The 230,686-nt window shown below is 60.5% G+C and carries 192 protein-coding genes, 2 tRNA genes and 2 pseudogenes; 91 read left to right on the top strand and 105 right to left on the bottom strand.

Annotation, left to right across the window (positions count from 1 at the left end; all coding sequences use genetic code 11):
• Positions 1 to 11: 11 nt before the first annotated feature.
• Genes pstC through phoR form a run of 6 tightly spaced genes read left to right on the top strand, consistent with a single transcriptional unit; the run spans position 12 to position 5,489 of the window.
• Positions 12 to 977, top strand: a complete 966-nt coding sequence (pstC, locus tag HHJ18_RS14775) for a phosphate ABC transporter permease subunit PstC (RefSeq protein WP_296916642.1) — start codon at positions 12 to 14, stop codon at positions 975 to 977.
• A complete protein-coding gene (gene pstA / locus HHJ18_RS14770; RefSeq protein ID WP_296916491.1) occupies positions 974 to 1,834 on the top strand; it encodes a phosphate ABC transporter permease PstA in 861 nt (286 codons plus the stop codon). The genes pstC and pstA overlap by 4 nt, the downstream gene beginning before the upstream one ends.
• Before the next feature lie 37 nt (positions 1,835 to 1,871).
• Entirely contained in the window at positions 1,872 to 2,651 is a 780-nt protein-coding gene (pstB, locus tag HHJ18_RS14765; protein WP_296916489.1) for a phosphate ABC transporter ATP-binding protein PstB, read from the top strand.
• Positions 2,652 to 2,669: 18 nt separating this feature from the next.
• On the top strand, positions 2,670 to 3,371 hold the full coding sequence (gene phoU, locus HHJ18_RS14760; protein WP_296916487.1) for a phosphate signaling complex protein PhoU: 702 nt from the start codon (positions 2,670 to 2,672) through the stop codon (positions 3,369 to 3,371).
• Between the two features lie 7 nt (positions 3,372 to 3,378).
• Entirely contained in the window at positions 3,379 to 4,113 is a 735-nt protein-coding gene (gene phoB, locus HHJ18_RS14755; protein ID WP_296916485.1) for a phosphate regulon transcriptional regulator PhoB, read from the top strand.
• A complete protein-coding gene (gene phoR, locus HHJ18_RS14750; RefSeq protein ID WP_296916483.1) occupies positions 4,110 to 5,489 on the top strand; it encodes a phosphate regulon sensor histidine kinase PhoR in 1,380 nt (459 codons plus the stop codon). Before phoB ends, phoR begins: the two co-directional genes overlap by 4 nt.
• On the opposite strand, the gene HHJ18_RS14745 is transcribed toward phoR, so the two are convergent.
• The 6 genes from HHJ18_RS14745 to trxA all read right to left on the bottom strand — a co-directional run bounded on the left by HHJ18_RS14745 (position 5,453) and on the right by trxA (position 11,427).
• Entirely contained in the window at positions 5,453 to 6,367 is a 915-nt protein-coding gene (locus tag HHJ18_RS14745; RefSeq protein WP_296916481.1) for a carbon-nitrogen hydrolase family protein, read from the bottom strand. The genes phoR and HHJ18_RS14745 overlap by 37 nt on opposite strands.
• Positions 6,364 to 7,038, bottom strand: a complete 675-nt coding sequence (locus HHJ18_RS14740) for a GNAT family N-acetyltransferase (RefSeq protein WP_296916479.1) — start codon at positions 7,036 to 7,038, stop codon at positions 6,364 to 6,366. Before HHJ18_RS14740 ends, HHJ18_RS14745 begins: the two co-directional genes overlap by 4 nt.
• A gap of 94 nt (positions 7,039 to 7,132) precedes the next feature.
• A complete protein-coding gene (locus tag HHJ18_RS14735) occupies positions 7,133 to 8,905 on the bottom strand; it encodes a hypothetical protein (RefSeq protein ID WP_296916477.1) in 1,773 nt (590 codons plus the stop codon).
• Between the two features lie 160 nt (positions 8,906 to 9,065).
• Positions 9,066 to 9,368, bottom strand: a complete 303-nt coding sequence (locus tag HHJ18_RS14730) for a type B 50S ribosomal protein L31 (protein ID WP_296916475.1) — start codon at positions 9,366 to 9,368, stop codon at positions 9,066 to 9,068.
• A 222-nt stretch (positions 9,369 to 9,590) separates the two neighbouring features.
• On the bottom strand, positions 9,591 to 10,853 hold the full coding sequence (gene rho / locus HHJ18_RS14725) for a transcription termination factor Rho (RefSeq protein ID WP_296916473.1): 1,263 nt from the start codon (positions 10,851 to 10,853) through the stop codon (positions 9,591 to 9,593).
• Positions 10,854 to 11,094: 241 nt separating this feature from the next.
• Positions 11,095 to 11,427: a thioredoxin TrxA gene (trxA, locus tag HHJ18_RS14720; RefSeq protein WP_296916471.1), complete on the bottom strand. Its 333-nt coding sequence runs from the start codon at positions 11,425 to 11,427 to the stop codon at positions 11,095 to 11,097.
• 159 nt (positions 11,428 to 11,586) lie between these two features.
• On the opposite strand from trxA, the gene HHJ18_RS14715 reads away from it, so the two are divergent.
• From HHJ18_RS14715 to HHJ18_RS14700, 4 genes are all read left to right on the top strand, one after another.
• Positions 11,587 to 14,178 (top strand): PD-(D/E)XK nuclease family protein, encoded by a 2,592-nt coding sequence (locus HHJ18_RS14715; protein WP_296916468.1) that lies wholly within the window; start codon positions 11,587 to 11,589, stop codon positions 14,176 to 14,178.
• 181 nt (positions 14,179 to 14,359) lie between these two features.
• Positions 14,360 to 17,635: an exodeoxyribonuclease V subunit beta gene (locus HHJ18_RS14710; RefSeq protein ID WP_296916466.1), complete on the top strand. Its 3,276-nt coding sequence runs from the start codon at positions 14,360 to 14,362 to the stop codon at positions 17,633 to 17,635.
• Positions 17,636 to 17,889: 254 nt separating this feature from the next.
• Entirely contained in the window at positions 17,890 to 19,266 is a 1,377-nt protein-coding gene (locus HHJ18_RS14705) for a TIGR03862 family flavoprotein (RefSeq protein ID WP_296916464.1), read from the top strand.
• A gap of 93 nt (positions 19,267 to 19,359) precedes the next feature.
• Positions 19,360 to 19,641 carry a hypothetical protein gene (locus HHJ18_RS14700; RefSeq protein ID WP_296916462.1) on the top strand — a complete coding sequence of 94 codons (282 nt, stop codon included), beginning with the start codon at positions 19,360 to 19,362 and terminating at the stop codon, positions 19,639 to 19,641.
• A 45-nt stretch (positions 19,642 to 19,686) separates the two neighbouring features.
• On the opposite strand, the gene HHJ18_RS14695 is transcribed toward HHJ18_RS14700, so the two are convergent.
• Together HHJ18_RS14695 and HHJ18_RS14690 are read right to left on the bottom strand one after the other, a co-directional pair.
• Complete coding sequence (locus tag HHJ18_RS14695) at positions 19,687 to 21,489, bottom strand: NAD(P)/FAD-dependent oxidoreductase (protein ID WP_296916460.1); 1,803 nt, start codon at positions 21,487 to 21,489, stop codon at positions 19,687 to 19,689.
• A gap of 256 nt (positions 21,490 to 21,745) precedes the next feature.
• A complete protein-coding gene (locus HHJ18_RS14690; RefSeq protein WP_296916458.1) occupies positions 21,746 to 23,920 on the bottom strand; it encodes a catalase in 2,175 nt (724 codons plus the stop codon).
• Between the two features lie 492 nt (positions 23,921 to 24,412).
• Here HHJ18_RS14690 and HHJ18_RS14685 point away from each other — a divergent pair, with 492 nt between their 5' ends.
• Genes HHJ18_RS14685 through HHJ18_RS14675 form a run of 3 tightly spaced genes read left to right on the top strand, consistent with a single transcriptional unit; the run spans position 24,413 to position 25,441 of the window.
• Entirely contained in the window at positions 24,413 to 24,829 is a 417-nt protein-coding gene (locus HHJ18_RS14685) for a response regulator (RefSeq protein WP_296916640.1), read from the top strand.
• A 35-nt stretch (positions 24,830 to 24,864) separates the two neighbouring features.
• A complete protein-coding gene (locus HHJ18_RS14680; protein WP_296916456.1) occupies positions 24,865 to 25,215 on the top strand; it encodes a hypothetical protein in 351 nt (116 codons plus the stop codon).
• A 46-nt stretch (positions 25,216 to 25,261) separates the two neighbouring features.
• A complete protein-coding gene (locus HHJ18_RS14675; RefSeq protein WP_296916454.1) occupies positions 25,262 to 25,441 on the top strand; it encodes a hypothetical protein in 180 nt (59 codons plus the stop codon).
• Between the two features lie 25 nt (positions 25,442 to 25,466).
• Here HHJ18_RS14675 and HHJ18_RS14670 read toward each other — a convergent pair whose 3' ends face one another.
• Together HHJ18_RS14670 and phbB are read right to left on the bottom strand one after the other, a co-directional pair.
• Positions 25,467 to 26,399 carry a hypothetical protein gene (locus HHJ18_RS14670; RefSeq protein WP_296916452.1) on the bottom strand — a complete coding sequence of 311 codons (933 nt, stop codon included), beginning with the start codon at positions 26,397 to 26,399 and terminating at the stop codon, positions 25,467 to 25,469.
• Between the two features lie 148 nt (positions 26,400 to 26,547).
• Positions 26,548 to 27,267, bottom strand: coding sequence for an acetoacetyl-CoA reductase (gene phbB / locus HHJ18_RS14665; protein WP_296916450.1), 720 nt, complete (start codon positions 27,265 to 27,267; stop codon positions 26,548 to 26,550).
• Between the two features lie 485 nt (positions 27,268 to 27,752).
• On the opposite strand from phbB, the gene HHJ18_RS14660 reads away from it, so the two are divergent.
• Complete coding sequence (locus HHJ18_RS14660; RefSeq protein WP_296916448.1) at positions 27,753 to 30,428, top strand: bifunctional acetate--CoA ligase family protein/GNAT family N-acetyltransferase; 2,676 nt, start codon at positions 27,753 to 27,755, stop codon at positions 30,426 to 30,428.
• Positions 30,429 to 30,625: 197 nt separating this feature from the next.
• Positions 30,626 to 31,750, top strand: a complete 1,125-nt coding sequence (locus tag HHJ18_RS14655) for a hypothetical protein (RefSeq protein ID WP_296916446.1) — start codon at positions 30,626 to 30,628, stop codon at positions 31,748 to 31,750.
• Positions 31,751 to 32,008: 258 nt separating this feature from the next.
• Here HHJ18_RS14655 and HHJ18_RS14650 read toward each other — a convergent pair whose 3' ends face one another.
• The 6 genes from HHJ18_RS14650 to mltG all read right to left on the bottom strand — a co-directional run bounded on the left by HHJ18_RS14650 (position 32,009) and on the right by mltG (position 36,878).
• Entirely contained in the window at positions 32,009 to 32,698 is a 690-nt protein-coding gene (locus HHJ18_RS14650; RefSeq protein WP_296916444.1) for an ankyrin repeat domain-containing protein, read from the bottom strand.
• Positions 32,695 to 33,495 carry a TatD family hydrolase gene (locus HHJ18_RS14645; RefSeq protein ID WP_296916440.1) on the bottom strand — a complete coding sequence of 267 codons (801 nt, stop codon included), beginning with the start codon at positions 33,493 to 33,495 and terminating at the stop codon, positions 32,695 to 32,697. The genes HHJ18_RS14650 and HHJ18_RS14645 overlap by 4 nt, the downstream gene beginning before the upstream one ends.
• A gap of 133 nt (positions 33,496 to 33,628) precedes the next feature.
• On the bottom strand, positions 33,629 to 34,030 hold the full coding sequence (locus tag HHJ18_RS14640; RefSeq protein ID WP_296916438.1) for a PilZ domain-containing protein: 402 nt from the start codon (positions 34,028 to 34,030) through the stop codon (positions 33,629 to 33,631).
• Between the two features lie 78 nt (positions 34,031 to 34,108).
• Positions 34,109 to 35,218 (bottom strand): DNA polymerase III subunit delta', encoded by a 1,110-nt coding sequence (locus HHJ18_RS14635; protein ID WP_296916436.1) that lies wholly within the window; start codon positions 35,216 to 35,218, stop codon positions 34,109 to 34,111.
• Positions 35,215 to 35,892, bottom strand: a complete 678-nt coding sequence (gene tmk / locus HHJ18_RS14630; RefSeq protein WP_296916434.1) for a dTMP kinase — start codon at positions 35,890 to 35,892, stop codon at positions 35,215 to 35,217. The genes HHJ18_RS14635 and tmk overlap by 4 nt, the downstream gene beginning before the upstream one ends.
• Positions 35,893 to 35,897: 5 nt before the next feature.
• The gene (gene mltG / locus HHJ18_RS14625) at positions 35,898 to 36,878 is read right to left on the bottom strand and encodes an endolytic transglycosylase MltG (RefSeq protein ID WP_296916432.1); all 981 of its coding nucleotides are present in this window, start codon (positions 36,876 to 36,878) and stop codon (positions 35,898 to 35,900) included.
• Positions 36,879 to 36,998: 120 nt separating this feature from the next.
• Here mltG and HHJ18_RS14620 point away from each other — a divergent pair, with 120 nt between their 5' ends.
• The gene (locus HHJ18_RS14620) at positions 36,999 to 37,979 is read left to right on the top strand and encodes a folate-binding protein (protein ID WP_296916430.1); all 981 of its coding nucleotides are present in this window, start codon (positions 36,999 to 37,001) and stop codon (positions 37,977 to 37,979) included.
• Positions 37,980 to 38,032: 53 nt separating this feature from the next.
• Entirely contained in the window at positions 38,033 to 38,932 is a 900-nt protein-coding gene (locus HHJ18_RS14615; RefSeq protein ID WP_296916428.1) for an NRDE family protein, read from the top strand.
• A 74-nt stretch (positions 38,933 to 39,006) separates the two neighbouring features.
• Here HHJ18_RS14615 and HHJ18_RS14610 read toward each other — a convergent pair whose 3' ends face one another.
• Both HHJ18_RS14610 and HHJ18_RS14605 read right to left on the bottom strand, forming a co-directional pair.
• Positions 39,007 to 39,876 carry a YbgC/FadM family acyl-CoA thioesterase gene (locus HHJ18_RS14610; RefSeq protein ID WP_296916426.1) on the bottom strand — a complete coding sequence of 290 codons (870 nt, stop codon included), beginning with the start codon at positions 39,874 to 39,876 and terminating at the stop codon, positions 39,007 to 39,009.
• A gap of 26 nt (positions 39,877 to 39,902) precedes the next feature.
• Complete coding sequence (locus tag HHJ18_RS14605) at positions 39,903 to 40,865, bottom strand: alpha/beta hydrolase (protein WP_296916424.1); 963 nt, start codon at positions 40,863 to 40,865, stop codon at positions 39,903 to 39,905.
• Positions 40,866 to 41,064: 199 nt separating this feature from the next.
• Between HHJ18_RS14605 and HHJ18_RS14600 the strand changes: the two genes are divergently transcribed.
• Positions 41,065 to 42,201, top strand: coding sequence for an iron-containing alcohol dehydrogenase (locus tag HHJ18_RS14600; protein ID WP_296916421.1), 1,137 nt, complete (start codon positions 41,065 to 41,067; stop codon positions 42,199 to 42,201).
• A gap of 74 nt (positions 42,202 to 42,275) precedes the next feature.
• On the opposite strand, the gene HHJ18_RS14595 is transcribed toward HHJ18_RS14600, so the two are convergent.
• From HHJ18_RS14595 to HHJ18_RS14580, 4 genes and pseudogenes are all read right to left on the bottom strand, one after another.
• The gene (locus HHJ18_RS14595) at positions 42,276 to 42,488 is read right to left on the bottom strand and encodes a winged helix-turn-helix domain-containing protein (RefSeq protein ID WP_296916639.1); all 213 of its coding nucleotides are present in this window, start codon (positions 42,486 to 42,488) and stop codon (positions 42,276 to 42,278) included.
• A 157-nt stretch (positions 42,489 to 42,645) separates the two neighbouring features.
• A pseudogene (locus tag HHJ18_RS14590) lies at positions 42,646 to 42,864 on the bottom strand (IS3 family transposase); the annotation flags it as partial.
• A gap of 12 nt (positions 42,865 to 42,876) precedes the next feature.
• A complete protein-coding gene (locus HHJ18_RS14585) occupies positions 42,877 to 43,935 on the bottom strand; it encodes an IS110 family transposase (RefSeq protein ID WP_296916419.1) in 1,059 nt (352 codons plus the stop codon).
• A gap of 217 nt (positions 43,936 to 44,152) precedes the next feature.
• Positions 44,153 to 45,141: pseudogene (locus HHJ18_RS14580) on the bottom strand (IS3 family transposase); the annotation flags it as partial.
• 452 nt (positions 45,142 to 45,593) lie between these two features.
• On the opposite strand from HHJ18_RS14580, the gene HHJ18_RS14575 reads away from it, so the two are divergent.
• Complete coding sequence (locus tag HHJ18_RS14575) at positions 45,594 to 46,943, top strand: integrase family protein (protein ID WP_296916417.1); 1,350 nt, start codon at positions 45,594 to 45,596, stop codon at positions 46,941 to 46,943.
• 159 nt (positions 46,944 to 47,102) lie between these two features.
• Here HHJ18_RS14575 and HHJ18_RS14570 read toward each other — a convergent pair whose 3' ends face one another.
• The 6 genes from HHJ18_RS14570 to HHJ18_RS14545 all read right to left on the bottom strand — a co-directional run bounded on the left by HHJ18_RS14570 (position 47,103) and on the right by HHJ18_RS14545 (position 53,365).
• The gene (locus tag HHJ18_RS14570) at positions 47,103 to 48,485 is read right to left on the bottom strand and encodes a DUF3427 domain-containing protein (RefSeq protein WP_296916415.1); all 1,383 of its coding nucleotides are present in this window, start codon (positions 48,483 to 48,485) and stop codon (positions 47,103 to 47,105) included.
• A 33-nt stretch (positions 48,486 to 48,518) separates the two neighbouring features.
• Positions 48,519 to 50,387 (bottom strand): hypothetical protein, encoded by a 1,869-nt coding sequence (locus HHJ18_RS14565; RefSeq protein ID WP_296916413.1) that lies wholly within the window; start codon positions 50,385 to 50,387, stop codon positions 48,519 to 48,521.
• Entirely contained in the window at positions 50,384 to 50,899 is a 516-nt protein-coding gene (locus tag HHJ18_RS14560; protein ID WP_296916411.1) for an ABC-three component system middle component 2, read from the bottom strand. Before HHJ18_RS14560 ends, HHJ18_RS14565 begins: the two co-directional genes overlap by 4 nt.
• Positions 50,887 to 51,888 carry an ABC-three component system protein gene (locus tag HHJ18_RS14555; protein WP_296916410.1) on the bottom strand — a complete coding sequence of 334 codons (1,002 nt, stop codon included), beginning with the start codon at positions 51,886 to 51,888 and terminating at the stop codon, positions 50,887 to 50,889. Before HHJ18_RS14555 ends, HHJ18_RS14560 begins: the two co-directional genes overlap by 13 nt.
• 373 nt (positions 51,889 to 52,261) lie before the next feature.
• Entirely contained in the window at positions 52,262 to 52,516 is a 255-nt protein-coding gene (locus tag HHJ18_RS14550; RefSeq protein WP_296916408.1) for a hypothetical protein, read from the bottom strand.
• Positions 52,517 to 52,528: 12 nt separating this feature from the next.
• On the bottom strand, positions 52,529 to 53,365 hold the full coding sequence (locus tag HHJ18_RS14545; protein ID WP_296916407.1) for a DNA/RNA non-specific endonuclease: 837 nt from the start codon (positions 53,363 to 53,365) through the stop codon (positions 52,529 to 52,531).
• A gap of 198 nt (positions 53,366 to 53,563) precedes the next feature.
• Between HHJ18_RS14545 and umuD the strand changes: the two genes are divergently transcribed.
• The 10 genes from umuD (at position 53,564) to HHJ18_RS14495 (ending at position 63,820) form a co-directional block, all read left to right on the top strand.
• Positions 53,564 to 54,007, top strand: coding sequence for a translesion error-prone DNA polymerase V autoproteolytic subunit (umuD, locus tag HHJ18_RS14540; protein WP_296916405.1), 444 nt, complete (start codon positions 53,564 to 53,566; stop codon positions 54,005 to 54,007).
• A gap of 170 nt (positions 54,008 to 54,177) precedes the next feature.
• Positions 54,178 to 55,476, top strand: a complete 1,299-nt coding sequence (locus tag HHJ18_RS14535) for a Y-family DNA polymerase (protein ID WP_296916403.1) — start codon at positions 54,178 to 54,180, stop codon at positions 55,474 to 55,476.
• Positions 55,477 to 55,656: 180 nt separating this feature from the next.
• Positions 55,657 to 57,132 (top strand): PIN domain-containing protein, encoded by a 1,476-nt coding sequence (locus HHJ18_RS14530; protein ID WP_296916400.1) that lies wholly within the window; start codon positions 55,657 to 55,659, stop codon positions 57,130 to 57,132.
• A 297-nt stretch (positions 57,133 to 57,429) separates the two neighbouring features.
• A complete protein-coding gene (locus HHJ18_RS14525) occupies positions 57,430 to 58,488 on the top strand; it encodes a DnaJ C-terminal domain-containing protein (RefSeq protein ID WP_296916398.1) in 1,059 nt (352 codons plus the stop codon).
• A 37-nt stretch (positions 58,489 to 58,525) separates the two neighbouring features.
• Entirely contained in the window at positions 58,526 to 58,699 is a 174-nt protein-coding gene (locus tag HHJ18_RS14520; RefSeq protein WP_296916397.1) for a type II toxin-antitoxin system HicB family antitoxin, read from the top strand.
• Between the two features lie 130 nt (positions 58,700 to 58,829).
• On the top strand, positions 58,830 to 59,582 hold the full coding sequence (locus tag HHJ18_RS14515) for a hypothetical protein (protein ID WP_296916395.1): 753 nt from the start codon (positions 58,830 to 58,832) through the stop codon (positions 59,580 to 59,582).
• A gap of 390 nt (positions 59,583 to 59,972) precedes the next feature.
• The gene (locus tag HHJ18_RS14510; protein ID WP_296916394.1) at positions 59,973 to 60,326 is read left to right on the top strand and encodes a hypothetical protein; all 354 of its coding nucleotides are present in this window, start codon (positions 59,973 to 59,975) and stop codon (positions 60,324 to 60,326) included.
• On the top strand, positions 60,323 to 62,563 hold the full coding sequence (locus HHJ18_RS14505; protein ID WP_296916392.1) for a VapE domain-containing protein: 2,241 nt from the start codon (positions 60,323 to 60,325) through the stop codon (positions 62,561 to 62,563). Before HHJ18_RS14510 ends, HHJ18_RS14505 begins: the two co-directional genes overlap by 4 nt.
• 251 nt (positions 62,564 to 62,814) lie before the next feature.
• Positions 62,815 to 63,369, top strand: coding sequence for a hypothetical protein (locus HHJ18_RS14500; protein WP_296916390.1), 555 nt, complete (start codon positions 62,815 to 62,817; stop codon positions 63,367 to 63,369).
• Positions 63,370 to 63,454: 85 nt separating this feature from the next.
• Positions 63,455 to 63,820: a hypothetical protein gene (locus HHJ18_RS14495; protein ID WP_296916388.1), complete on the top strand. Its 366-nt coding sequence runs from the start codon at positions 63,455 to 63,457 to the stop codon at positions 63,818 to 63,820.
• Here HHJ18_RS14495 and HHJ18_RS14490 read toward each other — a convergent pair.
• The 13 genes from HHJ18_RS14490 to HHJ18_RS14430 all read right to left on the bottom strand — a co-directional run bounded on the left by HHJ18_RS14490 (position 63,807) and on the right by HHJ18_RS14430 (position 82,019).
• On the bottom strand, positions 63,807 to 64,037 hold the full coding sequence (locus tag HHJ18_RS14490; protein WP_296916387.1) for a hypothetical protein: 231 nt from the start codon (positions 64,035 to 64,037) through the stop codon (positions 63,807 to 63,809). The two genes, HHJ18_RS14495 and HHJ18_RS14490, sit on opposite strands and share 14 nt — an antisense overlap.
• 230 nt (positions 64,038 to 64,267) lie before the next feature.
• Positions 64,268 to 64,780: a terminase small subunit gene (locus HHJ18_RS14485; protein WP_296916385.1), complete on the bottom strand. Its 513-nt coding sequence runs from the start codon at positions 64,778 to 64,780 to the stop codon at positions 64,268 to 64,270.
• A gap of 474 nt (positions 64,781 to 65,254) precedes the next feature.
• A complete protein-coding gene (locus HHJ18_RS14480) occupies positions 65,255 to 66,919 on the bottom strand; it encodes a hypothetical protein (RefSeq protein WP_296916383.1) in 1,665 nt (554 codons plus the stop codon).
• Between the two features lie 81 nt (positions 66,920 to 67,000).
• A complete protein-coding gene (locus HHJ18_RS14475) occupies positions 67,001 to 69,847 on the bottom strand; it encodes a DUF499 domain-containing protein (protein WP_296916381.1) in 2,847 nt (948 codons plus the stop codon).
• A 14-nt stretch (positions 69,848 to 69,861) separates the two neighbouring features.
• Positions 69,862 to 72,822, bottom strand: a complete 2,961-nt coding sequence (locus HHJ18_RS14470) for a DUF1156 domain-containing protein (RefSeq protein ID WP_296916379.1) — start codon at positions 72,820 to 72,822, stop codon at positions 69,862 to 69,864.
• A 6-nt stretch (positions 72,823 to 72,828) separates the two neighbouring features.
• On the bottom strand, positions 72,829 to 73,443 hold the full coding sequence (locus HHJ18_RS14465) for a DUF4145 domain-containing protein (RefSeq protein ID WP_296916377.1): 615 nt from the start codon (positions 73,441 to 73,443) through the stop codon (positions 72,829 to 72,831).
• A 68-nt stretch (positions 73,444 to 73,511) separates the two neighbouring features.
• Positions 73,512 to 77,084, bottom strand: a complete 3,573-nt coding sequence (locus HHJ18_RS14460) for a helicase-related protein (RefSeq protein WP_296916375.1) — start codon at positions 77,082 to 77,084, stop codon at positions 73,512 to 73,514.
• A 179-nt stretch (positions 77,085 to 77,263) separates the two neighbouring features.
• Positions 77,264 to 77,339 (bottom strand) — tRNA-His (locus HHJ18_RS14455).
• Between the two features lie 30 nt (positions 77,340 to 77,369).
• Complete coding sequence (locus HHJ18_RS14450) at positions 77,370 to 79,307, bottom strand: SurA N-terminal domain-containing protein (RefSeq protein WP_296916374.1); 1,938 nt, start codon at positions 79,305 to 79,307, stop codon at positions 77,370 to 77,372.
• 76 nt (positions 79,308 to 79,383) lie between these two features.
• Positions 79,384 to 79,459 (bottom strand) — tRNA-Val (locus HHJ18_RS14445).
• A gap of 17 nt (positions 79,460 to 79,476) precedes the next feature.
• A complete protein-coding gene (locus HHJ18_RS14440; RefSeq protein WP_296916372.1) occupies positions 79,477 to 79,749 on the bottom strand; it encodes an HU family DNA-binding protein in 273 nt (90 codons plus the stop codon).
• 254 nt (positions 79,750 to 80,003) lie between these two features.
• Positions 80,004 to 81,098 (bottom strand): tartrate dehydrogenase, encoded by a 1,095-nt coding sequence (locus HHJ18_RS14435; RefSeq protein WP_296916638.1) that lies wholly within the window; start codon positions 81,096 to 81,098, stop codon positions 80,004 to 80,006.
• A 42-nt stretch (positions 81,099 to 81,140) separates the two neighbouring features.
• Positions 81,141 to 82,019, bottom strand: coding sequence for an alpha/beta hydrolase (locus HHJ18_RS14430; RefSeq protein ID WP_296916371.1), 879 nt, complete (start codon positions 82,017 to 82,019; stop codon positions 81,141 to 81,143).
• A gap of 99 nt (positions 82,020 to 82,118) precedes the next feature.
• On the opposite strand from HHJ18_RS14430, the gene HHJ18_RS14425 reads away from it, so the two are divergent.
• Positions 82,119 to 83,096, top strand: a complete 978-nt coding sequence (locus HHJ18_RS14425; protein WP_296916369.1) for a LysR family transcriptional regulator — start codon at positions 82,119 to 82,121, stop codon at positions 83,094 to 83,096.
• Here HHJ18_RS14425 and HHJ18_RS14420 read toward each other — a convergent pair.
• The 3 genes from HHJ18_RS14420 to uvrC all read right to left on the bottom strand — a co-directional run bounded on the left by HHJ18_RS14420 (position 83,041) and on the right by uvrC (position 86,662).
• A complete protein-coding gene (locus HHJ18_RS14420; RefSeq protein ID WP_296916366.1) occupies positions 83,041 to 83,943 on the bottom strand; it encodes a DMT family transporter in 903 nt (300 codons plus the stop codon). The two genes, HHJ18_RS14425 and HHJ18_RS14420, sit on opposite strands and share 56 nt — an antisense overlap.
• A gap of 62 nt (positions 83,944 to 84,005) precedes the next feature.
• Complete coding sequence (gene pgsA / locus HHJ18_RS14415) at positions 84,006 to 84,572, bottom strand: CDP-diacylglycerol--glycerol-3-phosphate 3-phosphatidyltransferase (protein ID WP_296916364.1); 567 nt, start codon at positions 84,570 to 84,572, stop codon at positions 84,006 to 84,008.
• Positions 84,573 to 84,697: 125 nt separating this feature from the next.
• Positions 84,698 to 86,662 carry an excinuclease ABC subunit UvrC gene (gene uvrC, locus HHJ18_RS14410; RefSeq protein ID WP_296916362.1) on the bottom strand — a complete coding sequence of 655 codons (1,965 nt, stop codon included), beginning with the start codon at positions 86,660 to 86,662 and terminating at the stop codon, positions 84,698 to 84,700.
• A 43-nt stretch (positions 86,663 to 86,705) separates the two neighbouring features.
• Between uvrC and earP the strand changes: the two genes are divergently transcribed.
• The 3 genes from earP (at position 86,706) to HHJ18_RS14395 (ending at position 89,569) form a co-directional block, all read left to right on the top strand.
• Positions 86,706 to 87,839 carry an elongation factor P maturation arginine rhamnosyltransferase EarP gene (gene earP, locus HHJ18_RS14405; protein WP_296916360.1) on the top strand — a complete coding sequence of 378 codons (1,134 nt, stop codon included), beginning with the start codon at positions 86,706 to 86,708 and terminating at the stop codon, positions 87,837 to 87,839.
• 152 nt (positions 87,840 to 87,991) lie between these two features.
• Positions 87,992 to 88,546, top strand: a complete 555-nt coding sequence (gene efp / locus HHJ18_RS14400; protein ID WP_296916359.1) for an elongation factor P — start codon at positions 87,992 to 87,994, stop codon at positions 88,544 to 88,546.
• Positions 88,547 to 88,705: 159 nt separating this feature from the next.
• Entirely contained in the window at positions 88,706 to 89,569 is an 864-nt protein-coding gene (locus HHJ18_RS14395; RefSeq protein WP_296916357.1) for a TIGR00730 family Rossman fold protein, read from the top strand.
• Between the two features lie 28 nt (positions 89,570 to 89,597).
• Here the strand turns inward: HHJ18_RS14395 and HHJ18_RS14390 are convergent, their stop codons facing one another.
• The 12 genes from HHJ18_RS14390 to HHJ18_RS14335 all read right to left on the bottom strand — a co-directional run bounded on the left by HHJ18_RS14390 (position 89,598) and on the right by HHJ18_RS14335 (position 102,384).
• Positions 89,598 to 90,803, bottom strand: coding sequence for an MFS transporter (locus tag HHJ18_RS14390; RefSeq protein ID WP_296916355.1), 1,206 nt, complete (start codon positions 90,801 to 90,803; stop codon positions 89,598 to 89,600).
• A 108-nt stretch (positions 90,804 to 90,911) separates the two neighbouring features.
• A complete protein-coding gene (gene rmuC, locus HHJ18_RS14385; protein WP_296916636.1) occupies positions 90,912 to 92,249 on the bottom strand; it encodes a DNA recombination protein RmuC in 1,338 nt (445 codons plus the stop codon).
• Positions 92,250 to 92,271: 22 nt separating this feature from the next.
• Entirely contained in the window at positions 92,272 to 93,258 is a 987-nt protein-coding gene (locus HHJ18_RS14380) for a D-glycerate dehydrogenase (RefSeq protein WP_296916353.1), read from the bottom strand.
• A gap of 49 nt (positions 93,259 to 93,307) precedes the next feature.
• Positions 93,308 to 94,720 carry a sodium:proton antiporter gene (locus HHJ18_RS14375; RefSeq protein WP_296916352.1) on the bottom strand — a complete coding sequence of 471 codons (1,413 nt, stop codon included), beginning with the start codon at positions 94,718 to 94,720 and terminating at the stop codon, positions 93,308 to 93,310.
• Positions 94,721 to 94,793: 73 nt separating this feature from the next.
• The gene (pncB, locus tag HHJ18_RS14370; protein ID WP_296916350.1) at positions 94,794 to 95,996 is read right to left on the bottom strand and encodes a nicotinate phosphoribosyltransferase; all 1,203 of its coding nucleotides are present in this window, start codon (positions 95,994 to 95,996) and stop codon (positions 94,794 to 94,796) included.
• Positions 95,997 to 96,241: 245 nt separating this feature from the next.
• A complete protein-coding gene (locus tag HHJ18_RS14365) occupies positions 96,242 to 96,592 on the bottom strand; it encodes an FKBP-type peptidyl-prolyl cis-trans isomerase (protein ID WP_296916348.1) in 351 nt (116 codons plus the stop codon).
• A gap of 90 nt (positions 96,593 to 96,682) precedes the next feature.
• Positions 96,683 to 97,342, bottom strand: coding sequence for an ABC transporter ATP-binding protein (locus HHJ18_RS14360; protein WP_296916346.1), 660 nt, complete (start codon positions 97,340 to 97,342; stop codon positions 96,683 to 96,685).
• Positions 97,335 to 98,093: an ABC transporter ATP-binding protein gene (locus HHJ18_RS14355; RefSeq protein ID WP_296916345.1), complete on the bottom strand. Its 759-nt coding sequence runs from the start codon at positions 98,091 to 98,093 to the stop codon at positions 97,335 to 97,337. Before HHJ18_RS14355 ends, HHJ18_RS14360 begins: the two co-directional genes overlap by 8 nt.
• A complete protein-coding gene (locus HHJ18_RS14350) occupies positions 98,093 to 99,988 on the bottom strand; it encodes an ABC transporter permease (RefSeq protein WP_296916344.1) in 1,896 nt (631 codons plus the stop codon). Before HHJ18_RS14350 ends, HHJ18_RS14355 begins: the two co-directional genes overlap by 1 nt.
• A gap of 156 nt (positions 99,989 to 100,144) precedes the next feature.
• Entirely contained in the window at positions 100,145 to 100,861 is a 717-nt protein-coding gene (locus HHJ18_RS14345) for a nitroreductase (protein WP_296916634.1), read from the bottom strand.
• Positions 100,862 to 100,905: 44 nt separating this feature from the next.
• On the bottom strand, positions 100,906 to 101,358 hold the full coding sequence (locus tag HHJ18_RS14340; RefSeq protein WP_296916342.1) for a thioesterase family protein: 453 nt from the start codon (positions 101,356 to 101,358) through the stop codon (positions 100,906 to 100,908).
• A 48-nt stretch (positions 101,359 to 101,406) separates the two neighbouring features.
• Positions 101,407 to 102,384 carry a histone deacetylase gene (locus tag HHJ18_RS14335; protein ID WP_296916340.1) on the bottom strand — a complete coding sequence of 326 codons (978 nt, stop codon included), beginning with the start codon at positions 102,382 to 102,384 and terminating at the stop codon, positions 101,407 to 101,409.
• Positions 102,385 to 102,589: 205 nt separating this feature from the next.
• Here HHJ18_RS14335 and phaP point away from each other — a divergent pair, with 205 nt between their 5' ends.
• On the top strand, positions 102,590 to 103,132 hold the full coding sequence (gene phaP / locus HHJ18_RS14330) for a TIGR01841 family phasin (protein WP_296916339.1): 543 nt from the start codon (positions 102,590 to 102,592) through the stop codon (positions 103,130 to 103,132).
• A gap of 246 nt (positions 103,133 to 103,378) precedes the next feature.
• Here phaP and HHJ18_RS14325 read toward each other — a convergent pair whose 3' ends face one another.
• Positions 103,379 to 104,257, bottom strand: a complete 879-nt coding sequence (locus HHJ18_RS14325; RefSeq protein WP_296916632.1) for a patatin-like phospholipase family protein — start codon at positions 104,255 to 104,257, stop codon at positions 103,379 to 103,381.
• A 178-nt stretch (positions 104,258 to 104,435) separates the two neighbouring features.
• Between HHJ18_RS14325 and HHJ18_RS14320 the strand changes: the two genes are divergently transcribed.
• The 3 genes from HHJ18_RS14320 (at position 104,436) to ggt (ending at position 108,504) form a co-directional block, all read left to right on the top strand.
• Positions 104,436 to 105,494 carry an extracellular solute-binding protein gene (locus tag HHJ18_RS14320; protein WP_296916337.1) on the top strand — a complete coding sequence of 353 codons (1,059 nt, stop codon included), beginning with the start codon at positions 104,436 to 104,438 and terminating at the stop codon, positions 105,492 to 105,494.
• 170 nt (positions 105,495 to 105,664) lie between these two features.
• Entirely contained in the window at positions 105,665 to 106,432 is a 768-nt protein-coding gene (locus tag HHJ18_RS14315; protein WP_296916335.1) for a 3-hydroxyacyl-CoA dehydrogenase, read from the top strand.
• 215 nt (positions 106,433 to 106,647) lie between these two features.
• Positions 106,648 to 108,504, top strand: coding sequence for a gamma-glutamyltransferase (gene ggt, locus HHJ18_RS14310; protein ID WP_296916333.1), 1,857 nt, complete (start codon positions 106,648 to 106,650; stop codon positions 108,502 to 108,504).
• Between the two features lie 244 nt (positions 108,505 to 108,748).
• On the opposite strand, the gene HHJ18_RS14305 is transcribed toward ggt, so the two are convergent.
• From HHJ18_RS14305 to HHJ18_RS14290, 4 genes are all read right to left on the bottom strand, one after another.
• Positions 108,749 to 109,648: a YihY/virulence factor BrkB family protein gene (locus tag HHJ18_RS14305; protein ID WP_296916331.1), complete on the bottom strand. Its 900-nt coding sequence runs from the start codon at positions 109,646 to 109,648 to the stop codon at positions 108,749 to 108,751.
• A 160-nt stretch (positions 109,649 to 109,808) separates the two neighbouring features.
• The gene (locus HHJ18_RS14300; protein WP_296916329.1) at positions 109,809 to 111,464 is read right to left on the bottom strand and encodes an acyl-CoA synthetase; all 1,656 of its coding nucleotides are present in this window, start codon (positions 111,462 to 111,464) and stop codon (positions 109,809 to 109,811) included.
• A 216-nt stretch (positions 111,465 to 111,680) separates the two neighbouring features.
• The gene (locus HHJ18_RS14295; RefSeq protein ID WP_296916327.1) at positions 111,681 to 111,890 is read right to left on the bottom strand and encodes a hypothetical protein; all 210 of its coding nucleotides are present in this window, start codon (positions 111,888 to 111,890) and stop codon (positions 111,681 to 111,683) included.
• Positions 111,891 to 112,142: 252 nt separating this feature from the next.
• Positions 112,143 to 113,654 (bottom strand): hypothetical protein, encoded by a 1,512-nt coding sequence (locus tag HHJ18_RS14290; protein ID WP_296916326.1) that lies wholly within the window; start codon positions 113,652 to 113,654, stop codon positions 112,143 to 112,145.
• A 368-nt stretch (positions 113,655 to 114,022) separates the two neighbouring features.
• Between HHJ18_RS14290 and dnaG the strand changes: the two genes are divergently transcribed.
• Positions 114,023 to 116,041 (top strand): DNA primase, encoded by a 2,019-nt coding sequence (gene dnaG, locus HHJ18_RS14285; RefSeq protein WP_296916324.1) that lies wholly within the window; start codon positions 114,023 to 114,025, stop codon positions 116,039 to 116,041.
• 318 nt (positions 116,042 to 116,359) lie between these two features.
• Here the strand turns inward: dnaG and HHJ18_RS14280 are convergent, their stop codons facing one another.
• Positions 116,360 to 116,662 carry a hypothetical protein gene (locus tag HHJ18_RS14280; RefSeq protein WP_296916322.1) on the bottom strand — a complete coding sequence of 101 codons (303 nt, stop codon included), beginning with the start codon at positions 116,660 to 116,662 and terminating at the stop codon, positions 116,360 to 116,362.
• Between HHJ18_RS14280 and rpoD the strand changes: the two genes are divergently transcribed.
• From rpoD to HHJ18_RS14265, 3 genes are all read left to right on the top strand, one after another.
• Positions 116,661 to 118,886: an RNA polymerase sigma factor RpoD gene (gene rpoD, locus HHJ18_RS14275; RefSeq protein WP_296916320.1), complete on the top strand. Its 2,226-nt coding sequence runs from the start codon at positions 116,661 to 116,663 to the stop codon at positions 118,884 to 118,886. The genes HHJ18_RS14280 and rpoD overlap by 2 nt on opposite strands.
• Before the next feature lie 243 nt (positions 118,887 to 119,129).
• Positions 119,130 to 119,399 (top strand): hypothetical protein, encoded by a 270-nt coding sequence (locus HHJ18_RS14270; protein ID WP_296916318.1) that lies wholly within the window; start codon positions 119,130 to 119,132, stop codon positions 119,397 to 119,399.
• A 132-nt stretch (positions 119,400 to 119,531) separates the two neighbouring features.
• Entirely contained in the window at positions 119,532 to 121,718 is a 2,187-nt protein-coding gene (locus HHJ18_RS14265; RefSeq protein WP_296916317.1) for a kelch repeat-containing protein, read from the top strand.
• Positions 121,719 to 122,159: 441 nt separating this feature from the next.
• Here the strand turns inward: HHJ18_RS14265 and glxR are convergent, their stop codons facing one another.
• The 8 genes from glxR to HHJ18_RS14225 form a co-directional block, all read right to left on the bottom strand.
• Positions 122,160 to 123,047, bottom strand: a complete 888-nt coding sequence (glxR, locus tag HHJ18_RS14260; RefSeq protein WP_296916314.1) for a 2-hydroxy-3-oxopropionate reductase — start codon at positions 123,045 to 123,047, stop codon at positions 122,160 to 122,162.
• A 52-nt stretch (positions 123,048 to 123,099) separates the two neighbouring features.
• The gene (gene garL / locus HHJ18_RS14255) at positions 123,100 to 123,882 is read right to left on the bottom strand and encodes a 2-dehydro-3-deoxyglucarate aldolase (RefSeq protein ID WP_296916313.1); all 783 of its coding nucleotides are present in this window, start codon (positions 123,880 to 123,882) and stop codon (positions 123,100 to 123,102) included.
• Between the two features lie 36 nt (positions 123,883 to 123,918).
• The gene (garD, locus tag HHJ18_RS14250) at positions 123,919 to 125,493 is read right to left on the bottom strand and encodes a galactarate dehydratase (protein ID WP_296916311.1); all 1,575 of its coding nucleotides are present in this window, start codon (positions 125,491 to 125,493) and stop codon (positions 123,919 to 123,921) included.
• 30 nt (positions 125,494 to 125,523) lie between these two features.
• Complete coding sequence (locus HHJ18_RS14245; protein WP_296916309.1) at positions 125,524 to 126,813, bottom strand: TRAP transporter large permease; 1,290 nt, start codon at positions 126,811 to 126,813, stop codon at positions 125,524 to 125,526.
• Entirely contained in the window at positions 126,804 to 127,292 is a 489-nt protein-coding gene (locus HHJ18_RS14240; RefSeq protein ID WP_296916307.1) for a TRAP transporter small permease, read from the bottom strand. Before HHJ18_RS14240 ends, HHJ18_RS14245 begins: the two co-directional genes overlap by 10 nt.
• Before the next feature lie 106 nt (positions 127,293 to 127,398).
• Positions 127,399 to 128,370 carry a TRAP transporter substrate-binding protein gene (locus tag HHJ18_RS14235; protein WP_296916305.1) on the bottom strand — a complete coding sequence of 324 codons (972 nt, stop codon included), beginning with the start codon at positions 128,368 to 128,370 and terminating at the stop codon, positions 127,399 to 127,401.
• A gap of 31 nt (positions 128,371 to 128,401) precedes the next feature.
• A complete protein-coding gene (locus HHJ18_RS14230; RefSeq protein WP_296916304.1) occupies positions 128,402 to 129,301 on the bottom strand; it encodes an SMP-30/gluconolactonase/LRE family protein in 900 nt (299 codons plus the stop codon).
• A gap of 5 nt (positions 129,302 to 129,306) precedes the next feature.
• The gene (locus HHJ18_RS14225) at positions 129,307 to 130,116 is read right to left on the bottom strand and encodes an NAD(P)-dependent oxidoreductase (RefSeq protein WP_296916303.1); all 810 of its coding nucleotides are present in this window, start codon (positions 130,114 to 130,116) and stop codon (positions 129,307 to 129,309) included.
• Positions 130,117 to 130,282: 166 nt separating this feature from the next.
• Between HHJ18_RS14225 and HHJ18_RS14220 the strand changes: the two genes are divergently transcribed.
• The 17 genes from HHJ18_RS14220 to HHJ18_RS14140 all read left to right on the top strand — a co-directional run bounded on the left by HHJ18_RS14220 (position 130,283) and on the right by HHJ18_RS14140 (position 152,496).
• The gene (locus HHJ18_RS14220; RefSeq protein WP_296916302.1) at positions 130,283 to 131,155 is read left to right on the top strand and encodes a FadR/GntR family transcriptional regulator; all 873 of its coding nucleotides are present in this window, start codon (positions 130,283 to 130,285) and stop codon (positions 131,153 to 131,155) included.
• A gap of 32 nt (positions 131,156 to 131,187) precedes the next feature.
• Positions 131,188 to 132,564 carry an enolase C-terminal domain-like protein gene (locus HHJ18_RS14215; protein ID WP_296916300.1) on the top strand — a complete coding sequence of 459 codons (1,377 nt, stop codon included), beginning with the start codon at positions 131,188 to 131,190 and terminating at the stop codon, positions 132,562 to 132,564.
• Between the two features lie 228 nt (positions 132,565 to 132,792).
• Positions 132,793 to 133,116 (top strand): winged helix-turn-helix transcriptional regulator, encoded by a 324-nt coding sequence (locus HHJ18_RS14210; protein ID WP_296916298.1) that lies wholly within the window; start codon positions 132,793 to 132,795, stop codon positions 133,114 to 133,116.
• A gap of 312 nt (positions 133,117 to 133,428) precedes the next feature.
• Entirely contained in the window at positions 133,429 to 133,989 is a 561-nt protein-coding gene (gene grpE / locus HHJ18_RS14205) for a nucleotide exchange factor GrpE (RefSeq protein WP_296916296.1), read from the top strand.
• A gap of 144 nt (positions 133,990 to 134,133) precedes the next feature.
• Entirely contained in the window at positions 134,134 to 136,083 is a 1,950-nt protein-coding gene (gene dnaK, locus HHJ18_RS14200; RefSeq protein ID WP_296916295.1) for a molecular chaperone DnaK, read from the top strand.
• A gap of 208 nt (positions 136,084 to 136,291) precedes the next feature.
• Positions 136,292 to 137,437 carry a molecular chaperone DnaJ gene (gene dnaJ / locus HHJ18_RS14195; RefSeq protein ID WP_296916293.1) on the top strand — a complete coding sequence of 382 codons (1,146 nt, stop codon included), beginning with the start codon at positions 136,292 to 136,294 and terminating at the stop codon, positions 137,435 to 137,437.
• A gap of 507 nt (positions 137,438 to 137,944) precedes the next feature.
• Complete coding sequence (locus HHJ18_RS14190) at positions 137,945 to 138,772, top strand: glycosyltransferase (RefSeq protein ID WP_296916291.1); 828 nt, start codon at positions 137,945 to 137,947, stop codon at positions 138,770 to 138,772.
• Between the two features lie 350 nt (positions 138,773 to 139,122).
• Positions 139,123 to 140,229 (top strand): S-(hydroxymethyl)glutathione dehydrogenase/class III alcohol dehydrogenase, encoded by a 1,107-nt coding sequence (locus tag HHJ18_RS14185; RefSeq protein ID WP_296916289.1) that lies wholly within the window; start codon positions 139,123 to 139,125, stop codon positions 140,227 to 140,229.
• Positions 140,230 to 140,377: 148 nt separating this feature from the next.
• Positions 140,378 to 141,235, top strand: coding sequence for an S-formylglutathione hydrolase (gene fghA / locus HHJ18_RS14180; protein WP_296916287.1), 858 nt, complete (start codon positions 140,378 to 140,380; stop codon positions 141,233 to 141,235).
• Between the two features lie 170 nt (positions 141,236 to 141,405).
• Positions 141,406 to 143,022 carry a phosphoethanolamine--lipid A transferase gene (locus HHJ18_RS14175; RefSeq protein ID WP_296916285.1) on the top strand — a complete coding sequence of 539 codons (1,617 nt, stop codon included), beginning with the start codon at positions 141,406 to 141,408 and terminating at the stop codon, positions 143,020 to 143,022.
• Positions 143,023 to 143,179: 157 nt separating this feature from the next.
• Complete coding sequence (locus tag HHJ18_RS14170) at positions 143,180 to 143,965, top strand: transporter substrate-binding domain-containing protein (RefSeq protein WP_296916283.1); 786 nt, start codon at positions 143,180 to 143,182, stop codon at positions 143,963 to 143,965.
• 207 nt (positions 143,966 to 144,172) lie between these two features.
• Positions 144,173 to 144,841, top strand: coding sequence for an amino acid ABC transporter permease (locus HHJ18_RS14165; RefSeq protein WP_296916281.1), 669 nt, complete (start codon positions 144,173 to 144,175; stop codon positions 144,839 to 144,841).
• Positions 144,842 to 145,268: 427 nt separating this feature from the next.
• The gene (locus HHJ18_RS14160) at positions 145,269 to 148,364 is read left to right on the top strand and encodes a chemotaxis protein CheB (RefSeq protein WP_296916279.1); all 3,096 of its coding nucleotides are present in this window, start codon (positions 145,269 to 145,271) and stop codon (positions 148,362 to 148,364) included.
• A complete protein-coding gene (locus tag HHJ18_RS14155; protein WP_296916277.1) occupies positions 148,348 to 150,201 on the top strand; it encodes a PAS domain-containing hybrid sensor histidine kinase/response regulator in 1,854 nt (617 codons plus the stop codon). The genes HHJ18_RS14160 and HHJ18_RS14155 overlap by 17 nt, the downstream gene beginning before the upstream one ends.
• A 94-nt stretch (positions 150,202 to 150,295) precedes the next feature.
• Positions 150,296 to 150,877, top strand: coding sequence for a chemotaxis protein CheB (locus HHJ18_RS14150; RefSeq protein ID WP_296916275.1), 582 nt, complete (start codon positions 150,296 to 150,298; stop codon positions 150,875 to 150,877).
• Positions 150,878 to 150,894: 17 nt separating this feature from the next.
• Complete coding sequence (locus HHJ18_RS14145) at positions 150,895 to 151,716, top strand: response regulator (RefSeq protein WP_296916631.1); 822 nt, start codon at positions 150,895 to 150,897, stop codon at positions 151,714 to 151,716.
• A 33-nt stretch (positions 151,717 to 151,749) separates the two neighbouring features.
• Complete coding sequence (locus HHJ18_RS14140) at positions 151,750 to 152,496, top strand: Crp/Fnr family transcriptional regulator (RefSeq protein ID WP_296916273.1); 747 nt, start codon at positions 151,750 to 151,752, stop codon at positions 152,494 to 152,496.
• Between the two features lie 124 nt (positions 152,497 to 152,620).
• Here the strand turns inward: HHJ18_RS14140 and HHJ18_RS14135 are convergent, their stop codons facing one another.
• Together HHJ18_RS14135 and HHJ18_RS14130 are read right to left on the bottom strand one after the other, a co-directional pair.
• Positions 152,621 to 153,706: a PA0069 family radical SAM protein gene (locus tag HHJ18_RS14135; protein ID WP_296916271.1), complete on the bottom strand. Its 1,086-nt coding sequence runs from the start codon at positions 153,704 to 153,706 to the stop codon at positions 152,621 to 152,623.
• Positions 153,707 to 153,847: 141 nt separating this feature from the next.
• Positions 153,848 to 156,832, bottom strand: a complete 2,985-nt coding sequence (locus HHJ18_RS14130) for a fused MFS/spermidine synthase (protein WP_296916269.1) — start codon at positions 156,830 to 156,832, stop codon at positions 153,848 to 153,850.
• Between the two features lie 666 nt (positions 156,833 to 157,498).
• Between HHJ18_RS14130 and HHJ18_RS14125 the strand changes: the two genes are divergently transcribed.
• Positions 157,499 to 158,584: a hypothetical protein gene (locus HHJ18_RS14125; RefSeq protein WP_296916267.1), complete on the top strand. Its 1,086-nt coding sequence runs from the start codon at positions 157,499 to 157,501 to the stop codon at positions 158,582 to 158,584.
• A gap of 113 nt (positions 158,585 to 158,697) precedes the next feature.
• Here the strand turns inward: HHJ18_RS14125 and HHJ18_RS14120 are convergent, their stop codons facing one another.
• From HHJ18_RS14120 to HHJ18_RS14085, 8 genes are all read right to left on the bottom strand, one after another.
• Complete coding sequence (locus HHJ18_RS14120) at positions 158,698 to 159,783, bottom strand: acyltransferase (protein ID WP_296916629.1); 1,086 nt, start codon at positions 159,781 to 159,783, stop codon at positions 158,698 to 158,700.
• 71 nt (positions 159,784 to 159,854) lie between these two features.
• Entirely contained in the window at positions 159,855 to 160,808 is a 954-nt protein-coding gene (locus tag HHJ18_RS14115) for a nitronate monooxygenase family protein (RefSeq protein WP_296916266.1), read from the bottom strand.
• 105 nt (positions 160,809 to 160,913) lie between these two features.
• A complete protein-coding gene (locus HHJ18_RS14110; RefSeq protein ID WP_296916264.1) occupies positions 160,914 to 162,704 on the bottom strand; it encodes an acyl-CoA dehydrogenase in 1,791 nt (596 codons plus the stop codon).
• A 95-nt stretch (positions 162,705 to 162,799) separates the two neighbouring features.
• Entirely contained in the window at positions 162,800 to 163,732 is a 933-nt protein-coding gene (locus HHJ18_RS14105; protein ID WP_296916262.1) for an FAD-binding protein, read from the bottom strand.
• Positions 163,733 to 164,482, bottom strand: a complete 750-nt coding sequence (locus HHJ18_RS14100; RefSeq protein ID WP_296916261.1) for an electron transfer flavoprotein subunit beta/FixA family protein — start codon at positions 164,480 to 164,482, stop codon at positions 163,733 to 163,735.
• 166 nt (positions 164,483 to 164,648) lie between these two features.
• Complete coding sequence (locus tag HHJ18_RS14095) at positions 164,649 to 165,983, bottom strand: mechanosensitive ion channel domain-containing protein (protein WP_296916259.1); 1,335 nt, start codon at positions 165,981 to 165,983, stop codon at positions 164,649 to 164,651.
• Entirely contained in the window at positions 165,962 to 166,783 is an 822-nt protein-coding gene (locus tag HHJ18_RS14090) for an enoyl-CoA hydratase (protein ID WP_296916257.1), read from the bottom strand. The genes HHJ18_RS14095 and HHJ18_RS14090 overlap by 22 nt, the downstream gene beginning before the upstream one ends.
• A 10-nt stretch (positions 166,784 to 166,793) precedes the next feature.
• Complete coding sequence (locus HHJ18_RS14085; RefSeq protein WP_296916255.1) at positions 166,794 to 167,747, bottom strand: histone deacetylase family protein; 954 nt, start codon at positions 167,745 to 167,747, stop codon at positions 166,794 to 166,796.
• A 41-nt stretch (positions 167,748 to 167,788) separates the two neighbouring features.
• On the opposite strand from HHJ18_RS14085, the gene HHJ18_RS14080 reads away from it, so the two are divergent.
• The 5 genes from HHJ18_RS14080 to HHJ18_RS14060 all read left to right on the top strand — a co-directional run bounded on the left by HHJ18_RS14080 (position 167,789) and on the right by HHJ18_RS14060 (position 173,957).
• A complete protein-coding gene (locus tag HHJ18_RS14080; protein WP_296916627.1) occupies positions 167,789 to 168,709 on the top strand; it encodes a MoxR family ATPase in 921 nt (306 codons plus the stop codon).
• Between the two features lie 74 nt (positions 168,710 to 168,783).
• On the top strand, positions 168,784 to 169,794 hold the full coding sequence (locus HHJ18_RS14075) for a DUF58 domain-containing protein (RefSeq protein WP_296916253.1): 1,011 nt from the start codon (positions 168,784 to 168,786) through the stop codon (positions 169,792 to 169,794).
• Positions 169,788 to 171,842, top strand: coding sequence for a DUF3488 and transglutaminase-like domain-containing protein (locus HHJ18_RS14070; RefSeq protein WP_296916251.1), 2,055 nt, complete (start codon positions 169,788 to 169,790; stop codon positions 171,840 to 171,842). The genes HHJ18_RS14075 and HHJ18_RS14070 overlap by 7 nt, the downstream gene beginning before the upstream one ends.
• Positions 171,843 to 172,052: 210 nt before the next feature.
• On the top strand, positions 172,053 to 173,009 hold the full coding sequence (gene mltB, locus HHJ18_RS14065; RefSeq protein ID WP_296916626.1) for a lytic murein transglycosylase B: 957 nt from the start codon (positions 172,053 to 172,055) through the stop codon (positions 173,007 to 173,009).
• Between the two features lie 51 nt (positions 173,010 to 173,060).
• On the top strand, positions 173,061 to 173,957 hold the full coding sequence (locus tag HHJ18_RS14060; RefSeq protein WP_296916249.1) for a D-hexose-6-phosphate mutarotase: 897 nt from the start codon (positions 173,061 to 173,063) through the stop codon (positions 173,955 to 173,957).
• A gap of 127 nt (positions 173,958 to 174,084) precedes the next feature.
• Here HHJ18_RS14060 and HHJ18_RS14055 read toward each other — a convergent pair whose 3' ends face one another.
• The 4 genes from HHJ18_RS14055 to HHJ18_RS14040 form a co-directional block, all read right to left on the bottom strand.
• Positions 174,085 to 174,906, bottom strand: a complete 822-nt coding sequence (locus tag HHJ18_RS14055; protein WP_296916247.1) for a transglutaminase family protein — start codon at positions 174,904 to 174,906, stop codon at positions 174,085 to 174,087.
• Between the two features lie 49 nt (positions 174,907 to 174,955).
• A complete protein-coding gene (locus HHJ18_RS14050) occupies positions 174,956 to 175,918 on the bottom strand; it encodes an alpha-E domain-containing protein (RefSeq protein WP_296916245.1) in 963 nt (320 codons plus the stop codon).
• Between the two features lie 2 nt (positions 175,919 to 175,920).
• The gene (locus HHJ18_RS14045; RefSeq protein ID WP_296916243.1) at positions 175,921 to 177,417 is read right to left on the bottom strand and encodes a circularly permuted type 2 ATP-grasp protein; all 1,497 of its coding nucleotides are present in this window, start codon (positions 177,415 to 177,417) and stop codon (positions 175,921 to 175,923) included.
• Between the two features lie 112 nt (positions 177,418 to 177,529).
• Positions 177,530 to 180,310: a DNA internalization-related competence protein ComEC/Rec2 gene (locus tag HHJ18_RS14040; protein ID WP_296916241.1), complete on the bottom strand. Its 2,781-nt coding sequence runs from the start codon at positions 180,308 to 180,310 to the stop codon at positions 177,530 to 177,532.
• Positions 180,311 to 180,617: 307 nt separating this feature from the next.
• Between HHJ18_RS14040 and HHJ18_RS14035 the strand changes: the two genes are divergently transcribed.
• On the top strand, positions 180,618 to 181,088 hold the full coding sequence (locus HHJ18_RS14035; protein WP_296916240.1) for a RidA family protein: 471 nt from the start codon (positions 180,618 to 180,620) through the stop codon (positions 181,086 to 181,088).
• 80 nt (positions 181,089 to 181,168) lie between these two features.
• Entirely contained in the window at positions 181,169 to 181,672 is a 504-nt protein-coding gene (locus tag HHJ18_RS14030; protein WP_296916238.1) for a hypothetical protein, read from the top strand.
• A gap of 123 nt (positions 181,673 to 181,795) precedes the next feature.
• On the opposite strand, the gene HHJ18_RS14025 is transcribed toward HHJ18_RS14030, so the two are convergent.
• The 4 genes from HHJ18_RS14025 to HHJ18_RS14010 all read right to left on the bottom strand — a co-directional run bounded on the left by HHJ18_RS14025 (position 181,796) and on the right by HHJ18_RS14010 (position 187,768).
• A complete protein-coding gene (locus HHJ18_RS14025; protein ID WP_296916236.1) occupies positions 181,796 to 182,212 on the bottom strand; it encodes a nucleotidyltransferase substrate binding protein in 417 nt (138 codons plus the stop codon).
• A 110-nt stretch (positions 182,213 to 182,322) separates the two neighbouring features.
• Positions 182,323 to 184,677: a DNA topoisomerase IV subunit A gene (parC, locus tag HHJ18_RS14020; protein ID WP_296916234.1), complete on the bottom strand. Its 2,355-nt coding sequence runs from the start codon at positions 184,675 to 184,677 to the stop codon at positions 182,323 to 182,325.
• 173 nt (positions 184,678 to 184,850) lie between these two features.
• Entirely contained in the window at positions 184,851 to 185,798 is a 948-nt protein-coding gene (locus HHJ18_RS14015) for a lytic transglycosylase domain-containing protein (RefSeq protein WP_296916232.1), read from the bottom strand.
• A complete protein-coding gene (locus HHJ18_RS14010) occupies positions 185,798 to 187,768 on the bottom strand; it encodes a DNA topoisomerase IV subunit B (protein ID WP_296916230.1) in 1,971 nt (656 codons plus the stop codon). The genes HHJ18_RS14015 and HHJ18_RS14010 overlap by 1 nt, the downstream gene beginning before the upstream one ends.
• Positions 187,769 to 187,926: 158 nt before the next feature.
• On the opposite strand from HHJ18_RS14010, the gene HHJ18_RS14005 reads away from it, so the two are divergent.
• The 6 genes from HHJ18_RS14005 (at position 187,927) to HHJ18_RS13980 (ending at position 193,813) form a co-directional block, all read left to right on the top strand.
• Positions 187,927 to 189,180, top strand: coding sequence for an MFS transporter (locus tag HHJ18_RS14005; protein WP_296916228.1), 1,254 nt, complete (start codon positions 187,927 to 187,929; stop codon positions 189,178 to 189,180).
• Between the two features lie 187 nt (positions 189,181 to 189,367).
• Positions 189,368 to 190,180 (top strand): SDR family oxidoreductase, encoded by an 813-nt coding sequence (locus HHJ18_RS14000; protein ID WP_296916227.1) that lies wholly within the window; start codon positions 189,368 to 189,370, stop codon positions 190,178 to 190,180.
• Positions 190,181 to 190,193: 13 nt separating this feature from the next.
• A complete protein-coding gene (locus HHJ18_RS13995) occupies positions 190,194 to 190,829 on the top strand; it encodes a class I SAM-dependent methyltransferase (protein WP_296916226.1) in 636 nt (211 codons plus the stop codon).
• Between the two features lie 91 nt (positions 190,830 to 190,920).
• Positions 190,921 to 191,805, top strand: a complete 885-nt coding sequence (gene dapA, locus HHJ18_RS13990; protein WP_296916224.1) for a 4-hydroxy-tetrahydrodipicolinate synthase — start codon at positions 190,921 to 190,923, stop codon at positions 191,803 to 191,805.
• Between the two features lie 155 nt (positions 191,806 to 191,960).
• The gene (bamC, locus tag HHJ18_RS13985) at positions 191,961 to 193,001 is read left to right on the top strand and encodes an outer membrane protein assembly factor BamC (RefSeq protein WP_296916624.1); all 1,041 of its coding nucleotides are present in this window, start codon (positions 191,961 to 191,963) and stop codon (positions 192,999 to 193,001) included.
• A gap of 41 nt (positions 193,002 to 193,042) precedes the next feature.
• Positions 193,043 to 193,813: an MBL fold metallo-hydrolase gene (locus HHJ18_RS13980; protein ID WP_296916223.1), complete on the top strand. Its 771-nt coding sequence runs from the start codon at positions 193,043 to 193,045 to the stop codon at positions 193,811 to 193,813.
• An 89-nt stretch (positions 193,814 to 193,902) separates the two neighbouring features.
• Here the strand turns inward: HHJ18_RS13980 and HHJ18_RS13975 are convergent, their stop codons facing one another.
• The 3 genes from HHJ18_RS13975 to HHJ18_RS13965 form a co-directional block, all read right to left on the bottom strand.
• On the bottom strand, positions 193,903 to 194,175 hold the full coding sequence (locus tag HHJ18_RS13975; RefSeq protein WP_296916221.1) for a hypothetical protein: 273 nt from the start codon (positions 194,173 to 194,175) through the stop codon (positions 193,903 to 193,905).
• A 213-nt stretch (positions 194,176 to 194,388) separates the two neighbouring features.
• Positions 194,389 to 194,901, bottom strand: a complete 513-nt coding sequence (locus HHJ18_RS13970) for a hypothetical protein (RefSeq protein WP_296916219.1) — start codon at positions 194,899 to 194,901, stop codon at positions 194,389 to 194,391.
• 44 nt (positions 194,902 to 194,945) lie between these two features.
• Positions 194,946 to 196,169: a cupin domain-containing protein gene (locus HHJ18_RS13965; RefSeq protein ID WP_296916218.1), complete on the bottom strand. Its 1,224-nt coding sequence runs from the start codon at positions 196,167 to 196,169 to the stop codon at positions 194,946 to 194,948.
• 14 nt (positions 196,170 to 196,183) lie between these two features.
• Here HHJ18_RS13965 and HHJ18_RS13960 point away from each other — a divergent pair, with 14 nt between their 5' ends.
• Positions 196,184 to 196,708, top strand: a complete 525-nt coding sequence (locus tag HHJ18_RS13960) for a peptidylprolyl isomerase (RefSeq protein WP_296916215.1) — start codon at positions 196,184 to 196,186, stop codon at positions 196,706 to 196,708.
• A gap of 77 nt (positions 196,709 to 196,785) precedes the next feature.
• Here HHJ18_RS13960 and HHJ18_RS13955 read toward each other — a convergent pair whose 3' ends face one another.
• The 4 genes from HHJ18_RS13955 to coaBC form a co-directional block, all read right to left on the bottom strand.
• The gene (locus HHJ18_RS13955; RefSeq protein WP_296916213.1) at positions 196,786 to 197,337 is read right to left on the bottom strand and encodes a glycine zipper 2TM domain-containing protein; all 552 of its coding nucleotides are present in this window, start codon (positions 197,335 to 197,337) and stop codon (positions 196,786 to 196,788) included.
• Between the two features lie 196 nt (positions 197,338 to 197,533).
• Positions 197,534 to 197,980 (bottom strand): dUTP diphosphatase, encoded by a 447-nt coding sequence (gene dut / locus HHJ18_RS13950; protein ID WP_296916212.1) that lies wholly within the window; start codon positions 197,978 to 197,980, stop codon positions 197,534 to 197,536.
• Between the two features lie 38 nt (positions 197,981 to 198,018).
• On the bottom strand, positions 198,019 to 198,465 hold the full coding sequence (locus HHJ18_RS13945) for a hypothetical protein (RefSeq protein ID WP_296916210.1): 447 nt from the start codon (positions 198,463 to 198,465) through the stop codon (positions 198,019 to 198,021).
• Positions 198,462 to 199,757: a bifunctional phosphopantothenoylcysteine decarboxylase/phosphopantothenate--cysteine ligase CoaBC gene (gene coaBC / locus HHJ18_RS13940; RefSeq protein ID WP_296916209.1), complete on the bottom strand. Its 1,296-nt coding sequence runs from the start codon at positions 199,755 to 199,757 to the stop codon at positions 198,462 to 198,464. The genes HHJ18_RS13945 and coaBC overlap by 4 nt, the downstream gene beginning before the upstream one ends.
• 125 nt (positions 199,758 to 199,882) lie before the next feature.
• On the opposite strand from coaBC, the gene HHJ18_RS13935 reads away from it, so the two are divergent.
• From HHJ18_RS13935 to HHJ18_RS13915, 5 genes are read left to right on the top strand one after another with little or no spacing between them, the layout of a single operon-like run.
• Complete coding sequence (locus HHJ18_RS13935; protein ID WP_296916207.1) at positions 199,883 to 201,601, top strand: CTP synthase; 1,719 nt, start codon at positions 199,883 to 199,885, stop codon at positions 201,599 to 201,601.
• Position 201,602: 1 nt separating this feature from the next.
• The gene (kdsA, locus tag HHJ18_RS13930) at positions 201,603 to 202,457 is read left to right on the top strand and encodes a 3-deoxy-8-phosphooctulonate synthase (protein ID WP_296916206.1); all 855 of its coding nucleotides are present in this window, start codon (positions 201,603 to 201,605) and stop codon (positions 202,455 to 202,457) included.
• A gap of 17 nt (positions 202,458 to 202,474) precedes the next feature.
• A complete protein-coding gene (locus tag HHJ18_RS13925; RefSeq protein WP_296916205.1) occupies positions 202,475 to 202,777 on the top strand; it encodes a DUF1330 domain-containing protein in 303 nt (100 codons plus the stop codon).
• A 28-nt stretch (positions 202,778 to 202,805) separates the two neighbouring features.
• Positions 202,806 to 204,089: a phosphopyruvate hydratase gene (gene eno / locus HHJ18_RS13920; RefSeq protein ID WP_296916203.1), complete on the top strand. Its 1,284-nt coding sequence runs from the start codon at positions 202,806 to 202,808 to the stop codon at positions 204,087 to 204,089.
• 33 nt (positions 204,090 to 204,122) lie between these two features.
• A complete protein-coding gene (locus HHJ18_RS13915) occupies positions 204,123 to 204,398 on the top strand; it encodes a septum formation initiator family protein (protein ID WP_296916202.1) in 276 nt (91 codons plus the stop codon).
• 70 nt (positions 204,399 to 204,468) lie between these two features.
• On the opposite strand, the gene HHJ18_RS13910 is transcribed toward HHJ18_RS13915, so the two are convergent.
• Positions 204,469 to 205,437 carry an Hsp33 family molecular chaperone HslO gene (locus tag HHJ18_RS13910; RefSeq protein ID WP_296916200.1) on the bottom strand — a complete coding sequence of 323 codons (969 nt, stop codon included), beginning with the start codon at positions 205,435 to 205,437 and terminating at the stop codon, positions 204,469 to 204,471.
• Positions 205,438 to 205,647: 210 nt separating this feature from the next.
• Positions 205,648 to 206,172, bottom strand: a complete 525-nt coding sequence (locus tag HHJ18_RS13905; protein WP_296916199.1) for a gamma carbonic anhydrase family protein — start codon at positions 206,170 to 206,172, stop codon at positions 205,648 to 205,650.
• Positions 206,173 to 206,306: 134 nt separating this feature from the next.
• Here HHJ18_RS13905 and HHJ18_RS13900 point away from each other — a divergent pair, with 134 nt between their 5' ends.
• Positions 206,307 to 207,128, top strand: coding sequence for a ferritin-like domain-containing protein (locus HHJ18_RS13900; protein ID WP_296916197.1), 822 nt, complete (start codon positions 206,307 to 206,309; stop codon positions 207,126 to 207,128).
• Positions 207,129 to 207,235: 107 nt separating this feature from the next.
• Complete coding sequence (locus HHJ18_RS13895; RefSeq protein WP_296916196.1) at positions 207,236 to 208,510, top strand: class I SAM-dependent methyltransferase; 1,275 nt, start codon at positions 207,236 to 207,238, stop codon at positions 208,508 to 208,510.
• 35 nt (positions 208,511 to 208,545) lie between these two features.
• Here the strand turns inward: HHJ18_RS13895 and xerD are convergent, their stop codons facing one another.
• On the bottom strand, positions 208,546 to 209,448 hold the full coding sequence (xerD, locus tag HHJ18_RS13890; RefSeq protein WP_296916194.1) for a site-specific tyrosine recombinase XerD: 903 nt from the start codon (positions 209,446 to 209,448) through the stop codon (positions 208,546 to 208,548).
• Positions 209,449 to 209,703: 255 nt separating this feature from the next.
• Positions 209,704 to 210,684: a tripartite tricarboxylate transporter substrate binding protein BugE gene (locus HHJ18_RS13885; RefSeq protein ID WP_296916192.1), complete on the bottom strand. Its 981-nt coding sequence runs from the start codon at positions 210,682 to 210,684 to the stop codon at positions 209,704 to 209,706.
• 113 nt (positions 210,685 to 210,797) lie between these two features.
• Between HHJ18_RS13885 and HHJ18_RS13880 the strand changes: the two genes are divergently transcribed.
• Positions 210,798 to 211,703, top strand: a complete 906-nt coding sequence (locus HHJ18_RS13880; RefSeq protein WP_296916190.1) for an AEC family transporter — start codon at positions 210,798 to 210,800, stop codon at positions 211,701 to 211,703.
• A gap of 136 nt (positions 211,704 to 211,839) precedes the next feature.
• On the opposite strand, the gene queG is transcribed toward HHJ18_RS13880, so the two are convergent.
• The gene (queG, locus tag HHJ18_RS13875; RefSeq protein ID WP_296916622.1) at positions 211,840 to 212,889 is read right to left on the bottom strand and encodes a tRNA epoxyqueuosine(34) reductase QueG; all 1,050 of its coding nucleotides are present in this window, start codon (positions 212,887 to 212,889) and stop codon (positions 211,840 to 211,842) included.
• Between the two features lie 27 nt (positions 212,890 to 212,916).
• Here queG and tsaE point away from each other — a divergent pair, with 27 nt between their 5' ends.
• From tsaE to HHJ18_RS13860, 3 genes are all read left to right on the top strand, one after another.
• On the top strand, positions 212,917 to 213,423 hold the full coding sequence (gene tsaE, locus HHJ18_RS13870) for a tRNA (adenosine(37)-N6)-threonylcarbamoyltransferase complex ATPase subunit type 1 TsaE (protein ID WP_296916188.1): 507 nt from the start codon (positions 212,917 to 212,919) through the stop codon (positions 213,421 to 213,423).
• Positions 213,420 to 214,862: an N-acetylmuramoyl-L-alanine amidase gene (locus tag HHJ18_RS13865; protein WP_296916185.1), complete on the top strand. Its 1,443-nt coding sequence runs from the start codon at positions 213,420 to 213,422 to the stop codon at positions 214,860 to 214,862. Before tsaE ends, HHJ18_RS13865 begins: the two co-directional genes overlap by 4 nt.
• Before the next feature lie 201 nt (positions 214,863 to 215,063).
• Positions 215,064 to 215,279: a glycine zipper 2TM domain-containing protein gene (locus HHJ18_RS13860; protein ID WP_296916183.1), complete on the top strand. Its 216-nt coding sequence runs from the start codon at positions 215,064 to 215,066 to the stop codon at positions 215,277 to 215,279.
• Positions 215,280 to 215,299: 20 nt separating this feature from the next.
• On the opposite strand, the gene HHJ18_RS13855 is transcribed toward HHJ18_RS13860, so the two are convergent.
• The 3 genes from HHJ18_RS13855 to HHJ18_RS13845 are packed head-to-tail and all read right to left on the bottom strand — an operon-like array spanning position 215,300 to position 217,948.
• Positions 215,300 to 215,773: an aromatic-ring-hydroxylating dioxygenase subunit beta gene (locus tag HHJ18_RS13855; RefSeq protein ID WP_296916181.1), complete on the bottom strand. Its 474-nt coding sequence runs from the start codon at positions 215,771 to 215,773 to the stop codon at positions 215,300 to 215,302.
• Positions 215,774 to 215,826: 53 nt separating this feature from the next.
• Entirely contained in the window at positions 215,827 to 217,218 is a 1,392-nt protein-coding gene (locus tag HHJ18_RS13850; protein WP_296916179.1) for an aromatic ring-hydroxylating dioxygenase subunit alpha, read from the bottom strand.
• 49 nt (positions 217,219 to 217,267) lie between these two features.
• Complete coding sequence (locus HHJ18_RS13845) at positions 217,268 to 217,948, bottom strand: DedA family protein (RefSeq protein ID WP_296916177.1); 681 nt, start codon at positions 217,946 to 217,948, stop codon at positions 217,268 to 217,270.
• A gap of 97 nt (positions 217,949 to 218,045) precedes the next feature.
• On the opposite strand from HHJ18_RS13845, the gene mutL reads away from it, so the two are divergent.
• The 5 genes from mutL to HHJ18_RS13820 all read left to right on the top strand — a co-directional run bounded on the left by mutL (position 218,046) and on the right by HHJ18_RS13820 (position 223,971).
• Positions 218,046 to 219,986 carry a DNA mismatch repair endonuclease MutL gene (gene mutL, locus HHJ18_RS13840; protein WP_296916175.1) on the top strand — a complete coding sequence of 647 codons (1,941 nt, stop codon included), beginning with the start codon at positions 218,046 to 218,048 and terminating at the stop codon, positions 219,984 to 219,986.
• 32 nt (positions 219,987 to 220,018) lie between these two features.
• Positions 220,019 to 220,873 (top strand): alpha/beta fold hydrolase, encoded by an 855-nt coding sequence (locus tag HHJ18_RS13835; protein ID WP_296916173.1) that lies wholly within the window; start codon positions 220,019 to 220,021, stop codon positions 220,871 to 220,873.
• Between the two features lie 83 nt (positions 220,874 to 220,956).
• On the top strand, positions 220,957 to 222,246 hold the full coding sequence (locus tag HHJ18_RS13830; protein ID WP_296916171.1) for a multidrug effflux MFS transporter: 1,290 nt from the start codon (positions 220,957 to 220,959) through the stop codon (positions 222,244 to 222,246).
• The gene (gene miaA, locus HHJ18_RS13825; RefSeq protein WP_296916168.1) at positions 222,224 to 223,327 is read left to right on the top strand and encodes a tRNA (adenosine(37)-N6)-dimethylallyltransferase MiaA; all 1,104 of its coding nucleotides are present in this window, start codon (positions 222,224 to 222,226) and stop codon (positions 223,325 to 223,327) included. Before HHJ18_RS13830 ends, miaA begins: the two co-directional genes overlap by 23 nt.
• The gene (locus HHJ18_RS13820) at positions 223,324 to 223,971 is read left to right on the top strand and encodes an ABC transporter ATP-binding protein (protein WP_296916166.1); all 648 of its coding nucleotides are present in this window, start codon (positions 223,324 to 223,326) and stop codon (positions 223,969 to 223,971) included. Before miaA ends, HHJ18_RS13820 begins: the two co-directional genes overlap by 4 nt.
• A 48-nt stretch (positions 223,972 to 224,019) precedes the next feature.
• Here the strand turns inward: HHJ18_RS13820 and HHJ18_RS13815 are convergent, their stop codons facing one another.
• Complete coding sequence (locus tag HHJ18_RS13815; protein WP_296916164.1) at positions 224,020 to 225,003, bottom strand: threo-3-hydroxy-L-aspartate ammonia-lyase; 984 nt, start codon at positions 225,001 to 225,003, stop codon at positions 224,020 to 224,022.
• Positions 225,004 to 225,027: 24 nt separating this feature from the next.
• Complete coding sequence (locus HHJ18_RS13810) at positions 225,028 to 225,783, bottom strand: GNAT family N-acetyltransferase (protein WP_296916162.1); 756 nt, start codon at positions 225,781 to 225,783, stop codon at positions 225,028 to 225,030.
• Positions 225,784 to 225,844: 61 nt separating this feature from the next.
• Here HHJ18_RS13810 and HHJ18_RS13805 point away from each other — a divergent pair, with 61 nt between their 5' ends.
• Together HHJ18_RS13805 and HHJ18_RS13800 are read left to right on the top strand one after the other, a co-directional pair.
• Entirely contained in the window at positions 225,845 to 228,445 is a 2,601-nt protein-coding gene (locus HHJ18_RS13805; protein WP_296916161.1) for an ABC transporter permease, read from the top strand.
• A 690-nt stretch (positions 228,446 to 229,135) separates the two neighbouring features.
• Entirely contained in the window at positions 229,136 to 230,230 is a 1,095-nt protein-coding gene (locus HHJ18_RS13800) for a carotenoid 1,2-hydratase (protein ID WP_296916159.1), read from the top strand.
• The last annotated feature ends 456 nt before the right edge of the window (positions 230,231 to 230,686 follow it).

Here is a 230,686-nt window from a genome sequence, read left to right as displayed (position 1 = left end):
CCGGACGCGACCTGACAAACCCCCCTCCCAAAAATACGGTACGCCGAAGCCCTCTGGCTGACCGGGTTTTTGGTTGGGCGGCACTGGCTGCGGCGCTGCTGACGATGGGTCTGTTGTTTGGCATTCTGGCCTCACTCGTTGTAGGCGCATGGCCGGCCATCACCGAGTACGGGCTCGGCTTTTTGACTAACAGCGTGTGGGATCCGGTCAAGAACGAATACGGCGGGCTGGTGATGATTTACGGCACCATCGCGACGTCTTTTATCGCCGTGGTGATCGCAGTGCCCGTCAGCTTTGGCATCGCGCTGTTTTTAACCGAGCTATCGCCGGCCTGGCTCAAAAGACCGCTGGGAACTGCCATTGAACTGCTGGCCGCTGTACCCTCCATCGTCTATGGCATGTGGGGTCTGATGGTGTTTGGTCCGATTCTCGCTTCCTATGTTCAGCAGCCCCTGCAAAACCTGTTTGCCGACACCCCTTACCTCGGTGCCCTGGTTTCAGGGCCGCCGGTCGGTATTGGCATATTGTCGGCGGGCATCATTCTTGCCATCATGATCATCCCGTTTATTGCCTCGGTGATGCGCGACGTGTTTGATGTGACGCCTGTGCTGCTCAAGGAGTCGGCTTACGGCTTGGGATCCACCACCTGGGAAGTGGTTTCCAAAGTGGTGCTTCCCTACACCAAGGCCGGTGTGGTGGGCGGCATCATGCTCGGACTGGGTCGTGCCATCGGCGAAACCATGGCGGTTACCTTCGTCATTGGCAACTTCAACCAACTCGATTCCCTGAGCCTGTTTCAGGCGGCCAACAGCATTACTTCTGCATTGGCCAACGAGTTCGCCGAGGCCGGCGAGGGCCTGCATCAGGCGGCGCTGATCTACCTGGGTCTGGTGCTGTTCTTTATTACCTTTGTGGTGTTGTCATTGTCCAAACTGCTGCTGGCTCAACTGAGAAAAAATGAAGGAAGCAAGACATGAGCGCCAGCATGCCGGATGCGCGCCTGGTGAAGTTCGCCCGCCGAAAAAGGGTCAACCAGCTGGCACTTTTTCTGTCCCTGGCTGCCATGTCCTTCGGGTTGTTCTGGCTGTTCTGGATACTGTGGGAAACCGTGCGGCTGGGTATCGGCGGCATCGTATGGGCGACGTTCACCCAGATGACGCCTCCGCCCAATGAAACCGGGGGGCTGGCGAACGCGCTGTATGGGTCTTTTTTGATGGTGATGCTGGCCACTTTTGTGGGCACGCCGATTGGCATCATGGCCGGCATTTACCTGGCTGAGTACAACACCAAGGGCGCGCTGGCTTCGTTAACGCGTTTCGTCAACGATATCTTGCTGTCCGCGCCATCCATCGTGATTGGCCTATTTGTATACGCTGTGGTTGTGAGCCGTTTTAATTCATTTTCTGGTTGGGCCGGTGTGCTGGCACTTGCGTTGATCGTTATACCCGTGGTGATCCGCACCACCGAAAACATGTTACAGCTGATTCCTGCGGGTCTGCGCGAGGCGGCATATGCCTTGGGGGCGCCCAAGTGGAAGGTGATTACCAGCATCACGCTCAAGGCCGCACGCTCGGGCGTGGTGACAGGCATCTTGCTTGCCGTGGCGCGCATTGCTGGCGAGACCGCTCCGCTGCTGTTTACGGCACTTAGCAACCAGTTTTGGACCTCGGACTTGAGCCAGCCCATGGCCAGCTTGCCCGTGATCATCTTCAAATTTGCCATGAGCCCCTACGAGAACTGGCAGCAGTTGGCCTGGGCGGGTGTGTTCCTGATCACGTTGGCGGTACTTGGTCTTAACATTCTGGCGCGCGTGTTGACGCGCAACAAACACTGATCGCGGATCAGTACCCATCGACAAGATAAGGTTCAAGATGCAAACCACTACCGCAGCCGCCGAGAAATCCAAAATATCGGTCAAGAATCTCGATTTTTATTACGGGAAGTTTCACGCGCTCAAAGCCATCAATCTGGAGATTCCCGAGAAAAAGGTCACGGCATTCATTGGACCGTCAGGCTGCGGCAAATCCACCTTGCTGCGTGTTTTTAACCGCATGTACGCGCTCTACCCGGAGCAGCGTGCGGAAGGCGAAATAATTTTCGACGGCGAAAACCTGCTGACGTCCAAAAAAGACGTGGCGCTGATTCGCTCCAAAGTGGGCATGGTTTTTCAGAAGCCCACGCCGTTTCCCATGTCGATTTACGACAACGTGGCCTTCGGCGTCAAGTTGTTCGAAAGCCTGAATGCTTCGGAGATGGAGGATCGCGTCGAATGGGCGCTGCGCAAAGCTGCTATCTGGACTGAGGTCAAAGACAAGTTGAACCAGAGCGGCTCCAGCCTGTCGGGTGGTCAGCAGCAACGGCTGTGCATTGCCCGTGGCATTGCCATCAAGCCGGAAGTGTTGCTGCTGGACGAACCCTGTTCGGCACTCGATCCGATTTCCACGGCCAAGATAGAAGAACTCATTGCCGAACTGAAAAGCGACTACACGGTGGTCATCGTGACGCACAACATGCAGCAGGCCGCCCGCTGCAGCGACTACACGGCTTATATGTACCTGGGTGATCTGGTTGAATTCGGCGCCACCGAAGACCTCTTCTTCAAGCCCAGGCGTAAAGAGACTGAAGACTATATTACCGGCCGATTTGGCTGACAGGGACGGAGAAAAGACATGCCTGATAAACATTTATCGACGCAGTTTGACAGCGAACTCAACGCCGTTTCTTCGCGCGTGATGGAGTTGGGCGGCTTGGTGGAGTCGCAGATCCGTCTGGCCATCTATGCGCTTTCGCAATTCAGTGCAGCGGACGCCAGCCAGGTCATCGAGACTGAGGCGCGCGTCAATGCCATGGAAATCGACATCGACCGCGAGTTGTCTTCCATCATTGCGCGGCGCCAGCCCACAGCCCGTGATTTGCGCCTGCTGATCGCCATCGCAAAAACCACTGCTAATCTGGAGCGTGCCGGCGATGAAGCCGAAAAAATCGCGCGCATGGTCAAGTCAATCATAGAAAGCGGTTCTGCCCGCGCTTTGCCTGCATCCGAGCTGAACGTCGCAGCGGAACTGGCATCAGGGCTACTGCGCAAAGCGCTGGATGCGTTTGCGCGGCTGGATACCGGTGTAGCGGTATCCATTTTGAAGGAAGACGACCAGATCGACCAGGAGTTCGACGGTTTTGTACGCAAGCTCATCACCTACATGATGGAAGATCCGCGCACGATTTCAGCCAGCCTGAATCTTCTTTTTGTGGCCAAGGCGATTGAGCGCGTGGGTGACCATGCCAAGAATATTGCGGAGTGCATCATTTACATCGTCAAGGGTGCGGACGTCAGACACAGTCCGATGGCGCAGATCGAGTCTGCCATAAAGTAATTGCTCGATGAAACATTTGCCACGTGTATTGATTGTTGAAGATGAGCCTGCCATTGCCGAACTGATTGCCGTTAACTTGCGGCATGGCGGCTTTGTTCCTGTGGTGGCGTATGACAGCGTGACCGCCCAGCGGGAACTGGACGCCGCGCTGCCAGATGCCATTTTGCTGGACTGGATGCTGCCGGGACAAAGTGGCGTGGCGCTGGCGCGCCAGTGGCGCAAGCAGGCGCGCACCAAGAGCATTCCCATCATCATGTTGACGGCCAGGGGAGATGAGCCGGACAAGGTGGCCGGGCTGGATGCTGGCGCCGATGACTACATCACCAAACCGTTTTCCACCCAGGAGCTGCTGGCCCGGATCCGTGCGGTCCTGCGTCGGCGTGCGCCCGAGTCGGTCAGCGACTGCGTCACCGTGGGTGCGCTGGTACTGGATGCCGCAACGCACCGTATTTCATACCAGCAGCAGGCCCTCAAGCTTGGCCCCACGGAGTTTAAGCTGTTGCATTACCTGATGAAACATGCTGAACGTGTACATAGCCGCAGTACTTTGCTTGACAAAGTTTGGGGCGACCACGTATTCATCGAAGAGCGTACGGTCGACGTTCACGTCAAGCGTTTGCGGGAGGCCCTGGGCGCAGCCGGCACTATGGTGGAAACCGTTCGAGGTGCAGGTTACCGGCTGACCGCAGTATCCGCCAGCCGTCCGCCCATCGCCTCTGACTCAGCACAATCAGCGAGATGATCAATCGGTGGGTCATTTTTACGGCCTGTACTTTGACCGGTGCCGGCTTGGGCTGGTGGGCAGCAGCGACAGATGGCCTCGGGCCGGGGCTGTTGCTGGGAGCTTTCGTCTGGCTGCTGCTTGACAGCCTTTACTTGGCGCGGCTCCTTAACTGGCTGCGTACCGAGCAAAGCAACGAAACGCCCGCCGTCATGGCTGCCGCCTTGCCCCGTCTACCCGGTGTCTGGGGCGAATTTGCAGACCGAACCCGCAGATTGCTGAAAAACCGCGATCAGCAATACCTGGACAGCCAAGCCCGCCTTGACGAGTTCCTGTCCGCCATGCAGGCCTCTCCCAGCGGTGTGGTGCTACTCGACGCGCAAGGGCGCATCGAGTGGTGCAACCAGACCGCGACGCAGCATTTCGGGTTTGATGCCAAACGCGATGTGCTTCAGCACATCGCCAATCTGGTGCGCGAGCCAGCTTTCAATGCGTACATGGCTCATGGCAATTTCTCGGGCGAGGTCGTCATTCCCGGCAGCTTCAGTTCGCCGGCACGACCCGTCAAACTATCGGTGCATGTGCACGCCTACGGCAAAGGGCGCAAGCTGCTGCTATCGCGCGACATCACTGCCGTTGCGCAGGCAGAAGCCATGCGCAGGGATTTTGTGGCTAACGTGTCCCATGAAATTCGCACGCCGCTGACGGTGTTGTCCGGCTTCATCGAAACCTTGCAGACACTGCCTCTGAAGGAGGCCGAACGCACCCGCTATCTGGCATTGATGGCACAGCAGTCCCAGCGCATGCAAACCCTGGTAAGCGACTTGCTGACCTTATCTCGACTGGAGGGCGGTCCGATTCCGGGCGCCAATGACTGGGTGTCGACCAGCGCGCTGTTTGCCCAGTGTGAGCAGGAGGCGAGGGCCTTGTCGTCGGTGCTTGTGCCGCGCGGGCAGCAACTGGCGTTTGAGTCCGGACTGGCTTGCGAAATTGCGGGGATACAAACCGAGCTCTACAGTGCCATGTCCAACCTGGTGAGCAACGCGGTGCGTTACACGCCCGAACTCGGACAGGTTCAGGTGCGCTGGGCGCTGCTTGACGATGGGCGCGGCGAATTCCAGGTCAAGGACACCGGGCCGGGTATTGCAGCCGAACACTTGCCGCGCCTGACCGAACGGTTTTACCGGGTTGACCGTAGCCGCTCCCGCGAAACCGGTGGAACGGGATTGGGTTTGGCCATTGCGAAGCATGTGGCGCAACGCCACGGCGCCGAACTGCGCATTGCGAGCCGGCCAGGGCAAGGCTCATGTTTTTCAATCGTCTTTCCGGCGGCACGCACACGCCTTTGCCAGCAGCAGCATCACACTGTCGACACGATTTCCACTTCGTTGTCGTAGACATCGACCCGTTTGTCATACAGCGGGATGGTGGTGCCATTGACGCGGTTCATGACCAGCTTGCCAAGGTCCACGTCGGCAATCACGATCTGCTCCATATTGGGCACGCCCTCGGCAGCAATGCCGTCGCGTGCAAAAGGAAAGTCTGACGGCGTGATGATGGCCGCCTGGCCATAGTGCAGACCTAGTCCCTCAACCGGGAGGTTGCCTACGGTTCCGGTGACTGCAACATAAACCTGATTTTCAATCGCCCGGGCATGGCAGCAATAGCGTACGCGCAGAAATCCCTGGCGATCATCGGTACACGAGGGAACGAAGATGATGTCGGCGCCCATTTCGCAGACTTTGCGGCTGAGCTCGGGGAACTCAATGTCATAGCAGATCAGAATGGCAATTCGGCCATGCGGCGTGTCAAATACCCGCAAATGATGGCCCGGATCACCCTTCCATTTTTCCTTCTCCCAGCGCGTCAGATGAATCTTGTCTTGGCTGAACACTTTGCCCTCGGGCGTGAACAGGTAGGCCGTATTGAGCAGTTGGCCGTCGCGTATGGTGGGGTGGCTGCCGCCTACTACATGCACCTTCCACTGCGCAGCGAGTTCCCTGAACAGCTCTATGTAGCGGGCGGTGTAGTCATTCATGTTGCGCACGGCCTGGCGTAAATCGCTGGTATCCATGAAGGAAAGCAACTGGGTCGTGAATATCTCGGGCAACAGAACGAATTGCGGTTTGTAGTCTCCGGCAGCCTTCATCACGAAGCGCACCTGGTTTTCAAAGCCGTTCCAGTCGTGGATGGAGCGCAGCAGATATTGCACTGCCGCGATGCGTACGGTGATTGGTTTCGGCTCGTGAACGCTGGATGGGGGGCTGCTGGTCATGTTGACATCTCCTTTGCGGCATCGTGCGCCAGGCCCAGCGCCGTTGGTCTCGACGCATCGTAGTCCGGATTGAGCCAGACGATCAGGGCGGCATTGCCATGCGATTGAAGATCATCGGCCAGGTAATTTTTCATGATGCCACAGTACCTGAAGCCTTCGCGCAGCTGAAAGCTCAGCACCGGATCGGTAATGTCCCCCCACAGCACCTTGCGCGCGTAAAGCTCCACTGACATCTGGTCTGCTACCGTGTGGTAGCCCGGCAGCCTGCCGCAGGCAATGACGCGGCGCAGATTCAAGGCCTTGCACACTTGCCGCCGCGCTGCGTAGAGGGCATGGCCCAGCCGCTGGCCGCGCAAGCGAGGCGAAACGAACACCTCTGCGCCATACAGCGTATAACCGTTCGGGTCGTGGGTGTCGAAGGTTCCTGCCGCAGTGATCTCGTTCCAGGTGTGCGCCTCGGCCCACTCATCCCATTTGATTACCAGGGAGCTGGCGCAGCCTACCAGCCGGTTATCGTAAAAGGCGGCCAACTGGCCCTCAGGGAACAGCTCAATCTGGTGTGCGACGCGGTCGTTTTGCCAGGCCGGAATATTCGGATAAACCTCGCGCTGCAGGCGCACCAGGGCGTCGATATCTTCAAGCTTGGTGTTGCGTAAGGTTAGTGTGGGCATGGTGATATTGTTGCGCAAGCGGTTTTAACAAGCGCGGTATGCTGACCCCAAGCAGCGTTGCCCGCACGCAAACTGGATGATTATTTGAATTCGCTCACGCTGGGGGTTGTTTGCTTGCTTGCCTAGGTATCTTGGCCGGGCTGTCGACGCTCACACGCCTAAATAGCAGGAGATTTTCGTTTTTATCAGTGGGCCGGCGCACGGTAGCCTGAAAAGCCCATTCTGGCAGCGTGACGGTACTGCTCAGGGTGGCTTGTGCATTGACATCCACAATCAAATAAGGGCAGCTTGCTTTAGCACTGGCTTGGCGCAATTCGAGCCGGCCGTGGTACTGCAGCGCCGCAGCCTGGGCGCTGTCCAGACCGTAGATCTCGACGCAGGAAGTTTGATCAACCAGGCTTGCCACTTGGCGCGACAGCGGCGCCAGGCTGCGCGCATAGTCGAGCAGGGGCAGCCACAGCGTCATCAGCAGCAGCCAGCACAAGGTGGCGCCACCAGCGGGCAGCACCAAGGATTTCCAGATAGCGGCGCGCTGCGCACCCGCCCGCCATTTCACCAGCCATGTCCATGCCAGTGTGGCCGCGACTGCCGCCAGAAAGGCGATCCATGAAAAACTTGGTTCAAAGCCCGGTGCCAGCTTGGCGACATTGGCTGCGGGTTGCCGGGGTACGCCGGTTTGCATCGCAATCCAGACCACCCATATGATGATTGCACAGCCCGTGAAAAACAGCAGCGTGAACCAGTCAATCAGCGAGGCCATGCTGCGTTTGAGTGTCGGCAAGGCAAAGGCGGCCAGCGCAGCCAGCGGCGGCAAACTTAGCAGCAAGCTGCGGTCAGATGCTTCGGTGGTCAGCGCGGCAGCCACGGCCATGCCGGCAAACCAAAGCGGCAGCGCCACATGACGGCTGGCCAGTTGCCGGCGCCAGCGCCAGAGCGTCCACATGGCCAGCGGCCATGCCGGCCAGGTAAACCACAGCAGCAACCGCCCCAGGTTGCGCCAGTCGTTCCAGGCCGACACATCGTCGGCGCCAGGCAGGTGAATTCGCCAGCGCCACAAATGCAGCTTGAAGCTCAGCAGGCCGACCAGCAGCGTGACGCAAGCAATCAGCACTATCCAGTGCCAGGACTGCCGCTTAGCTGCTGCGTCGAGCGGGTTGCCGCCCCAGCGCATGTGACTGCGCTCCACCAGCACGCCGCCAACACCCAGCAGCAAAGCCAGCGTCGGCGCGCCGCTCAAGGCCAGCCCGACCAGACCTGCCAGCAGGCCCAGCGCCGGGCCCAGAAATTGGGTAGCGCGGCGGAAGGGGCTGGCCGCCATCGCGTAAAAAGTTAGCGCTGTAAAGCCCAGTTGCGCCAACGCCGGGGTGGTTTCGTGCGAAAACTGGGCCAGACCCAGACTGGCGATGAGTGCCAGCAAACCGGCATCGGCAATCGCCCGGGCGTAGTCCACCGGGCCGGCTTCGCCGCCAAAGGCAAAGGCCACCGGCTGGGCTTGCGGGCTGCGCGCCAGATAGTAAACGGCGTACCAGGTGGCGAGCAGCGTCAGGATCAGCAGCAGGATAAAGGGAATGCGCACGGCCAGCGCCTGGTCCAGAAAAGGCAGTCCTTTGATGGCGATGGCGCCCAGCCAGTAGGGCACCAGGGCTTCGAATCCGTTGACCTGACCCAGCAGCTGGGGTTGCAGCCAGTTGGCGGCAGAGGAGGTGAGCGCGCGCATGACGCCAAACGACGCAATGTCCTCGTTCTTCCAGGGGCCGCGCCCCAAAAAGCCGGGCAACACGTAAGCCGCGCAAAACAGCAGCAAGGCAAGCCGCGGCAAGCGGCGGACGGCCGATTGGGCAATAAGGGCGGGGGAGGGCTTGTTCAAAACGGCGGGCTTATCAGGAAAGAGTCCAAGTCTGCCGGAGCGGCTGTTTCAAGGCAACTGTGACAGCGCTGATGCAGCGCGAGACAGTAATTTTTGCCAAAAAAAAGCAGCCTGAAATTCAGGCTGCTTCTTGCAGGCTGTCGAAAGCGGTTTTCGCCGCTTACTGGGCAGCTTCGGCTGCGGGAGCTTCTGCTGCTGGCACTGCGTCTTTGGCGGTGGTCTTGCCGAAACGATTGCGGAATCTCTCAACGCGGCCGCCCATGTTGTCCACGGATTTTTGCGTGCCGGTATAGAAAGGGTGCGATTCGCTGGAGGTGTCGAGCTTGTACAAAGGCAACTCGCGACCGTCATCCATTTTCACCATTTCTTTGGTGTTCACGCAGGAACGGGTCACAAACTTGAAGTTGTTGGACAAGTCCACGAAACAAACTTCGCGGTAGTTGGGGTGAATGCCTTCTTTCATGATCTTTTCCTTTTTCATTGTTTTGGTAGCCACCCGAACCAGTTCCAGGCACTTTCCATGAAGCCCATGATTATCGCATTAAATCAGTCAGTTCAGACTGCCGCAATATTGGTCCAGATTTAATGCAAGAAGCAATCGCGGCCGCAGCGCCGGGCCGCCCCAAGCAAGGCCAGCCCCTTCGTGGGGTAGCGCAGTACGCGAAGCGACAAGCGTGGGGGCGATCTAGCCGCCCCGACGCATCATGTCGAAAAATTCGTGGTTGTTTTTGGTCGCTTTCATGTTTTTCAGCATGAGTTCCATCGATTCGATTTCATCCATGTTGTACATAAATTGACGCAAGATGCGCGATTTCTGCAGAATTTCTGGCGCCAGCAGCAACTCTTCCTTGCGCGTGCCACTGCGGTTGAGGTGAATCGCCGGGAACACGCGTTTTTCGTACAGGCGGCGATCCAGATGGATTTCGCAGTTGCCGGTGCCCTTGAATTCCTCAAAGATCACCTCGTCCATGCGGCTGCCGGTGTCGACCAGCGCGGTGCCTATGATGGTCAGGCTACCGCCTTCCTCGATATTGCGGGCTGCACCGAAAAATCGCTTGGGCCGCTGCAGCGCGTTGGCATCGACGCCGCCGGTCAGTACCTTGCCGGAGGAGGGCAGCACGTTGTTGTAGGCTCTCGCTAGGCGGGTGATGGAATCCAGCAAGATGACAACGTCCTTGCCGAGCTCGACCAGGCGCTTGGCGCGCTCGATCACCATTTCAGCCACATGCACGTGACGCGCGGCGGGTTCGTCAAACGTCGATGAAATCACCTCGCCGCGCACGCTGCGCTGCATCTCGGTGACCTCTTCAGGGCGCTCGTCGACCAGCAACACCATCATCACCACTTCGGGGTAGTTGGCGGTGATGGCGTGGGCGATGTTTTGCATCATCACGGTCTTGCCAGATTTGGGCGGCGCCACCAGCAGGGCGCGCTGGCCTTTGCCGATGGGCGCGACAATGTCGATGATGCGGCTGGTCAGGTTCTCTTCGCCCTTGATGTCGCGTTCGAGCTTGAACTGCTCGCGCGGGAAGAGCGGCGTCAGGTTCTCGAACATGACCTTGTGTTTGTTGTCTTCGGGCAGCCCGTCGTTAACCTTGTCGAGCTTGTTCAGGGCAAAGTAGCGCTCGCCGTCTTTGGGGGTGCGCACCTCGCCTTCAATCATGTCGCCGGTGTGCAGGTTAAAACGGCGGATCTGGCTCGGGCTGATGTAGATGTCGTCGGTGCTGGCGGTGTAGCTGGAATCGGGCGCCCGCAGAAAACCAAAACCGTCGGGCAGCACTTCTAGCACGCCGTCGGCCACAATGGTTTCTCCCGTTTTCGAGCGCTTCTTGATGATGGCAAACATCAATTCCTGCTTGCGCATGCGGCCCACGTTTTCAATCTCGAGAGCTTCGGCCTGCTTGAGGACTTCAGACACATGCAGTGCCTTGAGTTCGTTTAAGTGCATGGAATTACTCCTGACGGAGTTCACTGAAAAAAAGACGGGGGAGGTTTGAAAAGAAGCCGCAAAGAACGATGGCTTACAAACCGAGTACTCGAACCAGCCTTCAGAAGCTGACTGGCGAATAAAAGCGATTATGACAGGAAAAGAAGGCGAGGAATCTGGAGTATTTGATGTGCCTGATGGCTGCCCGGAGCACCGCGACGAAAGCAGGAAGGGCCAGGCTGCCCTTCCTTTAAGAAAACGCTCAGACCAGTTGCTGGTCGATGAAGGCCGTCAACTGGGACTTGCTCATGGCGCCCACCTTGGTGGCGGCCAGTTGGCCATCCTTGAACAGCATCAGGGTAGGAATGCCGCGAATCCCGAATTTGGCGGGAATCTCGCGGTTTTCGTCCACATTCATTTTGGCGATCTGCAGCTTGCCGTCGTAGCTGCTGGCCACTTCGTCAAGAATCGGGGCGATCATCTTGCAGGGACCGCACCACTCAGCCCAGTAGTCGACCAGCACGGGCGTTGCGGCTTTCAGCACATCGGCTTCAAAGGTGGCATCGGTGGTATGTTTGATCAGTTCGCTTGCCATGGCGGCTCCTTGGGTCTGGTTACGGATAAGGCTAAAGTTGCGGTCATTGTGTCAGAAAGCAAGCGACCGGGGCGGCGGGACAAGGCCTATCGCTGTCATAGTGATACTCCCAATTCCCGTGTCAAGCCTTTTGTCACTGCTACGCACAAGCCCTTTTTTATGCTTCTTGCCAATCCTCCCAATCCCACGACCGTACCCCTGCCAGCCCGCTGCTGGCAGCAGGCGATGGCCCAACTGGCCCTGGCCCTGCAGGCGCGCCAGGTGCACCCAGCCGAGGCCGTGGTGGTTCTGCCCTATGCACAACTGATACAGCAGGCGCGCCAGGCTTGGGCCGCACAGGCGGGTGAGACATTTTTTGTTCCGCGCTTTGAGACCACCATGAACTGGGCCAGCAGTCTGGGCGGCACGCTCGGGCTGTTTACGCCCTCTGGCGACGATCTGCGCATGGACGTGGCAGTTGACATGCTGACGGCCGCTTCGCTGCTTGGGCGGGCCGGACTGGCAAGCCAACAAGACGTGCTGGCCGGGCGCTTGGTCGATGCCGCCTGGAGTCTGGCTCGGGTCGCTGCCGCGGTGCTGCCGTCTGAACGCCCGAGCTGGAGCGAGGGACTCGCCGCTTCGCTGGGCGCGGGGCTCGACTCCCCCGTGCTGGCGCTGGAGGGCGCGGTGGGCCGCATTGCGCTGGCCTGGGCGGCAGCGTCTGGCTATCCGTCTGACCGGCTTTTTCAGGCGCAGCCGGCGCTGTTTGTGGTGCTGGAAGGCTTTCAGGCCGAGCCGCTGAGCGAGGCGCTCAAAGCGCATTTTGGTGATCGAGCTATTTCCATTGCCCTTTGCCCTGAACTGGACTTGCCCGATTCAGGGTTGGCTGCGTTGCCCGCACTGCACGCCGCACTCGACGCAGAAGACGAGGCCGAGCAGGCAGCCGCTTGCGTGCTGGCGCATTTGGCGCAAGGGCGCAGCCCGGTTGCATTGATCGCCCAGGACCGCCTGCTAACGCGCCGCGTCGGCGCCATGCTGCAAAGGCGTGGCATTGCCATGCGCGACGAAACCGGCTGGAAGCTCTCCACCACGCGCGCAGCGGCCAGCCTGATGAGCCTGCTGCGCGCCATGCCCTGGGATGCCCCAACCGACGCCGTGCTGAACTGGCTTAAAAACGCCCCGGCGTTTGGCGCAGCGGCCGTGACTGCAGCCGAGACCGAACTGCGCAAAGCCGGTGTGCGCGCCTGGCGCGACCTGCCGGCTACGCCCTCAACTCATTTTGCCGCCACCCAGCCGCTGGCGCTGCAGGTCAACGCCTTGCGCGAAACCTTTGGCCGCACGCGCCAGCTGACGGCGTGGCTGCGCAGTCTGCGCGCTGCCCTGCAGTCAGCCGGGCAGTGGGACGCGCTGGCGATCGATGATGCCGGCCAGACCGTGCTCGACGTGCTGCGCCTGCACGAGGGCGCCGAGGCTGAATTCGAAGCCTCGTCGCAGCCAGCGCCACCGCCGATGAAGTTCCAGGACTTCACCAGCTGGATCAACCAGACTCTGGAAGCCGGCAAATTCTCGCCCGCCCATCCCCAGGCCGAGCAGGTGGTGATACTGCCGCTGGCGCAATTGCTGGGCCGGCCCATGCAGGCCGTGGTGCTGCCCGGCTGCGATGAAATTCGCATGCCGGTGTCGCCAGAGCCCGCCGGCATGTGGACGCCGAGCCAGCGCGCTTTGCTGGGCCTGCCTTCGCGCGACGAACTGAGTCGCGCAGCGCGCCAGGCCTGGCAATACGCGCTGCATTCCGCGCTGCAATTGCCGCATGTCGACTTGCTGTGGCGCTGCAGCGAGGCGGGCGAGCAGCTGATTCCCAGCGGTTTTGTGCAGGAACTGCTGCTGGCGCACGGCCCCGCCCTGGCGGCCGACCCGCGCAGCCTGCGCGTCGTCGCTGCCAAGCCGACGCCGCATCCCATGCCCACCGGCGAGGCCTTACCCGTGGCCAAGCTGTCGGCCAGCGCCTATGAAGATCTGCGGCGCTGCCCCTACCGATTTTTTGCGCTGCGCCAGCTCAAGCTGCAAGAGTCCGAAGAGCTGGAAAGCGAGCTGGGCAAGCGCGACTTTGGCAATTGGCTGCACAGCCTGCTGCACCACTTTCATGAATCATTAAAAGAGGCTCCAGCCCAGGATACACGGGCGCGAGTAGCTATGATTAACATAGCAGCCGAGCGGGCGACGCAAGAACTGGCACTGAGCCCCAGCGAATTCCTGCCCTTCGCCGCTGCCTGGCCAGCCGTGCGCGAAGGCTACCTGAGCTGGCTGGCCGGCCACGAAGCCGGTGGCGCGAGTTTTCAACAAGCAGAAACCTGGCGCGACATGCCGCTGGGCGAGCTCACGCTGGTCGGCAAGCTGGACCGCATTGACCGTATCGGCGGCATTGGCCACGAAGCCGACGGCCGCACGCTGTTGATCGACTACAAGACCGAGCCGCGCGGCACCACGGCCGAGCGCATCAAGAGCGGGCAGGAAGACACCCAGCTGGCGTTTTACGCCGCCCTGATGCCGGACGACACGCTGGCCGCCGCTTATGTCAACCTGGGCGAAAAGGAGCCGACCCGCAGCTACGAACAGCCCGACATCGTCGGCCTGCGCGATGAACTGATCGACAGCATCCTGACCGACCTGGCGCGCATTGCCCGGGGCGCCGCGCTGCCTGCGCTGGGAGAGGGCAAGGCCTGTGACTATTGCGCCGCGCGCGGCCTCTGCCGCAAGGATTTCTGGACTTGATGACCCCCACGCTTTTCACTTCGTGTAATGTGCTGCCCCCCGAGGGGACCGCCCGCCTGCGGCCCGGCAAAGCCGGTTCCGCGGCTCGAACTTGCATGACCGGGGCCACGGCGCTTGTCGCTGCGTCGCCTGCGCGGCTTGAATTTGTTGGCTTATTCACCCTTTCCCGCGAAGATTTTCTATGACTGCAGCCTACGAATGCAACGGCGAGCCGGTTTCCGCCGACGCGTTTTACGCGATTGCCTGCGACCCGCGCCGCAGTGTGGCGGTCGAAGCCTGCGCCGGCGCTGGCAAAACCTGGATGCTGGTGTCGCGCATCGTGCGCGCCTTGCTCGATGGCGCAGGGGGCGCTGCTGACAGCCAGGTCCGCCCGCACGAAATCCTGGCCATCACCTTCACGAAAAAGGCCGCCGGTGAAATGCGCGAACGGCTCGACGAATGGCTCAAGACCTTTGCCCATGCCGACGATGCCACGCTGCAGCGCGAGCTGGTGCTGCGCGGGCTTAACAGCCAAATAGGCCCGCAAGCCAATCAGGACGTGCGTAAGCAGCTATCAAATTTATACCGCTCCATGCTGGCCAGCGGGCGTTCGGTGCAGATTCGCACCTTTCACAGCTGGTTTGCGGCTTTGCTGCGCAGCGCGCCGGTGGCGGTGCTGCAGCGGCTCGGCCTGCCGGTCAATTACGAACTGCTGGAAGACGACGCGCCGGCGCGGGCGCTGGTGTGGCGGCGCTTTTATGCGGCGCTGCTGGCCGATGCTTCCTTGAAGGCCGACTTTGAAGCCGTGGTGCAGGCGCATGGCCGCTTTCAGACCGACAAGGCGCTGCAGGCCGCGCTGGACAAGCGAACCGAGTTCATGCTGGCCGACGAAAAAGGCGTGGTTGATGCCTCGGTGCTGCCTTTTGACCGGCAGTTTCCCGAGTTTGCCGGCCTGGCCGCGCCGCACGAATTTCTGTTTGCCATCGCCGCGCACCAGCAGACGCTGTGGGACGCCGCCAAGGCACTGGGCAGCGCCAGCGCGCCGACTTTTTCGGCCAAGGGCGTGGAGCTGGAGCAGGCCTTGACGGCGCAAGACATGGCGGCGGTTTTCATCGCGCTATTGACTGAAAAAGGCACACCGCGCAAGTTTGGTGAAAAGATCGTCGGTATCGAATGCGTGCGGCAGGCGCAGGAGCTGGTCTTGTTAGTGGCAGCGGCCTGCCAGCAGCACGAGGCGTGGGCGCACCAGCAGCGCATGGCGCGTCTGAGCCGCACCGTGATCGCCCAGTTCACCCAGCTCAAGCGCGAGCGCGGCTGGGTTGACATGAACGATGTCGAGCGCGCCGCGCTGGTCATGCTGAGCGATTCTGTCCTGTCGGGTTGGGTGCAGGAGCGGCTTGACGCGCGCATCAAGCATTTGATGATTGACGAGTTTCAGGACACCAACCCGCTGCAGTGGCAGGCGCTGTCATCGTGGCTGACCGGCTATTCGGGCGCCGGTTCGGCGCCCAGCGTGTTTTTGGTGGGCGACCCCAAACAAAGCATTTACCGCTTTCGGCGTGCCGAGCCGCAGGTGTTTCGCGCCGCGCAGGCCTTTGTGGTGCAGGGCCTGGGTGGCGACCTGCTCAGTTGCGACCACACCCGGCGCAACGCGCTGGCGGTGATTGACACGGTCAACGCCGCCCTGGGCGCGGCGCGTGACAGTGACGGCTACGACGGTTTTCGTGAGCACAGCACGGCCTCCACATTGGCCGGAAAAACCGCTCGTTTGCCACCGATAGCGCGGGTCAACGCTGCTGACGCTTCGCCGCTGGCTGCCGGCTGGCGCGACAGCTTGAGCACGCCGCGCGAACTACCGGAAGAAACGCTGCGCTCGCTCGAAGCACGCCAGGCTGCCGCGTGGATAGCAGAGCAGTTGACGGTTGGACTGAAACCGTCCCAGGTCATGGTGCTGTCGCGCAAACGCGCCGGTTTGCTGCCGCTGCAGGACGAGTTGCGGGCGCTGCACATTCCGGCGCAGATCGGCGAGAAAACCGAGCTGATTGATTGCTGCGAGGTACTCGATGTGGTGGCGCTGCTCGATGTGCTGGTGTCGCCGCAGCATGACCTGTCGCTGGCCAGAGCGCTGCGCTCGCCGCTGTTTGGCCTGCGCGATGCCAGCCTGGTGCAGCTCGCCCTGCTGCAACGTGAATCACACTTGCCGTGGTTTGAGTTGCTACAAAAAACAGAGCTGCTTACGCCCGATCTGCTTGGGCTAGCGGCTGTTTTGATGCGCTGGAAGGGCTGGCTGGACAGTTTGCCGCCGCACGACGCGCTGCAGAGCATTTATAGCGACGGCGATGTGCTGGCGCGCTTTGTCGCCGCCGCGCCTGCTGTTCAACGCCAAGCCGTGCTGGCGAATCTGCGCGCGCTGCTCGGCGTGGCGCTGGCGCTCGATGGTGGGCGCTACGCCACGCCCTATGGCTTTGTGCGCGCGCTCAAGGCCGGCGGTACGCTGGCGCCGGCCACGCTGAGCAACGGCGCCGTTCGGCTGCTGACCATCCACGGCGCCAAAGGGCTGGAAGCCGAGTCCGTGCTGCTGCTCGACACCGACACGGTAGAGCGCAACGCCGACAGCATGAGCGTGCTGATCGACTGGCCCGGCGAGGCCAGCGAACCGCGCAAATTTGTCTTTCTGGTCAGCGAAAGCCGCCCACCCGCCTGCGCCCGGGAGGCGCTGGCAGCCGAGCAGGCCGCGCGCAAACGCGAAGAGCTCAATGCGCTGTATGTGGCCCTGACGCGCGCCCGTCATACTTTGGTGTTGTCGTCGATCGAGCCGTACCGCCCAACTGCCGACAGCTGGTGGCAGCGCCTGCATGGCCTGCTGGGCGAGTTGCCTTCACCCCTGGAATTGCTGGCGTCGCCGGAAGATGCCCCCACGTGGGCCGGTGCCGCGCCTCGCGACGCCAGCGTTTTCCATCTGCCGGAACTGCCCGCCTTGCCTGAAATGATGGCGCCTCAGGCATCAGCCCCCGCGCCTGAAGACGAAGACTCCGCCAGCGCCCGCATCGGCAAGGCCATGCACCGCCTGCTGGAGTGGGGCGGCGCCGTGGCTCCCCCGCAGATTGCGGCCGTGGCGCGCGAGTTTCGCCTCAGTCCGGCGCAAGCCGTCGAGGCGGCCGCGCTGGCGCAGCGCATTCAGGTGGGGCAGGGCGCCTGGGCCTGGCACGCCGACGCGCTGGCGTGGCAGGGCAATGAGGTGGACTTGGTCTACCAAAGCCTGCCGCTGCGGCTGGACCGGCTGGTGCAGCGCAAGGACGCCGGCTTTGAGGGCCAGTGGTGGGTGCTCGACTACAAGTCCGCCAGCGCGCCGCAGCGCCAGCCCGCGCTGCTTGTGCAACTGCAAACCTACCGGGCAGCGGTGCAGCAGATTTACCCGGGGGCAACGGTGAAAGCCGCCTTTCTGACGGGGCAGGGAACGGTGGTGGAGCTTTCCTGAGTGGAGTGACGCAGCAGCGCCGCCGACAAGCCGGGTAGCTGGCGTCACCCTGCAATAATTGCGCTACACCGGCAGAGCGCCGCAAGCGTTTCCCGGCTGCAGATCTTGAACCAATTTTCTAGCAATTTAGCCTTGTAACCCATGACTGACGGGCGCTAGATGCTACTAAAAAGAGAGCAGAACTAGCCCGTCCGACGGCCCGGTCAGTGCCCCTACATACATCCATTTATTGCCCTGTGCAGACGGATATTTCCTTGAACACTTCACTCTCCCCCACAAAACCAAACCAGCCGCTGCGCGTAGCCGTCATCGGTGGCGGCCCCGCCGGCCTGATGGCCGCCGAGGTGCTGGCCGGCGCCGGCGCGGCCCTTGCAGTCACGGTTTACGACACCATGCCCTCGGTCGGTCGCAAGTTTTTGCTGGCCGGCAAAGGTGGGCTCAACCTTACCCATTCCGAGGCGGCGCCGGCTTTCATGAGCCGTTACGGCGAGCGCAGTGCTCAACTACAGCCGCTGATCGCCGCCTTCGGTCCCGCCGAGCTGCGCGCCTGGGCTGAGGCGCTGGGCGTGGAAACCTTTGTCGGCAGCTCTGGTCGCGTCTTTCCCAAAGACATGAAAGCCGCGCCGCTGCTGCGCGCCTGGTTGCAGCGCCTGCGCAGCGCGGGGGTGCAGTTTTCCATGCGCCATCGCTGGCTTGGCTGGGCCGATGACGGCGCGCTGAAATTTTCCTGCCCGACGGGCGAAGTCGAGGTGGCGTTTGATGCCGTGGTGCTGGCGCTGGGCGGCGCCAGCTGGTCGCGTCTGGGTTCTGACGGCGCCTGGGTGCAGCTGTTGGCAGCGCGCGGCGTGGCGCTGGCGCCGCTGCAGCCGTCCAACTGCGGCTTTGACGTGGCGGCGCGGCCCGGCAGCGAGGTGCACGAAAGCGCCCAGCCTGGCGAAACCCGGCGTGAGTTTTTCAAGGAACTGTTAGGCCAGGCCCCGACAACGCCCACCGGCTGGACTGCGCATTTTTCCAGCCGTTTTGCCGGCCAGCCTTTCAAGTCGGTCGCTATTAGTTTTACCGATTCACGCGGCCGCAGCTTCAGCCGCAAAGGCGAGTTCGTCGCCACCGCCACCGGGGTTGAGGGCAGCCTGGTCTACGCCGTCTCCAGTCTGCTGCGCGACGAGATTGCAGCGCACGGCAGCGCCACCTTTTTACTCGACCTGCTGCCCGACAAATCGCCCGAACAGGTGCTGGTCGAAGTGCGGCACCCGCGCGGTTCACGCTCGCTTTCCAGCCACCTGAAAAGCCGCTTGAATCTGGACGGCATCAAGGCTGCCATGCTCTACGAAGTGCTTGGCAAAGACGCGATTGCCGACCCGGTGCAGCTGGCCGCAGCCATCAAGGCGCTGCCGGTGCGGGTGCTGGCCGCCAGGCCGATTGACGAAGCCATCAGCAGCGCCGGCGGTGTGCTGTTTGAGGCGGTGGGCGCGCAGCTTCAGCTGCAAAAGCCGGCAGCGCTCAGTCAGCCGGTGTTTTGCGCCGGCGAGATGCTGGACTGGGAAGCGCCCACCGGCGGCTACCTGCTCAACGCCTGCCTTGCCAGCGGACGCGCCGCCGGGCACGGTGTTCTTGGTCATTTCGGCCTCTAGCCCAATAAATACGGGCGCAAGCAGCTATTAATTTGATAGCGATTCACCCTTCCACCATTTTCCGCGTCAGCATCTACGACAAAGAGGTTTGCCATGATCGTGCGTTTCCACATTGATCCGATTGAACAAGACCAGTACGAATACCGCGTCAGCTACGAAGGCGAAGAGCTGTTCGGCGACGCCGGACTGGACAGCATTGAAGAATGCATTGTGGCTGCCACCGAAGGCCTGGGGCAGGACGCGGTGGCCGCCGAGATCGCCTTCAAGAGCGTGGTCAGCGGGACTTATGCGCTGGCATCGCTGGCGCTGATGTCGGCGCAGATTGCCGACCACGCGCTGCAAACGACGACCGCCATTGAAGAGGTGATGAAGTAATTGACAGGCTGGGCGGAAAAACACACCGCCTTGGCCGCCAAGACTTTAGCGCGTGTGATGCACCTCGGCCTGCGCATAAACCGGCGTTGCAATATTTTCAAGGCGCGCCTTGATCTGTAGCGACAGAAACTGCGAATAGTGGCGGCTCTGATGCAAATTGCCGCCATGTATCCACAAATGCGCTACCCGGGTGGGCTTCCACATATTGCGCAGCTCGCCTTCCCACGGCCCAGGATCTTTCGGGGTGTCTGAGCCCAGGCCCCAGACCTTGCCGACGCGGTCGGCCACCTCGGGCGAGATCAAATCAGCCAGCCAGTTATTCATCGAACCATAGCCTGTGGCGTAAACGATCAGGTCGGCCGGCAGCTCGGTGCCGTCACTCAACACCACTGAATGCGGCTCGATGCGCTCGATGTCCACGCCACTCTTTAGTTTGATGCTGCCATTGGCCACCAGTTCGCTGGCACCCACGTCGATGTAATAGCCCGATCCGCGGCGCAGGTACTTCATGAACAGGCCAGAGCCGTCGGCGCCAAAGTCCAGCATGAAGCCGGCTTTTTCCAGTCGGCCATAAAGATCTGCCTCGCGCCGCTTCATTTCTTCGTAGACCGGAATATGGAAGGTGTGCATGATCTGGTAGGGCACCGAGGCGAAGATCAGGTCGGCCTTGTGGTGGTTGATGCCGTTTTTGACCGCCTGCTCGCTGTACAGGCCACCCAGTGCCAGCTCCATCAGTGCTGCCGAAGGCGCGATGTGCGTAGACGAACGCTGGATCATCGTCACATCGGCGCCGTTCTCCCACAGCGCAGCGCAGATGTCGTGCGCCGAGTTGTTGGAGCCCAGCACCACGCACTTCTTGCCCCGGTATTGTTCTGGGCCACTGTGCTGGCTCGAATGGTGCTGGTCACCCAGAAAGCCGTCGGCGCCGGGTATTTTTGGCACATAGGCATAGCCCGACACACCGAGGGCAATCACCAGTTCTTTGGGGCGCAGCACCACTTCTTTGCCGCCCTGCTCAAGCAGCACTTCCCAAGTCTGGCTGGGTTCGTCCCAGCGACACTTTTTCGCGGTGGTCGAGCCCCAGTAGTTGAGCTCCATGACCTTGGTGTACGCCTCCAGCCAGTCGGCAATCTTGTCTTTGGGAGAAAACACCGGCCAGTCGTCAGGGAAGGGCAAATAAGGCAGGTGGTCGTACCACACCGGGTCGTGCAGGCACAAGCTTTTGTAGCGATTGCGCCAGCTGTCGCCAGGGCGTTTATTTTTTTCGACAATGACGGTCGGCACGCCCAGCCGCTTCAGGCGCGCGCCCAGCGCGATGCCTCCCTGGCCACCGCCAATGATCACTACCTGCGGTTGCTGCGTGGTCCCGAGCGCGGCTTCTTCTTCGGCACGCAACTCGGCCCAACTTTTGCGGCCCGCCTGAGCGCCGTGCTCGGCGCCCTTAATGCGGTGCTCGCCTTTTTTTTCCTCAAAGCCCTTGAGTTCCACCATGGTGGTCAGCAAGGTCCAGCACAGGCCATCTTTCAGGCGCAAGTGCCCGCGCCCGCGCGCCACCCCTGTCTCAAAGGTAAACCAGGCATCCACAACGCTGGCGGCCTCGCTCACTTCGCCGTCGATGGCCCAGTTGGACGGCTGCACCTGGTCCAGTGTCGCCTCCAGCATGGCGCGGATCTGCGCCTGGCTTTCCATAGTCTTGATGTTCCAGGTCCATGTCACCAGATCGCGCCAGTAGCACTCGGGTGCAAACAGCGCAAGCGCGGCATTGATGTCGCGCCGGCCCAGCGCCGCTTCAAAGTTGGCAAGCCACTGCGAAGCCTGTTGTGTCGGTGTGCTCAGAGGTTCGGTCATGCTGTTTCTCCCTTGATGTTGGCGCCAATGGCGCTTAGCAAAGGTAAAAAAAGCAAGGCCTGTGCCGTCCTTGTGAAGCCTGAAAAAAATAGCAGCCACTCACATAAAAGCGGTCGCTACTGCTGGTTTTTCGCCTGCGTAATGTCCGACTGCAATGCAATACCTAACCGACGCTTATGCCGCTGCGAGCACAGTTGTCTCGCCTGGCGCGGGACAGGTGTACCTGCTGCGGCGCGACAAGTTGCGCGCTTTGGACTCAAGCCGGGACGGCGTCGATGTTGAGCCGGTCCCAGTGGCGGTGCAGGGCGATGGCGGCTATGAAGTCCTGCGATACCTGTCCATCAGCAACCTTGCGGGCATCGGCCATGATGACGCCGGCCGTCGGCACTGCGATCACGTCCGGGTTTTTGTCCAGGTTAAAGCCCAGGGTGCTGAGCAGCTGCACACCGTCGTTCAGCGCGCAGATGGTTTTGCAGTGTTTGTAAGCTTCCAGCACAAAGTGGACGGCTTCGCCCATGGCGCTCAAAGCGGCTGCACTCTGGCTGCCGCCCGGGATCAGCACGGCATCAAACATGACCGACGCCGTATTGGTAAAGGTAAAGTCGACCGCCAGTTGCCTGCCACTGGCGGTGCTGACGCTGCCCAGGTGCGGTGCGACGAGTTTGCATATGGCGCCGGCGTCGGCCAAGTCCTGCTGCAGGCGCCTGAGACTGGCCGCCTCCACGCCGTCGGCCACCAACATGGCGATTTTGCGAGTCTTCACGCTGGCCCCGGCCCGACCCAGCATGCTTAGCGCCGGGTCTTCGTTTACCTTGTTGCTGATGCGGTGATCGCGAAAGCCGAGGCGCCCGGCGGCTGCTTTGGGGTCAGGGGACTTGATGCCCAGCGGAGCGGCAACCCGCGTTGCCAGTTTCAGATCCACATGGGCAAGGTTGTCCACCATGCGCTGCCGAATCTCGGGCACGTCGACTTTGGACAGCTCGAACCGGAAGGCCGCCACGATATGGTCTTTTTCGGCAACGCTCTGGCTGTTCCAGAACAGCGTGGCCTGGGAAAAGTGATCGTCAAACGACGGGCTGCGGCGGCGAATTTTGGGTGAGTCCAACTGCTCCGGGTAGGACTGAAAGCCTTGCGTCCCGCCGTCGACCCGAAACTCGGTACCCTGCAAGCCATTGCCCAAGGTATTGGGCTCGTAGGCCACTCGCCCCTTGTTGATGGTCTGGCGGTGCAGGCCGTCGCGCTGAAAATTGTGCATGGGGCAGACGCCGCGGTTGATCGGTATTTCGTGAAAATTGGCGCCGCCCAGGCGCGACAGCTGGGTGTCGGTATAAGAGAATAGCCGCCCCTGCAGCAGCGGATCGTTGGAAAAATCAATGCCCGGCACCAGATGGCCGGGGTGAAATGCCACCTGTTCGGTTTCGGCAAAGAAGTTGTCGGGGTTGCGGTTAAGCACCATCGTGCCAATGATCTGCACCGGCACCTGTGCTTCGGGAATTAGCTTGGTCGGGTCCAGAATGTCAAAGCCCAGCTCGTCTTCCTTGCCCTCGTCGACGATCTGAACGCCCAGGTTCCATTCTGGGAAATCGCCGTTTTCGATGGCTTCCCACAAGTCGCGCCGGTGAAAGTCGGAATCCTTGCCGGCGATTTTTTGCGCCTCGTCCCACGCCAGCCCGTGCACACCCAATTTCGGTTTCCAGTGGAACTTGACGAAATGGGAATCGCCCCGCGCGTTGACAAAACGAAAAGCGTGAATCCCGAATCCCTCCATCATGCGCAGGCTGCGGGGCACGGCGCGGTCAGACATCGCCCACATCAGCATGTGGGTGGACTCCGGCATCAGCGAGGCAAAATCCCAAAATGTGTCGTGCGCGCTGGCCGCTTGCGGCATTTCATGGTGCGGCTCGGGCTTGACGGCATGAATCAGGTCCGGAAATTTGATGGCGTCCTGGATGAAGAACACCGGAATGTTGTTGCCCACCAGGTCGTAGTTGCCCTCCTGGGTGTAGAACTTGACGGCAAAGCCGCGCACGTCACGCACCGTGTCCGCCGAACCCTTGGAGCCGGCTACGGTAGAAAACCGCACGAACACCGGCGTCTCAAGGTCCGGGTCCTGCAAAAAAGCCGCGCTGGTGTATTGCACCATGGGCTTGTGCACCTTGAAAATACCGTGCGCGCCAGAACCCCGGGCATGCACGACGCGCTCGGGGATGCGCTCGTGGTCAAAGTGGGTAATTTTTTCGCGCAGGATGAAGTCTTCCAGCAGGGTGGGGCCGCGCACGCCCGCCTTCAGGGAGTTGTGGTTGTCCGGAAGCTGCAGCCCCTGGTTGGTGGTCAACATATTGGCGCTTCCGGCCGTAAAAGACTCAAGCTGGCTCTGCTTGGTGTCGGGGAGGGGTTGGGTGAGGCCGGCTTTGCGCTTGTTCGGTGGCATTGAAATTCCTTGGTTGCCTTTTGCAGATAAAAAAAAGAAGGTCCGCTCTCGCCAGGTTCGGTAGTCAAGGGGAGTTCGCCGAATTCACGCAAGCAAATCGCGGGGCGTCTCGCGCAAGAAACGCCGTCATCGCCGCAGGTTCTTAAAACGCTTCTACGCGGGGCGGCGAAATCGCCAATCGTTCAACCTTACTGGCTTACCGTTCAAATCCGGTAGCCCGATGCCGGATTTGGCTGTAAGGGCCGTCTGCACATCGCGTAAGACAATGCTGACCGCATGGAAAGCGGCAAGACATTTTTGCGTCGTCTGACGCCAGAAAAGCCACACTGCCTGGCGCCACTAAAAATCATGAGCACCCTACTACGCTGCGTCTGGCAGGGCTTTATCCTACATATGCACGCTGTTACTTCCCGCACCCCCGCTGCGCGCGATAAATTAAATTTTGAAAATGAATTACCTACGCGGACTGCATACAAGCATTGGGATAACGTCATGAAGATGAGAACCTTTGTAGTGGAAGACAATGCAACCATCCGCGAAAACCTGATCTGCACGCTGGAAGAGCTTGCTCCAGTGCAAACCGTAGGGATGGCTGATTGCGAAGAGGAGGGCGCTGCCTGGCTTAACGGGCATGACGGCCAATGGGACTTGGCCATCGTCGATCTGTTTTTAAAAAAGGGCAGCGGTCTACGGATTCTGGAAGCCTGCCGCAGGCGCGGCGCCCTGCAAAAGATGGTGGTTTTCACCAACTACGCGACGCGCGAAATGCGGGTGCGCTGTGCCCAACTGGGCGTAGACGCGGTTTTCGACAAATCAACAGAGATAGAAAACTTGCTGGCTTACTGCGTCGCTCAAAGTCAAATCATGGACTCTGCGGGCAATCAGGAAATCGGGCGTCAGCAGGCTTGACCTGCCGGGCAGTTCAAACTTCAAGGAGTGTTGCTATGCCGTCTTCTTCTTTTCACTCGTCTTATTCACCCACTGCTACGGCCGATGCGCAAGGCTTCCGGCAACTGAATGACGAGGTTCTGCAATCGGCAGAAGACGCGGTACTCGTTGAGGCAGCTGCGCCAGGCGGCGACATTTTTCCGACGACGACCGCTAGCCCGGATAGTCATGCACCAGTGCCTTACCCGGCCCCATCCTCTTACAAAAAAAATGTCGGCCAGTACGTCGCCACCAACCCGTGCCAATCAGCCTTGATGGCTGCCGCAATGGGCGCGCTGGCAGCCATGCTGTTGCGCTCCAGATTGCGCAAGCAAGCCATTTCGCGCGGATGGACACGACCAAGCTAGCGCTATAACGCTGTGTCGATCGCACTACTCTTCAAGGACAATTCAGATGTACGCCAATGGCTCCGTTCCGCAACCCACTCCAGGCACCTATATCCCCATAGAAATTCCGACGCCGGTCGTGCCGCCCGAACCAGGCTCACCGCCAGAAATAGACGACCCGACACCGACCGAACCCACCGCGCCTGTGCGCGAGCCCGGAACCATTTCTCCGCCGCAGTCGGTCTAGCCAGTCCAGCCATGTGCGCGGACAGTCATACTGGGGCTACAGCCGGGGCCTGCTGACGCCGGTATTCGTCTTTCTTCATGGTGAGGTAGGCGTCGCGATTAACCTCGTGCAGCTGTTCGGAATATTCCTCGGTGGCATCGAACCAGTATCCCAGCCGTGCGTCCAGCTGTTGTACAGGAGGACGGCCAAGCGACGCCAGATAGGCCTCTATTGCCAGGTAGTAGCGCATGGTGTTGCGCTCGACGGCGCCGCGCACGCCACCCACATAAGCGGGTGGCTGAGTCGTCCCGATGGCGGTAAAACCTACTTTGCCTCGGCCCAGCGTCGCAAGATAGCCCTGCATAGCCAGGCGACTGGTCACGCTGTAGCTGTAGGAATAGCGCAAATGCATGAAGGTCTTGCCTTCTTGCAAAGGCACTGCGCTCAGTTCCATGCGGTAGTTGCTGGTGCCCAGCGGCCCCTTTTCGGCATTAAGCTGCGCTGCCATGTAGTCCGGTGAAGCTGCGGCCTGCCGGAAGGCAAATTCGAGTGAAAAGGCGTCGATGAGCGGTTGCGCCGTTTTTTTGCCGATGTTCACTTTCAGCGTGTTGGGGTTGGCGCCAGCACTGGCCCGGCAATACTTGGTGTTGATATGCAGAATCAGTACTTCACACCATCGATTCGGGCTTTTGAAGGTGGCGCTGACGGTGCCGAATGGCGAATCCAGCACGGCATAGGCGTCGCCGCTGACCGTGCTGGCGCTTTCCGAGGACTCCAGAACCAGCGGCCGGCGATACGGGTTTTTTGCCAACTGCCCAGCCAGCGCCGCGTGCTTGAGCAGCAGCGCGGTTGCGTTTGAATCCTTGGCGGTGGTGGCAGGCGTCTGGGCCAGTGCAATGCCAGAACTGGCGATGACGGCTGCCAAAGTTACGACAGCAGTCAGGCAGTGTTTCAAAATGGCACTCGGGATTTTTTGCATCCCACCAGTTTGCCCACGCGCAGGAGGCGTTTTGACAATCCGCTCTGCCGTCCTACAAGTAATCGTCTTGCCGGGGAGGGGCCACTCAGATTGATTCCCGTCTGTTGCCGCACGTATCGCGCACGCCGGGAAAATGCCCATGTGCTGCCTAGGCCAGATACTTGCCGCCGTTGATCGACAAAGTGATGCCGGTGATGAAACCGGCTTCGTCGGAGGCAAGAAAAACGACGCAGCGGGCAATCTCCGCGGGCCTGGCCAGGCGACCGGACGGCACGGCCTTCAGTATCTGATCGAGCACCTCCGGCCGCACCGCGCTGACCATGGCGGTGTCTGTGTAGCCCGGCGCGATGGCATTGGCTGTGATGTTGCGGGAGGCACCTTCGAGTGCCAGCGCTTTGGTGAAACCAATCAGCCCGGCCTTGGATGCGGCGTAGTTGGTCTGCCCCGCCTGACCGGACAAGCCATTAACCGAACTCATATTGATCACACGGCCAAAGCGGCGTTCCCGCATGCCCTCTATCACCACCCGGCACATGTTGAAGCAGCCGCCCAGGTTAACGTCCAGCACCTCTTTCCACTGCCCGGCCGTCATCTTGTGCAGCACGGCGTCGCGCGTGATGCCTGCGTTATTGACCAGCACGTCGATCGGGCCAAGCGCCGCCTGCACGCGTGCGACACCTGCTTCGCACGCCGCCAGGTCGGCCACATTCCACTGAAAAGCCAGAATTCCTGTGCGCGCAGTGAACGCCTCGGCAACTTGCTGGTTGCCCCCGTAGTTGGCGGCAACGCGGTAGCCGGCCGCCTGCAGCGCTTCCGCAGTGGCCGCGCCTATGCCGGCGGTACCCCCGGTAACCAGTGCGGCGCGCATGGTCAACGCTCCGCGAAGAAGTTAGTTGCTGCCGCAGCAGCACCGGGGGTGCGTTGCACGGCCAAGAACTGAGGGTGGGTCATGGTCTCGGTTTTCATGAGAGTGCCTTTTCTGATGAGTCCTGCGAACGCTTTCAGGATAAGGAAGACACAAGTGCAGGATGTTGATTTATGTCAACCCGCTGCCCCGCCAACTTACCGACCTGCAGACCGGGGAGGGGAGAGCTCAGTGCGCCGTTGGCCGGGAAAAAAGCTGTTGGCCACAGGTAACCTGCGCCTTGCTTGTCGATGCGCAGCAACTAGCGCTGAATCGCCAGCAGTCCGGCGGGCTGAAAGGCGATGGTCAGATAACATGGTTTTATCCTCCGGGGCCGGCTGTGTTTGATATGACGCAACCGGTGCGGCCGGTGGACCCGGTAAGCTGATTGCGGACGTTTCCAAGCCGCTTGCAGGCGCATGGATGTAACAACCTTTACAAGGATTGACATGAGCGTACGCAACCTCGAAGCCCTGTTTGCCCCCGCCTCAGTGGCCGTCATTGGCGTTTCCGACCGCCCGGGCAGTCTGGGCGCCATCGTGCTGCGCAATCTGCAGCTGGCAGGGTTCAAAGGCCCGCTGTGGCCGGTCAACAAGCACCACCGGAAGGTGGCGGGCCAGCAGGCCTGGCTGGATGTCGCGTCGCTGCCCGGCGTGCCGGATCTGGCGGTGATCTGCACGCCGGCGGCTTCGGTCCCCGAAGTGGTCACTGCGCTGGGCCGCAAAGGATGCAAGGCCGCCATCGTGTTGTCTGCGGGCCTGAAGCAAGCGGTGCGCGAGGACGGTATGACGCTAGAGCAGGCTATGCTCGCGGCCGCCCGGCCGCATCTGCTGCGTATTCTCGGGCCGAACTGCATCGGTCTACTGGTCCCCGGTGCCGCCCTTAACGCCAGCTTTGCGCCGGGTAGCGCCTTGCCTGGCAAGCTGGCTTTCGTGACGCAATCGGGCGCGCTGGCCACGGCCATGCTGGACTGGGCCAATAGCGAAGGCATCGGGTTTTCGCATTTCATTTCGCTGGGCGACAGCTCTGACGTGGATTTCGGCGACGTGCTGGACTACCTGGGCAGCGATCCCGGCACCCGGGCCATCCTGATGTACATGGAGTCGGTGAAGGCCGCCCGCAAATTCATGTCGGCCGCGCGCGCAGCGGCACGCAACAAACCCGTCATTTTGGTCAAGGCCGGGCGGGCTCCCGAAGGCGCCAAGGCCGCCGCTTCTCATACCGGCGCCCTGGCCGGATCTGACGTCGTCTTCGACGCCGCCGTGCGGCGCGCTGGCATGCTGCGCGTCGACACCCTGGAAGCGCTGTTTGACGCCGCCGAAACACTGGCCCATGTGCGGCCACGAAGCGGTGAGCGGCTGGCGGTGCTCACCAACGGCGGCGGCGCCGGCGTGCTGGCGGCCGACGCGCTGGCCCTGGGCGGCGGCAAGCTGGCCGAGCTTGGCGCGGACACGCTGAAAGCGCTAGACCAATGTCTGCCGGCCACCTGGTCGCGCGGCAATCCGGTGGACATCATTGGCGACGCGCCAGTGGCCCGCTACCAGGATGCGCTGCGGCTGCTGCTGGCGGCGCCTGAAGTCGATGGCGTGCTGTTCATGCATGCGCCCACAGCCATCGTTGCGGCTGGCGAGATTGCGGCGGCCTGCCTGCCGCTGATTCATGACTCGGCCAAGACGGTGCTGACCTGCTGGCTGGGCGGGGCGGTTGTGGCTGCTGCGCGCCAGGCCAGCGCCGCAGCGGGCATCGCCAGTTACCGCACGCCCGAACGCGCGGCTGCGGCCTGGCTGCAGCTGGTCAGCTATGCGCGCAATCAGGACGCCTTGCAACAGCTGGCTGGCGCCACACTGGAAGATTTCACGCCAGATCGGCAGGGTGCCCAGGCGCTGCTTGAAGAGGCGCGCCTGGCGGGTCGCGAATGGCTCGATGACGCGCAGGCTCAGGCGCTGCTGCGTGCCTACGGCATCGCCACGGTGGTCACGGTGCGGGTGCGCGACGAAGCAGAAGCGCTGCGCGCGGCCGGGCAAATCGGCTATCCGGTGGCCCTGAAGATCGTCTCGCCCCAAGTCATCCACAAGTCAGATGTGGGCGGTGTGGCGCTCGGCTTGGCGTCAGCCGAGGCGCTCCAGCTTGCTGCCGGGAAGATGCGTCAGCAGTTGGCGCGCCTGCAGCCGCAGGCGGAGGTGCAGGGTTTTACCGTGCAGGCCATGGTGCAGCGTCCCGGCGCCCAAGAGCTGATCGTTGGCATCGCCACCGACGCCGTCTTTGGCCCGGTGCTGCTGCTCGGCGAAGGCGGTATTACCGTCGAACTGCACAAGAACCATGCGGTGGCGCTGCCGCCGCTCAATGCCTCTTTGGCGCACGACCTGATCGACAGGAGCCGGCTCGCGCCCCTGCTGGCCGGCTACCGCGGCCGTCCGCCGGCGGACGAAAAGGCACTGCTGGCCACGCTGCTGAAGGTGTCACAAATGGCCTGTGAACTGCCCTGGCTGGCCGAGCTTGACATCAACCCGCTGCTGGTTGACGCGCAGGGCGTGCTGGCGCTAGATGCCCGGGTCAGGCTGCGGCCGGTGGCGCAAGAAGAGGCTGGCCGGCTCGCCATTCGCCCCTATCCGGCGGCGTTGGAGGAGCGCGTTCAGCTGGCTGGCCACGAGCTGTTGCTGCGCCCGATCCGTCCGGAAGATGGCCAGCGCCTGATGGCCTTTTATGCCAAGGCGGCGCCGGCCGACATGCGGCTGCGTTTTTTCATGTCGCGCCGCGAAGTGCCGCACTCCGAGCTGGCGCGTTACAGCCAGATTGACTATGAGCGCGAGATGACCTTCATTGCGCTGGCGCCGCAGGCGTCTGGCGAGCAGATCATGGCGGCCGAGGTACGTGCCGTATGCGACCCCGACAACTTGCGGGCGGAATTTGCCATTCAGGTGGCGTCTGGCTGGCAGGGCAAGGGTTTGGGCCGGCTTCTGCTGGACAAGCTGACGCGCTACCTGCGCGAGCGCGGCACCGCCGAAGTCGTGGGGCAATGCCTGCGCGAAAACACCGGCATGGCGTCGCTGGCACGCGCTGCCGGCTTCGAGGTATCGGTCGGGCCCGGGCAGGACACCATGGCGATGAAGCTGCAGTTGCGTTGACCTTCGGTTTGAGGGTTGTATTGGCCTCTAGCCCAATGAATACGGGCGTAACTAGCTATCTATATAATAGCAAATTTAGCTTTTCACAGTTCGTGGACAGGGATGAAATCTCTGTGCTTGGCCCTTGACACGCCACCTCAATTTCCAAAAACATTCATCATTTTGGAAATTTCCATAGGTTCGGTAAAATTTGGAAAATGAGCAAGTTCACCGACCCCTGGCATTTTCCTCGACCCGAGCTGGCGCAGGCCTATCTGCAAGGTTTCGACCTCGGCCTGACCTCTGCTCGGGGACTGTTTGCGCGTCGTCGCATGGGGAAGAGCGAATTCCTCAAGCACGACCTGGTGCCTGCGGCCATTAGCAGCGGCTACCTCGCCGCCTATACCAACCTGTGGGACGACACCGATCACCCTGGGCAGGCGCTGGCCACGGCTATCTTGCAGGCTACGCAAGCCAAGGGCCTGGACAAATTCTGGGAAGATATCAGCCGGCCAATCAGCAAACTCAAGGGCGGCGGCAAGCTGCCCCTGGGGATAGAAGCAGCGCTTGAAGTGAGCCTGGCCGAGAAGGAAAAACTGGCGGTACCGGCGATCCAGGCCGCGCTCCAGGCAAGCGACAAATCCAGCAGAAAGTTGCTGCTGCTCATCGACGAGGCGCAAGTGCTGGCAGCTCCCGAACACAGCGGCGTCGCGCACTCCCTGCGGGCCGGGCTGGACATTCGCAAGGCTGGCATCAAGGTGCTGTTTGCCGGCTCGTCGGAAGCAGCACTGCGTCAGATGTTTTCCAGGTCTGCCGCACCGTTTTACAACTGGGCGCCGCTGGAGCCATTCCCGCTGCTTGGCAGCAAATTCGTCGCGGCCATGGTCAGCCAGGTAGCCACGGCCGCCAAGCAGCCGCTGGGCCTTGACGAAGCCCAGCAGGCGTTTACCGCCCTGAAGGAAACGCCCGAATTCTTCCGCTGGTACATCGAACGCTATCTGATGTACCAGCAGCAGGGCGCGGCCGAGGCGCTGCGCTACACCCAGGCGCGGGTCAACGACGACACGGGCTACGCCAGGATCTGGAAGGAACTGTACCGCCCGGACCGCGCGGTGTTGCTGCTTGCGGCGCGCGGTGTACAAGACCTTTTTGGCGCTGCCACCTTGAAGCAGCTCAAGGAATTGCTCAATGATGAAGACGTCGCGGCCACCGTGCCGCGCGGTTCATTGCGGCGTCTGACAGGTCCGAAACTGCAGCTGATGGCCAGGGTTGACCACGGCGCCTACCGCTTTGAAGACACCGAGTTCCAGGCCTGGGTGGCGGCGCGCCGCACCGTCGATTAGTCCCTGAGCGGCAGTTGACCCGCGTAATAACGTGGCGTCTGGACGTGGTGTCGGCTTGAACGGGCCCGCGCAGCACCCCCAAGAAAAAAGGCCGGCAGTCAGTCGTGGGGTGGAGGACTGGCGTGAGCCGGTTGCCAGGACATGAGGCCATCCCAGGAATCTTTCATTTAACATAATATACATCGTGGAATATCAAAAGTTGATCAGACAACCCCAGAAATCCACGCTCCGCTGTCAAATCTCCACACCTTCAGAAAATCACCATTGCCCGGCGGGCTGCTTGCTGCGTATGTAGGCACCGATGGCTTCGGCCGCATCTGGCCGTTTGCCGCGCTGGGCAAAGTCCAGCGCGCTCAGGCCTTGCTGGTTCTTGAGTTGGGGATCGGCGCCTTCATCGAGCAGCAACTTGACGGCCGCTGTTGTGCCGTACATCGCCGCCATCATCAACGGCGTCGTGCCATTGGGAGATTCGGCGTCGATGTAGGCGCTGTTTTCCAGCAACTGGCTGATGATGGCCAGTTGGCCACTGCTGGCGGCGTAATGCAAAGGCGTCCAGCCGGTCTTGTTGACGTCGGCGCCCTTTTTGATCAGCTTGTCGGCCACGTCCTGCTGGCCTTTGAGGATGGCCAGCATGAGCGGGCTTTCACCTTTGGCGTTGAGGATATTCACGTCGGTTTTGGGCCAGTCGATCAGCACCTGCGCCGCCTTGAGCGAGGGTTCGCGCATAGCCAGATACAGGCCGTGCTGACCTTGCGGGTCCAGGGTATTGGGGTCAAAACCGCGCGCCAAAAGCGCCTTGATGGTGCCCGGATCGTCGCGTTTGATGGCCGTGAAAAAATCTTCAAACGAACCTGCATTCGCCGGATTTGCCAGATTTACCAAACTAAATCCAGCAAAAACAAAGAGATATAGAACTTTCTTAATGTGCTTTATGACGTGCTGTTTCATGCGGTGACTCCGGTAAACAGCCGCTCAAAATTACGACTGGTCGCCTCGGCAATTGTTTGCAGCGACATTTGCTTGAGCTCGGCAATTTGCTGCGCCACCAACGGCACATAAGACGGATTGTTGGTTTTTCCGCGGTGCGGCATAGGCGCCAGGTAGGGGCTGTCGGTCTCTATCAGCATGCGGTCCAGCGGCACGAAGCGGGCCACTTCGCGGATGTCGCCTGCGGTTTTGAAGGTCAGAATGCCCGAAAACGAGATGTAAAAACCCAGGTCGAGTGCGGCCCGCGCCACCGCCGCGGTTTCCGTGAAGCAGTGAAATACGCCGCCGGCCGGCCCTGCTCCTGTTGCTGCGCCCTCACCCTCTTCCTTCAAAATCGCCAGGGTGTCGCTGGAGGCGCTGCGGGTGTGGATGACGAGCGGTTTGCCGCTCTGGCGGGCCGCGCGGATATGCACGCGAAAGCGTTCGCGCTGCCATTCCATGTCGGCCAGCGTTCGGTCGCCCAGACGGTAATAGTCCAGCCCGGTCTCACCAATGCCCACCACCTTGGGCAGGCTGGCGCGCTGCAGCAGGTCGGCCACGCTGGGTTCGCGCACGTCCGCGTTATCGGGGTGCACGCCCACGGTGGACCAGAAATTGTCGTAGCCGGTGGCAAGCTGATGAACGGTTTCAAATTCTTCGAGCGTGGTGCAAATGCACAAGGCCCGGTCAACCTGGGCGTTTTTCATGGCCTGGCGAATCTGCGGCATCTGCGCCTGCAGATCCGGAAAGCTCAAATGGCAATGGGAATCGGTGAACATGCGGTGAAACCGTGTTTAGGGGGTAAATCGGGCTGTAGCCCAATAGATACGGGCGCTAGAAGCTATTAAACAAATAGCATAAATGACCCGTGCAGCGCCTGATCCTGCAGCTGGAACGTTCAATCTAGCCAGTCTAGATGGTCTGGGTTGGGCGATCTGACGCCAGATGGGCGCCCAAAATCTCTTCAATCTTGATCTTGAGCAGACGAGATTTCTCGTCGGCAGGAAAACGCACACCGACACCCTGGGTTCGGTTGCCGGCGGCCCGGGGCGGGGTCACCCACGCTACTTTTCCGGCCACCGGGTAGCGCTGGGTGTCCTCGGGCAGCATCAGCAGGACGTAAACATCGTCGCCCAGCTTGTACTCGCGCGAGGTCGGAATGAACAAGCCACCTTCCTGAAACAGCGGAATGTAGGCGGCGTAGAGTGCGGCCTTTTCCTTGATGACCAGCTGGACCACGCTGGGCCGGGCGGCGGTGGTGTGGGTACTGGGGGCGGTACCAGCGGGTAAACTGAAAGAAGGCTTTGAACTCATGGCGCTAGTTTATCGGGTTGACCGGAAGAAAGTTTATTCGGCAGCCCCCGCAGCGGCTATTCGGCAGCTATTCATGATCTATTTGGCGTTCAGCGCCGCGCGCGCGCGGCTGACCAGCGATTCCAGCATCAGGCCCGGGTTGTACGGATGCTCGACGGTCCGGGCAAGCGTGCTCAGCTCCCTGGACCAGTTGGCCAAGGCATAAAGACCGGGCCGTGATTCGAACGCGTTTGCAGGCCTGCTAGCCAAAGGCACAGGCAGGTCACCGGCACTGAAAAACCGTGGCAAGGCCCCTACCCTGAGCGCCAGCACATCGTGACAAAGCTTTTGCAGGGCATCGACGGCTTCAGCGGGCGCCCAGCCCGTCAGCGCGCTGACATCGCCTCGCGCCATGGCTTTGGGCAGGTCCTGCCAGTGCTGGGCGGCATCGGCCGGTAGACTGCCTTGCGCCCAAGCCAGCGCATCGGCAGGGCGCCCACCGGCTGCCACCAGCAGGGTCTGCAGATCGGCGGCATCCGGAAGTTTGGCGGATTTTTTGGAACTGCTCGCGCCTTCCGCTGCTTCGCCGGGGCGGCTGATTTCCTGGCCAAGCCAGGCCAGCGCCTGCGCAAAATCGGGCCACAGCATGGTGTGGCCCAAGCAGCGGCTGCGTATCGTTGGCAGCAGCTGGTGCGCGGCCTCGCTGGCTAAAATGAATTTGACGGCGCCTGGCGGTTCTTCCAGCGTTTTGAGCAGGGTATTGGCGGTGATGTTGTTCATGCGCTCGGCCGGAAACACCAGCACGACCTTGGTGTTGCCGCGTGAACGCGTGAACTGGGTAAACGACACGGCTTCGCGCGCCGCGTCCACCTTGATTTCCTTGCTGGGCTTGCGTTTCTTGCTGTCCAGGTCGTCCTGCGTTTTTTCGTCCAGCGGCCAGCCCAGGCTCAGGGACAAAGTTTCAGGCATCAGCATGCACAGGTCGGCGTGGGTGTGCACGTCGACCGCATGGCAGCTGGCGCAACGGCCGCAGGCGCCCTGCGGCGTAGGCTGGTCGCACAGCCAGGCGCGGGACAGCGCCAGCGCCAGCTCAAACTGGCCCAGACCCGATGGCCCGCTGAGCAGCCAGGCGTGACCGCGCTGGGCCAGCAGGCTTTCGAGCTGGGTTTGCAGCCAAGGCGCGAGGCGCTGCTTGTTCGCATCACTCATGACAACCAGCCTTTGGCTACAAACACCTGACGCACCGCCTGCCAGACCACTTCGCGGCTCGGCGAAGCGTCAATGCGGGCAAAGCGCTCGGGGTGGCCGCGCTGGCGCTCGGCATAGGCGGCGGCCACGCGGCTGAAAAATTCCACGGGTTGCGCTTCAAACTTGTCAGGCACACGCGCCCCGGCCAGCCGCAGCGCGGCTTCCTCGGGCGGCAGGTCAAACCAGAGCGTCAGGTGCGGCTCGATGACGGTTTCCACCTCGGGCTTCATCGGCGAGTTGCCGGCCGGGTCGCCCAGCAAGCCTTCGTCAGACTGCACCCATTGCTCCAGCGCGGCCAGCACTTTCAAATCAAAGCCTCGGCCACCGCCCTGGTAGGCAAAGGTGGCGTCAGTGAAGCGGTCGCACAGCACCACGTCGCCGCGCAGCAGTGCCGGCGCAATCACGCGCAGCAGGTGGTCACGCCTGGCCGCAAAAATCAGCAAGGCCTCGGTCAGCGCGTCCATGGGGTCGCCCAGCACCATGACGCGCAGCTTTTCTGCCAGCGGCGTGCCGCCGGGTTCGCGCGTCAAAGTCACCGCCCTGCCCTGCGTTTTGAAGGCGTCGGCCAGACCCTCGATATGAGTGGATTTTCCGGCGCCGTCGATGCCTTCAAAACTGATGAAAAGTCCGTGCATGCTGGCTACTTGCCCCGTATGTATTGGTTAACTGCACGGTTGTGCTCTTCCAGGCTGGCGCTGAAATGGCTGCTGCCGCTGCCGTCATTGCGCGACACAAAATAAAGTGCGTTAGTCGGCGCCGGCTGCACGGCAGCGAGTAAGGCGGCTTTGCCGGGCATGGCAATCGGCGTGGGCGGCAGGCCGACGCGGGTGTAGGTGTTGTAAGGCGTGTCGGCCTGCAGGTCGCGCTTGCGCAGGTTGCCGTCAAACTGCAGGCCCAGTCCATAAATCACGGTGGGGTCGGTCTGCAGCGGCATGCCGATGCGCAGGCGGTTGGTGAAGACACCGCCAATCTGCAGCCGGTCTGCAGGTTTGCCGGTTTCCTTTTCGACAATACTGGCCAGAATCAGGGCCTGCTCCGGCGTTTTCAGGGGTGTATCCGGGCTGCGTTGAGCCCAGGCGACGTCGAGCCGCTTGTCCATGGCCCGGGCAGCGCGCTTGAGGACGGCCAGATCGCTGGCACCTTTGGCATAGGTGTAGGTGTCGGGAAAAAACCGGCCTTCCGGGTGGAGGCCCGGCTTGCCCAGCTTTTCCATGATGATTTCGGGGCTTAGCCCAATTGAGTCGGGCGCAAGCTGCTCTGATTTTTGTAGCGCTGTACGCAACTGCTTGAAGGTCCAGCCTTCAACCAGCGTGACGCTTTTAAGCGTTTCCTCGCCGCGCACCAGCATGCTCAGCAGCTTACGCGGTGTGGTGCCGGGCAGCAGTTCATAACTACCGGCCTTGATCAGGCGGGCTTGCCCCGACAGGCGAAACCAGGCCTGCAGCAGCAGCACCGGCACATCGGCGCCGCTGGCCACGATCACCTCGGCGACGCCGTTGGCCGAGGTGCCTGGCTCGATTTCAAGGTCTACCACCTGGCTGCCCGGCTGCAGGCGCAGCGGGATCGGTTCGTGCAGCCACCACAAGGCTGCGCCAAACAGCAGCAGCACTGCTACCAACATCGCTATCAGCAAACTTGTAAAGACACGACGCACAGGCAAACTACCTTTTCAAGACTAAACAAAAATCTACCGGGCTATGATAATTCAGGCCACCTTCACCATACTGCCAACACCCAAACCATGACCCGTACTGACACAGCCATTCCAGCCACTTCAGAAATTTCCGGTGTCGCCCCGCTGACGCATTTCGGCGTGATTCGCGTGGCCGGTGCCGAGGCCGTGAAGTTTTTGCAGGGCCAGCTGACACAGGACGTGGCTTTGCTGGGGTTGTCAGAAGCCCACCTGGCCGCTTTTTGCAATGCCAAGGGCCGCATGCAGGCCAGCTTTGTCGTCTTCAAGCGGATGGCGGGTGCGGACGAAGAAATCCTGCTGGTATGCAGCCGCGACATACTGGCTGCCACGCTAAAGCGCCTATCGATGTTTGTGCTGCGAGCCAAAGCCAGGCTCAGCGACGCCAGCGACGAGTTCGCCTTGTACGGGGTGACGGGCGGCGCTCTGGATGCTATTGAATCGATAGCTAGTGGCGCCCGTCCTGCTTGGGCTAAGGTCGATTTTGATGCTGCAAACCTGGTATTTTTGTACCCCGGGGCCGGTCAGCCGCGCGCCTTGTGGTGTGCGCCCGCCGGCGCAGAGCCACCCGCCGGCGCGCCGCTTGACCTGGGCCTGTGGCACTGGCTGAGCGTGCAGTCCGGCATCGCCATGATTACCCAGCCGATTTTTGAGGCCTTTGTGCCGCAAATGCTCAATTACGAATCGGTAGGCGGCGTGAACTTCAAGAAAGGCTGCTATCCCGGCCAGGAGATCGTGGCGCGCAGCCAGTTCCGCGGCACGCTGAAACGGCGCGCTTATCTGATGCATACGGCCGCAGCGCCCGTTGTCGGGCAGGAAGTGTTTCACGCCTCGGATACGGAGCAGCCCTGCGGCATGGTGGCGGCCGCCGCTGCCCATCCTTCGGGCGGATTTGACGCGATTGTGTCCATGCAGACCTCGGCCGCTGCCAATTCAGCGCAGGGCCAACTGACGCTGGGAAGTGTCGGAAGTGCCCCCGGCGCTGCCTTGACGCTGCTGTCCCTGCCCTACGCGCTGCTCGAAGACATCTGAGTCGCGCAAATCCCGAATCGCAAATCCAGTTACTCTGCTTCAAGGGCTTTAGGATGTGCCTCGTCGCCTTCGCTATCAACAGCTCGGCGCGCTGGCCGCTGGTGATTGCGGCCAACCGCGACGAATTCCTGAATCGCCCGACGCTGCCGCTAGGCCGCTGGCACAGCTCGACCGGGCAGGAAATCATCGCCGGCCGCGACCTGCGTAGCGGTGGCACCTGGCTGGGCATCACCCCCGGCGGGCGCGTCGCGTTTCTGACCAATGTGCGTGAGGCCGAGCCGCCGACCGCACCCCGCTCGCGCGGCGAACTGGTGACGCGCTGGCTAGAAGCCAGCGGAGACGCCAGGGACTTTGCGCTGGCGCTGGAGCAAGACGGCGCGGCCTACGGCGGCTTCAATCTGGTGCTGGGCGATTTTCAGACCAATGCCTGGACTTGGCTGACCAATCGGCTTGGCGCCGCCTCGACCTTGCACATGCAAGCGCTGGCGCCCGGCGTGTACGGCCTTTCCAATGCGGCGCTGAACACGCCATGGCCCAAAACCACGGCACTGCAGCGCGTGCTGGCGGATGCTCTTACCGCTCAAGCCCATGCGCCCACCGACGATACGCTGCAAGACTTGTTGTGGACTGCGCTGGGCAACCGCGAGCGCACGCCGCACGAGCAGCTGCCCGCCACCGGCGTGCCGCTGGCCATGGTGGCCATGGAGGAGGCCTTGTCCAGCGCTTTTGTAGACTTTCCCGAGCGCGCCTACGGGACACGCAGCAGCACCTTGCTGCTGGCCTGCGCGCGGGACGACCGGGCAGACTTGCGGCGCTGGGATATGACAGTGCAAGAGCGCACGCATCTGCATCTGCAACGGGCAGACAAAACGGGCTCCTCCCGCGTTAACGGTGCCGATACGGCCCTGGTCAGCAGCGACCTGGTCAGCTGGCGGCAAAAGGCAGCGCTTTAAAACGGCTCGATTGGAGGGTTTCAAATGTCCTGCCCGTTCCGCCAAGGGGTTGGTGTCGGTCAGTGAGAGACGGCCTAAAGCGACTTGAACATTTCAATGTGCGCAATGCCTACTTCATCAAAAGGCTGGCCGCGCGGCGCAAAGCCCAGGCGCTGGTAAAAGCCTTCGGCGCCGCGCTGTGCATGCAGCATGACCTCGGCGTCACCACGCTGTTGGGCGGCTTGCGTCAGCGCCTGCAGTAGGGCCTGACCGAAATGCGCACCACGCAGCGCACGGTGGACGGCCATGCGGCCTATCTTGCTTACATTCTTGCCAGCATCGCTGTTGTGCCGGACCAGCCGCCCGGTGGCGACGCCTTGCCCCAGGCCGTTGTAGGCCACGGCGTGCAAGGCTGTATTGTCGGCTTCGTCCCACTCCAGCTCCGGCGCAATGCCTTGCTCCTGCACAAAAACGGCGGTTCGGAGTTTCGCGGCATCACTGCCCAAGGTGCTCCACTCGCCGGTCTGGATGTCCACCATGGACTCGCCGGCTTCATAGCGGGTCAACAAGTTGCGCAGGCCATCGGGCACCGTTCTGGATGTTTGCGATGCCAGGTCGGCAAACACATAAACCAGCTCGCAGCTGACGAGCAACTCGTCACCGCGAAAAATGGCGCCTGAAAAAACCAGCGACGAATTGCCGACGCGGGCACAACGCAGCGCCACTTCAAGCCGGTCGTCAAAACGCGCAGAGCCGTGGTATTCGACGCTGGCCTTCTTGACGAAGAGATCGCCACCGAGTTGCACCATGGCCTCTTCATACGGCAGCGCCAGCGCGCGCCAGTAGTCAGCGATGGCGGTGTCGAAGTACATCAGATAGTGCGCGTTGAAGACGATCTTTTGCATGTCAACTTCGACCCAGCGCACGCGCAGGCGGTGAATAAAGCGAAAGTCTTGTCGTGTCATGGCGAGGCCGATGGTAAGGCTGTGGTTCAAATTGATAGCGTGCCAAATGCCTGGCGCAGGGCGCGCGCCGCGTCGGCGTGGGCTTGTCGGGCTTCGGGAATAGCGCGACCCATCTTGATGAACTCGTGCGTCACGCCGCGGTAGATCTCCAAGTCTACCGGCACGCCGGCAGCTCGCAGCTTGTCGGCATACAGCACGCCTTCATCAACCAGAGGATCGCATTCAGCCAAGCCGATCCATGTCGGAGACACACCCTCCACATCGGACGCATTGAGCGGTGCAAAGCGCCAATCGTCGCGCTCGGCCGGGCTGCGCAGGTACTGGCTGAAAAGCCAGCTGATGCCGGCATCTTCAAGAACAAAGCCCTGGGCAAACTTTTGATGCGAGGGCGTGTCCTGATGTGCGGCGCATCCCGGGTAAAACAGCAGTTGCAGCGCCAGCGGCAAGCCGGCATCGCGCGCCAGCACGGCGCACACCGTGGCCAGGGTGCCGCCCGCGCTGTCCCCGCCCACCGCCAGACGTTGCGCGTCCAGCCCTTTACCGTTTGCATGGGCCACCAACCATTGCAGGGCATCCCAGGCATCATTGGTGGCAGTCGGGAATTTGTGTTCGGGTGCCAGGCGGTAGCCGACCGACAGCACGGCGCAGCCCGCAAGATGGCTGAGCTGGCGGCACAGCACATCGTGGGACGCGATACTGCCAATCGTGAAGCCGCCACCGTGAAAGTACAACAGCACCGGCAGACGTTCGTGGGATGGTGCATACAGACGAAGCGCCAGGGCATGGCCGTCGCGCGCCGCCATGCTGAAGTCCTCAACCCGCGCCAGCGCCGGCTGAGGGATTTCCAGAACGCCAGCACCGGCTTCGTAGGCAGCGCGGGCCTGCGCAGGCGTCAGCGTATGTATGGGCGGGCGTTTGGCGCGAGCCATGCGGCTGATCACATCGCGCATGGTGTGCGTCAGCAGCGCCTGTGCAGGGCGGGAGCGCATTTATCGGGCAGCCGCTGGCGTCGGCACCTTTACCGATCTCGGCAGAGCCTGCAGGTCAGCTATCGCCGAGGTGACGATGATCAGGGTTCGCTTGCAATTCATGAATTTTTTCAGCTAGTAAAGTGAAGGGCAGCCGATTCGGGCAAGATGGGGAAATCAGCGATAGCCCGCATCCTACAACGCAGAAAGACAGCAAGCCATGGCCTTTATCTACTACATCACCCAGGTCCAGTTTGAATTTGGTGCCATCCAACTGCTCAAGCAGGAATGCGAGCGCGTCGGCATCAGCCGGCCCCTCATCGTGACCGACCCCGGCGTCAAGGCCGCTGGCCTATTGCAAAAAGCGCTGGACGCCCTGCCCGGCATGACAGTGACCGTGTTTGACCAGACCCCCTCCAACCCGACCGAAGCGGCGGTGCGCGCCGCCGCAGCGCTGTACAAAACCAGTGGCTGCGACGGCCTGATTGCCGTGGGCGGCGGCTCGGCGATTGATTGCGCCAAGGGTGTGGCGATTGCCGCAACGCACGAAGGCCCACTAAAGACCTATGCCACGATTGAAGGCGGCTCGCTCAAAATCACCGAGCGTGCCGCCCCGCTGATTGCCGTGCCGACCACCAGCGGCACCGGCAGCGAGGTGGCGCGCGGCGCCATCATCATCGTCGACGACCACCGAAAGCTCGGCTTTCACTCTTGGCACCTGGTGCCCAAAACCGCGATCTGCGACCCTGAACTTACGCTAGGCCTGCCCGCCAAATTGACCGCGGCCACCGGCATGGACGCGATTGCGCATTGCATGGAAACCTTCATGTCAGCCGCCTTTAACCCGCCGGCCGACGGCATCGCACTGGACGGCCTGGAGCGCGGCTGGGCGCACATCGAACGCGCCACCAGCGACGGCAGCGACCGCGAGGCGCGCTTGAACATGATGAGTGCCTCCATGCAGGGCGCGATGGCCTTTCAGAAAGGTCTGGGCTGCGTGCATTCCCTGAGCCATAGCCTGGGCGGCGTTGACCCTCGGCTACACCACGGCACGCTGAACGCCATGTTCTTGCCGGCCGTGGTGCGCTTTAACGCCCAGGCCGATTCGGTGCAGAAAGAGCACAGACTGCAGCGCATGGCCCGCGCCATGGGACTGGCAGCAGCCAGCGACATCGCTGAAGCAATCAAAGACATGAACGCCCGCCTCGGTTTGCCCACCGGCCTGGCCGCCATGGGCGTGCAGAGCGACCAGTTCAGCCACATCCTTGAAGGCGCTCTGGCCGATCATTGCCACAAGACCAATCCTCGGCTGGCGAGTGCCGAGGACTATACGGAGATGTTGAGAGATTCGCTTTGAGGCACTTGATCAAGAGTTTCAGCCGTTTGCGAATAAATATGGTGAGCAGTCTGCTCGTGCGGCGCGGAGAAGATTTACGTTGCCCTGCGCTTGACTTGAACCGGCAGGGGCCACGGATTGAGCACTGACGAGGGTCGGTACAGGGTTTCGACCTCGCTGGCCAGACGATAGCTGGCGCCGCGCTCAGTGATGATCAACTTGGGGTTGGCCGCATAAACTTCGATCTTGAGTCGCAGCCTCAGAATCCGCACATTGATCGCACGGTCATAGACCTCGGCTTCATGCAGACAGAAGTGGCTGCGCTTGTTTGAACAACTTTCCCCGATTTATAAGTGGACTGCGGGCGGGGTTGCAAACGATGCAAAGTTGTCTACGGCGGCGAGCGTCGCTTGCGACTAACGCATAGCCGCGGTGGGCAACTCGGGGCGCACCGGGGTGTGGTGGTCAAGTTATTTCGGGCACATCAATAGGTTGCTGAGTTGCCGATTCACGCTCGAAAGCGTTGGGTGACAAGTTCCCCAGTTTGGAATGCAGCCGCGTGCTGTTGTAAAAGCCGACGATGTAGTCAAACACATCTGACTTGGCTTCTTGGCGGGAAGCATAGATGCGTCGTTTGATTCGCTCCTTCTTCAGGCTGCTGAAGAATGACTCGGCAACCGCGTTGACGCTCCTATGTCAAGCAGGAGATACGGAGTCTTTCAAATTGGCCAGGATGAGCGGATACAGCTCGCGAACGATGTAGCGCTTCAGACAGCGGTGAATCTCCTTCTTTGACAGTCCTTCACCCGTGCGTCGTGCCACGTATTGCCTGGTGCGTACGTCACTTCGCATGCGAACCATTGCAATGGTCCACAAGGCGTTGTTGGCCTGGCGATCTCCGCCACGATTGAGCCGGTGGCGGTGGACCTTGCCAGAGGATGCCTGCAAAGGACTGGTTCCGCAAAGCGCTGCCAGCGCTGCTTCGCTGTGCAAACGGGTGGGATGGTCACCCGCAGTGATCAGCAAAGTGCAGGCGGTTTGCGGGCCGACGCCGAACCGAGACAGCAGCCTGAGAGCTGCCTTTTTGGTCAAGCGAGCCAGTGTTGCATCGAGTTCGCGCAGCTCATCATTCAGGGCTATCCAGCGCTTTGCCAGAAGGTGGAGCGCTGTCTGCAGGCTTGCCAGTGTCGCCGAGACACTGTTCTGTGACAGCCCAGCACACGCCGCCACGCATTTCGATGCATCGGGTTTGTAGGCAACATCACGGATCGCCTGCGGCGTACTTACAAGCAAGGCCCGTATTTGATTGATGGTTTGAGTCTTTGCCTTGACTGCGCTGCGGCGCACCAGGTTCAAAGTGCGCAATCCCTCCGCCAACCCGTTGTGGGCCTTGGGAATGGATGTCGCATCGCCCGCGAGAACGGATCGTGCGGCACTCTCTGCATCGGTGGCGTCACTCTTTCCGCGGCCACGCCGGCGTGAACGGTCAGGTCGGTTGATCTCGATGACTGTGATGCCACTAGTCTGAAGCATGTGCGTCAGAGCTGCACCGTAGGAGCCTGTGCCTTCAATGCCAGCGCGGCGCAGCATTCCGAATTCCTGCGCCCAGCAGAGCAGTTGTCTGTACCCATCATTATTGGTACCAACCGAGAGGGTGCCCATCACACGGCCAGCTGTGTCTATGACGACACCGACGTGAACGTCGAGATGGGTGTCAACGCCAAGAATGACTTCTGGGCTTTTTAGGTATTCCATGCGACCTCCTTATGCTAAGAAATGGTGGCATCACCAAACCATGCAGAAGGACAGGACACTCAGGGTGCAGAACAAGGCTCCTATTAGGTCACTTGCAGCAGGCCCGGCTTTGCCGAGATGAGCGCTGCAATCGGCCGACAGGTCAACGCAAAGACATCTCGCCAATCCCAGCACGGGTCAGGCCGAAAGCGACGCTCAGCGGAATATTAGACTGAGTGTCCCAACAGTTCCCACGACGGCTCATGCTGGGAACCAATCCGTACTTTTTCAGCAATCCTTGATGCTGCGCGCCGGCGTACTGCGTTCCCCGGTCCGAATGCACCACCAGACCCGCTGCGGGATTGCGCTGCACGATAGCCATTTGCAGGGCCGTGCACACCAGCGTTGCGGGCATTTCTGGCGCCATCGCCCAACCCACAACCTTGCGCGAATGCAAGTCCAGCACTGCCGCCAGATACAGCCAGCCACTGCGCGTGCGAATGTAGGTGATGTCGCAGACCCAGGCCTGATTGGGCAACGGACTGCCAAACTGCCTGGCCAGCACATTGGGGGACACTGCCATGGTGTGCTTGGCTGTCGGTGGTGTGCACGAACTTGCGCTTCCAAACCGAGCGCAGCCCGTTGGCGCGCATCAAGCTGCGTACCCTGTGGCGGTCCATCGTACGCCTAACCTGCGCAGTGCAGCGCACAGCCTGCGACTGCCGTAGGTACGCCCACTGGCCGCGAAGGCTGCCCTCAAATGAACGCTGGCGGCACACACCACCGGTGCTGTGCTCCGCCGCTTGGATGCTGCGTAATAGCCTGAGCGGCTGACCTCAAGGACGTGGCACGCCTGGCTGACGGTTATTGCGGGCACGGCCTTCTTTTGCAAGTCTTCAACGAGCTGGTAGCTCATCTGAGTTCTCGGGCAAAGAAGGCCGATGCTTTTTTCAATATCTCCACGTCGCCTCGCAGTTGCCTGTTTCCAAGCTCCAACTGCCTGATGCGGTGGTGCTCTGCCGTGAGCGGTTTGCCGATGCCGCTTTGGCCCTGCTGCTCCGCGTCAAACTGACTGAGCCAGCGCCTGACGGCGCTTTCACCAAGCTTCATGTCTTTGCATACTTAACTGATGCTCAAGCCTTGAATTTTGACCATCTGCGCCACCTGGAGCTTGAAGCTTGCGTCAAACGTTCTTCGGGATTTCTGATTGTTCACTTCTGTCGCCATTTAGTTTTTAAAAAACCTATCGTTGTGTCTTTTTAAATTAGACCACCACAGATCAGCAACTGCCATAAAAGCCTTAACCTGTGATGCATCTACCGGCCAAATCCGATACGACAACTAGAAGTGAGACACAAAAAAGCCCCCAGAATTGCTTCAGGAGGCTTTGATTTTTGCACCCACACAATACACCCAAATACCGTGTAAACCCGCATGGATACTGGGTTTCAAATACTGGGGTGGCTGATGGGGCTCGAACCCACGACAACAGGAATCACAATCCTGACTTTTTTCTATTTCGCTTTGTTGACCTGTGTTGTATAATCTATATAAATCAACAGCTTACAGTGTTTGTGCTGGGTTTACGAACAGTCCGAGTGTTGATCTGAATGCACCATTGTTGGGCTAATTTGCCTACAGATTGCCTACAGATTTTAAGGGCGCCACAAAAGGACACCATGACCTTAATAACAAACCAAACAAACCGCGTAAGCCTGACCGCTGGCCGGGTGGCCGCCTTTTCCTGCCCGCCCGGCAAAACACAAGCCTTTTTGTGGGACACCGACACCCCGAGCCTGGCGCTCAGAGTCTCGCCAACCGGCCGCAAAACCTACGTTTTCGAGGCCCGGCTGAACGGGGCAACCATCCGCATCAATATCGGCACGGTGGCCGACTGGCCGATCAAGAACGCCCGCACCGAGGCGCAAAAATACAAAATGCTGGTTGACGCTGGAACGGACCCGCGTGAAGTAGAGCGCGACCGGCAGGCCGCCGCAACAATAACCAAAGCCGCCGCAGCCGCCAAAGTTCAATCCGACAAACTAGCCGCGCTTACCGTGGGCCAGGTGTGGGATGCCTACGTCGAGGAGCGCCGTCCGCATTGGGGCGCCCTGCACTACCGGGACCACATGGACAAGGCAAAGGCTGGGGGCTTGAAGTCTGGCCGCCGTGGTGGTGGCAAGGCGCTGACAAAGCCGGGGCCGCTGGCCGCATTGATGCCGCTGGCGCTCAAAGACCTCGACCAAACCACGATTGAGCGCTGGGCGGCCGATGAAGGCAAGACCCGCCCATCGTCTGCCCGGTTGGCATGGCGGCTCCTGACCGTGTTTTTGACGTGGTGTGGCGAGCAACCCGCCTATGCCCAATTGCTGCCTACCAAGAACCCGGCCAAGACAAAGAAGGCCCGCGAGTCGCTGGGCAAGGCCGGGACCAAATCGGACGTGCTGCAGCGCGAGCAACTGGCCCCTTGGTTTGCCGCGGTGCAAAAAATCCAGAACCCGGTGATTGCCGCCTGCCTGCAAATGATGTTACTAACGGGCGCGCGGCCGGGTGAAGTCCTGGCGCTGCGCTGGGAGGACGTGAACACCCAATGGAAGGGCATCAGCATTCGCGACAAGGTTGAGGGAACCCGCGAGATACCGGCCACACCCTATATGCTGCACCTGCTGGCTGCCCTGCCCCGTCGCAATCAATGGGTGTTTCCCAGCTTCACCAGTGCAACCGGTTGTCTGACGGAGCCTAACAATCCCCATACCCGCGCCTGCAAAGCCGCCGGGTTGGAGGGCCTGACCTTGCATGGGTTGCGCCGTTCATTTGCCAGCCTGACTGAGTGGCTGGAAACGCCCGCCGGAGTGGTGGCACAGATTCAAGGCCACAAGCCCAGCGCCACGGCTGAAAAGCATTACAAGGTGCGCCCGCTGGAGCTGCTGCGCCTGCACCATGAAAAGATTGAAGCCTGGATTCTGGAACAGGCCGGCATTGTGTTCGATGCCAAGGCCGAGCCGGGCAAGTTGCGTGCTGTGTCGTAAATCCCAAAAACGAAGACACTTCGCCGTATATCCACAAGTGTTAGCGGCAGTCTGAAAGCGCGCAAAAATGGCGGTTGCACATTACACCGTAAGCCGAATGCCACAGCGGCTTAGTGGTTGCTTAATTGACGCCAAGTGGATTATTCGTCAAAACTTGCTTTAGATTCCCAGAAAACCTGACTTTCCTGGCTTCGCTCTGAAGTTCGTTGCCATCAGTTCACAGGTGTCTTCGACATCCCCGTTGATGACGAAGTACTTCGCCTCGCCGCTATCTGGCTTGAAGCTAAATACCCTGTAAATCCAATAACTCAGGGGGTCTTCACGCGACGCAAGTACTTCATTGATTGAGATGAAGAACGGAGCGGATAACGGCCCCTGCGTTGTCTTCACTTCTATCCGCTTCGGTGTCCCATCGGGTGCAAAAGATGCAATGTCATAGCCTACCGCCGAATCAACCAAAGCGATGTGTTTCACTTTGGCCGCAAGGTCCGACTGCCCACCAGCGGTAAGTTCGTCGATTTCCAATTGAAAAATCAGCTTCTCACCTTCAAGGCCAAGCCGCCTGTTTCGAGCATCGCGTGCGGCCCAGTCAACGCTCTTTTTTGGGGCAACAACCTTTCGCCGAGTGCGTGCTGCAGAGGCTAAATCGCGTGGCAGGCTAGGTGGATCGACTTGGACAAGCCTCCCAACCTTCGGCGTCTGAGTTGTCGGGGTGTATGAAGGATCAAGCGGCGCTCTGAGCGTGATGCCTAGGCTCTGGAGCAAGGTCTTTTCGAAGTCCCAGTTAAGAATTCGCCAAATGAAATGAACAGGTTTGGTTGAATTCGGGTCGTGTGAGAAGTACTCCAGTAAGCCAAAATACGTATAGTCCGAGGCGGCGTTTCCACGCAGAAACAAGTGGATATTGTTCTGCTCGAGATCGTGACCCAACATTTCTTGGATCGCGGGCGAATCTAATTCATGCCGTGATTGGGACTCCCAGATCAAGTACCCGTCTTCCGTGAGTGCGTCCTGGTACGGATTGCCTTCGTGAGGCTTCTCCAGGGTAACAAGGAAAACAAAATTTCCACTCCTCTGTGGTACTTCGACGATGCCTGAAATACCCCACCGTCCTGCGCCACGTGTGAAATTGCAACCTGGCTCAAAGATCTGGGAAACATCGAAGCGGTCGTAAGTCTTCCCGCGCACGAGTCCTGCGACTAACGATTTGCCTTGCAGAGTTGGTTTCTTATTGACAATTTCAAACCCCAGGAGCCTCAAGATGAGGAAACACGGTGAGCTTTCACCTCCTGAGAACTCATTTGCACTGAGTGTCCGGCCAGCGATGCGCTGTGCCGCAAATCCAAAGATCGCCTTGGGAGGGTAGGCGTGCCCCTCGTGGATCAGGTCGTAATCCGTTGATTCGCCGTATCCACTGTCTTGCGCTGCTTCCGGCGAGAAGGCTTGCAAGGCCAGCAAGACATCTTGCCGAGTCATACCTACCAGGAGTTCCCGCAGACCCCGAATACGGCCCGACGGACCCTTGTCAAGCGTCATAACCATATTTAATTCCCTGACGGTCCGATTTTGCAAACGTCAACCGGTATGGCGGGCAAGAAGCCCATAGCGTCCGTCGCCGACCACACCTGTAAAGACTTCGATATACGCCAGTTCCTGGATCGCAGCCGGCGGGTCGGAGTTTTCTATGACGATGACCTGAAGCTTCTTCTCTAAGCTGGCGAGATGCTTGTAGAACTTCTCGGCGAGGCTTGTTGCCTTCAGCGCTTTCTCGTCGTCCGACAGATCGCCATGCTTTGATTTCAGGGGCTCACGATACGTCAGCAGGGGAGTGTCGAGCAGCAGGAAGCCGGGATGTGGTAGACCCTTTTCGATGCAGTGCACGGCGACGGCCACGTTGAAAGCCGCATGCAGCACCGCGCGGACACCCTTGCCATTTGCGTCCCTGACCTTGCCGGCGACGGCGATGTCGTTGGCCTTTGCGTCAAACTGGACCTTGTCAGCATCCGGGAAACCCCACTCGGTCAGGACCGCTTTGACGGTTTCGCCGAACTCGAAGAGCACCGTGGATTCAGGACCCACAGGAAGAGGGGTACGGTCGCTCTTCGTGGATGCCACGTCAATCTCTGCTCGGCGGCTGGCCAGCTTTTCACGCCGCAGGTGCAGGTCGATTTGCTTGCCGAGTTCAGCTCGCTGTTCGTTGAAGTTTTCGAAGCTGCTTCGCAGCGACGCTTCCGTGGGGCGCAGGCCCAGAGCGTGCTGATCGAATTCTTCAATCTGGCCCTTGAGCGACGCGATGGAGTTCGCGAGCTCCAGTGCCTCTGCGTGCAACGAACCGACGACGTTAGCCAGTTCGCGCTGCTCACGTTCGATCTTGCGGGCTTCGGCTGCTGCGGCCGTATGCGCTATGGAGATCTCTTCAGCGGCGTGCTGGTGCTTATGCGCCCCGGGCGGAGCGCCGCAAACCGGGCAATCACGGCCGGCCATGGCGGCCAGCAGGCTGCCGCCCTCCTCGATGGAATGCAGCCGGTCAAAATCGGAGCTGTAGACCGCTTGAAGCTTGGCGAAGCGCTCCAAAGTGATGTCGAGTTCTGCCGCTCGTGCGATGAGTTCGTGGCGGCGGTCAACCGCGGCCCGCCGCTCGGCCGCGTTGTCATCCAACTTGGCCTGCACGGCCTGTAGCTCCGCTGTGGACATAGCGCCGTTAGCTTCCAATTCCGCGAGCTGGCCGTCCACCTTCGTGCGGTCTGCCGGGAAGTCGCCCAGTTCCCTGTCGAGCTGTGCCAGCAGCTCATCGACGAGCTCCAGTTTGGCCGCTTTGGCGGCCATCCGCGCAGGCTCGGTGGGGACAGTCACGGCGGTCGCGTCGTCCTGACCGGTGAGGAGCAGCTTGAACAGGTTTTGATCGAGGGTGCGCTCCGTATAGCTGTTCGACACGTAGATGGGGCTGCGCTTGGACATGATGTCCTCCTCCCCAACCACGGCGAACTTCGCCAGTACGCGGAAGGCCAGCTGCTCTTTCTCACCGCTAGCATTACGCACGATCCACCTGTCCTGCAAGCCCAACGTCTCAAGTATCCGGTAGGAGACAGAGTTGGTTGCCTTCGCGCTGTGCTTCCCCGACAACACCTCGCCCTTGCCGGTCGGGTGGGAGGAAATGAGACCCGGAAAAAGCTTGAGGTTTCCACCCTTGGCAGGGCGATAGAGGGTGAACGCTCCTTGGTCGCCAAGGGTTAGGCCAAGCCAGACCGCGTCGTAGAGCTTGATTTCATCTGTCTTTGGAAGCTTGGAAACCGCGCCGAGCACGAAGAGCAATGCTTCCGATGCTAACGACTTGCCGGTGTTGGACGCGCCATAGACGATGTTCAGGCCGTCGACGAATTTAAGTTTGGCAGGCTCAATGTTTGGACCGGTGAAGGCTAGGTGGCGCAGCCGGATACCGTTCATGCGCGTGCTCCGGCAAACGGCTCTTCAACGCGGAAGTCGGCGGTCCACCGCCCGATTCGATTTTCCATCTGCTCGCGCATTTCTGCGGCCGGCTTGTTGGCAAAGCGATCGGCCATCCACTTCGCTCGCTCCTTTAGCGCGACGGAATATGGTGCCTGCAGCAGGTCGAGGTATATCGGGGCGTCGTCGCTCGCGCCGAAGGTGATGCCGTCTTCAGTCTCGAAGACGTCGACGAGGTGCAGCTGCTGCATCAGCCGAAGGCTCTTCTCAACCAGCGGCCGCCTCACCACGAGTTCAGCTGCGCGGTTGGGCAGGTCCGGGTGCAGGCTGCTCGGGGTATCTTGGTCGTCCAGATCCCCTGTGTGCACGACCAGGTGATCGAGCCAGGTCATCTCCAGCAGGTCACAACGCCGCGGATAGAAGGCTTCCAGCACGACCAGCGCGCGGATGCCAGTTTCGAGCGTGCTATTAAAAGGGTGCGCCCTGGGCGCCGGCCTATCTACCGATCCCATGGCATGACCCCCTCGTTGGCAAGCAGGTGGCAGGTGCCCTGCTTGACCTGCGGTCCGGCGTGCCGGCCCAGCACGCCAGAAGCTTGCAGCACGGCGGCCTGCTGCATGATATTGTTCAGGCGGGTGAACTTGTTGGTGTGATCGGCCTCGTGGACGTCGACGACGCCGTGGTGGACCTCGTCGCGGAAGGTCTGTACGAACTCCTCTGGCGTTGAGTCACGGTAAAAGCGGTCGAACGCCGTGGCGTCGAAGAAGCGGGTCCGCTGGTTCTTGAGATGTGGCCCCACATGGGGGCAGACCAGCGCAGCCTCGGGGTCGGGGTAGGTGCCCGGCCCCCGCTCCTCGTACACCTTCAGTAGTTGGCCGAGGTAGGCTGATTCGCTATGGTGGATTGCGGTGGGCACGACGCCCCTAGGGCTCTGACCGGGGTCGGCATCGAACCATTTGACCACCGCCGGCATGCATGCCGGATCCTTGGCCAGCAGTCTGGCGTCTAGCCAGTGGACCTTCGCAAAATCAAACGCCTTGATCTTGGCCTTGATCTCCGGCGTCAACTTCACCGTCGCGTTTTCCACCAGGTCACCCTCGATGTACGTGTCCCAGCGATCCAGGAATGCCTGCTTCAGTCGGTCCGGATGCGCGACGAACTCGCGCACCTTGCGCACGACACCCCGGGGTGCCACGAAGGTGTAGGTCCGCGGTAGCGCGTACGCTCCTGCCGCCGAATGCATGAAGATCTTGCCCAGTTCTACGAACAGTGCCTTCTCGGACAGCGGCTTGCTGAGCTGCTTGCATTGGAAGTTGTCCCATGCCCCGTTCATCCGACGGTCGGTGACGTAGCCCGTGACATCGCGCCCCAGGTCGCCCGTTCCGCTCCACCGCTCGTGCGAGTAATAATCCTTGCAACGCTGGTGCAACCAGTCGTCGACGAAGTCCTCGAGCTCCGCCGCGGTCAGCACGGAGATCAATCCGGGGTAGTTCTTTTGCAATGGGGCTCCTCCCAGGTCCGATCGTTTATATGGAGCGTCGATACCTAGAGTACCAATGATAGCGACTCGTGAAGCTTTCCACGGCGCCAGCCCAGCGCCTAGCTTCAACCAAGAGAGTCTATCCAAAATCGGTTCGGCGGCCGCACCCCATCGAGTACCCGGTCACCGGCGGTAGTCTTACGAACCGCCGCACCTCAAATGTCGGGTAGCGAACTCAGCGGTCGCTTGGACGGTCTGCCGCGAATGACTCTGACCAGTCTGTAGCAGACAAAAATTGGTTGATCAAAACACCTTTGATTATCCGCAAGGTGAGTTGCCTCCTTGCGCGCAATCACATTCGCCTAAGTGGACCTTCAATGCCAAGCCGCCCGATCTATGCAAATGGATTTTTAACTGTCTTGGTCACCTTCAGCTCATCAGTCTCCGGCAACTGCTTTTCCGCCTGAAGCGCATCGACGATGCGCCCGATGAGCGACTGCAGCTCCGTGGCCAGCGCCAAGCCAGCCTTGTCCTTGGTGAGCACCACATCGCCGGTGAGCGTCACGCGGTCAACCCGGTTTTCGATCTCCAGGTCGCCGATGCGCAGCACATCGGCTTCGTTGGCATACGGCTTGAAATCTTGACTCATGGGATGGGTTCCTTAAAGTTGGCTGGCGCGCTTGAGCGCGTTGAGAATAAATTTCTCCTGCGCCGGGCTTTTGCGCGACTTGGCTCCACGCCGGGAGGTCGGCATTGGCAGCTCCATACCGTTGTCTCGGACCTTGCGGGATAGTCCGGGCAGCAGGCTGACACCGATCATTTCCTCCAGATCGGATACCGTGACCGCTGAATACTCGCGGGTGTCGTCGTTGGTGATCACATAGGCGCCGGCGCGTCTTTGAGCAGGACTGTAGAGCACTTTCCAGAGGTGTGTCGGCACCAAGACGTTGCCGATGCGCTGGATGTTGCTCCCAATGAAGGCCGGGCCCGACACCACATAGACCTCGCCCTCGTCAAGAGCCAGCTGCCGGGCCGCTCCCTCGATGCCGGCCCAAACACCGGCATTGTTGGCGTGCACCTGCGGCACCATGTTGGCCAGGCTGAAACTCTCGGCCTGCGCGAAACGGTTGGGCATATCGCCATTGGGCGACATGTGGCCGCGGTCGTAGCCCGAGCGCGCGTAGTCGCTGAGCTCAGCCCTGTCCTGGGCCGGCAAAGAGTTTTCAGGGTGGTATGAGTCATGCCGCGAGAGCGTCTTCGCCGCCTCTACATCGGCCCGGGTCAGGTGCTCGGCCGAATAGAGCGGGGTGCGGCTGATGCCGGAGTGCAGCACGGCATACGACTCGAAGCAGATCTCCTGCGTGCGAGCTTGCAGCTTGACGTTGGTGATCGCGGGGGCAACGCCTCCGACGAAATGTTCACTACATTTGGTGGCGCCCCAAGTGGGCGTTAAAAAGCCAGCTGCGAAAAATAAAACAAACGCGAGAGTACGTGACATGCGCGCGAGTATCGCGTACTGCAGGTGCGAGTTGTACCCGCGAACTGTGTCCTACGCTGTTGATAACGTCAGGGACAAGTTCCCAGAACGGCGTCGATCCTGCGCTGGCGAGCGGTGCTTAAAAAGCAGGCATTGACGATGCACCTGGCAATGAGAGGTGGGGCAAAGACATATACTGGATAAAAAAACAGTATTCATATGTCGACCCTCTCACCAAATTTCGTCACTCCCACTCCGATTGCACACCTGCCCATTTGGGTCAATGCACTGCCTTGCCGGGTGGCGGCGGGCTTTCCGTCACCTGCCGAAGACCATGCCGTGAAGCGCGTGGACCTGATGGAGCAACTCATCAAGCACCCGCAGGCCACGTTCTTGCTGCGTGTGCGCGGGGAATCGATGAGGGATGCAGGAATTTTCGACAATGATGTCGTGCTGGTGGACCGTGCCATCAGGCCGCACTCGGGTCATGTCGTGGTGGCTGTGGTCGATGGCGAATTCGTCTGCAAGACCCTGTGGCAACGGGCCGGCCGCGTAAAGCTCAAGGCTGCCAACCCGACCTTTGCCGACATCAGCCCCAAGGATGGCCAGACCTTGGAAATCTGGGGCGTCGTGGTCGCCGCCATCAAGCAGTTTCGGACCTGAGCGATGCAACCGCCTGTCCGCCCTCCCCCCCATGTTTGACCAAGGCCCGTCTTGCGAACACCCTACGCGCCGGTGGGAACTTATCGTCGCGCTCGCGCCCGTGCGCCCACCATGCTTTCCCATCCTTAGCAGGTCGGTCGACGGCATCTCGCTTTGACTCGGTAATCGCCATGTACGCGCTGGTCGATGGCAACAACTTCTATGTGAGCTGCGAGCGTGTGTTTCGCCCCAGTTTGAACGGCCGCCCGGTGGTCGTGCTGAGCAATAACGACGGGTGCGCGATTGCCCGCAGCAACGAAGCCAAGGCGCTGGGCATCGCTATGGGCGCGCCCTGGTTCAAGATCCGGCATTTGGCAGAGTCGGAAGGACTGGTGGTCTTGTCGGCCAACTTTGCTTTGTATGGTGACCTGAGCGATCGCATGATGAGCATCGCCGCTGGGCTTGGCCCACGGCAGGAGATTTACTCCATTGATGAATCGTTCATCGATCTGATCGGGGTGCGCGGCGACTTGGTGGAGCGCAGCCACAAAATTCGTGCCCGCATCCTGCAGTGGGTTGGCATCCCGTGCGGGATCGGCATCGGCACAACCAAGACCCTGGCCAAGCTGGCCAACCACGTCGCCAAGACGGCAGAGCGCAAGCCCGGCACCTATCCCGAGCAATTGGCGCAGGTGTGCAATCTGGCGGCACTGACACCGACCGAGCTGGACGCTGTATTGGCTGCAACCGCCGTCAGCGAAGTCTGGGGCGTTGGCCGGCGCATCAGCTCACAATTGAACGAGGGTGGTATCCACACCGTGCTTGATCTGGCCCGGCTTGATCCGGCGATGGTGCGAGGTCGCTGGTCGGTGGTGCTAGAGCGAACCATCCGCGAGTTGCAGGGGACGCCCTGCTTTGAGCTGGACCACGCGCCAGCGCCAAAACAGGAAATCGCCTGTACCCGGTCATTCGGCCATCCAGTAACAGATCTGGCGGATCTAAGTGAAGCCGTCACGGAGTTCGCCACCCGGGCCGCTGAGAAGCTCCGCAAGCAAGGCAGCAACGCCAATCAAGTGCTGTGTTTTATTCGCACCAGCCCGTTCAGGCAAGACCCTCAATACAGCTGCTCGACCAGCGTTCCGCTGCGCCGACCCAGCGCAGATACCGCCGAAATCGTCTTCGCGGCTCTGGCCGGGTTGCGTGCCATCTACAAGCAGGGCTTCAAGCTGGCCAAGGCCGGGGTCATGTTGCTTGATCTGCAGCCGGACACGGTTAAGCAAGGCGAGCTGGATCTGCAGGATGACGATGCGCCCGATAGACGAGGGTTGATGACAACCCTGGATGACCTGAACCAGCGCTACGGCCGGGGCACAGTGCTGATGGCCAGTGCCGGGCTGGCGGGAGACAGGCGGGCATGGACGATGAAGCAGGAGCGACGGACGCCGGGCTACACGACATGCTGGGCTGACATGCCTGTCGTGAGGGCTTAGCGGTCGGGCAGATGCTGACTTGCTGAAATTAAGATTGCTGGGCGTCGGCAACGCAGCGAGAGCCGACATTCGGAGTCGTGGTCCACTGGGTTACATTTGCACCACTTAAAACAGTAAAAATTCGCCTTAAAAGTCTTAATTCGCGACAGCTAGACGAGGCCTATCATTAAGGTAATAGAAGTGCAGTCAATATTCTCAGGTTACTACCCACCAAGTGCCGATCAATACCAACAGCTATGGGATGAAGGTCTAATTGTCCTGGATACTAATGTTTTATTGAATTTGTACAGGCTCCCGACGACGGCTCGAGATGAACTGTTGCAAGTCCTGGATTCATTGAAAGACAGGCTTTGGATTCCTCACCAAGTAGCGCTGGAGTTTCAACGAAGACGACTTACTGTCATTGCAAGCGAGAGGAAGTCTACTGAAGATGCTCTTCAGGCAGCGAGTGACTTGGTAAGCGAATTAAAGCGAAAGGTCGACACACTTCAAATAGATAAGCGTGGTCTAGGGATTGAATCCCAACCCTTGTTGGACGATCTTGAAAAGGCTAACGCAAAACTGCTGGATGCCATAAAAGCTGTTCATCGAAGCCAGTTGGATATTTCCTCGTCAGATGAAGTGAGAGAAAAGCTTGATGTGATTCTCTTTGGAAAGGTCGGAGTTGGACCAAAAAACCAAGGAGAACTCGATTTATTGGTTTCTGATGGGGACAATCGGTATAAGGAAAAAATACCCCCTGGATTTGCTGATATCGACAAAGATAAAAATCCGAACGAAGCTAGCTTTATTCACGATCATATAAAGTATCCGCGTAAGTATGGCGATTTGATTTTGTGGCGTCAGCTTTTGAATCACGCAAAAGAAAATGGCATCAAGCTAGTTTTGCTTGTTACTGCAGATAGGAAAGAGGATTGGTGGTGGCGCGAGCAAGGAAAAACTATTGGTGCTCACCCAGAACTTGTCAGAGAAATTCAACGAGAAACCGGCGTGGAACTATTCTGGATCTACTCGTCGGTTCAGTTTATGGAGCATGCCAACAAGTACACCACTGTAGCAGTATCTTCTGAGTCGGTCGCTGAACTACAACAGGTTGCCCTTTCACCTACAATTCGTTATCCAACGACTAGGTCTTTTATTGCTGAGGCTGCTCCATTTGAGGCGCGATCAATCCGACTTAATGAGTCAACGCAATTTATTGACAGACCCGATTTAAGAGGAATTGAAAGATCGGTTGGATTGTGGCTTTCTCAAACAAACGAGCGCGTTGAATATAATTTAAGGGGGTTTCCTGATTTTTTGGTTAATTCCGATAATGATATTGAGGGGTTTGAAGTCAAATACCTTAGAGACTTCGATAGATTGATACTCTCCTCATACATTGTTAACGGACTTCTTCGGGGATACATGGAGATGAAAGAAGGCCGACTTTCAGCGTTCACGATGGTCATCGTAATGCCTGAGGCCTACTTTTTTGACCTCCGAAATTCAGATCGCATTCACGGGCTCAATCATCGAATTGAGCGATTGCTTCGCAAGTACCCAATCACGGGAATAGTAATGGGAGTAGTCCTTGGTGAAAGTTTTGAACCGCTGGCCCATCATCGACAAAGCGATTTGATTGAAAATTCTTCAAACTTCGACGAAGACTCCTGACTGGACTGTTGATTGGACCTTTTTCGGGAAGCTCCGGTTGGTCGAGCTCAACTCTGAGCGTCCGCTGTCTGGAAAGTTGATAGTCGGCTTGCAGTCTATTGAAGTCAGTAGCCAGGGAAATCGGCATTTACAAGCTCGGTGACTCCACGAAACCCGTTTCGGCCCGTCGTGGATGACTGGTTACTGGAAATCAATCAGCAGCAGTGCCCCCTTTGCTACGTTGCGCTGGCCGCTGACGATACCTGGCAGAGCCCGGCCCACCGCCGTGCGAATATTGGGAAACAAGGAAACGACCCCATGGACACCGAGGAGGCCTACAAGGAATTTGGCCTGGACCCCAGCGCCAGTGATGAACAGCTCAAAGCCACCTGGCGACGCTTGGTCGCTACCTGGCACCCCGACCGCAACGGGGCGGCTGGCGCAGGCAGGCGCATGCAACTAATCAACAAGGCCTACCAGCACCTCCGACAACTGCGTGATGGCAATGGTGATGGCTCGGATGATGCAGGTGGAGAAAGTGCCGAAGCTGCTTCTTCCGCCGCCTGCGCGACACCTGAAGCCGAGACCCCCGGAAACAGGCATGTCCGCAAGGTGCGCCTGTCCCTGGAGGATGCCATCCTGGGCTGCACCCGTAGCGTACGAGGCCACTTTACGCAAACCTGCAATGATTGTGTCGGCAAGGGGCAGCGGGTGCTGGCGAAGGCGTGCAGCACTTGTCGTGGCAACGGTGCCGTTCGTAAGGCGGCCTTGTTCGGCTGGTTGTGGAATTCAGAGGCGTGTGAAGATTGTGGCGGTGACGGACGACAGCGCGCGCCCTGCGACGCCTGCGACGGCAACGGTGAAAGGTTAGTGGCTTACCGGCGCCGGGTTCGTTTTCCTGCCGGCCTGCGCGAGGGCAATGCGTTAAGCGTCCCGGCTTCGCGCCATGGTGACATGGAGATTGACCTGGAACTGCAGGTGGAGATCGAGCCTCACCCGTTTTTCACATTGGATGACGACGGCGTGCTCCGTTGTGAGATGCCGGTCAACGGCTACGCCTGGATGGCGGGTCGTTGGGTGGACGTGCCTACGCCGGACGGCGCCCAGCAGTTGCGTCTGAACCGTGATGCGCTGGTCTACAGGTTTCGCGGTCAGGGCTTTCCGAGCGCGGTGCGTGGCCCCCGCGGTGATTACCATGTGAAAGTGGTTCCTGTGTTTCCGACACAGGAAGATCCGGTGCAGGAAGCGCTGCTGGACCAGTTGATCGCAAGTTCCACGAGCACGGCCGAAGCCGATCACTCCCAGCCGCTCGGACAATGGCAGCATCAAATGAAACGCTGGAACTCCAGCAAAAAGGAGCAGGCGCGGGACCATTGACAGCAGGTTATCGCGCTCGGACTCAGCCGCTGGACCAGTGACAAAAGTTGACCCCGCCATGCTCGACAACACGCTGGAGCGGGTGAATATCAGCCCGCCGCGCCGCGCCTTGCACCGCCTGGATGCCCGCGCTTGCAGCGCCGGTGAAACACGTTCAGGGTTCATTGCCCGTATGGCTGTTGACGCGCCCCAACCCACCACGCAGAACTGACCGAGACGGCGATGGGTCGCATAGAATATTTTTGCCCTGCCTACCCTACGACTAATTACCAAGGGGGAAAAGCCGGATACCTTCACCGGCCTGGCTGGGACCTTTGATGAAGGGCACTTGAAGGAGTGCCATGAACGACAACCTGACCGCCTGGGGTTTCAGGGCCACATTCACCTCGCAGGAAGCCGCACTCGCCATCGTAGGCGAACCGCCGAGTATTGATGCCGCTGCACTTGTCAAGGCCGCGCCCGCGCTGGAGCAGTTGCAACGCGCTTACGAGGGCACACGCAAATGGCTGATCGAAGCTCCGGTGGACGACGATGCGCCAGCAGGGATGCTTGTGAGCGAGGAAATGGCGAATGCGCGGCGCCTGGTCCTGACCGATGATTTAGCCGCTGTGGCCGGTAGCGATTTTCGATTTCAAAGCTGGTTGCGCAGCCCCGCCGCCGACTTCGAGCGACAACACTTTTCGCCAGAAACGATTGCCCGGTGGCTACAAGAAACCGGCTTGCCATCGGAGTACGGGTTTCGAGCGCCTGGATCAGACGCACCGGAGCCCCGGCAAGCCGACACCCAACCCCAGGCAGCGACCATGATGGCTGCGAGCGCATCCGATGGCGTGAAACATGCGCAAGCCAAGCGCCAGACGTGGCGCGAGGTGGCATGGCCCTACATGGAGGAAGTGTTTAAGACAGGTCAATACAAAACCGCCAAAGAGTTTTACCGAGCACTTGAAAGCAAAGCCGGAACCGCTGATTCACCTTTTGACCGTGGAACAGGCCAACATAGAGCCAGTCTTTTTATTCGTGAAATCAGCGCAACCTTGACAATGAAAACGGTGCAAAACTACGCATGGAACATGCTTAAGGCAAGCCGAAAATGAGGTTTATCGACTCCAACAATTCCCGCGAATCCCGCCGGTAATCCGGGGAACGTAGGGAGTAAATGATTCACCACCGAGCGCGGATCAACGCGTTTGAAAGGTGAACATGAAAGTTAAATCGACATTTTGTCCGCCAGAACCGCTCGTAGAAAATGCGGATCGGGAAGCCCAACGACCACCCCCGCGACAGTTCCCACCGCTGGAAAACGTGACCAAACCAAACCTCACGACCGAGGAACTGGCTTTCTACTCAAACATGGCCGCGCAAACATGGCGCGTAAAAGCCTGTTACGACTGCGCACCAGAGGGACTACGCCCCCTCCGAGTGTGCGGGAAATTGGCATGGCCTACCGCTGGTGCAAAAAAGTTGTTGGGCGTGGAGATCGCCAAATGATCGCGCAAAGCGAAACCCCGGCTGGCGGGCCGGGGCTTCAAAACACAGAACACACGAAACTGTCGCAAGCTGCTACGCAAACTATAGCGCAGCCCGCTCTTTTCGACAACCTGCAAACGCCTGCCACGCCGACCGAATGCACTTACTCCAAGAGCTTGCTGCTGGCCTTCCAATGCGGAGCTGGCGGAATTCAGTTCCGATCATTCTGCCGCGTCTGCTGGAAGAATTTGCGCGGCGCTATTTCGCACCCCATCGCGCTGCGTGAGCTGGGCGGCTCTGAGCCGGTTTTCGGCGAGCTGGAATTGCTCTACCGCGCGCGAGCCGCTTATCTTCGGGGGCAGCGGTCATGACCGCCCTGCCAACCCTCGACCGGGCCGCAATTCTGACCGCGCTTGGCGTGTTGTTCGAGCCCGACGACGTTATCGAGCTTCGCGCGCTGCACAAGGGCCGCAAACGCACCGACGCGGGCTATTTCGATTCGGCGCACTGGGCTGACCTGGCCGACCATGCGGCGCGGCTGAGCGCCTTGGGCGCGTCCGTGTACGTCACGCTCAATCCGGTTGACCCGCAATTGCTGGGCCGCTATCACAACCGCGTGCAGGGCTGCGCCGACACGACGACCACCGACACGCAGATTCTGCGACGCCGGTGGCTGCTGATCGACCTGGACCCGGTGCGCCCTGCAAAAACAAGCGCCACCGATGCTCAGCTCGAAGCGGCACGAGTCAAGGCGCGGGCCATTTGCGCCTGGCTCAAAAAACAGGGCTGGCCTGCGCCCGTGATTGCGCTGTCTGGCAATGGCTTTCATTTGCTTTACGCGATTGATTTGCCCAATGACGACGCAGCGACGGCGCTGGTGAAGGGTGCCCTGCTGGCGCTGGCTACGCGGTTCGATGATGTTCATATCAAGGTTGACCGAAGCGTTTTCAATGCCGCGCGAATCTGCAAAATTTACGGCACGGTGGCATGCAAGGGAGACAACACCGCTAAGGCGCCCTGGCGCCTGTCCAAGCTGCTGAAAACGCCGCCGCGCATGCTGGTGGCGCAGGCGCAACTGAGCGCCCTAGCGCCCGTGCTAGAGCCTGCGGTGAATGCCGCGCACACGCCCGCTGCGCAGTCCTTCAGTCTCGAAGCGTTCCTGAGCCGGCACGGCATCGAACACACCGTTGATGTGCATGAAAACAGCGAGCGCTTCAAGTTAGCGGCGTGCCCGTTCAATTCGGAGCATGGGCACGGACAGGCCGCGATTTTTAGGCAGCCGACCGGCGCGCTGGGCTTCAAGTGCCAGCACGACTCTTGTAGCAGCAAAAGCTGGGCTGACGTTAGGACGCTCCTTGATGGGCCACCCAGGGAACGGGCACCGGCAGCTGTCAAACCGTTAGCAGATGATGATCAGCCCGGCGATCGAGTAACGCTGCTAACTACAGAAAGGGGCGTGCTTGTCGCGTGTGAACACAACGCAAGGGTGCTGATGTTCAGGGCGGCGCGTTACGCTGATCTTTACTTCGACACATTTCTGTCGCGCATGAGAATCGGCGATAGAGACTGGTCCGATGCTGATGACCTGGCGGCGGTCTGCTGGTTGCAATCTGAAAACGACGCACCGCGATTTACGCTGGCGCACACGCGCAACGCGGCCAGGTCGCTGGCCTACACACGGCAACGAGACACGCTGCGCGAGTTTGTTGAAGCGCTACCGGTATGGGATGGCGTGCCGCGCATCAAAACGGCCTTTCACGACGCCTGGGGTGCGCCAGACAACGCGCTGATGCAGGCTGCAAGCTCGAATTTTTTTATTGCGATGATCGCGCGTGCGATTCAACCTGGGGCACAAGTTGATTCCCTATGGACCTTTGAAGGGCCACAGGGATCTCTGAAATCCAAAGCGTTGCGGGTGCTCGGCGGTGCCTTTCATGCTGAGGTAAGCGCTGGTGTTGGAACCACGGACTTCCAAAGAGAGTTGCGCGGATTGTGGCTGGCCGAATTGTCGGAACTCGACTCACTACGCGGTCGTGAAGCGTCAACGGTCAAGCGGCTTTTGTCGGCACCGGCTGATCGATTTGTCCAGAAATATGCCCTGCACGCCGAGTCCTATCCGCGCCGGGCGATTTCGGTGGCGACTACCAACGAAGCGGCTTACTGGAGAGACCCGACTGGAGCCCGACGCCTGATCCCGATCAAGTGCGGCGAGATACGTCCTGATCTGATCGCGGCCAGACGCCTTCAATGGCTGGCTGAAGCCCGGCAACTGCAGGCTGATGGCGCTACCTGGTGGGAGTTTCCCGATTCCATCCGGGCCGAGCAGGAAGCCCGGCAATGTGTGGACAGCTGGGAGGATGCAATCGCCAACCACCTGACGACACCGGCATGCAAGGATTCATTCGATAAAGACGGACGCGTCCCCTCGGCCATCGTCCTGCGGGATTGGTTGGGGCTTGAACCTTCTCGCCAGGGTGGCATGACCGGCCCACGGCTCGGAACAGTGATGCGCAGGCTCGGGTTTAAACCCGTTCAGTACGGTACAAACCGGATTCGTGGCTGGCAGCGCACCGACACCGACGCCCGTAACCAGATCGAAGTGTTCTAAATGGATCAAGTGTTCACCCAAGTGCTCACCCCACTTTCCCCAATGACAGACCACGTCAATAGAACACATGAACACATAGAACACATAGGTATGTGCTACGTATACGCGCAGGTGCGCACACGCACACACAAGGGTGTTGGTAATCCCCTGTTCACCCTGTTCTAAGCGTTCAGGTGTTCACCCTGGCAGTTAACGAAACAACCGAAACGCTGGCACCGGGCATCAGGTGCGTTTTACCTGGAGAACTCCCGATGACCATAACGATGACGTCCCGCGAACGCGGCGACCTTGCGCAACTGATGCGGCGGCGGGAAAAAAAGGCCGCCAAGTCCGACGCCGTGGCGCGGGGCGCGCAACTGATGGCGGACTTCGAGGCGCAGATGGCGACTCGGTACAGCTATGACGACGATGAGGTCTGGCGCGAGCTCAAAAGCACGGCGGATTGCCACATCGCCGAAGCGAGGGCGGCAGTGAGGCGCCGGTGTGATGAGTTGGGCATCCCGCGTCGGTTCCAACCAAGCCTTAGCGACACCTACTGGTTCTGTCGCGGGGAGAACACGATCCCGCAACGGCGCGTCGAACTGCGGCGCGTGGCGCAGACTGCAGCCAACGCAAGCGTGAAGACCGCAATCGCGGCGATTGAACGGCGATCGCTCGAGAGTCAGACGCAACTACTCGCCGGTGGGCTGACGACCGACGAGGCGCGGCTGTTCCTCGAGCAGATGCCGACCGCGCTACAACTGATGCCGGCACTGCAGGTGGACGCGATCCAACTGATGCTCGAGGCCGAGCGGGTGCAGCGGTGAATTGGCCGGGTGCTAGTCGTGGAGCGCGCTACGGGTTGCGCTGTGGCCTTGGCGCGGCGCTGTGGAACTCATACCGGAGCGCGCCATGAGCCTGATCGTATTGGCCAGCGGCAAGCTGATAAAGCCGCCGACCACTCGCACGGCAAAGAACGATGAACCCTACACCGTGGCCAGTATGCGGGCCGCCAGCGACGACGGCGACGTGCTGGTGAGCCTTATCGCCTTCGGGCCAGCAGGACGGATACTGGCCGCTCTGGGCGCAGGCGACGCCTTGTGCGTGACGGGCCGCGCCAAGCTGAGCCACTGGGCCAAGGACGGGCAGGAGCGCCACGGGCTGAGCGTCACAGCCGACGCAGTGCTGACGCCCTATCAGGTGAGCCAGCGCAGGCGCCAGATCAACGATGACGAGAAACCTCTTCCTTCAGGGCGGGAGGCTGTCAAGCCTGCTTGATGGTCAGGTGAATCACGGGCGCGGCGGGTGCGGTCAGGTCCTTGCCATCACGGCCAGACATTTCCACGGCTTGCAGGCGCGGGTGGATATAGGGAGCCGCCGCCTTGGCCGCGTCGAGTGCGCCCGCCATGTCTTTCTTGCGCCTGCATTCGTACATCACTTCGAGGATGACTTCGAGCGGCGTGACTTTTCCGCTTTTGAGAATGTCGTTGGCCACCTCACGGATTGTTTTGTTGGCAATGCTTGTTTTACGGCCCGAGTTGGCCCTGCTTCCCCCTCTGGAGGGAGCCTTTTTTTTGTAGCGTCCCGGCGCCGCATACTTTTCCGTCATGGATGCCATTGTTGGTCAAAGTCGCACCAGGCGCGGATTCTTGCGAAAAAATGCGGAGGGTGGCGCAAAAGGCAAGGCAGCGCAAGGAAAGCACGCCCCCCGCGACGGAGAGCGGGTCACCCTATTCCCAAGTCATTCAATGCCAGCGTCTCGCGCTCCCATTCCTCGACGGTCTGGCCCGCTGGCACGACCAGCACGCCGTACTGCTGGCCACTCAATTTGCCAGTGACTTCATGCCTGTTGGTGAACATGCCCAGGTGCTTGCCCAACAGCTCCCAACCTCTAAGGACGGCCATGGGCTCGAAGCGGTAGGCGGGCGCCAAGTCGCCAGCAGGTGTCGTCACCATCACGGGCTTGCCGCTGGCGTCACAGACTGCCTCGGCTTGGTTGCAGCGGCTTATGGTCTCGCGTATCCCCCTGATGACCTCATCCTGGCTTAGCTCAGTCCGCTCAGCTAGTTTCTGGCGCTCTCTCTCGATAGCGGCTTGAATGTCAGGCTTTGTCAGGTTCTCGTTCGCAATGGAGCGCGCCGTCTTGGGGCTGTAACCGGCGCGAATGGCCGCCTGGGTTGCATTCAGGTCAACCAGATATTCGCGAACAAAATCGGCCTGTTTGCCTTTGAGTTCCATGCACCGATTGTCGCGCCGAACCACTGATGTCGGCAATTTCCGAGGGCCAAGATTCACCAGGACTGCAACCAATGAACATTCCCAGACATGGGCTGCTTTACTCATCAGGGCGACTGAAATTCTCTAAGATGGCGCCGTGATCGGTAGACACCAGCTGGTAATTGTCGAAGCATCAATCGACGATTACCTGCCTCAGTACTGCAAGGTCACCGCTGCTGGCTACTTCTTGTCCGACAAGGCTGACCCTTTGATGGGCAGCGTAATCACTTGACAGGGTTTGAGCAAGTACGGAGCCGGTGGCGTGTAAGTCCCCAATTGCGGAAACGGCTGCCCGTTGGGCATCAATGGCGGCCTGTCCCGTCTGGCTTGGGTCAGGTCCGTTATCAGGCAGATTTCGACTTTGCGATCGTCGGGGTATGTGCGATTGGGTGCGTTTTTATTGTAGGTCGTGCCTGACTTCCGGCACCTGCGCCATCAACCCCAGGCCGGAAACCCCGCAGTCAAAACACCCCGCCGCATTTCAGCGGACAACCTGACCCCATGCACCTCGTACAGCTGCTCATGCGCGCCATCCGGTACAAAATGTCTTGCATCCTCCAGTGTCGGTGCCGTCCACAATAGTTCGTTTTCCGGCGTGTAAACCTCGTACCCGTTTTCAGAATGTTTGATGCTGAAGTTGGCAGGTACAAACACCCCCAGCATCTCGCACAATCCACCATACGGTTTGATCATCCGGTTGACCTCGCGCGGCAGGGTGCGGTCATACAACTCGGTCAGTCCGGTTGCGCCCACGCCCTTATACCGGGTTACTTGGTGCGCGCCACGTGTCCAGGCGACGGCATCGTAGCCCTGATGGGCGGCGTGCAGCAAAACCAGCTTCATTGCCAGGGCAGACCATTCCTTGAGGAATGGGGGGCACTCGGCGGCATCCGGCCTCATGTCTCCGGCGCTAATTGCCCGGCGCGCGTCTTGAGCCCAGTCGCTTTGTATTTCCTGCAGCAGAAGTACTCGTTCTCCATCAGCCCCTTCACGCAGGTCGCAGCGAACATGCGCCAGCACGTTGCGCACATTGAAATGCCTAGAGAAGTAACTGGCAGGGTAATGCGGCAAGGTAATCAGCCACTCCCGATATTCATCGCCGCCGGTCCATGCATAGCTGCTCCAGCGTCCCAAGGCTAAGCGTTTGGGAAAGCGGAGTTTTGCATCATTGGCAGCAAGCGCCTCAGCCGACTCCGCCGTGAATAGCAGATTTTGATTCCTCTCATTGCTAACCACCCGTCCGTCATGCGCCACGGCCTGCCAGTGACTTTCCGGTCCCCATAGCGCCTGGTGTTCCACTTCCTCAATCCGATAGCCCAAGATCGGATCAAATTCGACTGCAGTGCGTGTCTGCCCCGCTTGCGCCTTGGGTAGCTTCTTGGCGCGCTTTACATTCCGTGCGGGCGTTGAGGTAAAACGCAACTGCCGCTTCGCATCATTCAGGACGGGTATCACGGAGAATCGCAAGCGCGCAAAGATACACAGGCTCGCCATCTGCGCCGCCGTGGCTTGCTCGCCAGTGTCATTTAGATCAAGCAATTCAGCAGTCACATTGGAATGTTCTATTTCTGCAGCCCGTAGCCCTTTTTTCTGAAAATTCTCAATAGTGCTCATCCATTGCTGGGCGGCGGCTTTGGTCTTGCCCATGCTCTGGAGGCGACGCCGCAGTGTGCTGAATACAAACGGCACGCCAAAAACATCTTCTGTTTGAGCTGGCGGTAAAAAGTTGTGATGCTGATTGCGCGTAGCCTGTCGAATTGAACACAAGTTGAGATGCTGCTCCACCATCGCCACAAAAGCTTTTACCTCGGGCGAGCCGATAATTTCGGACGCGTCGGTGAGGTCGGCCGAGATTCGACGCGTGCGCGGGCCGCCAGCAATAAATTCGGCCAAGGTGAATCCAGCGAGTGAAAAAATGCCCCGGTTAATCCGCACTACGTCGATAAACGCCGTAGGACTAATTGACACTTGCCGCGTGCTGATGGCTTGCCCGAATACATTGATCTGGCCTAGCTCCGTGTGCTCCCACAGGCGGCGTGCGGACAGCCCATAGTCATCGCCCGCAACTCTCAGCTCCAGCGTTTCAGCGCCCAGTGTCACGATGCCGCGCCTATCCAGACGGACGTATCACTCATCCAACGCCGGCTTCGCACAGGTATCCGGTTGATCCCCCGCTCCCCATCATTCACCATCCTCAAACTCAGCGTTGTTGAACCGCAGCACATTGCAGTTTTCTTTCACGGCGCGCTGTAACCCATCATCGAAGCCGACAGCCGACTCGGCCTGAATTTCAATGGCAATCTTGACCTTTACCCCAGGGCGAGCCGTAAATTGCAGGATCACTTCGTCAACGAGATCGGCGAACTGTTTTTTGGCCAGAATCGCATCAAGTTCGATGCTGCCGTAGAACTGCTTCTTGAGGGACGGAACAGGTTTGGCATCGGTAAACGCAGTGCCAGAGGGCTCAGCGTCCTCAGCACGATGCGGCTTGAACACATCTCCGGCAGCATAAGCTGATAACTTTGGTCGCGCCGCATCTTCAGCGGCACGTTGCAGATTGGCATATTCAGCGGCAGTCACAGGCTCTATCAGCAAAAGCTCGGCGTCGAGAATTAACGTCGTGCGCTGGTCAAAGCTGAACCCGACATAGCGGTCATCGTCCTTGCCTTGTGCAAAGCCAAAAAAGTCCTTGCTCTCCGTACCCATCGCCATGGTGTGTTGAAACGCCGTGTCGTCCTTGAGGCGCGGCAAATAGAGCTGCTGGCAGCTTTGCTGCCACACATTCAGCGCGCTGACCTGTTTGACATCGTCTTTCCAGAACCAGTCCCGCAAAACCTTGGCCAGGTGTATAGGCGCCCACTGATTGATCAACAGTTCGTTCTCTGTCAAGACGCGCTCAATTTCTTGAGACAGGTTGGGCGCGCCGGCGTTGACCTGGAAGTGCTCCCACTGAATGTCGGACAAGCCCTTGCCGGGTTTCGCTTCCTGCATGGGCGCCAGCAACCATTTGTATGTTTCGCGCACCATTCGACGCAAGGCGTCATTGGCATCGTCCAAACTGGCACTCGCTTGCCGCGACTGGTACTGATCCAGATTGAGCTTCATTTCCTTGATGTCGCTCACGATGGATTGCCACGCCAGGGTAGAGCGCACTTGGTCCTTCAGGCGGTTCACGCTGTCAAAGTCGGCCGCCAGAAAAATCAAACGGTTTTGCTTGAAGCGCGGCTGGTCGCCACGGTTCTTCAAAATGCTCGCTGCATGGGTGATGGCCAGACTCTGGCCGCTACGGCTGAAAGCTGCGTCCGGCGGCAGCACGACCAGCCGCAGTTGGAAATCGTCTGGCACGTCGCCGCTGGCGGTGAAGATGTGGGTGCCTCCAAACACGCCTGATGCAAAGCTGCGCTGCATGCGATCACGGATGGCCGGGAAAACATCTTCCTTGTCCTGAAAGCGGCGCTTGCGGTCTTCCATTTCCCGGCGCAGGTTCGGACGGGTGTCAAACCAGAAACGGTTGTTGCCGCTGTTCAGGTAGTGCAGGCGGTCGCCCAGGCGGCGCAGCGCGTCCTTGTAGATGCCGACCTGCTGGCCCGGCTGGGCCACGCCCAACACAATCCGCTCCAGTTCCAGGCCACGCACCATCTGGGCGGTGGTGGTGGGCGCACTCCCCAAAAAAATCGTCCGCGCCGCACGGCGACACGCTTGCACGCTGCCAAGGCGGGTGTCGCGGTTTTCAATCTCGGTAGTTTCGGCGCGCTCGCCATCCACATCGCGTTCAACCACCGGATCCCAGCCCTGCGGCAGGTAGTAAATCAAGTCGTTGCGCGTTTCTGCATCCTGCAGCGGAAAGCTGCCCGGCATGATGAGCGGGTCTTTGTCGTTGTCTTTCCACAGGCGGTGAATCACCTTGGCCATCAGTTTGAGTACACCCCGGGTGCGCTGAAAGTTATCCAAGGTGGACCAATCTTCATACAACCGGTCAAACACTTCCGGGTGAATCGGGTAGGCGTGCATCAGGCGGTCGAAATAGCGGCTTTCCTGCGTCTCGCGCGGCAGGTCGGCACCGTTTGCCGTGTAGAAATCGGCAAAAGCCCGGCACACCGATTCGGCAGCCAGTTTGTCATTGATGCTACTGAACAAACGGCGACGCACGATCTCAAACGCCTCCTCGGTGCCCACCGGTTTCCACAGCGCCTGAATCCGCCCAAAGTAGTGCGACAGCGAAGCCAGCGCATTGACACCGCGCTGGCCGCCCGCCTCTTTGTCTGACTCTGGCAACGAAGCCAGAAGCACGGCCGTGGGCACGGCTTTCAGCGCCTCGGTCAGCGCCTGCACAAAGCTGAGGTTGGAATCAAAACTGCCACCTGTCAGCGTCTTGCCCTCTTCAAACTGGCGCACGTAAGCCACCAGCTCGTCGAGCAAAATAACGCACGGCGCATAGCGGCTCAGCAGTGTTTCCAATACCGCCTTGCCGGGCGATGTGCCCGAGGTATCTGCATCCGCCACCAGCGCATAACCCTCGGCCTTGCCCAATTGCCACGCCAGATCGCCCCACAGGGTGCAAATGACTTGCTTGACATCGCCGTCCACGCGCAGCACCGGCTGATTAGGCGACAGCTTGATGCCGTCCAGCACCGCAATGCGCACGCGCGGCAGTTCCGTTACCCCGGCAGCATCCAAAATGGCAGGCACACCGGCCAAGTCAATGGCCAGGGCTTCGCCCCCGGCCCGGTTCACCAGATGATAGACCGCCAGCATGGTGTGCGTCTTGCCGCCGCCGAATGCGGTTTGCAACTGAATGACCGGGTCGCCTCCTTTGCCCGACAAGCGCTTGACTACCGAGTCGAGCAATAAACGCATGCCCTCGGTGATAAAGGTGCGCTGGAAAAACAGCGCCGGGTTTTGGTATTCCGGCGTCGCCGTGCCATCGTGGACACGGGACAAATCGGCGGCGAACTCGGCTTGCTGGAAAGTGCCCTTCAGGACATCTTCATGCGGAACGGCGATTTCGCGCCAGGGTTTGAGGCTCATGTTCTGCTCTCCCATTAAATTTCGAGTTGCGTTTGCGAACCGACAACGCCTGCTTCGCTGGATGCTTGTTCAATGCTGGTCCACGCCGTCACCAGCTCGTTGTAAGCCCGTGCGTCTTCGGCCCAGCTTTTGCGCTCGCACAGGGTGTAGAGGCGGTAGGCCAGGGCGCGCATCGGCTCGGCGCGCTCGGGCATGCGGGCCAGCAAGCCGCCGGCCGCCGATTCGCCGTCTTGGTTGAGGGCGCGGATCAGCTGGTGCAGTGATTCCCATACCGGCGTGCGGGCATCCTGCTCAGGTGCCCAGTCCTTGGCCAGTTCAGCCCAGCGCATCAGGCGCAAGCTTCCTGCGCTGCTGGCCACCACGCCGGACTCCACCAAACCACCCACGCTGGTGCCCTTGGCGCGTGCCAACACGTCGGCATCACCAAACTTGCCGGTGGCCCAACCTTGCTGGTCGAACCAAGCCAGGCAAAACTGGGTGTCGTGGTCGAAGTCGTCTTCGGCAAAAAAGCGGTTGATGAGTTGCAGCGCGGTGCGCACGCTCATGGGCTTGCCGTCGGCTTCCAGCACGGCGGTGTACTGGCTGAAGATGGCCATGCCGGGGCCGATGATGGCCTGACTCAAGTCCACCGGGGCGACGGGTGAATTGACGCCGCCACGTGTCATGTCCAGCAGGGCCTCGGGCAGTGCGGAATTGAGTTCGCGGATGAATTCACGGCGGCTGATGGTGGGGGCGTCTGCGGCGCGCTGGCGGCAGACCAGTACGATGCTGGAGGCCAAGGCGTTGGTACCGGAGCCAATCATGCGGTTGCCCAGTTCAGTGCGCATGGGCCAGGTGCCTGTGAGGGCGAAGCCGGCGCGCAAAACGGCTTCCAGAAATGTCACCCAACCGGTGCTGTGGGTGCCGCCGTCGTCCTGGGTGTCAGACTGCTTGAAGGCGTAATAAATGGTGACCGGGAAGGCAGGGTGCGCCTGTTCAGCCAGGTTGTGCATGGCTTGCGTCATGCCGTCCAGAAAAAAGGTTTCCGCTTGAGTCTTACCACCATGCCGGTAGGGGGAGGCTACTAGCTCTTCGACCTTAGGTACGGCCAGCGTTGCATAGAGCGAAGGAAGAATAGGACGCAGACTTTTGCGCAGCCAGACATAAAAATAATCAGACAGATCGGCGTAACCAATGTTGTCGTAGTAAGGTGGATCGGTGGAAACAACTTTTCCGGCGCTGATGGACTGAGTTTGAGCATCGGCCTGTACTGCCCCGCCATACTTTGGATTCAGGACAAATGTTTTCGCTATCACCTCTGACATCAATGTCACTTGGCGAAAGAAATTTCCGCTCGAATCTGAAAGCGGATTTCCTTCAGCGAAATCCCACGTCATCGGTAACGCTTGCCGTCCAAATGTTGCTCGGATTTTCTGATGTGCTGCACCGTTATGCCAAGTACATACAGAAGATGCGTTGTCGGAAAACTTACCGACAGCCATTGCCAAATACACCCCCACAGCCTCTGCATATGCCGTGGCACCATTGCCTCCGGCATTCAGTTCCTGACCATCGTCGGCCATGCCTGCGGCCAGCGCATCGGCGCGGACACGGGAAATGGCTTCGGGCACCAGGTCCGAAAATGTGGTTAGTGCGACTAGCTGCCGGGGAGTGAAGAGATCGCCGAACTTTGTTAGTCCATAAAGCGGCGTGAACATTGAGCGTTTGTCTGGGGGAATGTCTGTTTCGGGTCTCCATTCAGGATAGACTTTCGCTGCAATTTCCTCTTGCTCCGTCGTAGGGGCGATATAGATGCGGCTACGTACCCCTTCAGTCACAACGGCCATAAGTCGCTGTTTCAAACGACCAGCTATTCCTTCGGCCTTGATAAACGCTGGTTCAATGGGAGTGTCTGACATGATGCAGCGAAAATTAGCCCCACGTGCCAGCTTTGTTCCTTTCTCGGCACTCTCCGGCGGCGTACCCGTACGCACCTCAAAGTGGTAGCCGTCGCCATCCACTACTGGATGCACATAAGTTTCTTTCCCCTCTTTTTTTGAAAGAATAAAAGTGCTAGCCAACGGCACGTCCACATGGCTGAAAGCCGGGTTGGGGCTTTTCACCGTGCGCGCCCACAGCCAAGCAATCACGGTGAGCTTCTGGCCCGTTTGCAGGCCCGCCAAGCCGGTGTTGTGGAGATTGTCAGAGTCATTTTGGCCGCTGTCCCTCGTGGAACGCGCGTTGGCGGCTATCAATTCAGGAGTGACTTCAATCTGTGGGTACAGGTGACCAATGCGCTGTTGCGCCTCGCCGCGCATCCACGCGCCATAGCGGCGCACGTCTTCGGCCAGGCCTTGCGCACCCTGCCACTGTTTGTTAAACATCTCCTGGCTGGCCTTGCCTTTGAGTTCGGGCGCAGGCCCCACCGGTGAACGACCCGCAAACTTCGGTGGAATCTCGATCATCGCCTTGTTGATGGTCACGGCCACCGGGTTCAAGTCGCTGGCATAACTCTCCAGCCCCAGGCGCTGGGCTTCCAATGGCAAGGCACCACCACCGGCAAACGGGTCGTGAAAGGCGGGCAGCTTGTCGGGGTTGAACAGCTCGGCAGCCTGCGGGTGCGCCTTGTTCAGCTCACAGGTCTCGCGCCAACTGCGCACAATCTCGGCGCGGGCGGCGTTCAGCACTACCTCGTTGTTGGTGTTCTCCCACAGCACCAGGTCTTCAATGATTTTGAACAGGCGCTCGCGCTCAATCGCGGCCTTCTCCTTGTTCATGCCGCGCCGGAATCCGCCACCCTGCTCAAAACCAGGGTCATTGACCATCTGGGCGAAGATGACGGCACGCGCTGCGGCAAGCGGGCGACGTGCCCACCACAGGTGCAGCGTGCTGGGGTGGCCGTGGCGGATGGATTTTTCGCGGGCGCAGGCGATGTTGATGGCATCCAGTGGGAGCGCGACTTCGATGAGTTTTTTTGGGGTTTTGATGGGGGGCATAGTCTTTTAGCCGTTCTTCTTGGCTGCGCTCGCTCGTTCCCTTTGCGGGGTCGTCGATTTGAGTGCCTGCGCCGGCTCAGCAAGCAATTCGTTGTGAATAAGGTTTTCGACGATGTCGATAACGACGTTGATATCGTTAGCGCTGGGACAGTGGCCGCGATGCGCCGACGCGTGTCCAGCGTCAACCGCGGCATCGATGATTTCCTTATTTCTCTCGCTGATGAGTCCCTTTTCAACCAGCTTCTTTAGTCCTTTGCCGAAGTCGCCTTGGTCACCAACACTTCGCGTGATAACTGCATCTATCAGCGCGCGAGCACCCATCATTGCGAGCCTGCGGCTGTCCGCGTGAAGCGCTACGTAAATCTCATCCAGCAATCCCGCGTATTCGCTGGGTACGTCAAGCCTGTCTACCCACGCGGGTTTGCGCCGCGATACCCGGGGCGGAAAGTAAGTGCCGGGATTTCGCCCATCCATCGGATGGTCTTCAGAACACCATTCAGTGCGGCACAAACTTACGTCTTCACACCCTCTGCACTCAAGCATCGAATACGTTTTCGACCAACGGACTTCAATTCCCTGGTACGGGTCAACCACCTCCGAGTCGTGGTGGGTACGCTCCATGACGACTTCGTGCTTTGTGTCATGACCGCACTTGTTGCAGTGGGCGCGAACGATCTTCGGTTGCGCGCTCATCGCAGCCCCCCTTGCGGCCGCTCCGCTCTGGCGAGTAGCTGATCGAGCTCCATATTGATGCTGGTGACCGCCCAATCCGGTTCTTGCGTGAAGGGCTTGGTCACGTAGAACGGACCCTCAAACTGATCACCGTCGACCAAAACGATGGCCAGGATGAATTTGTCCTGCTGGTTCAGCCCGTAGAGAATCTCGTTGCGGGTAACGGTGACCGTGCTGCTGCCTTTGGCTCGACCCTTGACCTCAATGTGGCGCGAGGGCGGCAACTTGCCGTCTACCGCTTTGGGCAGGCTGGTCACGTCCCAGCCGCACTTTTGGGCGGACACGTCGATGACCTCATGGCCCAGAGCACGCTCGGCGTTCATAACGGCGTGCATGGCCGCCCACTCGATGCGGGATCTAGCGTCGGCATCAGCCGTCCACACTGCGGCCGACTCCGGCACACCTGCACGTTGGGCCAGCAGGCCTGCGGGGATGACCAAGGCACCACCGGCAATAAGGGGCGTGGCCGAGATGACGTGGCGCATGGCCAACAGTTCCTTTTCTCGCGATTCGCGGCGGGCCGTCAGGTCGTCAATGGTGCGGCGGACGTTCTCCAGGGGCAGGCGCACGTCCTTGCCTGCGGCCATGTCGTCCGAGAGCTTGATGTAGCGGTCCGACCAGTAGTTGATCTCCTTGACCAGTCGCTCGTGGACGGCGGCCAGCGTCTTGTCAACATGTTTCTCGCGGCGCTGGCGCACCTCGTCAAAGTGCTCAGGCACGATGTGGGTGGAGGCGTGCGCCAGCGCGAGCTGTTCCAGGTTTTGTGCATCGGTGCCGTTGAGCCATGGCGCGGCAAACACGTCCTGGATCAGTGCCAGATCGGCCGCGCTGATTTTCTCCATATCCAAATGCGGTGCCCAGCCTGCGTTGATGGCGCCGCCCTGCGGGTCGATCTCCACAAACTGCATGCGGCGGGACACGACTTGTGTCGGGTCGCCTCCTTCTTTGACAGAGTGGTCGATGATGAACATGACCTTGGGGGTGATGCCCATATCGCCGGGGTCCACCAGCACCGCGCCTTGCTTGAGCTTGTTGCGGTGCTGCTCCAGCACGAGGTCGGTCACCGATTGCATGAGCGGGTGGGCTGGGTGCATCAGGCTGGCCATGGGGCTGCCTGCGCGTTCGAGCAGGCGGACGTATTGCTTCTCAAAGCAAACCCGTTCGTAGCGCCGCAGCACGGTGTCGGCGTTGCGGCGGTCACGCCCGGTGATTTGCCTGTCGCGTTCACGGATATTGGCGGGAACGTGGGTAATCTCGTAGCGGCCCTGCTCGCGCGGGCGCAGTTCGCCGCCGAGTTGCTGGAAGGCCTGGTTGAAAAAGGCGCGAATGAAGTAGGGTTGCAGCTTGCGAGCCTCGGCTTTTTCCAGTTCTTCCTTGACGGCAAACAGACGCTCGATGCTCATCACCTCTTCGCACAAGGCGTTGCGCTGGATGATGTGTTCAAGGTGGGCGGTGTCGAGTGCGCCTTCGATTTTGCGCATGAGGCGTGAGCGGACTTCGGGGTCTTCACCGTAGCGGATGGCCTCAATCAGCAGGTCTTTGAGGCTCTTGTCCTCAAACACCTCGCCGAGGATGTCGAACACGCGGCCACCCAAGGCTTCGCGCTCGACTTCAAGCTTTTCAAACAGGCGCTGGAAAACATCACCCTCGCGAGTTTCGGAAGCGACCATGTTCCACAAATGGCATACCTCGGTTTGACCGATGCGGTGGATGCGGCCAAAGCGCTGCTCCAGGCGATTTGGGTTCCAGGGCAGGTCGTAATTGACCATCAGGTTGGCGTTTTGCAAGTTGACGCCTTCGCCTGCTGCGTCGGTGGCCAGCAACACCCGCGTGGCCGGGTCGTTGCGGAACAGCTCTTGCACCTTGCGACGCTCTTCCCGCTTGACGCCGCCGTGAATCATGGTCACAGCGTCTTCATTGCCTATGAGCCCGCGGATTTTTATGGCCAGGTAACTCAGCGTGTCGCGGTGCTCGGTGAAAATGATGATCTTGCGCTGGCGGCCACTGTCTTCGCGCATGGCAGGTGATTGCAGCAGGCTGGACAGTTCGTCCCACTTGCGGTCCTGGCCGGAGTGGACAAGCTTCCTGGCCTGTTCTTCCAGGTCGGCCAAGATAATAATTTCGGCCTCAAGCTCTTGAATGGTCTGTGCGGCGGTGGCTTGGTCCACCACGGTTTCTTCAAAATTCTCGTAATCGTCGGGAGAGAGTGCGTCGGCGGATTCCCAGATGTCTTCTGGTGCGCCGTTGACGTTGAACGTCTCTGCCAATGAATGGCTTGCCGACGATCCACGCGCTTGCCCGCGCTGCTGCAGTTTTTCGTCTTCTACGCGACGCTTGAGCTTGTTGCAGCGGCGTTTGAGCGACTGGTAAATGGCCTCCGGGCTGGAGGCGAGGCGACGCTGCAGGGCGGTTAGGGCAAACCCGACCGTGCCTTTGCGCTGGCCGTCCAGTTTGTCGGCCCGGTTCATTTCTTCTTTGACGTAGTCGGTGACCGCCGCGTACAGCTCCGCTTCCGATGGGGAAAGTTTGTAATTGGCGGTGATGGCGCGCCGGTCTGGGAACAGCTTGGTGCCGTCAAAGCGCAGCATGTCTTCCTTGACCGTGCGGCGCATCAGATCGGTGACATCCACCTTGTGCGCACCGTCGCGGAACTTACCGAAAAAGCGGTCGGAGTCCAGCAGCGACATGAACAGCTGAAAGTCTTCTTCCTTGCCGTTGTGGGGCGTGGCCGTCATCAGCAGAAAGTGGCGCGTAACGGAGCCCAGTAGCTCACCCAGCTGAAAGCGCTTGGTTTTTTTGACCTGGTTGCCAAAGTAGCTGGCCGACAGTTTGTGCGCCTCATCGACCACGATCAAATCCCAATGGGAGAGTCGCAGCTTGTCTTGCAGGTCTGTATTGCGGGAGAGTTGGTCTACCCGGGCGACCATCAGGTCGATATCGTCAAAGGGGTTGCCAGAACGCGATGCTTCGACCTGCTCACGCGAAAACAGCGTGAAAGACAGGCCGAATTTCTCGAACATTTCGTCCTGCCACTGCTCGACCAGACTGCCGGGCGCGACGATCAGCACGCGCTTGGCGTCGGCCCGCATCAGCAATTCGCGAATCAGCAGGCCGGCCATGATGGTTTTGCCTGCGCCCGGATCATCTGCCAACACGTAGCGCAGGGGCTGGCGCGGCAGCATCGATTCGTAAACGGCGGTGATCTGGTGCGGCAGCGGCTCCACGTTGGAAGTGTGGACGGCCATCATCGGATCGAACAAATGCGCCAAGTTGATGCGGTAGGCCTCGACCGCCAGCTTGAACTCCTCGCCCGGCGCATCAAACGCCCAAGGGCGGCCGGCCTCGGCCAAAGACAACTTGGCCTCGTCGGCGCGAAACAGCATCCGCTCCAGCAGTTTGCCGTCTGAGGTCTTGTAGTAAACGGTGAGGGCGTTGTCGCCGACGGGCTCCGTGGTGACGATGCGCACCACTTGTCCGGGTTCGATACCGGAGATAACAGCGCTGTTTTTGATGTCTTCCAGCTTCAGCATTTTTTTGGCCCTCCCCTAAGCCTCGTACCCCGGCCCAAGCTCGAGGGCGTTCACGCAATACGCCGACCGGACACTTTTTACTGTCTGGAATTTGGGCAAGTTGCCTACAGATTGCCTACAACCCACCAAAACAAAAAAAGCCTGCTATCTTTTCAGTAGCAGGCTTTCGTTTATCTATATGGGGTGGCTGATGGGGCTCGAACCCACGACAACAGGAATCACAATCCTGGACTCTACCAACTGAGCTACAGCCACCGAGGAACCAATTATAGCGTCAAGCTGACACTATTGCGTCACCGCTTCTTCCGTATTTAGCTTGCCGGTTGAAGGCTTGCTCACCAAGATCTCAGACTTGAAGCGTTCTTTCAGTCCGTTGTAATAGGCCAGATTCTCGGCCGAGGTCCACCACTGGGTGTATTGGTCGCGCTCCTGTTTGGCTGTGGCCTCCAGTGGCGCATCACGGGGCACTACCTTGCCAATTTTGACTATGGCATAGCCCTGGGCACCCAGATCAACGCCGGCAAAGGCAGGCAAAGCGCTCGCATCGGCGCGCAGCGCGGCATCAACGATTTGCGCGGGCAGTTTTTGCGTCTGCTCACGCGACACCAGCAAAGTTTCAGACAGCGCGGCAGAAGCCGGTGCGGCTTTCCAGGCAGCCAATTTCGCGGCGCCTTCCTTGCGCGCTGCTTCTGCGCCGCGCTGGGCCAGCCAGCGCTGGCGCACTACGTCTTTCACTTCGGCGAAAGGCTGGGTACGTGCCGGCGTGTACTGGACGATACGTCCAGAAGCCAGTTGGCTGGGGGCGACTTCAACGGCTTCGGTGTTACGTTTATTCTCAATCGCGTCGGGTGCAAACAGCGCGTTGAGGAATTTCGGGTTCGCCAACACGCCTTTGGCTCCTGCTACTGGCTGACGCGTCACATTGGCTGCGGATATGACTTCCAGTTTGAGGCGCTCGGCCATTGGCTTCAGGCTATCGGACTGCTCATAGACGCCGTTGGTAAATGCTTCGGCGGTTTCAGAGAATTTCTTCTGCGCTTGCTGCTTTTTCAGATCAGCTTCCAGTTCGGTCCTCATTTCTTCAAAGCTGCGCTGCTTGGGTGCCTTGACGTCGGTCAACTTGATGAGGTGGTAGCCAAAGTCGGACTCCACCACCGCGCTGAGATCACCTTTCTTCATGGAGAAAGCCGCATCTTCAAAGGGCTTGACCATGGCACCACGGGCAAAGAAATCAAGATCTCCTCCGTTGGGCGCGGAACCTGGGTCCTGAGAGTTGTTGCGTGCAACATCGGCAAAGGTATCGGGAGCCTTCTTGACAACCGCGAGCAACTCTTCTGCCTTGGCCTTTGCCTTTTCACGCTCGGCCGCTGACGCTGTCTTGGGGGAGGTAATCAAAATATGACTGGCGCGACGCTCTTCGGCACCGCTCAGCCGTTGCGCATTCTGCTCGTAGTAGGTTTTGAGGTCCGCTTCATTGACGCTGATGTTTTTCTTGACCGCGTCTACATCCAGCAGCACATACTCAATATTGGCTTGTTCAGGTGCCTGAAAAAGTTTTTCGTTGGCTTTGTAAAATTGTTCAAGCTCAGCATCTGTCGGATTGAGCTTGGCGGCCAAATCGGCGGTATTGAAACGAGCCACCTGAATTTCACGCTTTTCGAAATAAGCATTGAGCGCCATGTCTGCGGCGGGCGCAGAAGAAAATCCGCTGGCACCGACCCCCGCCAACACCTGACGGCGCGACAGATCGGCGCGCACGTTGGCTTCAAACATCTCGGGGGTCATGCCCTGGCTGCTCAGCAGTTGGCGATAGCGTTCCATATCGAGCGTGCCATCAGGCCGACGCAAGGCAGCAATTTCGGGGCTTTGCTGGAGCTCGCGCGCGAGCCGCTGATCACTGGTGGTGAACTTGAACTTGTCCGCAGCAGCGGCAATCACACGGTCACGAACCAAGCGCTCCAACGTGGCGTAACGGGCTTGCGGCGAGTCAAGCAATTTGGCGTCCAGCGTGGGCATGGAAGTGCGCAGCCGGTCAACCTCATTCTGGTGCGCTCTGTCCCAGTCCGACTGAATGATTTCCTTGCCATCCACTTTGGCAACCGCGACGCCTTTTTCACTTGAGCGGTTGTAGCCATCGAGGCCAAATAATACAAAGGACGGAACGATCAGCAAAAACAGCAACGCCATAGTGACTTTGGTGTGCTTGCGAATGAAATCAAACATCTCGAATTTCCTGTACAACTATCAAATGAGGCCAACAACAAAAAAGGCGAACCCAAGTTCGCCTTTTTTCAGTGGGTGGTGGGTGCTGACGGGCTCGAACCGCCGACCTACGCCGTGTAAGGGCGCTGCTCTACCAACTGAGCTAAGCACCCCACTTTAAACGTTCACATCAATTCAAGGCGTCTTTAAGCGCTTTGCCCGGACGAAACTTTGGAACCTTGGCGGCCTTGATTTTAATCGCTTCGCCAGTGCGTGGATTGCGGCCCGTACGCGCAGCGCGTTTGCCCACCGCAAATGTACCAAAACCCACTAGAGACACCGTGCCTCCTTTTTTCAGAGTGGTCTTCACAGCACCAATGGTTGACTCCAACGCACGCGTGGCGGCAGCTTTGGAAATATCAGCATGTTTGGCAATGTGTTCGATCAGTTCAGTCTTGTTCACAAGGAGCCCTCGTTAATTGATAGGTATCAGGTTGTCTCTAAAAAAGATTTCCCGGGACACTTTGGTGGAGGTGTCAGCAGGAGCGCAGTGTGCAGATTTTCTGCTGAGTACGATTAGAGCCATGGACTACCAAGCTGTCAATACAGCTTCGGGTTTTCACAGCGCAAGAAACGAAATTCTAGTCCCTTTTGTCACTCTTTCACGACTTAAGCGCAAGCATGCTGTGCAATATTCACGCTTGACAAAAAGCGCCCCTAACCTTCAGCCAAAGCCGCAGCAATTGCCTTTCCCACATCGGCGGTATTGGCCTGACCGCCCAAATCAGGCGTACGTGGCGCCCCGCTGCGGGGTTGCAATACTTTCTCGATGGCTGCAACAACTCCGTCGTGAGCGTCTTTGCGCCCCAGAAACTCTAGCATCATCGCGCCGCACCAAATCTGGCCAATGGGATTGGCAATGTTGCGCCCGGCGATGTCGGGCGCCGAGCCATGTACAGGCTCGAACAGCGAGGGGAACTTGCGCTCAGGATTGAGGTTGGCGCTCGGTGCGATGCCGATGGTGCCAGTGCATGCAGGACCCAGGTCGCTCAGGATATCGCCGAACAGATTGCTGGCCACCACGACGTCAAAAAAATCGGGGCGCTGTACAAAGTGGGCCGTGAGGATGTCAATGTGAAATTTGTCCAGCTGAATGGTCGGATAGTTTTTTGCCATCTCGACCACGCGCTCATCCCAATAAGGCATGGAGATTGAAATGCCATTGGATTTGGTCGCGCTGGTCAGGTGTTTCTTGGGGCGCGACTGGGCCAGTTCGAAGGCAAACTTGAGTACGCGGTCCACGCCAATGCGGCTGAACACCGATTGCTGCAACACAAATTCCCTATCGGTTCCAGGAAACGCCTTGCCACCAATGCTGGAGTATTCGCCCTCGGTGTTTTCACGCACGATATAAAAATCAATTTCACCGGGCTGGCGCGGGCTGCCGTCCCGCCTGACCACCGGCGCAATGATGCCGGGCATCAGCCGGGCCGGCCGCAAATTGATGTACTGGTCAAACTCGCGCCGAAACAGCAGCAGCGAACCCCACAGCGAAACATGGTCGGCAATTTTTTCCGGCCAGCCTACCGCACCAAAGTAAATCGCGTCGTGTCCACCGATCTGGTCTTTCCAGTCGTCCGGCATCATCTGGCCATGCTTTTCACAGTAGTCCCAGCTGGAGAAATCAAAGTGATCGAATTGCAGATCAATACCGAACTTGACGGCTGCAGCCTCCATCACCCGAAGGCCCTCGGGCATCACTTCCTTACCAATGCCATCCCCCGCGATAACCGCGATTCTTTTCTTGCCGATTTGGTTGCTCATGGTTTTTCCTGTGATCCTGGATATAAAAGTTTAGGGTGTAAAAAAGTGAAAAGCTTCTGCCAGCAGCAGCGCTGGCGCTTCTTCCGCAATGTAATGTCCGCAGGGTAAGGTGCTTCCCGACACGTCGTTAGCGCGTTGCTGCCAAAGGGGAAGCACGTCAAAACACTGGCCCACCGTGCCGTGCTTTCCCCACAGCACGCGCAGCGGCTGCGCGAGTCGCTGGCCCGCCGCCACGTCAGCGCGGTCATGCAGCAGGTCAATGCTGGCAGACGCCCGGTAATCTTCGCAGATGCTCATGGCCGTGCCTGGAATCTGCACGCAGCGTTCGTACTCGGACAGCGCGGCCGGCGCAAAGGCGGCCAAACCTGCATGCCGTTTGCCCATCACGCTACGCAGATACCGCACCGGATCGGACTCGATCAAGGCCTCGGGCAGCGGCGCCGGCTGGATCAGAAAGAACCAGTGCCAGTAGGCGCGCGCAAAAGCATCCGAGGTGTTGTCGTACATGGCCAGCGTGGGTGCAATGTCCAGCAGCATCAGCCTTTCAACTGCTTCTGAATGATCCGCCGCCAGACGGTGCGCCACGCGGGCACCGCGGTCATGGGCCAGCACTTGAAAGCGCTCAAACCCGTGGTGCCGCATCACGGCAACGGCATCCAGCGCCATCGCGCGTTTGGAATAGGCCATGTGCTCCGCGTCGCTGGCAACCCGCGCCGAATCGCCATAACCGCGCAAATCCATCATGACCACGGTGAACGCCTTGGCCAGTTCATCGGCGACCGCATGCCACATCACATGTGTTTGCGGATGACCGTGCAGTAGCAAAAGCGCCGGGCCACGGCCACCGCGCAAAGTGCGCAGCGTACCGGCCGGGCCTGCGACATCGCACGACACAAAATCATTGAACATTCGTCTCTCTTGTTTCGCCAGCATGGAATGGATTCTGTCGCAATGGCTTGCCTGATTCAAGCAATAATGCGGCAATTGATTATTGCTTTAAAGGAATGAATGGATCGCAGTGACCTGGAACTGGTATTGGCCGTGCGTGACCACGGCAGCCTGACGGCTGCCGCGCTCAGCCTCGACGTCGCGCCGCCCGTCGTGACCAAGCGGCTTGCCGCTTTGGAAGTACGACTGGGCCAGCGCCTGTTTCAGCGCACCACCCGGCGCGTCAGCCCGACCGCCGAGGGCGAGACCGTGTGCCAGCGCGCGCGGGTATTGCTTCAAGGTTTCACGGCGCTTGAAGCCGAACTGCAAGAGCGCAAGGCCGAACCCACGGGGCTGATCCGGCTGGCCGCGACCTTCGGCTTCGGACGTCTCTGGCTGGGGCCGGCGCTGGCCAGCTTTCAGGAGCGCTACCCGCGCATCGAGATCCAGCTGCAACTGACGGGGCAGTTGCCGGATCTTGCGCTGGAGGGATTTGACGGGGCCATCTGGCTGTGGGAGGTGCAGGGCCGGCAGGCGGCGCAATGGGTTTCGCGCCGCTTGGCGCGTAACCAGCGCGTGCTGGTGGCCTCGCCGCGTTACCTCAAGCAGCACGGCGCACCCGCCAGCCCGGAGGCCTTGCAGCAGCACAGCTGCCTGATCGTGCGCGAAAACGGCAACGCCACGGCACAGCGTTTTGATGTCTGGGCCTTGCACAAAGACCGCGACAAAACCGCCACGCGTGTGCGCGTGCGCGGGGCGCTGTCAAGCAACTCCGGTGAGCTGGTGCGCGACTGGTGTTTAGCGGGCCGCGGCATCATGCTGCGCAGCCTTTGGGATATTGCGCCGCAGCTGGCATCGGGCCAACTGGTGCGCGTGCTGCCGGGCTACGCCATGCCCGACGCCGATATTCACTGGCTGGCGCCCTACCGCGCGGACTCACCGCGGCGTATCCGTCTGCTCATCGACTTTCTGCTTGAACAGTTTCGCAGCACACCCTGGAAGACTATGCCGCCTGCGGCTTCACGGGCCGCACCACCAGGCTCACGCCCAGCGCAGTAAGCGCGGTCCCGGCGACGGTCATCAGCGTGATCGATTCATCAAACAGCAGCCACGCCATCACCGCTGTCGTCGGCGGCACAAGGTAAAGCAGGCTAGTCACCGCGGTCGCCGCACCGCGCTGGATCAGCAGGTAAAGCAGCGAGCTGCCGCCTAGTGTGAGTGCCAGTACCGCCCAGGCCATGGCGCTCATGAACTGCGCGTTCCAGGCAATGGTCTCGCTTTCCATCAAGGCAAATGGCAATGTCACCAGCAAAGCCGCCGCCAGCTGAATGGCGTTGGCGCTGCGTACGTCCGTTGGCTGCACAAAACGTTTTTGGTAGAGCGTTCCCACCGTGATGCTGAGCAGCGCAAACACCTCACAAGCCAAGGTCAGCGCCGTCACTTCGCTGCCAATGCCGAATTTGCGCGCCACCACCAGCAGCAGACCTCCGAGCCCCAGCAGCAGGCCCAGCCACTGGCGCGGCGTGACATGACTTTGCCCGTGCGGCTGGCCGCCTGGCAAGCCGATCCACGAAATCCACAGCGCCGTCAGCACCGGCTGCAAGCCCACAATCAACGCCGCAAGGCCCGATCCCATGCCGTTTTTAACCGCCACCCAGACACCGCCCAGATAGCCGGCATGCATCAGCACCCCGGTTAGCGCCAGATGCAGCCACTGCTGGCGCCCCTGCGGCCAGGCTGCGCGGGCCAACACGATCCAGAGCAGAAAACAGGCGATGGACAACGCATAGCGAATGGCCAGAAAGCTCAAGGGCGGCGCGTAAGGCAGGCCAAACTTGGCGACGATGAAGCCGGTGCTCCAGATCAGCACGAACACTGCGGGCATGGCCTTTACGGTAATAGACATGGCAGGCATGGTGGCGGGGGGACTGGGTACAGAACTCACGAACAAGCCACTTCAGAAAAGATTCATTTCGCGCGCGCGCGAATTTCTGGAATGGCTTTTTTAAGGTAGTAAATCATGGACCAGACCGTCAAAATGGCGGATATCCAGATCAGCCAGGAGCCCCACAGGTGGGTATCGATGGCACCGAACAGCGTGCCGTCAAACAGCAGAAAAGGAATCGCCACCATCTGGACCGTGGTTTTGATTTTGCCCAGCATGTGCACCGCGACACTTCGTGTGGCGCCAATCAGCGCCATCCATTCGCGCAGCGCCGAAATTGCAATCTCGCGGCCAATGATGATGAGCGCCACAAACACATCGGCGCGCTGCAGGTGCACCAGCACCAGCAAGGAAGCACACACCAGAATCTTGTCGGCCACCGGATCAAGAAAGGCGCCGAACGCTGAGGTCTGGTTGAGTTTTCGCGCCAGATAGCCGTCTAGCCAGTCGGTCGCCGCGAACACAATAAACATCACGGTGGCAATCAGGTTGCGCTCGGCTGCGGCGATGTTCAAGTAGAAAACCCCCACAATCAACGGAATCGCAATGATGCGAGTCCAGGTCATCATCGTGGGAATGGTCAGGAACATTGTTAGATTTTCGCATGCGCCGCATAGCCCTTGCCTCTGGAGCGGTCAGCGCAGCGCAAAATATCTCCCTTAGTTGCCCGCAAACGTCTGAATCCGCTGCCGCCACGCAATTTAATACAGGCAGCTCAATGCAAGGCGCGGTAGATTTCTTCGGCCAGCTCTTTTGAAATACCGTCCACTGTGGCGATGTCTTCGATGCCGGCTGACGCAATGCCGCGAATGCCGCCGAAGCGCTGCAGCAGGCTGGCGCGCCGCTTCGGACCAATGCCCGCGATGTCTTCAAGCTTGCTGCCGCCGACGCGTACCTTGGCCCGTTTGGCGCGCATGCCGGTGATGGCAAAGCGGTGCGCCTCGTCCCTGATTTGCGCGATCAGCATCAGCGCCGCCGAGTCGCGGCCCAAGTAGACCTTGTCGCGGCCATCGGCAAACACCAGCTCTTCCAGACCAACCTTGCGGCCCTCGCCTTTTTCGACGCCGGCAATCAGCCCCAGATCCAGGCCGAGTTCGACAAACACCTCACGCGCCATCGAAACCTGGCCCTTGCCGCCATCGACCAGCACCAGATCGGGCAGTCTGGCTGCGCCGTTGTTTTCAGGATTGCGCACGGCTTCGGCCAGTTTGGTGTAGCGACGCGTCAAGACCTGGCGCATCGCGGCGTAATCGTCGCCCGGGGTGATGCCTTCGATGTTGTAGCGGCGGTATTCGCTGCTTTGCATCTTGTGCTCATGAAACACCACGCAAGAGGCCTGGGTCGCTTCGCCCGCCGTGTGCGAGATGTCGAAGCATTCGATGCGTAGGCTGTCCAGCTTGTCGAGTGGCAGCTCCAGCGCTTCGGCCAGCGCCCGCGTGCGAGCCTGCTGCGAGCCTTGTTCGGCCAGCAGGCGCGCCAGCTGAAGCGCGGCATTGGTCTGCGCCATCTCCAGCCAGATGCGGCGTTGCGCGTGCGGCTGATGCAACGCCGTGATGCGGCTGCCGGCCTGCTCGGCCAGCGCGTCTATCAGCGCCCTGTCAACTGGCTCGCTGCACACCAGGGTGGGCGGCACCGGCACGTCGATGTAATGCTGGGCGATGAAGGCTTCAAGAATCAGCGCCTCCAGTGATTTGCCGCGCGGCTGAGCCGCCTCTGCACCGAGCTTGACATCGGGCTCGGCATCCAACGCGGCCGCATCCGTCGCATTTTCCACGTGAATCGGAAAGTAGGGCCGATCGCCCAGGTGACGACCGCCGCGCACCATCGCCAGATTGACGCAGGCTTTGCCGCCCTGCACTTTCACCGCCAGAATATCCACATCCTTGTCACCGCCGATCTCCATGGACTGCTGGTGCAGCACCTTGGACAACGCCGACATCTGGTTGCGCAGCTCGGCCGCATGCTCAAACTCCAGCTTGTCGGCGTGCGCCAGCATCTGCTTTTCAAGCTCGGTCAGGATTTCGTGGGTCTGGCCCTGCAAAAAGCGCTCGGCGTTGGCCGTATCCAGTGCGTACTGCTCAGGCGACACATGGCCCACGCAGGGAGCGGAGCAACGCTTGATCTGGTACAGCAGGCAGGGCCGGGTGCGGTTATTGAACACCGTGTCCTCGCAGGTGCGCAGCCGGAACACTTTTTGCAGCAGCAAAATAGTGTCTTTCACCGCCCAAGCACTCGGGTAAGGGCCAAAGTAACGGTGCTTTTTCTCGACCGCGCCGCGGTAATAGGCGATACGCGGGTAGGCCAGCCCTGACGGGGCGGCGCCCTGCTCCACTGGGCGCGCCGCAGTGAGCTTCAGGTAGGGGTAGCTTTTGTCGTCCCGAAACAGGATGTTGAACTTCGGGTGCAGCGTCTTGATCAGGTTGTTTTCAAGCAGCAGCGCCTCCGCCTCGGAGCGCACCACCGTGGTCTCCATGCGGACGATTTTGCTCACCATGTGGCCAATGCGTGTGCCGCCGTGGGTTTTTTGGAAATAATTGCTGACCCGCTTTTTCAAGTTGCGGGCCTTGCCAACGTACAGCACACAGCCCTCCGCATCGAAGTAGCGGTAAACACCCGGCAAGGCCGGCAAGGCGGCCACTTCACTGAGCAGTTGGGGATCGAATTCGTGGGCTTTGGTCATGGGGACAACAAATGGAGCTGACGCTATTGTGGACAATCCTTTCATGAATCGCCTGCAATGGGACATTTTTTGCAAAGTCATCGACAACTTCGGGGACATTGGCGTGTGCTGGCGTCTGGCCACCGATTTGGCGGCGCGCGGCCAGCGCGTGCGGCTATGGGTGGATGACGCGTCTGCGCTGCACTGGATGGCCCCGGCCGGTTGCGAAGGCGTTCGCGTCCTGCCATGGGCCGAGCCGCTGGACCTTTGCGCCGCGGCGTTCGATGCGCAGCCACCCGACGTGCTGGTAGAGGCTTTCGGCTGCGAAATTGCTCCTGAATTCATAGCTGCCTGCGCCTGTATTCATTGGGCTAGAGGCATAAAGCCTGTATGGATCAACCTTGAATACCTGTCTGCCGAGCCTTATGTAGAACGCTGCCACGCCATGCCCTCGCCGGTGCAAAGCGGCCCGGCGGCGGGCTGGACCAAATGGTTTTTCTACCCGGGCTTAACAAAGGCTACCGGCGGCCTGCTGCGCGAGCATGACCTGACAGAGCGGCAAGCCCGCTTTGACCGGGACGCCTGGCTGGCAACGCACGGCATCGCCTGGAGCGGCGAACAACTGGTGTCGCTGTTTTGCTACGAACCGCCAGCGCTGCCGTGGCTGCTGGGCCAACTGGCGCGGCACGGATTGGCCGGCCAGCCGGTTAGGTTGCTGGTGGCAGCCGGACGCGCCGAAACTGCGGTTAAAGCCATTTTTACTGATCAAATAGGCCTAAAGCCCAATAGCGACGGGCGTGAGCTGCTATCAATTTCATACCTACCGCTGCTCACGCAAATCGATTACGACCACTTGCTGTGGGCCTGCGACCTCAATTTTGTGCGCGGCGAAGACTCCGTGGTGCGCGCTGTGTGGGCCGGCAAACCGCTGGTCTGGCAAATTTACCCGCAGCACGACGATGCGCATCTGACCAAACTGCAGGCCTTCCTCGACCGGCTGGACGCGCCGCCCGCGCTGCGCGCCCTGCAGACCGCATGGAATGAAAAACCTTCGGGACACTGCATCGCTGACGGCCCGATCGCCGACTTGGCAACGTTGCAAGCGTGGCGTGGCAGTGCTCTGGCGGCGCGGGCCAGCCTGATGCGCCAGGACGACCTGACGACGCACCTGATCAAATTCGTTGAAAAAACCCGTTAAAATCAGCGGCTAAGCGGACAAACCCTGATGGGGCAAGCCGCATAATTCCTCCACAAAATTGGCCACAAAATTGGCCATAAACCCGCCGCAGAACGCGCACTCAGGTAACCACCAGTGCCAAGATTCAGCGGCCTACTCTCAGTGAAACTGCTATGAAAACCGCTCAAGAAATTCGCGCCGGTAATGTCATCATGAACGGCAAAGACCCGATGGTTGTGCTCAAGACCGAATACAGCCGCGGCGGCCGCAACTCCGCCACCGTGCGCATGAAGCTCAAAAGCCTGATCGCCAGCTTCAACACCGAAATCGTGTTCAAAGCCGACGACAAGATAGACCAGGTCTTTCTGGACAAAAAGGAATGCACCTATTCCTACTTTGCCGACCCGATGTACATCTGCATGGACGCGGAGTTCAACCAATACGAAGTCGAAGCCGAGAACATGGGCGACTCGCTCAATTATTTGCAAGACGGCATGGACCTGGAAGTGGTGTTCTATGACGGCAAGGCCATTTCGGTCGAAGTGCCCACCAGCGTACAGCGCGAAATCACCTGGACCGAGCCTGCCGTCAAGGGCGACACGTCGGGCAAGGTGCTCAAGCCTGCCAAGATTGCCACCGGCTTTGAAATTGGCGTGCCAATTTTTGTGGCGCAAGGCGATGTCGTTGAAATCGACACCCGCACCGGCGAGTACCGCAAGCGCGTTTAAAAAAATGGGTTGGAGCGCCGGCTCCAGTTCCACTTTTAAAAGGCTCCTCTCGGAGCCTTTTTGCGTTGCCAGACCATGCTGATTCCAGCTCGGGGTGACTTTTTCGGATGCGCGGTCAGGGTCATCGCGAGCGATGCGCCCAATCGTCGACAATGACTTATGAACCAAACTGAAGATTTATCCGGCAGCCGCCTGGCCAACGCCTGGGCGGAACTGCATGCCCTCTCCAATGACACCACACCGCTGCAGGCCAACGCCTACCGCCTGGCGTTTGCGGACCCGGAGTTTTTGCTGCGGCGCGAAACGCGCGGCATCCGCTTCCAGCTGGAAATGCTCAAGCCCGACATCGATCAGCAGGAACAAGGCATCGAGAACACCGTGGTGGTGTTCGGCAGCGCCCGCTTTCCCGATCCCGAGCAGGCCAACACGGCGCTCATGCGGGCCGAGGAAAGCGGCGACGCTGCGGCGCTGGCGCTGGCGCGGCGCGGTGCGCGCAACGCCCGCTATTACGAGCAGGCGCGCCTGTTTGCGCGCCTGGTGGCAGGCTACAGCAAATCACGTCCAGCGGCCGAACAGCTGTTCATTTGCACCGGCGGCGGACCAGGCATCATGGAGGCGGCGAATCGCGGCGCGCATGAAATGGGCGCCCTCACGGCCGGGCTCAACATCGCGCTGCCGCACGAACAGTCGTCCAATCCCTATGTGTCGCCCTCGCTGAGTTTCAAGTTTCACTACTTCGCCCTGCGCAAAATGCATTTCATGATGCGCGCCAAGGCACTGGTGGCTTTTCCCGGTGGTTTTGGAACGCTGGACGAGCTGTTTGAAGTCATCACGCTGGTGCAAACCGGCAAGGCCAAGCCGGTGCCCATCATTTTGTTTGGCTCTGACTACTGGAAGCGGCTCTTCAACTTTGAGGTACTGGTTGAAGAAGGTGCGATTTCGCCCGACGACCTCAAACTGTTCCAGTATGTCGATGAACCGCAGGACGCCTGGGACGCCATCAAGACGTTTTACCAACTCTGAAAAGAGTTGCCTCACCACTTCTCGCCTGTCACTTCGAAGGTGGCTCCCGGACTTTGTGCGCGGCAGGCGCAAGACTGTCTTTAAGTAACCACGCCGCGCGTGAGCCCAGCCCCACCACGGCGCCAGTGACCCAGAAGACGCCGGCGATTCCGACCAGCGCGCCGGCCGAGCCAAACAGCAAGGGCATCAGCACACTGGAGCCGTTGATCGCCATCAGCCGCAGCCCGAGCGCTTCACCATGACGCGCCTCAGGCGTGATCTGGTGCAGCATGCTCATGACCATCGGCTGCACCATGCCCAGCGCCAGCCCCAACAACACCGAACACACGCCCATGCCCAGCGCCGAGCGCGTCAGCGGATAGACGGCAAACAGCACGGCAGTTGCCAGCATGGATGCCGCCAGCACCCGCCACTCGCGCAGATGCGCTGCCACCAGCGGCATCAGCAGGCGAATAAAGGCGGCGGCCACGGCAAATGCGCCCAGTATCGAGCCGATGCTTGAGGCGCTGAGGCCGCGCTCAAAGCCCAGCACCGGCACGACAAAGGTGTGCACATCCCAGGCCGACGACAAAAACCAATTCACCAGCATCAAGCGGCGAAACATCGGCTCGCGCAGCAGGTCCAGGGCCTTGGGCCGCGTGCCACTGTTGGCGGAAATCAGCGCAGGCAGCTCGCGCGTGGGACGCACCAGAAACCAGCTGGCAAGCGGCAATACCGCCATCAGGAAAAACGCCGCCCGATAGCCAAACAGGCTGCCGGGGGCCGCGCCAGCGTGGTCAATCAACAGCCCAGCCGAAAACGGCCCGACAAAATTGGAGACCGCCGGGCCAATCGACAGCCAGCTGAACACCTGTCGCAGCTGCAGCGCGCCGGCCGCGGCGCGTCCGACGTGGCGTTGCAGCGCGATCACCGCCGCGCCGCTGGCGCCGCCCGTCAGCAGCGCGGCCAGGCACAGCACTGGAAACACCGGAAAGGCCACGGCCGCACCGGCACCCGTCACCGCGGCCACCACGCTGTAGCTGATGGGCCGGCGCAGCCCATGCCGATCGGCAAAGCGGCCAGCCGGAAGCGCCAAAAAGACCTGCATCAGGGCGAACAGCGCCAGCAGCACGCCCACAGCCAGCGGGCTGTAGCCTTCGCGCAACGCCAGCAGCGGCGCCGCCATGCGCGTGCCGGCCATGCAGGCGTGCAGACAAATCTGCGCCAGGATCAGGCGCGCCAACTCACGGGTCATGACGCGCGCCTCAAACCATTCTGATTGCCGATTTGATACGAGATCAAGCGTCGCGCTGCGGGCAGTGCAACGACATGTCGGGTGAAAGCAGCAAGGGGCGTAATAAAATCAGCTTTCGTTCGTATCTTGGTCCAGCGGGATCAAGCGAGCCGAATCGAGCTCCGTCAGCGCCTCGACGTTGCGCAAGGCCTTGCCCATGACCCGGCTGCGCTGCTCGGCGCTGCTGAGCGTGTTGAGCACGCCTTCGGTTTGCGACTTTACCTTGGCCAGCACGTCACCGAACTTGCCAAATTCGGTCTTGACGGCGCCCAGCACCTGCCACACTTCGCTGGAACGTTTTTCCAGCGCCAGCGTCCTGAAGCCCATTTGCAACGAGTTCAGCATGGCCAGCAGCGTGGTCGGGCCGGCCAGTGTGATGCGGTAGTCGCGCTGCAGGCACTCCATCAGGCCGGGGCGACGCAGCACCTCGGCATACAGGCCCTCGGTGGGCAAAAACAAAATGGCGAAGTCGGTGGTGTAAGGCGGCTCGATGTATTTTTCAGACATCGATTTGGCCTCCAGCCGGATTCTGGCCTCCAGCGCCTTGCCCGCCACTTCAGCGCCAGTTGCATCGGCGCGCTGCTGCGCGTCGAGCAGGCGTTCGTAGTCTTCGTTGGGGAATTTCGCATCGATAGGCAGCCACAGCGGCTCGCCTGAATCAGAGCGGCCCGGCAACTTGATGGCGAAATCCACCGGGTTTTTGCCGCCGCGGCGGGTGATGACCTGGGCTGCGTACTGGTCGACGGTGAACACCTGCTCCAGCAAGGCCGACAGCTGGGCTTCGCCGAAGATGCCACGGGTCTTGACGTTGGTCAGCAAATGCTTGAGGTCGCCCACGCCTTGGGCCAACGTTTGCATTTCGCCCAGGCCCTTGTGCACCTGCTCAAGCCGGTCGGCGACTTGCTTGAAACTTTCGCCCAGCCGCGTTTCCAGCGTGGTCTGCAGTTTTTCGTCAACCGTCTTGCGCATCTCATCGAGCTTGGCCGAATTGGTCTGTTGCAGTTGCGCCAGCTGCTTTTCCAACGTTTCCCGCACTTCACCCATGCGGCGTGCATTCGACTCACTGACCGATTGCAGCTGCGTGCTCAAGGTGTCCGACAGGGTTTTCTGCAGCAGCGTGAGTTGCTGCGAGAACGCATCAATCTGCGCGTTCTGCGTGCGGATGGCCTCGGCACTTTGCTGCACCAGCGTTTGCTGGAAGGTGGCAAAGGTGCTCGCCAGCTCCTGCCGGCTGCTACGCGAGTTTTCGCTGATCTCGCGCCGCAATTCGCGCTCCACCTTGTCATTGCCGGCGGCCATGCCGGCCAGCAATTCAGTGCGGCCGGTGTCAGCCGGTTTTCGCAGCAGCAGCCAGACCAGCAACAGCAGGTTGACCAGCAGCAGGCCGGCCAGCAGCCAGAATTCCATCAGAGTCATAACTTGTTGCTACTTATTTAATAGCTAACACCGCAGTATTCAAGGGCGTCAGCGGCCTTTTATCATTAAAAAATGCGATCAGGTTGGCAGCCGCAAGACTGGCCATGGCGAGCCGCGTCGGCAGCGACGCACTGGCGATGTGCGGCGTCAAGACGACATTGGACACGGCCAGCAGATCGGGGTGAACCATGGGCTCGCCTTCAAACACGTCCAGCCCGGCAGCGGCGATGCGCTTGTCGCGCAGCGCGGCGGCTAGCGCAGCGTCGTCCACAATGCCGCCGCGCGCGATGTTGACCAGCGTCGCGCTCGGTTTCATCAACGCCAGCTCGGCCGCACCTATGGTGTGGTGCGACGCTGGCGAGTAAGGCAGCACCAGCACAACATGGTCGGCAGTTTTGAGCAGTTCTTCCTTGCTGACATAACTGGCCTTGCATTCGGCTTCGAGTGCGGCGTCCAGCCGGGAGCGGTTGTGGTAGATCACCTTCATGCCGAAGCCGTGGGCGCCGCGTTTGGCAATGCCCTGCCCGATGCGGCCCATGCCCAAAACTCCTAGCGTGCTGCCGTGAATGTCGGAGCCGGCAAACATGTCGTAGCTCCACTTGGTCCATCGCCCGGCCCGCAAGTAGTGCTCGCTCTCGGTGATGCGGCGTGCCGTGGCCATCAAGAGGGCAAAGCCGAAATCGGCGGTGGTTTCGGTCAACACATCGGGTGCGTTGGTGGCTAGCACGCCGGCCGCCGTCATCGCATCAAGATCAAAATTGTTATAGCCCACAGCCATGTTGGCGCAGATTTTCAGTTGGGGGCAGGCTGCCAGCACTTCGGCATCAATGCGGTCGCCACCGGTTGTGAAGGCGCCGTCCTTGCCCTGCAGCCGGGCTATCAGTTCGGCCTTGGGCCAGCTGTCGTCGGCCTGGTTGGCTTCGACCTCGAAATGCTGCTCAAGACGTGCAATCACTTCAGGAAATACGGCGCGCGCAACGAGGATTTTGGGTTTGCTCATGGGTTGTTCCTTACTTGTTTTGAACGGTGAAAAGAAAAAAGAGCCGAATCTATCTGAACCAGATGAAGGTCATAAGGATGAACAGCGGAATCAGCACGCCGCCCGACCAGGCCATGTAGCCGAAGAAACTCGGCATCTTGACGCCGCGGTCTTCTGCAATCGCCTTGACCATCAGATTGGGCGCATTACCGATGTAGGTGTTGGCGCCCATGAAAACGGCGCCGGCGGAAATGGCCGCCAGCGTTGGCGCCAGCGCCGTCATCAGCACCTGCGGGTCGCCGCCGGCTGTATTGAAAAACACCAGATAGGTCGGAGCGTTGTCCAAAAAGGAGCTGAGGGCCCCGGTGGCCCAGAAATACATGGCGGGGTCGGGCGAGCCGTCCGCTCGTGTCACGGCTGACACCACGGCGCCAAATGGGCCGCTGCTGCCTGCCTTGAGCATGGCAATCACCGGAATGATGGTCAGAAAAATGCCGGCGAACAGCTTGGCTACCTCAGCCATGGGGTCCCAGGAAAACTGGTTGTCGGCATGCACCTTGGCCGACGTGATTTTCAGCGACATAAAAGTGATGAGGATAAGGCCCGCATCGCGCACCAAGCCGGGCAGGCCGATCTCGGTGCCGGCGATGTTGAACACCACGGACGACTTCCACAAGCCGCTGAGCAGCACCAGCGCCGCCACGCCAGCGAGCAACCAGAAGTTGCGTGCGCCGTCGAAGCCGATGCGCGTCGGGTCGGGTGTGAGGCCTGACCGCGTGACTTCTTCCTTGTGACGGTAGAACCACCAGTCAAGCGCGTAAAACAGCGCCAGCAGGGAACCCACCAGAAACAGCGTTTCCGGAAAGATGTGGCTCACGGTCCAGAAAAAATCCACCCCTTTGAGAAAGCCCAGAAACAGCGGCGGATCGCCCAGCGGCGTCAGCGAGCCGCCGGCGTTCGAAACGATGAAGATGAAAAACACCACCACATGCGCTTTGTGCGCCCGGTTTTCGTTGGCGCGGATCAGCGGGCGAATCAGCAGCATGGAAGCGCCCGTGGTGCCCATGAAGCTGGCCAGTACGGCGCCGATGGCCAGGATGGCCGTGTTCAGCCCCGGGCTGCCGTGCAGATTGCCCCGGATATGAATGCCGCCCGCCACGGTAAACAGCGCCGTCAGTAAAAAAATGAAAGGAATGTATTCGGCCAGTAAAGCATGCACAAAACTGACGGACGCCAGACCGGCGCCGTGGATCCCTGCAAAGGGCAGCAGGAAGGCCAGCGCCCAGGCCGCAGTGATTTTGCCGAAATGGTGGTGCCAAAAGAAAGGCGCGACCAAAGGCAGCAGCGCAATTGAAAGCAGCAAACCGGCAAAGGGAACACCCCACAGCGCGGAGAGCTGGCTGCCATCGAGTTCGGCCGCGAACGACACACCGGGCCAGACAAGCAGCAGGCCTAGGGCGGCCGTCCAACGTAAAGCTTTCATTGATGTCTCCTGGCTATTATTTTTTGTGTTGACTCCGGCGGCGCGCGCAGCCCGCCTTGGTCGGGCTAGTGCCTCATGCCGTCGTGGGTATCTCAAACACCTGGCGCAGATAGGCCAGGTACTTTTCGTCTTCGCACATGTTTTTGGAAGGCGTATCCGACAGTTTGGCCACCGGCTGACCGTTGCAACGCACCATCTTGATGACGATCTGCAGCGGCTCGTAACCGAGGTCATTGGTCAGGTTGGTGCCGATACCGAATGCCAGCTGACAGCGCCCCTTGAACCGTCGGTAAAGCTCAATGGTGCGGGGAATCGTCAGCGCGTCGCTGAAAATCAGCGTCTTGGTTTGAGGGTCGACACGGTTTTTTGCGTAGTGCGCAAGCATGCGCTCACCCCACTCGAACGGATCGCCACTGTCATGGCGGGAACCGTCAAACAGCTTGCAAAAATACAGGTCAAAGTCGCGCAGAAAGGCACTCATGCCGTACACGTCCGACAGTGCAATACCCAGATCGCCGCGGTACTCTTTTGCCCACGATTCAAAGCCAAACACCTGGCTGTCGCGCAGTCGCGGCCCAATCGCCTGGCAGGCCTGCAGATACTCGTGCGCCATGGTGCCCAGCGGCGTCAAGCCCAGCTTCATGGCCAACAGCACATTGCTGGTGCCAGCCAATTGCCCGGCAGCGCCTGCACCCAACCGGGTCGTCAGCGTGCGCAACACTTCTTCATGCCACACTCTGCCAAAGCGCCGGCGCGTGCCGTAGTCGGCAATTTTCGGCTCACCTTGACCGTGACCTGCGGCCTGCAACTGCTTGATTTTGGTATCCAGCCGTTGCCGCCCCTCGGTCACATCGGGCTGCTGTTGCGTGTTGCGAAAGTAGACCTCGTTGATGATGGCCAGCACCGGAATTTCAAACAGGATGGTGTGCAGCCACGGCCCTTTGATTGACACTTCAATCTCGCCCGAAGGCAGGGCAGTGACACTCACATATTTTTCGTTGAGCCGAAACAGGCCCAGAAAATCAACAAAATCGCTCTTGATGAAGCGCATCGCTTTCAGGAAAGCCAGTTCGGTATCCTGAAAATGCAAACTGCACAGCCCGCGAATTTCTTCGCGAATCTCGCTGACAAAAGGCGCCAGGTCACCGATGCCGGGGGCGCCCGCATTGCGGCACTTGAAGCGGTACTCCACCTCGGCACCCGGAAACTGGTGCAGCACCACCTGCATCATGGTGAACTTGTACAGGTCGGTGTCGAGCAGGCTGGTGATGATCATGGGCATTTCCGTAAATTCATTTTTTGGGCGAATTGCGGCGCTGCGCGAGGGTTATTGGGGTGCGACACCAATTTCGCTGCGGTGCATTGCACCGTACCCACTGGGCGAGCCCAAAGCTCGGCGAATTTGGGCTCTGACCCCAAAAACCCCAAAGTACGCGCCGCTTGCTGCGCTCCGTGCGCCTTGCACTTCATCCGGAAAATCTGAATTTCCAGAAGTGCCCATCAGACGCAGACCCGACAGCTTCAGCCCAGGAAATCCACCTCAAACAGCAAGGTGGCGTTAGGTGGAATCGCACCACCCGCGCCGCGTGCACCGTAGCCCAGTTCTGCCGGAATGATCAGGCGGCGCGTGCCACCCACCGACATGCCCTGCACGCCTTCGTCCCAACCCTTGATCACCTGGCCGGCGCCGAGCGCGAATTGGAACGGCTGGCCGCGGTCTTTGCTGGAGTCAAATTTGGCCCCCTGCACGCCATCATTGAAAAGCCAGCCGGTGTAATGCACCTTGACTTGCTGGCCAGCCTTGGCAATGGCGCCGGTGCCCAGCACGGTGTCCTCGTACTGCAATCCGGATGGCGTCGTAGTGGTCGTCATGGTGTGTCCTTTTTGAGAAAATGGGATGAAAATGAAACAGGAAAAAACGGACAGGAAAAAGATTAACCGCCCCTGAAGGCCGGTCCTTTTTCATGAACCTCTGACTTTACCCGCAACCAGCACCAGAAGACGATCAGCCTTGGCCGCCAGCAGGCGGTTTTGCTCCACCACCAGCATGGGCATGCCCTGGTCCTTGAGTGCCAGCAAGGCATCGCGAATCGATTCGACAAGCACCGGCGCAATCCCTTCGCACGGTTCATCAAGCAGCAAAAGCCGGGGCTCGGTCATCAGCGTGCGGGCAATCGCCAGCATCTGCTGCTCGCCGCCGCTCATCTGCGCGGCGGGGCGATTCAGTTTGGTCTTGAGCGCGGGAAACAGATCGAGCACGCGCGCTTGCGTGGCTTGGCGATGCAACGCATCAGGGCCTGCCGCAATCTGCAAATTCTCGCGCACCGTCAGCCCGCTGAAAAGCCGGCGGTCTTCGGCCACGTAACCCAGGCCGGCGCGCGCGCGGCGGTGGGTCTGCCAGCGTTCAATGTTCACCAAGCGCTTGTCCGCAGGGTCTGACTGGTAGCGAATCTGCCCTTCACTGCGCAGCTCCAGCCCCATCAAGGCCTTGAGCAGCGTCGACTTGCCTGCACCATTGAGCCCCTGCAACACGACCAGTTCACCGGCCCTGACTTGCAGCGACACCTCGAACAAGGCCTGCGCCTGGCCGTAAAAGGCGTTGAGCTTTACCACCTCAAGCATGGCCGCTCCCCTGATCCAGACCTTCACCTAAATAAAGCCGGCGCACCATGGCGTCGCGTGCAATCTCTTCAAACGTGCCCTGCGCCGCCAGTCGCCCTTCAATCAGCACCAGCACGCGGTCGGCCACACCTGCGACTGCGTCCATGTTGTGTTCGGTGTACAGCACGGCCATGCCCTGCCTCGCAAGCTTTTTCACGAGTTGCATCAGGCTGGCACGCTCGTGCTCATCCAGGCCGGCCGCCGGCTCATCGAGCAGCAAGAGCTGCGGTCTGGCCGCCAACGCCACGGCCAGTTCCAGCCGTTTCTTAGCACCATAAGGCAAGCTCAGCGCGTCCTCGCCAGCCAGCGCGTGCAGGCCGGTTTGTTCAAGCAGCGCCAGCGCCGCTTCGCGCGCTTGCGCATTCAGCCCTTTAAATGCCGAAATGGCCTGCAGCCCAAGCCTGGCCTGCGTCGCCAGCTGCACATTTTGTAGCACCGTGAGGGCTTCAAAGACTTGCGCAACCTGAAACGTGCGCGCCACGCCAAGGCGCAATCGGGCGTTTGGCGCCAGCCGGTCCAGCGACTGGCCCTGCCACGCCAGGTGGCCACCGGTAACAGCGTACTGGCCGGCAATGCAGGCAAAGCAGGTCGATTTGCCGGCGCCGTTTGGCCCGATCAGCGCCACGCACTGCCCCGCCGCAACTTCGAAGCTCACGCCATCGACAGCCCGGATGCCACCAAAATGCTTGACCAGCTGTTGCACTTGCAGCATTAGCCGGCGCCCTTCACGGCACGCTTCAACGGACGCGGCCTGCCAATGCGCCGCAATCGGTCTAGCAAGCCCAGCAGACCTGATGGCGCGGCCACCATGATCAGCATGATGAACAGGCCCAGCAAGCCGCGCCAGTAGGTCACTTCACGGCCCAGTTCTGCACCCAGATAACTCAGCACCACGCTGCCCACCACCGCGCCCCAGAGCTGGTGCACGCCGCCCAGCAACACCACCAGCAAGGCATCGACCGAGGTGGAGACGGCCGCCAGCGAAGGAAACACTGCGCCCTTGTGCGCGGCAAACAGCCCGCCGGCCAGCCCGGCCAACACGGCGCTTTCAACAAAAATGCGGTAGTTAAGCCAGCTCACCGGCAAGCCCGATGCCGCAGCGCGCAAAGGCACATCGCGCCCGGCCTGCAGCGCCGCACCCGTGACCGAGCGGCTCAGAAAGCGCAGGAAAAAAACTGACAGCAGCGCCAGCGCCAGTAGCAGCGCATAAAAAAGCGGCCTGCCCGCCTCGCTTACCAGCGTCAGCCCGATCAGGCCGTTGTCGCCGCCGGTCAGGCTGACCCATTGCGTCGCAGTGGCCCAGATCACTTGCGCCAGCGCCAGCGACAGCATGGCCAGATAAACGCCGGCGCTGCGCACCACCGCAGCGCCAAACACGGCCGCCACCAGCAGCGCAGCGCCGCAGCCCACCGCCAGCGCCAGCGGCAACGACGCCCCCCACAGGCTGTGCGACAGCGCGGCGCCATAGCCACCCAGCGCAAAAAACGCGGCATGGCCAAAACTGACCAGGCCACCGAGCGCCATCATGGCCTGCAAGCTGATGCCAAAAATCATCAGGATCAGCGCATCGGCCGCCAGCGTTTGCCAGTATGGCCCGCCCAGCCAGGCCAGGCCCGCCAGCAGCGCCAAAGCTGCAGCCATCGCCAGCAACCATCGTCGCCCCAACAGCAAGCCGCGAAACTTCTGCGCCGCCTCGCGCACGCCGCCAGCGCTGTCGAGCGTCGCCAGCGCCACGCCATGCAGCCCCTGCGGTCTGAACACCAGCACGACTGCCATCGTCAAAAACACAATCACCAGGGTGGCTTGCGGGAAAATAGCGGTGCCAAACGCATGCACCAGGCCAATCAGCAAGGCCGCGACGAACGCGCCGCCTATGCTGCCCAGCCCGCCCGTCACGACCACCACAAAGGTCTCGACGATCACGTTCGTGTCCATCTGCAAATGCGCCGGTTCGCGCGGCAGCTGCAGGGCGCCACCGAGCCCGGCCAGCGCGCAGCCCAGCACCACCGCACCCAGCATCAGCGGTTTGGGATTGACGCCGAGTGCCGCCAGCATGCCGCGGTCTTGCGTGGCAGCGCGCAGACGCTGGCCAAAGCGCGAGCGCTGGAGCAACAGGTGCAGGCCGCCCCAGACCAGTGGCCCCAGCGCAATCATCACCAGCTGGTAGACCGGAAAAAACTCTTCGCCGATTTGCACCGAACCCTTGAGCCCAGGAAAACGCGGCGCAAACACCTCGTCAGGCCCAAAGCCCCACTGCATCGCATCATGCAGCGCCAGACTCAGGCCGAAGGTGGCGACCAGCTGGTACAGTTCGGGCGCACCTGCCAGTCGCCTTAGTAAAAGAAATTCGGCCACAGCGCCCGCCAGTCCTGCGCAAGCAGCTCCTAAAAGCATAGCAATCAGGTACAGCGGCGGGCTGTCGCCCCAGGCCGGAAACCAGTTGGTGACCCAGTGCGCCGTGAATAGCGCGCCCAGCATGAAAAAGCTGCCATGCGCGAAATTGACGATGCGCGTCACGCCAAAAATCAGCGTCAGCCCCGCCGCCATCAGGAACAGCGTGGTGGCGTAAGACAGGCCGCCCAGCAGCTGGACGACGGAAAAGGTCATGCCTTCAAAGCCGACCCGCTGGCAAAAAAATCATGGCCTGCAATGAACAGAGCGTCGAGCGTGGACACCAGCGGCCGCCGCGCCGGGCCGCCCCAAGCAAGGCCAGCCCCCTCGGGCGGCAGCGCATTACACGCAGTGAAAAGCGTGGGGGTCTCATCAATCCAGCCATTTGGTGAATTCCGCTGCGCTCACACGCGGGGTACAAAAAGTATTGACCAGCGCCGTTTCGTCGGCAAAGCCCAGCGACATGCCGCAAACCAGCATCTCATCGGCACCGGCACCGATGTGCGGCAGGATGATTTTGGCAAAGCCGTTCCAGGCCGCCTGCGGGCAGGTATGCAGACCATGGCTGCGCGCGGCCACCATGATGTTTTGCAAAAACATGCCGTAGTCCATCAGCGAACCGCGGCCCATGACCCGGTCAATCGTGAACATCAGGCCCACCGGCGCGTCAAAAAAGCGAAAGTTGCGCTGGTGCTGCGCGTGCATCTTGTCCTTGTCGCCCTTGGTGATGCCTAACAAGCCGTACAGGCTCCAGCCGTTTTCCCGGCGCCTGTCGATGTAAGGAGAGACCCATTTTTCAGGGTAGTAGTCGTATTCTTCCCGGTGCTCGGCGGCCAGCGCCGGGTTGGCGCGCAGCGCGTCGTGGGCCTGACAGACCTTGGCGACCAGCGCATCCTTGCTGGCGCCCTGCAGCACATAGGCTTTCCACGGCTGAGTATTGGTGCCCGAGGGAGCTCGGCTCGCCACTTCCAGCAGCCGCTCGAGGGTGGCGCGAGGCACAACCGTAGGCAGAAATTGCCGCGTCGACTGGCGGCTTTCTATCGCCTGCTCGACCGGGTTGGTGGCCTCGTTGCGGAAGGCTTCACCCACCGGATGGGGGGCCACTGAGGGCGGGGCAGCGGAAGAGGCTTGGTTCACTTCAGGGTCTCCAAAACAGCAAGTAATTCGGGGGGCAAGGCGGCCGGGCGGCGCGTGGCGCGATCGACATACACATGAATGAAATGGCCTTTGGCCGCGCAGGGCTGGTCTTGATCGGCCGCAAACAAGGCCACTTCATAACGCACGCTGGACGAACCCAGCTGCGCCACGCGAATGCCCGCGACCACCGGCTCGGGAAAAGCCAGCGGCGCAAAGTAGTTGCACTGGGTTTCAACCACCAGACCGATCACGCCACTGGCCTGAGGGCCAAGCAACTGCAGTGCGCCGCGCTCGATTAACAGGCCGTTGACGGCGGTGTCAAACCAGCTGTAGTAAACGACATTGTTGACATGCCCGTAGATATCGTTGTCGGACCAGCGCGTGCCGATGTTGCGAAAAGCCTTGTACGCGCTGCGAGGTTCGGCTCGGGGTCGGGTGGACGATGTCATGAGGGTGTATTTTGCCAGTCCGCAGTTGATGCCGTGGGGCGTGAGCTACTACGCTGGCCCGTTCCAGTGTTGCCAGCGTTGCCAATATTCCAGCGCCACCCGCCAGGTGTTCATCTGCACCTGCACGGTGTCGTCAATATTCACCCCGTAGCCGCCCGCCATGGCAAAGGCCAGCGGGATGCGGCGCTGCCAGGCCCAGTCAAAGACGCGGCGGTCGCGCGCCTCCAGCCCGTCAAATGTCAAGGCCAGACGCCCCAGGCGGTCACCCTCAAAGGGGTCGGCGCCCGCCAGAAACAGCACCAGCCCGGGCTCAAAGCGCCGCTCCAGTTCATCGAGCGCCTGCTCCAGTGCCTGCAAATACGGCGCATCGGTGCAGCCATCGGGCAATTCGACATCCAGGTCACTGGCTTCCTTGTGGAAGGGGAAATTTTTTTGGCCGTGCAGCGACAACGTAAAGACGCTGGGGTCACGGGAAAAAATGCTGGCCGTGCCGTTGCCTTGATGCACGTCCAGATCAATTACGGCAACCTGCAAGGCCTGGCGCCTTTGTTGATGCGCCCTGCCCCATTCCGTCTGCATCAGCCGGGCCGCCACGGCCGAGTCGTTGAACACACAAAAACCGCTGCCCTTGTGCGCATACGCATGGTGCGTGCCACCTGCCATATTGGCCGCGATGCCTTCCGGCTTTGACCCTTCAGCCAGGCCCGCAGTCAGGCCCAAAGCCAGCCGCGCCGCTGCCACGGTGGCGCCGGCTGAGCGGCGCGCCCGCTCGGCCATGCCCGGGCTCCAGGGAAAGCCGATTTCGCGCTGTGCGGGAGCCGGCAGCGTGCCGCGCGAGATGGCCTCTATATAAAAGGGCGTGTGCACCAGCGCAAGTTCGCCGTCGCTGGCGGCGGGAGCCGGGGCGATGCGCACTTGCGGTAGTTCCCGTACCACGCGGTCGCGTAGCAGTGCGTACTTGCCCATCGGAAAGCGGTGCCCGGGCGGCAGCGGCAGGACGAAGTTGTCGGCGTAAAAAGCTTGCACGGTGAACCTGTTATGAGGAAAAAGGTCAAAACAAAAAAAGAAAAGCCAATGCCGGCGCCAATTAGGGGGTCACTTCTAAAATGCTGCACTGCAGCAAAAAACATTTGCAATGGTATGAACAGGCGGTATAATTCATCCATGTTGCAGTGCAGCAATTCAGCGCAACGCAACTATTCTCGTTTACAACCTATTTGGAGATTTTTATATGCTGACCGCTGAACAAGTTATGGCCGCCCACAAAGCCAACATCGAAACCCTGTTTGGTTTGACCCAAAAAGCTTTTGAAGGCGTTGAAAAGCTGGTCGAACTTAACGTGCAAGCCACCAAGGCCGCCTTGGCTGAAACCGCCAACCACGCTCAAGCCGTGATGGCCGTCAAAGACGCGCAAGAGCTGATGGCCCTGCAAGCTGGCATGGTTCAGCCGCTGGCTGAAAAAACCGCCGCTTACAGCCGTCACCTGTATGACATCGCTACCGCTGCTAGTGCCGACATCAACAAGACCTTTGAAGGCCAGGCTGCTGAAGCACAAAAGAAATTGGTTAGCCTGGTTGATAACGCTTCCAGCAATGCACCTGCCGGCTCTGAAACCGCAGTGGCCATGATGAAAAGCGCCGTGACTGCTGCCAACACCGCTTACGAGTCGGTGCAGAAAGTTGTCAAGCAAGCCAGCGACATGGCCGAAACGAATTTCAACAACGCCACTGCCTCCGCAGTGAACGCTTCCAAAAGCGTTGCCAAAAAGCGTTAATTTGCATTGATCGGTGCGGCACCTTTGGGTGTCACCCTGTTCAGGGAGCTCGCTACAAAATCCTGCTTGAATGAGCCGGATTTTCAAAAAATGCAGTTGTCTCCTCGGGTCCTTCCAGAAATTCAGTTTCACGGACCCGCTTAAAGCCCGATCGCAAGATTGGGCTTTTTTTTCGTCTAATTAGCCTCTAGCCCAATCAGAACAGGCTTAGGCAGGTATCAAAAACAGAGCACACCAGCACGCTCGTTAGCGCGCCAGCGCGACTCCGGTTGCCAGCCTGGCCTTAAGCGCGGGCAGCGCCGCCAGCATAGCCGCCCGACCGGCGTCTATGGCGCGTTGCCGGGCCGAGAAGTCGGCACTCTTCAATCCAACCAGCGAAGGCCTCACCACAATATCGGCGTCCTTCAATTCATACTGGTTGATGCTTTTGCCCATGATGGCGAAAGTCTGCAACAGGATCTGCAGCGTGCCATCAGACGGATTGCCTTCGGGCGGACTGGAGATATCGACGGCAATCACCAGATCGGCGCCCATTTGCCGCGCGAAACGCACCGGCACCGGCGACACCAGGCCGCCATCGACATATTCGTGGCCATTCACCTTGACTGGCACAAACACCGCCGGCACGGCACTCGATGCGCGCACCGCCGTGCCGGTATCGCCGCGCTGGAACAGCACGGCTTGCCCGCTGTTCAGATCAGTTGCCACAATGCCGAGCGGAATCGCCATGTTTTCAATCAGCCGGCCCGCCACCAGGTCGTTGACATAGCGCGCCAGCGCCTCGCCGCGAAACATGCCGCGGCCGAAAATGGGCAGCATCCAGTCGGTGATGGCGACCTCTTCCATGTTGAGCGCAGTCTGCTGCAACTGGGCGCTGCTCTTGCCGCTGGCGTAAAGCGCCGCCACCAGGCTGCCGGCCGAGGTGCCGACGACCAGCTGCGGCTTGAGCCCGGCTTCTTCGAGCACGGCAATCACGCCGACATGGGCAAAACCGCGCGCCGCGCCGCCGCCCAGCGCCAGGCCGATTTTTAGCGGTTTTTTGACGGCGGTTGCGGCTGGAGCGGCCAGGACGGAAGCCCGGTCAGCCGGTGGCGAAGCGCAACCCGCCAGCAACCAGGCGGGCAAGACCAGCAGACAGAGCGCGCGCCGCACCGGCTGCCGGCTGCGGATGGCCAGCAATTGGGCCGCCAAAGCGCTGGCCGCCCCTTCACATGCGCTAAAAAGTAACACTGCCTCCAACTTATTGCGAATAGTTCGCGTTTGCATTACACTCATTTCACACCAACTTTTCAGGGTTTTCAACATGTTCAAAAAAGCTCCGTCATTGACTTGTCTTGCGCTGGCTTCCGCAGCCTTGCTGGGCAGCGTGGGCAGCGCCAGCGCCCAGGAACAGGTTGTCAACCTGTATTCTGCACGCCACTACCAGACCGACGAAGCGATGTACAGCGACTTCACCAAAGCCACCGGCATCAAGGTGAACCGCGTGGACGCCGACGACGCAGGCATTTTGGCGCGACTGAAAGCCGAAGGTGCTGCCTCCCCCGCCGACGTGATTTTGCTGGTCGATGCGGCCCGCCTCGGTAAGGGCGATGTAGAGGGTCTGTTCAAGCCCATCAAGTCGCCGCTGCTGGAAGCCGCCATTCCGGTCCGGCTGCGCGCCAAGGCATCTGCCGAGGGCACGACCTGGTTCGGCTTTTCCACCCGCGCGCGCGTGGTGGTGTACGACAAGGCCAGGGTCCCGAAGGCCAACGTGGACACCTACGAAGAGTTGGCCGACCCGAAAAACAAGGGGCTGCTGTGCACCCGCTCGGGCTCGCACCCCTACAACCTTTCGCTGTTTGGCGCTGTCACCGAGCATCTGGGCGAAGCCAAGGCCGAGCAGTGGCTCAAGGGCCTGGTGACCAACATGGCGCGCGACCCCAAGGGCGGCGATACCGACCAGATCAAGGCGGTGGCCAGCGGCGAATGCGGCGTGGCGCTGACCAACACCTACTACCTGGCGCGCCTCATGCGCTCCAATGCGCCTGAAGACAAAGCGGTGGCTGAAAAAGTCGGCGTGGTGTTTCCCAACCAGCAAAGCTGGGGCACACATGTGAACATTGCCGGCGCCGCGGTCGCCAAAAATGCCAAGAACACAGCCAACGCCGTCAAGTTCATGGAATACATGGCCAGCCCGGAGGCGCAAAACTATTTCGCCAACGGCAACAACGAATGGCCCGCCGTCGCCAGCGTGAAAGTCAGCAACCCGGCCTTGCAGGCCATGACGGACGATGGCTTCAAGACAGAAACCATCCCCATCAGCGCGGTCGCGGCGAACCAGCTGAAAGTGCAGCAGATGCTTGATCGCGTGGGCTACAAGTAAACCGCAAAGCTTGCTAAAAAGGCCGGCCATCGCAAGAGGGCCGGCCTTTTTCATGGGCGATAATTAATGCTCAAACTGACGTAGACATTGACGCTGAGGTTAGCGCCAATTTCATCAGTTTCGTCGCTTCGTTTTTTTGACTTTCAACCCTCTACATCAAGGAACACCCCATGGAAATCGCAGGCAAGGTATTTATCGTCACCGGTGGCGCATCAGGGCTGGGCGAAGGCACGGCGCGCATGCTGGTCGCCAACGGCGCCAAGGTGGTGATTGCCGACATGCAGGTTGAAAAAGGCGAAGCCATTGCCAAGGACCTCGGCGAAGGCAAAGCCGCTTTCGTGAAATGCGACGTCAGCCAGGAGGCCGACGGTCAAGCCGTGGTGGCCAAGGCCGTGTCCATGGGCAAGTTGATGGGTCTGGTCAATTGCGCCGGCATTGCACCGGCCGAAAAAACGGTCGGTAAAAGCGGCGCGCACACGCTGGCAACCTTCACCAAAACCATCACCGTCAATCTGGTGGGCAGCTTCAATATGATCCGCTTGTCCGCAGAGGCCATGAGCAAGAACGAGCCCGAAGCTACCGGCGAGCGCGGCGTGCTGATTTCCACCGCTTCGGTGGCGGCCTATGACGGGCAAATGGGCCAGGCCGCCTACAGCGCATCCAAGGGCGGCGTGGTTGGCATGACGCTGCCGATTGCCCGCGATCTGGCGCGCAACGGCATCCGCAACATGACGATTGCCCCCGGCATCTTCGGCACGCCGATGATGTTTGGCATGCCGCAAGAGGTGCAGGACTCGCTGGCCGCGTCGGTGCCCTTCCCTTCGCGCCTCGGTACGCCACAAGACTATGCCAAGCTGGCCAAGCACATCTTTGAAAACGACATGCTCAATGGCGAAGTGATTCGCCTGGACGGCGCGATTCGCCTGGCACCACGCTAAGGCCTCAAGACTTTCAAGCCATCAGCAACAAGCGCCGCCGGCAACGGGCGGCGCTTTTTTTTGCTCTTTTTTTGATAGCTGCTTGCGCCCGCCCCTATTGGTCTAGAGGCCAAAATGACCAATAAACAGCACAAACAGCGTAAATAGCACGGCAATCTTCTCAGACCACGCTGCCGCGCGTACCATGGCTGCTCATAACTTCTTGAGGAGATTGCATGAAACGCCTGTTGACCTCTGTTGCCCTTGCCGCCTTGCTGGCGGCCTGCGCCAATTCCCCCCCAAGCCAGTTTGCGTACAACGCGCCCACGCAGCAGCCTGAAGGTTCTTCCGGCTTCACGCCCAAGCCCGGTTGGTCCGCGACAAAGTTTGCTGTCGCTGCGGCCAACCCGCTGGCAACCGACGCGGGCTACCAGATCCTCAAAGCCGGCGGTTCGGCGATTGACGCGGCCATTGCGGTGCAAATGGTGCTGACCCTGGTGGAGCCGCAATCGAGCGGAATCGGCGGCGGTGCGTTCCTGCTGCATTCGAGTGGCAGCAAGGTAGAAGCCTTTGATGGCCGCGAAACGGCTCCGGCAGCCGCCGATGAAAAACTGTTTCTGGGCGCTGATGGCAAGCCCATGGCGTTTTACGACGGCGTGGTCGGTGGCCGCTCGGTCGGCACGCCCGGCACGGTGCGCGTGCTGGAAATGGCGCACAAGCAATACGGCAAGCTGCCGTGGGCGCAACTTTTTGCGCCCGCCATCCAACTGGCCGACAACGGTTTCAAGGTCAGCGCGCGACTCAATACATTGCTCAAGGATGAAAAATACCTTAAGAACGACAGCACCGCCGCCGCCTACTTCTACAAAGCCGACGGCACACCGGTCGATGTAGCTGCGACCTTGCGCAACCCGGCGCTGGCCGACGTGCTGCGACAAATTGCCAGCAAAGGCTCGAGCGCGCTGATGACCGGTCCGGTCGCCCAAGCCATCGTCACCAAGGTGCAAAGCCACCCGACCAACCCGGGCAAGCTGGCGCTGAGCGATCTGGCCAGCTACCAGGCAAAAAAGCGCGAACCGATCTGTGCCGACTACAGCGCAAATTCGAAGGCTTACCGCCTGTGCGGCATGCCGCCGCCGAGCTCGGGGGCGATTGCCGTCGGGCAGATCCTGGGGATTTTGAACAACACGCCCGCAGCCACGCTGCCGCTGGCAAGCGGCATCGGCGGCGTTCCCGGCACCACCAGCCCCGCACCGTCAGCCGACTGGCTGCATCTGTACACCGAAGCCTCGCGCCTGGCCTTTGCCGACCGTGCCCAATACCTAGGCGATCCCGACTTTGTGACGCCGCCCGGCGGCAGCTGGATGACTTTGCTGGACCCGGGCTACCTGAAGGAGCGCGCCAAGCTGATTCAGGTCGCCGGCCCGAGCATGAAGACCGCCAAGCCCGGCGATCCCAGCGTCATCAAAACGTCCTATGCGCCGATGCCGGAGCAGCCCGAACACGGCACCTCGCACATCAGCATCGTTGACAGTTTTGGCAATGCGATTGCCATGACGACGACGATTGAAGACCAATTCGGCTCGCGCCTGATGACCGATGGCGGCACCGGCAAGGCGGGCGGATTTTTGCTGAACAACGAGCTGACCGACTTCAGTTTTGCGCCTAGCGACGCCGACGGCAATCCGGTGGCCAACCGCGTTCAGTCCGGCAAGCGGCCGCGCTCGTCGATGTCGCCCACGCTGGTGTTTGACAAAGCCAGCGGCCAGCTCGTCATGAGTGGCGGCAGCCCGGGCGGCGCGCTGATCATCCACTTCACCGCCAAAACGATTTACGGCGTGCTGAACTGGGGCCTGATGCCGCAGCAGGCGATTGACCTGCCCAACTTCGCATCGACGAACGGCCCCTCCATGCTGGAGGAGAAACGTTTTCCGCCGGCCACCGTTGAAGCCTTGCGCACGCGCGGTGCCGAGGTGCGCGAGGTGCCTATGACCAGCGGCCTGCAGGCGATCACGCGGGGCCAGGCGCACGGCACGCCGTTGTGGCTGGGCGGCGCCGACCCGCGGCGCGAAGGGTTAGTGATGGGGGATTGAGGTAGCGGTGCGGATATTTCCTCTCGAGTAGTCCCCTAGGGCGGCTTGTCGCAGCGTGGGCAGACAGCAGCTGTTACAAGCGCCTATGCCGGGTTACGCCTTCGACTAACCCGACCTGCTTGGGATCGACGCATCGGCGCTAAAAAATGGAAAAATCCGGCTTATAGCCGTACAGGACGGGCGCTAGCAGCTATGATTGTAATAGCACTCAGCGCCCTTCTTCAAGTCAGAGCAAGGTGCGCGGCTAATCTGTCCGCATCGCCGGGACCGGCGCATCCGGCGCAACGAGGCCGATGCGCTCGTATTCCGAGATCACCTGCGCGCCCAGCAGCAGCAGCGTGGCGGCGATTTCCAGGCTGAGCAAAACCACAATGGCGGTGGTCAGCGAGCCATACACCAGACCGACCTGCGACAGCGAGGCAAAGTACCAAAGCAGGAGATGGCGCGTCAGCTCCCAAAGCAGTGCCGCAGTAACGCCGCCAATCAGCGCGTGGCGCAGCCGCAGCTTGCCGACCGGCATCACCATGTAAACCGAGGTCAGCATGAAGATCTCACCCACCAGCCCGAGCAGGTACAGCAAGGCACCGGAAAAGCCGCTAAGCGACCAGCTGTAGCCCAAAAATTCGATGGTTTTGTCGCCCAGCGCCTTGAAGCTGCCCGAGACCAGCGTGACCAGCAGCAAACCCACGCCCAGCGACAGGATGTAGCAGTAGGGCAGCACCGCGGACACCAAAAAATGGCGGCGCCGAACGGCCACGCGGTGCAAAAACACCACCGACATGGCGTTTTCAAGCACAGTGAAGGCCAGCGAGCTAAAAAACAGCATGGTTGCCAGCAGCACCCAGCCCAGCACTTCGCGATGCGCCAGAAAGTTTTTAAGCTCGCCCACAATAAAGCCTGATTGCCCGGGCGCCAGCCAGCCGATGTAGCGGCCGAGTGCTTCGAGCAGCGCCGCTTGGTCAATCACATGCGACAGCGCAATGGCAATCAGAATCAGCAGCGGAATGAGGGACAGCAAGGCGTAATACGCCACCGCCCCGGCCAGCAGCAGCCCCTGGTTGGCGCGAAAGCCCTTGAGTACCTGCAGCGCGAAGGCGCCCGGATGCGCCAGCACGTAAGCAGCATGCCGCCCTATGGTGAACATGATGAAATTTTTTTATTCATGATTAAAAGTGCTTGTAGCCCAATGAATACGGGCGCAAGCAGCTATGTTTTTAATAGCAAATTAGCCATCCGTCAAGGGCATAACCGCCTCATTGCGCCTTATTGGGCCTCATTGCATTTCAGAAAAACAGCTTAGCCCATCAGACGTCAATCGCTGCCGCCGAACCGGCCTGCTTGCGCAACTCAAACTTCTGGATCTTGCCGGTCGAGGTTTTGGGCAGCTCGCCAAACACCACGGCGCGCGGCACCTTGAAGCCGGCCAGGTGTTTTTTGCAGTGCGCCACGATGTCCTGCTCGGTGCAGGTCGCGCCCGCCTTCAACTCGACAAAGGCGCAGGGGGTTTCGCCCCACTTGGCGTCGGCCCTGGCCACCACGGCGGCGGCTAACACGTCGGGGTGCCGATACAGCACGTCTTCAACCTCGATCGAGGAAATGTTTTCGCCGCCGGAGATGATGATGTCTTTGCTGCGGTCCTTGATCTTGATGTAGCCGTCGGGGTACATCACGGCCAGGTCGCCGCTGTGAAACCAGCCGCCAGCAAAAGATTCTTCGGTCGCCTTGGCGTTTTTCAGGTAGCCCTTCATCGCTATATTGCCTTTGAACATGATTTCGCCCATGGTCTCGCCGTCAGGCGGCACCGGCTGCAGGGTCAGTGAATCGAGCACGCGCACATCGCGCTCCAGGTGGTAGCGCACGCCCTGGCGCGCGTTGAGGCGGGCGCGCTCGCCGATGTCCAGCGCCTCCCAGCCGTCTTGCTTGGCGCAGACGGTGGCCGGGCCATAGACCTCGGTCAGGCCATAGACATGAGTTAACTCGAAGCCCAGCGCCTCCATGCCCTCGATCATGGAGGCGGGTGGCGCCGCACCGGCCACCATGGCCTTGACACCGGCTGGCAGGCCCTGCTTCATGGCGTCAGGCGCATTGACCAGCACGCTGTGCACGATGGGTGCGGCGCAATAGTGGGTGACGCCGTGCTGGCGAATCGCGTCAAAAATCGCCTTCGCCTCGACCCTGCGCAGGCACACGTTGACACCGGCGCGCGCCGCCACCGTCCACGGGAAACACCAGCCATTGCAGTGAAACATCGGCAGCGTCCACAGGTACACCGAATGCTTGGGCATGTCCCATTCGAGGATGTTGGACACGGCATTGAGCGCCGCGCCGCGGTGGTGATAGACCACGCCCTTGGGGTTGCCGGTGGTGCCACTGGTGTAGTTCAGCGCAATCGCGTCCCATTCGTCGGCCGGCAACTGCCAGGCAAAGCCGGCGTCGCCGCTGGCCAAAAACTCGTCGTAACTGATGCTGCCGATGCGCTGCAGCGGGCCGGTATAGAGCGCGTCTTCCACATCAATCACCAGCAAGGGCGTGCTGGACTTGCGCAGGCTCAGGGCTTTTTGCATGATGCCGGCAAACTCCGGGTCGACGATGACGACTTTGGCCTCGCCGTGGTCCAGCATGAAGGCAATCGTTTCGGCGTCGAGCCGGGTGTTCAGCGCATTAAGCACCGCACCCGTCACTGGAATGCCGAAATGGGCTTCGACCATGGGCGGCGTGTTGGGCAGCATCACCGCCACGGTGTCGCCCTTGCCAATTCCGCGCTGCTGCAGCGCACTGGCCAATTGGCGGCAGCGCGTGAAAACCTCGGCCCAGCTGCGGCGCAAGTCGCCGTGCACCACGGCCAGCCGGTTCGGGTAGACCTCGGCGCTGCGTTCAATGAAGGACAGCGGCGACAGCGCGGCGTAATTTGCCTCGGTGCGCGGCAGGTCCTGGTCAAAAATGCTGGAAGTGGCGGACATCAGGGGTCTCCGGTAGTTTTTCGAGTGTCTGTGCAGCCATATTAGCCCCGTAACGTTTCTACCGGCGGCCCCCGAATCGCTGGTCAAAACTTTGTCGCGACGCCGCGATGCACTGATTCACGGACTGGAAATTTCGCGGGCCACGCTCAAACGCTTTCTGGAGGTGCTGCGCGACCGCATGAATGTGCCGGTGGTGTACCAGCGTGATTCAAACACCTACGCATTCTCGGTGCGGCGCAGAGCAAGGTGCCCAGCCGTTTCTTTGAACGGGTGGACCTGGCCCTGACGCATCGGCGCAGGCTTCAGGTCACCTACTTCACGCGCAGTCGCAACGAGGTTGAGCGGAACGTCAAGCTTGCGCCATGACGCGACCGCCGCGCCGGGCTTGGCAGCGCTGGGTGAAAAGCTGTCGTTTTGTGCCGCCATCAACGTCGTGTAAAAAAACAGGAATCGCAACCAGCTTTGACGGAGCCGGTGGCGCTAACGACGCGGGTAGCGCTGGCGACGGCGGAACAAGGTTGTTGGGCATGGCGCCAGCACATACCGGCTGGGGCTCAAAGCATGGGCCATCCCACGCATGAATGCAGTAGATGTGTCGCTATACTTTTAATAGCTGCCAGCGCAGGTATTACCTGGGCTAGAGCCCTGTTTCGTGCCTGAAAAAGCACCCAAACAGGCTTACACCCGGTCGCGGTGCGAGATTTCGACCACCAGTGCGCGTGCAGCCAGTGCGGCGACCAGTTGCTCGGCGCTGGCGCGGTTTTTGGCGTCAAGGTTGGCGTCCCACTCGTCGAGCAGGTACACGCGGGCCTGCGTGCGGCTGGCAATTTCTGCGAGGGATCTGAGCTGTCGTTCGCCCGAAGAAAATCCGGCGTAGTTGCCGGTGCCCACCGGTGCTTCTTCCACCGCGTCGTCTGTCTCGTCCGTTGACCGCACAGCGGCAAACGCAAACGCCAGCTTGTCGCTGGTGGGCCAGTAAAACGCCTCCACGCCAAGCCGGCCTTTCAGCGCCGCCAGCAGGGTTGACTTGCCGGAGCCGTTGCTTCCGCGCACCAGCAGGCGACCCTGCGGCCGGGCCTGCACCAGGGCCAGTGCCTCGTCCACGCTGGCGCACGGCAGACGGGCGGTGCCGTCGTGCAGCGCCACGCCGTCAAACCGGATGCGCTGGTCAAAGCCGGTATCTGCCTGGGGTCGCATGGCCTGGCAGGCGCCGCCCATGCGGGTCCAGACGGCCAGCAAGTCGTTCCAGCCCGACGCCAGGCCATGCAGATTGAAAGACAGGTCGATCTGGCGTGGCAGCGTGGCGGCCAGCCCGATCAGCAGGCCGGTATCCGTTACGTTGCGACCAGCCACCCAGGCGAGATAGCTGAACACCGCCACCAGCGCAAAAATTCCGGACACCGCCGCGATCCCCTCGCGCGCCAGAATGGCGCGAATCTGCGCACCGAGCGCATCGCGCAGGCGTGCCTTGAAGCCGGCGTGCCAGAGTCTGAAGTTGTAGCGATTGCCGGTGGTGATGTTGTCCCAGGCGGTATAGGTGTGGGCCGTCATGCGGTTGGTGGTGCGCTGCTGGTTGAGGTAGGCAGCGGCCACGGGCCGGCGAACGGCCCATTGCACCAGCAGCAACACCACAAACACCGCTGCATAAACGCCCGGCAGTCCCACGTCAATGGCCACGCCAAGCACGATGGCATTGAAGATCAGGCCGAAAAACAGCTTCAGATCGGCTTCAAGTTCATAGGTCAGCTCGAAGAAAATGTGGAAGGTTTCGTTGGTAAGAAACGGTTCGGCGCGTTCGCGTTCGCCTTTGTCGGTCAGCAGTGCGGGGCTGTGGCGGTTGTCGCGCGCAAAACGCAGCATGTAGCGGCCGTACGCACCGAAACCGGCGCGCTCAGCAAAAATCCAGCTGACCGCACCCAAGACGTAAGACGCTGACTGGGCCACGACGATCCAGACGAAATCGGAAATCAGAAAGTCCTGCTCGGCCACATCGCGCCCGGCCGCAATGATGAGCGCGGTGGTGGTGGCCGCCAGCGCGGCTTCCACCACCAGCAAGGCCAGCATCCAGTAGAACGGCGCGCACAGTAAAAAACGCAGGAAATCGCGATGCCGGTAGGCCGCAGCGAGCGTTACCGGAACAATCGAAAGTGGCGTGGCGGTCGGTGGCGAGGAGTCGGAAACAGGTGTCATGGCTCAAAAAGTTACGGCACAGTGTACTTTTTGTTGATGCCTGTCAACGCAGGGGTGAGACGCTCCGTTATGGATTGACTTGGCATGTTGCGGATCTCTGCAGCGGGGCAAGGAGGCGGTTCGGGGTTTGTCGCAAACCCGAATATTGTTTTAATTTTAAAAACGGGAAATCGATCATGATGAACGCAACCAGCAAACCAAAAAAGAGCAAAAAGCCCGTCAAGAAGATGCCTGCCAAGTAATTGGTGGTCTTCACTGACGAAAAGCCCGCGTAAAAGCGGGTTTTTTTTCGTCCCGACTGTTCTGCGCCCGGTCATCCGCGCCTACCGCCCAACAAAAGCGCGCCGCTTATCGGTGAAAATGAACAGGTGGCTATCCCCTCATCATTCATTCAGGAACTGCTCGCGCGGGCCGACATTGTCGACATCGTGGGCCGCCACGTGCAGCTTAAAAAGGGCGGCGCCAATTTCATGGGCCTTTGCCCTTTTCATGGTGAAAAATCACCGTCGTTCAGCGTCAGCCCCTCCAAGCAGTTCTACCATTGCTTTGGCTGCGGCGTCAGTGGCGACGCGATCAAGTTCCTGACCGAACACGCCGGCATGACATTTATCGAGGCGGTGAAGGATCTGGCCCAGCAATACGGCTTGCAGGTGCCTGACGACGATGTCTCCCCGCAAGACCGGGCCAAGGCAGCGCAGGCGCGCGAGCAGCAGGCTACGCTGACCAGCGTGCTCGAAAAAGCCGCTACTGCTTACATCAAGCAGCTGCGCGGCTCCGAGCGAGCCATTGAGTACTTCAAGGGACGCGGGCTATCGGGCAAAATTGCCAAAACCTTCGGCTTGGGTTACGCACCGCAGGGCTGGCGCAACCTGGCCAGCGTATTTCCTGACTACAACGACGCACTGCTGGTGGAAAGCGGGCTGGTCATCACGGGCGAGGCGGACGACGACACCGCTGGCGCCGGCGCCGCCGAGGCCAAGCGCTACGACCGCTTTCGCGACCGGGTGATGTTCCCTATCCGCAACGTCAAGGGTGACTGCATAGGGTTTGGCGGCCGCGTGCTGGGCGATGACAAGCCCAAGTACCTGAACTCGCCCGAAACCCCGGTGTTCAGCAAGGGCCGCGAGCTGTACGGCCTGTTCGAGGCGCGCACTGCCCTGCGCGAGCACGGCTACGCGCTCGTCACCGAGGGCTATATGGACGTGGTGGCGCTGGCCCAGCTGGGCTTTGCCAACGCCGTCGCCACGCTGGGCACAGCCTGCACGGCCGAGCATGTGCAAAAGCTGTTTCGCTTCACCGATTCGGTGGTCTTCAGCTTTGACGGCGACAGCGCCGGACGCCGCGCGGCGCGCAAGGCGCTGGACGTCGCCCTGCCCTTTGCCAGCGACGTGCGCACCGTCAAGTTTTTGTTTTTGCCGGCCGAGCACGATCCGGACAGCTATATCCGCGAGCACGGAAAGGACGGCTTTGCCGCCTATGTCAGCAAAGCCGTGCCTTTGAGCCGTTTTTTACTGGAAGCGGCGGCAGAGGGCTGCGACCTGGACACCGCCGAAGGCCGCGCCCACATGGCCAGCAACGCCAGACCGCTGTGGAGCCTGCTGCCCGATGGCGCGCTCAAGCCCCAGTTGCTGGCCGAGATTGCCGACCGGGTGCTGATTGACAGCCGTGAACTGCTGCAGCTGTGGCAACCGGCTGCCTTGGGGCACAAAAATAGCTATAAAAAAAATAGCAGCTCACGCCCGTCAGGCAAGGGCTACAGGCCTGAATTGCCTCCAATTTCGGGACAAAGCCGGGATTCTGCCGAATTTGCCGCTTATCCCGTTCATCCGGGCGATCAGCGCGAGGAATCTGATTACGCATCGTCCGAGCCGCATTTCCCACCGCCTGCGGACTCGGCGCGCAGCTTTGGCCGGCTATCGGCCAGCGCCGGCCGGGCACCGCGTCGCGTGGCCGGTCGCATTTTGCCGGCCAGCCGGGAAGACCGGGTGCTCAGGCTGCTGCTGATCGAGCCGCAAAGCTGGGACCGGCTTGGCACCGATGAGCACCAGTTGCTGCTGGCGTTGCCGGCGCCGCATGGGCCGTTGCTGGTTTGGCTGGAAAGCCAGCTGCACGAGCACGGGCAGCAGCCCTGGGCGGCCCTGCGTGAAGGCCTGCGCGGTCACGCGCATGAACATTACGCAGTCGCCCAGCTGGCGCAAATCCCCGAAGGCGTGCAGCCGGATTGGGACGAAATGCGCGCCATCCTGCGGCAACTGCTGGATTTGAAACTCGCCCAGGAAAAAGCCGAGCTGGCCGCGCGCGCCGCCACCGACCCGGCCGCCCTGCAGCGTCTGCGCGAATTGATCGAGCAATCCAGGATCCAAAAAACGGCCGAAAAGCCGGCATAAAGCGTGCACTAAGCAGGCGGCAAGCGGGCAAAAAACCAGGTCAAATGGTATAATCCTATCTTTTACGGCTAGCGCGACAGCAATACCTCCGGCACCGGCCCCCGACACCCAAGGGAACTCACACACGAGACGGCCACCTCCCGCAAGGACTGCATACCAAATGTTCGCCCAAACAGCTCGCCCGAAAAACAATTCTTTGCGTGAAATCATTCGCGCCTTAGCGCTTAGTTGCGTTCAGGCGTTCCGGTGTCTTTGCATGGGTTGTTTGCAACCGTCTCGTTTTGAGTTCTGAATCTTTGTTGCTCGTGCTTTTGACTGCTAGTCGGGGTGCTGGTCACAATTTTTGCAGGTTTGTTGACTGGTCGCCGACCAGTATTTAAACCAGTTGCCGATCTCTGGAGGTCCCATGCCTACTGCCAAGCTCACCAAGTCCGCCATGTTGCTCAAAGCAGCACCCAAACCGGTGTCCAAGACGGAAGCGAGAACAGCGCCGAAAACGAGCACAAAACCCACTGAACCCACTGGAAAGCCCGCTGTCAAGCCGCTTGTAAAGAATTCAAAGCTTGAAAAAGCCGGAAAACCCGTCATATCCATTCCATCCCGGACCCAGGCTGCTCCCATGAGCCAAGTCCTTGCGAAATCTGCCATGCCCCTGAAGAAAGTTCCTGCCGTGCCCACTAAGTCCAGTCCTGAAGCCAAGCCTGTTGCCGCTGTCGCCTCTACCGCCGTCTCCGACGTGCCGGTAAAAAAGAAAGCCGGCCGGCCGCCGAAAAACCCAGCAGACGCCGACAGCGCAGCCGCAACGGCTGGTGCCAAACGCGGCCGCAAGCCCAAAGCCGCCGACAAGGGCGAAGGCGACGAGGACCTGTCGGACGTGGTAGCGGAATTTGCCGAAGAACCCGCAGTGGAGACCACTGAAAAGGTCAAGCCGCTGCGCATGAAGATCAGCAAGGCCAAAGAGCGCGCCTTGATGAAGGAATTCGGCCTGGACGAAACCGTTCTGTCGGAAGAAGACATTCTCAAGCGCCGCCTGCGCCTGAAAACCCTGATCAAGCTCGGTAAAACCCGCGGCTACCTGACGCACGGCGAAATTTCCGACCACCTGCCCGACAAGCTGGTAGATGCCGAGACGCTGGAAGTCGTCGTCAACATGCTCAACGACATGGGCGTGGCCGTCTACGAGCAGGCCCCTGACGTTGAAACCCTGCTGCTGAACAACACCGGCCCAACCGTTGCCACCGAAGAAGAGGCTGAAGAGGAAGCCGAAGCTGCGCTGTCCACCGTCGACAGCGAGTTTGGCCGCACCACCGACCCGGTCCGCATGTACATGCGTGAGATGGGCACGGTCGAGCTCTTGACGCGCGAAGGCGAGATCGAGATTGCCAAGCGCATCGAGGGCGGCCTCATGCGCATGATGGAAGCCATCTCGGAAAGCCCTGCCACGATTGCCGAGATCATGCGGCTGGGCGAGGAAATCCGCGAAGGCAAGATCGTTATTTCAACCGTGGTCGACGGCTTTTCCAACCCCAACGAGGCCGACGACTATGTGGCCGAGGAAGACTTTGACGAGTTCGACGAAGAAGACGATGACGACGGCAAGGGCGGCTCCAAGGCGCTGACCAAGAAGCTTGAAGAGCTCAAGAAGGAAGCGCTCAGCCGGTTCGACAAAATTGCCCTGCTGTTCGAAAAAGTCCACAAGACTTACGACAAGGAAGGCTACGGCACACCGACCTACACCAAGACGCAAAAATCCCTCAGCGACGAGCTGATGACGGTGCGCTTTACCGCCAAGACCATTGAAAAGCTGTGCGACCTGCTGCGCGCACAAGTGCTGGACGTGCGCAAGAAAGAGCGCGAACTGCGCCGCATCATCGTCGAGAAATGCGGTATGCCGCAGGAAACCTTTGTCAAAGACTTTCCGCCTAATCTGCTCAACCTCAAGTGGGTCGAAAAGCAGGTGGCGTCCGGCAAACCGTGGTCTACCGTCATGGCGCGCAACATTCCGCCCATCCAGGAATTGCAGACCAAGCTGGCTGAGTTGCAGGCGCGCGTCGTGGTGCCGCTGGGGCAGTTGAAGGACATCAACAAGCGCATGAACGAAGGCGAGACCAACTCGCGCGATGCCAAGAAGGAAATGATCGAGGCCAACTTGCGCCTGGTCATTTCGATTGCAAAAAAATACACCAACCGCGGCTTGCAGTTCCTGGACTTGATCCAGGAAGGCAACATCGGCTTGATGAAGGCGGTGGACAAGTTTGAATACCGTCGCGGCTACAAATTCTCTACCTACGCCACCTGGTGGATTCGTCAGGCGATTACGCGCTCCATCGCCGATCAAGCCCGCACCATCCGCATCCCGGTGCACATGATCGAAACCATCAACAAGATGAACCGTCTGTCTCGCCAGCACTTGCAGGAGTTTGGCTTTGAGCCCGACGCCAGCATCCTGGCCGAGAAGATGGAAATTCCTGAAGAGAAAATCCGCAAGATCATGAAGATTGCCAAAGAGCCGATCTCCATGGAAACACCGATTGGCGACGACGACGATTCGCACCTGGGTGACTTCATCGAGGACGGCGCCAACACCGCACCGCTGGAAGCGGCGATGCAGGCCGGCCTGCGCGATGTGGTCAAAGACATCCTCGACAGCCTGACGCCGCGCGAAGCCAAAGTGCTGCGCATGCGTTTCGGCATCGAGATGTCCACCGATCACACACTCGAGGAAGTCGGCAAGCAGTTTGATGTAACGCGTGAGCGGATTCGCCAGATTGAAGCCAAGGCGCTGCGCAAGCTCAAGCACCCTAGCCGCTCGGACAAGCTGCGCAGCTTTATCGATACGCTGTAACAAGCGCTGCGCCGCCAAGCGGCCACCATCCGTTCCTCGGGTGGTGGCCGCTTTTTTTTGGGGCGGACGCTTGGCGGTATCAGGGCTGCATGCTGATGAAAAAATAGGTCTTTTCTGCCTCCAGCCGATATCCTGCGCGTGCCAGCAGCTATATTTTTGATAGCGTTAAAAAAAGCGCTGCTACACACGCTGCAGCGGCACCGAAAAGCCACGCGCCACCGCCGGCCACGCCATCATGGCCTGATGCCAGTGCTGCACATGCGGGAAATCGGCCAAGGCAACCTCGTGCCGTTCGTGGGCCAGACCTACCCCAGAATGGCGAAATTGGCAATCGACAGCGTGCCGGCAAAGTTGGCGTGTTCGGCCAAGCGGCTGGCCATCACGCCGTACTGGCGACGGGACTACTTTAGAAATATCGACGACATGCACGCGTCAATAGATGTATGGAATATTTCAAATATATATCCGAATTCTGAAACTGTAATTTTTATTTGCTTACACATTGTTACGTAAATGCGCAATTCGGCCTATTATCTAACCAATTTCTTTTCTCTAATATTTGTATAGGACTCGACAAATTGTCAGGACCTAGGGGCGTGAAATGCAGCGCTCTATCTTTTGGTTACAACGTTTAGGAGAAGGTTCATGACAATACATCGCAGCCTAAAGGCCCTCTTTATGGCATTTTTTATGTCGCTACTCGCCGCTTGCGGCAGCGGTGGTGACGGCGGGGGGGGTGGGCCGGTCGTCGAGGCGCCCAAACTGTTGTCCATCCAGATTGCGCCGGCAACTATCACCAAGGCAGTCGGCCTGACGCAGCAATACACCGCGACGGGCACTTTCACCACCGGCCCAACCCAGGACATCACCGCCTCCGTGGTGTGGGCGTCCAGTAGCCCCACTACGGCAACCATCAACGCCAGCGGTCTGGCCACGACGAAAGCGGTTGGATCGGCCACCATCAAGGCATCGCTCGGGGACATCAGCTCTCCTGCAGCGACCCTGACGGTAAACGGCGCCACGCTGCGATCGATTTCGATCTCACCGGCGGGCGCGAGCAAGGCTGCAGGCCTGACGCAGCAATTCACCGCCACGGGCACCTTCGATGTCGGCCCCACGCAAGACCTGACGAGCTCTGTGACCTGGACCTCCAGCGACATCACCAAGGTGACTATCAACGCCGCCGGTCTGGCCACCACCAAGGCTGCCGGTGCATCGTCCATTTCGGCATCGCGCAACGGGGTCAATTCCAACGTTCAAACACTCACTGTGACCGCCGCCACGCTGGTTTCCATCGCTGTGACACCGGCCGCTGTCAGCAGGCCTTTGGGTTTGACGCAGCAATACAAGGCCACAGGCACCTATTCCGACGGTACGACGCCCGATATCACTACCAACCCAACGGTCACCTGGCTTTCAAGCGACACCAGCAAAGCCACCATTAATGCCGCCGGTCTGGCGACTACGGTGGCAGCAGGTGTTACCAACATCACGGCGTCGCTCAGCCCAGTCACATCTAGCGCCGTAACGCTCACGGTCACCGGTCCAGCGCTGGTGTCCATCCAGGTCACGCCGGCCACCGCCAGCGATGCCGCCGGTTTCTCACGGCAGTTCACCGCCATCGGTACGTTTGCATCGGGCCCGCCGCAAGATGTCACTACCTCGGCGTCGTGGGCCTCGAGCACCGCTGCAGCCACCATCGGCGTTAACACCGGTCTGGCAAAAGCGGTGTCGGTTGGTACGCCCTCCATCACGGCGACGCTCAACTCGATTTCCTCGAACGCCGCAACCTTCACCGTGACGGCAGTCACCCAATGGACAGCTGCGGCTTCGTTGGCCACTGGACGCCGCTTCCACACGGCAACCGCGCTGGTAGACGGCACGGTGCTGATGGCTGGTGGTAACGTCACTAACTCAACACGTACGGCCACGAGCGAAACCTATGTGACGGACGCCTTTACCACTCGCGGCAACATGGGGACTGCGCGCGGCTTGCACACCGCCACCCGGCTGGGCAACGGCACGGTACTGGTTGTTGGCGGAGATGACGGAACGAACGCCCTCCTCAGCAACGAGCTTTACGCGCCCTCGACAAATGTTTGGACTGCGGCGACGTCAATGGTCACCGCGCGCACCAAACATACTGCAACCCTGCTGCCAGACGGCAAGGTATTGGTAATTGGCGGCGTTACCGGGACGACCGTCGCTGGCGCATCCACCGCCACCGCCGAAATCTATAACCCGGCCGGGGCCGGCACATGGACGCCTGCGGCTTCAATGACCATTGGACGTTCGGCGCACACCGCCACCTTGCTGGCCAACGGCAAGGTAGTGGTCATAGGCGGTGAAAGTGCTCAGGGCAAACGGGCCAGCATTGAAATCTACGACCCGGCATTGAACACATGGACGACCCCAAGCGCTGTATTGGCAACCGGCCGTTCCGATCACGTGGCAACCGTGCTTGCAGACGGTAAAGTTCTGGTGACCGGCGGGTTCAACTCCACCAGCGCGCCCATCACGGAAAGCCAACTTTACGACCCGACGGCTGGCACTTTCGGTTCTGCAGCCTCGCTGGCGACGGGTCGCGTTTTCCACTCAGCAACATTGCTCAACGGCAGGGTGCTGGTGACCGGCGGCTTCGGCGGGGCGGGCCTGGTGGGCAGCAGCGAGGTGTATGACCCGGCGACCAACGGGTGGGTGCTCACGGGTGCATTGGCTAACCCGCGTGCAGCGCACACGGCAACCTTGTTGTCGACCGGCAGGATTCTGGTAACCGGCGGTCTGGATGTGGGGGGCGCCAGTGCTTCCTCCATCACCAGCGAGTTGTATTGATTGAGGCGCTAACCCAGCGTTAATCCAGCGCTAAACGACAAAAAGCCGGAGCAATCCGGCTTTTTGCTTTTTCGGGTTCCGCCTATTTGATGGACCGCCGCATCAACTTGGTCGCATTCCCTCTCTGCATGCATGATGACTCAGGAGTAGCTGCTTTCACCCCGGCGTAAATCTGGCCGGTGTAGGCATAGACCGAATCGACCCGCAGGGTCGTCCGTGAGCTCTGGATAACGAAGGCGACGCTGCGGAGCTGGTCCACCGGCGCAACGTTTTGCTATTATTTTAATAGCTGTTTACGCAGGTGCTGATTGGGCTACAGGCCTTTTTTATCCTAAAATCACCGTAAAAACCGACAGAAAAGCCGGATCAGGCTTTTGGCGACAACCAGCATGACAAGTTTGGTTAGCCAAGATGCCTCGCCAGCCCCACCCCAAAAAAAAATCAGGCCTTGGCCACCTGATGGTCGGCCATTAATTCGAGCGCGCGCACCAGCGCCGAATGGTCCAGGTCTTGCATGCCGTTGGCGCTGCAGACCTGCATCAGCTGAGCTGCGCCGGCAGTTTGTGGCAGCGCCAGGCCAAGCGTACGCGCGCCGGCCAAGGCCAGGCCCAGATCTTTTTGGTGCAGGCCGATGCGAAAGCCGGGATTGAAGGTGCGCTTGATCATGCGTTCGCCATGCACCTCCAGAATGCGCGACGCGGCAAAGCCGCCCATCAGGGCCTGGCGCACCTTGGCGGGGTCGGCGCCGGCCTTGCTGGCAAACAGCAGGGCCTCGCCGACTGCGGCGATATTCAAGGCCACGATGATCTGGTTGGCCACCTTGCAGGTTTGCCCGTCGCCATTGCCGCCTACCAGCGTGATGTTCTTGCCCATCAGCTCGAACAGCGGCTTGACGCGCTCGAACACCGCGTCGGGACCGCCCACCATGATGGTCAGGCTGGCGGCCTTGGCGCCCACTTCGCCACCCGACACCGGCGCGTCGAGGTAGTCGCAGCCCAGGGTGTTGATTTTTTTGGCGAATTCCTTGGTCTCCATGGGCGAAATGGAACTCATGTCCACCACGGTTTTTCCTTTGCCGAGGCCGGCGGCCACGCCGTTTTCAGCAAACAGAACGGTCGCCACATCGGGCGTGTCGGGCAGCATCAAAAAGAGGATGTCGGCCTTTTCTGCAACCTCTTTGGCCGACTTGCAGGCCCTCGCCTGGCCGGTCAGCAAGTCGGCAGGTACCTTGCTGCGCGTGTTCAGAAATACCTCGTGGCCGGCTTTCACCAAATGCGCGGCCATAGGCGCACCCATGATGCCCAGACCAATAAAACCCAGTTTGCTCATGGCAACTTCTCCAATCGTTGGTTAATAGTTGGTTTAAAGACGGTTTGTTCAATCAATCCCGGTAGCGCTCACGCAGGCCCTGCATGGCCGCGCGAAAGCCGCCCAAATCACTTCCAACGCCGACAAAGGTCGCGCCCATGGCGATGTAGCGGCGCGCATCGACCTCGACCGGCGCCAGAATGCCGGTCGGTTTTCCGCAGGCTTTGGCATCGGCAAATACGGAGGCAATGGCGGCCTGCACATCGGGGTGGCCGGCATTGCCCAGATGGCCGAACGCCGCGGCCAAATCGGACGGGCCGACGAAGACGCAGTCGACACCGTCCTGCGCGGCAATCTCGCGCGCTGCCGCCACGCCGGCTCGGCTTTCGATTTGCACCATCACGCAGATCTGCTCGTTGATGCCCTTGAAGTAGTCCGGCACGGTGCCGTAGCGGTTGCTGCGCTGCGCCACCGAGACGCCGCGAATGCCCTGCGGCGGGTAGCGCGTGGCCGCCACGGCGCGGCGTGCTTCGTCAGCACTTTCGACAAACGGCACCAGAAAGTTGTAAAAGCCGGCGTCCAGCAGCCGCTTGATTTCCACTGCGTCGTTGCTGGAGGGACGCACCACGGGCGCGCTCATGCTGTCCTTGAGCGCCATCAGTTGCGGAATGAAGGTGGCTACGTCGTTGGGTGAATGCTCGCCGTCCAGCAAAATCCAGTCAAAGCCGGCCACGCCCAGCACCTCAGTGGTGATGGCGTTGGACAGCGAGGACCAGCAGCCGATCAGCTTTTTTCCGACCAGCAGATCGCGCTTGAAGCTATTGGGAAAAGATTGGTAAGGGGTTGCTTGTGTCATGAGATTTCGCTTTAAAAAAGTGATTGAAGCGGATGTTCAGGTAACCGGCGCCGGGTTAAACAGCACCAGCGCGTTGTGCAGCTTCCAATGTTCGGCCCAGGTTTTCTTGCGGCCGCTGGCTACTTCGAGCATGAAAGTAAATAGCTCCCAGCCCACGTCTTCTATCGTGGCGTCGCCGTCGGCAATGCGGCCGGCGTTGATATCCATCAAGTCGTGCCAGCGCCTGGCCAGATCGGTGCGGGTAGCGACCTTGATCACCGGCACCTCCGCCAGACCGTAGGGCGTGCCGCGACCGGTCGTGAACACATGCAGGTTGATGCCGGCTGCAAGCTGCAAGGTGCCGCAGATGAAATCGCTGGCGGGTGTGGCGGCGTAAATCAAACCTTTCTGCCTAACTTTTTCGCCCGGCGCCAGCACGCCGTTGATGGGCGCGCTGCCGGACTTGACAATGGATCCCATGGCTTTTTCGACAATGTTGGACAGTCCGCCCTGCTTGTTGCCGGGCGTCGTGTTGGCGCTGCGGTCCACCTGCCCTTTTTGCAGGTAAGCGTCGTACCAGGCCATTTCGCGGATCATCGCCTGCGCCACTTCCGGGCTGCTGGCGCGCGCGGTCAGTTGGTCAATGCCGTCGCGCACCTCGGTGGTTTCGGAAAACATCACCGTGGCACCGGCCCGCACCAGAAGGTCGGTGCAAAAACCCACAGCGGGATTGGCGGTGACGCCGGAAAACGCATCGCTGCCGCCGCACTGCACGCCCACCACGAGTTCGCTGGCGGGCACGGTTTCGCGCCGGCGCGCATTGAGCCGCTGCAGATGCGGCAAGGCTGCCTGCATGATCGAATCGATCATCGACATGAAACCGACATGATTTTCAGATTGCAGACACACCACATCGAGCATTGCATCGGCATTGACGCCCACATCGGCCACATTTCGTTCATCAACAATCTGAATGGTGCCGGGCGGCAGCAGGCGCTCGGGCTGCAGCTTTTCGCAACCCAGGCTGACCACCATGACTTCGCCGCCAAAGTTGGGGTTTAACGTGATGTTGCGCAGCGTGCGGATCGCAATGATGGCATCGGGCGCGTCAATCGCCACGCCGCAGCCGTAGCTGTGCTCCAGCCCCACCACATCGTCCACATTCGGAAAGCGGGGCAGCAGTTCTTCCTTGATGCGCTTGACGGCGAACGCAACCACGCCGGCTACGCACTGCACGGTGGTGGTGATGGCCAGGATGTTGCGGCTGCCTACCGAGCCATCGACATTGCGGTAGCCCTCAAAACTGTAACCGACAAGCGGCGGCATAGGCGCTGGCTTCACGGTCGCGATGGGCAGGTTGTCCAGTCCGCGCGCCGACGGCAACTGCAGCAACCGCTCATGCACCCAGTTGCCAGCCGAAATATCTTTCAGTGCGTAGCCGATGGGTACGTTGTAACGCAGCACCGCAGCGCCCTTGGGAATATTCACCAACGCGAGCTTGTGCCCCTGCGGCACACGTTCGCACAGCCTCAAGCCGTCAGCAAAAATTGCGCCGGCAGGCAGGCCGCCATCGTTGGCAACGATGGCCACGTTGTCGTTACCATGCATGCGGATGTAGAGTGGATCGGTCATGGTTCAGCTTTTTTGAACGAGATGTCAGGCTCATTTGTACAGCGACGGCAACCACAGCGAAAACGCCGGCACGTAAGTCACCAGCAGCAAGCAGATGCCTAGTGCGCTGTAGAACGGGGCAATCGAGCGCATCACCTGGCCGACGGATATCTCGCCGATGGCGCAGCCGACAAACTGCACCGAGCCGACCGGAGGCGTGTTGAGGCCAAGCGCGCAGTTGATCAGCATCACGATGCCGAACTGCACCGGGTCCATGCCGAACTGCATCGCAATCGGCATGAAGATCGGGGTGCAGATCAAAATGGTTGCAGCCATGTCCAGGAAGGTTCCGAGGATGAACAGCAGCACATTGATCATCAAAAAGATAACCCAGGGCTCGCTGCTGACCGACTTCATCAGCTCGCCGGTCAGTTGCGGCACTTCATACAAGGCCATGAAGTAGCCAAACGCGGACGAGATGCCAATCAACAGCAACACCACGCCGGTGGTTTTGCAGGCCTTGGCGCAGGCCTTCATGAAGTTGTGCCATGACAGTGTCTTGTAGACCACCGTCGTGATAAATAACGCCCAGGCCACCGCAATCGACGCCGATTCGGTGGCGGTGAACGCACCCGACAAAATGCCGACCAGGATGATCACCACCACCAGCAGGCCTGGCAGAGAGGCGCCAAAGGCCCGCAACACCTCACCCCAGCCGGGAAAGGCGCCGCGCGTCGGGTAGCCGCGCTTGACCGCCACATAGTAGGCCGCGCCGAGGTTGCACAAGGTCAAAATCAGCGCTGGAATCAGGCCTGCGAGGATCAGGCTCAACACGCTGACCGACGCAATTCCCGAGGTCGCGAGCGTGAAGATGATCATGTTGTGTGAGGTCGGCATGATGGCGCCGACCAGCGCGGAATGGGTGGTGACGTTAACCGCGTAGTCGGCGTCATAACCTTCTTTTTTCATCAGCGGAATCATCACTGAACCCATGGCTGACACATCAGCCAGAGGCGATCCGGCAATGCCGCCGAACAGCGTGCAGCCGATCACATTGCTCATGCCGAGGCCGCCGCGCACATGGCCGACCAAGCTGTTGGCAAAGCGCACGATACGGTCGGCAATACCGCCGTAGAGCATAAGCTCGCCCGCGAAGACGAAAAACGGAATCGCCAGGAACGAAAACACCTGCATGCCGCCAACCATCTTCTGAAACACCACGGCAATCGGCAGGCCTGCGGCAATGATGGTGGCCACCGACGACAGGCCAATGGCAAACGCGACCGGCACACCGATGACCAGCAAGAGCGTGAAACTCAGGGCGAGTACCGTCAATTCCATGCCGGCTCCACTTTTTGGCCGCGCAGCAGCGCAATCACATGTTCAATCGAAAAAAGCACGATCAGCACGCCGGCAATCACCATCGGCAGGTAGTCGATGCCGTCAGGCACGGGCAGCATGGGCTTTTTTTCGTCCCATTTGGCAACCATCCACAACCGGCCGCCGTACACCATCAAAGCGCCAAAGGATCCGACGAGAAAATGGATCAGGATTTCGATGCGGTGCTGCCATTTTTCAGGCAGCAGCACGACCAGCGACTCAAGGCCGATGTGGCCAGCGTCGCGCACACCCACCGCCAGGCCGAACGCGGTGACGAACAGCACCAGCAACAGGGCCAGCGCCTCAGCCCAGGTCGGTGTGTCGTTAAGGATGTAACGCCCGAACACCTGCCACTGTACGCACAGGACGACCGCGAGCAAGCCGATCACGGCCAGGATCAAACTGAGCTTGGACAGCGCCGTGCAAAATTTTGTGTACATGGATATTTTTTGGTCGACCACTTGCAGCGGCGCTCACCCTCGCGCGAGCGAGGAAATGGCCCGTATCCTCTCCCCTGCAGGAGCGGATCAGGCCGCATTAACAGTTTTACTTGGTGTCCTGGACGGTCTTGACCAGACGCTTCATGTCGGGCGTGGTCATGAACTTGTCGTAAACCGGGCCCATCACGGCCTGAAACGATTTCTTGTCCACCTCGACAATCTCGGCGCCTGCGGCCTTCACATTTGCCAGCGACTTGGCCTCCTGCTCGTCCCACTTCTGGCGCTCGAATGCGACCGACTCCTTGGCTGCAGCGCGGACCATGTCCTGCTCGGCCTTGGGCAGCTTGTCGTAGACGATCTTGGACATGACCAGAATCTCGGGTGCCATCGAATGCTCGGTCTTCGAATAAATCTTCACGGCTTCAACATGCTTGGCCGTGTCGAACGAGGGGATGTTGTTCTCGGCGGCGTCGATCAACCCGGTCTTCAGGCCGGTATAGACCTCACCGTAAGGCATGGGCGTGGCGTTGGCGCCCATCGCGCTGACCAGCGCTACCCAGAGGTCCGATTGCTGGACGCGGATTTTCAAGCCCTTGGCATCCGCCACGGTCTTGATTGGCTTCTTGGCGTAGATCGAGCGCGCGCCGCTGTCGTAAAACGCCAGGCCGATGAAGCCGGCGCTTTCGCAACTCTTTAAAATTTCGTCGCCAACGGGGCCGTCAAGCGACTTGCGCATGTGTGCGATTGAGCTAAAAAGAAAGGGCATGGTCGGTACCTGGGTCAGCGGGCAGATGGCGTTCATCGGCCCGACATTGACGCGCGTGAAGTCGAGCGCGCCGATCTTGACCTGGTCAATCGTTTCCTTTTCACTGCCCAGCGCCTGCTTGTTGAAGACCTTGATCTTGTGCTTGCCACCGCTTTTCTTGTTGAGCAACTCGCTCATGTACTTGACCGCGGCTACCGTGGGGTAGTCGTCGGCGTTGTGTGTATCGGCCGAGCGGAACTCGGTTGCCTGGACCGCCAGCGGCGCCATGGCCAGGGCAGTCGCAACAGCAAACAATGTCTTTTTGATCGTCATGTCATCCTCAGGAGTGGTGGTTGGAAAACTTTTAATTTTGAAACGCTGGCTCAGGCAGCCCGCGCACGCCGGGCCTGAGCGCAAACACCCCGCCGGCCAGCGGCTGGTCGGACAGGTCTATCCCTTCTGGGCGTATCGATGTGACAAACAGGGTGTCGAGACCGGGGCCGCCAAAAGCGCACATGGCTGGTTTCTTGACCGGCACGGACAGTGAACGGTCTAGCTTGCCGCCCGGCGTGAAGCGGTGAACCAGGCCGGCGTCGTTGCCGCAAATCCAGTAGCAGCCGTCGGCATCGACCGCCGCGCCATCAGGCCGACCGGGCAGCGGGTTCATGTCGATGAACAGCTGGCGATTGGACGGCGTTCCAGTGGTCGTGTCGTAGTCGAAAGCCCACACCGATTGGACCGATGGGTGGGAATCAGAAAGGTACATGGTGCGGCCATCGGGGCTGAAGGCCATGCCGTTGGGCGTGATGAAACCGTCCAGCAGCTTCGTCATAGCACTATCTTTTTGATAGCTGTAGACGCAGCCTGCACGGGCGCCAGCGGCCATATTTATCAACATTGTGCCGGCCAGAAAGCGGCCCTGGCGGTCACAGCGGCCGTCGTTGAAGCGCATGCCTTGCAGGGCATGGCTGACAGGTGCGAGACTTTCAAAACCGAGTTGTTCATCGGCTTGCGGCGTCAGCTGAAAAATGCCGCTTTCAGTGCCGGCGATCCAGCCGTTCGCAGCCGCCATGGGCGCAATGCAGGCCAGCATTTCCGGCGCCAGCCAGCTGGTCTGCTGTCCCGTGGCCAGCGTCCAGCAGTTCAGCTTGCGCGCTGGAATATCGACCCAGTACAGTGCCTGCTCCGCCGCATGCCAGACCGGGCTTTCGCCCGTTGCGTTGCGCGCATCCAGAATCAACTCAGCCTTTGACGTGTCGCTCATGATGCTCACCAGCCAAACGGGCCAGCCATCACGAAAGCACCGCCCTGATACTGCGCCACCGGATCTTTCAAATCCGGCGCCTTGGTGCGTGCATAAATGGCATCGCGAAAAATATCCGAGCTGTCTTGCGGCACATAACCGATATGTCGCGCCCGGCTGTTGTCCCACCAGGTGACGGCGTTGTCGGACATGCCGAAAATGATGCTGTGGCCCAGCACCGGCGTCGTTAAACAGGCGGTGATCAGGCGGTGCAGGTCGTCAAAACTCAGCCAGGTGGCGAGCATGCGGCGGTCCTTCGGTTCGGCAAATGAGGAGCCAATGCGAACACAGGCGGTTTCGATGCCGTAGCGGTCAAAGTAAAAGCGCGACAGGTCTTCACCAAACGCCTTGCTCAGCCCGTACAGGCCATCGGGGCGGGCCGGATGGTCGGCGGTGATGGTCTGATCCTGCCGGTAAAAGCCGGTAACATGGTTGGAACTGGCGAACACCACGCGCTTGACGCCGCGCTTGCGCGCTGCCTCGTACAGGTTGTAAAGCCCCAGGATATTGGCCTGCAGGATGGGGCCGAACGGGCCGTCAACCGACATGCCGCCCAGGTGAACGATGGCGTCCACCCCCTCGACCATGGCGTCAACCGCGGCCGCATCGGACAGATCGGCCAAGATGATTTCCTCAGCGTCAGCCGCTTCGCCAAAAGCCTGAATATCGGACAAGCGGAGCATCGAACAATTGGCCTTCAGGCGCTCCCGCAAGGCCTTGCCCAAGCCGCCTGCGGCGCCGGTTAACAGCAGTTTTTCATGGACTTTGTTCGTCATCTTGGTATTTCGGGCCTGGCGTTTCTAATGGGAGGGCAACTACTGGACTAGAGTTTTGCTGGACATTTTTTTTAAGCTTGTTAAAGTCGCTCCAAAAGCTCAAGTCATCAGTTGTCTGATGACTTGGAATTCTCCCTATTGCTCTTTTACTTGTCAACGATTTTTCATGCCCTCAAGGAAAACCCCTAGTCAACCTGAAACCAGCCCGACGCCCGGCCGTGCCGGGGAGCCGTTGCGCACGCGCCGACCGCGCGGGCTGGGCGCAGAGATCGTCGACAGCCTGGCCGCCGGCATCCGTGACGGGCAGCTTCAGCCGGGCGACAAGCTGCCTACCGAAGCCGAGATCATGGCGCGCTTTGACGTCAGCCGCACCGTGGTGCGCGAGTCGCTTTCCCGGCTTCAGGCGTCCGGCCTGGTCGAAACCCGTCACGGCATCGGCACCTTTGTGTTGGCGCCCCAAGATGCCGGCAATTTCAAAATCAGCGCGGAAGACTTTGCCACCGTGGCCGATGTCATTGCGGTGCTGGAACTGCGCATGAGCCTTGAAACAGAAGCCGCCGGGCTTGCCGCCCAGCGCAGAACACCCGACAACCTGAAGGCCATGGAAAACGCCCTGCACGCGTTCGACGACTCCATCAGCCGGGACTCCGACGCCGTGCCGCCTGACTTCCAGTTTCATATGGAAGTGGCCCGCTCCACTGGCAACCGGCATTTTGCCGACCTGATGAACTACCTGGGCACCATGATCATTCCGCGCACCCGGGTCAACACGGCCCTGAGCGCGCCCGAAGGTCGCCTCAATTACCTGCAGCGCATCAATGCCGAGCATGAAAGCATTTACAACGCCATCCGCGACCAGGATGCAGAGGCGGCGCGGGCCGCCATGCGGACCCACCTTTCCAACAGCCGGGAACGCCTTCGCAAGGGCAACAATGCCCACACCATGCAGCCACAGAACGATCCCGCAGCCGCCCAGATCCCAAGGCCGCAGGCCAACGCCACGGGTACGCAAGAAGGCATCAAGTTGTACGACAACTGACCAATAAAATTATCAACCCTTCCGCAAACCTCATGCCTGCCTCAAACACTTCCAACATCTCACCGAGCACCGCACGTCAAACACCACGCATCACCCAAGTTCAGGTGATTCCGGTAGCCGGACGGGACAGCATGCTGCTAAACCTGAGCGGCGCGCATGGCCCTTTTTTTACCCGCAACCTGTTGATCCTGACGGACAGTTCCGGGCGCACCGGTGTTGGCGAAGTTCCGGGCGGCGAGAAAATCCGCAACACGCTGGAAGATGCGCGTGGACTGATTGAAGGGCAGTCGATTGGCAACTGGAATCAAGTCCTCAACACGCTGCGCAGCAGCTTTGCCGAACGCGACAGCACAGGGCGCGGCAACCAGACCTTTGACCTGCGCGTGACCATTCACGCCGTTACGGCGGTGGAATGCGCCCTGCTCGACTTGCTCGGCCAGTTTCTGGGCGTGCCGGTGGCGGCGCTGCTCGGTGAAGGCCAGCAGCGCGATTCGGTCGCCATGCTGGGCTATCTTTTTTACATCGGTGATCGCCAGCAAACCGGCCTGGACTACAACTCAGAGCCCAACGCCAGCGATACCAGCGACGACTGGCTTCGCTTGCGCCACCAGCCCGCCATGAACGCCCAGGCCATCGTAGCGCTGGCCGAAGCGGCCTATCAGCGCTACGGTTTCAAGGATTTCAAACTCAAGGGCGGCGTGCTGCGCGGCGAGGAAGAAATCGAAGCCATCATTGCCCTGCATGAACGCTTTCCGGACGCCCGCATCACGCTGGACCCCAACGGCGGCTGGCTGTTGAAAGACGCCATTCGGCTGTGTCGAGAGCGCCACCGGGAACTGGCCTACGCCGAAGACCCCTGTGGCGCCGAAGGCGTTTTCTCGGGGCGCGAGGTGATGGCTGAATTTCGCCGTGCCACCGGCCTGCCGACGGCGACCAATATGGTGGCGACTGACTGGCGCGAACTGGCTCATTCGATTCACCTGCAGTCGGTCGATATTCCGCTGGCTGACCCGCATTTCTGGACCATGCAGGGATCGGTTCGCGTGGCGCAGATCTGCCAGACCTGGGGGCTGACCTGGGGCTCACACTCCAACAACCACTTTGACATTTCGCTGGCCATGTTTACTCACGTAGCGGCAGCCGCGCCCGGCAAGGTCACGGCCATCGACACGCACTGGATCTGGCAGGACGGCCAGCGCCTGACCAAAGCGCCGCTGCAGATTGTGGCTGGCCGGGTCCTGGTGCCGCAGCAGCCCGGCCTGGGCGTCGAGCTGGACATGGCCGAGGCGGACAAAGCGCATCAGCTTTACCGCGCGCACGGACTCGGTGCGCGCGACGATGCCCTGGCGATGCAGTCGCTGATTCCAGGCTGGAAATTCAACCCCAAGATGCCTTGCATGGTTCGCTGAGCAGCCGAGGCTCTTGTCGGGTCGTGCCTGCGTTGGCAGAAAGCTTCTGGCACGTAACTTGCGCCACTTTGGGCGCCTCTCCGCATTCGGGTTTCACAAGGTTTTTGGCCGCTAGTCCACATCCAGCGGGCGTTAGCAGCTATTAAACTTGTAGCAGTTCCAAATTTGCGTTATATTTGGTTCAAGCTTTCCGCTTACCGACCAACTGTGACCAGAGGAGATAAACAGATGAGTGCCAAAGAAAATGTAGCTGTAGGCCAGTTGCTTGAGCTGCTGGAATCGCGTTATGCACTGCGCGTGCTATGGGCCCTGAAAGACGGCCATCCCCAAACCTTTCGCCTTCTGCAAGACAGCATTGGCAACATCACGCCCAATACCCTGAACACTCGCATCAAGGAATTGCGCGCGGCCGGCCTGCTCGGTCACGGTAGCGATGGCTACAACGTCACCTCGCTGGGCGCGGACCTGCTTAAGCGCCTGAACGAGTTGCAGGCGTTTGCCGGCAAATGGGCCGCCAGCCAGACCAAGGTCAGCGCCATCAAGAAAAAATAGTTTTTTGTCGCGTTCAACAAAGACAGGCCGAGCGCCTGTCTTTTTTTTGAGCCGTCAAGACAGCGTTGCGGTTTCGAAAAATTTGGACAGACCGCCTGAGCCGCGGGATGGCATCGATTGAGCACCGGGCACAGCCCCTACAATTCAAAGCCGACTGCTTCAGGCCACCCGATCTGACCGGTGTAAGCGCACATCCGGACGCCACACCAGACAACGGTTAAAAAATTCCGGCCAAAAGCGAATCCCCTGCCTTGAAAAGGGCTTTGAAATCCCAAGCTACTCATTCTTACTAGCCCAATCTTATTGCTACGCATGTCTGAAAATAACTCACCCGAACGAAAAGAACCCTTTTTGCGTGACGCCAGCCCCGAAGAGCTCGAAGCCGCACAAGCGGCCAACGAGTTTGATGCGCTGATCGAGGCCCAAGCCGAAGTGGCGAGTCTGCAGGCCAAAAACACCGAGTTGTCCGACAGCTATCTGCGAGCCAAGGCCGAAACTGAAAACGCCCGGCGCCGCGCCGATGATGAAGTTGCCAAGGCACGCAAATTCGCCCTGGAAAGCTTCGCTGAAAGCCTGTTGCCCGTGACTGACAGCCTGGAAGCAAGCCTGGCCCACCAGGACGCCACGCCCGAGCAGATCCGCGAAGGCGCTGAGGCCACGCTCAAACAGCTCAAAAGCGCGCTTGAACGCAACAAGGTCATCGAGATCAACCCCGCCAGCGGCGCCAAATTTGACCCGCACCAGCACCAGGCCATCAGCATGGTGCCCAGCGAGCAGGAAGCCAATACGGTGGTCAGCGTGCTGCAAAAAGGCTACTTGATAGCCGACCGCGTGCTGCGTCCCGCACTGGTAACGGTAGCTGCAGCTAGATGACTCAATAGCGGCACAAAAATAGGTTCAGGCACTTGAAGTTAAGTAACTTATCCACAAGTTATCAGCAGCTAAATTAATAAGACGGTTGGGCCATCAGCTTGACCATCAACAATAGTTAACGAATCAAAAAATCAGGAGTAAATCATGGGAAGAATCATCGGTATCGACTTGGGCACGACCAACAGCTGCGTATCCATCATGGAGGGCAACACGCCCCGCGTCATTGAAAATTCGGAAGGTGCTCGCACCACGCCGTCAATCGTCGCTTACCAGGAAGACGGCGAAGTGCTGGTCGGCGCGTCGGCCAAGCGCCAGGCGGTGACTAACCCGCGCAACACGCTCTACGCCATCAAGCGTCTGATTGGTCGCAAGTTCACCGAGAAAGAAGTCCAGAAAGACATCGGCCTGATGCCCTACAAGATCGCAGCCGCCGACAATGGTGATGCCTGGGTCGAGGTTCGTGGCAAGAAAATTTCTGCCCAGCAAGTTAGTGCCGACATCCTGCGAAAAATGAAAAAAACCGCTGAGGACTACCTTGGCGAGCCCGTCACCGAAGCGGTCATCACGGTGCCTGCCTACTTTAATGACGCCCAACGCCAAGCCACCAAGGACGCCGGCCGCATTGCGGGTCTGGACGTCAAGCGCATCATCAACGAACCGACCGCTGCAGCCCTGGCCTTCGGCTTGGACAAACAGGAAAAAGGCGACCGCAAGATCGCGGTGTATGACCTGGGTGGCGGCACGTTTGACATTTCCATCATCGAAATTGCCCAAGTCGAGGGCGAAAAGCAGTTTGAAGTGCTGTCCACCAATGGCGACACCTTCCTGGGTGGCGAAGACTTCGACCAGCGCATCATCGACTTCATCATTGCCGAGTTCAAGAAAGAGCAAGGCGTGGACTTGGGCAAGGACGTGCTGGCCCTGCAACGCCTGAAGGAAGCGGCTGAAAAAGCCAAGATCGAATTGTCCAACAGCGCGCAGACCGACATCAACCTGCCCTACATCACCGCGGACGCCTCAGGCCCGAAACACCTGAGCATCAAGATGACGCGCGCCAAGCTGGAAAGCCTGGTTGACGAGCTTATCGAGCGCACGATGGCGCCTTGTCGCGTGGCCATCAAGGACGCCGGTGTCAGTGTCGCCGACATTCATGACGTGATTCTGGTTGGCGGTATGTCCCGCATGCCCAAGGTGCAGGAAAAGGTCAAGGAATTTTTCGGCAAGGAGCCGCGCAAGGACGTCAACCCTGACGAGGCCGTCGCCGTGGGCGCTGCGATTCAAGGCCAAGTGCTATCGGGTGATCGCACCGACGTGCTGCTGCTTGACGTCACGCCGTTGTCCCTGGGCATAGAGACCATGGGCGGCGTGATGACCAAGATGATCAAGAAAAACACGACCATCCCGACCAAGTTTGCCCAGACCTTCTCGACCGCAGAAGACAACCAGCCCGCCGTGACGATCAAGGTGTTCCAAGGTGAGCGTGAAATCGCCTCCGGCAACAAGGCGCTGGGCGAGTTCAACCTCGAAGGCATTCCGCCAGCATCTCGCGGAACGCCGCAAATTGAAGTATCTTTCGACATCGACGCCAACGGTATTTTGCATGTGGGCGCCAAAGACAAGGGCACCGGCAAGGAAAACAAGATCACCATCAAGGCGAACTCCGGCTTGTCTGAAGCAGAAATTCAACAGATGGTGAAAGACGCCGAGCTGAACGCCGAAGACGACAAGAAAAAGGTTGAATTCGTGCAGGCCAAGAACAATGCCGAAGCCATGGTTCACAGCGTGCGCAAGTCGCTGCTTGAGTATGGCGACAAGCTGGACGCCGGTGAGAAGGAGAAAATCGAAACCGCCATCAAGGACATGGAAGAAGCACTCAAAGGCGAGGACAAAGCTGCCATTGAAGCGAAAAACGCAGCCTTGATGGAAGCCAGCCAGAAGCTGGGCGAAAAAATGTACGCAGACATGCAGGCGTCGCAAGCCGGTGCCGGCGGCCCAGCAGCGGCTGCGGGCGCTACGGGTGCTGAGCAGGCGCAAGCCCAGCCAGCCGACGACAATGTGGTTGATGCCGAGGTCAAGGAAGTCAAAAAGGCTTAAGCTCCAGTCCCGATTGGCGCCATATCGGTAAGTAGACGGCACGCACGAGCGAAGCTGGCGCAAGAGCGGAAACCAGGTCAATCCCGGATTTCCGCTTTTGCGTTTTTGTCAGTTGCTCGCAGCGGCCAGTTGCCGCGCCCAGGGCCACCAGCCCTGACCTTTTTTTGACCTTAGAGTCCCTTTAAAAAGTCCTCCAGATTTAACCGCCATGGCCAAAAAAGACTATTACGACACACTCGGGGTTCCCAAGAACGCGAGCGAAGAAGATATCAAGAAAGCGTACCGCAAGCTCGCGATGAAACACCACCCTGACCGCAACCAGGGGGATAAGACCAAGGTGTCGGAAGATAAATTCAAGGAGGCCAAGGAAGCCTACGAGATGCTTTCTGACGGAAACAAGCGCGCGGCTTACGACCAGTATGGTCATGCGGGCGTGGACCCCAACATGCGCGGTGGTGGCCCCGGCGCAGAGGGCTTTGGCGGGTTTGCTGAAGCCTTTGGCGATATTTTTGGCGATGTCTTTAACGGCCAGCGCGGTGGTACCCAGCAACGCGGCGGCCGCCAGGTTTACCGGGGCGGCGACCTCAGCTACGCCATGGAAATTACGCTGGAAGAAGCCGCTCACGGCAAAGAGGCGCAAATCCGCATTCCAAGCTGGGACGACTGCCACACTTGCCACGGCAGCGGTGCCAAGCCGGGCACCAAGGTGGTCAGCTGCACCACCTGCCACGGTCACGGCGTGGTGCAGATGCGCCAGGGCTTTTTCAGCGTGCAGCAGACCTGCCCGCAGTGCAAGGGCACCGGCAAGCTGATCCCCGAGCCCTGTGTGGCCTGCCACGGCGTTGGCAAGACCAAGAACAACAAGACACTCGAAGTCAAAATCCCCGCGGGCATTGACGACGGCATGCGCATCCGTTCGACCGGCAACGGTGAGCCGGGCACCAATGGGGGTCCACCAGGCGACCTCTATATAGAAATCCGGCTTAAAAAGCACGAAATCTTTGAGCGCGACGGCGACGACCTGCACTGCGCTGTCCCCATCAGCTTTACCACGGCCGCGCTGGGTGGCGAGATTGAAGTGCCGACGCTGGCCGGCAAGGCGGCCATCGATATCCCCGAGGGCACCCAACCCAGCAAACAGTTCCGCTTGCGCGGCAAGGGCATCAAGGGGGTGCGCTCCAGCTACCCCGGCGACCTGTATTGCCACATCTCGGTGGAAACGCCGGTGAAGCTGACCGAGCACCAGCGCAAGCTGCTCAAGGAGCTCGATGAGTCCTTGAAAAAAGGCGGTGCGAAACACTCTCCCGGTGAAGAGGGTTGGGCGGACAAGCTGAAGAGCTTCTTCACCACCTGATCGGCGACTGCGCTGCGCCTAAGCTGACCGGAGACCGGCACTGATCGGCCCCATGCCAATGCCGGACTCGTTCCGGCATTGGCACATCTGCATGCGCCACGGCGGCTGCCAACGCCCTGCTTAAAACTGGGAACACGGCATCTGGAACACGCCGACATGCAGTCTGTTTTTTCTGAAACGGAACGTATCTGAACAGATGACCGGAATTACGCTTAGAGATTCCCAGTATGCTATTTTTTTGATAGCTAATAAATCTCACAAATACTGAGCTAGTGGTTTTTTCCATTAAAACATTTTGACAATTCTAAAAATCTTTAAAGAATTTATCTTGATTCACTTCTTAACTCAAAAGTGAATTTGTTGCATTTTTCAAAGAACCATCAGAGAGTGATGGCCGATGCTCCAAGTGCACAACACGGGGTTGATGCTCTGCACCACGCGGCATGGCAACGCTCTTCGGGCCGGTTTTCTACCTCACTCACGCCACGAATCTGAAGGACTTTTAGTATGAAAGCTTATATAACTTTGTTGTGCTCGGAAACTTACTTGCCGGGCGTGCTGGCTTTACACCAGTCTCTTCGCAACTCAGGTACGGCTTACCCGCTGGTAGTGGCCCTCTCTGCCGATTTCCCTTCCGCCGCAGAGACGCCGTTGCTGCAATCCGGCATCCTGATACGCAGACTCCCCGAGAGCGCAGCCATACCCCAGGAAATGCTCGGGGGCAACGGGCATTGGGGACCTACCTTTAACAAAATACAGCTGTTTGGACTGATCGAGTTCAGCAAGCTGGTCTATGTGGACAGCGACATGATGGTGCTCAGCAACATCGACGAACTGTTCGACAGACCTCATATGTCCGGCGTTCCCGCAGGGCGCCTCGTGCATCCTGACTGGATTCGTCTGAACAGCGGGATTTTGGTCATTGAGCCGCAAGAACAGCTAGTGGAAAGGATTTTCGCGACACTGCCGCAGGCGCTTGCAGAAGTTGCCGCGCTGGGCGGAAAAAACAGCGGCGATCAGGATTTGCTGAATGCTTACTACCCGGCGTGGCCGAACATGCCAGAACTGGAGCTTGATCAGGGTTACAACGTTTTCCAGTGCTTCCTGGATATTCATATTGAAAAGCACGGCTACCGGCTGCCCGACGACAAGTCGGGAACCGGACCTGCCGTCAAGATCGTGCACTTTGTCGGTCCGCACAAACCCTGGATGAAAGGGGCCGTCGTCAGGCATTATTTGAGAAGGCTTAGACGGGGGCAGTCTGTAAAGTGGGAGGCTCAGCTTTTCTCGGCGTACAAAAAACTTTTGAAAGACAGTGCTGTGCCAGCGCATTGAAGCAAGGTCGTTGCCAGGAAATTTTTTACCTTCACCGGCTTCTGGAATGCTACATTATTAATAGCGATATCCGCTTGAATCCATTGGGTTCTAGGCATTTTTATGCAAAAACAGCGGCCAACAGAGGCGCCATGCGGGACGGGTGGCGAGGGGCGATCAAAACTCGCTGGCCGGCCAGCCGGGCTCGTCCCATGCGTCCGGCTCATCAGTTTTTCTCAAAATAAGACACTCGCACAAGCCGCGCCACATCGTCTGCGCTTTGCTCAGGCCGGCTCTAATTTATAGTGCTTGAAAGCGGTGTAGAACGCTTTTTAAACACCTTTTCAATTACCAAAAGAGGAACTGTCATCATGAAAACAAAAGCTGCTGTTGCCTGGAAATCAGGCGAACCCCTTACGATTGAAACGGTTGACCTGGATGGCCCCAGGTTTGGTGAGGTGCTGGTCGAGATCAAGGCCACCGGCATCTGCCATACCGACTACTACACCCTTTCTGGCGCCGACCCCGAAGGCATTTTTCCCGCCATCCTCGGCCACGAAGGTGCGGGCATCGTGGTGGATGTCGGCCCCGGCGTCACGTCGCTCAAAAAGGGCGATCACGTCATTCCACTGTACACGCCCGAATGCCGCCACTGCAAGTATTGCCTGTCCCGCAAAACCAATCTGTGCCAGCTGATTCGCGGCACGCAGGGCAAGGGCCTGATGCCTGACGCCAGCAGCCGCTTCAGCCTAGACGGCAAGCCGATCTTTCACTACATGGGCACCTCGACTTTCAGCAATTACACCGTGGTGCCCGAGATTTCCCTGGCCAAAATCCGCGAAGATGCGCCGTTTGACAAGGTCTGCTACATCGGCTGTGGCGTGACCACCGGCATTGGCGCGGTGCTGTTCTCGGCCAAGGTCGAAGCTGGCGCCAACGTCGTGGTGTTTGGCCTGGGCGGCATCGGCCTGAACGTGATTCAGGGCGCCAAAATGGTGGGCGCTGACAAGATCATCGGCGTGGACATTAACCCGGCACGTCAGGAAATGGCTCGCAAGTTCGGCATGACGCACTTCGTCAACCCCAACGAAGTCGACAACGTGGTCGATGCCATCGTGCAATTGACCGACGGCGGCGCCGACTACAGTTTTGAGTGCATAGGCAACACAAAAATCATGCGCCAGGCGCTGGAGTGCACGCACAAGGGCTGGGGCCGCAGCATCATCATCGGCGTGGCTGAAGCCGGGGCCGAAATCAGCACCCGGCCGTTCCAGCTGGTGACAGGCCGCAAGTGGGAAGGATCGGCCTTTGGCGGCGCACGCGGCCGCACCGATGTACCAAAAATTGTCGACTGGTACATGGAAGGCAAGATCAACATTGACGACCTGATCACACACACCATGCCGCTCGAAGATATCAACAAGGGCTTCGATTTGATGAAGCGCGGTGAATCGATTCGCGGCGTCGTGATTTATTAGCCCCCACGGTCGCTCACTGCGCGTAGCTCCCTGCCCCCCCAGGGGCCGCTGCGCCTGCGGCCTGGCAAAGCCAGTTCCGCGGGCCCTGCTGGTGAAGACGCAACCTCCAAGGGCGCTGTTAGAGCCCCTGCTTGAACTGAAAGAGCCCATGACAACACATTTGGAACTTCTAAGCGAACACGTCTGTTTTGGCGGCACGCAGCGTTTTTATAAGCACGATTCGCGCGAAATCGGTCTGCCAATGCGCTTTTCGGTTTTTCTGCCGCCGCAGGCCGCGCAAGGCAAGGTGCCAGCCTTAATTTACCTGGCTGGGCTGACCTGCAACGAAGAAACCTTTATGACCAAGGCGGGCGCTCAGCGCATGGCGGCCGAGCTCGGTCTGGCGCTGATTGCGCCCGACACCAGTCCGCGCGGCGCCAATCTGCCGGGAGAGTCCGACAGCTGGGATTTTGGTGTGGGCGCCGGTTTTTACCTGGACGCCACGCAAGCGCCCTGGTCTGGCCACTACCGCATGGAAAGCTACCTTACGAAGGAATTGCTGCAGCTGTTGACGAGCAGCTTGCCTCTTAACGCCGAACGCGTCGGCATCTTCGGCCATTCGATGGGCGGCCATGGCGCGCTGACGCTGGCGCTTCGGCATCCGGGTCTGTTCAAGTCACTGTCGGCCTTGGCACCGATTTGCGCGCCCAGCCAATGCCCGTGGGGGCGCAAGGCGTTCAGCGGCTACCTGGGTGCCGACGAAGCTGGCTGGCTAGCGCACGACGCGACGGCATTGATGACCTGCTTGCGCGGCGCGCCCTACCCCGCCGGCATTTTGCTGGACCAGGGCCTGGCCGACAAATTTCTGGAGGAGCAGCTGCACCCACATCTGTTTGAAGCCGCCTGCGCTGCCGCAGGCCAGCCCCTGACGCTACGCCGGCAGCCGGCTTATGACCATGGCTATTATTTCATTGCCACCTTCATGGCCGACCACCTGAAGCACCACGCCCGCCAGTTGCTGGCTTGAGCGAGTACCTCTGGCGCATCAGCCGGCTTTAAGCCGGTCACAAGCCGTCAGAAATACAATGAGGAGCTATGCCGCCGCACCCGCTCAAACCCGCTAAAAGCACTTTAACGCCCGATTCCTCGGCCCTTCCCCGGAAAAATCCAAAAACTTCCAAGCCAGAGTCCGCCGGCATGCGACAACTTTGGCTTGTCGTGGTGGCAAGCCTGTGGATAGCCACGATTTGCAACATGGCCCTGTGGCGCGCCCTGGCCCGCCTACCGGAGCTGAACACGAGCCAGGTCTTCACCATCAGCATCGCGCTGTCGCTGGTGATTGCGCTGGCGACTGCGGCGCTACTCAGCCTGCTGGCCTGGCACTGGACTCTCAAACCAGCCATCACGCTATTTTTGGTGTCAGCCGCCCTGGGCAGCTATTTCATGATGGCCTATGGCGTGGTCATTGACCAGACCATGATGGTCAACACCCTGCAGACCGATGTGCGCGAGACGCGCGATTTGCTGAACGGGCGCCTGCTGGCCACCGTGCTGGTGCTGGCGGTGCTGCCAGTTTTTTTCCTGTGGCGGCAAACCGTCAGGCGAAAAACCGCCGCTCGGCAGACGCTTGCCAATGCCCTCACCCTGATCAGCGCCTGTGCCCTGCTGGTGCTTGTCGTGATGGTGTTCTTTCAGAGTATCGCCTCGGTGATGCGCAACCATCCGCAACTGCGCTACCTGATCAATCCGCTCAATTCTTTTTACGCGTTGGGCTCCGTGGCAGCGCAACCGTTTCAGCGTAACGAATCAGTCGTTTTGCCATTGGGAGAAGACGCCAGGCTGGGCGCCAGCTACGCGGCCCAAGGCAAGCCGCCGCTGTTGCTGTTGGTGCTGGGCGAGACCGCGCGCAGCGGCAACTTTGCCATCAATGGCTACCAGCGCCCGACCACGCCCCAACTGGCCCTGGAAAACATTGCCAGCCAGCGCAACGCCTGGTCCTGTGGCACCAGCACCGCGGCTTCGCTGCCCTGCATGTTTTCCCATTTTGGGCGCGCAGCCTATGACGCCCGCCCCGCCAATTACCAAGGCTTGCTCGATGTGCTGCAGCATTCTGGTCTGGCCGTGCTCTGGCTGGACAACCAAGCGGGTTGCAAGGGCGCATGCGACCGTATTCCCAACGTCGACACCTCGCAGCTGAAGGTGCCCGAACTGTGTGATGGTGGCGAATGCCTGGACGAAGTGATGCTGCAGGGCCTGGACCAGCGTATTGCCGCCCTGCCCGCTGAACGGACAGCCAAAGGCGTGGTGCTGGTAATGCACCAGATGGGCAGCCACGGCCCGGCGTATTACAGGCGCTCGCCGCCGGCCTTCAAAAAGTTTCTGCCCGAATGCACCAGCAACTCACTGCAAAGTTGCGAGGGTGACGGGCTGCTCAATGCCTACGACAACAGCATTGTGTACACCGACCATTTGCTGGCGTCCGCCATTGGCTGGCTCAAGACACGGCAGGCGCATAACGCACCCGCCATGCTCTACCTGGCCGACCATGGCGAATCACTGGGCGAAAACAACCTTTACCTGCACGGCATGCCCTACAGCGTGGCGCCCGACGTGCAAAAACGCGTGCCCTGGATCACCTGGCTCTCGCCCGAGTTCGAGCAGCGCAGTCAGGTCAGCACCAACTGCCTGAAGCAGCGGCTCGACGTTCCCATCAGCCACGACAACTACTTCCATTCGGTGCTGGGCTTGATGAACGTGCAGACCAGCGTTTACAAGGCGGCGCTTGACATCTATGCCTCTTGCGCCAAACCGTAGGCTTTATGAAAAAGGAGAACGAAGGAGTTCTGGCAGCGCCGGGCCAATTTTCCTTGGGATGAACAGGGTTTTCAGGGCGACTGGCCGGGTTTCTACGTATGCAGGTTTAATATTCATTTAAAATCTTAACATCCACATTCTTATGCAAGGATTGAATATGAATATTCGAAAATCGCTAGTTGGTGCTCTTTTGCTCACGCTGGCTCTCGGCGCCAGCGCCGCTGACCTGCTTGATACAGTAAAACAGCGCGGCACACTTAAAGTGGCGCTGGAAGGCACCTACCCGCCCTTCAACTACAAGGACAACGGCGAGCTGGCCGGTTTTGAAGTCGAGCTCGCCAACGCACTGGCGCAAAAAATGGGCGTCAAAGCCGAGTTCAGCACCAGCGAGTGGAGCGCCATCCTGGCCGGTCTGCAGGCCGGTAAATACGACGTGGTCATCAACCAGGTCGGCATCACCGACAAACGCAAGGAGACCTTTGACTTCTCCGAGCCCTACACCGTCTCCAGCGCCCAACTGATAGTCCGCAAGGATGAAAAGCGCGCCTTCAAAACCCTGACGGACCTCAAAGGCAAAAAGCTCGGCCTGGGCCAAGGCACCAACTATGCCGACATGGCCAAAAAGGTCGGCGGCATTGACATCAAAACCTACCCCGGCGCGCAAGAGTACCTGCAGGATCTGGCGCTGGGACGCATTGATGCCGCGCTCAACGACAGCCTGCTGATTCCTTACATCGTCAAGCAGACCAAGCTGCCGCTCAAGCCCGGCGCCCCGGTCGGTGAGCTGGAAAAATCCGGCATCCCCTTCGTCAAGAACAATCCCAAATTCGAGGCCGCCTTGAATAAGGCGCTGGCCGACCTGAAGGCCGACGGCAGCTTCGCAAAAATCTCGACCAAGTGGTTTGACCGCGACGTAAGCAAGCCGCCAGTGGCCGTCAAATAATTCCGGTTCCAGATCATCCGTGCACTTTGTCGGCTTCGCTAGCCGTACGTCTGTACTGTCGTCGCTTCGCCTTCGCGTTCACGAACGATCTGGAACCGGAATAAGCGGCCAGCAACGAAGTAACATTCCTTCAGCCGTACGCCCCACTCCAGCGGGCGCTTGAAGCAACCCCGGCGAGCCGCCGGGGTTTTTATTTGTGGAGCCCTTATGGACCTGCCTGGCCTGACCCAGTTATTGCGCGATGCCTTGCCGCTGATGCTCAAAGGTGCGGCGTGGACGCTGCTGCTGGCCGTGGCATCGGTGTTCTTTGGCGCCATCGTTGGCACCGTCGTCGCCCTCATTCGGCTGGCCAAGCTGCCCGTGCTGTCGCAACTGGCCACGCTGTATGTCAGCTGCATGCGCGGCACGCCGCTTCTGGTCCAGCTATTTGTGATTTACTTCGGCCTGCCCAGCATAGGCCTGCAGTTTGACCCGATCAGCGCGGGCATTCTGGGGCTTAGCCTGAATGTCGGCGCCTACCTTTCCGAGACCCTGCGCGGAGCCATCAACGGCGTCGAGCACGGGCAATGGAACGCCGCCAGAAGCTTGGGCCTCACGCAGACCCAGACGCTGCGCTACGTGGTGGGCCCGCAAGCGCTGCGGCTGGCGGTGCCCAGCCTGTCGAACAGCCTGATCAGCCTGATCAAGGACACCTCACTGGTCTCGGTGATTGCCGTCGGTGAGCTGATGCTGGCGACCAAGGAAGTGATTGCCACCACCTTTCAGCCCTTTCCGCTGTACTTGGCTGCGGCCGGCATCTACTGGGCCATGAGCGCGTCGTTTGAGACACTGCAAAAAAGGTTTGAGCTGCGGCTTAATCGCAGCTATCTGCGTTAGCCAAACGCAGAACGCCTGGATTAAAAATAACTGCTCTGCTCTGCTCTGCTCTGCTCTGCCCTGCCCCGCGCGGCGGCCTGTACCGGCTTAAACCCAGTCCAGTGCGCTGCAGTCCACCAGATTCAAAGTTAAAAAGGCTCCCGGTATCACTCTCTTGCGCAGCCTGTTTTGTTCCAAGGGTTGATGCCGTTGACCAACACGACGCGAGGTAAATCACCGGTCGGCGTTGACATACGGTCATCCGCGCTTCCCGTGTCCGACAATCAATGCAGTGCCTCCCGAAGTTTTCAATAAAAAACGTCGCTAGGCATGGCAGATATTGCCCAAGCAGCTATATTTTCAGGAGCACTCCAGCGAGGCCATTCGCAAAGACTAAACTGCAGCCATTGAATCGCGCCGAAGATTTTTAGTCGGTACAGGAGACATCATGACCCTAGGGAAAAAAGACAAAAGCAAAAGGCAAACGGTGCCGGCGCCCGTGCCCGTTTCCATTGATGCCAAGGCCATTGAGGTGCAAAAGACGGCCGGCACCGACATCACCGGCTTTCCGATTGTGGGTATTGGCGCGTCTGCCGGTGGGCTGGCAGCGTTTGAGGCTTTCTTTTCCGGCATGCCGCCTGATGCCGACCCCGGTATGGCCTTTGTGCTGGTGCAGCATCTGGCGCCGGACCACAGCAGCATTCTTACTGAACTTATCCAGCGCAGCACCCATATGAAAGTCTTCGAGGTCGAGGACGGTATGGCCGTGCAAATGAACTGTGCCTACATCATTCCGCCCAACCGAGACATGGCGTTTCTGAACGGCACACTCCAACTGCTGGAGCCCGCCGCGCCGCGCGGCCATCGCCTGCCGATTGACTTTCTGTTCCGCTCCCTGGCGCAGGACCAGCGCGAGCGGGCGATTGGCATCGTGCTCTCCGGTACCGGCAGCGACGGCACGCTGGGTGTGCGGGCTATCAAGGCCGAGGGTGGCATGGTCATGGTACAAAATCCTGCCTCCAGCGAGTTCGACGGCATGCCGCGCAGCGCCTTGGCCACCGGCATGGTGGATTACGAGCTCGCACCGGCCGAGATGCCGGCCCAGCTCATGGCTTATGTGGCCCACACCTTTGGCAGACCCCCTCGGCCTGCCACCATCACAGAGCCTCTCGACGAGAATGCGTTAAAAAAAATCTTTATTCTGCTGCGTACCCAGACCGGGCACGATTTTTCCCAATACAAGATCAGCACGATCTACCGCAGAATTGAGCGGCGCATGGCCGTTCACCAAGTCGATGCGATTGACAATTACGTCAAGTACCTGCAACAGACGCCCCTCGAGATAGAGGCGCTGTTTCGGGACCTGCTGATCGGTGTGACCAATTTTTTCCGTGACGCGGAAGCCTTTGAGGTGCTTGAAAAGCAGGTCATACCCAGACTCTTTGATGACAAGCCGGCGGGTAGCACCATTCGAGCATGGTCCACCGGGTGCTCCACCGGGGAAGAGGCTTATTCCATCGCTATCTTGCTGCAAGAGCGCCTGGAGTTGCTCAGGCAAGGCTACAAAGTGCAGGTCTTCGCCACCGACATCGACAGCCGTGCCATTGCCACGGCCAGAGCCGGTATTTATCCAGCCAGTGTTGCCGCTGACATTTCGCCAGAGCGATTGGCGCGCTTTTTTATCGCCCAGCCCGATGGCAGCGCCTACCGCGTGCACAAAAACATTCGCGACATGCTGGTTTTTTCCGAGCATGACCTGATCAAGGACCCGCCATTTTCCAAACTCGACCTGATCAGTTGCCGCAACCTGCTGATTTACATGCGCACAGATTTACAAAAAAAGCTGATTGCCCTGTTTCACTACGCCCTGATGCCGGGCGGTATGCTTTTTCTGGGCACGTCGGAATCCGTGGGGGAGTTTGGTGATCTGTTCGCCGTGCTGGACCGCAAGTCCAAGGCCTACCAGCGCAAAGAGGGTTTTCAGGGCGCGAAGCGCGCAGCACTGGGTCGCTTTCTGTCGCACTTGCCGCCCATCGCAGGCAGAGATGTAGCGCTGCCACTGCTTGCCGGAAAAGGAGCCAGTGTCTCGAAGCTGTCCTTGCGTGAGTTAACCGAACAGGCGCTGTTGCAGCAGGTCACCCCGACCGGCGCGCTCGTGAATGGTCAGGGGGACATCCTTTATCTGCACGGCCGGACCGGCATGTTTCTGGAACCGGCGCCGGGCGATGCGGGCATTAACAATATTCTGAAAATGGCGCGCGAAGGGCTGCGGCGCGATCTGACCACGGCACTGCACAAAACAGTAAACACCAAAGAACGCGTACGTGCCCTGGGCCTGCGCGTCAAAACCAACGGCCACTTTACGCTGGTTAATCTCACTGTGTGCCCGGTGGCGCATGGCCCGGTCGCTGCGCTTGCGTCGCCCCTGTTCCTGGTCATTCTGGAAGAAGCGCCTGCACTTGACAGCCAAGCGGGTTCGCTGGCCGCACTGCCATCCGTCGCCAGCACTGAAGACCGCACCACTGACGCCAGCGTGCGGATTGCGGAGCTTAATGAGGAATTGCAGGCCAAGGAGGAATACCTTCATGCAGCCAATGATGAGCTGGAAATCTCCAACGAAGAGCTCAAATCCTCGAACGAAGAAATGCAGTCGGTCAACGAAGAGTTGCAATCCACCAACGAGGAGCTGGAAACCTCCAAAGAAGAATTGCAATCCATCAACGAAGAGTTGGCCACCGTCAACGCCGAGTTGCAAACCAAGGTGACGGACCTGTCGCGCGCCAATAATGACATGAACAACCTGCTGGCGGGTACCGGCATTGGCACCGTCTTTGTGGACCACAACCTGCGCATCCTGCGCTTTACCCCTGCCGCTACCCTGATCATCAACCTGATCCAGAGCGACGTGGGCAGGCCGGTGGGCCACATTGTCTCCAATCTGGTGGGCTACGACCATCTGGTGGCAGACGCGCAAACGGTGCTAAAAACGCTGATACCCAAAGAGGTCGACGTGCTGACTGCGCAAGGCAAGTCCTTCACCTTGCGCATCCTGCCCTACCGCACGCTTGACAACGTGATCGAGGGCGTGGTCATTACCTTTGTCGACGTTACGGAAATTGTTTATACGCGCGAAGCGCTGCGCAAAGCCAATGAGCTGCTGCGTCTGGCCGTGGTGGTGCGGGATGCGTTTGACGCCATCACCGTGCAGGACCTGGAGGGCCGCATCATCGCCTGGAACCCAGCTGCGGAGCGAATGTACGGCTGGACAGAGCTTGAGGCTTTGAAGATGAACGTGCACCACCGAATTCCGGCAGCGCTGCAAGAAAAAGCCCTGGTTAGTGTGCACCAGCTCAGCCAGGCTGAAACGCTGGAGCCTTACCAAACCCAACGAATAGCCAAAGACGGCAGCATCAAGGAGGTCTGGTTGACGTCCACTGCTTTATTCAACGAGTCGGGCCAGATGTATGCCATTGCCACAACGGAGCGGTCAAAACAGGCAAAAATCACAGCAGCGGCGGAGGCGCACGATGCAAGACCCGGCTAAACCGGCCGGCAAGGACGCTGCAGCGGCCAGCTCGGGACAGGCGCTGCGCCAACGGGCTGAAGACATCGCTCGTAAAAAAATCTCCCTGTCGTCGAAAAGCCTGCAAGCACTGTCGCCCGAAGGCATGCTGCAAACGCTGCATGAACTGCAAGTGCATCAAATTGAACTGGAGATGCAAAACGAAGAACTCCGGCATGCGCAATTGCAGCTGGACACCGTCCGGGCGCGCTATTTCGACCTCTATGACCTTGCCCCGGTGGGCTACTGCACGGTCGGCGAACAGGGGCTGATTCTGGAAGCCAATATCGCCGCCGCCACGCTGCTGGGCATGGCCCGAAGCACCCTTGTCGGGCAGCGGTTCAACCGGTTTATTCTCAAATCGCATCAGGACAGTTTCTACCTATACCGCAAACAACTCCTTGCGTCGGGTGAACAGCAAGGCTGCGAGTTGGAGATGGTAAAAAGTGATGGCTCGCCGGTTTGGGTCAATTTGCAGGCGACCACCGAGGATAATTTTGAGGTCGTTCCGGTGCTCCGCATCGTGATGAGTAATGTCACCGAGCGCAGGCTGGCCGACGCCGAGCGGGCATTGCTGAATCAGAAACTCCAAAAGAACAACGCCGGACTGAAGCGCGCGATGGTCGTTGCGGAAAAAGCCAATCGTGCGAAATCGGATTTTCTTTCCAGCATGAGTCATGAGTTGCGTACGCCGCTCAGTGCGATTCTCGGGTTTGCCCAGCTCATAGAGTCGGGCTCGCCGCCGCCAACACTCTCCCAAAAACGCAGCGTTGACCAAATCCTTCAGGCGGGGTGGTACCTGCTGGAACTCATCAACGAAATCCTCGACCTGGCGCTGGTCGAGTCCGGCAAGTTGTCGCTGTCGCAAGAAGCGGTGCCGCTGTCTGAGGTCATGCAGGAATGCAGATCCATGATAGAGCCGCAAGGGAACACACGCGGTATCAGCGTGACTTTTCCCGCGCCTAAAATACCTTATTTTGTCAGCGCCGACCGCACACGGTTGAAGCAGATTCTTGTCAACCTTCTATCCAACGCGATTAAATACAACAGGGTGGGCGGAACGGTCGATGTGAAATGCATCAAGGTCTCGGCAGAGCGCATTCGCATTGATGTCGAAGACACCGGCGAAGGCTTGACCCAGGAGAAAATTGATCAACTGTTTCAGCCATTCAACCGACTTGGACGAGAGGCGTACGCTGAAGAAGGAACAGGCATCGGCCTGGTGATGACCAAGCGGCTGATCGAACTGATGGGAGGGACTATCGGAGTGCAAAGCACTGTCGGCAAAGGCTGTACTTTCTGGATTGAAATGGATCTGATGACTGAACAACCGGCTTCCGATGCCGCCGCTCAAGCTCAAGCTCAAGCTCAAGCTCAAGTTCAAGTTCAGGCGGTGGCCGATTCGCAGATACACACCCTGCTTTATGTCGAAGACAACCCAGCCAATTTGATGCTGATTGAGGACCTCATGGAGCGTCGCCCTGATGTGCGATTACTGTCTGCAAGGGACGGCAACAACGGAATGATGATCGCGCGCACTGCGCTGCCGGATGTCATCTTGATGGACATCAATCTGCCCGGCATCAGCGGCATCGAAGTGCTGAAACTTTTAACTGAAGACCCGGCGACCGCACACATTCCGGTGCTTGCCCTCAGCGCCAATGCCATACCCCACGACATAGACAAAGGCCTGAAGGCCGGATTCTTTCGTTACCTCACCAAACCCATCAAGATCAATGAGTTCATGATGACGCTGGACGAGGCGCTGGAGTTTGCAAAATCGCTGCCTGGTCGCGCAGCTGAAAAGGAAGGTAAATGACAATGACTGAATCCGGCAGTCTTGGAGTCAAGATTTTGCTCGTTGAAAATCAGGCTTTTTAAATGCCACGTTCGACCAATCAGAGGAGCCGTTGATGAAAAATTTCCCTATCGTTTGCGTCGGCGGTTCGGCCGGTGGCCTCGACGCCTATATTCGGCTATTGCAGAATCTTCCGGCTGACATGGGTGTGGCAATCGTGATCGTTAATCACATCACCATCATGCCGACCCAGCTTCATGAAGTTCTTCCTCGCTTCACAACCATGCCGGTTGATCTCATCACGGAAAGCTTGCTGATCGAGCCTAACCGTGTATTTATCATTCCGGCAAATCGGGATTTGCACATTGGCGACGGCGTTTTTCTTCTAAAACCCATATCAAAACCTCGGGGCTGGCCTGATGTCATCACGGTCTTCTTGCGCTCACTGACTGATTGCTGGGACGGTAAGCTTATTGCAGTTATCGTCTCCGGCTTTGACGGCGACGGGGCCGCCGCCTTGTGCGGCATCAGGGATGTAGGCGGCATCACCATCGCGCAAAAACTTAGTACGGCGAGCCAGCCAGACATGCCGGAAAGCGCCATTGCCAGTGGATGCATCGACTTTGTCCTGTCGCCAGAAGATATTGCGCAAGAAATTGTGCGAATTGCGCGTGGTGAAGTCAGCCCACACCAATAAAAAGGGAAACAATGACAATGGTTACTACCGTTGATATTCTTAAAGCCAACATCCTGATTGTTGACGACCAGGTCGCCAATGTGCAGTTGCTTGAGCAATTGCTGAGTGATACGGGCTACACCTGTGTTGCCTCGACCATGAATCCAGCGGGGGTTTGCGCGCTTCATGGAAAAAACCATTACGACCTGATTTTGCTCGACCTCAAGATGCCTGGCATGGATGGGTTCCAGGTCATGGAAGCCCTCAAAACCCAGGCCGCTGACAAATACCTCCCGGTCATCGTGCTGACTGCCGAGCCCGGTCACAAATTGCGCGCGTTGCAATCTGGTGCCAAGGATTTCATCAGCAAGCCGTTTGATCTGATGGAAGTCAAGACGCGCATCCACAACATGCTGGAAGTGCGGCTGTTGTACAAAAAACTTGAAAACTACAACCAGGCGCTAGAGCAAACGGTGCAGGAACGGACCGCCGAGTTACACGCAAGTGAATCTCGTTTTCGCAGCTTGACCGAGCTGGCCTCCGACTGGTACTGGGAGCAGAACGCGACGGGGGAATTCACCACCGTGTCTGGCCCGGTTCTGGAGATTCTGGGAATCCGGGTGACAGCGTTTTTTGGCGACCAAACCGATGACGAGATAACGGGCTGGAATGGGACCGAGCGAGAAGAGCTTCAGGCCATGATTGCGGCCCGCAGGCCCTTCCTGGATTTTCCATTCAGCCGCGTCAATGCCGATGGCTCAAACCAACAGTTTCGGGTAAGTGGGGAGCCGATGTTTGACAAGGCCTGCCGCTTCATTGGCTTTCGCGGCATCGGCGTGGAAACCACCGCGAAACCATAGCTCGAAAAAAAAGAAGGACGTTAGCGGTCAACGATGTCAATCCCCTTTTCACCACCCCACAGCCCGCGGCAGAATCATCTGCTGGCCGCCCTGCCGGAGGCGGCGTTCGAGCCCTTGCTTGCACATCTGGAATTGGTTCCCCTGTTGCTCGGTGATATTCTTTACTCACCGGGTGGACGGGTGCAGCACGCCTACTTTCCCACCACCGCCATCGTGTCGCTGCATTACGTCATGGCATCTGGCGCAACGACCGAAGCCGCAGGAGTGGGCAATGAAGGCGTGGTCGGCGTTTCACTGTTCCTCGGAGGAGACACCACGCCCAGTTCGGCCGTAGTGCAGACCGCAGGCCACGCCTACCGGCTGGAACGCCGCCTGCTCATGCAGGAATTCAAGCGTGCAGGCATGATGCAGCGTTTGTTGCTGCGCTATACCCAGGCACTCATCACCCAGATGACGCAGAGCACCGCCTGCAATCGGCACCATGTCGTGGAGCAGCAGCTCTGCCGCTGGCTGCTCATGGCCCTTGATAGAGTCCCCTCACTCGAATTGATCGTGACGCAGGAACAGGTCGCCAGCATGCTCGGTGTGCGCCGGGAAGCGGTGACAGAGGCCGCCGGGAAACTGCAGAATGCCGGTCTTATCAGTTACCGGCGTGGCCACATTACCGTTCTTGATCGGGCAGGACTTGAGACCAACGCATGCGAGTGCTATGCCGTGGTCAAGAAAGAATTGAACCGCCTGCTGTGCGATGAGCTCTACCGTTCTACCGGCATCCGATAATCGCGCCCGGCCAACGAACTCATCGCCTTCATGTTTTTTTGCACAAGCTGCAAGGCTCAAGGTCAAGCCAATCACCGAAAATATTGAGCCACCGTCTAGAAGAAACGCCGGGAATTTCAGCATCTCAAAAAAGGCTGCCCTGACCTGCTGCCGGCGGCCTGAACTGGCTCAAGTCCAGCTCAACGCGCTGGCGGTTAAAGCCCAGACGCTGGCAGGCTTTTTCAAAGCGCTGACCAATCAGTTCGGCCCACAGCCCACTGCCTTTCATGCGCGTGGCGAAATCGCTGTCGTAGTCCTGGCCTCCGCGCATATCGTGAATGCGCGCCATGATGCGGGCGGCGCGCTGCGGGTAATGCAGCGCCAGCCATTCCTTGAAAATTGGCGCGACCTCCCAAGGCAGGCGTACCACCGTGTAAAACGCGCTGCGCGCCCCGGCTTGCCACGCGGCCTGCAGCACTTGCTCCATGTCGTCGTTGACAAACGGTATTTGCGGCGCCACGCTGACGCCGACGGGAATGCCCAGAGCCGCCAGCGTTGCGATGGTGCGCAGGCGCCGCTGCGGCGCCGCGGCGCGCGGCTCCAGCTTGCGCGCCAGTTCGCCGTCAAGCGTGGTGATGGTTACGTAGACAGCGGCCAGCCTGTCAGCCGCCATGGTCGCGATCAGGTCCAGGTCGCGCTCGACACCGCTTGATTTGGTGACCAGTGAAAAAGGATGGCGCGCCTGCTGCAAGACCTCGATCACGCTGCGCGTCAGCCGCAACTCGCGCTCCACCGGCTGGTAGCAATCGGTGACCGAGCCGATGTTGAGCAGCTTGGGCAGGTAGCTGCGCTTGCCCAGATCGGCACGCAGCGCCTCGGCAATGTTGCGCTTGGCGATGATTTTGGTTTCAAAGTCCAGACCCGGCGACAAATTAAGGTAGCTGTGCGTGGGCCGCGCGTAGCAGTAGACACAGCCATGTTCGCAACCGCGGTACGGGTTGATGCTGTAGTCAAAAAAGATGTCGGGCGAGTCGTTGCGCGTGATCGCGCTGCGCGCGTTTTCCAACATCACTTCGGTCTGCAGCGGCACAGTGACGTTTGCGCCAATTTCTTCCAGGGTACCCCAGCCATCGTCATAGGCCTGGCGCGCCACTTTCTCAAAGCGGTGGGCCATGCGCGTGGCGCTGCCGCGGCCCTTGATGGCGCTGGGAGGAATGTGAAATTCGGTCATGGGCTTGCCCCTTGCAGTCACGCGCCGCTTCAAACTGATAGTTAATAACTGTTTATTTATACAGTATTTTTAAACCTCAGTTGTATGAAAGGTTGGCGGAACTCAGCCGCAGAAAGCAGCTGGCGCAAAAAAATCCGCGCTTCACACCCCGCTCCATGCCGCCATGATCTTGAACAACAGCGGCGGCGGGGTTTCGCCGTATAGCTGCGGCGCGAGGGTCTGCCAGATTTTTCTGGCCTCGGCAGCACGCTTGACAGACAGGTTGCCAAGCATTCCCAGCGCCAGCAGATAGCGCTTGCGGGCAGGCGTCGTATCCAGCCCGGCGCCCAGCAATGCGTCCACAGATCCCGCAATGCCTTGGCCATCGCGCTGTCCGACCGCGTCCATGAGATTGAGCCATAAACGTTCCGGCTGTTTGAGCATCGTCACGCACGCCAGCTTGCTGATGGCCTGCATCAGCCGGGCGTTTTCTTCAGGCCGCAGATAAGGGATCGCGTCAAAGGCAAAATTCAGCAGCGCATGGACTGCATCTCCGTTTGGCGGCGCGTTGCAGGCCTCGACGATTTGTGTCGCGCCCGCCACTGCGTTGTGCCAATCGCCTGGCCGCATGGCGGGCGGCATCGTCAAGGGGACTTGCATCAGCAGATCGCGCAGCACCATTGCACCCACGGCCGGGTGGGGTCGCTGCCAATGAGGGGCTGAAGACACGGAGGTTTCGCGCCATGGCAGACGGGCTCCCAGCATCTCGACCAGCGGCAGTGAGGCCATGGACAGATTGACCAGCTCAAAACTATTGGAGCCCATGAAGCGGTCACGGCTGGCATGCTGGTCAAGATAAGGGTAATAGTCCGAGTTGGCGGGCGTGGCCGATTTTGCCAGCCACGGCGCAAACAACTTTTTGCTGCCCAGCTTGCGGATAGCCAGATCCTGGGGCGTGATGATGTCCAGTCGTTTGAGCTCAGCGCGTAGCAGCGGCATGTCGGGCAGTGTGGCCGGGATTTCCGGCAAAGCGCCTTTCGGGGTGGCGATGATGACGGCGTCGCCGAAATTGGTCGCGTAAATGGCGTAGTCGCTAAAATTTTCGTCCAGTGCCTTCATCACGGACACGACCCGCTCCATATCGATCTCGTAAAGCTGCAGCCACTGCACGAACAGGCCGTCTTCGGCCAGATGACGTTTGAGCAGCCGGTAAAACTCCACCGAAAACAGGCCGGACACGCCGCTGACCCATGGGTTGGACGGTTCTGACACGATCAGGTCGTAGCGCTGCCTGTGGCTTGAAAAATAGGTCTTGGCATCCTCGATGATGATCTTGCTGCGCGGGTCGGCAAAAGCGCGGTGATTGCGCGCCTTGAAGGTTTTTGCGCCTTCGCGGACGGCAGGTTCAATTTCAATCGTATCGACGCCGGACACCGCAGCGGAGGCCAGCAGCGTATGCGTCGTCATGCCCGATCCAAGACCGATATTGGCCACGGTCCGGGTGTCGGGCTTGAGCACCAGGGGCAGCGCAGCAGCCAGAGCCATGGTGGTTTCGTCGATCTGATACGAATCCGGCTTGAGGTCGATGGAGGCATCGGCTTTTCCATTGGTACGCAATGCCAGGACGTTGTCGGCGCTGCGTGTCACCGCGATGCTGGAGGTCTTGCCGTCCTGATAGAAGGCGATGTCATTGATCCGTTTCAGGGTCTGGTTGTTGCGAAAAACGCCCGCCGCCATTTGTTTCTGATCGAGCCCGGTCAGGGAAAGGGCCACCGCAAGCAGAACGGCGGCGCTGAGCGCGCCTAGCGCACGCGGCGCGAGTCGTGGCGTCTGCCAGCGCCAGAGCAGATAGATCCCCAGCGCCATGTCGATGACTGCTCCGCTCACGATCAGGCCTTTCAGGCCAATGAGGGGCAGCCCCACATGCACCGCCAGCAGAACCCCGGCAATCGCACCCAAGGTGTTGGCGCTGTAAACAAAGCCGATGCTGCGCTCGCCAGTACCAGCCTTGATCAGGATGTGGGTGATCAGCGGCAGGGTCATGCCGGCAAAGAATGTGGCTGGCAGCATGATCACCGATGCGATGGCGTGGCTGGCCGCGTTAAACCCGTTGTAGCCGCTGCCGGTCTTGGGCAAGGCGGCAATCAGCCATTCCATGATGCCGAAAGACTGGCCGTAAAGCGGCAGCGTGGCGAGGGCCAACACGCCCATGGCAATCTGTATCCAGCCCAGCGTGCTCAGCGGGGCGGGGATGCTGTCGATCTTGCGGCTGACCCAGAGGCCGCCGAGGGCCAGGCCGGTGATGAAGGTGCTCAACATGAGCTCAAACGCATGGGTCGAGCTGCCCAGCACCAGGCTCAGCATGCGGATCCAGCTGATTTCGTAGGCGAATGACGAGAGGCCGGTCAGCAGGGCAACGCTTAGAAGCACGGGCAAAAATAAAGGGGCTGGCCGGGACCGCGTACTTAAAGGCAAAGGCACAGGCACAGGCAGGGACGCGGCATCGGCCTGCCTTTTGCACATTAGCCAGACCGCTGCGGCCAGGGCCAGGTTGATGGCGCCAGCCGCCATGACGGTTCCCGGCAAGCCAATCGCCTTGATCAGCCAGAAACCACTGGCCAATACGCCGATCGCCCCGCCGATGCTGTTGGCGAAGTAAAGCGTTGCAATGGTTTTTCCGCTGCTCTCGGGGAAGCGCCTGATCATGCCGGCGCTCATCAGCGGGAAAGTCATGCCGAGCAAGACGGATTGCGGCAGGATCAGCAGTGCCGCCAAGCTCCATTTGGCCAGCAGCACCCCAGCAGGCGCTCCGATGGCAGGGCTGACGCTGGTAAAAAACCAGTCTGTAAGAAACACGAAGCCGCCGGGAAAAACCATGGCGCAGAGCCCGACAATCCCTTCGACGGCGGCGTACCCGACCAGCAGATTGCGCCAGCGGCCGGACATCTTTGCGCACAGCCACGAACCCAACGCCATGCCGCCCATGAAGATGACCAACACCAGCGTCTGCGCGTAGGCAGCATGGCCGAGAAACAGCTTGAGGTAATGCGTCCAGATCGATTCGTAAATCAATCCAGAGAAGCCGGACAGTGCAAAGACAAGATAAAACAGGCTACGCGTCGGGCGAAATGGCGGAGCTGAAGTCATCTGTTCACCGTTTTATCTGATCGAGCTGGTTTTGTTGGTATTGGACAGCTCGTCAGAAAGTCGCAGGCTCTCGTCTGATCATGTGCTTTTTTAATTTTATCTACCTGCCCACCCGGAAAAATTCGCGAATTCCGTCTTCGAAATTAAGGCGGGACAGGCCGGCGTCGTTCAGGCGCCAGTTTGCTATTAATATAATAGCTGCTTGCGCCCGTCCCGTATGGGCTAGGGGCCTATTTACTTAAACAATGGGAATACGCAGGCAGGTTGACTCGCCGCGTTGCGCCTTTGCGCCTTCGCGCCTTTGGCGGCTTGGGATGGCGGCCTGGCATCCACGAAACGCTTTTTTTGCATCAAAGTGTGATGTCCTGCCCCTGCGCTGGCCTGCCACGCTATCGTATGGCCATGACTATCATCAAGCGTCTGGCAGCTGTTGTCGCGTCGGCGCTTGCGCTCGCGACGGCCCCCGAAGCGGGCGCATGGAAGCCACGCTCAGATTTACCACGTATGCCGGTCAAACCGCCGGCGGGCGCTCCGCCGCCACCCACGCCAGATCAAGCCAATGCAAGTGTTCAGCCGCCGCCCGTGGCGCTGACTCCCCGGCAGCTGAAAATTTTTGCATCGGTTCTTGTGCTTGCGACCGCTGCCTCAATGGGCGCATGGATGCTCATGCGCTCAGATTCATCAGCCCTGCCTGACAAACCTAAAACCAGTGGTTCGGCGCCGCAAGCCATGGCGCTGGAGCCCGGCCAGACCGCCGCTTGCCCCTTGCAGCCCGCTACGGTTGTGGCTGGCGAGAAAGACGGGCGGTTTCCTTTGCAGGCCGGTGTGGCTGGCTTGGTAGCGGCCGATATCGCGTCGTTCTTTGTCATTGGCAAGGAGGCCGTAGCCGCCGGCCGACCACGCGATGCTGAAGTTGCTTTCCTGATGGCATGCCAGGTTGCCGACAAGCTCAAGGGAATCGATTCGGTCGAATCTGCTCAGGCGAGGTACGAACTGGGCTCGCACTATGCGAGGCTTGCCCTTGACAACAGGTCCGTGACGGCGGCCAATGGCGCCGAACTGCGCAGCCGCGCCGAGCGCCTCTCGACGGACAGCTTGCAGCTGTATCACTTCAAATATGGGCAGGGCCGCGAGCAGTTGGCGCTTGCAAGCCAGGAACCGGTGCCGCCGCAGCAGACCTTGGCACAGGGGGAAAGCCTGCAGCCTGTGCCTGTGCCTGTACTTGCGCCTGTACTTGCGCCTGTGCTTGCGCTGGCCGCTCAAGAGAATGCAGGCCAGACCACCGAGCCAGTCATACCGGCGGCTAAAAGCACGCCAAACCCGCCTGAGCCAGTCGTGGCCCAAGCCCAGTCCCGCAAAGTCGTTGTCGCAAAGTCTGCTTCGCCTGCCCCGCAAGGGCCTAGAGCGGCAACGCGGCTCCGGCCAGGTTTCGATTGCACCAGGGCGCGCTCGATGTCCGAGAAGATGATTTGCTCCGACGCCGAACTTGCCCGGCTCGACCGCGAACTCGGCCGCCTGTATACAAGCGCGAGAAACGCGACGACCGACCGCGCGGCCTTCCGGCGCCAGCAAGACCAGGAGTGGCGCAGACGCGAGGCGCTATGCCAGGACCGCGAGTGCCTGCTGCGTTGGTATGCGCAACGACGCTATCAGCTGACAGCGGTTATAGAGCGGCGGGAACAGTGGCCACCCCAGGCGCCGCGCTGGGGCCGAATACCAGATGAAACGGCGGGTTTGTACAAGGGGCGTTAGGGCCGGCATGCAGAGTTAAGGCCCCTGGAGTCCTGCTGCGAAGGCGTAAAACTTGCTATTATTTTGATAGCTGCTTGCGCCCGTTTTCATTGGGCTAGAGGCATATTTTATAGCTACACCACATTCCTGCACTTCAACACACGGGACTGCAGTGCCCGCCGCGATTCAACGCCCCAATACAGCGCCGCGCCGGCCAGCAGCGACAGCGCGAAGGCGGTGAGCAAACCGATGGCGTTGGCCAGCAGCTGTGTCGGCCAGAAATGGCTAACCAGCGCATTGACCAGCAGGCCTACCGAAAAGTGAATCAGAAAAATTGAATATGACATTTTGCCGAGCAGCCCCAGTTGACGACGCGGCAGCCAGGTCATTGCCAGCGCAGTCCAGACGCGCTGCTGAAGCCCCACCAACACGAACGCGGTAACCAGCGCGACCACCAGCCTTCCCCTGAAATCCAGCGCCAGGGCGGCGGCGCCCAGCACGGCGATGACCAGCAGCCAGCGGCGGCCTGACCCGGTATTTGCTTTAACCGCCGTTGACGCCCAATAAGCCAGCATGCCCAAGGCGTAGTAGCCAAAGAAGTACAGCCCGGTCATGTCCAGCTCTTCTTCTGCGTTGAAGAACAACAGTGACAAGACGGCCAGCAGCAAAATTACCCCCAAACCCAGCGAACCCAGCGGCGCGGGCGCGCCTGGCCAGCGGCAGCGCAGCTGCCGTGTCGCGCTGAAAACCAGCACGCTCATGGCAAACAGCTGCAAATCGATGGCCACATACCAGATGCCGGCGGAAAGCGCTTCGAGGCCCAGCACATCTTGCAGCATAAACACATGGGCCAGCAGCTGCCACAGCGCCGGCGCATCGGGCACGGACGGGTGGTCAAACCACGGCCGCACCAGTGCGGCGACCAGCACGGTCACGGCCAGCGCCACCAGGCAGGGCTGCCCCAGGCGAAGATAGCGGCGAAAGATCAGGCGACCCGGCTGGCTGAATGCCGCCGCGCCCTGCGGCGCCAACGAACTGGCCGCCAGAAAGCCGCCGACCACCAAAAACACCTGGACCGCCATGCGGCCGTAATTAAACAGCCAGCTAGTGAGGCCAGGCACCAAGGGTTGAACCACGTCCCACATTGGGCCGTAAAAAACCAGGTGGTGCCAGATGATCATGACGCAGGCCAGGCCCTTGAGCGCGTCAACACCGCGCAGTCGCCCATCGGGCAGTTTTACAGGCAGGCAGCCGGGCGCCTGACCGGTGCGCTGGCCCGGGGTGTCGTCGGCTACGCAGCCACCCGTTGCCGCGCTTCCTGGTATTCGCGCCTGAGCTGGGTCACAAAAGCGGCGGTGCTTTGCACTTTACGCACCGAGCCTATACCCTGGCCGCAACCCCAGATGTCTTTCCAGGCCTTGGTTTTGTCGCTGCCAAAACTCATCTTGCTGGCATCGCTTTGCGGCAAGTCGTCGGGGTCCATTCCGGCGGCGCGTATCGACGGCGCCAGGTAGTTGCCGTGCACGCCGGTAAACAGGTTGCTGTAGACGATGTCGTCTGAACAGCCGTCAACAATCGCCTGCTTGTAGGCGTCCGATGCGTGTGCCTCGTCAGTGGCGATGAAGGCTGAGCCGATGTAGGCAAAGTCGGCGCCCATGGCTTGCGCGGCCAGCACGGCGCCGCCGGTTGAAATGGCGCCGGACAAGGCAATCGGGCCGTCGAACCACTGGCGAATTTCCTGAATCAGGGCAAACGGACTTTTAACGCCGGCGTGGCCACCAGCACCGGCGGCCACCGCCACCAGGCCGTCCGCGCCTTTTTCGATGGCCTTGTGCGCGTGGCGGTTGTTGATGATGTCGTGCAGCACCACGCCGCCGTAGCTGTGCGCCGCGGCGTTGATGTCTTCCCGGGCGCCCAGGCTGGTGATGATGATGGGCACCTTGAATTTCACGCACAGCGCCATGTCGTGCTCCAGCCGGTCGTTGGACTTGTGCACGATCTGGTTGATGGCAAAGGGCGCGGCCGGCTGCCCGGGGTGCGCCAGGTTGTAGTCGGCCAGCGTCTCGGTGATCTCGGCCAGCCAGTCTTCGAGCTGCGCCGCCGGCCGGGCATTGAGCGCGGGCATGGCGCCCACCACGCCGGCCTTGCACTGCTCGATCACCAGCCGGGGATTGCTGATGATGAACAGCGGCGAGCCGATGATGGGCAGCGGCAGGTGATTGAGTGCGCCTGGCAGTCGGGACATGGGAGCTCCGTGATCGAATTAAAGAAAGCGACGAAAAACCATCAAATAGCCGCCTAGCCCATATAGGACGGGCGCAAGCAGCTATTGTTTTGATAGCAAAGCGTTTTAGAAAGCTTCCAGCGCCAGGGCGTTGACGCTGCCTGCGCCTTCGACAATGCTGTCGCGCAGGCCGGGCGCCTTGGTCAGCAGGTGGTCGGCGTAGAAACGCGCCGTGGTGATTTTGGCTTGCATGAAAGCCGCGTCCACGCCCTGGGCCAGCTGCTTTTGGGCAGCCAGCAGCGAGCGCGCCATCTGCCAGCCTGCCAGCACGTTGCCAGCCAGCATGAGGTAGGGCACGCTGCCGGCAAACACTGCGTTCGGGTCGGTTTTGGTCGTGGCGGCGACAAATTCGACCACGTCGACAAAGGCCAGCCGAGCGGCTTTCAGGCGCTTGGCCACGGCCACCGCGTCGGCGCTGCCCTGCGCCAGCAATTCGTTTTCGGTTGCTTCGATCTGGCTGGCGATGCCCTTGGCCGTCTGGCCGCCGTCGCGCGCGGTTTTGCGGCCGATCAGGTCGTTGGCCTGGATCGCGGTTGTGCCTTCATAGATCGTCAAAATCCGGGCATCGCGGAAATATTGCGCGGCGCCGGTTTCCTCGATGAAACCCATGCCGCCATGCACCTGCACGCCGAGCGAGGTGACTTCCTGGCTCATTTCGGTGCTGTAGCCCTTGACCAGCGGCACCAGGAATTCGTAGAAAGCCAGGTTTTGCTTGCGCACATCGGCGTCGGGATGATGATGCGCCCCGTCGTAAGCGGCGGCGGCCACCGCGGCCATGGCGCGGCAGCCTTCGGTGTAGGCGCGCATCGTCATCAACATGCGTTTGACGTCGGGGTGGTGAACGATGGGCGCGCTGGCCTTGATGGAACCATCGACCGGGCGGCTTTGCACGCGGTCCTTGGCAAAGCTGGCGGCCTTTTGATAGGCGCGCTCGGCAATCGCGATGCCTTGCACGCCGACGGCGTAGCGCGCCGCGTTCATCATGATGAACATGTATTCAAGGCCACGATTTTCCTCGCCGACGATGTAGCCGGCAGCGCCGCCGTGGTCGCCAAACTGCAGCACCGCCGTGGGCGAAGCCTTGATGCCCAGCTTGTGCTCGATGCTGACGCAGTGCACGTCGTTGCGCTGGCCCAGCGACAGGTCTGGATTAACCAGGAACTTGGGAACGACAAACAGGCTGATGCCCTTGACGCCCTCGGGCGCCCCGCTCACGCGGGCCAGCACCAGGTGGACGATGTTCTCGGCCATGTCATGCTCGCCGTAGGTGATGTAAATCTTGGTGCCGAACACCTTGTAGCTGCCGTCCGCCTGCGGCTCGGCGCGGCTGCGCACGGCGGCCAGGTCAGAGCCGGCCTGCGGCTCGGTCAGGTTCATGGTGCCGGTCCACTGGCCGCTGACCAGCTTTTCAAGGTAGACCGCTTTCAGTTTGTCGGAGCCCGCCGTCAGCAGCGCTTCAATGGCGCCGTCGGTCAGCATCGGGCACAAGGCAAAACTCATGTTGGCCGAGTTGAGCATTTCACCGCAGGCCGCGCCAATGGTTTTGGGCAGGCCCTGGCCGCCAAAGTCGCTCGGGTGCTGCAAGCCCTGCCAGCCGCCTTCGACGTACTGCCTGAAGGCTTGCTTGAAGCCGGGGGTAGTGGTGACCACGCCGTCTTTCCAAGTCGATGGATTCTTGTCGCCTTCCCAGTTCAGCGGCGACAGCACGCCTTCGCTGAATTTGGCGCACTCTTCCAGCACGGCTTCGGCCGTGTCAAATCCGGCTTCTTCAAACCCCGGGATTTGAGCAATCTGATCGATATTGGCCAGATGCTTGATGTCAAACAGCATGTCTTTGAGGGGGGCTTTGTAGGTCATTTTTTTCTCCAGTTTCAATCATCGGCTGCCCTTCATGACAGGCAGTTCAGATAAAAAAAAGGCGTCCTTCAAGACGCCTTTTAGCTGTTTTTTCTTTAAAGCGCCGCTACCAGTTCCGGCACAGCCGTGAACAAATCGGCCTCCAGCCCATAGTCAGCGACGCTGAAAATCGGCGCTTCAGGGTCTTTGTTGATGGCCACAATGACCTTGGAATCCTTCATGCCGGCCAGATGCTGGATCGCGCCGCTGATGCCGGCCGCGATGTAGAGCTGCGGCGCCACGATCTTGCCGGTCTGCCCGACTTGCCAGTCATTGGGGGCGTAGCCCGCATCCACCGCCGCGCGCGAGGCGCCTAGCGCGGCACCTAGCTTGTCGGCCAGCGGCGTCAGGACTTCATTGAATTTCTCGCTGGAGCCCATGGCGCGGCCACCGGAAACGATGATTTTGGCAGCGGTCAGTTCAGGCCGGTCGCTTTTGGCGATTTCTGCGCTGACGAATGAAGATTTTCCGCTGTCGGCCATGCCGTCCAGCTTCTCAATGGCGGCCGATCCGCCGGTGCTGGCGGCCGCATCAAAGCCGGTCGTGCGAACGGTTATGACTTTGATCGCATCCAGGCTTTGCACGATGGCAATGGCGTTGCCGGCGTAGATGGGGCGCTCAAAGGTATCGATGGCGTCGACCTTGGTTACGTCGGATATTTGCGCGACATCCAGCAGAGCGGCCACGCGGGGCGCAATGTTTTTGCCTGAAGCCGTTGCGGGAAACAGGATGTGCGAATAGCTGGCCGCCATCGCCAGCACCTGCGCGGCCATGTTTTCAGCCAGGCCGTGGGCGAATTGCTCGCCCTCGACGTGTATGACCTTGGCCACGCCAGCGATCTGGCTGGCGGCCTGGGCCGCCGCTTCGGCGCCCAGGCCGGCAACCAGCACATGCACATCGCCACCGCATTGGGCGGCCGCGGTCACGGTATTGAGGGTGGCGGGCCGGATGCTCGCGTGGTTGTGTTCAGCAATTACAAGTGCGGTCATTTAGATCACCTTCGCTTCGTTTTTGAGTTTGTCCACCAGGGCGGCGACGTCTGCCACCTTGACACCGGCGCTGCGCTTGGGCGGCTCGCTGACCTTCAGGGTCTTGATGCGTGGCTTGACGTCGACACCCAGCTCTTCCGGCTTGAGATTTTCAAGCTGCTTTTTCTTGGCCTTCATGATGTTGGGCAGCGTGACGTAGCGCGGCTCATTGAGCCGAAGATCGGTGGTGATGACGGCCGGCAACGTCAGCGAAAGCGTTTCCGAGCCGCCATCGACTTCACGCGTTACCTTGGCAACGCCACCTTCGACCTCGACCTTGGAGGCAAAAGTGGCTTGCGGCCAGCCCAGCAAGGCTGCCAGCATCTGGCCGGTCTGGTTGCAGTCGTCATCGATCGCCTGTTTGCCCAGAATCACCAGTTGCGGCTGTTCTTTGTCGACCAGCGCTTTAAGCAGCTTGGCCACAGCCAGCGGCTGCAGCTCCTCTAAGGTTTCGACCAGAATGGCGCGGTCTGCGCCAATCGCCATGGCGGTACGCAAGGTCTCCTGGCACTGCAGCACACCGCAGCTGACGGCGATGACTTCGGTAACGACGCCCTTTTCCTTGAGCCGTGTCGCCTCTTCAATCGCGATCTCGTCAAAGGGGTTCATGCTCATTTTGACGTTGGCAATGTCAACTCCCGAACCATCTGATTTGACGCGGACTTTGACGTTGTAGTCGACTACACGTTTGACGGGTACCAAGACCTTCATTGCAGGGCTCCAGAGTTGATTAATTGACGTTGACGTAAACGTAAGGGTAACTTTGCATTCTATGCTGCGGACTTTGACAGAGCGCACGCTGCATCAATGACGAGAAGTTTAGCTTCCTGAAATGCAAAAACGAACGATCGTTCTATTTAATTATAGTGGACCAGCTTCAAGCACCCGGCAGCGCGACCACCTCGGCGACTTGCGGGCTGCTGACTGTGTGAATGACGCGCTGCGGAAACGGAATTTCAATGCCGTGCTCACGCAGCGATTTGAGGATGGCAATATTGACCCGCGAGCGCAGGTTCTGCTGGCCGTTTTCCGGGTCTGTCATCCAGTAGTTCAGCGTAAATTCCAGCCCATCGGCGCCAAAATTGGTCAGATTGACGCCGGGTTCTGGGTCGCGCACCACGCGGTCCTGCAGCAGCGCCGCCTCGTTGAGCAAACGCATCACCAGGTCGATGTCGCTGTCATAACCCACCGACACCACGGTGGACTGCAGTACCCGGCTATCGGTCAGCGACAGATTTTCAACGCGGTTATTGATGAACATCTCGTTGGGCACGATGGATTCCCGGCCAGAGGTCGCGCGTATCACCGTGTAGCGCGCATTGATGTCGGTGATGCGCCCTTCAAAGTCCTCGATGCGCACGTTGTCGCCAATGCGCACACTGCGTTCAGCCAGCATGACAAAACCGCTGACATAACTGGCGGCGAGTTTTTGCAGGCCAAAACCAACGCCCACGCCAATCGCGCCGCCCAGTACCGACAGGGCCCGCAGGTCAATGCCGACTGACGAAAGCGCCAGCAGCAAGCCAACAAACATCAACACAGCGCGCGTTGCGTTGCTGACCGCCTTGCGCAAGGACAACTCGCCGCCGGTGGCCGAACGCAGCACACGGGCCTCAATGGCCGATGAGATCCAGAGCGTGATCAGCAGCACCACACCGGCGGTCAGCGCGCCTTCCAGCATGGTGCGCACCGAGATTTTCGAGCCGCCGACCTTCCAGGTGATGTTGTCCAGTTCCTCCAGAATCACCGGCAGCAGGCCGCTGATCCACAGCACCATGGCAATCCAGGCGAGCCAGGAAATCGTTCGCTCCAGCATCCGCACCACCGGTGCTGTTTTAAACGCCGCCTGCAGCACTTTTACGCCCAGGCGAATCACCGCCAGCGCCAGCAGCACCGGAATCGCCACCTTGAACACCGCCAGCGGCAGCAGCGGCGCCAGCAGCGCCTGGGCCGCATAGGCCAGCGACAACAGCAGCAAGGGAAACAGCACGCCATCGATCAAGCGCCGGCCAAAAAGAATCGACGATTCGTCGGCCCAGCGGCGCGCGCGGTGCGCCAGCAGCGTACCCACCCAGGCCAGCAAAACACAGGCGCAAAGCGCCGCCAGTTCGGTTAAAGCGGTGGGTTGGGTCAGTGCGGCAAACCAGGCATCCAGGCTGTCAAATCGGGCCGAAGAAGGAAGACCAAGATTCAGGGCGCCGGCTTTGGCCATTGCGGCTTCCTTTTGTCGATGAAGGCTTGCACGCCCTCCTGTGCCACGGGATGAATCATGTTGCAGGCCATGGCCTGGCCTGCCAGTTGGTAAGCGGCCTCGACGCCGGTTTCGCGCTGCCGGTAAAAAAGCGCCTTGCCGATGGCGACGGCCTCGCGCGGTTTGGAGAGCAGCGCCTGCAGCAGTTTTTCGACCTCTGCGTCGAGCGCATCGAGCGGCACAACGCGGTTGACCAATCCTCTGGCGCGCGCCTCGTCAGCCGTGATGAACTCGCCCGTCAGCAGCATTTCCATGGCCTGCTTGGCCGGCATATTGCGCACCAGCGGCACGCTAGGTGTGGCGCAAAATAGGCCCACATCAATGCCGTTGACGCCAAAGCTGGCGCCACTCGCAGCGACCGCCAAGTCACATTGCGCCACCAGCTGGCAACCGGCGGCAGTCGCCAGCCCCTGCACCCGGGCAATCACCGGAACCGGCAGCTGCTGAATGCTGAGCATCATGCGCGTGCATTGGGCAAACAGCTTCTGGTAGTAGGCCAGCTCCGGGTGGGCGCGCATTTCCTTGAGATTGTGGCCGGCGCAAAAGGCCTTGCCTTGCGCCGCCACCACCACGGCGCGCGCCGACGGGTCAAGCGCAACGGCATCGAGCGCGGCTTGTAGCGCTGCCAGCAGGTCTTCACTGAGTGCGTTGAAAGTGCTGGCCCGGTTCAGCGTGAGGGTGTGAACGCCCCGCGCGTCGTGCGTGTGGAGTACTGGCTGCTGAAGAACCGGCTGCGCCAGTTCGGTGGACGATGCACGCATCAAAACCCCCCTACAAATCGGCCAACACGCGGATATGCGCTTCGACGCTGCGCCCCAGCGCACTGAGGTTGTAGCCGCCCTCCAGCGAGGACACGATGCGGCCCTTGGCGTAGCGTTTGGCCACGTCCTTGATGCGCTGCGTGATCCAGGCGTAGTCCTGCTCGACCAGGCCCAGCTGGCCCAGATCGTCTTCGCGGTGCGCATCAAAACCGGCGCTGATGAAGATCATTTGCGGCTTGAACTCTTCGAGGCGCGGAATCCACACCATCTCGATCAGTTCGCGCACGTCCATGCCCTTGGTGTAGGCCGGCACCGGCAGGTTCACCATATTGCTGGCGTGCCCGTCAAAGCCGCTGAAGGGATAAAACGGATGCTGGAAAAAACTCACCATCAGCACCCGCTCATCGCCGCTGAGGATGTCTTCGGTGCCGTTGCCGTGGTGCACGTCAAAGTCAACCACTGCCACGCGTTTGAGGCCGTGGCGCTCCAGTGCGTATTTGGCGGCAATGGCGACGTTGTTGAAAAAGCAAAATCCCATGGCCTTGTCGTGGCAGGCGTGGTGGCCGGGCGGACGCACAGCGCAAAAAGCGTTCTCCATTTCGCCGGCCATCACGCTGTCGGTGGCGGCAATAACGGCGCCGGCCGCGCGCAACGAGGCGTTCCAGGTGTGCACATTGAGCGAGGTATCCGGATCGATCTGGGCATAGGCAGGTCCGCCCGCCTGAATGTCATCGGCCAAGCCGTCGCTCAGGCCGCGCAGCGCCGCCACCATCATGCGGCCATGCGCCAGCTCAATGTCGGCCAGTGGCGCCAGCGGGGCTTCGCGCCGCTGCAGCGCGTCGCCCACGCCGCTAATCAGCAGCCGGTCTTCAATGGCATCGAGCCGCTCCGGGCACTCCGGGTGGCCAGGTCCCATTTCATGCAGGCGACAGTCTTTGTGCGTGAAATAACCAGTGGCGTTCATGGCAGTAAATTTTTACGAAAAATTACGTTATGGTTGACAACATGCACGTCAAAGAAAAACTTCAAACGCTTCTTAAACAGCTTAACACGGTCATTGTCGGCAAGCCATCACAAGTGCAAGACTGCGTGGCCTGCCTGCTCGCGGGCGGCCATCTGCTGATTGAAGATGTGCCGGGCGTCGGTAAAACCACGCTGGCTCACGCGCTGTCGCGCTCTTTCGGCCTGCAGTTTTCACGGGTGCAGTTCACCGCTGATTTGATGCCCAGCGACTTGAGTGGCATCTCGATTTACGAGCGGCAAAAGGAAAGTTTTGTGTTTCACCCCGGGCCGGTCTTTGCTCAGGTGCTGCTAGCTGACGAAATCAACCGCGCCAGCCCCAGAACCCAGAGTGCGCTGCTCGAAGCCATGGAAGAAAAGCAGGTCACTGTCGAGGGCGAAACCCGACCGCTGCCGCTACCGTTTTTTGTCATCGCCACGCAAAACCCGCACGACCAGCTCGGCACCTACGCCCTGCCCGAATCGCAACTTGACCGCTTTCACATGCGCATTTCGCTGGGCTACCCGGACCGTGCCGCAGAACGCCAACTGCTTCAGGGCAGCGACCGGCGCGACATGGTGGAGCACTTGCCAATGCTGCTGGTGCCGCACGACCTGCTGGAACTGCAGCAACTGGTGCAGCAGGTTCATGCCGCGGAGCCGCTGCTCAACTACCTGCAGGATTTGATTGCAGCGACGCGCTCGGGCCGCTGGTTTTTGCAGGGGCTGAGCCCGCGTGCCGGCATCGCCATCATGCGGGCCGCGAAAGCGCAGGCCTTTTTAAGTGGGCGCGACTATGTCGCACCCGATGACATTGCGGCGGTATTGCCGCAAACCGCTGCGCACCGCCTGGTTCCCGTCAGTGACGCCGGCCGTGGCCCGGTCGAGCAGGTACGCGCCATGCTGGACGCCGTGCCGCTTGCATGACTGCGCGGGCGCAAAGAGGCAGGGCAACCGCTGCGGTCGCAGACGGCGCCACAGCGCGCGGCGCAACAGACGAAGTGGCAAGCGTGTGGATCACCGTCCAGAACTGGTTTGAGTCCCGTCTGCCACTCAGCGACAGCGTCACGCTAACCCAGCGCACGGTCTACATCCTGCCGACGCGCGCCGGGCTGATGCTGGGCCTGACTCTGCTGGTGCTGCTGATCGCCTCCATCAATTACCAGCTCAACCTAGGCTACCTGCTGACGTTCTTGCTGGCCGGCTGCGCGCTGGTGGGCATGCATGTCTGCCACGCCACGCTGCGCGGACTTGCTATGACTTTAATAGCGCCAAACGCCCGTCAAGCAAGGGCTACAGCCATTATTAAAGTAAAACTTACGAATGAGAGGCGCTCCCCGCGCCACGGTATTGGCCTGCGCGTGCTCAACCCCCTTGACGCGAACGGCAAAAAAAACAGCGAGCGCAACTGGGCCTGGACCGACGTACCGGCGCAAGGCAGCAGCGTGGTCCAAGTGGCTTTCACGCCAACCCGGCGCGGCCTGCACCGATTGCCGACGTTGATCGCCGAAACCCGCTTTCCGCTGGGCACCTTCCGGGTCTGGTCGGTCTGGCGGCCGGCGGCTCACATGTTGGTCTACCCCGCGCCGGAAGCCATGCCGCCGCCCCTGCCAGCGGGCGAACCGCGTGCCGCTGGCGCCAGCGCTGCGGCGCGCGCGCAAAACAGCGGGGAATTTGACGGCATCCGGGCCTACCGGCGCGGCGACCCGATGAAACTGGTGATCTGGAAGAAGGCTGTGAACGCCATGAATGCAAGCCAGCAGACGGCAGGTTATGACAGCGGCTTGCTGGTGCGCGACGCCCAGCAGACCCAGCGCCATGAGCTCTGGCTCGATTTCATGCAGGCCGGCACTTTTGACACCGAGAAAAAGCTGTCACGGCTGTGCGCCTGGGTGCTGCGCGCCGACACGCTGGGGCTGGACTATGGCCTGCGCCTGCCCGCGCTGCAGATCCGACCGGCTAGCGGCGAAGCCCACAAACGGCGATGCCTGGAAGCGCTGGCGCTGTGCTAAAACTAGCCCTGATCAAGCTGCGCCAGCTGCCGCGTGATGGCCGCGACACGCTGTTTTTGCTGGCTGTAATTGCCTGGGTGCTGCTGCCACAGGCCGGTAATTTGCCGCTGTGGTGCAGCATCGGGGCGCTGGCTGTCTTGCTTTGGCGCGGCTGGCTGGCGCTGCAGGCGCGGCCCTTGCCAAGCCGATGGTGGTTGCTGGCCTTGCTGGCCGTGACCATAGCCGCCACGTATGCCTCCCACCGTACGCTGCTCGGGCGCGACGCCGGCGTCACCCTGCTGGTGGTGCTGCTGACGCTCAAGACGCTGGAACTGCGCGCCAGGCGCGATGCCTTCGTGGTGTTTTTTCTCGGCTTTTTTTGCATGCTGAGCAATTTTTTCTACTCGCAGTCTTTGCTGGTGGCATTCAGCATGCTGCTGGGGCTGCTGGGTTTGCTGACGGTTTTGGTCAATGCCCACATGCCAGTCGGCAAACCACCGCTGGCCCAGGCCGCCAAAACCGCTGGCTGGATGACCCTGCTGGGCGCGCCCGTCATGCTGGTGTTGTTTTTGCTGTTTCCGCGACTGGCCCCCTTGTGGGGCGTGCCGAGCGACGCCATGACCGGCCGCAGCGGCCTGAGCGACAGCATGCAGGTGGGCAGCATCGCCAGCCTGGCGCTGGACGACAGCGTGGCCATGCGGATCAAATTCGAGGGCGAGGCACCGCAGCAACGCGATCTTTATTTCCGCGGACCCGTACTGTCGCGCTTTGACGGGCGCGACTGGCGGCCAGCGCGTTTCAGTTCGTTCTCTTCTTACGGCGGTGCTGGCAGTGCAGGAAGTGCCGGTGCCAACCTGGCAGTCTCGGGCGCACCAGTCAGCTACGAAGTCACGCTGGAGCCGACCAGCCGGCCCTGGCTTTTTGTGATGGAAGCGGCCACGCAAATCCCTGCCCTGCCTGGCTACCAAAGCGCGATGCAGGCCGACCTGCAGTGGCTGGTCAGCCGCCCCATCACCGACCTGGTGCGCTACAAGGCGCAAAGCTACCCCGCCTTCAGCCATGGCCCGGCCCAGCCCGTGCTAGCGCTGCGCGAGTTCGTCGAACTGCCGCCCGGCTTTAACCCGCGCACGTTGGCGCTGGCCAGTGAGCTACGCCGTGACCCGCGCCATGCCAACGCCGGCACGGCCGAGCTGGTACAGCTCGTGCTGCAGCGCTTGCGCAGCGGCGGCTTTAGCTACACGCTGGAGCCCGGCGTGTACGGCCAGCATACGGCTGACGAATTCTGGTTTGACCGCAAGGAAGGTTTTTGCGAGCACATCGCCTCCAGCTTCGTCATTTTGATGCGTGCCATGGACATTCCAGCGCGCATCGTCACCGGCTACCAGGGTGGCGAGCGCAATGCCGTCGACGGTTTCTGGGTGGTGCGGCAAAGCGACGCGCACGCCTGGGCAGAGGTCTGGCAGGCAGGTGTGGGTTGGGTCCGGGTCGATCCGACCTCGGCCGTGGCGCCAGGGCGTACCGGCGCCTTCCAGCGCCTTGCCGCGCCGCAAGGTCTGGTGGCGCAGGCCTTCGGCAACTTCAGCCCCACGCTGTCGGCGCAACTGCGCGCCGCCTGGGAAGCGCTCAACAACGGCTGGAATCAGTGGGTACTCAACTACACCCAGGGCAAGCAGCTCAACTTATTAAAGAACATCGGTTTTAAGTCACCTAGCTGGGCCGATTTGAGCTACCTGTTGCTGGCCATCCTAGTGCTGGCCGCACTAACCGGCGCAGCCTGGACCTTGTGGGAGCGCGCCCAGCATGACCCGTGGCTGCGTCTGCTGGCGCGGGCGCGCAAGCGGCTGGCGCAAGCCGGCATTGCCAGCACAGAGTCAAGCACGCCGCGCCAATTGGCCCTGCAGTTGGCGACACGAGTTGGTCAACCAGGTGGCCAACGGCAGGCGCTGCATGACTGGCTGATGACGCTGGAGCGACAGCGTTATGCCAACCCCGCGGCCAGCCGGTCAGTCGAGCGACAGCAGCTCAAACTGTTGAGGCGGCAATTCAGCCGCCTGGTGTGGCCCGTTTAAAATTGGGCTGCCGCCCACCTGATTCACCGAATGACACCTCCAGCTCTTTCCGTCCCGTCCGCTATCTGCATTCGTCCCGCAGTTCTTCTAGAACACCGATTTGCTATTTTTTTAATAGCTGCTTGCGCAGTAATGGCGGGCGCTAGCGGCGATACACAGGCAAAGCCCTTGAGGCGAACGGTAGCCGCCAAGGCAGCCACGACCGGGCCGATGTATGCCACGCGCGCTGAGGCCATGCAGTTTGCCGACGACCTGGCCAGCCGGCGCGACCTGGACCCGCAATGGGTGCGCGAGGCACTGGGCCAGGCGCGCTACAACCCCACGGTGGCGCGCCTGATGCAGCCGCCGACGCAAGCCTTCGTCAAAAACTGGCGGGTGTACCGCAGCCGCTTCATTGACCCGATCCGCATTGAGGCAGGCGTGCGCTTCTGGCGCGCCAACCAGGCCACGCTGGAGCGCGCTGAAAAGGAGTACGGCGTGCCCCCCGAAATCATCGTCGGCATCATCGGCGTGGAAACCATTTACGGCCGCGATACCGGCAGTTTCCGGGTGATGGACGCCCTCGCCACCCTGGCCTTCGACTTTCCGGCCAGCCACCCCCGCGCCGCCGAGCGCAGCGCCTATTTCCAGAGCGAGATCGAGCAGTTCCTGACCCTGCAAAACCGCCTGGGCACGGACCCTTTTGAGGCCAAAGGCAGCTACGCTGGCGCCATGGGCATGCCGCAGTTCATGCCGTCGAGCCGGATCAAGTACGCCGTGGACTTCGATGGCGATGGCACTGTCGATCTGTGGGGCAGCCCGGCCGACGTGATCGGCTCGATCGCCAGCTACTTCAAGGCCTTCAACTGGCAGAGCGGCATGCCGACGCATTACCCGGTGAGCTTTGACGCCAGCCGACTGGACATGGACGCGCTGATGGCGCCCGACATCTTGCCGACCTTCAGCGTTGCCAGCTTCACGGCCAAGGGCGCCGTGCTGGAAGGCGCTGCGCTGCAACACCCAGGCCCGCTGGCGCTGGTCGAGTTGCTCAATGGCCCGGACGCGCCGAGCTACGTGGCCGGCACCGAGAATTTTTACGCCATCACCCGCTACAACTGGAGCAGTTACTACGCCATGGCGGTGATTGAGCTGGGCCGGGAAGTGGCGGCGCGGGTCAAGCAGCAATAGCCCGACCCCACCGTCGCGGCCTTGCGCAGACCTTTGGAAAGCACTTTACCAATGCACCTCCCACCCCAAATCACGCTGCTCGACCACGCCGGCCATGCCTGCCTGCAACTCAACACCCGCTTCGGCACCGCCATTGTCGCGCTGCACGGCGCCCATCTTTTATCCTGGCTGCCCAGGGGTCACCGCGATGTGTTCTGGCTGTCACCTGAAGCCCTGCCCGAGCCGGCCGCGATTCGCGGTGGCGTGCCGGTGTGCTGGCCATGGTTTGCCAGGCAGGGCCAGCCCGACAGCGCGGCGCAGCACGGCCCGGTGCGCAATCTGCCTTGGCAAATCAGCGCCATTCACAGCAGCAGCGACGACGAAATCAGCCTGAGCCTGCAGCCCTGCGATGACGGCACCCTCATCAGCGCTGCACCTGGCCTGCAGGTCAGCTTGCGCATCACGCTGGGCCAGTCGCTAAATCAGACCCTGCAAACGCGTAACCTGGGCACCCAGCCTTTTCAGCTGACGCAAGCCCTGCACAGTTATTTTGCGGTAAGCCATGCCGCGCAAATCGGCATAAAGGGCCTCACCGGCCTGACCTACCAGGACCGGCTGCGCGACTTGGCGTTCGACGTGCAACGCACCCCGTTTGCGTTGGACTTGGCTTGCGACCGCACCTACGCTCATCCCGAGCAAGAAGCATCAGTGCAGCCGAGCCACACGAGCCACAGTTACTTGCTGCTGGACCCAGACTGGCAACGCCGCATCGTGATCGACACCCAAGGCAGCCAGTCGGTGGTGGTGTGGAACCCCGGCAACGAACGCGCCCGCAAGATGGCCGACGTACCCGACGACGGCTGGCAAGACTTTTTCTGCGTGGAGACCAGCAATGCCGGCCCAGACATGGTGGTTCTGGCAGCCGGTGCGGCGCACAGCCTGGGGCATACCATCAGCGTCATTTCGTAGGCTGGACCATACAGGACGGGCGCAAGCTGCTATCAATAGCAGAGCAGCCCGGGTTTGTGGCGGAGATTTCGGATTGCGCTCGCTGTATGGAATCGCGCCCGGTCCTGCAGCTCCCGGAGATCACTCATCAAACCGGCTCAATCCCGATAGTCACCGTCATGGTCTCCAGCCCACCGCCATGCCGTACGCCCTTGATCGGCGGGCAGGCGTTGTAGTCGGTGCCCATAGCCAGGCGCACATGGCGCTGGTCAATCGGGCAGCTGTGGGTCACGTCTATGCTGACCCAGCGCCGGGCCGTCACATCCAGGCAGACATCGACCCAGGCGTGGCTGGCCAAATCGGGCTCGTTGGCGGCGTAGAAGTAACCGCTGACGTAGCGCGCCGGAATGCCCAAGCTGCGGCAAATGGCCACCATCACATGGGCCTGGTCCTGGCACACGCCGGTGCCGGCATCAAACGCCTGCAGTGCCGTGGTGGTGACATCGGTACTATATTTTTGATAGCTGACTGCGCCCGCCACACCTTGGCTGAGGGCCAAAAGCATGCCTAAATCGGCGTAACCGGGCGTGGCCGAAGGCGTGACAAAGCGGCGACCGAAGTCAGCCAGCCGCTGGTTGGGTTGTGCCAGATCGGTGGCGCGTAAAAACAGATGAGGGTGCGGCATGCTTGGCGCATCGGTAAATTCAGCGATGCCCAGCGTTTCCACGTTGCCGGCGGCGTTGACCAGGCTCCAGCGCACGTTGTCTGCCAGCTTGCCGACAAAGGTGTAGGAGTTGATGGTGTTGCCAAAAACATCGCGCTGGGTAAAAAGTTTGCCGGGCGCGCCCAGCGTCCAGAAATGAACGTTTTGCGACGGGCCGGACTGCGGCGTGAGCCAAAGCGTTTGCAGCGCGTAACGCAGCGGCGCGGTATAGCGGTAGTCGGTGGTGTGCGTGACATGCAGCTTCATGGGCGGCACCGGTGGTGGCGGATCGTTGGCATGGTCAGTGGGTAGCCGGTCAGTGGGTAGCCGGCAGCAAAAACTCGCGGCTGATGTGCGCGCCGAGTTCGTTCACGCGGTCCAGAAACTGGGTCAGAAAAGCATGCAGCCCGGTCGCCAAAATCTCGTCAATGCGCGCGTACTGCAGCTCGGCCCGGAGCTTGCCGGCGCGCCGTTGCGTTTCGCTGAGCGGGTCGCTGGTGACCATGGCAAGGTTGCTCATGACCTCGTTAAGGCAGGCCAGCAGCGAACGCGGCATGTCGGCCCGCAAAATCAGTAACTCGGCCACGCGCTCTGGCTTGATGACGTCGCGGTACACCTTGCGGTACACCTCAAAGCCCGAGACGCTGCGCAAAATCGAACTCCAGTGGTAAAAATCGAATGCCTGCGTTTCTTCAGTGCCCTCGCCCGGAAACTCGTTTTGCGCGGTATGAAACTTCACATCGACCAGCCGGGCGGTGTTGTCGGCGCGCTCCAAAAACGTGCCCAGACGCAGGAAGTGAAATGCTTCGTCCTGCAGCATGGTGCCCAGCGTTACGCCGCGCGACAGGTGCGAGCGGAACTTGACCCATTCAAAGAACTGGCTCTGATCGCGCTCAAATTCGCCACTGCGCAGCATGCGGATGATTTCAAGGTAGGTCTGGTTTTGCGTTTCCCATACCTCGGTGGTCAGCGTGCCGCGCACGGCGCGGGCGTTTTCTCGGGCGTTGCGCAGGCACGAGATGATGCTGGAAGGATTTTTCTCGTCGCGCACCATGAAGTTCATCACGTCGCGCGGATTAATGCTGTCGCCGTACCGGGCGGCGTAGGGCGCTTTCAGCTCGCTGATGCTGAGCAGGCCGCGCCAGCCTTGCTGCACCAGGTCGGCCGATTGCGGCAACAAAGAGGTCTGGTAATTCACGTCGAGCAGGCGCGCGGTATTCTCGGCACGCTCGGTGTAGCGCGACATCCAGAACAGGTGATCAGCAGTGCGAGATAACATTTTCAGACTCCTGCGCTCTGTGACTGTGCTTGCGACTGTGACCGCTTCGGCGCGACGCGGCCTTCCTGCAAAACCCAGGTATCCTTCGTCCCGCCGCCCTGCGACGAGTTCACCACCAGCGAGCCCTCTTTCAGCGCGACCCGCGTCAGGCCACCTGGCACCATCTGCACCTCCTTGCCACTCAGCACAAAGGGCCGCAGGTCGATGTGGCGCGGTGCCACGCCGCTTTCCACATAGGTCGGACAGGTCGACAGGCTCAATGTCGGCTGGGCGATGTAGCCGGCCGGGTTGGCCAGCAGCGCCGCACGGAAGGCTTCAATTTCTGCCTTGGTCGAGGCCGGCCCCACCAGCATGCCGTAGCCGCCTGCGCCATGCACTTCCTTGACGACCAGGTCTTTGAGATTGGCCAGGGTGTATTGCAGATCGTCTTTGTTGCGGCAGGCATAGGTGGGCACGTTTTGCAAGATGGGCTTTTCGCCGAGGTAAAACTCGATCATTTTCGGCACATAGGGGTAAATCGATTTGTCGTCGGCTACACCGGTGCCGATGGCGTTGCACAGCGAGACATTGCCGCTGCGGTACACATTGAGAATGCCGGCGCAGCCCAGGGTGGACTTGGGCCGGAAGGCCAGCGGATCGAGATAGTCGTCGTCCACGCGGCGGTAAATCACGTCGACCTGCTTGGGGCCGCGCGTGGTGCGCATGTAAACAAAGTTGTCCTTGACAAAAAGATCCTGGCCCTCGATCAGCTCCACGCCCATTTGCTGCGCTAAAAACGCGTGCTCAAAGTAGGCCGAGTTGTGCATGCCGGGCGTCAGCACCACCACGGTAGGGTCGGCCGTGGCGGGCGGCGCCATCGCGCGCAGCGTCTCCAGCAGCATGTCGGGGTAGTGCGCCACCGGGGCTACCCGGTTTTCGTTGAAGAGGGCCGGAAACAGCCGCATCATCATTCTGCGGTCTTCCAGCATGTAGCTCACGCCGCTGGCCACGCGCAGGTTGTCTTCGAGCACGAAGTACTCGCCCTCGCCTTGCGCATTGCATGCACGCACGATGTCGATGCCGCTGATGTGCGAGTAGACATTGCCCGGCACGTCCACGCCCATCATCTCGGGGCGAAATTGCGCATTTTGAAAAATCTGATCCGACGGAATGACGCCCGCCTTGAGGATTTCCTGCTCGTGGTAAACGTCATGGAGGAAGCGGTTGAGCGCGGTGACGCGTTGCACCAGCCCGCGTTCCATGCGGGCCCATTCATGCGCCGGAATGATGCGGGGAATCAAGTCAAACGGAATCAGCCGCTCGCTGCCTGAACCGTCCTCGTCCTTGTCGCCATACACGGCAAAGGTGATGCCGACACGGCGGAAAATGATTTCAGCCTCGGCGCGGCAGGCCTGCATCGCATCAGCCGGTTGCCGCGCCAGCCAGCGCTGGTAGCCCTGGTAGTGCTCACGGACGCTGGACGCGGTGGCATTCATCTCATCAAACATCGGGGGGCTCATGGCTTGGTCTCCAGCAAAGTTGGCGCGTTGTAATGCACGACCAAAGCTTAGCAAGTTATGCGCCACGCCGGCGCCCTGGACCCTTTTTCATTTCGCCCTTTTTAAATTCGGGCTAAGGGGTGGCCATGTGGTGCCAGTAGCGCAGGCCTTCTTGCCGCTGGCAGGTAATGTCTGCGGGTTTCAAACTCTGCCAGGTGGCAGCCCCGCACAGCGGCGAGCGAATCAGCCGGATGCCGCGCGCCTGGTAGCGCGCCACCACCGAGTCAACCGGGTGGCCAAAGCGGTTGCGGTAACCCGCCTGGGCCAGCGCCAGTTGCGGTTGCACGGCATCCAGAAACAGCGCGCTCGAGGAAGTTTTGCTGCCATGGTGCGGCACCAGAAAAAAATCGGCCTTCAGCTTGGCGCGGCCCGCCTCGTTGGTGGTGGCGGCCAGCCGGAGCTCTTGCGCTGCCTCCAGATCGCCGGCCAGCAGCGCAGTCTGGCGGCCATTGGAAATGCGCAGCACGCAACTCATGGCATTGGATTTGTTCGCCACCTCGTAGTCGGCCGCCTGGGGGTGCAGCACTTCGAATGTCACGCCGTCCCATTCCCAGCGCTGGCCCGCTACGCAGCGGGTCGACTTGCGCAAGCTTTGCAGTTCGTGGCCGTCTTCGATGGAGCTCAGCAAGCTCGCCTGCGGCTGCATGGCCAGTATGGCGGGCGCGCCGCCGGTGTGGTCGCTGTCCCGATGGCTCAGCATCAGCATGTCGAGCCGCTCGCCCAGCGCGCGCAGCAGCGGCACCAGCACGCGGTGGCCGGCGTCGCTTTCGCGGGAAAAGCGCGGGCCGGTGTCATACAGCAAGGCATGGCCGGCGGTGCGCACCAACACCGCGTTGCCCTGGCCGATGTCAGCGGCCAGCAACTCGAACTGCCCCGGCGCCACCCGCGCCGGCAACCACAGCAAGACCGGCAGCAACAGCGGGATACCCATGGCGCGCCAATGCCATGGCAGGCGCATGGCGATCAACCCACCGCCCAACACGCCCGCCACCGCGCACCACAGCGGTGCTGCCGCCACACTGATGGAGGCCAGCGACCAACTGGCCAGCCACTGCAGAAACAGCGCCAGCAAGCCGACCGTCCACGCAGCAGCGTCCCAGATTGGCGCATACGCAACGCCCAGCATGGCCAGCGGCGTGACCAGCAAAGTTACCCATGGAATGGCCACTGCATTGGCCAGCAGGCCGACCAATGAAACCTGGTTGAACAGCAACAGCGACAAGGGCGTGAGCGCCAGCGTGACGACCCACTGCTCACGGAACATGGCCCCCACGCTTGCCGCTGCGCGTGCTGCGCTGCCCCCCGAGGGGGCTGTGCTTGCTCGGGGCGGCCCTTCGCTGCGCACGGCAGTCCCCACGCTTGCCGCTGCGCGTGCTGCGCTGCCCCCCGAGGGGGCTGTGCTTGCTCGGGGCGGCCCTTCGCTGCACACGGCAGTCCCCACGCTTGCCGCTGCGCGTGCTGCGCTGCCTCCCGAAGGGGCTGTGCTGGCTCGGGGCGGCCCTTCGCTGCGCACGGCGGCCCCAGCATTTTCCGAGGCAAACCGGCCTGTAGCCATTTCCTGGCGGGCGTTAGCTGCTCCTGAATCTGTAGCAAACAACACCCCCACGGCAACAAACGAGAGCCAGAAGCCCGCCTGCATCAGCGCCCACGGGTCCAGCGCCACCACCACGACCATAGCCAGCAGCCAGGTCTGCAGCCAGGGCCACTGCCTGCCGCTTTGCCGCAGCACAACAACAGTCGCCAGCATCCAGATGGTGCGCTGGGCTGGTACGCCCCAGCCCGAAAACAGTGCATACAAGGTGGCCAGCAACAAGCCACCAAGTGCGCCGGCGCTGCTGGCGGGCAGCGCCAGGCACAGCCGCGGCGTCAGCCCGGCAGAGCGCCGCCACAGCCTGCCGATCAGCAAGGACGCCAGCCAGGCAAACATGGTGATGTGCAAGCCCGAAATGCTCATGAGGTGGGCCACGCCGGTCGCGCGAAAGACATCCCAGTCGGCGCGTTCAATGGCGTTTTGGTCGCCCACCACCAAGGCGGCCAGCACGCCGGCAAGCTGGCGATTTTCAACGCGCGCAAAAATAGCTTCACGCACCGCCTGGCGGGCGCGTTCCACCGGGTGTCCCCAGCTGCTGGAAAGTTTTACCGGCGGCGCGTCATGCGGCCCGGCGCGCACATAACCGGTGGCCTGAATGCCCTGCTCCCAGAGCCAGAGTTCGTAGTCAAAACCATAGGGATTGCTGTTGCCATGCGGCGCCTTCAGCCGCACCGTCATCTGCCAGCGCTCCCCGGCGCGCAGCGCTTGCGGCTGCCGCTGCAGGGCCAGCCCCATCTCAAACGGATCGGCATCTTGCGGCGCCAGGTTTTTGGCTTCGCGTCCCGCAAAGCCCGAATACCAACCCAGCAGCATTCGAGGCGGCAGTTTGACGGCTTGCTCGTCCAGGTGGGCAGACTCGACATCAAGGCGAAAGCGCACGCCGTCTTCGCCCGATTGCGGCATGGCCTGCACCGAACCGATCACCTTGATATCGCGCCCTTCAAGCGCCGGATTGAGTATGCTGGACTGAAAATTACTGGCACGCCAGCCCGTCAGGGCAAAGCCCAGCAAGGCCGCGAACAGGCACAGCGCCACGCCGGCGCCGCGCAGCGTTCTGCTGGTCAGCGCCATGGCGCCAAACAGCGCAGCCATGAGCGCAGCGGCCAGCATTAGCAGCGCGGCATAGCGCCCGCCCGGCCACAGCGCCGACTGCTGCAGCTGCGCCGCCACACCAGCGACAAAACCACTAAAAACCAGCCCCGGGCTGATCGCGCGCGCCACAACCCTGGCTGAAACCGGTACGCCCACAGCCTCCCCCTTCATTATTTGTTAGCCCCCATGCCCCATTCCCTATGGTCAACGGGCCAGCGAGGCAAAAAGCCTACACAGGTTGCCCGGCGCAGTGTGACGCATAGGGCCGATGTGCCGTGACGGTTAACCCTCGAACCTTCGGGTTGGCAGCGGTTTTAACCGGTCAACCAGCCACCTTGCAACGGCGCCATGCGTTAAGATAAAAAGGCAAACGGCCGCCAAGTTGCTACGTTTTTAATAGCACACTGCGCCCGATACCGTTGGGATAATGCCCTATACGACCGATATTTTAGGCAGATCAACAGCCCAGGAGCGCCTCATGAGCACCAACCCCGCCAACGTCTACGACAAACTCAAAACACTCAACATCACCCTGCCCGCCGTCGCCACCCCGGCGGCGGCCTACGTGCCTTTCGTGCAGACCGGCAATCTGGTGTTCGTCAGTGGCCATATCGCCAAAAAAGACGGCAAGGTCATCGTCGGCCAGCTCGGCAAAAACATCAGCACGGAAGAAGGCAAGGCGGCCGCCCGCGCCATCGCCATCGATTTGATGGGCACGCTGCATGCCGCCGTCGGCGACCTGAACAAAGTCAAGCGCATCGTCAAGCTCATGAGCCTGGTTAACTCGACGGCTGACTTCACTGAGCAGCACCTGGTCACCAATGGCTGCAGTGAATTGCTGGGTGAAGTGTTTGGCGACGCCGGCAAACATGCGCGCAGCGCGTTTGGCGTGGCGCAGATCCCCATGGGCGCTTGCGTGGAAATTGAGCTGATTGCCGAGATTCAATGAGACGCCGCCCGGGGCCACCCCGGGCTTGAACGCTGCCGACAGGCGATTCCGCCCACATCCCACTGGTAGAAAGGTTGCCCATGAAAGCGCTCACCGGCCTGTTTCGATTCATCCATGCTTTGCTGGCAGCGCTTTTTAGCTGCGCCGCCATCATGCTCATCTTGATTGCTTCCCGCATCGGCTGGCAGGCCTTCCTGGGTGACCTGGACCAGGCCGCGGCGCAAGGCATCATCGAGGCGGTCGGGCTTCTGGCGGCAGCCGTCGTGGCCTTGCAAATCGCCGAAACCATAGTGGAGGAAGAGGTCATCCGGGATGCTGACATCAGTGCGCCCACCCGGGTACGCCGCTTCCTATCCAGGTTTTTTGTGGTCGTCATCGTCGCGCTAGCCATTGAAGGCCTGGTTGCCACGTTCAAGGCGCTGCATGAAGACCCGGCGCAACTGCCGTATGCCGCTAGCCTGCTGGCAGCAGTCGCAGTGCTGCTTGCCGCCTGGGGCGTATTCATTCGTCTTAATCGTTACGCCGAAGAACTGGAGCCAGAGGCAATGGCCGACGCAAAACGTGAAGACCGAAAACTCAAGTAGCCAGGAAATGGTGCGAAGCGCGCAGATCCAGCAAACTTCAGACTTTTCTACGCCGACCAATCGACCAACCCAGGCCGGTTTGGTCAGCGCAATACCGACGCAAGCGACGCAGCAATTTTCTTGTCAATGCCCCAGGTTTTTTTCAAGCACGCCCACCAGTTCCACTGCTGCGCCGGCAAAGCGCTCAACGCCAGCCGCAACCTCCGTCGCTTTGGATTCATCGTGGGTGTGGCTAATGGAATCACGCAATTCATTCCATTGCCGCCACATCTCAGGTGCGGCTACCAAACCAGCATCAGCCGCCTTGCGCAACAGATCGTTGAAAGACAGGTCGATGATTGCTGCCTCTGCACGCTCTGCCAAAACGCTTCTTAGCAGGCGCACTGACAGCGCGTACGTCACTTCAGACGAATGAATGATGGCTGAACACAAATGCAGCTTGAGTACAGAGCCTGCCGGCTCTGTATGCCATAGCTGCAAAGCCTCATGCAACTGGGCAAGCGCTTTGACGAGCAATGACAGGTCGGCGGAGGCGTTCATGGCTGAATTCCTTACGGTTGGTGGTCATCGTCAACGATCAGCGCTTATCTAATCACTATAAAAATCATAGCTGGTTACGCTTACCCCTATTGGGCTAGCAGCATATTTCATCATTCAACCCGGGTAATCCCGATCGGTTTGAAGCCCAGATCAGCCGCCTTGCCCTTGCGCGCCCTGGCAGCGCGTGCATTGTTCAAACTACGGATTTCCAGCGTTTCCTCGCGCGCCTTGGCGCCGCGGCCTATGCCTTCAATCTTCACGCTGCGGGTGTAGGCGGCAGCGCCAGCCAGCGTGTCCTTGGCGTCCAGATCAATCAACACCAGGCCGCGCCCACCCTTGTCCATCTGCTTGAGTTCGCTGATCTCGAATGTGAGGATGCGCCCGCCGGTAGAGGCGCAGGCCACATGGGTGGCCGGCAGCAAGGGCTGCGCACCGGAACTGCCCCTGACATGCGAGGGGCGGCAGAGCGTTTCGCCCTCGCCCAGGTCGAGGAAGGCCTTGCCGCCCTTATTGCGCGAAATCATGCCTTCGACCGTGGCCAAAAAGCCGTAGCCACCCGAACTGGACAACAACAGCGTGGCGCTGGCAGGCCCGGCAAAGTAATGCAGCAACTGCGTGCCCGATTCCAGCTCGATCAGCGTGGTGACGGGCTGGCCGTCGCCGCGCGCGCCGGGCAATAGGGCGACCGGGGCGGAGTATAGGCGGCCGTTGCTGCCAAACGCCAGCAAGGTGTCAACGGTGCGGCATTCAAAGGTGCTGTAGAGCGCGTCGCCGCCCTTGAAGGCAAAGCTGGCCGGGTCGTGGCCGTGGCCGCCGCGCGCACGCACCCAGCCCTTGGCGCTGACCACGACGGTGACGGGCTCGTCAAGCACCTTGACTTCGAGAACGACTTTTTTATCGGCCTGAATCAGCGTGCGGCGCGGGTCGGCAAACTGCTTGGCATCGGCTTCTATTTCCTTGATCATCAGGCGGCGCAGCGCCGTCGGGCTGCCCAGGATTTCTTCCAGCCTGCCCTGCTCTTCGCGCAGGGTTTTCAGCTCCTGCTCAATCTTGATGGCTTCGAGCCGCGCCAGTTGGCGCAGGCGGATTTCCAGGATGTCCTCGGCCTGCCGGTCGCTGAGCTTGAAGCGCTCTATCAACGCGGCCTTGGGCTCGTCGGCCTGGCGGATGATGGCAATCACTTCATCGATATTGAGCAGCACCAGGTGCCGCCCCTCCAGGATGTGAATGCGGTCCAGCACCTTGTCGAGCCGATGCTGCGAACGCTTTTCAATCGTGGTCTGGCGAAACGCGAGCCACTCCGTCAGCATCTGCCGCAAGGATTTTTGCGTCGGCTTGCCGTCCAGCCCCACCATGGTCAGGTTGATGGGCGACGAACTCTCCAGGCTGGTGTGGGCCAGCAAGGTGTTGATGAGTTCCTGCTGGCCGATCTTGCTGGTCTTGGGCTCAAACACCAAGCGCACGGCGGCGTCTTTGCTGGACTCATCGCGCACCACGTCAAGCACCGACAGCACGGTCTGCTTGAGCTGCACCTGGTCCAGGCTGAGCGCCTTTTTTCCGGCCTTGATTTTGGGATTGGTGATCTCTTCAATCTCTTCGAGCACGCGCTGGGTGCTGACGCCGGGCGGCAGTTCCTGCACCACCAGCTGCCACTGGCCGCGCGCCAGGTCTTCGATCTTCCAGCGCGCGCGCACCTTGAGCGAACCGCGGCCGGTGCTGTAGGCCGCCGCAATTTCTGCGGCGTTTGAGATGATTTGCCCGCCGCCCGGGTAGTCTGGCCCGGCGATCAGCGTATACAACTCCTCGTCGCCGAGCTTGGGCGTCTTGATCAGCGCGACGCAGGCGTTGGCCACTTCGCGCAGGTTGTGGCTGGGGATCTCGGTGGCCAGGCCGACGGCAATGCCGCTGGCGCCGTTGAGCAGCGTGAACGGCAGGCGCGCCGGCAACTGGCGCGGCTCTTCGGTCGAGCCGTCGTAGTTAGGCACGAAATCGACCGTGCCTTCGTCGATTTCTTCCATCAGCAGGCTGGTGATGCGGCTTAAGCGCGCCTCGGTGTAGCGCATGGCGGCGGCACCGTCGCCGTCACGGCTGCCGAAATTGCCCTGCCCGTCAATCAGCGGGTAGCGCTGCGAAAAATCTTGTGCCATGCGCACCAGCGCGTCGTAGGCCGCCTGGTCACCGTGCGGGTGAAAACGGCCCAGCACATCGCCGACCACGCGGGCGCTCTTGACAGGCCGCGCGCCGGTGGCGCCATTGGCGCCGCCAAAGCCCAGGCCCATGCGCGCCATGCTGTACAAAATGCGCCGCTGCACCGGCTTTTGGCCGTCGCAGACATCGGGCAGCGCCCGGCCCTTGACGACGCTCAGCGCGTATTCCAGGTAAGCGCGCTGCGCGTAGGCGGCGAGGCAATCCTCGTCGGCAGGTTCGGCGTTGGGGGCCACATCGGCCGGTGTGAAAAGATCCATCTTGAAATTGCTCGCTAGGACAGGTTAGGCCTTGCCCGCGCGCGCAAGTAGCGGCGGGAAGAAGGTGGGGAAGAAAGTCGGTAGGGTCTGGAAACAGGGGGTTGGGTCGGATCGATCCGTCGGGCGGCTTGATCTGCTGCAGCGCGGCGCACCGAGGGCCAGTTGAACAGCCCTCAATCCAGATCGGTCTTGCCCTCTGGCAGGGCGGAAGAAATGACCGTGGACGGCGGGATTGCGCTGCGGCCAGTAACGCCGCCCATCCCGCCCATCATCTCCATGCGCACCCGGCCTGAGGGGGCGGCCATCGCCGAGGCGGCGGCCCGCATGCCGGGCGGCTTGAGGTGGCTGTACAGCTGCATCACGGTCTTGACGTAATTGCGCGTTTCCGGGTAATTTGGAATCTTGTTGCCGGCGCGCTGCACCGCGCCCTCACCGGCGTTGTAGGCGGCAACCGCCAGTTCCAGCTGGCCGGGGAACATGCGGATCAGGTCGCTCAAGTAGTTGGCCCCGGCCCGGATGTTGGTCGCGGGGTCTGTGAGCTTTTTCTGGATGGCGGAATTCTTGTCGGCGCGCACGCCATAACGCTCTGCCGTCGGCGGAATCAGCTGCATCAGGCCGACGGCACCCTTGGGTGACACCGCGCGCGGGTCAAAGCCGGACTCAGTAGCAATCACGGCCTGCAACAGTTCGTAGTCCATCCCGTGCCTAGCCGAGGCTTCGCGCAGCAGGTGCTTGACCGCCTTGAAGTTGGGCGACACTTCAAAATAGGCCAGCAACCTGGCAGGCGCCGCAGCGGCGCCGGTGGCAAGCGCAGGGCCGCTACTTGACGCTTTTCCGCTATTACCGGCGCTGCCGGCAGTAAAACCGTCGCCGCCCCGGGAAAAAAGCTCATAGCGCTCATCCAACTGAGCCGCCGAAAAGTGCGCGATGCCCTTCGCATCGACATACCCCCATACATCGGCGCGGGCCGGCGTGATGTACAAAAAAGCCAGCGCTATCAGCAGCCAGTGCACACCCACCGCGCGCCAGCGGGCAACCCAGCGCGGCGCCAGCGCAGCCGCCAAGGCGGGCTGAGTCGGGTGCTGCCGAGGTGGCTTAGGCGGCTTGGCGCAAGGGTTCATCAAATGTCTATTTCCACGGCGTCGCCATGCAGTTCCATCAGTTCGCGGCGCGCCGCAGCTTCGCCCTTGCCCATCAGTTTGGTGATCAGGCTCTCGGTTTGCTGAAAATCCTGGTTGCCCAGTTGCACCGGCAGCAAGCGCCGGGTATCTGGATTGAGTGTCGTATCCCACAATTGTTCCGCACTCATTTCGCCCAGACCCTTGAAACGGCTGATGCTCCAGGCGTTTTCGCGGACCCCGTCCTTGCGCAATTTATCCAATATGGCGGTCAACTCGCCTTCATCCAGCGCATAGACCTTGGAGGCCGGCTTTTTGCCGCGCGCCGGTGCGTCAACGCGAAACAGCGGAGGCCGGGCCACATAGACATTGCCGGATTCAATCAGTTTGGGGAAATGGCGAAAAAACAGCGTCAGCAGCAGCACCTGGATGTGCGAGCCGTCCACATCGGCATCGCTCAGGATGCAGACCTTGCCGTAGCGCAGCCCGCTTAAATCCGGCGTGTCGTTCGGGCCGTGCGGATCGACCCCGATGGCGACGGCGATATCGTGAATCTCGGTGTTGGCAAACAGCCGGTCGCGCTCGACCTCCCAGGTGTTGAGCACCTTGCCGCGCAGCGGCAAGATCGCCTGGCTCTCTTTGTTGCGGCCCATCTTGGCGCTGCCGCCGGCCGAATCGCCCTCGACCAGAAACACCTCGTTGTGCGCCAGGTCCTTGCTTTCGCAGTCGGTAAGCTTGCCAGGCAGCACGGCAACGCCTGAGCCTTTGCGTTTCTCGACTTTCTGGCCGGCCTTTTGCCGCGTTTGCGCCGCCTTGATGGCAAGTTCGGCCAGCTTTTTGCCGTACTCCACATGCTGGTTCAGCCACAACTCCAGCGCCGGGCGCACAAAACTGGACACGAGGCGGACCGCGTCGCGCGAATTAAGGCGCTCCTTGATCTGGCCCTGAAACTGCGGGTCCAGTACCTTGGCCGACAGCACATAGCTGGCGCGGGCAAAGACATCTTCGGGCAGCAGCTTGACGCCCTTGGGCAGCAGCGAGTGCAGCTCGATAAAGCTCTTGACGGCGTTGAAAATGCCGTCGCGCAGGCCGCTTTCGTGCGTGCCGCCAGCGCTGGTCGGAATCAGGTTGACATAACTTTCGCGCACCGGCTGGCCGTCTTCTGTAAAAGCCAGGCACCATTGCGCGCCCTCGCCCTCGGCAAAACTCTCGTGCGCCGCATCGGCGAAGCCTTCGCCTTCAAACAGCGGAATCACCGGGTCGCCGTTCAGCGTCTGCATCAGGTAGTCGCGCAGACCGCCTTTGTAGGCCCAAGTCTGCACTTCTTTGGTTTTCTCGATGCTCAGCGTGACGGTCACGCCGGGCATCAGCACCGCCTTGCTGCGCAGCAAATGCGCAAACTCGGCCATCGGTAATGCCGAGGACTCGAAGTATTTGGCGTCAGGCCAGGCGCGCACCGTGGTGCCGGACTTTCGATCGCCCTCGCCGGCTTTGCGCAATGTCAGCGGCTCAATCACATCGCCCCCGGAAAATGCCAGCCGGGCAACCATGCCTTCCCGGTAGGAGGTGACTTCCAGTCGCTTGGACAGCGCGTTGGTCACGCTGACGCCAACGCCGTGCAGGCCGCCCGAGAAACTGTAAGCGCCGCCCTTGCCTTTGTCGAACTTGCCGCCGGCGTGCAGGCGCGTGAACACCAGTTCGATCACCGGCGCTTTTTCTTCCGGGTGCATGCCAAACGGGATGCCCCGGCCGTCGTCTTCCACGCTCACCGAGCCATCGCTGTGCAGCGTGACGCGGAGCTTTTTGCCGTGCCCGGCCAGTGCTTCGTCGGCCGAGTTGTCGATCACCTCCTGGAATAGGTGCAGCGGGTTGTCGGTGCGCGTGTACATGCCCGGACGCTGCTTGACGGGCTCCAGGCCCTTCAGGACGCGGATCGAGCTTTCGGAATATTCAGGAAGTAGTTTGTCGGCCATGGCAGTTCGGGGGTTTGCCCGGATTGTAGACCGATCCTCTAAAGTAACTGTACGAATATACAGGTTCGCCGCACCAGACCGACTGCCCCGTCATCCTCAGCAACTCTGAATTTACGCGGGCGAAAGCGGCTTTCTCCCGTTTTCGTTACAGTCTGCGGATGTCCTCCATCAGCTCGTTACCGACACACTCTCAAGCCAAAACCCTGTCCCTGTTTCAGGTGCTGGCCTGCGGCGCGGCGATTGTCACGCTGTCCATGGGCATACGCCACGGCTTCGGGCTTTGGCTGCAACCGATCACGCAGGCGCAGGGCTGGACCCGCGAGACCTTTGCCTTCGCCATCGCCATCCAGAATCTGGCCTGGGGCGTTTTCGGCATTTTTGCCGGAATGGCGGCCGACCGCTTTGGCGCTTTCCGCGTGGTAGTGGTCGGCGCATTGCTGTACGCACTGGGCCTGGCCGGCATGGCCTTGTCGCCCACCGGCTTGCTGTTCACGCTGACCGCCGGGGTGTTGATTGGCGCAGCCCAGGCGGGCACCACCTATGCCGTGATTTACGGCGTGATAGGCCGCCATGTGCCGGCCGAAAGGCGCTCCTGGGCCATGGGCGTGGCGGCGGCAGCGGGCTCGTTTGGCCAATTCCTGATGGTGCCGACCGAGGGCTTGCTGATCAGCAGCCTGGGCTGGCAAAGCGCCCTGTTGGTGCTGAGCGCGGCGGTGCTGCTGATCATGCCGCTGGCGCTGGGCCTGCGCGAAGGCGGCTTTGCGGGCGGGCACGCCGCCCGGCGTGAACAGACCATTGGCCAGGCGCTGCGCGAAGCCTTCAAATACCCGAGTTTTCAGCTGCTGATGGCGGGCTACTTTGTCTGCGGCTTTCAGGTGGTATTTATTGGTGTGCACATGCCCAGCTACTTGAGGGACAAGGGCCTGTCGCCGCAAGTGGCAAGCTACGCGCTGGCGCTGATCGGCCTGTTCAATGTGTTTGGCACCTACGCCGCCGGCGCGCTGGGCCAACGGATCGCCAAAAAGAAAATCCTGGCAACCATTTACATTGCACGCTCGGTCGTCATTGCGGTGTTTCTGGCCGCTCCGCTGAGTCCGGCCAGTGTTTACATCTTTTCCAGCCTGATGGGTCTGCTGTGGCTGTCGACCGTGCCCGTCACCAACGCTGCGGTGGCGCAAATTTTCGGCATCCAGCATCTATCTATGCTGAGCGGCTTTATTTTCTTCAGCCACCAGATTGGCTCTTTCATGGGCGTCTGGCTCGGTGGCTATTTGTATGACCGCAGCGGCAGCTACGACATCGTCTGGTATATCGCGATCGGGCTTGGCGTGTTTGCGGCGCTGGTGAATCTGCCGGTGCGCGAGGCACCGATTGCGCGGCAACATCGCGTCAAACTGCCGCAGGGAGCCTGAAGTGATGAAAAAAGTGGCCGTGTGGACGCTGGCGATCATCGCGTCTTTGGCGGTGTTTGCCCTCTACACGCGGCCCGATTTCATGCTCACACTCGCCAATCAGGTCTGGGCCTGCTTCTAGGTTCCGGCCAACCCATTTATAGGGTAATTTAGGCCTCTAGCCCAATAAACACGGGCGCAAGCAGCTATGAAAATAATAGTGATTACCGGTGCTTCCGACGGCATAGGCGCCGAGATGGCGCGGCAACTGGCGCAAACCCATGGCGCTGGTATAGCCCTGGTGCTGGCGGCGCGCAACGAGGCCCGGCTCAGGGAAGTGGCCGAACAATGCGCGGCGCTCGGCGCGCAGACGCTGGTGCTCAAAACCGATGTAGCGGAGCAGGCGCAATGCCGCCGGCTGATGGCAGCTGCCATCGACAGCTTTGGCCGCATCGACGCCCTGATCAACAACGCGGGCATGTCTGCGCAAGCGCTCTTCGCGGACGTCAAGGCCGATGACTTGGGCTGGTACGAGCAGCTGATGCGCATCAATTTGTGGGGCAGCGTCTGGTGCACGCATGCTGCCTTGCCGTTTTTGAAGCAAAGCCGCGGCAGCATCGTGGCCGTGTCCAGCCTTGCCGGGCTGATTGGGGTGCCTGGTCGCACCGCCTACAGCGCCAGCAAATTTGCCATGACCGGCTTCTTCGAGGCCTTGCGCGCCGAACTCAAGGGTGCAGGCGTCAGCGTGACGACGGCCTTCCCCGGCGTGGTCGCCACCCGCACGCGTTACCGCGGCTTCAACGCGGCAGGCGTTGCCGCTGGCGCCAGCGGCCTGAAAGAAGACGACGCCATGAGCGTGTCAAGCTGCGCCCGGCTGATTTTGCAAGGCCTGGCACGGCGTGACCGGGAAGTCGTCATGACGGCCAAGGGCAAGCTGGGCCGCTGGCTCAAGCTGCTGGCACCGGCCCGGGTCGAGGCTATGGCGCTGGCCGCCTTGAAAAACGAAGTGAAACCACGTTGAAGGAAAAGCCATTTTGAAAGAAACCAAGTTGAACCAGGATGCGTCATGCAGCGCGCACGGTAGCGAGACACCGTCGGCCTGGGTGCAACGCTGGTCGCATCTGGTCGCCGCTCGCGGTGTGGTGCTGGACGTGGCCTGCGGCCAAGGCCGCCACGCCCGCTGGTTTTATGAGCGAAATCACCTCGTAGTCCTTGTAGACCGGGCGCAAGCTGCTATCGAATCGATAGCAGTTCCAGCACATGCCTGCGAAGCCGTGGTGGCCGACATTGAAAATGGCCCGTGGCCATTCGCCGGCCGGCAGTTTGCCGCTGTGGTTGTTACAAACTACCTCTGGCGCCCGCTGCTGCCGACGCTGCTGGACAGCCTGGCGCCCGGCGGTGTGCTGATTTACGAAACTTTTACGCAAGGCAACGAGACCGTGGGCAAACCCTCCCGGCCAGATTTCTTGCTGCACACCGGCGAGCTTCTGGAGCTCTGCAAGGGCCTGCGTGTGGTGGCTTTTGAAGACGGTTTTCAAGAGGCTGGGCCTGGACGTCTGCCGCGCTTTATCCAACGCATCGTGGCTGTGCGCGAGGCGGCCAGCGCGGCAGATGTGGACCGGCCATTCAACCCCGAGTCCGGCGCACCAATGCGCTACAGCCTGGATTAGGCTCTGGGTAGAATGGAGGATTGGCTCTTGAGCCGGGCTCCAGATGATTGAACCCAATCATCACTTCGGCCATCAACGTTACAAGCACGACATGAAACCCATTACCGGCAGCATCGTTGCACTGGCAACGCCCTTGCATGAAGACGGCAGCGTCGACTACCCCACGCTGCGCAAATTAGTAGACTGGCACGTTGCCGAAGGCACCGACTGCATAGGTGTGGTCGGCACCACCGGTGAGTCGCCTACCGTCAACGTCGAAGAGCATTGCGAAATTATCCGCGTCTCAGTCGAGCAGGCCAAAAAGCGCGTGCCCATCATGGCCGGTTGCGGCGCCAACTCGACCGCCGAGGCGATCGAGCTCGCCCGCTTTGCCAAACAGGTGGGCGCCGACTGCCAGCTGCAGGTGGTCCCCTACTACAACAAGCCAACGCAAGAAGGCCAGTACCGCCATTTCAAGGCGATTGCCGAGGCGGTCGGTGACTTGCCGACCGTGCTGTACAACGTGCCGGGCCGCAGCGTGGCCGATATGCAGCATGCCACCGTGCTGCGCCTGGCCCAAGTGCCCGGCATTGTTGGCATCAAGGAAGCCACCGGCAACATCGAGCGCGCCCAGTGGCTGATCAAGGAAGTCCCCCGGGGCTTTGCCGTGTATTCAGGCGACGACCCGACTGCCGTGGCACTGATGCTGTGCGGCGGCCAGGGCAACGTCAGCGTGACGGCCAATGTCGCCCCCCGGCTTATGCATGAGTTGTGCGTGGCCGCAGTGGCCGGAGACGTCAAACGCGCCATGGAACTGCAGTTCAAGCTGCTGCCGCTGCACAAAAACCTGTTTGTCGAAGCCAACCCCATTCCCGTCAAATGGGCGATGGCGCGCATGGCGCTTTGCGGCGGCACGCTTCGCCTGCCCATGACACAGCTGGAAACATCGAACGAAACTGCCGTGGAAAACGCCCTGCGCGACTGCGGCCTGATCTGATTTTTAAGGGACCCCAAGTGAAGACATTGCCGACACCCGCGACATTTACAAAACTACCGAAGCATTCTGCATTCCTGACATCCCATAGCGCTGCAGCCGTCGCCGCTCTGCTCGCCATCAGCGTGCTTGCGGGCTGTTCCTCACTGCGCGACACCATGGAGGGCGAACGTGTCGATTACAAATCGAGCGGTGCCAAAGCGCCGTCGCTCGACATTCCGCCGGATCTGACCCAGCTCACCCGCGAAAGCCGCTACGTCGTTCCCGGCACCGCTGTGACCGCCAGCAGCTACCAGGTGGGGCAAGCCGCGCCGACCACCGTCCCAACTGCGGCCAACACAGTGGGCGACGTGCGCATCGAACGCGCCGGCAGCCAGCGCTGGCTGGTCATCAACCGGCCAGCCGACAAGCTCTGGGGACCGGTGCGAGAGTTTTGGCAGGAAAGCGGTTTTTTGCTGACGCAAGACCAGGAAAACCTCGGCATCATGGAAACGGATTTCGCCGAAAACCGCGCCAAGCTGCCGCAAGACTTCATTCGCAACACCTTGGGCAAAGTGATTGACTCGCTGTACTCCACCGGAGAGCGTGACAAGTTCCGCACCCGGCTGGAGCGCAGGCCAGACGGTGGCACCGAGGTCTACATCAGCCATCGCGGCATGGTTGAAGTGATTACGGGCGCAAAAACCAGCAGTTCCAACACCGGCGACAGCACCGTCTGGCAGCCACGCCCCGCCGATCCGGAACTGGAAGCAGAGTTTTTACGCCGTTTGATGGTTAAGCTGGGCGTGACGCAGGAACAGTCCAAAGTCTCGGTGGCCGCTGGCGCCACCAAGCAAACATCGCGCGTTGCCGTCGTCAACAACCTGCCGGTCTTGCAGATAGACGAAGGGTTTGAGCGCGCCTGGCGCCGCGTTGGCCTGGCACTGGACCGCACCGGCTTTACCGTTGAGGACCGCGACCGCAGCCAGGGCACCTACTTCGTGCGCTATGTCGAGCCCGCGACCGGCAAGAGCGAGCCAGGCTTCCTGAGCAAACTGTTCAGCAGTGCTTCGGCCGCTCCGGCTCCGCTGAAGTATCGCATCGCAGTGAAAAGTCAGGGCGAAAGCACCACGGTGTCCGTCCTCAATGGCCAAGGCGCGGCCGAATCGTCAGCCAACGCCCAGCGCATTGTCCAGGTCATTGCCGACGACCTGAAATAAGGTCCAGCCGGTTTGCTGCCAGCCGCTCGCTTTTTACTGCCATGCTGAGGTTTAAAAGCCTGGGCAGCGGCAGCACTGGCAATGCCACGCTGGTTGAAGCTGGCGGCCTGGTGCCGTTTCGGCTGCTCATTGACTGCGGTTTGGGCGTGAAGCAGCTGACCCGTCGCCTCGGTGAAGCCGGGCTGCAGCCTGAAGACATCCACGCGGTTTTCATCACCCACGAACATAGCGACCATATCGGCTGCGCCCTTTCGCTGGCCTTGCGCTACCGCATTCCGGTGTGGATGAGCCGCGGCACTTATGAAGGCATAGGCTCGCCCGACTTCGACGGCCTGCTCCATATCGCCCGCGACAGCCACGCGATTGACCTGGGCGGCTTGCAGATCATGCCTTTCACGGTTCCACACGATGCGCGCGAACCCTTGCAGCTGACCTGCACGGACGGCGCGACCAAGCTTGGCGTGCTGACCGACCTGGGCCATGCCACGGCGCACTTGTTGGCCCATCTGGCGCTCTGTGACGCCCTGTTGCTGGAATGCAACCACGACAGCGAACTGCTGGCCCAGTCAAGCTACCCACCGTTTCTCAAGCGGCGCGTCGGTGGGCTGTACGGCCATTTATCCAACAGCGCTGCGGGCGCGATTGCCGGCTCGATTTTGCACGGCAGACTCAAGCATCTGGTGGCGGCGCATTTAAGCCAGCAGAACAACCGTCCGGAACTGGCGCATCAAGCCATGTCGAATGCACTGGGAGGCGCAACCGAATTGGTGATTGCCGACGCGGCTTGCGGCACGCGCTGGCTGACCATTTAAGCTCGTCCTGTGTCTGTTTGCGATGTTGCGGAGCAGCATACAGACATAAAAAAGCCGCCCGAAGGCGGCTTTAAGCCAAACAGAAGAAATTACTTCTTCATTGCGTCTTGGGCAGCGCTGGCAGCTTGGGCAGCTGCGTCAGCGGCGCTGGTTGCGGCACCGGCGGCGGCGCCAGCAGCAGAAGCTGAACCGGCGGCATCGGAAGCAGAACCAGCAGCGGCAGAAGCCTCAGGCGCTGGTGCAACCACGACAGGTGCGGGGGTCACGACGACGGGCGCTGGAGCAGCGGCTTCTTCTTTTTTACCGCAGGCAGCCAGGGCAACAGCAGCAACAATAGCTGCCAAAACGAGTGACTTGTTCATTTTTAACGATCCTTGATGAATTAAGAAAACAATTTCCGGAAATTGTCAAAAGAAAACCCAAACCAAAATTCAAGTTATGTTCTGACTGGGGAAAGGACTCGAGCTCTTTCTACCCAGCCTTAAATTATATGCCGGTTAAACCACCCCTGAAAACCCTTGGTAAGCAAAAAATGGCATAAGGCGGCTGCCACTCCAAAAAAACCACACGCTGACTCAAAGACCCAAAGTGCTCGCGGCAAACGCGGGCGAGCTTCGCAATAGCTGTTCTTTTAGGCGTTCCTTCAATTCGACGCGCCGGGCGACCCCAGAACCTGCCAGTCCCGTACAACGCTGCAGGTCCCGCCGTTCAAAGACCCAGCCCGGGCTCCACAGCGCACTGGACATGTCGTCCGCCGCAGTAGCAGCACTTGCCCGGCATTCAACAATGTGCGCCCACGTTTGCCGCCAGGTTACGAAGCGCGCATGCCTTCGCTGCAAGTCAACGAAGCTTTTCGCGAGGATAGTCAATTTGCGACCGCTTTTTGACCAGGCGTTCAAGGACTGCGTCACTGCCCGCTCGCCCAACGGCCAATCTTCAAAATTGGCATCGCACAGAATGATTTCACGCCAGCCCTGCGCGGCCGCCGCTGCAAAAGCTTGACGGACCAAATCGGTGAACTCGCTGCGGCCGGTGAAACAGCCTTCCCGCAAGGAAACAGGCGAAGCGGGTGATATCTTGTCGTCCATCGGGTGGTTTCCTTGGAATTTTTTTGGAGGCAACAGCAATCACTTTAGTGGTCTGCACCCGGCAGCACTTTCGCCAGCCAACCCGCGTCGTGCCAATCGGCCAGCAGCGCGATAGCGGATGCGCTGGCCTTGCGCAACTCACGCGCCGAAAGAGCGCGCTGGTCTGCCAGCCGGTGCATCAGCGTGGCGTCGGCGCCTTTGCCGCGGTAGCTCTCACCATTGATGAACACATGCGCACGGTCATACATCATGCGGGTACGCGGATCGAGTTGAATACTGCTCTGTCCTGTTGTCGCAAGATCGGCGTGCCAGGCTTGCAGGGGCGCCTCAAACCAGACGGTGGGTTTGGGTCCAGTCATGTACTCGCCCAAGGCGCAGCCTATCGCCAGCGGATCTTTTAGTGCCTCACGCACAGCCTGCTCTGCAAACGCTGCCAACGCAGCGGGCAAGGCCGCTGGCGTCGCCGTTGCACTTTCGCCAGGATCGCGGTACGCGCGGGGCAGGCCACCGGCCCGGCCACTCGCTTCAGTTGGCGCGGCTTCTTCCTCATCCTCGGTGAACTCGGCCAGGCGGCGCAGCATTTCGACGGCCAGTTCGCTACGGCCCGGCGCCCGAAAGCCAATGGAATAAGTCATGCACTCGGCGGCCTTGTCGTCGTTGCCCAAGGCAGCTTCGGCGATACCATCATGCGCATAACGAGGCGGCAGGTAGAGCATGTCGCCCGCTTCCAGCACAAACTCTTCCTCGGGCTCGAAGTTTTGCAAAATCTTAAGCGGAACGCCAGGCTGCAGGGCAAGATCTCTTTGTCGCCCGATCTTCCAGCGCCTGCGGCCACTGGCCTGCAGCAGAAAAACATCGTAACTGTCAAAGTGCGGCCCCACGCCACCGCCTGTCGTGGCAAACGAGATCATCAGGTCATCAAGGCGCGCATCGGCCACAAAACGAAACTGCTGCAGCAAAGCGTGGGCGCCCGCATCGTGCGTGTCGACCCCCTGCACCAGCAGGGTCCAGCCCTGCTGGTTAAGCGGCGGCAGGCCACGGGGTGCAAAAGGCCCCTGCTTCATGCGCCAGCCCTTAGTCTGCTGAACAATCAACCTGGACTCGACCTGCTCGCGCCCGGCCAGCTTAAACAGCGCGGCGCGGCTTAACAAAGGCTGGAACCCGGGGATGGCCTGGCGCACCAAAAGCGGCTTTTTTTGCCAGTATCGACGCATGAATTGTGCGGGGCTTAGCCCTGCCAGAAGGTCTAGAGATTGGTTTACATCCATGGGACAATTGTCTGATGAAAATCACCCTGCAATGCGTCGTCGCCCTGACATGGACGCTGAAAGACACCCTGGGCGATGTGCTCGACGAATTAGACCAACCGGTGGAATTTTTGCTTGGAGGCGATGACTTGCTCGCCAAGATTGAAGAAGCCCTGCAAGGCCACGAGGCTAAAGACCAGCTCGAACTGCACCTGGAGCCAGAAAGCGCTTTCGGTGACTACGATGAAAACCTGGTATTTCTTGAGCCCCGCGGCCTTTTTCCGGCAGAGCTGGAAGAGGGCATGAGCTTTGATGGCGCGGCATTGCCGGCCGGAACCAGCGGACCCATTCCGCCTGACCACCTTTACACCGTCTCGGAAATTTATCCGGAGCATGTAGTGCTTGACGGCAACCACCCGCTGGCTGGCATTGCATTGCGTCTGGCCATCAAGGTCGAATCCGTTCGCGAAGCCACCGAGGCGGAAGTTGGCGAGGGCTCGCTCGGCGCCGGCTTCTTCAAGCTCGCGCCGCTGGCGCCTGGCAACGACACACTGCATTGAGAAAACGGAATTCGTTCAGCCCAAAAAAGCGGCGTGGCAGAAAGACTGCCACGCCGCTTTTTGGATTTTGGAGCTGATTAATTGCGAAACAGCTGCCCGTTCTCAATTCTCACGCGTTCGCCAACGCGCAGGTCGCCTGACGATGACAGGTCGTAGGCCCGTACGCCGCCACGCTCAAGCTGCACAGAAACCCGATAGGTTTGGCGAACACCGGCATTACGGTTTTTCTCGATGGCATTGCCAGCCACCGCACCACCGACTGCGCCGGCCACGGTAGCCACATCTTTTCCGGTACCGCCGCCGATCTGTCGGCCAACCACCGCGCCGGCCACGCCGCCCAGTACCGCGCCTAGTCCGGTACCCTGACCTTGTTCCTGATTCTGGAACACTTCCACATTGGTCACGCGGCCGTATTCAACATAGTTGCCTTGTTGATTTTGCCCGGGGTATTGGCTTTGATTAGGATATTGGCTAGGGTATTGGCTCTGAGCCGGATATGGATTCTGGTTAGGGTACTGAGATGAGGGATAGGGAGCCTGGGAGTCCATTGGCACCGAACCGCAGGCGACCAGGCCGAGTAACACAAACAATGAAGAAGCAGCTGTAAGAAAGCGGGTAGCTTGGCGCATGGAAATCTCCAGTTAATAAAATATCAGGCCTTGGCGCATCTAATTCACTTTAATGAAAATATGTATGCCCTAAAACAAGCCTAATTAAAGGCCGATTTTTCCAGTTCCTGGGTGATGCTCTGTGCTGTCGCTGCGTGGGAAGCTGCAGCCGGCTGCTGTAGGACAAAGCTGACCCGTGACCCGAGGGCAGGCGACCTCACGCCTTACCGGTAGATCCATAACCGCCCTCGCCTCGCTCACTGACGGGAAACTCGGCGACCACATTGAATTGCGCCTGCACCACCGGCACGATTACCAGCTGTGCAATGCGCTCCATCGGCTCAATTGTGAAAGGCACATCACTGCGGTTCCAGGCGCTGACCAGCAGCTGTCCCTGGTAGTCGCTGTCGATGAGGCCCACCAAGTTGCCCAGCACGATGCCGTGTTTGTGGCCAAGCCCAGAGCGCGGCAAGATCAGTGCGGCGTAACCGGAGTCACATAGATGGATCGCGATGCCCGTGGGCACCAGCTGCCAGGCATTGGCTCCCAGCGTGAGCGGCGCATCGAGGCAGGCGCGCAGATCGAGGCCAGCACTGCCAGGCGTGGCGTAGTTCGGCAGATTGTTTTGCAGGCGTGAATCCAGTATCTTGAGGTCGATTTTCATGGCTTGTTTTTATGCTGAGGTGGCTGGGATGGCTTAAGTTACTGGGCTATTTTTGTTTTTTCGGCGGCGCGTCTGGCCAACTCGCTCAGACGTTCTACCAGCGGGTTTACATCAGATGCTCCGGCGCTGATGGCCGCCGCACGGCTGACCCAAAAAATGACCCAAACCGCATACACCATCAGGGCGGGGATAAACAACTGGCTGGCAGCCGGCACCAGTTTGGCAAATGCCTGCGTGGCTATCCACAAAGCGACTACCCACTTGACGTGCGTCCAGAACGACATGCCGTGCAGCGGCGCCTGCGCCGCCTGTGCCGCCCTGATGGAGGGCTGGCCGGAGCTTGCCGCAAACGACGTACTGCCTGGGCCAGCCTCCCTGGGCATGAACAGGTCTTCGCGCACGGCAGGCACTGCCGTGCTGCCGGTCAAACGCTCCACGTAGCGCACGAAATCGCCATCAGGCGGGGTGTTCGAAGCATGCATCATGAGGCGCTCACTTTCCCGCTGGTGCTGAGCTGCGCGGGCGTGCGAGCCCCCATCCGGGTCGCAATCTCCTGCACCAGCCGCCGCGCCAAGACCAGCTTGGACGCTCTCGGCAATTCGGTACTGCCCCGCTCGTCCAGCAGCAGCAGCGCGTTGTAGTCCTGGCCAAAGGTGTCGGGCCCGATGTTGCCGACCAGCAGCGGCACTTTTTTGCGCAACCTCTTGGCCTGGGCGTTTTCCAGCAGATCGTGGCTTTCTGCCGCAAAACCCACGCAAAACAGTGCGCCGGCCTGCGCGGCCGCGGACTGGGCAAGCGTGGCCAGGATGTCCACGTTTTCGGAAAACTCCAGTTGCGGCGCCTGACCGGAGCCATCTTTCTTGATCTTGTGGGCCGACGGCGCCGCTGGGCGCCAATCGGCGACGGCTGCCGTTGCTATAAAAATAGTAGCTGTCTGCGCCCGCTCCATAACGGCTTCAAGCATATTTAATGCTGATTTCACATCAGCACGGGTGACCCCGCGCGGCGTGGGCAGGCTCACCGGGCCGGCGACCAATGTGACCTCCGCACCCGCCTCCCGCGCCGCCCGCGCAATGGCAAAACCCATTTTTCCGCTCGATAAATTGGTGATGCCGCGCACCGGATCAATCGCCTCATAAGTCGGGCCGGCCGTTATCAGCACCTGTTGGCCCGCCAGCACCTTGGGCGCAAAGAACGCGATGATGTCTTCAAGCAGTTGCTCGGGCTCCAGCATGCGGCCGTCACCGGTTTCCCCGCAGGCCTGAAAGCCATTGCCCACGCCCAGCACGGTAGCCCCGTCGGCCTCAAGCTGAACGAAGTTGCGCTGCGTGGCTGGGTGGGCGTACATCTCGCGGTTCATCGCCGGCGCCACCAGCAGCGCCACCTTGCCGATGGGGCGGGCCAGGCACATCAAGCTGAGCAGGTCATCGGCACGGCCATGCAGCAGTTTGGCCATGAAGTCGGCGCTGCAAGGTGCAATCACGAGCGCGTCGGCCTCGCGCGACAGGTTGATGTGCGCCATGGTGTTGGGTTCACGGCTGTCCCACTGGCTGGTGTACACCGGTCGGCCACTAAGCGCCTGCATGGTCACCGGCGTTATAAACTGCGCGGCCGCCTCGGTCATCACCACCTGCACGGTGGCGCCCGCTTTAATCAGGGCCCGGCACAACTCGGCCGCCTTGTAACAGGCGATGCCGCCCGTGAGGCCCAGCACCAGATGTTTGCCGGCCAGTTCCAGCGCTTCACTTTCACCTGTGGCATTTGCTTGATTCGTCATGTTTTGCAATGTAGCAGCAAAGGTCAAGAGCCCACCAAGCTGGTCACTTCGTGAGCCTGCGGCGCTTTGCTCAACCCTTATAATCTCCGTTTACCACCTCAGCGAACTTGCGGTTCGTATCTGACATGACCAAATTTGTCTTCGTCACCGGCGGTGTGGTGTCTTCCCTGGGCAAGGGAATCGCCTCAGCCTCCCTAGCTGCGATCCTTGAGTCGCGAGGCCTCAAAGTCACGTTAATCAAGCTCGACCCCTACATCAATGTGGATCCGGGCACCATGTCGCCGTTTCAGCACGGAGAGGTGTTTGTGACCGAAGACGGGGCAGAAACCGATCTGGATTTGGGCCACTACGAGCGTTTCATTGAAACGCGCATGCGCAAGTCCAACAACTTCACCACCGGCCAGATTTACAAAAGCGTGCTCGAAAAAGAGCGCCGCGGCGACTACCTGGGCAAGACAGTGCAGGTGATCCCGCATGTCACCAATGAAATCCAGGATTTCATCAAGCGCGGTGCGCGCTACGACACGCCTGAAGCGGTCGATGTGGCGATTGTTGAAATTGGCGGCACCGTTGGCGACATTGAATCACTGCCCTTCCTGGAGGCGGTGCGTCAGATGAGCCTGCGCATGGGCGCCAACAACACGGCCTTTGTCCACCTGAGCTATGTGCCCTGGATTGCTGCGGCCGGTGAACTCAAGACCAAACCTACCCAGCACACGGCCAAGCAGCTGCGTGAAATCGGCATTCAGGCTGACGTGCTGCTATGTCGCGCAGACCGCCGCATTCCGGCCGAAGAGCGCGAAAAAATCTCACTGTTCTCCAATGTGCCCGAGTGGGGCGTGATATCGATGTGGGACGTCGACACCATTTACAAGGTGCCGCGCATGCTGCACGAGCAGGGCCTCGATGGCCTGATCTGCGACAAGCTGCGCCTGAACACGCCGCCGGCAAATCTCAAGCGCTGGGACGATCTGGTGTACGAAACCGAGCACCCGGCAACTGAGGTCAGCATTGCCATGGTCGGCAAGTATGTGGACCTGAGCGACAGCTACAAATCCCTTAACGAGGCCTTACGCCACGCCGGCATGAAAAACCATGCCAAGGTTGTCATTGAGTACATTGACTCTGAATCCATCACGCCCGAAAACGTCTCCCGACTCGCCCAATTTGACGGTATTCTGGTGCCCGGTGGCTTTGGCATACGCGGCGTTGAAGGCAAAATTTGCGCCGCCCGCTTTGCCCGTGAAAACAAGATACCCTACCTCGGCATCTGCCTCGGAATGCAGGTAGCCACCATAGAGTTCGCACGCCATGTCTCCGGCCTGAAAGACGCCAACAGCACCGAGTTTGATCCGGCCACCCCGCATCCGGTGATTGCACTGATCACTGAATGGAAGGATGCTGACGGCACCATCAAGACGCGCGATGCCCAATCCGATCTGGGCGGCACCATGCGGCTGGGCGCGCAGAGCTCGGATGTCGCCAAAGGCACGTTGGCCCACAAGATTTATGGCGATGTGGTGACTGAACGTCACCGCCACCGTTATGAAGCCAACGTCAATTACCTCGATGCCTTGCGCAAATCCGGCTTGGTGGTCTCAGCCTTGACCCAGCGTGAACATCTGACGGAAATTGTTGAGCTGCCGCAGGACGTTCACCCCTGGTTCATGGGCGTGCAGTTCCACCCTGAATTCAAATCCACCCCGTGGAACGGTCATCCGCTGTTCAACGCCTACATCGCTGCGGCGCTTGCGCAGCGTGCCAGTTCTACGCTGGCAGCTTCCGCAACTCAGCCGGGTCAGGATCAAAAATCCGCCGTAAAGCCGCTGAAGGCAGTGGCCTGATATGAAGCTTTGTGGTTTTGATGTCGGCCTGAACCTGCCTTTTTTCCTGATCGCCGGGCCCTGCGTGATTGAATCCGAGCAGTTGCAGATGGACACGGCGGGCACGCTGAAAGAAATCACTTCGGCGCTCGGCATTCCATTCATCTTCAAAAGCAGTTTTGACAAGGCCAATCGTTCCTCGGGCAGCACGTTTCGCGGACCCGGCATCGACAAAGGCCTGGAAATTCTGGCTAAGGTCAAACATGATCTGGCACTGCCGGTGTTGACCGACATTCATGACGAGTCGCAAATTGCCCAGGTCGCCAGCGTGGTCGACGTGTTGCAGACGCCGGCTTTTTTGTGCCGCCAGACCGACTTCATCCGAGCCGTGGCGCAATCGGGCAAGCCGGTCAATATAAAAAAAGGCCAGTTTTTGGCGCCGGGCGACATGAAAAACGTTATCGACAAGGCGCGCGCCGCGGCTCGCGAAAAGGGCCTGGACGAAGACCGCTTCATGGCCTGCGAGCGTGGCGCGAGTTTTGGCTACAACAATCTGGTGTCAGATATGCGCAGCCTGGCAATCATGCGCGAAACCCATGCACCCGTGGTGTTCGATGCCACCCACTCGGTGCAGCTGCCTGGCGGCAACGGCACCAGCAGCGGCGGCCAGCGTGAAATGGTGCCGGTGCTGGCGCGGGCTGCCGTGGCGGTCGGTATTGCCGGCATCTTCATGGAAACGCATCCCGACCCCGCCAAAGCCATGAGCGACGGCCCCAACGCGGTGCCACTCAAGCACATGAAAGCACTGCTGGAGACTCTCCTGGCGCTAGACCGCGTGACCAAGAAAAACGGTTTTCTTGAAAACGATTTCAATTGAACGCACGCGAGAACACCATGCCCGCCTACATCATTGTTGACATGCAGATATCCGATAGTGAGCAGTACAAGCAGTACATGGCCGCAGCGCCCGCCGCCGTCGCAGCAGCAGGCGGCGAGTACCTGGTGCGCGGAGGCCGCTTTGAGACGCTGGAAGGCCAGTGGCAGCCAAGCCGCATCGCCATGCTGAGATTTCCGAGTTACGAGACGGCCAAAGCCTTTTACGATGGCGAGATGTACCGCGCAGCGCGGGCCAAACGCCAAGGAGCAACCGAATTTTTTAACATGGTTTTGGTCGAGGGCGTAGCCGCTCCGGTCTGACACATCCTTCTACTTCCCAAGGAAAATAATGAGCGCAATTGTTGATATCGTCGGCCGCGAAATTCTCGACAGCCGGGGCAATCCCACCGTGGAATGCGACGTGCTGCTGGAGTCGGGCGTCATGGGCCGCGCGGCGGTGCCTTCGGGCGCGTCCACCGGTTCGCGCGAGGCCATCGAATTGCGCGACGGCGACAAATCGCGCTACCTTGGCAAAGGCGTTCTCAAGGCCGTTGAACATATCAACACCGAAATCTCTGAAGCCGTGCTCGGCCTCGACGCCAGCGAACAGGCCTTTCTGGACCGCACGCTGATTGACCTGGACGGCACCGACAACAAATCGCGCCTGGGCGCCAACGCCACTCTGGCCGTCAGCATGGCCGTGGCGCGCGCAGCGGCTGAAGAAGCCGGCCTGCCTCTGTACCGCTACTTTGGCGGCAGCGGCGCCATGCAAATGCCAGTGCCCATGATGAATGTGGTCAACGGCGGCGCCCACGCCAACAACAACCTGGACCTGCAAGAGTTCATGATCATCCCGGTCGGCGCACCGAGCTTTCGCGAAGCCGTGCGTTACGGTGTCGAAGTTTTTCATGCGCTTAAGACCATCCTGCACGACAAGGGCATGAGTACCGCCGTCGGCGACGAAGGCGGCTTTGCGCCCAGCGTCGCCAATCATGAAGCGGCCATTCAGCTGATTCTGGAAGCGATTGACAAGGCCGGCTTTGTGGCGGGCGGGCAGATTGCACTGGGCCTCGATTGCGCGGCCTCCGAGTTTTACAAGGACGGCAAGTACGTGCTGGCCGGCGAAGGTCTGAGCCTGGACGCCACCGAATGGACCAACATGCTGGCGACCTGGGTTGACAAATACCCCATCATCAGCATTGAAGACGGCATGGCTGAAGGTGACTGGGATGGCTGGAAGCTGCTGACCGACCGCCTCGGAAAAACGGTGCAAATCGTCGGCGACGACCTGTTTGTCACCAACACCAAAATATTGAAAGAAGGCATCGACAAAGGCATTGCCAACTCGATACTGATCAAGATCAACCAGATCGGCACCCTGACCGAGACCTTTGCCGCCATCGAGATGGCCAAGCGCGCCGGTTACACCGCCGTCATCAGCCACCGCTCGGGCGAAACCGAAGACTCGACCATTGCCGACATCGCAGTCGGCACCAATGCCGGCCAGATCAAGACCGGCTCGCTCTCGCGCTCTGACCGCACCGCCAAATACAACCAGTTGTTGCGCATCGAAGAAGACCTCGGCGAAATCGCGACCTACCCCGGCCGCGCCGCCTTCTACAACCTGCGCTAAACCTTAGATCAGCGCACCTTTTTGGCCAGCCCCGTGGGAAATCGCCTCATCCCCGCTATCCTGATTGCGTTGCTGGTGCTATTTCACGCGCAGCTCTGGATCGGCCGGGGCAGCATTCCGAGCGTGCGTGAGATGCAGCAAAGGCTGGACGAGCAACTGGTGAAAAATGCGCAGGCTCAGCTGGGCAATGACCAACTGGCAGCCGAAGTCAAGGATTTGAAGGAAGGCCTGCAAATCGTCGAAGAAAAGGCCAGAGGTGAACTGGGCATGGTCAAGCCCAATGAAATCTTCGTGCAGATCAGCCCTTAAGGGATTTGATCAGAGACTTGATCAGCGACCTGTTAAGCCGCTGGAACGCGGCTCATCTCACTTATTCGCTTTATTGCACCGTTGAACTGGGCGGTGGCTGCCGGCTCTGGCTGGTAAAAATCTGCGCCGCATCGACCGGGTCAAACGCATACTGCGCGCCGCAAAACTCGCAACCCACGTCCACCTTGCCGCGTTCGGCAATGATGCTTTCAATTTCTGCCGTGCCCAGGCCGCGCAGCATGTTGCCCACACGCTCACGCGAGCAGCTGCAGGCAAAACTGGGCTTGAGCGGCTCAAAGCGCGTTAGCGGCTCTTGCCAGAACAGACGGCGCAAAATCGTGTCGGTGTCCAGGCTTAACAACTCTTCGCGCTTCAAGGTGCCGGCCAGCATGGCGATGCGCTTGTAGTCCTCATTCACGCCAATTTCGTCTTCATTGGCGTCCCGGTCCAGCTGGCCCTGCAAATTGCCCTGCCCCTTGACCGGCAGGCGCTGGATCAGCAGGCCCGCAGCAACATTCCCGTCGGCAGCCAGAATCAGCTTGGTATCGAGTTGCTCGCTTTGCAGCATGTAGTGCTCAAGCACCTCGCCAAGTTTTTCTATTTTTTCGTGCTGGTCGCCAAACAGCGGCACCACGCCCTGGTAAGACTGCTGCCCAGGCAACTTGTCTTTCGGGTCCAGCGTGATGGCGCAACGCCCCTGGTTGCCAACATTGACCAGTTGGCTCAGCGAACTGCCGGCGTCGACGCTGCCCGTCACCGTCGCGGTCGCGCGCAGGCTCAGATCGGGCTGCACTTCGGCCACGGCAAGCTTGACTGGACCATCGCCAAAAATCTGCAGAATCAACGCACCATTGAAGCTAATACTGCTTTGCATCAGCGCAGCGGCCGCCGTCATTTCACCCAGCAGGTGCATGACCTCAACCGGATAGGCGCCGGCAACGCGACGGCGCTCAAGAATTTCCTGCCAGGAACCGGTCAGGCGCACCAGCATGCCGCGCACCGGCAAGCCATCGAAGATAAATTTATGAAGTTCAGACATCACGAGCCCCCACGCTTTTCGCTTCGCGTAATACGCTGCCCCCCGAGGGGGCGCTGCGCCTGCGGCCCGGCAAAGCCGGTTCCGCGGCCCCTGCTTGCGAATGCGGGAGCGATGCAGCGCGAAGTCCGACCTTCGCGCTTGTGGCCCCTGCTGGTTTATGTGTGCTTTGAAAAGGCTGTAGGTTCGAGGTGGTCATGCTGTTGGTGTCGCTCAGGCCAGTTTTTTGAGCCCGCTCCTATAGCGCCGGGCATTCTCTATATAGTGGTCCGAGATCATTTTTAAACCCTCAATCTGTTCGGCCGAAAGTTGCCGCACCGCCTTGGCCGGGCTGCCAAAGATCATCGAGTTATCCGCAAACTCCTTGCCCTCGGTGATCAGCGAGCCCGCGCCCACCAGGCAATTCTTGCCAATTTTGGCGCCGTTAAGTATCACCGCCTGAATGCCGATCAGGGAGCCATCGCCAATGGTGCAGCCATGCAGCATGACCTGATGGCCTATCGAGACATTGTCGCCAATGGTCAAAGGCACGCCGTGGTCGGCATGCAAAACACTGTTGTCCTGGATGTTGGTGCCCCGGCCCACGCTGATGGCGTCCATGTCGCCGCGTATCACCACCCCGAACCAGACACTGCTGTCTTGCGCAAGCCGGACATTGCCCAGGACCTGCGCGCTGTCCGCCACCCAAGCGGTTTCATGGATGGCAGGGGTCAAATCGTCCAGTTGATAAATGGCCATGGGTGTCCTTGATTCAAGAAATTAGGGTTTGGGCAGGAAGGTGGCTGGCGAATCTCCGATTGTAAGGAAGCGCCTGTTCCGCTGTTTGTCAGCGGGTTGCCAGCGCGCCCGGCTCAATCGCAGACAATTCAGCCATGACGGCCACCCCACCCTCCGCCGAACTGCGCCAGCGCGCCCTGCAGGCGCTACTGGAGCCAAATCCACTACAAAAAGTGCTTCTAGCCCAGTATCTATGGGCGCAAGAAGCTACTATTTTGATAGCACCCCAGCTGCATCTGGTGGCACCCGCTGGCCTACCCGGCTGCCCGGCGCGGCCGCAATTGCGCTCGCACCTGGACCTCCCCAAGCGCTCGCCCTTCACGCCCGAAGGCTTGGCCGCCCTGCTGCACGCGGTGACGCACATCGAGTTCAATGCGATCAACCTGGCGCTGGACGCGGTCTGGCGCTTCGCCGGCATGCCGCCTGCCTACTACCTGGACTGGCTGAAAGTGGCTGCCGAAGAGGCCAGGCACTTCAGTTTATTGCGCGCCGAGCTGCAAAGCATGGGCTACGACTACGGCGACTTTGCGGCCCACACCGGCTTGTGGGACATGACGCAGAAAACCGAAGGCGACTTGCTGGCACGCATGGCGCTGGTGCCGCGCACGCTGGAGGCCAGGGGCCTGGACGCGACGCCGCCCATGCAGGCCAAACTGCGCAAGGTAGGAACGCACCATGCGCTGCGTGCGGTGGCGATTCTGGACATCATCCTGCGTGACGAAATTGGCCATGTCGCCATTGGCAACCACTGGTACCGCCTGCTGTGCGCCCAGCGCGCGCTGGACCCGCTGGCCACTTATGCAAAGCTGGCCCAACAATACGGCGCACCGCGGCTGAAGGGCCCACTGAACCTGCAAGCGCGCCGCCTGGCCGGCTTTGACGAAGCCGAGTTGGCGCTGCTGGGCGCTGACGCCTAAAGCTCCGGGTTTAATCCGGCTTTGGCCATATGAGGGGGCACTGGCGAAAATGGTTAACGGGCGCTAGACTGTAAAATAAAAAGCAGTCACCGAAAAGGAGTTTGCCCATGATCCGGCACCTGGTTTCCGACACGGCACTGCGCCCGCCGCAATTGCCCTCGGACATCGCATTGCAGCTGCCACACGGCCAGCTGTTGGGTGCCGCCAACGCCCGCGTCAAGCTGTCGTTTTCCAACTGGTCCAGTATTGCCCGCCTCAAGGCTGGCCAGATTGGCGCCCTGGCGGAAGACTACGTGGAGGGCACGCTGCAACTTGAAGGCGCCATGCGCGACGTGATGCGCGCGGTCACCAAGCTGCTGCAAGGCAACCCGGTGGAAAGCGGCACGAGCAAGTGGCCTGGCTGGCTGCGGCGGCTCAAATCGCTGACAGCCCACACACCGGCAAAAGACGCGGCGCAAGTGCAGTTCCATTACGACGTGTCAGACGCCTTTTACGCGCTGTGGCTGGACCCGCGCCGGGTCTATTCTTGCGCTTATTACCGCGACTTTGCCGACCCGCCGATGACGCTGGCGCGTGCCCAGGAGGCCAAGCTGGACCATATCTGCCGCAAGCTGATGCTTCAGCCGGGCGAGCGCTTTCTGGACATTGGCGCTGGCTGGGGGGCGCTGCTGCTGTGGGCGGCCGAGCATTACGGCGTGAATGCCACCGGCATCACGCTGTCGAAGAACCAGCACGCGCATGTGCAACGTCTGATTGCGCAAAAAGGCCTGGCTCAGCGCGTGCGCATCGAGCTGCGCGACTACCGCGACCTGGCCGAGGACCAGCCTTTCGACAAAATCTCTTCAATCGGCATGTTTGAGCATGTAGGCCAAGCCAACATGAGCGCCTACTTCGGCAAAATCATGCGCTTGCTGGCGCCCGGCGGTCTGGTCCTGAACCACGGCATTACCGCGGGTGGGCTTGAAAACCGGCAGCTCGGCGCGGGCCTAGGCGACTTCATCAGCAAATACATCTTTCCGGGCGGCGAGTTGCTGCATATCAGCGCCGTGCTGGCGCATCTGGCGCGCGCCGGGCTGGAAATGGTCGACACCGAGAACCTGCGTCCGCACTATGCGCGCACGCTCTGGGACTGGTCAGATGCGCTGGAGGCCCAGTTGGCCGAGGCGCGCCAGTTGCTGGCCGCCGATGGCGGCGCCGCGCGGGCGGAAAAAACCCTGCGCGCTTACCGCTTGTACCTGGCGGGCAGCGCCATGAGCTTTGAGGAGGGCTGGATCTCGCTGCACCAGTTGCTGGCGGCCCGGCCTTCAGGCGATGTGCGAAATGCAGCGATCAAAGGCGCCCAGTCGGTCTACCCCTTCAGCCGGGACTACATGTACCGCTGAAGTAGTGCCGGGCTTTTCAGGCCGGGGCAAGCGAGTTAGCCGCGCGGATGGTGCTGCGCGTGCAGCGTCTTCAACCGTTCACGGGCGACATGGGTGTAAATTGTGGTGGTCGAAATATCGGCATGGCCCAGCAGCATTTGCACGGCGCGCAAGTCAGCTCCGTGGTTCAGCAAATGGGTGGCAAACGCATGGCGCAGGGTGTGCGGCGACAAGGGCGAGGTGATGCCGGCCAGCGCTGCGTACTTTTTCACCAGTATCCAGAACATCACCCGGCTCATGCCGCAGCCCCGCGCGGTAACAAACAGGTCTTCGGTCTGCTGGCCTTTCAGGATGTCCGGCCGCGCCTCGGCCAGGTAGACATTGATCCATTGCCGCGCCACTTGGCCGAAAGGCACCAGCCGCTCTTTATTGCCCTTGCCCATGACGCGCAGCACGCCTTCATTCAGCCCCAGGTGAAAAGTCTTGAGCCCGACCAGTTCGCTGACGCGCAGGCCGCTGGCGTACATCAACTCCAGCATGGCGCGGTCGCGCTGCCCGAGCGCCGTATCTTCAGCGGGCGCTGCCAGCAAACGCTCCACCTGCGCCTCGCTCATGAGCTTGGGCACGCGCAAGGCCTGTTTGGCCGATTGAAGTTTCAGCGTCGGGTCTGCCGTCGTGATGCGTTCGCGCAGCGCCCAGCGAAAGTAACGCTTGAACACCGTCAGCCGCCGGTTGGCAGAGGTAGCCTTGGTGCTGGCATGCTTGACCGAAAAGTAGCTGGCCAGATCGCTCTCGCCGGTGTCGTCAAGCGGGCGGCCGCCCTGCTCTTTGGCGCCCAGCCAGGCCGCGTACAACGACAGGTCGCGCCGGTAGGCTTCCAGCGTGTTGTTGGACAGACCGTCTTCTAGCCACAGGGCATCTATGAAGGAATCGATGCTGGACTGGCTTTGTGCTTGCATGGCTTGGACGATAACAAAAAAGGCAATGCGGCATGGGTCACGGTGAGCATGGGTTCCCGAGTCGGTAGGACCGTCTGCAGGTTTGCCCGATCCCGAAGGCTATGAAGAAGACTGAATTTGCTATAAATACAATAGCAGCTTACGCCCGTATTCATTGGGCTATAGGCCAATATATCCTTCAAATTGGCAAAAAAAACGTCCCGACAAGCCAAAGCCTGCCGGGACGCAACAAAACAGAAGGAAAAACCGCTGCGCTTATTCGAGCTTGAGCTTGGCCGATTCGACCACCTTCTTGTACACCTCGAACTCTGCCTTGATCTGCGCGGCAAACTGATCGGGCGTATTGCCAATGACGAGCGAGCCGGTGTCTTCAATGCGTTTGCGAACTGCCGGATCCTCCAACGACTTTTTCACGCCGGCGCTGACCTTGTCAACCACCTCTTTCGGCAAGCCCTTGGGGCCCAGAATGCCGTAATACGCCATCCGGTTCACAGGCTCCAGCCCGACCTCCTTGAAGGTGGGCACGTCGGGCAGCACGGCCAGGCGTTCGGGTGCCGCCACCGCTATGGCAATCAGGCGCTTTTGCTGGATGAAGGGCAGCGCCGAAGGCAGGTTGTCAAAAATAATTGGGATCTGGCCCGCCACCGCGTCGTTTAATGCCGGACCGGAGCCCCGGTACGGTATGTGGGTAATGAAGGTGCCGCTCAGGCTCTTGTATAGCTCCATCTGCAGGTGCGCGATGCTGCCTGTGCCCGATGAGCCAAATGAGTATTTTCCCGGGTTCTTTTTGAGCTCAGCGACAAACTCCTTGTAGTTGCGGGCCGGGAAGCTGGGGTTCACCGCGATCACGTTGGGGGTCGCTGCGATGTTGATGATGGGCGTGAAATCCGTCAGCGTGTTGTACGGAATCTTTGGATTGATGGCCGGGTTGGACGCGGTAGTGGACACCGTCGCCACGCCCAGCGTGTACCCATCGGGCGCCGCCCGGGAAGTCTCCAGTGCACCGACCACGCCGCCGCCGCCAGCCTTGTTCTCAACGACAACCGTCTGGCCCAGCGCCTTGCCCAGTGGGTCGGCAACCACGCGGGCCACAATGTCGGTGGTGCCGCCAGGCGCAAACGGCACCTGGAGCTTGATGACCTTGCTGGGATAGGCCTGCGCCAAGGCAGAGCCCGCAGCGGCAGTCAAAGCCAGCGCAGACAAGGCAGACAGGGCAAACAGAAAGCGACGTTGCATGATCAGGTCCTTCAAAAAAATCAGATTGCCAATGCTAAATGCAAGCGAGGCATTCGGCTCTTGTGGATTACGCATAAGGGCAAACCCGAAAGCTTTGCGGTTATTCTCGATCGGTGAATTACGCGCAGCTCCTTTTCCCCGACTTCTCCCTCATTCTTTGTGGTTACCTGGTCTGCCGCTACACCGCGCTGAACCGCACGGTCTGGCAGCAGGTCGAAAGCCTGGTGTATTTCTTTCTGTTTCCGGTCTTGCTGTTCCACTCGATTGTCAGAAGCCCGCTGGATTTGCATGCGGCCTCCAGCCTGATCGCTGCGGGCCTGTTGCTAGGGCTGTCGGGCATCGCGCTGGCCTACAGCCTGCCCTATCTGCCTTGGCTGGGCAAAAAAATAGACCGACGCGAGCATGCGGCCAGCGCGCAGGTCGCGTTTCGCTTTAATTCCTTCATTGGCCTGGCGCTGGCCGAGCGATTGGCCGGCAGCGAGGGCCTGCTGCTGATTGCGGTGTTGATTGGCGTGTGCGTGCCGCTTTTCAATGTGGCGGCGGTGTGGCCCATGGTCAGGCACGCGCAGCGCGGCTTTCTGCGCGAGCTGGTGCGCAATCCGCTGATTCTGGCGACCGCCAGCGGACTGGCGGCGAATCTGCTGGGCTTTACGCTGCCGATCTGGCTGGAACCCACAGTGACGCGCATCGGTGCCGCATCGCTGGCGCTGGGCTTGATGGCGGCCGGCGCCGGCATGCAGTTTGGCCATCTGGCGCAGGCCAGAACGCTGGCGGTGGCGGTGCTTTCGATTAAGCACCTGCTGCTGCCCTTGTTGGCCATGGGTTTGTCCAAGGCGTTTGGCCTGACGGTCGCGCAGACCGCCGTGCTGCTGGCGTTTTCGGCGCTGCCCACCGCCTCCAGCGCCTATGTGCTGGCGGCGCGCATGGGTTACAACGGCGCCTATGTCGCGGGCCTGGTGACCTTGTCAACCTTGTTGGGAGTGCTGAGCCTGCCGTTTGCGCTGGGGGTGTTGCGCTAGCTGGTCGGTAGCAAGTCACCCAGGTTAACCCGGCTCGCTCAAATTTTGCTATAAATAGCATAGCTACCCGCACCCGTCCCTCATGGGCTACGGGCTTATTTCATTGGGGATTATTGAGATTTACTGCGCTACTGATCTATTGCAAAAGAGCCCACGCCACATGCTCCCTGACCAGCTCGCTCGGATGACTGGCCCGCGTTTGCAGCGCTGCGCGTATGTCGGCACCGCCCGCAACCGCCGCCCGCAGCGCGTTGCCCATGGCCACGGCAATGTTGCGCAGCCAGCGCTCATGGCCGATGCGGCGAATCGGGCTGCCTTCAGTCAACCGCAAAAACTCATCTTCGTTCCAGGCGAACAGCGTGACCAGCTGCTGCCCGCTCAGGCCTTGGCGCTCATCAAAGTCGGGCAGGCTGCTGCGCTGGGCGAACTTGTTCCAGGGGCAAATCAGCTGGCAATCGTCGCAACCGTAGATGCGGTTGCCCATCAGCGACCGCAGCTCCAGCGGAATCGGCCCGGCGTGCTCTATCGTCAGGTAAGAAATGCAGCGCCGGGCATCAAGCTGGTGCGGCGCAATGATGGCCCGGGTGGGGCACACGTCGATGCAGGCCTGGCAGCTGCCGCAGTGAGGCGTTACCGCTTCGCTGGGCGGCAGGGCCAGGTCCACGTAAATTTCACCCAGAAAAAACATCGATCCGGCTTCGCGATTGAGCAGCAGCGTGTGCTTGCCGCGCCAGCCCTGGCCGCTGCGCGCCGCCAGCTCGGCTTCAAGCACCGGGGCCGAATCGGTGAAAGCGCGGTGTCCCAGTTTTTCGACATGCGTGGCAATCTGTTCACTGAGTTTTTGCAGTCGGCCGCGCATGACCTTGTGGTAGTCGCGGCCCCGGGCGTACACCGACACAATGCCTTCGGCGGGGCGCTGCAGGCGGCCGAACTCAATGGCCTGCCACTCACCGGGTTGCGCCGGTGTGGCGGCCGGCAAATAGTCCATGCGTGCCGTGATGACACTGACCGTGCCCGGAATCAGCTCTGCCGGCCGCGCCCGTTTAAGCCCATGCGCGGCCATGTAATGCATGTCCCCATGAAAGCCCGCAGCCAGCCAGGCCGATAATCCCGGTTCGGCTGACGATAAATCAATGCCAGCCACGCCGATTTGTGAAAAACCAAGCTCGCGCGCCCATGTTTGGATTTGACTGACAAACTGATGATTGAATTGATGACTGTTAAGGACCACCCACTGATTGTAAAAAAAATTACCTGGCCGGATGAGGCGGCCACCCAGGCCTTTGCGCTGGCCCTGGCCCGGCAGCCGGCGATTGGCGGCGCGTTAATTGAGCTGCAAGGCGACCTGGGCGCAGGAAAAACCACCCTGGTGCGCCACCTGCTGAAGGGCCTGGGCGTGCAGGGCCGCATCAAAAGCCCGACCTACGCGGTGGTGGAACCCTACACGCCGGCGGCAAGCCATCCGCATTCCAGTCTGCAGTCGGAGCTGAACATCTGGCATTTTGATTTCTTTCGTTTCAATGATCCGCGCGAGTGGGAAGAAGCCGGCTTTCGCGATATTTTTGCCAACCCCGGGCTCAAGCTGGTCGAATGGCCAGAAAAGGCCGGCGACCATTTGCCGCAGCCCGACCTGCTTATCCATATTGAAGTGCTGGCCGACGAATCGCGCGTTGTCACACTGACGGCATACAGCGCCACCGGCGCGGAGTTGCTGGCATGACAGATTCAACCCCACCCCTTTATCTGAGCCGGCGCGGTGCCTTGCAACTGGGCAGCCTGGTGCTTTTGCTGGGTGTGCAGCAGATCGCGCGTGGCGCCACGATTGTGGCGGTGCGCGTCTGGCCCTCCAAAGACTACACACGCCTGACCATCGAATCCGATGGCGAGATCAAGGCCAAGCAGTTTTTTATACCCGAGCCGCCGCGCCTGGCGGTGGACATTGAAGGCATAGACTTGATTCCGGCCCTGCGCGAGCTGGTGGCCAAAGTGAAATCGGACGATCCGAACATTTCAGGCATTCGCGTCGGCCAGAATTCACCCGGCGTGGTGCGGCTGGTGATTGATCTGAAAAAGCCGATGCGGCCGCAGGTTTTCACCCTGCCCCCGGTGGCGGCTTACAAATATCGGCTGGTGTTTGATCTCTACCCGGCGCAGGCCGAAGACCCGCTGGAGGCGCTGATCGCCGAACGACTCGCGGGCAAGCCGGCGGCGGGCACCAGCCCTGCGGCGGGAGCAGAGCGCGATCCGCTCGGCGACCTGATCACCCGGCAGGCAGACAAGGCGGCGTCAGGCGCGCCTTTGGCTTCGGCCAGACCCGCCGACAACCAGGCGGGCGGCAGCGCTTCCCCGGAAAAAGACAGTACGGCAGACGCCGACGACGACATCTCCCCGGCTGAACTGGCTGCCGCTGCAAGAAGAAAAAGAGGCGGCAAAGGCCAGGACAAGACCGACCGGCTGGTTATCGTGGCACTCGACCCGGGCCATGGCGGCGAAGACCCGGGCGCCATTGGCCCCGGCGGCACGCGTGAGAAGGATGTGGTGCTGCAAATTGCGCACCGCCTGCGCGACCGCATCAACCAGCAGCCCAATATGCGCGCCTACCTCACGCGTGACGCGGATTTCTTCGTGCCGCTGCACATTCGCGTGCAAAAGGCGCGCCGCGTGCAGGCCGATTTGTTCATCAGCCTGCACGCTGACGCCTTCTTCAACGAACGGCCCCAGGGCGCCAGCGTGTTCGCGTTGAGCGAAAAAGGCGCCTCCAGCAGCGCCGCCCGCTGGATCGCCGACAAAGAGAATTCCGCCGATCTGGTGGGCGGCATCAACGTCAAAGCCAAGGACGCGCAGGTGCAAAGAGCGCTGCTTGACATGAGCACCACCGCGCAGATCAGCGACAGCCTGAAGCTGGGCAAGGCCATGCTCGGCGAGATCGGCCAGGTTGGCAGGCTGCACAAGCCACGGGTCGAGCAAGCCGGCTTTGCCGTACTTAAGGCGCCCGACATTCCCAGCGTGCTGGTGGAAACCGCCTTCATCAGCAACCCCGATGAAGAAGCCAGGCTGCGCAGTGACGCCTACCAGATCCAGCTCGCGGATGCGTTGATGCGCGGCATTTCGCGCTACTTTGCAAGAAACCCGCCGATGGCGCGCAACCGCGCCTTGTAGACCCGGGGCTGCACCATCCCGCTGCTTCGCAAGGAAAAATCGGCACAGCAGGACGACAGTTTGCAGTGCCCTTCTCCTACAGTCCCAAATTCCTTTTCGTCTTACATTAAATAGCAGGTTAAGGCAATGGCACGACGACAATATTGGACATGAGTGTTATTGGCACAGAGCCTGAAACTCTTAGCAAAGGCAAAAAATATGATGCATACAAAACTTTTCTTATCGATCGCAACGGCTTCCCTGATTGCCCTGACAGGCTGCGGAACCAGCCCGACCAATGCGCAAATTGGTACGGCCACGGGCGCCGTGCTGGGCGGTGTCGCAGGCAGTGCCGTATCGGGCGGAAGCACGCTGGGAACGGTGGGCGGAGCAGCCGCTGGCGCGGTGATAGGTAACGAGGTTGGCAAAAAACGCTGATTTTTAGAACTGCCCCGAAATCAAATCGGGTAAATCAGCGAGTTGAGAACCATCTCGCTGTCATACACGCAAAGGCGATTCCTGAATTTCAGCGAGTCGCCTTTTTTAATGATCTCGTCGATGTAACGGCCCACGTTGTAGACCTCGCTGACGCCGCCCGGCTTGGTGCGAAACACAGCGTAGTTGGACTCCGCGCAAATCTCCTCGCCCTGCTGCGACACAATGCGCGCCGAGCTGATGATGTGGCGCATGTAATAAGGGCCATGAAAGATGGTTTGCGTCACGCCGTAAACCCGGTCCTTCATCATGCCGCGGCTCTCCAGCGCCATCAGCCCCAGCGGCAACCCCCGGTCAAAATTCTCGCGCGCCTGCACCTTGTAACGACCGTCTTCCACAAAAAAATCCGGCCAGTCGACAAACCGAGCCTGGTCCAGCGCCGCGGCATAAGCGGCATTGAGCTGGTCGACCTGCAGTTGCAGCAGCAGTCGCTCCATCGCTTGCTCATTCGCTGGTGCATTTGCTGGCGAATTTGCTGGCGGATTTGAAGTCACAGGCTCATCACTTTCTTCCAGTAGGCATACATGCTGCGGATCAGGGTTTCGGTGACCATGTGTTCGGTCGCCTCCGTGCCGGTGCCGCCGAGTTCGCATAGCGTGGAGCCGCCTTCGCCCCACTGGCGAAAGCCGCCCTGGCTGAACTCGATCACCTCCCCGTCGTCAGCGCTGACAAAGCCTGCCGGGCCGAACAGGTTGGCCTGGCGCAGCCGCCGCTGCGTCATTTCGGGGTTGTCGTCGGCAAAACCAAAGTGCGTCCAGACAAAGTCAAACTCGCCTTCGCCGCGCGGCACGATGTGACGTGTGCTCAAAGAATTCACCTGCTGCTGGATGATCAGGCTTGGGAACAGCGTGATCATGGTGACCGTGGGCGTGATGGCCTGGCCGGGGTTAGACGGGTCATCAATCGTCCACCACGGCTCGGCCACCACATCAAGTAGGCGGTCATCATGCAGCGTCATGTTGGCCTTGAAAGACGTGACACCTGCCGTCACGTCAGAGGCGGCTCCCGCCCCTTTCACGGCGGCTTGCCCTGCCTCATTCCTGCGCGAAATCATCACCGCATGGCGGCCCTGCTGGTCCATTACCATGCGGCTTTTCTGGTCGGCCCGCCACAGGCCAAAGGTGACAAACCAGGTATGCAGCAGGCCGGGATGGTAGGGGTCTTTGATGTTTTCCATCATCAGCTTCCAGTTGCCCGGAATGCGCTGGCGGTTGTAGCCCAGCAGCGTGAGCTTTCTTGCGCCGTCAGGCCCCTTGAAGATGCGGTCCAGCCACGGCATCACCTGGGGCCCCAAGTAGTCTTGCAACGGCTCGGTGTCTTCGCTAAAGCTGGCAAACACCAGTCCGTGCAGCGTGGCGACGCGCAGCTTGGTCAGGCCGTGGTCTTTGATGTCGAAGTCTGCAGGCATGCCGCCGTTGATGCACTCACCGTGTTCGTCAACGGATTTCACACCGTCTTTGAACGGCAAGCCGGCCAGGTCACCGTTGAGCTTGTAGGTCCACTGGTGGTAGGGGCAAACGAAGCTGCGCGCGTTGCCGTGCGGCTGCTGGCAAAAGCGAACGCCTCGGTGCGCGCAGCGGTTTTCCACCACGCGAATGCCGTCGTCGGTGGCTTTGTCGCGGGGCGCTACGCGGTCGCGCACCAACAGCACTTGGCGTTCGCCAATATGCGCGAGCTTGTAGTCGCCTGTTTGCGGAATTTCGACCTCCAGCCCCACATAAGACCAGTGCCCGCCGTAAAAAATTTTCTTAAGCTCGCGTTGATAGAGCGCGGCATCCGTGTATACCCAAAAAGGTATCCGGCTCGACCCCTCAAAGGGCAGCCGGGTTCCAGGCTGATGATCGCGCTGCAGCACAGCGCTGGGGGGAATGGCTGCGTTCATGGCTCCTCCGCTCTAAATCAATGGCAAGGAAAATATTAGGCCGGCTTGTTTATTCCGGACCGGCAGGCGTTTCGGCCAGCCGACGTTCAGCCTGAACGTCGCGGCGGGCCTTGAAAGCGCCATAGACCACCATCAGCCCCGGGATGATGATCATGGCCCAGATGATCTTGCTCAGATTGTCCTTGACCCACATGAAGTTGCCAAAAAAGTAACCGGCACTGGTCAGCCCAAGCACCCAGATCAGGGCGCCGATCACATTGAAAGCGCTAAATCTGCCGCGGTTCATCTCTGCAACCCCAGCCACAAAAGGTGCAAAAGTCCGAATGAAAGGCATGAAGCGCGCCACGATGATGGTGACGCCGCCATAGCGCTCGTAAAAATTATGCGCCTGGTTGAAAGCCCGCTTGTTAAAGAACTTCGAGTCTTCCCATTGAAACACCTTGGGTCCGAAATAGCGGCCTATCGAATAATTGCACTGATCCCCCAGAACGGCTGCGGCTACCAGGACGCCCATGGCCAGCGGCAGGCTGATCAAACCCACACCACACAGCGCCCCGACGATGAACAGGAGCGAATCACCCGGCAAAAACGGCATGACGACCACGCCGGTTTCGACAAAAATAATCAGAAACAGCAGGGCGTAGACCCAGGCACCGTAACTGGTGACAAAGGCCTCCAGATACCTGTCAATGTGGAGGATGAAATCAATGAAAAAGGCAGCGAGTTCCATGAGAGCAATTCTGACAGGTCTGCAATCGACCCGGCCAGCGCCAGGCCGTGGCAAGACCGGGTCTGCGCCTAGAATCATTTTTTTCATCTGATCTTTCATGAACTCCCAGACCCAGGCCCCGCGCCGCCCCATTCGCGACCTTCCCGACGAACTGATCAGCCAGATTGCAGCGGGCGAAGTGGTTGAGCGGCCCGCCTCCGTGGTGCGTGAACTGGTGGACAACGCGCTGGACGCGGGCGCCAGCCAGGTGACGGTGCGGCTGTCGGCCGGCGGCGTGCGGCTGATTCTGGTGGAAGACGATGGCCAGGGCATTCCGCGCGAGGAGTTGCCGGTCGCCTTGCGGCGCCATGCCACCAGCAAAATTGCCTCGCTGCAAGACCTGGAGGCCGTGGGCACCATGGGCTTTAGAGGCGAGGCGCTGGCCGCCATCAACTCGATTGCCGACATGAGTGTGCTGTCCAGAACCGGGGATGCCGAGCATGCCTGGCAGCTCGATGGCCGCACTGGCGAGCTGAAGCCGGTGGCGCGCCATCAGGGCACCAGCGTGGAAGTGCGCGAGCTGTTTTACGCCACACCGGCCAGGCGCAAATTTTTAAAGACCGACGCCACCGAACTGGCGCACTGCATAGAAGCAGTGCGCCGCCATGCGCTGGTGCGGCCCGATGTGGGCTTTGCCATCTGGCACGAGGGCAAGCTGGTCGAGCAGTGGCGCGCCTGCGGCAAGGAACTGGCGCCTGAACTGGCTCAGCTGCAGCGCTTGGCCGACGTGCTGGGCAGTGAGTTTGTAGCGCAGTCGGTCGCCATCTTCCATGAAAGCTCGGCGCGCCGCGCAGATGGCCGGCCTGCCGTGCGGGTTTGGGGCCGCGCCGGCACGCCAAGCGCTGCGCGCTCGCGCGCCGACCAGCAGTTTGCCTATGTCAACGGCCGCTTCGTGCGCGACAAGGTGCTCTCGCACGCCGCGCGCAGCGCCTACGAAGACGTGCTGCATGGCCAGCGCCAGCCGGTCTATGCACTCTACATAGAGATGGACCCGGCCCGGGTCGACGTGAACGTGCACCCCACCAAAATCGAGGTGCGCTTTCGCGACAGCCGCGAGGTGCATCAGGCGGTGCGCCATGCCACAGAAGACGCGCTGGCCGCACCACGCGCCGGCTTGGCAGCGCAGGTGCCCGAAGAAGGCACCAGCACTGTCACCAATGCTTTTTTGGAGACAAATAGGGCCTACGCCCAACAGGTATGGGCGCAACCAGCTATCAATTTCGGAGCAAACCGGGGCAGCCGTGCGTCCGACTTTGAGGCCATGTGGCCCACGCCTGGCGGCGCCGTGGCCTCGGCGGCGGTCACCCCTTCGCCGGATAACTTTGCCCCGATTTCAGCAGCAACTGCCAATGCCGTTTCAAACCCTACGAGCACTCTTCCCGCAGGCGATTGGCCACTGGGCCGCGCCATCGCCCAGCTGCAAGGCATCTACGTATTGGCCGAAAACACGCAGGGCCTGGTCATCGTCGACATGCATGCCGCCCACGAGCGCATCGTCTATGAGCGGCTAAAAAGCCAGCTCGACACCTCAAACAGCCCAGGCAGCACGGGTGCAGGCCGTATCGCCAGCCAGCCGCTGCTGATTCCGGCCACCTTTGCAGCCAGCCCGCAGGAAGTGGCCACCGCCGAAGCCAGTGCCGAAACACTAAACACGCTGGGTCTTGAGATCACGCCTTTTTCCCCCAGAACGCTTGCCGTGCGCGCCGTGCCCACCAGTCTGGCGGCGGGCGACGCGGTAGAACTCGCCCGCAGCGTGCTCGCCGAGCTGGCGCAGCACGAGGCCAGCACGGTGATTCAGCGCGCGCAAAACGAGTTGCTGTCAACCATGGCCTGCCACGGCGCTGTGCGCGCCAACCGAAAACTCACGCTAGACGAAATGAACGCCCTACTGCGCCAGATGGAAGCGACCGAGCGCTCCGACCAGTGCAACCACGGACGGCCCACCTGGCGGCAGGTCAGCATCAGGGAACTCGACAGCCTGTTTATGCGCGGGCGATGAACTTTCCGGCCGCCAACTGATCCATAAAGCACATGAAACGCTGGCGCATCTTTACATCCTTTTGCATCTCGCTGGCTTTGATGGCGGGCTGTGTCACCCTCGACGAGAAGCAGAGAAGCTGGATTTTTCAGCCGAGCGACCGCAGCTGGGGTGCGGGCGCCTCCGCCGCCGTGGGTATGGACGAGGTCTGGATTGATTTCCAGGCCAAAACCGGCGAGCCCCAGGCCAGGCTGAACGGCCTGTGGCTGCCGGCCAGCCAGCCGGGCACGGCTACGGCCCGGCACTCGCCGGTGCTGCTTTATCTGCACGGCGCGCGCTTCAACGTCACCGGCTCGGCACCGCGCATGCGCCGTATGCAGGAGCTCGGCTTTTCGGTGCTGGCCATTGACTACCGCGGTTTTGGCAAAAGTACCCCGATACTGCCGTCCGAAGCGTCGGCCTACGAAGACGCACGCGCCGCCTGGGACTGGCTGGCAAAAAAGTACCCGGACCGTCCGCGTTACATCTTCGGCCACTCGCTGGGTGGCTCGATTGCGATTAACCTCGCAACCGACGTACCTGACGAGAGCGGCACGATAGTCGAAGGGGCTTTCACATCCATTGCCGACGTGGTCAGCACAACCGAATGGGGCTGGGTGCCGATATCGCTATTGATCACCCAGCGTTTTGATGCGATCGACAAGGTCGGCAAAATCGGTTCGCCGCTACTGGTGGTGCACGGTGGCGAAGACCGCATGATTCTGCCTAACCTGGGGCGCAAGCTATTTGATGCGGCCGCGCAGCCCAAGCTGTTCATGCTGGTCGCTGGGGGCTCACACCACAACACCAACCAGGTCGGCCAGCCACAATACCGGCAGGCGCTGGCCCAGTTGTTTGACATGAAGTAAAGAGGTAAGGGCCTTGCCGCCGCAAAAGCCGGGGAGCTGGTGCGACGCCACCCAGGGCCGGGCAATCTGATACGCTCAAACGGATGTCTGCCCCCGCCCCGACTGCTTCAACGGCCCCCTCCAGCCCAAGCACTTCCTCTGCACCCGCTGCGGTCGCGCCGCCGGCCATGTCGGCTGGCCTAATAGTGCTGATTTTGTCAATGCTGCTCGGCATACAACCGGTCACCACCGACTTGTACTTGCCCGCCCTGCCCGCGCTGACCGAAGGCTTCGGCACGAACATGTCTCAGGCCCAGCTCACGCTCAGTGCTTTACTGCTGGCTTTTGGCACGTCGCAACTGATCTGGGGCCCGCTGTCCGACCGTTTCGGCCGCCGTCCCATCCTGCTGTGGGGGCTGGCTGGCTACACGCTGGCCTCGGTCGGCAGCACGCTGGCGCCTTCCATGGCGCTGCTGATTGTCTGGCGCGTCATGCAAGGCGCCGCCATGGGCGCGGTCGTGATGTGCGCACGCGCCATCGTGCGCGACCTTTACCTGCCCACAGAGGGCGCCCGCATCATGTCCAAGGGTTTGAGCGGCCTGGGTGTGTTGGCCTGCTTCAGCGCCCCGCTGGGCGGCCTGCTGTCACAGCTGTACGGCTGGCGTGCCGCGTTGCTGGCGGTCACACTCTTCGGCGTCTGTACGCTGGTGCTGATCAGCCTGCGCTTCAAGGAAACCTTGCAGCAAAAAAACCCGCAGGCACTGCGCCCGGCCACGCTGCTGCGCACCTGGGTGCATATCTGCGGCAACCCCACGTTTGTGGCGTTCTCAGCGCTGTCGGCGGCGTCGTACGGTGGGTTGTTCACTTTTCTGGCCACCTCGTCGTTTGTCTTCATCCAGGTGCTGGGTTTAAGCAAGACGCAGTACGGCCTGGTATTGTTTTCCATGTGCTTTTTCTACCTGACCGGCACGTTTGTCTGCCGCCGTCTGCTGCCGCGTTTTGGCGTGCGCAATTCGGTGGCAATTGCGGCTAGCCTGAGCTTGGCCGGCGGCACGCTGATGGGCGTGCTGGCCTGGGCCGGCGTGCAAAATGTCTGGGCCATCATGCTGCCCTACTACCTCTTCATGCTGGCCCATGGCATACACCAGCCCTGCGGCCAAAGCGGCGCGGTCGGTCCTTTTCCCGGAGCGGCCGGCGCGGCATCGGCGATAAACGGCTTTTTGATGATGGTGGTGGCGTTTGCCATGGGCGGCTGGCTGGGCACGCAGATGGATGGCACGGTGCGCCCGCTGACTAATGGCGTGTGGTTCTGGAGCGTGCTGATTGCCGCCGTGGCCTGGACGGTGGTCAGAAAATACGGAGAGCCCGCGCATGACGCCCCCGCAAAATCCTGACCAAGCACGAGAGGGGGCCAGCTTCACCGCCGGGCCGCCCCAAGGTAAAACAGCCCCCCCGCGGGGCAGCGCTGCACGCGAAGCGGCAAGCGTGGGGGCCAGATACCTTGCGCTGGCCGGCCCGACCGCGGCGGGAAAAACCGCAGCCGCCCTGGCCATTGCGCAGCACTACCCGGTGGAAATCATCAGCGTCGATTCAGCGCTGGTCTACCGCAGCATGGACATCGGTACAGCCAAACCTGCGGACGACGAACTGGCCGCCGTGCCGCACCATCTGATTGACATTCGCGACCCGCTCAACGCCTACAGCGCCGCCGAATTTGTCGCCGATGCCACGCGGTTGATTGAGGATATCCACGCGCGCGGCAAGCTGCCGTTGCTGGTGGGCGGCACCATGCTGTATTTCAAGGCGCTGTTTGACGGGCTGGACGACATGCCCAAGGCCGACCCTGCCGTGCGTGCGCTGCTGGCCAGTGAAGCTGTAGCCAAGGGCTGGCCAGCGCTGCACGAGGAGCTGGCGCAAGTGGACCCGGTGACGGCCAACCGGCTGGCGCCCAACGACGCGCAGCGCATCTCGCGCGCGCTCGAGGTGTACCGGCTGTCGGGCCAGCCGCTGGCATTCTTTCACCAGCGTAATGCTATAAAAAGCATAGCTTCTTGCGCCCATGAAAAAAGGGCTACAGCTCTTATTTCCCTAGAACCGGCGGACCGCGCATGGCTCCACGGCCGCATCGCCGAGCGTTTTGACGCCATGCTGGCGGCGGGCTTCATCGACGAAGTCAAAGCCTTGCGCGCACGCGGTGATTTAACGCCCGATCTGCCATCCATGCGCTGCGTCGGCTACCGCCAGGCCTGGGAACTACTAGACGCGCACGAGGCGGGCGGAGCGCGCGGTAATCTCCTTCCGAAAGAACTGAACGAGCTGCGAGACAAAGGCATTTTTGCCACGCGCCAGCTCGCCAAACGCCAGATCACCTGGCTGCGCTCGATGCCCCAGCGGTGTGTGGTGGCCTGCGACGACCCAAGCGCGCTGCAGCAGGTGCTGGCGCGGGTGAAGGCGCAAGTCGAGGCCTGGCCATGAGCCTGCAGATCAGGGGCCTGGCCAAGCGTTACGGCGAGACCGTGGTGTTCCGCCATGTCTCGCTCGACGTGGCGCCCGGCGAATTCGTCGCCATCGTGGGCGAATCGGGCGTCGGCAAATCGACGTTGCTTAACTGCATGGCCGGGTTGGACAGCTGGGATGAAGGCTCGGTCACGCTGCACGGCGCCGTGCTGGCCACGCTGTCGGACGATGACCGCGCGCTGCTGCGGCGCCGCCATGTCGGCTTTGTGTTTCAGGCCTTTCATGTGTTGCCGCATCTGGACGTGTCGCAAAACGTGGCGCTGCCCCTGCTGCTGCTCAACCAACCCGACGACGCCCGGGTGCAAGCCATGCTGGACGCGGTCGGCCTGGCGGGACTGGGCCGGCGGCTGCCGCAGCAACTCAGTGGCGGGCAACTGCAGCGCGTGGCGATTGCCAGAGCCCTGGTGCACCGCCCCAGCCTGCTGCTGGCCGACGAGCCCACCGGCAACCTCGACCCCAGCACCGCCGCCCGGGTGATGGACGCGCTGATTGCGCAAACCCGCGAACACGGCGCGTCGCTGGTACTGGTCACGCATTCCGAGGCTGCTGCCGCGCGGGCTGACCGCCGGCTGCACCTGAGCGCCGACGGCATCGCACCTTAGTCGTGCTTGGCGTTGCTTAACCTCAGTAAATATCGCAACCCGCCCGCCTCAGCACGCTGCCAGCAACTCGGCGTAGCGCGCCATGTCCACATTGCCGCCGCTCACGATCACGCCGACGCGCACACCCTGCATTGCCCGCTCCGCCTCACTCGCCTCACTCGCCGCGCAAGCCGCCGCAAAGGCCAGGCAACCGGTCGGCTCCACCACCATCTTCATGCGCTCCGCAAAAAAGCGCATGGCCTCAATCAGCTGCGCATCGCTGACGGTGAGGATGCCCGTTACATCGCGCTGGATGATGGCGAAGGTGTACGCGCCCAGGTGCTGGGTCTGCGCGCCGTCGGCAATGGTCTTGGGCGTTGCGATGTGCACGATGTGGCCGGCGCGCAGCGACTGCTGGCCGTCGTTGCCGGCCTCGGGTTCGACCCCGTAAACCTGGCACTGCGGCGCAAGTGCGCGCGCGGCCAGCGCCGAGCCGCTGGTCAGCCCCCCGCCTCCCAGGCACACGTAAAGGCGATCCAGCGGACCGGTTTCTTCCATCAGCTCTTTCACCGCCGTGCCTTGGCCGGCAATCACATCGGGGTGGTCGTAGGGCGGGATCAGCGTCATGCCGCGCTCTGCGGCCAGCCGCTGCGCCAGCGCCACGCGGTCTTCGGTGAAGCGGTCATACAACACCACTTCTGCGTCATAGCCGCGCGTGGCGGCCAGCTTGGCGGCCGGCGCGTCCTGCGGCATCACGATCAACGCGGGCATGGCCAGCAGCCGCGCCGCCAGCGCCACAGCCTGCGCATGATTGCCCGACGAGAACGCAATCGCACCGGCGCTGCGCTGCGCGGCGTCGAACTTGGCCAGCGCATTGAAGGCACCACGGAACTTGAATGCGCCGGTGCGCTGAAAGTTTTCGCACTTGAAAAAAAACTGGGCGCCCCAGCGCGCGTCAGCCGTGGCCGAGCGCAGCACCGGCGTGCGGTGCGCATGGCCTTCGAGTCGGTAGGCGGCGGCCAAAATGTCCTGATAGGTCGGTAAAGAGCGCATTTCGGGAGCTTAGCGCAATGGCTTTCAGAGCGCTGGCTTGCGCCAGTACTCATATGTCCATGCCAGCGAAAAACCGGCTCGTCCGTACAAAAGCCGGGCTCTGGTGTTGGCGGCCTCCACCTGCAAAAAGACCGGCTCGAAACCACGCGCTTGTGCTTCGCTGGCAAACGCGCACAAGATGCGACTGGCCAGCCCCAAGCCGCTATGGCCGGGCACGGTACGCATACCGTGCACACTGGCCCAGCCGTGGCTGAAACTGGCCGCCCCCGCTGCCACGGCCCGACCCTCCACATAAACCGTCGCAAACACGGCCTGCCTGGCACGGGCAAGAATCTGTGTCCGGCTGGCCCCATCGACAGGGTCAAAGCCCTCATTCAGAAAGACTGACACCCACGCTTGGTCGGGCACCGCCGTCAGGTTCACGCTCGCGCCAGCACCAAGGCCGCCGGGCAGTTGAGCCATGGCGCGGGCGGTGCCTACCTGAACCTGCGTCGGCTGATTCGCGACGAAGCCGCGTTTCGTCAGCTCATCACAAACGCCCTTAAAGCGGCTGTCCGTGGGAATACGAAACACCGGGTTAAGCTCGAACTCCATAAAGCGCCCCTCGATGGCAGCCACCGCCGCGCGATCGGGTTCGATGTGTTGCAGGGGTGCGGCACTGTGCGCCCTGCCCACCCTACCCGGATCAAGCCCCAGCAGCCAACCTGGAAGTTCCTCCGTGGCCAAGGGGGGAAACGCGTCCTGGGTGGCGCGTTCAATCGATTCAACGTCAGGATTCATGCTGAAGATTTTGCCTTAGCCTATTGCACAAGGGAGATCGACCGCGCTGCACAATGTCTGTATGCGCGCTCTACTCCGTACTTTTTCCTGGCAAGAGCTTCGCCATCACCCCTGGCGCAACGCTGCCGCCGTGGTGGCCGTGATGCTGGGCGTGGCACTGGCGTTTTCGGTGCAGCTGATCAACGCGTCGGCACTCAGCGAGTTTTCGCAGGCGGTGCGCGCCGTTAACGGCCAGCCCGATCTGGAACTGCGCGCCGTGCAAGGCAACTTTGACGAAGCGGTGTATGCACGCGTGGCCAATCACCCGCTGGTTGCGCTCGCCAGCCCGGTGCTTGAAATCTCGACGTACGCGCTGACCGACCAGTCTTCACCAATTGAACAGCCAGCACGCCAGCCGCTGCGCATCATAGGCGTCGATGTGCTGGCGGTGGCGTCTATTGCGCCGGCGCTGATGCCGGTTCCGGCTGCTACCAGCGATCGCCTGGCGATCTTTGCGCCCGGCACGGTGTTTCTGAACCCGGCCGCCCGGCAGTTGCTCACTGCGCCCAAGCTGCGCCTGCAAAGCGGTCTGCAACTGCTCCCCGTGACGGTCGCCGGCACGGTGAGCGCAGGCGGCGGCCCGCTCGCCGTGATGGACATTGCAGCCGTGCAGGAGCTGTTTGGCAAGGCTGGCGAACTGTCGCGCATAGATGTGCGGCTCAAGCCCGGCAGCGATGCGCGCAGCTTCATTGCCGCGCTGCAACTGCCGCCCAATATCAGCGCCAGCGCGCCCGGCGATGCGGCCGAGCGCGTCAGCAACCTGTCGCGCGCCTACCGCGTCAACCTCACGGTGCTGGCGCTGGTGGCGCTCTTCACTGGCGCGTTCCTGGTGTTTTCGGTGCTGTCGCTCAGCGTGGCCAAGCGGGCGCAGCAGTTTGCGCTGCTCGGCGTGCTGGGCCTGACCGGGCGCGAGCGGCTGCAACTGGTGCTGATCGAATCGCTTGGGCTGGGGCTGATCGGCAGTGTGGCCGGCATTGCGCTGGGAACCGCGCTGGCGGCGCTGGCGCTTCGACTGCTCGGCGGTGACCTGGGCGGCGGCTACTTTGCTGGCGTCGCGCCTACGCTGCAGTGGAGTGGTTGGTCTGCGTTGACGTATGGCGCGCTAGGTGTGGCGGCAGCGGGCGTCGGCGGCTGGTGGCCGGCGCGGGCGGCGCAAAAGCTGCCACCTGCGCAAACCCTCAAAGGCTTGGGCCTGGCCACGGGCGCCGCTACGGCGCGCTGGCTTAGTATTGTTTTGATAGCTGCTGGCGCCCTGCTGGCGCTGCTTCCGCCGGTATTTGGCATCCCGCTGGCGGCTTATTTGGCAGTCGGGCTGCTGTTGGTGGGCGGCATCACGGCGCTGCCCTGGCTGATTGCGCTGCTGTACGACCGGCTCAGCCCCTGGGTCGCGCAGCGTCTGCTGCCTCTGCTGGCGGTGGAGCGCGCGCGCAGGGTGCGCGAAAGCGCGGCAGTCGCCGTCAGCGGCGTGGTGGCATCGCTGAGTCTGGCCGTGGCGCTGACCGTGATGGTGGCAAGTTTTCGCGATTCAGTCACGCATTGGCTCGACGTGGTGCTGCCCGCCGACCTGTACGTGCGCACCGCGCTGGGCAGCGCGGCCAGCGACACGGCGTATTTTTCGCCCGAGTTTGTCAAAGCGTTAAGCGGCGTGCCGGGTGTGGCGCGCGTAAGCGGTTTGCGCAGCACGCAGTTGCTGTTGGACCCTGAAAAACCAGCTGTCACGCTGATTGCACGCCCCATCGATGACCCGGCCAATTCCCTGCCGCTGGTCGGCGCTGCGCTGCCCGTGCCACCGGGCCACGTCGCCATCTACGTCAGCGAAGCAATGGTGGATCTGTATGGCGCCCGGCCGGGCAGCGTTTTTCAACCAATTTCACAAGCTTTTAGTGCTCTAGCCCAATCAGGAAGGGCGCAAGCAGCTCCTGATTTGATAGCACAGAGCAACCCAACATCAGCCCCGGTGTTTTTCGTCGCCGGGGTGTGGCGCGACTATGCCCGCCAGTTTGGTGCCATCACCATCGCGCAACGCGACTTTGAACAGCTGACCGGCGACCAGCGCGTCAACGATCTGGCGCTGTGGCTGAACGGCACTGCCCCGGATGCCCAGGTGCAACAAGCGATACGCGGCCTGGCCGAACAGCAGTCGGGCGGCGGTGCGCTGCTGGAGATGGCCTCGGTCAGCCAGATACGTGCCAACTCCCTGAAAATTTTTGACCGCAGCTTTGCCGTGACCTACTGGCTGCAGGGCGTGGCGATTGCGATTGGGCTGTTTGGCGTGGCCGCCAGTTTCAGCGCGCAGGTGCTGGCGCGCCGCAAGGAATTTGGCTTGTTGGCGCACCTGGGCCTGACGCGGCGGCAGATCCTCAGCGTGGTGGCGGGTGAAGGCGCGGCCTGGACGGTGATAGGCGCTTTGGCCGGCCTGGGCCTGGGTTTGGCCGTTTCCGCGGTGCTGGTGCATGTGGTCAATCCACAAAGCTTTCACTGGACCATGGACCTGCAGGTGCCTTGGCTTCGCCTGTTGGCACTGTGCGCCGCTGTGATGGTGGCCGGCACCCTGACCGCCTGGCTGGCCGGGCGCGCGGCGGCGGGCAAGGATGCGGTGCTGGCGGTGAAGGAAGACTGGTAGGCAAGCGACGGCAAGAAAGAGACAGCTCTGCTGCACCGCAGCAAATACTTTTTTACTTACATCAGTCACATTTTATGACGCAGATTGTCATCGCGAGGCCACATACGGCCCGTACCATGAAGGTCCACTACGACGAGGGCTTCATCATGGCTTACGCTAACGCGCCTCCCCACAATTACCGTATTGAAAGCAGGGACCCCTTGACGGGTAGCCTGTTGCCTCCCCCCACCTTCTCACATCTCTACGCGGACGCTTCACTGGCCGTCGCCGTGGCGGTCAAAAGCGTCGCCGACCCGACACGACAGGAAGTGCGGGTGGTACACATACCCAGCGGTGAGGTGGTTTTCAGAAGTACTTTTCGGTGAACTGGTTTTTAACCATCGTCACCCATCACGTCTTTTCAACTCGCAGGTTCTCAAAAACAGCGCCGGTGCGGCGTCTCTCGTACAACCTGTGTAATCTCATGTTTCCTGATCGGCAGCCTGACTGCATGAATTGGCGTCATGGCAGCTGCTCGACATCACCAGATTTCCAGCATAGCGAATGCGATTCCTCGATCGCCTCGTAAAAATGGTGCATGGTACGGTTTTTTCAGTTGTCCAGGCTTTTGGTTCCATTGGCTAACCGCTCGATAAGACTTTGATGCAGATCAGGCAGCGGGCTTGAGGTTTTTAACTGAGAATCCAGCAGATGCTTCTGCCACAGTTTCAGCCCAAGCCCCATAGCTTGCTGCGCCGTCGCTTGTTAATGGGCGGCGTAGCGGCGGGGCTGGCCGAATGGCACGACCACGCCAACGCCCTGCCCTCAAAGGCACTGGTCTTCCCGCGTGACAGGGGATCGCATCCCGACTTTCGCACCGAGTGGTGGTACATCACCGGTCAAGCCATGTCGGGCAACCGTCTGTTTGGTTTTCAGCTGACATTTTTTCGCTCAAGAGTCGATGCCACGCAAGGCATGACCTCAAAATTCGCCGCCAGGCAACTGCTCTTTGCGCATGCCGCCATCACCGATGTGCAGGGCAAGAAACTCTGGCATGACCAGCGCATTGCGCGCGATGGCTTCGGCGTGGCTTCTGCCAGTGAGCAGGATATGGGCGTCAAGCTGCGTGATTGGTTGCTGCAAGCGCAAGGACGGCGCTATACGGCTGAGCTGCCTGCCACCGACTTTGGCCTCAAGCTCCAATTTGATGAAACGCAGCCCGTTGTGCTGCAGGGCAAACAAGGCCTGTCACGCAAAGGGCCAGAAGAAAAACAGGCGAGTTACTACTACAGCGCCCCACAGCTGGCCGCTCGCGGCACACTGCAAATCAAGGGGCAAAGTTATGAGGTCAGCGGCAAGGCCTGGCTGGACCATGAGTGGAGTGAACAGGTGTTGCACCCCGACGCAACCGGCTGGGACTGGATGGGCATGAATCTGGATGACGGCAGTGCATTGACGGCCTTTCGGCTGCGCGACAAGGATAGCAACGCGCTCTGGGACGGGGGTTCATTCAGATCATCGAAAAACGAGCTCTATATCTTCAACCGTGGTGAGGTGATTTTCAAACCGGTGCGCCGCTGGAAAAGCCCGCTAAGCCAAGCCAGCTACCCGGTGGAATGGATAGTTCGCACGCCCGCCGATTTTTACACCGTCAGAGCCCTGATAGACAACCAGGAACTGGACAGCCGTAACTCTACTGGTGCGATTTACTGGGAAGGCCTGAGTGAGTTGATTGACAGCAACGGCAAGCGCGTCGGCAGCGGCTATCTGGAAATGACGGGCTACGCACAGCCTTTGAAACTATAGAGAAGTGAGAGATTGATAGCCGTAAAAAGCAAATTGGTGAAAGCCACGAAGCGGCTTTCACCAATTGAAGACAATTGCAGAATTTAGCGGCAGTGTCCTGGACGTCTAGGCCAACCCGGACACTCTATGCGCTCCTGCTGCGCGATAAGAACTTACTTCGCAGGAGGGACAACAATCACTGTGTCGCCAGTTTTTCCGGGTTCACCTTTGCTGCCGTCTGTACCCATTGCGCCAGTCGATCCGGTGGCGCCGGTAGAACCGGTGGATCCCGTGGCGCCAGTCGATCCGGTGGCGCCGCTAGATCCTGTGGCGCCAGTTGGGCCAGGTACGGCCACACCGGCACCGGTATCACCAGTAGCCCCGGTAGAACCAGAAGATCCAGTAGCACCCGTTGCGCCAGCGGGACCGGGAACCGTCACAACCGGTGCAGGCGTGGTGACCGTTTTTTCACAAGCG

The sequence above is a fragment of the Polaromonas sp. genome, assembly GCF_012927455.1.
Lineage (GTDB): Bacteria > Pseudomonadota > Gammaproteobacteria > Burkholderiales > Burkholderiaceae_C > Polaromonas.
Note: the sequence above shows the minus strand (reverse complement) of the source record. Positions and strands in the feature narration are given on the sequence as shown.

Bases quoted from the DNA above. Each gene is read 5' to 3' on its own strand.
- pstA (WP_296916491.1), top strand. From the start codon at position 974: ATGAGCGCCAGCATGCCGGATGCGCGCCTGGTGAAGTTCGCCCGCCGA.
- pstB (WP_296916489.1), top strand. From the start codon at position 1,872: ATGCAAACCACTACCGCAGCCGCCGAGAAATCCAAAATATCGGTCAAG.
- phoU (WP_296916487.1), top strand. From the start codon at position 2,670: ATGCCTGATAAACATTTATCGACGCAGTTTGACAGCGAACTCAACGCC.
- phoB (WP_296916485.1), top strand. From the start codon at position 3,379: ATGAAACATTTGCCACGTGTATTGATTGTTGAAGATGAGCCTGCCATT.
- phoR (WP_296916483.1), top strand. From the start codon at position 4,110: ATGATCAATCGGTGGGTCATTTTTACGGCCTGTACTTTGACCGGTGCC.
- HHJ18_RS14745 (WP_296916481.1), bottom strand. From the start codon at position 6,367: ATGACCAGCAGCCCCCCATCCAGCGTTCACGAGCCGAAACCAATCACC.
- HHJ18_RS14740 (WP_296916479.1), bottom strand. From the start codon at position 7,038: ATGCCCACACTAACCTTACGCAACACCAAGCTTGAAGATATCGACGCC.
- HHJ18_RS14730 (WP_296916475.1), bottom strand. From the start codon at position 9,368: ATGAAAGAAGGCATTCACCCCAACTACCGCGAAGTTTGTTTCGTGGAC.
- rho (WP_296916473.1), bottom strand. From the start codon at position 10,853: ATGCACTTAAACGAACTCAAGGCACTGCATGTGTCTGAAGTCCTCAAG.
- trxA (WP_296916471.1), bottom strand. From the start codon at position 11,427: ATGGCAAGCGAACTGATCAAACATACCACCGATGCCACCTTTGAAGCC.
- HHJ18_RS14715 (WP_296916468.1), top strand. From the start codon at position 11,587: ATGCTTCTTGCCAATCCTCCCAATCCCACGACCGTACCCCTGCCAGCC.
- HHJ18_RS14710 (WP_296916466.1), top strand. From the start codon at position 14,360: ATGACTGCAGCCTACGAATGCAACGGCGAGCCGGTTTCCGCCGACGCG.
- HHJ18_RS14700 (WP_296916462.1), top strand. From the start codon at position 19,360: ATGATCGTGCGTTTCCACATTGATCCGATTGAACAAGACCAGTACGAA.
- HHJ18_RS14695 (WP_296916460.1), bottom strand. From the start codon at position 21,489: ATGACCGAACCTCTGAGCACACCGACACAACAGGCTTCGCAGTGGCTT.
- HHJ18_RS14690 (WP_296916458.1), bottom strand. From the start codon at position 23,920: ATGCCACCGAACAAGCGCAAAGCCGGCCTCACCCAACCCCTCCCCGAC.
- HHJ18_RS14685 (WP_296916640.1), top strand. From the start codon at position 24,413: ATGAAGATGAGAACCTTTGTAGTGGAAGACAATGCAACCATCCGCGAA.
- HHJ18_RS14680 (WP_296916456.1), top strand. From the start codon at position 24,865: ATGCCGTCTTCTTCTTTTCACTCGTCTTATTCACCCACTGCTACGGCC.
- HHJ18_RS14675 (WP_296916454.1), top strand. From the start codon at position 25,262: ATGTACGCCAATGGCTCCGTTCCGCAACCCACTCCAGGCACCTATATC.
- HHJ18_RS14670 (WP_296916452.1), bottom strand. From the start codon at position 26,399: ATGCAAAAAATCCCGAGTGCCATTTTGAAACACTGCCTGACTGCTGTC.
- phbB (WP_296916450.1), bottom strand. From the start codon at position 27,267: ATGCGCGCCGCACTGGTTACCGGGGGTACCGCCGGCATAGGCGCGGCC.
- HHJ18_RS14660 (WP_296916448.1), top strand. From the start codon at position 27,753: ATGAGCGTACGCAACCTCGAAGCCCTGTTTGCCCCCGCCTCAGTGGCC.
- HHJ18_RS14655 (WP_296916446.1), top strand. From the start codon at position 30,626: ATGAGCAAGTTCACCGACCCCTGGCATTTTCCTCGACCCGAGCTGGCG.
- HHJ18_RS14650 (WP_296916444.1), bottom strand. From the start codon at position 32,698: ATGAAACAGCACGTCATAAAGCACATTAAGAAAGTTCTATATCTCTTT.
- HHJ18_RS14645 (WP_296916440.1), bottom strand. From the start codon at position 33,495: ATGTTCACCGATTCCCATTGCCATTTGAGCTTTCCGGATCTGCAGGCG.
- HHJ18_RS14640 (WP_296916438.1), bottom strand. From the start codon at position 34,030: ATGAGTTCAAAGCCTTCTTTCAGTTTACCCGCTGGTACCGCCCCCAGT.
- HHJ18_RS14635 (WP_296916436.1), bottom strand. From the start codon at position 35,218: ATGAGTGATGCGAACAAGCAGCGCCTCGCGCCTTGGCTGCAAACCCAG.
- tmk (WP_296916434.1), bottom strand. From the start codon at position 35,892: ATGCACGGACTTTTCATCAGTTTTGAAGGCATCGACGGCGCCGGAAAA.
- mltG (WP_296916432.1), bottom strand. From the start codon at position 36,878: ATGTTGGTAGCAGTGCTGCTGCTGTTTGGCGCAGCCTTGTGGTGGCTG.
- HHJ18_RS14620 (WP_296916430.1), top strand. From the start codon at position 36,999: ATGACCCGTACTGACACAGCCATTCCAGCCACTTCAGAAATTTCCGGT.
- HHJ18_RS14615 (WP_296916428.1), top strand. From the start codon at position 38,033: ATGTGCCTCGTCGCCTTCGCTATCAACAGCTCGGCGCGCTGGCCGCTG.
- HHJ18_RS14610 (WP_296916426.1), bottom strand. From the start codon at position 39,876: ATGACACGACAAGACTTTCGCTTTATTCACCGCCTGCGCGTGCGCTGG.
- HHJ18_RS14605 (WP_296916424.1), bottom strand. From the start codon at position 40,865: ATGCGCTCCCGCCCTGCACAGGCGCTGCTGACGCACACCATGCGCGAT.
- HHJ18_RS14600 (WP_296916421.1), top strand. From the start codon at position 41,065: ATGGCCTTTATCTACTACATCACCCAGGTCCAGTTTGAATTTGGTGCC.
- HHJ18_RS14585 (WP_296916419.1), bottom strand. From the start codon at position 43,935: ATGGAATACCTAAAAAGCCCAGAAGTCATTCTTGGCGTTGACACCCAT.
- HHJ18_RS14575 (WP_296916417.1), top strand. From the start codon at position 45,594: ATGACCTTAATAACAAACCAAACAAACCGCGTAAGCCTGACCGCTGGC.
- HHJ18_RS14570 (WP_296916415.1), bottom strand. From the start codon at position 48,485: ATGGTTATGACGCTTGACAAGGGTCCGTCGGGCCGTATTCGGGGTCTG.
- HHJ18_RS14565 (WP_296916413.1), bottom strand. From the start codon at position 50,387: ATGAACGGTATCCGGCTGCGCCACCTAGCCTTCACCGGTCCAAACATT.
- HHJ18_RS14560 (WP_296916411.1), bottom strand. From the start codon at position 50,899: ATGGGATCGGTAGATAGGCCGGCGCCCAGGGCGCACCCTTTTAATAGC.
- HHJ18_RS14550 (WP_296916408.1), bottom strand. From the start codon at position 52,516: ATGAGTCAAGATTTCAAGCCGTATGCCAACGAAGCCGATGTGCTGCGC.
- HHJ18_RS14545 (WP_296916407.1), bottom strand. From the start codon at position 53,365: ATGTCACGTACTCTCGCGTTTGTTTTATTTTTCGCAGCTGGCTTTTTA.
- umuD (WP_296916405.1), top strand. From the start codon at position 53,564: ATGTCGACCCTCTCACCAAATTTCGTCACTCCCACTCCGATTGCACAC.
- HHJ18_RS14535 (WP_296916403.1), top strand. From the start codon at position 54,178: ATGTACGCGCTGGTCGATGGCAACAACTTCTATGTGAGCTGCGAGCGT.
- HHJ18_RS14525 (WP_296916398.1), top strand. From the start codon at position 57,430: ATGGACACCGAGGAGGCCTACAAGGAATTTGGCCTGGACCCCAGCGCC.
- HHJ18_RS14515 (WP_296916395.1), top strand. From the start codon at position 58,830: ATGAACGACAACCTGACCGCCTGGGGTTTCAGGGCCACATTCACCTCG.
- HHJ18_RS14510 (WP_296916394.1), top strand. From the start codon at position 59,973: ATGATCGCGCAAAGCGAAACCCCGGCTGGCGGGCCGGGGCTTCAAAAC.
- HHJ18_RS14505 (WP_296916392.1), top strand. From the start codon at position 60,323: ATGACCGCCCTGCCAACCCTCGACCGGGCCGCAATTCTGACCGCGCTT.
- HHJ18_RS14500 (WP_296916390.1), top strand. From the start codon at position 62,815: ATGACCATAACGATGACGTCCCGCGAACGCGGCGACCTTGCGCAACTG.
- HHJ18_RS14495 (WP_296916388.1), top strand. From the start codon at position 63,455: ATGAGCCTGATCGTATTGGCCAGCGGCAAGCTGATAAAGCCGCCGACC.
- HHJ18_RS14485 (WP_296916385.1), bottom strand. From the start codon at position 64,780: ATGGAACTCAAAGGCAAACAGGCCGATTTTGTTCGCGAATATCTGGTT.
- HHJ18_RS14475 (WP_296916381.1), bottom strand. From the start codon at position 69,847: ATGAGCCTCAAACCCTGGCGCGAAATCGCCGTTCCGCATGAAGATGTC.
- HHJ18_RS14470 (WP_296916379.1), bottom strand. From the start codon at position 72,822: ATGCCCCCCATCAAAACCCCAAAAAAACTCATCGAAGTCGCGCTCCCA.
- HHJ18_RS14465 (WP_296916377.1), bottom strand. From the start codon at position 73,443: ATGGAGCGTACCCACCACGACTCGGAGGTGGTTGACCCGTACCAGGGA.
- HHJ18_RS14460 (WP_296916375.1), bottom strand. From the start codon at position 77,084: ATGCTGAAGCTGGAAGACATCAAAAACAGCGCTGTTATCTCCGGTATC.
- HHJ18_RS14450 (WP_296916374.1), bottom strand. From the start codon at position 79,307: ATGTTTGATTTCATTCGCAAGCACACCAAAGTCACTATGGCGTTGCTG.
- HHJ18_RS14430 (WP_296916371.1), bottom strand. From the start codon at position 82,019: ATGTTCAATGATTTTGTGTCGTGCGATGTCGCAGGCCCGGCCGGTACG.
- HHJ18_RS14425 (WP_296916369.1), top strand. From the start codon at position 82,119: ATGGATCGCAGTGACCTGGAACTGGTATTGGCCGTGCGTGACCACGGC.
- HHJ18_RS14420 (WP_296916366.1), bottom strand. From the start codon at position 83,943: ATGTCTATTACCGTAAAGGCCATGCCCGCAGTGTTCGTGCTGATCTGG.
- pgsA (WP_296916364.1), bottom strand. From the start codon at position 84,572: ATGTTCCTGACCATTCCCACGATGATGACCTGGACTCGCATCATTGCG.
- uvrC (WP_296916362.1), bottom strand. From the start codon at position 86,662: ATGACCAAAGCCCACGAATTCGATCCCCAACTGCTCAGTGAAGTGGCC.
- earP (WP_296916360.1), top strand. From the start codon at position 86,706: ATGAATCGCCTGCAATGGGACATTTTTTGCAAAGTCATCGACAACTTC.
- efp (WP_296916359.1), top strand. From the start codon at position 87,992: ATGAAAACCGCTCAAGAAATTCGCGCCGGTAATGTCATCATGAACGGC.
- HHJ18_RS14395 (WP_296916357.1), top strand. From the start codon at position 88,706: ATGAACCAAACTGAAGATTTATCCGGCAGCCGCCTGGCCAACGCCTGG.
- HHJ18_RS14390 (WP_296916355.1), bottom strand. From the start codon at position 90,803: ATGACCCGTGAGTTGGCGCGCCTGATCCTGGCGCAGATTTGTCTGCAC.
- rmuC (WP_296916636.1), bottom strand. From the start codon at position 92,249: ATGGAATTCTGGCTGCTGGCCGGCCTGCTGCTGGTCAACCTGCTGTTG.
- HHJ18_RS14380 (WP_296916353.1), bottom strand. From the start codon at position 93,258: ATGAGCAAACCCAAAATCCTCGTTGCGCGCGCCGTATTTCCTGAAGTG.
- HHJ18_RS14375 (WP_296916352.1), bottom strand. From the start codon at position 94,720: ATGAAAGCTTTACGTTGGACGGCCGCCCTAGGCCTGCTGCTTGTCTGG.
- pncB (WP_296916350.1), bottom strand. From the start codon at position 95,996: ATGATCATCACCAGCCTGCTCGACACCGACCTGTACAAGTTCACCATG.
- HHJ18_RS14365 (WP_296916348.1), bottom strand. From the start codon at position 96,592: ATGACGACCACTACGACGCCATCCGGATTGCAGTACGAGGACACCGTG.
- HHJ18_RS14360 (WP_296916346.1), bottom strand. From the start codon at position 97,342: ATGCTTGAGGTGGTAAAGCTCAACGCCTTTTACGGCCAGGCGCAGGCC.
- HHJ18_RS14355 (WP_296916345.1), bottom strand. From the start codon at position 98,093: ATGCTGCAAGTGCAACAGCTGGTCAAGCATTTTGGTGGCATCCGGGCT.
- HHJ18_RS14350 (WP_296916344.1), bottom strand. From the start codon at position 99,988: ATGACCTTTTCCGTCGTCCAGCTGCTGGGCGGCCTGTCTTACGCCACC.
- HHJ18_RS14340 (WP_296916342.1), bottom strand. From the start codon at position 101,358: ATGACATCGTCCACCCGACCCCGAGCCGAACCTCGCAGCGCGTACAAG.
- phaP (WP_296916339.1), top strand. From the start codon at position 102,590: ATGCTGACCGCTGAACAAGTTATGGCCGCCCACAAAGCCAACATCGAA.
- HHJ18_RS14320 (WP_296916337.1), top strand. From the start codon at position 104,436: ATGTTCAAAAAAGCTCCGTCATTGACTTGTCTTGCGCTGGCTTCCGCA.
- HHJ18_RS14315 (WP_296916335.1), top strand. From the start codon at position 105,665: ATGGAAATCGCAGGCAAGGTATTTATCGTCACCGGTGGCGCATCAGGG.
- ggt (WP_296916333.1), top strand. From the start codon at position 106,648: ATGAAACGCCTGTTGACCTCTGTTGCCCTTGCCGCCTTGCTGGCGGCC.
- HHJ18_RS14305 (WP_296916331.1), bottom strand. From the start codon at position 109,648: ATGTTCACCATAGGGCGGCATGCTGCTTACGTGCTGGCGCATCCGGGC.
- HHJ18_RS14300 (WP_296916329.1), bottom strand. From the start codon at position 111,464: ATGTCCGCCACTTCCAGCATTTTTGACCAGGACCTGCCGCGCACCGAG.
- HHJ18_RS14295 (WP_296916327.1), bottom strand. From the start codon at position 111,890: ATGGCGGCACAAAACGACAGCTTTTCACCCAGCGCTGCCAAGCCCGGC.
- HHJ18_RS14290 (WP_296916326.1), bottom strand. From the start codon at position 113,654: ATGACACCTGTTTCCGACTCCTCGCCACCGACCGCCACGCCACTTTCG.
- rpoD (WP_296916320.1), top strand. From the start codon at position 116,661: ATGAGCCAAGTCCTTGCGAAATCTGCCATGCCCCTGAAGAAAGTTCCT.
- HHJ18_RS14280 (WP_296916322.1), bottom strand. From the start codon at position 116,662: ATGGGAGCAGCCTGGGTCCGGGATGGAATGGATATGACGGGTTTTCCG.
- HHJ18_RS14270 (WP_296916318.1), top strand. From the start codon at position 119,130: ATGCCAGTGCTGCACATGCGGGAAATCGGCCAAGGCAACCTCGTGCCG.
- HHJ18_RS14265 (WP_296916317.1), top strand. From the start codon at position 119,532: ATGACAATACATCGCAGCCTAAAGGCCCTCTTTATGGCATTTTTTATG.
- glxR (WP_296916314.1), bottom strand. From the start codon at position 123,047: ATGAGCAAACTGGGTTTTATTGGTCTGGGCATCATGGGTGCGCCTATG.
- garL (WP_296916313.1), bottom strand. From the start codon at position 123,882: ATGACACAAGCAACCCCTTACCAATCTTTTCCCAATAGCTTCAAGCGC.
- garD (WP_296916311.1), bottom strand. From the start codon at position 125,493: ATGACCGATCCACTCTACATCCGCATGCATGGTAACGACAACGTGGCC.
- HHJ18_RS14245 (WP_296916309.1), bottom strand. From the start codon at position 126,813: ATGGAATTGACGGTACTCGCCCTGAGTTTCACGCTCTTGCTGGTCATC.
- HHJ18_RS14240 (WP_296916307.1), bottom strand. From the start codon at position 127,292: ATGTACACAAAATTTTGCACGGCGCTGTCCAAGCTCAGTTTGATCCTG.
- HHJ18_RS14235 (WP_296916305.1), bottom strand. From the start codon at position 128,370: ATGACGATCAAAAAGACATTGTTTGCTGTTGCGACTGCCCTGGCCATG.
- HHJ18_RS14230 (WP_296916304.1), bottom strand. From the start codon at position 129,301: ATGAGCGACACGTCAAAGGCTGAGTTGATTCTGGATGCGCGCAACGCA.
- HHJ18_RS14225 (WP_296916303.1), bottom strand. From the start codon at position 130,116: ATGACGAACAAAGTCCATGAAAAACTGCTGTTAACCGGCGCCGCAGGC.
- HHJ18_RS14220 (WP_296916302.1), top strand. From the start codon at position 130,283: ATGCCCTCAAGGAAAACCCCTAGTCAACCTGAAACCAGCCCGACGCCC.
- HHJ18_RS14215 (WP_296916300.1), top strand. From the start codon at position 131,188: ATGCCTGCCTCAAACACTTCCAACATCTCACCGAGCACCGCACGTCAA.
- HHJ18_RS14210 (WP_296916298.1), top strand. From the start codon at position 132,793: ATGAGTGCCAAAGAAAATGTAGCTGTAGGCCAGTTGCTTGAGCTGCTG.
- grpE (WP_296916296.1), top strand. From the start codon at position 133,429: ATGTCTGAAAATAACTCACCCGAACGAAAAGAACCCTTTTTGCGTGAC.
- dnaK (WP_296916295.1), top strand. From the start codon at position 134,134: ATGGGAAGAATCATCGGTATCGACTTGGGCACGACCAACAGCTGCGTA.
- dnaJ (WP_296916293.1), top strand. From the start codon at position 136,292: ATGGCCAAAAAAGACTATTACGACACACTCGGGGTTCCCAAGAACGCG.
- HHJ18_RS14190 (WP_296916291.1), top strand. From the start codon at position 137,945: ATGAAAGCTTATATAACTTTGTTGTGCTCGGAAACTTACTTGCCGGGC.
- HHJ18_RS14185 (WP_296916289.1), top strand. From the start codon at position 139,123: ATGAAAACAAAAGCTGCTGTTGCCTGGAAATCAGGCGAACCCCTTACG.
- fghA (WP_296916287.1), top strand. From the start codon at position 140,378: ATGACAACACATTTGGAACTTCTAAGCGAACACGTCTGTTTTGGCGGC.
- HHJ18_RS14175 (WP_296916285.1), top strand. From the start codon at position 141,406: ATGCGACAACTTTGGCTTGTCGTGGTGGCAAGCCTGTGGATAGCCACG.
- HHJ18_RS14170 (WP_296916283.1), top strand. From the start codon at position 143,180: ATGAATATTCGAAAATCGCTAGTTGGTGCTCTTTTGCTCACGCTGGCT.
- HHJ18_RS14165 (WP_296916281.1), top strand. From the start codon at position 144,173: ATGGACCTGCCTGGCCTGACCCAGTTATTGCGCGATGCCTTGCCGCTG.
- HHJ18_RS14160 (WP_296916279.1), top strand. From the start codon at position 145,269: ATGACCCTAGGGAAAAAAGACAAAAGCAAAAGGCAAACGGTGCCGGCG.
- HHJ18_RS14155 (WP_296916277.1), top strand. From the start codon at position 148,348: ATGCAAGACCCGGCTAAACCGGCCGGCAAGGACGCTGCAGCGGCCAGC.
- HHJ18_RS14150 (WP_296916275.1), top strand. From the start codon at position 150,296: ATGAAAAATTTCCCTATCGTTTGCGTCGGCGGTTCGGCCGGTGGCCTC.
- HHJ18_RS14145 (WP_296916631.1), top strand. From the start codon at position 150,895: ATGGTTACTACCGTTGATATTCTTAAAGCCAACATCCTGATTGTTGAC.
- HHJ18_RS14140 (WP_296916273.1), top strand. From the start codon at position 151,750: ATGTCAATCCCCTTTTCACCACCCCACAGCCCGCGGCAGAATCATCTG.
- HHJ18_RS14135 (WP_296916271.1), bottom strand. From the start codon at position 153,706: ATGACCGAATTTCACATTCCTCCCAGCGCCATCAAGGGCCGCGGCAGC.
- HHJ18_RS14130 (WP_296916269.1), bottom strand. From the start codon at position 156,832: ATGACTTCAGCTCCGCCATTTCGCCCGACGCGTAGCCTGTTTTATCTT.
- HHJ18_RS14125 (WP_296916267.1), top strand. From the start codon at position 157,499: ATGCGCTCAGATTCATCAGCCCTGCCTGACAAACCTAAAACCAGTGGT.
- HHJ18_RS14115 (WP_296916266.1), bottom strand. From the start codon at position 160,808: ATGTCCCGACTGCCAGGCGCACTCAATCACCTGCCGCTGCCCATCATC.
- HHJ18_RS14110 (WP_296916264.1), bottom strand. From the start codon at position 162,704: ATGACCTACAAAGCCCCCCTCAAAGACATGCTGTTTGACATCAAGCAT.
- HHJ18_RS14105 (WP_296916262.1), bottom strand. From the start codon at position 163,732: ATGACCGCACTTGTAATTGCTGAACACAACCACGCGAGCATCCGGCCC.
- HHJ18_RS14100 (WP_296916261.1), bottom strand. From the start codon at position 164,482: ATGAAGGTCTTGGTACCCGTCAAACGTGTAGTCGACTACAACGTCAAA.
- HHJ18_RS14095 (WP_296916259.1), bottom strand. From the start codon at position 165,983: ATGGCCAAAGCCGGCGCCCTGAATCTTGGTCTTCCTTCTTCGGCCCGA.
- HHJ18_RS14090 (WP_296916257.1), bottom strand. From the start codon at position 166,783: ATGCGTGCATCGTCCACCGAACTGGCGCAGCCGGTTCTTCAGCAGCCA.
- HHJ18_RS14085 (WP_296916255.1), bottom strand. From the start codon at position 167,747: ATGAACGCCACTGGTTATTTCACGCACAAAGACTGTCGCCTGCATGAA.
- HHJ18_RS14080 (WP_296916627.1), top strand. From the start codon at position 167,789: ATGCACGTCAAAGAAAAACTTCAAACGCTTCTTAAACAGCTTAACACG.
- mltB (WP_296916626.1), top strand. From the start codon at position 172,053: ATGTATGCCACGCGCGCTGAGGCCATGCAGTTTGCCGACGACCTGGCC.
- HHJ18_RS14060 (WP_296916249.1), top strand. From the start codon at position 173,061: ATGCACCTCCCACCCCAAATCACGCTGCTCGACCACGCCGGCCATGCC.
- HHJ18_RS14055 (WP_296916247.1), bottom strand. From the start codon at position 174,906: ATGAAGCTGCATGTCACGCACACCACCGACTACCGCTATACCGCGCCG.
- HHJ18_RS14050 (WP_296916245.1), bottom strand. From the start codon at position 175,918: ATGTTATCTCGCACTGCTGATCACCTGTTCTGGATGTCGCGCTACACC.
- HHJ18_RS14045 (WP_296916243.1), bottom strand. From the start codon at position 177,417: ATGAGCCCCCCGATGTTTGATGAGATGAATGCCACCGCGTCCAGCGTC.
- HHJ18_RS14040 (WP_296916241.1), bottom strand. From the start codon at position 180,310: ATGAAGGGGGAGGCTGTGGGCGTACCGGTTTCAGCCAGGGTTGTGGCG.
- HHJ18_RS14035 (WP_296916240.1), top strand. From the start codon at position 180,618: ATGAGCACCAACCCCGCCAACGTCTACGACAAACTCAAAACACTCAAC.
- HHJ18_RS14030 (WP_296916238.1), top strand. From the start codon at position 181,169: ATGAAAGCGCTCACCGGCCTGTTTCGATTCATCCATGCTTTGCTGGCA.
- HHJ18_RS14025 (WP_296916236.1), bottom strand. From the start codon at position 182,212: ATGAACGCCTCCGCCGACCTGTCATTGCTCGTCAAAGCGCTTGCCCAG.
- parC (WP_296916234.1), bottom strand. From the start codon at position 184,677: ATGGATCTTTTCACACCGGCCGATGTGGCCCCCAACGCCGAACCTGCC.
- HHJ18_RS14015 (WP_296916232.1), bottom strand. From the start codon at position 185,798: ATGAACCCTTGCGCCAAGCCGCCTAAGCCACCTCGGCAGCACCCGACT.
- HHJ18_RS14010 (WP_296916230.1), bottom strand. From the start codon at position 187,768: ATGGCCGACAAACTACTTCCTGAATATTCCGAAAGCTCGATCCGCGTC.
- HHJ18_RS14005 (WP_296916228.1), top strand. From the start codon at position 187,927: ATGTCCTCCATCAGCTCGTTACCGACACACTCTCAAGCCAAAACCCTG.
- HHJ18_RS14000 (WP_296916227.1), top strand. From the start codon at position 189,368: ATGAAAATAATAGTGATTACCGGTGCTTCCGACGGCATAGGCGCCGAG.
- dapA (WP_296916224.1), top strand. From the start codon at position 190,921: ATGAAACCCATTACCGGCAGCATCGTTGCACTGGCAACGCCCTTGCAT.
- bamC (WP_296916624.1), top strand. From the start codon at position 191,961: ATGGAGGGCGAACGTGTCGATTACAAATCGAGCGGTGCCAAAGCGCCG.
- HHJ18_RS13980 (WP_296916223.1), top strand. From the start codon at position 193,043: ATGCTGAGGTTTAAAAGCCTGGGCAGCGGCAGCACTGGCAATGCCACG.
- HHJ18_RS13975 (WP_296916221.1), bottom strand. From the start codon at position 194,175: ATGAACAAGTCACTCGTTTTGGCAGCTATTGTTGCTGCTGTTGCCCTG.
- HHJ18_RS13970 (WP_296916219.1), bottom strand. From the start codon at position 194,901: ATGGACGACAAGATATCACCCGCTTCGCCTGTTTCCTTGCGGGAAGGC.
- HHJ18_RS13965 (WP_296916218.1), bottom strand. From the start codon at position 196,169: ATGGATGTAAACCAATCTCTAGACCTTCTGGCAGGGCTAAGCCCCGCA.
- HHJ18_RS13960 (WP_296916215.1), top strand. From the start codon at position 196,184: ATGAAAATCACCCTGCAATGCGTCGTCGCCCTGACATGGACGCTGAAA.
- HHJ18_RS13955 (WP_296916213.1), bottom strand. From the start codon at position 197,337: ATGCGCCAAGCTACCCGCTTTCTTACAGCTGCTTCTTCATTGTTTGTG.
- dut (WP_296916212.1), bottom strand. From the start codon at position 197,980: ATGAAAATCGACCTCAAGATACTGGATTCACGCCTGCAAAACAATCTG.
- HHJ18_RS13945 (WP_296916210.1), bottom strand. From the start codon at position 198,465: ATGATGCATGCTTCGAACACCCCGCCTGATGGCGATTTCGTGCGCTAC.
- coaBC (WP_296916209.1), bottom strand. From the start codon at position 199,757: ATGACGAATCAAGCAAATGCCACAGGTGAAAGTGAAGCGCTGGAACTG.
- HHJ18_RS13935 (WP_296916207.1), top strand. From the start codon at position 199,883: ATGACCAAATTTGTCTTCGTCACCGGCGGTGTGGTGTCTTCCCTGGGC.
- kdsA (WP_296916206.1), top strand. From the start codon at position 201,603: ATGAAGCTTTGTGGTTTTGATGTCGGCCTGAACCTGCCTTTTTTCCTG.
- HHJ18_RS13925 (WP_296916205.1), top strand. From the start codon at position 202,475: ATGCCCGCCTACATCATTGTTGACATGCAGATATCCGATAGTGAGCAG.
- eno (WP_296916203.1), top strand. From the start codon at position 202,806: ATGAGCGCAATTGTTGATATCGTCGGCCGCGAAATTCTCGACAGCCGG.
- HHJ18_RS13910 (WP_296916200.1), bottom strand. From the start codon at position 205,437: ATGTCTGAACTTCATAAATTTATCTTCGATGGCTTGCCGGTGCGCGGC.
- HHJ18_RS13905 (WP_296916199.1), bottom strand. From the start codon at position 206,172: ATGGCCATTTATCAACTGGACGATTTGACCCCTGCCATCCATGAAACC.
- HHJ18_RS13900 (WP_296916197.1), top strand. From the start codon at position 206,307: ATGACGGCCACCCCACCCTCCGCCGAACTGCGCCAGCGCGCCCTGCAG.
- HHJ18_RS13895 (WP_296916196.1), top strand. From the start codon at position 207,236: ATGATCCGGCACCTGGTTTCCGACACGGCACTGCGCCCGCCGCAATTG.
- xerD (WP_296916194.1), bottom strand. From the start codon at position 209,448: ATGCAAGCACAAAGCCAGTCCAGCATCGATTCCTTCATAGATGCCCTG.
- HHJ18_RS13885 (WP_296916192.1), bottom strand. From the start codon at position 210,684: ATGCAACGTCGCTTTCTGTTTGCCCTGTCTGCCTTGTCTGCGCTGGCT.
- tsaE (WP_296916188.1), top strand. From the start codon at position 212,917: ATGACTGTTAAGGACCACCCACTGATTGTAAAAAAAATTACCTGGCCG.
- HHJ18_RS13865 (WP_296916185.1), top strand. From the start codon at position 213,420: ATGACAGATTCAACCCCACCCCTTTATCTGAGCCGGCGCGGTGCCTTG.
- HHJ18_RS13860 (WP_296916183.1), top strand. From the start codon at position 215,064: ATGCATACAAAACTTTTCTTATCGATCGCAACGGCTTCCCTGATTGCC.
- HHJ18_RS13855 (WP_296916181.1), bottom strand. From the start codon at position 215,773: ATGGAGCGACTGCTGCTGCAACTGCAGGTCGACCAGCTCAATGCCGCT.
- HHJ18_RS13850 (WP_296916179.1), bottom strand. From the start codon at position 217,218: ATGAACGCAGCCATTCCCCCCAGCGCTGTGCTGCAGCGCGATCATCAG.
- HHJ18_RS13845 (WP_296916177.1), bottom strand. From the start codon at position 217,948: ATGGAACTCGCTGCCTTTTTCATTGATTTCATCCTCCACATTGACAGG.
- mutL (WP_296916175.1), top strand. From the start codon at position 218,046: ATGAACTCCCAGACCCAGGCCCCGCGCCGCCCCATTCGCGACCTTCCC.
- HHJ18_RS13835 (WP_296916173.1), top strand. From the start codon at position 220,019: ATGAAACGCTGGCGCATCTTTACATCCTTTTGCATCTCGCTGGCTTTG.
- HHJ18_RS13830 (WP_296916171.1), top strand. From the start codon at position 220,957: ATGTCTGCCCCCGCCCCGACTGCTTCAACGGCCCCCTCCAGCCCAAGC.
- miaA (WP_296916168.1), top strand. From the start codon at position 222,224: ATGACGCCCCCGCAAAATCCTGACCAAGCACGAGAGGGGGCCAGCTTC.
- HHJ18_RS13820 (WP_296916166.1), top strand. From the start codon at position 223,324: ATGAGCCTGCAGATCAGGGGCCTGGCCAAGCGTTACGGCGAGACCGTG.
- HHJ18_RS13815 (WP_296916164.1), bottom strand. From the start codon at position 225,003: ATGCGCTCTTTACCGACCTATCAGGACATTTTGGCCGCCGCCTACCGA.
- HHJ18_RS13810 (WP_296916162.1), bottom strand. From the start codon at position 225,783: ATGAATCCTGACGTTGAATCGATTGAACGCGCCACCCAGGACGCGTTT.
- HHJ18_RS13805 (WP_296916161.1), top strand. From the start codon at position 225,845: ATGCGCGCTCTACTCCGTACTTTTTCCTGGCAAGAGCTTCGCCATCAC.
- HHJ18_RS13800 (WP_296916159.1), top strand. From the start codon at position 229,136: ATGCTTCTGCCACAGTTTCAGCCCAAGCCCCATAGCTTGCTGCGCCGT.